Below are 230,686 nucleotides of genomic sequence, written 5' to 3'. Positions count from 1 at the left end.
GGTTCTGGGACTTCAGAGCATAGGCCTCGGATTCAGGTGAATGATCGATCATACGCAGACCGTCACGAAGCCATTGAATGGCACTTCCAGCGATAAAGATAGATCCTTCAAGGGCATAGTAGACCTTACCATTAATCCCATAACCAATCGTCGTCAGCAAGTTATTTTCTGATAACTGCATCTCCTCACCCGTATTCATAATGATGAAGGATCCAGTTCCATAAGTATTCTTGACCATACCAGGTTCAAAGGCTAATTGACCAAAGAGAGCAGCCTGCTGGTCCCCCGCCATTCCTGCAATCGGCACTTGTCCACCGTAGAAATGGAAAGGCGCTGTCTTGCCATAGATTTCAGAGTTTGACCGCACCTCAGGAAGCATGGCTTTAGGAATGTTGAGGATTTCTAAGATTTCATCGTCCCATTTCAGTTCCTTGATATTGTAAAGCATGGTACGGGCTGCATTGGAATAGTCTGTCACGTGGGCAGCTCCATCCGTCAACTTCCAGACTAGCCAAGTATCAATGGTTCCAAAGAGCAATTCTCCTTTTTCAGCTCTTTCTTGCGCCCCATCAACATGGTCCAAGATCCAACGAACTTTAGTCGCTGAAAAGTAGGCATCAATGACTAAACCTGTCTTTTGATGGAAGGTTTCTACATAGCCTTGGTTTTTGAGCTCTTCAGCCAGTGGAGCAGTTTGCCGTGATTGCCAGACAATGGCATTGTAAATAGGAAGCCCCGTGTTCTTATCCCAAACAACTGTCGTTTCCCGTTGATTGGTAATGCCGATCGCCTCTATTTGATTGGGCTTGATGCCACTTTCGATAAAGACCTCAGCGATCACCGACTGAACCGAGTTCCAAATCTCATTGGCATTGTGCTCCACCCAACCAGCCTGTGGAAAAATCTGAGTGAATTCCTTTTGACTAGAGCTAACTTGTTCGCCTTTTTTGTTAAAAATGATAGCCCGTGAACTAGTGGTTCCTTGGTCAATCGCCATGATGTAAGTAGTTTCTTGTGACATAAACTGCCCTCCTGAATTAGGTACTTAAAAATATTGGTCTTACACAAACTAGTATACTCTATTTCATCATGGATTTGTATCCATTTTTTAAAGAAAATCCGGTCTAAAATTTTCTACTGCTTCTAGCTCTATCAGATCAAATGAAAAGAGCCCTGAGGCTCTTCAAACTAGTATTCAAATGCTTATCAAGATCTGCTCTGATCTAACCGATTTAAGAACTCCATGGTCGGACTGTCTTGGTAAAGTTCTTTGAGAGGAATCTTCTGATAGACCGCTATTTCGTCCGCAGTCACACCGTAACGAATTAATAGATCATAAATACGATTTAAATCATGACGCAATTCATCCGTTATGAGGACATTATCGCTTGTTTCTTTTGTTTTCCAATAATAAGATGGCAGAACTTCCTTGGTTTCAATTAAAATAGTTTGCAACAAAGTCCCACCATGGCTGTCTTTCTGAGAAATATCGGCCCCAAGTTCCAACATTTTCTCAAAAACCTTGAAAGACTGGTCAGCCTTTTCCTTAGACGAATACATCTCATATTGACCATTCCAGCGTTTGATCATGCGCCGGCAGTCAAATACAGCTCGTCCACCCGCTGTTTGGAGGACTGGTTGACAAAATGGATTCAGCTCTGTCGGCTCTTCAATAAAGTTAAGATCTGCTCCTCTATCAATAAGTAAGTCTGCAATATCTAAATGTCCCGATTTGATAGCGACTTGTAGGAGCGACTGTCCCTGATCTCTTTTGGGTTTGTCACCCGAAACAGCATTGACTTCTTCAGGCTTTTTATCCAATATCTGACGGACTCCCTCTATATCTCCTCTTCGCAACAACTGAAAGGTTTTTTGCATAGTCTTCCCCCTCTCTCATTATAGATAAGAATGACACTGTGTTGATACTTTGGTCCTATCTCTAGCATCTTCGTTAAACTGATTATACCATTTTATGGACTCTACATTGAAGTCCTAAAGGGTAAAGATGACGGACTCCCACCGAAAGAGGTACAACTCTATTTCTCTGATTTTCGTGCAGCCACCAGCCAAGAGGATACTAGAATTTCGAAACTAACCAGAAGGATAATCTGAGGAAGAGAGCTCTGTACCAGCATGAGGACAGCTAGACTATCGATCAACATATGAGCGAGGATACAAGGAACAGCTCCTTTTGAATACTCCTTGAGCGCTCCAAATAGGAAGGTATTACCTAAAATCATCAGGTAAAAGATGAGATAGTTGGACGAACCTGCAGTAATCCAAGGGAGTTGATAAATAGGAATATGCCAGAGGAACCAGACAATGGAAAGAACCATCATTTTAGGTATAAAGTGCTTACTAAAGGAAAGATGATCTTGTAAAAACCAACGCCAACCGACTTCTTCCAGACCGCCATATAATAAGGTCCATGGGAAATAAAGGAAGAAGGCCAAGAGGGAGTTCCCAGTAAAGCGAACGTTCATAAGCAGGATGGAAATCCCATAATAGATGATGGGGATGAAGAATGCTAGGATCCAGGACAGGGAACTTTCTTTTTGAAGAAAGACCTTTTTGAAAAATTCTCCCAAGGAGTTGATTTCACTCAACACAAGAGAAAAAACAGCAGCCACTATCATGGGAATACAGTTCATTAGAATAAACAATAGCGAGGCACCCATACTAGTCCCATCTGGGAAACACCAAAGGATCACTTGCCCCACTATAAAAGTATCAAGGAGGGCAGTCAGTGCATACCAGATAGCGACTGATTGTTTTGAAATAAATTTGCTCATTTTTCCTCCTTTACAGTTATATACTTCTTTCTTGCAATCATAATTGCTAAACTAATTATAAGAATTTTACTGATGATAGATAGCCATCCATCTTCATTCACTATCATCTGAGACAAGGAATTAATACAGGCATGAGTCATGACACAGATCCATAAATTTTGCGTTTTATGATACAAGGCCGATAATGAATATATTCTTTCCTAGAATTGCTCACCATCGTTTTTAAGGATATAATACTCGTTTTGTTTTCTACATATGTTTGTATTCTATGGCAAATGATCTACCTTAAACCCATACCTACCTGCATTTCGTTTTAGCTTCTCCACCAGCTCTTCATTCCGCTTGCTTTTTCCAAAAAAGAAGGGAATAGTCTTTCCATTTCTAAGCTCGATATAAAAAGCATAGCGAGCCCCGCCACCAGATCGTCCACGAAAAATTGCATAGGTGATTTGCTTGATCTCTTTCAGTGGGATCATTCGCCGACTGAAACACAGAGCGACATGGATATAGAAGATTCCAAGGCTAATATGGAAAGGAGCAAAGAAGGGACCACTACTACGCCTCGCGATTGCCCTTCTTCTCAGGAAAAGGAGAAGACTGAAAACGAGCAAGAAAACTAGCACAAATAGAATCGGAGCATACTCCATTATCTTTCTAAATTCTAACACGCTGTCTTTCATCCTCTACTTCATCTCAACCCATTTTTCATTGTCCATGATAAAGGGCTTAGCCAGACCTTCGCCCGTGTAATCTTGGTACTTGGTCTCCAAGTATTTGTAGACATCTTCCTTGGTCGCAAACTTGATGGCTTGATAGGGCTCTTCAAAGGTCAGCTTTTCGACAAAGAGATAGCCGTCCTTGGCAGGAACCAAGACACCGACGTGCCCGACAAAAAGGCTATTTCCATCTAGGTTATCATGAACGATAACGGAAAGCATGCGCGCATTTTCATTGAACTTGAAATGAGAAAAATACTCTTCCATCTTCTTGGCATGGACTTTGACATCTGTTGTCGCCTCTGTCAAAACCCGTGAATACAGAATGTTAAAGGCTTCCTTGTCTGCCTCATCGAAGATCTTCCCTTTGTCAATGGCATCATTATCCACGAATAAAAGTTCACTATCCGCTTTCATCTTAGGAATCTCTATGCGATTCTTCAGAAGAGTATAGCTATTGATCCGGCAGTTGGTCCCGACGAAATCGCCCTTTTTCTTGGTCCACAAGTCACTGATCTTCTCAACATTGTAGTCTGTTTTCTTGAACTTGCTGAAGTCACCCGTTAAGCCAACAGAGCCGACAATGCTATCGTAGTCCGTTACTAGACCTAGAAATTTATCTACACTGTCCTTATCCAAATAAGCAGACAAAAGAGTCCGGACTTCTTCGACACTTGCCTTGCTGTTGAGGTTGCTGTAGCTTCCCTTGTAGCGCTCCTTATCTGAACTAGATTTCTGCACAGTGGAACTTGCCTGCTTTTCCTTGTATTGCTTTTGGTTGCTACTACAAGCCACTAAAGCAAAGATCGCCAAGGCACAGCTAGTAAGGAGCATGAATTTTTTAGATGGTTTCATAAACTGGTTCCTTCTCTATTGATTAAAATGTTTGTTCTATAAATTTTTCATATCGATAATCCTTTTCCTCTATTATAGTTTAAAACTAGCTTTGCTCCAACTATTTTTTACGAAATGAGAAAAGTTTATAAGTAACAAAAAAGAGCTGGCAGACTGTCCAGCTCTTTAATATGTTACAAAAATCAAAATTAAAATTATCGTTTAATCAGACCAATCTATTTTGGCATGTTCTATTGCGTACTCCGCTTCCTCTTGAGTAAACTTTCTTATTTCAACAAGTTTTTCTAATAATCTTTCTTTCGAATAGTTGCCACCGCTTCCAAAAGATTCCACTGCTTTAACAGCTTCCTCTTTCCAATCAAAATGACCTTGCTCCACAGCATAATCAGCCTCTTCTTGAGTAAATAGATCAAATTTTATAAGTTGATCAACTAACTTTTCTTTTGAATAATGATACATTTGATATGATTTTGCTTTTAAAAGTGCTTGCTCTTTCCAGTCTATATTAAGCTTATCGATAGCATACAGGGAAGCATCTTCTGAATACCTGTCATTCTTAGTAAGATCATTTTTAATTTGCTGCATCGATAAAGGAGATTTCTTTAAAAATTCTTTAGCTGTTGCATATGCACTTGTATATTCTGCATCTAGTAAAGGTAAAGGATAAACTCTTTTCTTAAACATATTCATTAATGATTCTAAATCATCCTTATTTTTTTTGTCACTTGAAGAAGCGTATTCTTGTTTTGATGATTCAAAATCATCCTTATTTCCATCACTTGAAGAAGAGTATTTTTGTTCAGGATTAGTCAACTGTGATCCTGAACGCGAATTTATCCATTTATTATAATTTATTTCATAATCAATTACTATAAGAGCTAGCATTCCTGCAAATAATCCAAAAATTGTAAAAATAAATATCAAAAACTTTTTCATCATGACTACCTTTACTTGTTTTTCTCCAATGAAATTTTCATCCCTCTGGAACTGCTTTCATTAGTATTATATCATGAAATATTGTTCATTTTTATTTACTAGTGTAAAAGTCTCTATGGCTAGTAAATAAAAAAGTGACTGCATTTCAACTGCAATCACTCATTCTATGTGAAATAAAAAATGACAAAGTATTATAAAATCTTATTTAATCTTGTGTTTGTTCATCTTTTCTTCAAAGATAGCTGTCATAATCTTGCGGAGCTCTTCTCCTTCTTTTTCAGGAAGGTCCCCTTGACGTTTCGCCACGGCATAGAGTTCAGGGTATTGTTTGGCTACACGCTCAACTGTCTTAGTCGTCGCATGCCCTCTGACAAAGAAAGGAATGCGTTTAATCCATTCTTGCGGTACAAGAGCAAGCAATTTCTTCGCTGCTTCCTTATCAGAAAGCTCAGCCGTGCTCAATCCTTGCTTGATTTGTTCTTGTTCTTTTTCTGTAAAATCTTTCAATTCCATAGTAAACTCCTCATTTGTTTATCTAAGGACACATTATACACCTATGGAGGGGAATGTACAACTAAAGGATTTCGGAAAATAGCACACAAATGCGTCCATTAGAAATAGTTTTATACGTTTAGCTCTTCTCTATAAATAACAAATCCATTTGGCTGAATGATCAATCGATCATCAGAAATTCTTCCATGGCTGATCAGATCTGCTTGTTCTCTTTCTAGGACAACGTTTTTCTTGGAGTGGTTAAAGTAGGCTTTGAGAATGTGGCCTTCATGCTGCCATTCTACTGACACCACATCCGGCTCTACTTCTTTCAGACCCACTTTACCATGCTGGATCAACTCTGCCACTTCTTTTCGTAGCTGGATCAAATCCTTCATAAAGTTCAGCATATCATTGTCCGCTGACACGCGCTCCCAAGGCATGACACGACGACAATCTGGGTCTGGACCACCAATGAGGGCTAGCTCTGTTCCATAATAGATACAGGGCGTTCCGCGTTGCAGATAGAGGAAGGCGAGGGCAGACTTGACAGACTGGAGATCGCCTTTAGCCGTCGTCAGGATACGCTCTGTATCATGCGAGTCTAAGAGGTTAAACATAACCTCAGAGATCTGCTGCCTGTAGTACATAGACTGGCTATTGATCTCCCAAATGAAGCGTTGGGTCTCCTTATGCCCCCGCAGAAAATAATCCTTGATACTTTCAGAGAGGGGGTAGTTCATCACTGCATGGAACTCATCGCCCTTGAGCCATGGTTGGGACGAATGCCAGATTTCTCCGAGAATATAGAGATCCGGCTTCTTGGCTAAGACCGCCTTACGGAAATCCCGCCAGAATTGATGGTCGATTTCATTAGCCACATCCAGTCGCCAAGCATCAATATCAAACTCTTCAATCCAGTATGTCGCAACCTTCAAAAGATAGGCCTTCACCTCTGGATTAGCCGTATTGAGCTTGGGCATATAGCCTGCAAAGGCAAAAGCATGGTAAGACAAGTCGCGACTATTCCACAGATTTTCTGAGGAGACAGGGAACTCTTTGATATGGAACCAGTCCTTGTAAATCGAATCCTCCCCGTGTTTGACCACATCCTGCCATTGGGGTGAATCATAGCCAATATGGTTGAAGACGGCATCCAGCATGATCTTCATCCCACGCGCGTGAGCCTCTTTCACCAACTGGCGGAAGGTTTCCTTATCACCAAAATGTTGATCGATTTTAAAGTAATCTATGGTGTCGTATTTGTGGTTGCTCTGTGATTCAAAAATCGGGCAAAGGTAGAGACCTGTAATTCCTAACTCCTGCAAGTAGTCCAAGTGATCAATGATCCCCTGCAAATCTCCACCAAAGAAATCCAAGATTTGAGGAGCAATAGAGGCATCCCAAGGACGGACGCCTTCTGGCGAGATGGCTGGATTCCCATTGGCAAAGCGCTCAGGAAAAATCTGATACCAAACCGTCTGAGCCACCCAATCCGGAACAGCACAACCATCAATCTCATGGATAAAAGGAAGCTTAAAACCGTTCATGACGAAGTCCAGGTTCTCCTTGGTGTAGGCTGCCACACCCCGGTCCCCGTACAAGATCTTCTCTCCCGCTCTATCCTCTAATTCAAAGAGGTACTGGATCCGGGCATGGCCAACAGATACCGATACTTGCCAATAATCAAAGAGGTCATCGGTCGTCACCTTGTCCATTTCCTTGGTCGCCTCATATAGATCCTCTATAAAAATAAAAGGATCCCCATAGTGCAAGACAATCCGTTTGATATCCTCTTTCTTGGTCCGGATGCGAATATGGAGCTGGCCATCCTTATAAAGATAGGCATACTCCGATTCAGGCCGGTGGTAAATCGCTGTTAATTCCATCTGTCTCGTCTCCTACTATACTCTCTTTTCATCATTCACTGTTTTATGCAAACGATTACACAAAACTCACTCTAGTATACAACTTTAGAAAAAGGTTTGCAAGATCTTGAAAAAATTTTAGACCTCTAACTTTTTAAGATTGTAATGCTACACAAAAAGCCCAGCGATTGGGCTTAAAGATTTTTGTTGAAGCAATGACTTTACCTTATAAGCATCACTTTATACTGTTTCCTACTAAAATATACTACAGATCTATATTTCTGTTAATAGTTTATTGAACAGTTGTTCGAGCTTACTAGTATCTCCATAAACTGTTCCATCCATATATAAGTGATAGATATCATCATCTAAACCAATTGAAATTTCACATTCATAGCCTTTCATCAAAGCTAAAGAACGGATAACTTCTCGTTGAGTACGACCATTTCCTTCTCGAAATGGGTGAAAATAATTTAGATTATCTAATATCTCAGCTAAACTTTTACAAATCTCAATTTTATTTTTTGCGTTAAGTAAATAGTTTGAAAGCAAGGTATTTAAAAATTTTTCTGCCATATCAAAAGACTGAACTGGCATAAAAGCATTTCCACTTTTAGAGATATTTACTTGACGGTATTGACCTGCCCAAGTATACATTCCTTCAAAAAGAAACTTATGAATCTTTAAAATATCTGAAACAGTATTTACTTCAATTGGATTAATAAACAGTTTTAAACTTTGACTTGCTACTAAACGATATTCTAATTCTCGTGCTTTATTATCATTTTTCTCATTAAATTTATTTATGAGAACAGATGAATGGGGATAGGTGTATAAATTATCAGGGTCTATATAATCATACCCATCATATATTTTTCTGACCATTATCCAACTCCTAATGCAACTGCCTCTTCTCTCAGTCGCTCCACATCTTCTACCGTGGGATGCCATCCTTCAATCATATTGGTGCTCAGAGCAAACCAGACGCTCTTAAAAACCTTTTTGTTGTCAAAAATCACACCCATAATCATCATTTTTTCTTTATCTACATCTAAGGTCATATTCTACCTCCGTCCTATTATTATAGCATATTTCAATCATTTTAGTTCTCCTATTTAGTACTTACCCTACAACAAAAAGCCCAACAATTGGGCTTTCTCATTATCAAAATAACTTATACTCATTCCTTACTTGTATGCCGCTTTCCAAGACTCAGCGCTTGCTCTTCCGACATTTGAACAACCTTAGAAAAATTAGTATTGCGAGGCATATTATCTAGTGAGTACCAATAGACATCCGCACTCCCATTTCTGGCCACATAAACAACTGGAGCTAGTTGAGGAGTTGGTGCTGCAGGCTCTACAGGTTGAACGGGCTGTGCAGGCACTGCTGGCTGACTCGGTTGAGGGGCTTGACTTGGTTGCGTCTCTACAGGCGTACTTGAAGGTTGTGCTTGACTACTTGGCTCTGTCGGCACCAAGGATGGAGTCGCGGTCCCCTTCAGATAGTCAATGGTCGCATTCTTAGAGTAGTTGTCCAAGGTCACGGTGGTGATCCCATAAGCATCTACCGACTCTTTGGGACTACTTAGATGGATAGGTAAAAGGTTGCCATCTCGATCAATTCCTACATATTGCAAGGTCACCTGCCGAGGAATTAATTCATCTCCAGTATAGATCGGAGTCACCTTGTAGTCCAGCCAATAATTGGGGTGGGTAGCAAGCCAGCTATCGAGTCGTTTCTCGTAGTAGAGCATGCCCTCCACATTACTATCCGCTGTTCCTTTATAATTCCCCGTATTGGTCCAGGCAGTTAGAGGAACCAGATTTTTCCCTTCATTGGTCAGACCACTAAACTGATAGCCGATCAAATGCCCTCTATGGAACAACCAGGCCTTCTTTCCCTTGTTTCCATAAGCAATCTTATAATTGTGCCAGCCAACCGGATTATAGCTGAGACGTGGTTCTCTTTTTTTCTTTGGCTCATCCTTGTCCTGCAGCTGAATATGAGCTGAGGTCGCACGACCTAAATGATCAAAATCCCCCAGTACAAGCTGCTTACTGCCATTAAAAGGCAGTAGATGAAGACTCTGGTAATCGAGGCCCGTTTGCTGGGCTTGAACCCCTTGAACAAAAGCCAAGGACATAAAAACCGAGACGATCGCAACAATAACATTTTTCAAAAACCGTTTTGTAACCATGATTGAAACTCCCACATTTCTATCTAGTGATATTATAGCAGAAAAAAGCGGTTACAGACATAGAAGATAGGCAATTTATTCTCCTATTTCAATTAGATTTTATAATGAGTTTATTCTCACTTTAATATTCTTTAGTGTATAAAATACGGACTATTATTTTAATACATAAAATTATCTACACCTTTCCTAAATCAACTTATATTCATACCACTCTTCATCTACTTTCTGAAAACCCAAAGCCAAAAACATTCTTTGACTTTGAGTATTAAAAGGATAAATTTGAGCAGTTACCTTAACCATTTTTTTCTCTTTGGCCAACTGTATCATTTCAGAAATACACCGTCTTCCGATCTGTAAATTCTGATACTCTTTGCTGATCACTATAGAAAGCTCTGAATGATCTTGAAGAGTCACATCTCCAACTAACACTCCCTCATATTGGATATAATAGCAAGAACCATGTGAAGTTAGGTAATCATACATTTTATGAAGTTTTGTTACATCGTAAATCTGATCAGTGTTATCCACTTGTTTGCAAATCTCACTATCTTGATACCAAAGAAGGGAGATGTCATCATTCCTATAATAAGGAATAAGCGTTATCTGATCGTCTACTATTCTATTCATACTTACTCATTTCATATTTCTATTTAGAGGTTTCTTCCGATACTTCAATATTCCCCATCAACCAATTGGACATCTTTTTGCCTTTGTCTTTATAAGGGTTGGGAGGAAACAAGGTAAATGGGGGAATGCTGGCATCTGGGAAGAATAGTTCTACGCTTATCGTTCGCTCGCGATTATGATCGACGTAGGCTGTAAAATAGATATGATAATGTCCGCTCACATCACCACCATTATCATACTCTCCTCTAGCAGTATTTGGTAAGAGCGTCACAGATTTTATGTCTTGCTTTTCCTGAGCTAAGTGTGCGATGATCTCACTCTTAATAGCAGCCTCATGATTTCTGACGAAATTCCCATCATCACTATATCCAGGATGCTCACTAAGAGAATAGAAAATAATAACCATCAGAAAAGGTAGGGAAATTAAAAAAATAATCAGCTTATTTGATTTTAACATGTGGGTCCTCATTCATTTTATCTTTTGACAAACACTTCAGTTTCCCATCGTCTAAGCACATCTTTTAAAGGCTCATCAAGATAGGTATAGGCCTTATCCTTAATCCAGTCAGGGATTCCATAAGCTGCTTCTGCTATACTCCCTGTGATGGCAGCAAGAGTATCACTATCCCCACCAAGAGAGATGGCATTTCGAATCGCATCTTCAAAATCTGTACTTTCAAGAAAAGCAATGATGGCTTGAGGTACCGTATCCTGACAGGTTTCATTGAAACGATAAGTAGGACGAATTTCATCTAGTGTTTGAGAAAGGTTATATCCGTACTCTTGCTCTATGTATTCCTTGATGAGTCTCTTGCACTTTGTAGGGTTATCGTTGATCGGTTTTCCATAGTCACCACTGTAACCTCCAAAGTAATAACGACACAGAAAGATAACATCAGACGTCGCCATAGCTCCCTTGACCCCCTCTGGATGGTTATGAGTCACTTCTGCAGAAAGTCGTGCAAGAGCTCTTCTGGACGGCCAAGCTCCTGTTCTGGCACAGAAACTACAATCCATGACCCAAGCACATGGAGAAACACGCATGGCAGAGCCATTGCCAAAGCTATTATAAGGGGAGCAATCATTGCTTTGAATCCATGTATTAAACCTAGGCCCGTACCCAGCATCGGGATACATTCTGCCATATTTCTTCATGGCATCAATAAAGTCATCCTTCTGACCACCGTTCATGATGGCTTCAGCAACAGCACAGGTCATAACTGTGTCATCTGTGAAAAAACAATCCTCACGAAATAAAGGAAAGTCCTTGGTTTTTATATTGTCCCATTCATAAACAGAACCAACAATATCTCCTACTATTGCTCCTAGCATAAGATTCCTCCTTACAGCATATCAGATTTCCAATGGATCACTCTTTAAAAATGGCTCAACCAAATCAATCCACTCTTGAGGCAGGTAAGCTGATAAATAGCCATGGTTATAGCCCTTTGCTTCATACAGGATCGTGTTGGGATGTAGCTGCTGAAATAATTTTGCCGATGCTTTCACACAGTTCAATTCTTTTTCACCGTAGATATACAGTACCTGGGCCTTACTAGCAGAAATCGTATCCTTCAGCTTGTAACGCCCCATATAAGTTTTGTAAATGGTCACCAATGTTTTGATAGGCGTCCTTGGCAGATCCTCCAAATAATATGTTTTTATCTCCTCTGGATAAGCCAGTTTAGGATAGAGTTTGTCCATCATGCTTAATTGAAGTTTGCAAGAGAATTTACTGAACATCAGTTTACCAAACAAAGCCACTAGAAAGATGCTGATTTTAGCTAACCTTGGTTGTGGAATACAGAGGCTTCCATCTATGATGGCCTTATCAGCTATCTCGCTGTCTAATGACAAAAGCTCCATGGCAATTTGACCTCCGAGCGAAACGCCACCGATCGCAAACAACTTCCCACCACAGTTTGCTTTGATATAGTCTAGGATCTCCAAAGCAGAATCTTCAGTAGAAACATAATCGATGTGATATTCTTCGCCGTGGCCATTCAAAGTGGGTAGAATAACACGGTAGTCTTTTGATAAGATCCGCGCTTGACGAAGATAATTCCACCAAGAACTGCCACCGCCATGTATCAGTAAGATAGGAGGCAAATTCCTATCACCAAATTCATGGAATTTCATATTTAAACTCCTTACAGTACCACTCCAACCTGTAGTGATAAAAATCATTTGTATTAAAAATAGTTAGATGTGTTTGAATTTGAGCAAACAAAAGTGGCATATTGCCCCAAATTGATATTCCAACATTTATATTATTCAGTCTTATTCTTGTTCGAATACCAACTAGGAATGATTTGCTTCATATCATCATACCATTCTAAAATTTCCTTAGCTTGATGTTGCATTACTGATATTTCTTCAACTCCGTATGGTACAGCCCAAGGAAGTGATCCAACTAAGTTATTTAGAATATAGATAGCGAGAAGCTTCCAAAATAAATCCGGAATCTTATGATCAAAATATCCATCTATCATACCAGACGCAAAAGAGGGAGAGACTTGAGCAGACCAAACAATACGATTGAATTCCTCCCAAGGATCTCCAAGATCAAATCGATCAAAGTCAATGACATAAATTTTACGATCTTCACCAATCATGAAATTTCCTATATGATAATCTCCATGTTGGAAAACCTGAGGTCTATCTTTTAACAATTCTCGATTTGCATTTAAAAAATCAATAAAGATCTGACCATTTTCATATTGAACGGGACATTCTTTGTATTTGGAGATTTTATCATCAATTTTTCGATTATAAAAGACCTCCCAATCTTCACGAACTTCTGTAACAGGGAGTGAATGAATTTTTTGAAGGATTCTTCCTGCTTCTACACCGTATGTGTATTGTTGTTCTTTCGAAACAGTTAAAATGGTTTCTCGAGCATCTTTTCCGCCAATCCATTCGTGTAAAGAATGTACTTCGTCATCGCAGAGTTCTATGCTAATCGGTTTACACATCGGAACTCCAAGAGAAGCAACTTTCTCCATCATATCAAATTCAAATTTTTTAGAATCTAACTTCTCCTTATCAGAAACACGCAAGAAATATTTTTGCTGTTTTTGATCTGTCACACAATATTTTTTATCATCTGACCAGCCTTTATTTATAGCTATCTTACTACTATAATCCACCAATAACTCCTCGATTAACTTTACAACATTACTATATTCTTAACTAATGAAAAGTAATTCGTAGTCCGTCCATTCTTTCACACTTTCTAAAGATACATAAAGTTTAAACAAGTTTATTCTCGTTTCGAAATTATAATTTTTTCTTAAAATGAATAATTCTATTTGCCTCCTGAAATCCAATATTGAGATGAAATCTTATAGAATCCGTATTCGTTAAAGTACAGTCACTTGCAAATTCCTTACATCCTTTATTTTTCGCCCATTCCTCACATTTTGCACAGAGATTTTTAGCAATATCCTTTAAACGATATTCCTCGTCGACAATAATTCCTTCTAAGAATCCAACAGGACTATATTTACAACCTTCAACATAATCAAATCTGAGTGAACATAGTGCTAACCCTACAATTGTGTCACCTTCAACTTCAGTAAAGATTGCAGTATTTTTGCCATTCGTATATTTTTTTACTTCATCAATAGCTTCTTTATCTGTCAATTGGGGCCATAATTGTTTCATTAGTTCAGCCGTTTTTATAGAATCTTTTGTTATTCCATCCATATTGATGTTCCTCCGCAAATTACAAGCAAATGTTTCGAATCATGCTGTTACTTTGTTACTCATTGATTGATACCAATACCATACCCTTCTACTTTTCGCTGTCTCAGATCGGAAGAGTAGAGTCACACACTCAGCGGTTCGGACTTACCGTATCATTTCGTCGTAAACTCCTTACTCTACGACAGCTATACTCCAGGGCACCTTCTCGACCTTCGGTCTCACCTTGTCCCATGGGCAGATCATCTACTTCTACTTCGCTACTATCTAGCTCGTACAAGTAGTCATACCGCCTCAACATGGTGCGTTTGCGGGACTCAAAAGGTTCAGTGAACCTTTTGAGGATTAACTGCGTTTCACTAACAAGCTCACACACTCGACATGGTGCGTTTGTGGGACTCAAAAGGTTCACTGAACCTTTTGAGGATTAACTGTGTTTTACCAACAAGCTCACACACTCCACATGATGCGTCTGCGGAAAAAGATCCACCGGCTGTACTTTCTTCAATTCATAGCCCAACTCTTGGTAGAGTTTGATATCACGCGCCATGGTGGCGACGTTACAGGAGATATAGGCGATGCGGTCAGCGCCTGTTTGGGCACTTGCTTTGATGAAGCTTTCGGTCAAGCCCTTGCGTGGTGGGTCGACTAGGATAGCAGTTGGTTGGATGCCTTCCTTGAGCCAATTCTTCATAGCATTTTCAGCTGTGTCACAGACATAGTGGGCATTGGTGATACCGTTTAAGCTAGCATTCTTCTGGCTATTCTCCACTGCTTCTGGGATGACCTCAACTCCATAGACTTCCTTGACATGCTTGGCAACTGATAAGCCTATGGTCCCAATTCCTGAGTAGGCATCAATCACGACATCCTCTGCTCTTAGCTCTGCAAAGTCAATAGCTGTCTGATAGAGCTTCTCTGCCATTTCGGTATTGACCTGGTAAAAGGCTGGTCCAGAGATTTGGAAGCTATTGCCCAACATTTGGTCGGTAATATAGTCTTGACCATAAAGAGTACGCCATTCTTTTCCAAAAATGGCATTTGTATTCTGGTCATTGATATTTTGCATAACAGATTTGATAGCTGGGAATTGCTTGATCAACTGCTCGATCAACTGGTCCACACGGAACACCTTAGGACGAGTGGTCACCAAAATGACCATGATTTCTCCTGAATGATGACCTCGGCGGACCACCAGATTGCGGATCAAGCCAGATCTTTCTTTTTCATCATAAGGCTTAAGGTCAAACCGACGAATCAAATCTCGAAGAGCCAAGACCACTTGGTCAATGACTGGATCTTGGATATAGAAGTCTTCGATCGGCATCAAATCATGAGAGTTCTTCCGAAAGAAGCCTGTCTCTACCTGACCATTGACACGACGGACAGGAACCTGAGCCTTGTTGCGATACTGGACAGGATGGTCCATCCCCAAGGTCAGGGGTACGTCGATATCAGAGATTCCTGCCATCTTGTAGAGGCTATCCTTGACCTGTTTGGCCTTGAATTTCAGCTGCTCCGGATAAGCCAGGTGCCCCAAATCGGCAATGCCGCTTCGCAAGTAAGCTAGGTCTAGCTCTTCATTGCGGTGAGGTGATTTTTCCAAGTACTCCTCTACTTTTCCGTAGCCGATCTTCTTGTTGACCTTGAGCACGCGCATGCGGATGACTTCTCCTGGCAGGGCATTCTCCACAAAAAAGACCAGGCCATCGACCTTAGCCACTCCTGCTCCTTCGTGTGTCAAATCGACAATCTCAACCGTTACAATTTCATTTTTCTTTAACATCGTTTTCTATCTTTCTACAAATTAAAAGGGGTGGAGTCCAAAACTCCCATCCCCTTATTATATCATCTCAGTCCCATTTGGTACAATTTCTTTTTATAAGCGTCAAAATCGACCAGCAGGCCTTGGCCACCGTACATATCGTAGGAATCGACCCAATCCCCATTTTCTGGGATGGTCACTCGTTCAATTCCTTTTCCAGCACTTCCGACTAGTCCAAGTCCATTGGTCAATAGGAAAGAGAAAGGAACATTGGTAGACGTCATAGCAAAGACTTTCCCTAGGGCTTCTGATCCCGTAAAGAGTTTGGTTGGATCCTTGATCTGATGCATGATAGCGGACATGACCTCTTGCTGGCGACGGGTCCGACCAAAGTCTCCTTCATCATCCTTACGGAAACGCGAGTAATTGAGAAGGGTCCGGCCATCCATCCGTTGTTTTCCAACCTTGATGGTTTGCTGCGGAACGACACCGTCTTTCATGTTCAAATCATCTGGTACTTCTACTTCACTGACCTTTTCGCCATCAACCGTTGAAAACTGCGCATTCATCTCGACCCCATTCGGGAAGAGGGTATCGATTGCTGTCGCAAAAGTCTTGAAATCGACCATGGCGTAATATTGGATGTCAATGTCAAAGTTGTCTTTGAGCATCTGACGCACCAATTCAGCCCCTTGGTTGTTATTTTGCTCCCCGATGGTGAAGGCAGTATTGAGCTTCTGGTCGTAGTAGCCATCATATTCAGGAATATTTTGCTGGCTGACACCATCGATATGGACCAGTGTGTCCCGCATGAAGCTGACCATCTTGATCTTGCCTTCTTTGTTATTGACATTGACCACCATGATGGAGTCTGTCCGGGTCTCATCTGACTTCTCACCGATCCGACCATCTGTCCCCAAGATCAGGATATTGACCCCATCTCGCGACTTCTTGCCGTTAAATTTCTCAACGACAGCCGGTTTGGCATCTGGACCTGTCGGCTTACTGTTCAAGCCTTTCACAAACATGAAGACCATGCCACCGATAATGAGCAAGAAAAAGAGAGCAATCCACTTGAGAATCCGCTTGACGCGAATTTTTTTCCGTGGTTTCTTAGGTATATCGCTCGTCGCAGCAACTGCTTTCTTCTTAGACTTTTTGCTACGTGATTGGTAAACAGGGAGATCCCCAATCGGTTCAGCAATCTCTCCTTGCACTTCTTCTGTAGCGTCTACCTCAGGTTGAAGGGCTTCTGCTTCCTCATAAGCTCCTTGGCTCTTCTTGAGCAGGTAATTGTATTCTAGTTGTTCTCGTTCATTTAAATAATGAAAATTTGAGTATAAGTACTCTAATCGCTTTCGCTCGTGGTGAGATAGAAAGTTGGATTCGTTACTCATCTTTTCTCCATTCCGTTATCTTTTAAGGTATAGACCTGATACTGACCCAAGACTTTTGTCTGAATGCCCAAACTGTCTAATTCTTGATAGGCAAATTGCAGAAGATCAGGCGCTTCGTTTAGGAGGTCAATAATGAAAAAGTATTCTCCTAAAGCTGTTTTTAGGGGGCGACTTTCAATCTTGGTTAAATTGATCCCCCGCCAAGCAAAAGTAGACAAGCCCTTATAGAGGGCTCCTGCCAAGTTACTTGGTAAGGTCAAGGCCAAGCTAACTTTTTGAAGGGCTGGACTTAAAGTTTCTGAGATCGCTGGCTCTGTTGCCCCTAAAATCCAAAAGCGTGTATAATTGTCCTCGATTTCTTGGATGTCTTTGGCCTGGACTTCCAAGCCGTACTCACTGGCTGCTGCCAGAGGAGCAATCGCTGCAATTTCCAAGTCTGGATGCTCTGCCACATAGCGAGCCGCATAAGCTGTTGAAGCCGTCATTTCCATGGCCACATCTGGATAATGAGCTCTTAGAAAAGCCTTCCCTTGAGCCAAGGCCTGTGGATGCGAATAGACCGTTCGAATGGGGCGGTCTTTTTTAGCCACCAAGAGCTGTTGCTTGATGGGATAGACCACTTCTGCAACGGCCTGAATGGTCCCTTGATGAAAGAGGTAATCAATGGTCTCATGGACACTGCCTTCAATCGAGTTTTCAACAGGGACAACTGCAAAATCGATCTCTTGATTCTCATAAGCCTTGATGACATCTGTGATCGTCCGATAGGCGATGCGTTCAGAAGTTGGAAAGCTATGAGTGGCCACATCATGGGTAAAAGATCCCTTGGGACCAAGATAGCCTACAAGCATCGAATGATCTCCGCAATTTCTTCAGGTGTTTTGTCCTCAACATCCACAATATGGGTAGCAATATCCTCATACAAAGGCAAACGACCATCAAAAATCTTCTTGAATTCTTCTTTGGTGTGGTTTAAAAAGAGGGGGCGTTGCATGGCTTTATCATTTTGAATGCGGCTGTACAAGGTTTCAAAATCTACCCGCAAATAAATGTTGTGAGGATTTTTTTCCAAGAGGGCACGGTTATGAGCATTGACGACAATCCCGCCTCCAGGGGAGATGATGGCTGCCTCGTTTTCCAACAAACGCTCCAGCATTTCAGCCTCGCGACGACGAAAGGCAGCTTCTCCTTCCACTGCGAAATAGTCATTGATTGACATACCGATCTCTTCAACAATTAATTCATCCATATCATGGAACTTTGGATCAAGAATGCGACCAACGGTCGTTTTACCTGTTCCCATAAAACCAAGTAAAATTTTAGCCATGCAGTAAGATCTCCAAATCTTCAAAAAAACTAGGGTAACTGGTGTTAATGGCCTCTGACCGATCCAGCACCACATTTCCATCTTTCACCAATAAGGCAGCAATGGCAGCCATCATCCCAATCCGGTGATCTCCAAAAGTCTCTAAGTCTGCTCCATGTAGAGGAGTCGGTCCAGTGATGATCATGCCGTCTTCCGTTGGCACGACATTGGCTCCCATAGCATTGAGACTATCTGCTACGACCTGGATGCGGTCCGTTTCTTTCACACGAAGCTCCTCAGCATCCGCAATCACGGTCTGACCATTTGCTTGTGTCGCTAATAAAGCAATAATAGGCAATTCATCAATCAAGCGTGGAATCAACTCCCCATCAATCTGAATCCCTTTTAAGGACGAAGTCTTGACAGTGAGGCTCGCAGAGACCGCTTTTTCATCGCGATCCTCAATGGTGAGATCTCCCCCCATTTCTTGAATCACATCGAGAATCCCTGTCCGCGTTTGGTTGATACCCACATTTTCAATCTTGATCACACTATCTGGAAGAATAAGGCCGGCCACTAACCAAAAGGCTGCACTGGAAATATCTCCAGGAACGATGACTTCTTGACCTTGGAACTCTTGTCCACCTTGGATGCGGATAGTTTTTCCATCCACTTGGATCTCTCCACCAAATTGGCGAATCATATCCTCCGTATGGTCACGCGTCTTTTCCTTCTCGATAATCGTCGATTCACCCTCAGCCTGTAAAGCCGCAAAAATGAGAGCAGACTTGACTTGAGCCGATGCCACTGGCAAACGGTAATGAATGGGTTGAAGCTGATGGGTCCCTTTTTCATGTAAAGGTGGGCAATCGCGCTCTCCCTGACCAGCAATCTCTACCCCCATCTGACGCAGTGGAATCGCGACACGATCCATGGGCCGTTTGGAAAGGCTGTCGTCTCCAACCATGGTCACTGCAAAATCCTGACCTGCTAGTACACCTGAGATCAAACGAATAGACGTTCCTGAATTGCCCATATCAAGGGGAACCGTCGGAGCTTGAAGACCTTGAAAGCCTACTCCTTGAATCCGAATCACATCCCCATCATCTTGGATAGAAACTCCCAAGTCTCGAAACACCTGGATGGTAGAAAGCACATCTTCGCCTCGCAAGATATCATAGACCTTAGTTTCGCCCTTTGCAAGACTTCCAAAAATAATGGATCGGTGACTGATGGATTTGTCACCAGGGACTCGAATGGTTCCCTTTAGACCCTTGCTATTGGTTCTTAATTTCATTGCCATCTCCAGAGTGCTTTTCCACATATTCTATCATAAATAGGACATGAATTCAATTTTTGATCAAAAATTTGGAACAAAAAACGAATGTTTCCAAGCATTTTTTGAGCTTGTTTTCCTCTAGTGGCGAACGAAAATACCAGAGTCGAAATGACAACTCTGGTAGAAATTTCTACTTGTATAAATCTTGAATCGGCTCAAAGATGATCTTTTCAAGATCTGCAAGATAAATAGACAATTGTTGTTGTTTGGTGAAAAATTCATTCACAATCGGACTTGCTTGGATTTTTTCCATATAGTCCTTCATTTCTTGTTGCACAGCTTCTGTTGGAAGTTGACTGGATTGCATCAAGCCTTGCAGTTGATTTTGGAAAGCGACGTATTCGTCAAACAGCGTTTTCGCTTCTGGATTTGCTTCGATCGCTTGCTTGCTTTCTACGACAGCCGTGTATTCAGGAAGGTCTCGCAGGGTCCGAGAGAGTTCGTTTGCTACATCATAAATATTTGCCATTTTCTAGGCTCCTTTACTGATAAGATACTTCTATTATACTGCTTTTCCTTCAATATTCCTAAAATGAAGCAGGCCTTTTGATACAAATCCTTCTGTAGACCTAGCGAGCAAGGACGGTATAAGACGTCGCCTGGCTAATCATTGTTTGGGCCCGCTCTTGATCCTCTAAATTTTTAAAGGTCAGCTGCAAAATTCCGTGGATATCTTCACGATTCTCTTCATTAATATGAATATTGACCAAGGAAATCCCTTGCAGGAGTTGTAAGATTTCGAGGATCACACCTTCCTGATCGGGAACATCGATAAAGAGATCATAAGCACTATCGTGGCCAGCACGCTGATGGATCTGCATTTCTTTTCGGTGCTTGCGCCCTTCTTGGAAAAAGGACCAAATGGCCTCTTCGTTATTTGCTTGAATGGTCTCGGCCACTTGGTCCAAACGTTCTTTGAAATCTGCAATTCGCTCTAATATAGCTTGAGGATTGGACAAGAGAATAGAGGTCCACATGCCTGGCTCACTTTCTGCAATCCGTGTCATATCCCGAAAGCCACCAGCCGCAAAACGTCGGGTCATTTCATGCTCTTCTCCATAAGCTACGGCCTGCTCGACTAAGGTCGATGCTAAAATATGAGGAAAATGACTGATCTGGGAGGTTACCCGATCGTGTTCCTCAGCATCGATTTCAATAAAGCGGGATCCCAATCCACTCAAAAGCTCTTTCAACTCTTCCATGGCACTTCCTGTGGTCAAGCTGGAAGGGGTAAAAATATAATAAGCGTTCTCAAATAAGGTGGCATCCGCTGCTGCTGCACCTGTCTTATGACTCCCAGCCATGGGATGCCCTCCCACAAAGCGCACGGCCTTGTCTTTAAATACCTTTTCGGCTTGTGCGACAATTGCTGCCTTGGTAGAGCCTGCATCTGTCACTAGTACCTGGTCTTTCAAATTCAGACCAGCTAAGGTTTCTAAGTAAGACTTGGTTTGCTTGATGGGAAGGGCCAAAATAATGATATCTGCTAAAGGGGCAAAGGCTACGAAATCATCCGTCACCTGATCCACCATTCCTCTTTCAAGGGCGATGGTTCGAGAGGATTCACTACGATTGTAACCAAGAATGGTCACGTTTGGGTGAGCTCTCTTAATCCCTAGCGCGAGGGAAGCACCAATCAAGCCCAGCCCTGCAATATAGACAACTTTCTTCTCCAAAGGAAAACTCTTTCTCTTAAAAATTCTTCGTAAAATCCCGGTGCTTGGCAACGGCTTCTTTCAATTCTTCCAAGTTATCGGATGAGAATTTTTCAAGCACTTCTGTAGCAAGGACCGTTGCGACCACTGCTTCCATCACGACACCTGCAGCCGGTAGAGCAGTTGGATCGCTACGCTCCACTGTTGCCTTATAAGGCTCATGGGTTTCGATATCCACACTCATCAAGGGTTTGTAAAGCGTTGGAATAGGCTTCATGACGCCACGAACCAGAATCGGCTCTCCGTTAGTCATGCCCCCTTCAAAACCACCAAGATTATTAGTACGACGGGTATAACCGGTGTCCTGAGACCAGATGATTTCATCCATGACTTGACTACCTTTTAGGCGACCTGCGTCAAAACCAAGGCCAAAATCAATTCCCTTAAAGGCATTGATAGAGACCACTCCTTGAGCGATTTTGGCATCCAATTTCTTGTCCCATTGCACGTAGGATCCTAGTCCAACAGGCACACCACCAACCAAGGTTTCCACAATTCCCCCGATGGTATCGCCATCTTTTTTCACTTGGTCAATGTAAGCCTTAACGGCTTCTTCTTGTTCTGGCACAACGATCGAAACTTCCGACTTCGCTGCCTTTTCCTTGATTTCTGAAACGGTTAGATTCCCGGGAATTGCAATCTCGATTCCCCCAAAATTAACAATGTGGCTGGCCACTTCAACGCCGATTTCTTCTAAAATCCGTTTAGCAACTGCACCAACGGCTACACGCATGGTCGTCTCACGGGCAGAAGAACGTTCGAGCGAATTACGAAGATCGTCAAAACGGTATTTCATCCCTCCGACTAGATCGGCATGACCAGGACGTGGCTTGGTGATCTTACGTAGATTTTTCTTTTTCTCTTCGACCGGTGCTACATTCATGATCTCTAGCCATTTTTGATGATCCAGATTGGTCACGTTCAGAGTAATCGGACCTCCCATGGTCAAGCCATGACGGACCCCTGATGTGATCTCGACCCGGTCACTCTCAATTTTCATCCGAGCACCACGACCATAGCCACCTTGTCGACGTTTGAGCTCTTTATTAATATCCTCTTCAGATAAAGGAAGGCCTGCCAGAACCCCCTCGATGATGGCTGTTAGTCGAGGCCCATGGGACTCTCCTGCTGTTAAATATCTCATACGACCTTATACCTTTCTTTCTAAAAAGTCCTTCATTTCTTGAAGAGGGATTTGATGAATCGCTGCTTGCCCCAACTCTGGAACAATGACTAATTTCAAGTTCGTCCCACGAGCTTTTTTGTCATGAGTCAAGGCTTGATAAAGGGCTTCTTTATCCCAGTTCTCATAGGTCACCGGAAGGCCAAATTTCCGGCACATTTCTTCGATTTGTTGGCTGATTCCTTTTGGCATCAAGCCCTTTTCTTCTGCAACTCGGGAGAGCTGCACCATGCCCATACTGACGGCTTCTCCATGCATAACCTGCCCATAACCAGCTGTCGCTTCAATAGCATGTCCAATAGTATGCCCAAAGTTGAGATACAGGCGAATGCCATTGTCCAACTCGTCTGCCACAACATGGTCTCGCTTCACCAAGCAAGAATGAGAAATGATGCTCTCTGCATGCTCTAAAATACTCTGGACAGAACCATCCATGGCTTCCAATTCTTCCCAGAGTTCAGTATCTTGGATGAGACCGTACTTGATGACTTCGCCCATCCCCTCGATCAATTCACGTTGCCCCAACGTGCTCAACACTTCAGGATCAATAAACACACCATCTGGTTGAGCAAAGGTCCCTACCATGTTTTTAGCAAGTGCTGTGTTGACCCCCGTCTTTCCCCCGATAGAAGAATCCACCTGTGCGGTCAAGCTAGTCGGGATCTGAACAAAGGAAATTCCCCGCATATAGGTCGAGGCAGCAAAACCAGCCAAATCACCAACTACGCCACCCCCAAGAACAACGATTCCATCACTGCGCGTCATGCCCTGGGTAGCTAGAAAGTCATAGACTTTTGAAACAGTGGTTAGATTCTTACTGGCTTCCCCTTGAAGAAACTCAAAGCGCACCACTTGAAAACCAGCTTTCTCAAGGCTCTTCTCTACGATAGAGGCATATAGCTTAGCCACGCGGTTATCGGAAATAATGGCGACTTTTTTATCGCCCCAAAGAGTGCGCAACCAGTCTCCAACCTGGTTGAGACCACCTCTTTCAATCACAATATCATAGGAATGTCCTGGAATAGGTACCGATACGTTCATAGGAGTCTCCTTCACGTTTTTCTTTGATTCTATCTTATCATGAAATAAGGCACATGTCTCAATCAAAATGAAAAAGAGACTAGAGCAAGACTGTTTTATTAAAAATCAGGTCTTGTTCTAATCTCATAAAGCTTTTTCAATAGGAAAAGGTAAACCCCTCTCTTAATCACATACAAATTGACGATATTCAGTTGTCAATGCTTCCCATACAGACTCTGTAGGAAATACTTTTCCAGTCATTAATTCAAAGGCTACTTCAGCTTGATAAAAGAGCATTCCCAGCCCATTTTCCCTCTGGTTTCCTTGATTCACTGCCAATTGCAGAAAGGGGGTCACTGCCGGATAGTAAGCCATCTCTACGATTAAGGCCTGTGGGGGAAAGGTCAAGTGACTCGCTATTGGAAGAGACTGACCATCCATTCCAACACCAGTGGCATTTAAGATGAGATCAGCTTGATGAAAAAAGTTTTGAACATCTTCATCTTTCTCAATCGCATACAATTCTATCAAGAAATCAAAGCCTTCTTCAACCAACTGAACTATTGAACGATAATGAACTAATCTCTCCTCTCTCACAAAGACAAGGATACGTTTCACACCTAGATGAATCGCCTGTGCAATAATCGCTAAAGCTGCACCACCTGCACCTAAGAGAACCATTGTTTTTCCCTTAATAGAGAAAGCAGGAGGTAAACTACGAAAGAAACCTATCCCATCTGTATTATAGCCTTTAAGCTTACCATCGCGGTGAACGATAGTATTGACAGAACCGATCTTTCGGGCCATCTCATCCACTTCATCTAAGTAAGGAAAGACCTTCTGCTTGTAGGGCATGGAGATATTGGCCCCAATCATATCCAACTTACGAATTTGGCTGATGGTGCTTTCTAAGTCTTCTTCAGCAATATCCCAAGCTAGATAAGCAGCATTGGTCGCTGTTAATTCATAGGCTAGATTATGGATGAAAGGAGAAATACTATGACGAATGGGATGGGCAATGACCGCTGCCATCCGAGTATATCCGTCAATCTTCATTTAATAACTCCCGAATTCTTCTCATATTTTCAAGAGGAATTTGACCTGGAGCACTTTCATCTCCGACTCTAGCATAAGACCAAGAAGAGCCTGTCAAATCAGCTGTCAAGCGCGAAATCTTCCCGACCTTGCCCATGGAAATCGTTACATATTCTTGCTCAGGGTTCAGTGTCTTGAAACCACGCGTATAATTCATCAAGTCAAGAACATCTTGTTCATTGTGGGCCATGACAGATACTTTGACTAATTTTGGAGAAAAACTGGTCAATTCCGATAAGATCTCCATCATATTTTCCGGAGTTTCTTGGAAGTTATGGTAGCTGAGAACAAGATTTGAAAATTCCAACATCTCTTCAAAGACTTCACGGTGACTATAATACTCGAAATCGATATAATCCGGATGATAGATGGATTGAATATCTTTCAGGATCCCAACATATTCTTCATTAGTCAGCTCCATCCCTCCACCTTCAGCTCGAGTCCGCAAGGTGAATAAAATCTCGCGTCCAGCAAATTTCTCAAAAACTGCAGGAGCGACGGTTAAGATCTCGTTTTTTTCTAAAAAGTCCGCACGCCACTCAATGACATCCGCATCATCGTAACGCGAACCATCTAGTTGTTGCGCCTCTTCTAAGGAGCGAGGCATAATCGACACAACTAACTTCATACATCCACCCTAATCGTAAATACTTTTAAGTAATTACTACTTTCTTCTTTCTTGTTCCATCGAAAATCTCCCGGAAGGCCGTATTCTGCTACATAACGATGTTTACGCCCTTGAAATCCCTTTTCGATTTGTTTTTTAAATTTTTCTTTGGTCACATTTGCCGCATTGGTACTGAGAATCACGGTCCCACCTGGATTTAAAATCTCGAGGGCCTCGCTCACCAACCGATGGTAATCTTTAGCGACTGAAAAGGTCCGTTTTTTATTCCGCGCAAAGCTAGGCGGATCGAGTACGATCACATCATAGCTTAGCTCATGGCGTTTGGCATATTTGTAATAGTCAAAGACATCCATCACGACAAAACGATGAGCATCCAGCGCCAAGCCATTTGCCACAAAATGCGCTTCTGATAATTCTCTACTTCTCTTAGCCAGATCGACCGAAGTCGTCTCTACTGCTCCGCCCATGGCAGCTGCAACAGAAAAAGCAGCTGTATAAGAGAACATATTGAGCAAGGACTTACCAGCAGCGAGCCCCTCAACTAAACTTCCTCGGACTTCATGCTGGTCCAAAAAGATCCCCGTCATCAAGCCATCATTGAGAAAGACTTGGTAAGAGACCCCATTTTCAAGAATCAAAAATTCTTGCGGAGCTTCTTCTCCATAGACATGAGCCGATTCATAGTCCAAACCTTTAAAGCGAATCTTTTCATAGCCGCCTCGGACTTCTGAAAAAGCTTCTTGAAAGGCTGCTAGAATGGTTTCCTTAATCTGAAATACGAAGGGATTGTACCAAGAAAAAACAACAAACTCACCATATAAGTCAACCGTAAAGCCACCAAAACCATCTCCATCTTGGTTAAAGAGACGAAAGGCCGTCGTCGTTTCATCCGCATAATAAGAACGACGGTATTGCTTGGCTTTGATGAAAAGCTTTTTAAAAAAGTCTTGATCAAAAGCGACCAACTCTTGTGAAACAAACCATCCAATCCCTTTATTTTGTTCAGATAAGTATCCGACTCCGAGGTATTGTCCATCTCCTGAAAGCAATTGAACCTCTTGATCCAAAGCAGGAAGTGACTCAAAATCTTGCTTTTCAAGAAGGGATTGTCCTTGTTTGATTTTTGTTGCGACTTGGCGACTAACTGTGAGTTTTTTCATATCCTCTATTATAGCAAAAGTCTGCAGTTTTCACAAAGAGAGGCTTTATTTACTGGAACTTTTTTTACCGTTTTATCCTAGCTTTCATCATTTAGCTTCAAATGATATAAAATGCCGGATCTTTCCTATTTCTTTCCTCTCCTTTACAGTCATTTTTTTCTTTCTCCATAAAATTGTGGTATACTTGTATATGAAAATTTTTAGGAAATAAGACAAGGAAGTAACATTTTGTGAAAAAAATTACGAATTCGATACTCAATTTCATGAGTACCAGACTAGGATTTGTCTTGACCCTTCTGTTGCTCTACTGGTTCAAAACCATGTGGGCCTATTCAGTTGATTTTAATTTAGACATTCAGGGACCGTATCAGATTTTTCTAGCAGTGATCAACCCATTGCCGATTAGTCTGCTCTTCATTGGTCTTGCACTTTATATCAAACGAACCAAGCTCTTTTATAGTTTGGCCTTTGGGATCTACCTTCTCTTATTTATTTGGTTGATTTCCAACTCCATCTATTATCGAGAGTTTACAGACTTCGTAACGGTCAATACCATGTTGGCTTCCAGCAAGGTTTCTGCCGGTCTCGGAGCTGCTGCTTTAGAATTGTTCCGACCTTGGGATGTGATCTACATTCTAGATTTCCCTATTCTAGCTTTCTTCTTCTTTAAGAAATGGATTCGAATGGACAATCGTCCCTTCAATAAACGAGCTAGTTTTGCGGTTACCTCTTTATCGGCTATGCTCTTTTCGGCCAACCTTTTCCTCGCAGAAATTGACCGACCTGAGCTCTTGACTCGTGGGTTCTCAAACTACTATGTCGTTCGTGCCCTAGGCTTACCAGCCTTTCTGGGTTATAGCGCTAATCAGACCTATGCTGCCAACAAAGAACGTTCCAAAGCCTCCGAAGCAGATTTAAAACCGGTGGAAGAATATATCCAACAGCATTATGCCAAGCCTAATCCTGAGTACTTTGGAATGGCCAAAGGCCGTAATGTTATCTACATTCACTTGGAAAGTTTCCAACAATTCTTGATCGATTACAAGTTGAAAGTAGACGATAAAGAATATGAAGTGACACCTTTCTTAAACTCACTTTACCACTCGAAAGAAACCTTTGCCTTTTCAAACGTCTTTAACCAAGTCAAGGCAGGAAAAACGTCTGATGCTGAAACCATGATTGAAACAGGCCTCTTCGGACTCAACCAAGGTTCCTTTATGGTGAACTATGGTGGAACCAATACCCAACAGGCTGCACCATTTATTCTTTCAAAAAATGGTTACAACTCGAGCGCTGTTTTCCACGGGAATGCTGGAAGTTTCTGGAACCGGAATACTGCCTATAAACAATGGGGCTACAATTACTTCTTTGATGCTAGCTACTTCACCAAACAAAACAGCAGCAATTCCTTCCAGTATGGTCTTAATGACAAATACATGCTCAAGGATTCCATTAAATACCTTGAAAGATTGCAACAACCTTTCTATACTAAGTTCATTACGGTTTCCAACCACTATCCTTATACGACCAGTTTGTCAGGAGATGATCTTGGCTTCCCTCTAGCTAAGACACAGGACGAAACCATCAATGGCTATTTTGCGACCGCTAACTACCTAGATTCTTCGATCAAGGCCTTCTTTGATTACCTGAAAGAATCTGGTCTTTACAAAAATTCCATCATCGTTCTCTATGGGGACCACTACGGAATTTCAAACTCCCGCAACCCAGCTCTTGCTCCTCTACTTGGTAAGAACTCTGAGACTTGGTCAAGTTATGACAATGCCATGTTGCAACGCGTTCCTTATATGGTAGTTATTCCAGGTATGGATAAGGGTGGCATCATTGATACCTACGGTGGCGAAATTGATATGCTCCCAACCTTGGAACATTTGCTAGGTATTGAATCCAATAAATTCCTCCAAGTTGGCCAAGATATGCTCTCACCAGAACATGATCAAATCGTCGCCTTCCGCTCTGCTAACTACTTTGTTACTCCAGAGTATACGAGCTATAGTGGCCGGACCTATTACACCAAAACAGGTGAGGAAATCACGAACCCAGACGAAAAAACCAAGGAAGAACTGGACAAGATCAGGGAAGCTGCTAACCTGCAATTGAAGATTAGCGATAGTATCCAGACCGGTGACCTCCTTCGCTTCTTCAAGGGCAATGATCTTGGAAAAGTCAATCCAGATGATTATTCCTACACTAATTCCTTCAAGGCATTGAAGAAGATTGAAAAGGAAAAAGGTGACAAATCAACCAGCCTTTATAACCAACGTGGCAATCAGTCCACCGTTGATCTCTTCAAGGCACCTACTTATAAAGAATTGCACCCAGAAGACGATAGTTCTTCCTCAACAGAGACCAGTAGCAGTTCTTCTAAATAAAAAGAATCCCTGAGTTTTTAAACTCAGGGATTTTGTGATTCCTTTAAAAAGAACTTAGTCTAGGACTTCAAAAACAGAAGCCGTTAAATTCTCCACATAGAATGGCCGTTTATGACGACTATTTCCAACCATCAATTTCAATTTATCTGAATTTTGGAGGTAATATGGAAGTCCGCTGGCGTTGAAGATGACCAAGTACTTCTTGTCTCCTGTTAGTTCAAATATCAGAAGTCCACTACAATCAGTTGCAGATTGGATAAAGACTTGTTGGTAGATTTTATCATAGCTTTCAAGCCCTAAGACAGGAAGACTTGTCTTCAAATTGATCAAGCTTCGGATATAGGCAATTGATTCCTTGTTTTGACTGACCAGATCCCAGTTGACCTGATTCACAAAATCTGGAGCATTGTAGGAATTCATGGCCCGCTCACGATCCAAAGGTGTGATTTCTCCATCAGGACCTGTCGCTACCAATTTAGTCCGCATAAACTCTTGACCCAATTGCATAAAGGTCATACCCTGGAAGAGCAGGTTCATGGCCGTAGCCAACTCTGAGCGCTTGACTAAGCCTGCTACTTCTTCATTTGGATGGAGGGTCTGAAGCAAGTCATAGAGATTATAATTGTCATGAGCCTCCACATAATTCAAAACCTGATTCGGACTTAAATAATGACCCAGCTCTGCACTGCCTAGAACAGCACGCGCAACGATATTCTCTGTTGATTTTCGGCTGACAAAGCCACGTTTGATGGAACCATAAACCTCAGCTCCTTTAATAGCATCGCGCTCCGTGTCGTTAAAGAATCCAATACGTGGCAATTGCACCGCATTGTCTTTCTTAGCCTTATCCTCTGGTGCGAGACCGGTTCCCATATCCCAACCTTCTCCATAAAGGAGAATGCGAGGATCCAGAGCATCCATCGCCTCCCGAATAGCATTCATTGTCGTCACATCGTGAATGCCCATCAAATCAAAGCGGAAACCATCGATCTGGTACTCTTTGACCCAGTGCGTAAGGGAATCAATCATGTACTTGCGGTACATTTCATGCTCACTTGCCGTCTCATTTCCGACACCTGTCCCATTTTGGAAGCGCCCATCTGGCTCCATCCGGTAATAATAATCGGGCACTGTATTTTGGAAAGGACCATGCTCAGTTGAGTAGGTATGATTGTAGACCACATCTATGACTACCGAAATCCCAGCGTCATGATAAGCCCGGATCATAGTTTTAAGCTCTTTCATGGTTTGTTTGGGATTGGATGGATCCGTTGAAAAACTGGTTTCTGGTGCAGAATAATTCTGAACGTCGTAACCCCAATTGTAGGTCACACGACCTTCTTCATCGTACTGTTTATAGCGATCAGATATCGGCTGTAATTGCACAACATTGACCCCTAACTGACGGATATAATCAAAGGCAGTCGCATCGCCATGGCTATTGACAGTTCCTTCTTGGCAAGCCCCCAGATAGGTCCCACGCAAAGACTCGTCTACACCTGATGTCGGTGACTTGGTCAAATCCCGAAGGTGCATCTCATAGATCACTGCTTGACAAGGATTGTCCAGGCGCCAGGGAGTCGCATCGGCGCCTTTTTTAGTGCCCCAATCAAACTGACGATCTGCTCTTGAGAGAATGGCTGAGCGCATTCCATCGGCTGTCGTTGCAATGCTATAAGGATCGCGCGTCACTTGATTCTGGTGTTCAAAATGCACACGATATTGATAAGCCATGCCACTTAAATTTCCTAGAAAATCTAGAATCCAAACACCGTGGGTGTTTTCTGGATGGTAGCTAGACTCTTGTTTGCCTCGCATCATCGGAATAGTCTTCCAAATAGGCGCATCCAAGTCTGTTGATTGATAGAGCAACAATTCAACTTTCTTGGCAGTAGGAGCCCATAGTTTAAAGCAATACTCCCCTTCTTCCTCCCGATGACCAAGCCAGCCTTGATAAGCCCATTTGGTGTCAAATTCCTTGGCATGGGTCGCCATATCGTAGGCATGAGGCTGATGATGACTATAAGCATGACTCGTCAAAGCAGCTTGCAAAGAATAATAGACAGTATCGTCCCCATCGAGAATCCAAACTTCTCGAACATGCCCTTCTGGTAAGAGTTCGATTTCAAAATCACGGGTTTTGGTGAGCCAATCTCCCTCTTTAACCAAGACATGACCCCGGTTCAAGGCATCCTCACTCTCATATACCAGATTTCCCTCTACTCCAAAATAATCTAACTTGGAGAAAGAGACTGATTTTCCTTCTACTTGATCCTGCCATTGCCACATATCATAGGCAAAATAATTTCCTTTTTGCTTATGAAAATGAAGCTTTACATGGTATTGTCGCATAACATTTTCCTATTTCCAATTTGATACCGAAGGAACCATTCGCACGTGAAACACGTACATGGTTCCAACTATTTGTTTTTATTCTTCAGATGTGTGAACCAAAGCATCGTTGTTGATTTCATCAATATTTGCAAAGAATTCCAAGTGATTATGAAAGACTTCCAATTCAACTGGAGTATCTCCCCCATATTCGCCATCTAGATTGATGCGGAATGGTTGAGCATTTTTCCCTAACATTTCGATCGACAACTTCTTGGTCTTAAGATATTCTACATTTTCATCGTGCACATGCTTGCCTCCATTAATAGCCTGAATCATCAAGGACAACATGTTAAAGAGATTGGCAGTCTTGACGATAATCAAGGTAAAATTTCCATCATCGAGCTTAGCATCTGGTGCGACACTTTCAAAACCAGCAATGGAGTTGGTCAAAGCCACAAAAATCATCGAAGCTGGACCTTCAAAAACGCCATTATCGTGTTCGATCCGCACCTTACGAGCCTTGTTTCGCGGCAACATTTTAGCAGCTTCTGCTACATAGGCAAAGTAACCCAAGCGAGATTTAACACTACTTGGAACACTGAAGGTCAATTCTGTCATGGTTCCTGCTGCAGCAATGTTGATGAAATACTTGCTGCCATAGGCACGACCAATGTCCATTTGAATGGTTTGATTCTTTTCGATAATGCGAGCAGCCGCCACAGGATCTCCCATCGGTATCTTCAAGGCACGCGCATAGTCATTGGTGGTACCGGTCGGGATAAAGGCCATCTGCGGACGATTTTCCAGACCTGCGACCCCATTGACCACTTCGTTAATCGTACCATCTCCACCAGCGGCAATGATTAAATCAAAGCCTGCTTTAGCGGCTCTTTCTGCTTCATTTTGGGCAGAAAATGGTTCTGGAGTCGTTTGATAAGCGCTGGTTTCATAGCCCACGTCTTCGAGTACGTCCAAAACTTCCGCAATATTTTTCTTGATAATTTCTTGCCCAGAGGTCGGATTATAAATTAAACGGGCTTTTTTGATTCGTTCTACCATAAAGATCCTCTATAAACTTTCAAGCCAGGCCTCATCTTCTACCTGGATTCCTAATTCTTGTGCTTTGGTTAACTTGCTACCAGCGTCACTACCTGCAACGACCAAATCTGTTTTTTTGGAAACCGATCCAGTCACCTTAGCGCCCAGACTTTCTAATTTTGTCTTGGCTTCTGAACGCGTGAGTCGCTCTAGCTTCCCAGTCAAAACGACTGTCATTCCTGATAGGGCCGCATCAGCAGCGACTTTCTCACCAAGATAGTCCATATTGACGCCAGCTTCTTTAAGCTCTTGCAATAGGCGCTTGGATCCTTCTTGTGCGAAATAACGCTTGAGGCTTTCAGCCACGACCATACCGAGACTGTCAATGCTGGCAATTCGTTCTGGATCAGCTGTAGCCAATTGATCGAGGTCATGGAATTCTTGGAGCAAGATTTGACTAACCTTGCTACCGACATGGCGGATCCCCAAACCAAAGAGTAATTTCTCAGCTGAATTCTCTTTTGAAGCTTGAATGGCTTCATAGAGTTTTTCAGCAGATTTTTCTTTAAAGCCTTCTAAGGTCAATAGATCCTCGACTGTCAGACGATAGATCCCAGCTACATCCTCTACCAACTGAGCGGCGAAGAGTTTCTCTACAACAGCTGGACCCAAGCCTGTGATATTCATAGCATCCCGACTGGCAAAGTGGCTCAATCCTTCCTTAATCTGTGCTGGACAGAGCGGATTGATACAGCGAAGGGCTACCTCATCCTCGAAATGAAGCAACTCACTCTGGCAGCTTGGACAATGAGTTGGAATGGCTAATGCTTGATCAGAGACTCGCTTATCTTTAACAACACGCAAGACCGCAGGAATGATATCACCCGCCTTGTAGACGATGACGGTATCATCCTGATGAATATCTTTTTCAGCAATATAGTCCACATTGTGCAAGGTTGCCCGACTAACAGTGGTTCCTGCTAGCTGGACTGGAGTTAGATTGGCAGTTGGCGTGACAACACCGGTCCGTCCAACCGTCCAATCCACCGATAGAATTTTCGCTTCTTTTTCTTCAGCTGGAAACTTATAGGCGACAGCCCATTTAGGAGCCTTAACGGTAAAGCCTAGTTCTTCTTGAACAGCTAGGTCATTGACCTTGATGACGATCCCATCGATATCGTAGGGAAGATCCTCTCGAAGCTGAGCTACTTTTTGGATAAAGTCCCAAATTTGCTCCATATCCTCAGCCAGCACTCGCTCTTGGTTCACGACAAAGCCTAAGCGGGCTAATTTCTCAAGCACGCCTTCCTGACTGCTTTGATCTGTCGGGCTCACTTCTTGATACAAGAAAGTTGCAAGATTTCGCTTGGCCACGATTTTCGTATCCAATTGGCGAAGCGTTCCTGCAGCAGCATTCCGTGGATTAGCAAACTCCGGCTCGCCGTTTTCTTGACGGATCTGATTGACCCGATCAAAGGAAGCCCGTGGCATATAGCACTCGCCTCGAACTGTAATGTTCACTGGCTCTGGTAACACTAAAGGAATGTCCTTGACCCGCTTGAGGTTCTCTGTAATATCCTCACCGACAGAACCATCCCCACGTGTCGCCCCCGTTACGAGGACTCCATTTTCATAGGTGAGGGAAATGGACAAGCCATCGATTTTCAGCTCACATACATAGCTGATAGAAGGAAATTCCTTACGGACACGCTGATCAAAGGCTTCTAATTCTTCACGCGAAAAAGCATCCTGCAAACTATAAAGGGGATACTGGTGCTGGTATTTGGTAAAGCCTTTTAAAACCACCCCACCTACACGGTGAGTTGGACTCTCTGGTAAGATCTCATCAGGATGAGCGGTTTCTAGTTCCACCAACTCTCGATATAATTGATCATATTCACTATCTGAAACAGATGGAGCGTCTTTTGTGTAATACTCGTAAGCATATCGATTGAGTAATTCCACTAATTCTTTCATTCTGGTTTTCATGTTCTTATTTTATCATAAAATCTTAATTTAGCCTTGAATTTACTGCATTCTTAGCATTAAAAAAAGGAGCCAAAGCTCCCTTTTCTTATTTTGTAAAATCGATCCGTTTAGAAAGTTGATTGATCACAATCGCTCCAAAAATCAAGGATGCGAATTCACCCAATCCCATAGTCAACCAGTTATAGAGGAATGGTTGGCCTTGAAGGTAGTATAGTTCCAAGGCAATCGTAAACATGGAGATGGAAAAGAAAATCGCAAACAAGAAATGGTCCAAGCGAATAAGACCGTCAAACAAGAACTTGTTTTTGAATCGACCAAATAGAATGAGTCCAAGTCCTAAGAAGACAAAGGTTGAACCTCCACCAACAAAGACATCGATCCATCCAAAACTAAATAAGTTAGCAATCATACAACCAAGCGTCACCGCAATCAAGTACTTCTTATTGTAAAAAGCTAAGAAATTCATCATTTCCGAAACACGGAATTGATAGCCATAGTAGGCCATAGCGTTGAGAGGTGGGGTAATGGTCAATACGATATAAATCGCAGCAACAATGGCAATTTGTGCCATATCACGAGCAGTTAACTGTTTCATTTATTCTCCTTTAGCGGTTTTCCCGCGTGTAATATGCTTGGCGAAAGGATCTTAAGCACCAAGGGTTGAAGGTTTGATTTCTTCAACCTTTCAAGTATAGCATATTTTGAGGTTTTATGGTAGACTGAATTTATGAAAACACTAATTAAAAAATTTTTTGATAATGAAATTTTATCCTATCTCTTTTTTGGAGTTGCCACAACCATTGTTTCCGTCGGAACCCGCCTCTTCATCTATCATGTGTCTCGTGATGAACGATTAGCGACCGCGATTGGAAACATTGCCGGGATCCTCTTTGCCTTTGCGACCAACGATACCATTGTCTTTAAACAAGAAAGAAAGGGCTGGTTTCAGCGCTTGATCCGATTTGCGATTGCGCGCTCTGGAACCTTTATACTGGACATGGCCTTGACTGAGATTTTTGTCAAGCAGTTCCCAGGAATTATCGGTCAATTCGTCCACAACAACAAGAGCCAGATCAATCTAATCGAAACCCTCTTTGCACAAGTGGCCATTGTGGTCCTCAATTACGTCTTTAGTAAACTCTTTGTCTTTAAAAACAAAAATAAGGCTTGAAACGATTGTTTCAAGCCTTATTACTTTAAACTTCTATACTTGCATGTTCTGCACTTAATTGATAGATGGTGCCTTCAACCCCAAAATAATCCTTGGCTAGATCTTTCAATTCCTGCATGGCTGTTTGTGCCCGTTTGGCCTGTTCTTCGTTGATGGCCTCAATCACCAAAATAGCGTCCTTGGTATCTTCTGTTAACATGGTTCTTTGAGCCTCACGCCAATTCAAACAACGGCAAACGGCGCCTTCTTGGTCGTAGTAGATGATCTCCCCTTCCAAAGCTGGTGCATCTTCTTCAGCTCCTAATGGAAAGAAAGGTTCGCCTCCTTTCGCTTGTCCTAGAGAAAGTCCACCCACCAATTTATCCATATCTTCTCCCCCACAAGGAAGAGCATAAGCCATCGAAACGCTATTGTAAAGATCCACCAAAGGATTAATCGGATAAAATTCACGACCCTGGTGAACCCGTTTTAAGAGTGCTTCGATTGAAGATCGGGCTCCTTTTTTTGTTTTAAACTTGCTAAAAGCTTGGCGCCACTCTTGAACGAACCCACTCTGGGTATAGTTTTCTTCATCGATAAATTCCCATGCTCTCTTGGCACCCTTGTCCAACAATTCTTTGAAATAAGGATCCTTGGCTTCATCTACTGTATTATCAATGCCATACAAGGACATCACTGTAATTCTAGCTGTCGGGAATAAATCCCAAAATGCTTGATCGACTGTTACTTTCATTGCTTTACCTCACTATAATTTCTTTTTTTACCTTTTTTAACCAGTTCCCAATCCAAGGTGATATTCTCACGAACTCGGATGAGGTACTCTTCTAACTGTGCGACTTCTTTTTTGGAAAATCCTTTTAAAGCAGTTCTCTCAGAGTAAAGATGCTCCCCTAAAATGAAGGGATAAATCTGCTTACCTTTTTCAGTTAACTCCCATTCCTTTGTTTTGAGATTTTCCCCTCTCGGACGTTGCTGAATCAAGCCACGCTCTTCTAGTTTTTTTACGGACCTTGCAACGGTGGATCGATCTACTTTCAAGAGGTCAGAGAGTTCTTCCTGAATCATTCCAGGTTGCTCTGCAATTCGCACCAGGTAGAGATATTGACCACGTGCTAAATCTAAATCTCTAAATTCGATATTTGCAATAGAATCCAGAGCTCGCGCAATGATACCAATCTCACGCAAAATACTCATCTCACTCCTCCTTTCCTATTGACAATAGCATAACACATTTTTATTGCAAATGCAATAAAAATAGATAAGAAAAAAAGAGGCTGGGACAAAAGTCCTAGCCTCTCAATTATTTTTGAATTGTCGAGCAAGACGCAGTGGTTGAGTGGGCTCTACTACGCTGATCCCATCAGCTTTTACAGCCCTACTCAACTGTGCGGAGGTGGGACGACGAAATCGAATTCTAACGAATGACCGATTTCTGTCCCACTCTCCCTTATTCCGTTTTTTCTTTTTTTATCAAGCGTAACCGACGCTTTAATTTTTGTGAAACTTCTTTATGCCGGAAGGCCACTTCTTCTGATTTTAATTTGGAAACAATTTCTCCATTACGCGTTTGGAATTTGGCTTCTCTGGCAAATTGGATGCTGGCGTTTAAAATACAACCAATAATCATGATTTTAGCTACCAAGATAAACCAAAACATAATAACCGCTAGGACGACCGAACCGAAGAAACGAGCATCTAAGAAATGACTCACATAGCGATCTACATATTTCCAAAAGATATTCAAGATTGCATACAGGACAACAACCACAAAAGTCGCCCCTGGAAAAACATATCTAAATTTTGGAATTTTAACATTTGGAAGGGTGTAATAAAGCAAGACTAGACTGACAAAGAGCAAGAGGTAGATGGTTGGCTCTGTCAAATTCAATAAACGTACATAAATTGTCCGATCAAATGAAAAGGTCTGATAGAGATAGCGGACGATCATTTTTCCAAACATGGAAAGGATGAGCGAGAGCCCAAACAAACCCTGCAAGGCAAAACTGATCAGAAAGCTAAAGAGTCGCCCCCAGATAATACCACGCTCCTTTTCCACCCCGTAACTCTTGTTATAGGCTTTTTGGAGGTAGGCAATACTCTGAGAGAAGATCCACAAAGCGGAAACAATCGAAAAACTCAGTAATCCTGTCGAGGGTTTGGTCAACACGCTCGAAATCATCTGTGCCACTATTCGATATAAGGAGGCTGGCAAGACTTTTTGTAAGCTCAAAAGAATCTGGGTAGGACGAATATGAAAGTAAGGCAAGATATTTGCTGCAATCAGCATCAAAGGGAAAATGGAGATCAGCAAATAATAGGCAACTGCAATACTGGTGATATCAGACTCTGCACTCTGATAAAACCGCACGAAGCCCTTTATAAATGGCTGAGCCAGTACTTTTTGTAGGACCTTTTTCATTCCTCACCTCCCCATTTTACTAAAAAAGAGCAAAGAGCGAAACCAGACACGTGCCTTCAGCTCCATTCTTTCCTCTCAATCTTTTAGTAAGTTCCTTCTTCACCTTGACTAGTTAGAATCACTGGACCATCTTTTGTAATCACAAATTGATGCTCGTATTGACAAGAAAGGCCACCGTCGAGGGTCTTATGGGCCCAACCAGTTTCCATATCAGTATCAATCTCCCAAGTACCGGTATTGATCATTGGCTCAATCGTCAAGACCATCCCTTCACGCAAACGAAGACCGCGTCCAGCACGACCGTAATGCGGTACCATTGGTTCTTCATGCATGGTAGGGCCGACACCGTGGCCGACCAAGTCACGCACCACGCCATAGCCTTTGATTTCCGCATACTCTTGAATCGCTGCGCCAATATCTCCCAAGCGATTGCCTACGACTGCTTTCTCAATTCCTTTGTAAAGACATTCTTTAGTCACGTCCATCAAATCTTTGACTTCTTGCGAAACATTTCCAACCGCATAAGCCCAGCAAGAGTCCGCCAAGCCACCAGTATAGGACTCAGTGTATTTCTTCACTTGGGCTACATTATCAAAATCTAATTTTGAAACATCCAGAACAGACTTGTCGAGTGGCTCAGATAAGACCATATCTATCTTGAGGAGATCACCATCTTTCAGGATAACATGACGGGGAAAGGCATGGGCAACCTCATCATTTAAACCGCAACAAGTCGCGTAAGGATAGTCCATGAGACTGCCTTCTACTCCAATTTGAAGTGGTAAGACATTGGCTTCTTTACAGCGACGGCGGACATATTCTTCTACTTCCCAAAGGTCAAGCCCTGGCTTGATCAAGTCACGCAATCCAATATGGATGCTGGCAAGGAAATCTCCTGCACGATCCATGGCTTCAATTTCACGTTGTGATTTTAATGTAATCATTGTCTCCTCATTTCTTTTGTTTAATTAATCTTAATCGTAATGGTTGCTTTCGCGACTAGCTGCAGATCTAAATATAAGCTAAAATCAACCAAAGCCGAACGTCTGGTTCGCCGAACAAGCTGTGGTTCAATGCGGATCACATCATCCACCTGTACAGCCTGTAAAAAATTGATGATTAACTGTTCGACAATTAAGCTACGCCCACTGTGTTGCATCATCTTGCGAATAACCTTCATCAGCACTTCGATCATGACCCCATTGGCCAAAACACCGCTTTTCTCCAGCATACTTGGCTCCACTGTGAATTGGTAATGGTCGTTCTCTGTTTGAATCTTTTGGCCAATCTGCTCACTAAAAGTTGGTAAGCTCGAAAACTGCACCTTGCTAATCCGATCCATGACATCCCGACGCGTAATGACACCCAGCAAGGTCTGGTTAGTACGAACAACAGGAATCATCTCATAATCTTCAGCGATCATCCGTTGGCTAATCGTTGCAATGCTGGTGGACAAATTAGTGGTAAAAATAGTCCGTGACATCACCTTATCCAGGGTCGTCTGAGGCGCCTTATCTCCAGCATCTCGCATGGTCACAACCCCAACCACCATCTGGTGTTGATTGACAACCGGAAAGCGGCTAAAGCGATTTTTCCGGACTAAATCCAAATAATCCCTTACCGTATCGGTTTCAGAAAGATAACCATACTCATGAAAAGGCCGATAGACCTGCTCCACCGTCAAGATATCTGTCTTGATCTGCATGTTAGACAAAGCCTTATTGATCATAGTAGCAACGGTATAGGTATCGTGTGAAGTTCGAATGACTGGGATTTGTACCTGATTGGCCAGATCAATCACATCTTCACTCACCTCAAAGCCACCTGTCACCAAGACTGCATTGTCATGCTTTAATGCCAATCGTTGAATGCTGGTGCGGTCTCCCACGATCAAAAGGCCCCCTTCAGACACATAGTCTAGGACGTGCTTCTCCGTCATGGCACCGATGTAGAATTTATTAAATTCTTTTTCGAGCCCCTCTTCACCAGCTAAAATTTCCGAACCGGTAATTTCCTGGATTTCTCGATATGTCAAATGCTCTAGTACAGCCTTTTTCGATTTAACACGGATGGTCCCACTTCTAGGACGCGTTTCTACAATTCCTTGATTTTCAGCTTCTTTAATGGCACGATAAGCCGTTCCATCACTGACATTCAAAAAATTGGAAATACTCCGAACACTGACTCGTTTTCCAATCGGTAATTTTTCGAGGTAATCTAAAATCTCTTGGTGTTTACTCATAGAAGTCCCCTCTACCTAGGCGGAAATCATAATAATCGCGCATTTTACGCGTATAACGGTCACTCCCTTTAAATTGTCGAAAGAGACGAAAGCCAGTCTTTAAAGCGACCTTTTGACTCCCTGCATTTTCAACATGGGTGACAATCTTAAGCTCCTTCAGTTGAAATTTCTCAAATGAGAGATAAACCAACTCTTTGACCGCTTCAGTCATGAGGCCCTTTCCCCAAAAATCTTTGCGTAAAAAGTAGCCTAACTCAGCCTCACCTTTGATTTCATCCAACTTTTCAAATTTGATGGAGCCGATCATCTGATTGGTTTCCTTATCACAGATGGCCCAAACCCCCAAAGGATTTTTCATGAAATAGTTGGCTAGTACATACTGGGTTTCGGCAAGATCTGCTTGTGCAGGAAAGATAAATTGTAAATTTTCAGGATTAGAAGCAATCTTATAAAAATCTTCCGCATCCTCAAAGAGAAAAGGTCGTAAATACAACCTTTGTGTTTCAATTAGTGAATTGGCAGCTAAGTGCGTCCAAATATTCATCTCAAACTCCATAGTTCGTGTAACCAGCTGCCACTATCAGATCTCTAGCTCTGTCACTATTCCTCCACCAACTGGATATTTGCTCCAAGTTGGGTCAATTTATGAATAATATCTGAATACCCGCGAAGGATGTATTCCACATTTGTAATTTCTGTTGTTCCAGAAGCCATGAGACCTGCGATCACTAAAGCCGCACCAGCTCGAAGATCCGTCGCTTTCACACTGGATCCTGTCAATTGATTTGGCCCTTCATAGATAATGTGGTCGTTCAAGGTCGAGATAGTAGCCCCCATTTTAGCCAATTCTGGCACATGGTTGACCCGTTTTTCATAAATCGTATCAACAATTCGCCCACGTCCTGCTGCTGTTAAGAGCAAAGGTGTGATCGGTTGTTGCAAATCAGTCGCAAAACCAGGATAAGGAGAGGTTTTGATCTGGATGGCCTTCAAGCCTGTTTGTTTTTCTACAAAGATGCTATCTTCAGAAATGGTCATGCGCACACCCATTTCCTCTAACTTGGCAATATAGCTCTCTAAATGCTCGTACAAGACATTATTGATCTGAATACCTTCTCCGATAGCAGCCGCAAGCGCAATATAAGTTCCTGCTTCGATGCGATCAGGAATCACCTGATGTCTCGTTCCATGCAAATGTGAAACACCATCAATGATAATCATATCTGTCCCTGCTCCACGAATATGGGCTCCCATATTGTTAAGCAAGGTCACCACATCAATAATTTCAGGTTCCCGCGCAGCATTTTCGATCACTGTCCGACCTTCAGCCTTGACGGCCGCCAAAATCGTATTGATCGTTGCACCGACACTCACAGTGTCCATATAGATATTCGCACCTTGAAGAGGCTTGCCATCTGTCGCAAGCTTCATACTGGAACCATCCATAGTCATGGCAGCCCCCATCGCTTCAAAGGCCTTCAAATGCAAATCGATCGGACGTGGTCCAAGGTCACACCCACCAGGTAGTCCAACAGTTGCTTGACCATAGCGTCCTAACAAGCTACCATAGAAATAATAGGAAGCTCTTAAACTGTTGATCTTTCCAAATGGCATGGGCATATTCTTCACCCCACGTGGATCAATGATCAAACTGTCTTCTTTGCGCTCGATCGTAGCCCCCATGATAGTCATGATGTCAATCAGACTTGCAACATCTGAGATATCCGGTACCCCATCAAGGGTCACGATGTCATCCGCCAGAATGGTCGCCGGAATCAGGGCTACTACACTATTTTTTGCACCACTAATGGTCACCTCTCCTTTTAAAGGGCGACCACCATTTATTACAATTTTTTTCATCTTAATAATTCATTAGCTCTTTCAAGTCTTTTTCCTTTTACTATCGTTTTTTTCAACGGAAATAAAAGGGACAACGTATTTAAAATACTGCATCTATTATACCACAGATCGACCTATTTTTCCATCTGTAGGAATTTTCAAAACGAAAAAAAGCTAGGATCATCTTGACCCTAACTTTTACATTTCAACGAATTATTTTACAGCTTCTTTCAAGGCTTCTACCCTATCCAAACGTTCCCATGGAAGATCGATATCCGTCCGTCCCATATGGCCATAAGCCGCTGTTTGACGGTAGATTGGACGTTTGAGGTCAAGCATTTGGATGATTCCTGCTGGGCGAAGGTCAAAGATTTGACGCGCTGCTGCTTCTAATTTGCTCTCAGCAACAGTACTTGTACCGAAAGTATCGATACGAACAGAGACAGGTTGAGCAACCCCGATCGCATAAGCCAATTGCACTTCTGCTTTCTTAGCAAGACCAGCTGCCACAATATTTTTAGCAATGTAGCGAGCGGCATAAGAAGCGGAACGGTCCACCTTAGTTGCGTCCTTACCAGAAAAGGCACCACCACCGTGACGTGAATAACCACCATAGGTATCGACGATGATCTTGCGACCTGTCAATCCTGAGTCCCCTTGAGGTCCACCAATAACAAAGCGTCCTGTTGGGTTGATGAAGAATTTAGTCTCATCATCTAAGTAAGAAACTGGAATTACTTCTTTGATGACCTTGTTAATCACATCTTCGTGGATTTGTTCATTGCTGACTTCTGGATCGTGTTGGGTTGAAATAACAACTGTATCCACGCGCACTGGGCGGTCGTTTTCATCGTACTCAACAGTGACCTGCGATTTCGCATCTGGACGAAGATAGCTAATTTCACCAGACTTACGTAGCTCTGCCAAGCGACGAACCAACTTGTGACTGAGTGAAATTGGCAATGGCATGAGTTCTTCTGTTTCATCCACCGCAAAACCAAACATTAGACCTTGGTCACCAGCACCAATCAAATCGAGTGGATCTTGATCTGCATTCCCACGAACTTCCAAGGCTTCATTAACACCTTGGGCAATATCAGGAGACTGCTCTACCAATGATGGATGCACTCCTACAGTTTCAGCAGAGAAACCATACTCTGTATTGGTATAACCAATTTCTGCAATGGTATCACGAACCACACGGTTAATATCGACATAAGCATTTGTTGAAATTTCACCGAAGACATGGACTGAACCTGTATAAACAGCTGTTTCAGCAGCCACGTGTGCTTCTGGGTCTTGCTCTAAAATAGCATCCAAAATAGCATCTGAAATTTGGTCTGCAATCTTATCTGGATGCCCCTCAGATACTGATTCAGACGTGAAAAGTTTACGTTCTGACATAAAAATGTCCCCCCCTTAAAAAATATTGTTATAGAGTTACAAAGTACTGATAGACAGTCTATCACCTTATCGGGACCATATAACACTTCATTATAACATAATTTCCCTGAAAGCTTCTTTGTTTCTAAAAAGAAAAAGATATAGTTTTAAACTATATCTTTTAACTCACTCTTTTTTCTTTACTACCCCGAGAACCAATCCATATGAGGATTACTAACAGAATCGATACAGGCCTACGGGTCCAAAAAAAGGAGAGCCCAAAAAATATTATCGCTGCAGTTAAAAATCCTGTTTTACCACTCTTCATTCCTAACCAAAGTAAAATCGTTGCAATAAGATAAAACCCATGATGAATAAAAGCAAAAACTAGATATAGGCTAGCATAGCTTCCTGAATTAATGAGTTCAGTAAAAAGAAAACTGAGGCTTAACACAGTTATAGCCAAAGATGTCAATAGCCAAGGTGAATTTAGTGAAAGCCCTTTTTGATAGTTGCCAGAATCAGCTTGGCTTTCACTCCCCTCAGGATTTTCATTTATCATTTCATCACTTTTGCCATTCAATTTCAACAGTTCAATTTCAGAAATTTCACTTATTTCCTCCAATCCATTCTCAGGTACCGCTTCTACAGCATATTTATCAAAAACACCATTAACACGACACACTTGATAAATAGATAAAACGAAGTAAAAAATTAGGGAACTATATACCAGTTTACACTAGACACAAGATATAGTATTTTCGAGAATATCAAAAAAGGCGACTTCCAAACGGAAGTCGTCTTTTTTATGCTTATTTCAAAAATTCATACTCAAATAAAAATGGCACAATTTCAGAATTATAATATTCTTTTATCATTGTTTTCAATGTATTCAAGTGTCCGTTTAATTCGGGATAGTTATAGATTGTTTTATCATTTTCATCTTTTTCAGATGTGTTAAGTTCATCAATAATCTGATAAACTGAATACGTCAATTTAGAATTATAATTTTCCGTTTTCTTAGCTTCTGTTAGGACTTTTTCCCATTGTTCAAATAAAGCAGTCTCTTTAGAACCTTGTTTCAATTTTGCTAAGTTGACTGTTGCTAGCGTATCTCCATTAGAGTTATCCAGTGACAACTCATTGCGGTAGAATCGTCCATCAGAACCATATAAACTTCTCATGTGATTTTGCGTTTCAAGTGTTGTGAAGAGCAGAATTTTCAATAAGTCTTGTTCAATCTTGTTACTTGATACAGCTTTATTAAAACGTTCAGCGCCATCAGCAGATTTCATAATATTAGCACGCTGTGTCCAGTGACGATTATAAGTAATGTAGCGACTGGCGGCAAACATTGGGAGCTTTTCGATGAAATTGTCTTTTCTTAATGGGAAATACCCTGCACCATTATATAGACTAGCAACTAGTAGAGAAGAAGCCAAGTCAGGATTGTCAAAATTCACTCCAGAAGCTCGCAAATAGCCAATTAGATTGTTATTTATAATTGTCTGAGAAGTAATTTTATTCGTGCCTACTAATTTTGCTCCATTTAACCCCAATACAAAATCAGATAATTTATCGTCACTAAATTTCCGTTTGTCGTAATACACATTACTATATTTCGTATAAATACGATTGATGGTTAAATCTTCTTCTTGTAAGATTTCGTTATTGGCTATATTGAATGCTTCAAGGGTAATATTATCTAATTTTTCATCTACATTTGACCAAAGAATACAAGAAACTAACGCATCAATTTTAGTGTGAAAATGTCTTCGGTTGAAAGCAAATCCACTTTCAAACTTTTTATCAATGAGATGAATTTCTTTCCAATATTTGATTGGGCTATAAATAATGTAACTATCAGTAGGCTGACGAAGATAATATTTGAAACCACTCCAAATAAAGATATTTCCCATCTCATTTACACCCATTCCCTTGATTTCTTGTTTCATCTGTTTCATTAAATAACTTTGTTTCCATTGAGATGATGATGAAGTCTTTTTTGCTTTTTGATGTTCTATACTGCGTGTATCTGCGTAGGGTGGGTTTTCATACAAAATAATTGTTACTTTTGGGTCGTTGATATAGCGTTGAATAATTTCATTATTGATATATTCCTCGCTAAGAGCATCCGCTCCTCGGACTAGCCCCATATTAAAAGTATCTTCTTTTTCAGTTGGTGGAATGATATGACGGACTTTATCTCCAAGCAATTCCAGCAGAACTTTGTATTCATAATATTCTATAGTTGAAAGAACACAGTGACTTAATTCCTCGTCGCTCATCAATTTCTCAAGGTTTCCAGTTCCGGCACATCTATCCAAAATAATATAATCATTTCCTTCTGGAACACGTTTAATAGCTTGTCGGACTAGCTCCAATGACTTTTGAACATAAGGTTCAGGAGTGTAGAAAGCTCCTAAATTTTTCTTTTGCAAATTATCATTGAGTTTATCCATCAAATATTGAAATTGAACATTAGTTTCACCGATATAAGGATTGATAAACTCTTTTAGTTTCTCAGGTTTCCGAATTTCACCAATAATTTTAACTTTACCAGTATGGTCACCGATAAAATCAGACTTTTTAGCTCCTTTGTTTTCACGATAAAAACGTTCTGCCCAACCAACAATACAGTTTTCGTCGATGTTAATTTTTGTATATTGCTTTGAACGTAGTAAAGTAATAAGACGACTTTCGTCTAGTTGACTTTGACCGTATTCTAAAACTTCAAGAGGAGCATCAGAAGAAAAACCAGAGGTTTTTACACTTGCACCACCAAAATATACTTTTTCGATATGTATTAAATATTCCTGACTATCAAAAACGTAGATTTTTTCATTCGTTAGCGACACAAGCAGAATGTTTTTGGGAATTTCTTTTCCTTTGATTCTCCGAGCGGATAGATATTTGATGGCTTGGAATAGAACAGTGTTAATATCATTGATAACAACTTTAAATTCAATCAGATTTCCATTTAGAATACCATCTGTATAATCCGTTAAAATATCATCTGTTTTCAAAGTTTTATCAACAAGAGGTAGATAATCTTGATAAAACTTGAGTTGTCCGTCAACTTCGTTTGAGAAATGGTTAGGCATATTGTAGCTCCCCATTTCTCTCTAAAAACAACTCAGAAAACTCAACATAAAAAGCCTTCTCACAAAAATGTGAAAAAGCCTGTTTTAATGCTTGACAAAAAACACGCCCGATTACATAATCAGTGTGAGCTGTGAGCTGTGAGCTGTGAGCTGTGAGCTGTGAGCTGTGAGCTGTGAGCTGTGAGCTGTGAGCTGTGATTGCGTTCATAATACTTAATTTCCTTTATTTTTGATACTTCTATTATATCAAAATTTTGGAACCTTGCATAGTAGAAGTTTACATTTTTATTGACAAATATTCTTGTTTTCGATATAATATAATCAAGAAGTAAGGAGTATCAGTTATGAAGTTTGAGTTTAAGTCATTATTTGATTTACAATCTGCTTTTCCAGACGAACAGTCATGTATTGACCATTTAGAAAATATGATTTGGGGCGATGTGATTATCAGCCCTTTTGATGCTACTTCAAAGGTCTACAAATGCAAAGGTAACAAATACCGTTGTAAAAATACTGGAAAATACTTCAATGTCAAGACTGGTACTCTTTTTGACAATACTAAAATTGAACTTCGTAAATGGTTTATGGCAATTTGGCTTGTGACTTCTCACAAAAAAGGAATCTCATCTGTACAATTATCAAAAGATATTGGTGTTACGCAAAAAACAGCTTGGTTCATGCTGGAACGTATCCGTAAGTGTTTTAGTTCTGAAAACAACAATAGTCTTGATGATGTTGTGGAAGTTGATGAAACCTACATAGGTGGTAAAAACAAGAACCGTCATAACTCCAAAAAAGTCAAAAATGCTCAAGGGCGTTCATTGAAAGACAAATCTGCTGTAGTAGGTATGGTACAACGTCAAGGTAAAGTTAATGCTCATCATGTTCCAGATACAAAGACGAAAACATTGACTGAACAGATTGTCAAATACGTAAAGGAAACAGCTCAACTTTACACAGATGAATGGCTGGGTTATAATAAAGTAGCTAAGATGTATAATCATGACTTTGTTAATCATGGAATTAGTGAGTATGTGCAAGGTGATGTTTATACCAACACGATTGAAGGCTTTTGGGCTGGATTGAAACGTGGAGTATTAGGAATTTACCATTCGTGGTCTAAGAAATATCTTCAAGACTATGTAGATGAATTTGTTTTTCGTTATAATACTCGTGACTATTCGGATAGTGAGCGTTTTAATCTCCTAATTTCAAATGCCTGTGTCCGAACTAAATACAGGGAGCTGATTTATGGCTACTAATACATTACATGACCTGCATTTTGAATTGGAAAGGTCTATCGCTCGTAGAGTTGATAGTAAGCTGATTGGTTATCAGGTCAGCCTTTCAGATGGTTTTTACAATAAATACACCAAACTCTGGGATAAGACCTATTCCTTTGATTTTGTTACTGAACATCGCTCTTTTTATACTCAACTGACAAAACGTTGTGTTTATGACGTACTTGGAGATAGTCAAAAGAAAATTGACAGAAAGGCTATTGCCAAACAAATGGCAGAGTTAGAAGCCTTGGTTGATATTGCAGAAAGTAAAGAGGAGTTTCAGAACTTTTTTGAGAAAAAATACAGTCTCAAATTTCCTAATTTGAACGATTGCATTTATCAGAAGAAAAAAGAGTTATCTGATTTTGACAAAAAACTTTGGATAGCAATGCACTATAACCCTAGAAAAGATGAGGGGGAATAATAATGACAACATGGTACGATTACATGGTGAGAGCTAGTGAACATGCTGGAAGTGACGGTGATTTGTGGTTTCGCTATCTTTATAAGGTCATTAAAGATGAGGAGACTAAACTAACTACTGATGATGTAGAGCAATTGTTGAAAAATCCTACCTTAACACCTTTCCAAAAAATAACCCTTCAAGATGCTTTAACAGAAGGCACACACACAAGAGAACACGTTTTGCAGGCGAACCGTAAAAGTCAGCCAAAAGATATTTTGAAACTCTTTAGAGAGGGTAACTATGGATAAGAAAGTTTTATTTGAGGCTCTCAATACAGAATTAGCTAAGGAAAATATTGACCTAGAAATTATCTGTGTTGGTGGCTTTGTCCTCGAATACTACAACCTTCGAGGAACACAAGATGTTGATGCTTTTTATCAAGAAGATGTTAAAATCAGAAGCATTATTGAGAAAGTTGGCGATGATTTTGACGTGAATGAGCCTGATGAGTTATGGCTGAACAACAATGTTGCAAATATGAATAAAATACCGCCACTGTCTATCTGTGAGAAGGCATTTAGCTATTCAAATTTGACTGTTTTTGTACCACCATTATCTTACATTCTCGGAATGAAACTAGACAGCGGACGAGATAGAGATAGGCAGGATGCTGGGGAAATTATTAAACTAGTGAAAATTCGTTCTATAAAAGATATTATCAATAAACTCAAAGAATATGGTTTTCAACCAGACCTTTCATTGATATTGGAAGTATTTGAGATAGCCTATGGTATGGAATGGTTGGCAGAATATATGAGTGAACATTATGAAGAATTTAGACATTATTAAAAGACGGTTTCCGTTTGGAAGTCGCCTTTTTTGATATTCTCGAAAATACTATATCTTGTGTCTAGTGTAAACTGGTATATAGTTCCCAAAAATTAATGTAGCAGGTGAATAATAAGGTTGCCCGAAATAAGCAATTATTTTAACCGAACATAGTAGCAACAAGATAGTCGAATACAATTTTAAGGATTTTAAATCTTCTTTCGTCATTAAGATTAAAAATAGTAAAACGACAGCAGCATTAAAGGCAAACTTAAGAAAAAAATGGATGGTTGCATCAGAAAAAACTGCAAAAAATGGTGAGCTATAATTAGACAGTTCGAAAGTCGCTAATCCTAGGCCAAGAAAACAAGTCCCAGTTTGCCAACTACGTCTACTCTTCCACGAAAGCAAGAGCTGTTTCAGCTCCACATTCATTAGTAGCATAAAAGTAGACAGAGAGCAAATACCAATTATAATTACTAGTATAAATAACTTGTTTAGATGAAAATTAAAAATTAATAGATCAGTAACAAAGTAACTAACTAATAAAATTAAAAGCCCTACCAATCCTTCAACATTTAGTTTTCTCTCCTGAATTTTCCATAAAAACCAGCAGATGAAACCATAGATAGGTAATTCTAATAGACTAGTTAGTGACACTAGAGGATCCGAGCTATTTCCACTGGAAAATTCTAGAGCTCCAGTTATCCAAACAGACGAAATATAAAGAATGGCAACTAAATAAATTAGTCCCTGGTACCATTTTTTTCGAGACATATAACTCCCTCCATAATAAAACTAAAGTATAAATTGATTTATTATCTCTCATTATAACACAGATTGTAACCGCTATCTCTAACTTTACTTACTATATAAAAAAGATAGGATTTATCCTCCCATCTTCTATCCTCACTCTCCATTATTAAACATTACAGTTCCAATAAAAACCAGTGTTGTCATTATAAGGGATGAAAAGAAAAATAACGACCAAGCAGGATCATGCGCCACAATCATCGAAACAAAATAAATACCTGCAGCTATGTAAAGAGTTGTTTTGTTGCCCATCCTTTTCCCGTACCAGAGCAGGATGGTCGCAATAATAAAACAAAGGATATGGCGCCATAGGAAAGCTAGAATCAAAATTCCCCACTCTCCTAACGCAACTCCAGCACATACAAGGAAGCCAAGATAGCCGAGAGCTATGCAAAAAGCTAGAGTTAGAGCCACTGAAGTAGGAACAGATTTTTGTTGATCTTGCTCAACAATTGGTGGCTGAACAGGATTTTCTTGGCCTTGTTCCGCCATTGGTGGCTGAACATATTTTTCTGGCATTCCCTCTTTTTCTTGGTTTGTTTCAGAATGTAGATGTTGATCTGTCATTGTTATCTCCTAACTTTCTTATTAATCCTTTTTAATAATAGCACTTCAAAATAGACAGGAAGACCTGATATAAATATGGTATTCATCGACCCAAATCCTTTATTGACTAGGATTGTTTACACCTACCTCATATTTCAATAGCTTTTCTCTTCTTTAACCAGGAGTGTTCCGATTAAATCCAGAACACCTAAACATAAGGGAGCAATTCGAAATATTTCCCAGTCTGGATCAAAAGCCAAGATGATTGACAGCAGATAGAGTCCAATACTCGCATAAAGAAGGCTTTTATTTCCCTTCTTCATCCCTAGTCGAATTAGAAAGACCCCAATCGCAAGACTTAATAAGTTTGGACCAAGGAAAATCAAAACGACAAATCCCCATCCATAACCCGAAAGTGCAAATAAAGAGACAAACAATACAAGATAGATAATGGATAAGTAAAAGGTCACTGAAAGAAGAATAGAATGTAAGCTATTTTCTTTTGGAGGATTCTGAACAAATACAGAATTGGGATGATCTTCACTGATCTTACTAGGTTCGATATTTTCTTCAAAATGTTTCTCTTGGTCTGTCATCACGGTTTCCTACCTTTCATATAACAACAACCCCAGGTCCCTGGGCGAATAAGAAAATTAGATAGCAAATTTTACGTATCATCACACTCTCCTTCCTCTAGACGAATCAGCCAAGCGTGATCTCAAAAACAAGCTTTCTATTAGATCTATATCAATTTTTAGACAGGATTTTTTTAAATGAAGTCTGCCTCTACAATAGCTTCTTTAACCACTTCCAATGGGAGATGAATCAGTTCTACTTCTTTTTCACGGTAGAGGTATTCGGCATATTCATCGATGCGGTATTGATGGATGTATACCACCCGCTTGCAGCCAACTTGGAGTAACTGTTTAGTACAATTGAGACAAGGAAAATGCGTGACATAAGCTGTGAAGCCTTTGGGAATTCCTCTTTCAGCTCCTTGCAAAATAGCATTAACTTCCGCATGAATCGTCCGAACACAGTGTCCCTCGACCATGAGGCAGCCATCCTCTAAACAATGATCTGTTCCAGAAACAGACCCATTATAGCCAGTTGCAATGACCTTATTATCCTTAACCAGAACAGCCCCTACTTTCGCCCGATTACAGGTCGCCCGATTCGAAATCAGTAAGGCCTGAGCTGCAAAATACTCATCCCATGCTAGTCGATTGTGTGTCACCTTTAGGTCCTCCATCTAATATGATTGCTCCTATAATTGATTTCATTATAGCATGAAATCAGCAAGAAAAAAAGACTGAGAAAATCTTCTCAGCCTCATAAAAATTATTTACCAAGTTTTGCTTTCGCTGCGTCTGCAAGAGCTGTGAAAGCTGCTGCATCGTTAACAGCCAAGTCAGCAAGCATTTTACGGTTTACTTCGATCTCAGCCAATTTCAAACCATGCATCAATTGTGAGTATGAAAGTCCGTTCAAACGAGCTGCCGCATTGATACGTGTGATCCACAATTTACGGAAGTCACGTTTCTTTTGACGACGGTCACGGTATGCATAGTAGTAAGAGTTCATTACTTGTTCTTTTGCAGTACGGAACAAGATATGTTTAGCTCCATAGTAACCTTTAGCTAATTTAAGAATACGTTTACGACGTTTGCGTGATACAACGCCACCTTTAACACGTGCCATTTATATTTCCTCCAATATTTCCTAGAATTCTTTACTTACGAATACGCGATTATTTCAAGCGAGTAAGCATTGCTTTGATACGTTTGAAATCTCCTGAATGCACCATAGATGCTTTACGAAGATGACGACGTTGTTTCTTAGTTTTTCCGTGGAAACGGTGAGAAGTGTAAGCACGGAAACGTTTAAGTCCACCAGAACCTGTACGTTTGAAACGTTTAGCTGATGCGCGGTGTGTTTTTTGTTTTGGCATGATATTTTCTCCTTTTTATAACTTTCTGACAGATTATTTCTTGTCAGTTGCTGGTGCCAACTGCATGAACATTTGACGACCATCCATTTTAGCACGTTGTTCGATGATAGCAATATCTTGAGTTGCTTCAGCGAAATCGGCTAAAACTTTTGCCCCAATCTCTTTATGGGTGATCATCCGACCCTTAAAGCGAATGGAAACCTTCACTTTGTTCCCTTTTTCAAGGAACTTGCGAGCATTGCGAAGTTTTGTATCGAAATCACCCTTGTCAATAACTGGGCTCAAACGAACTTCTTTCACGGTCACAACGCTTTGTTTTTTGCGTTGTTCTTTTTGTTTCTTCTGGTACTCAAATTTGAACTTTCCGTAGTCCATAATTTTTGCAACAGGAGGTTTAGCTTGAGGTTGAATGAGAACCAAGTCAACATTAGCGTCGTCCGCAAGTGCTTGCGCTTCGCTAAGTGGTTTGATACCCAATTGCTCACCTTCAAGACCGATTAAGCGAACTTCACGTACACGAATTTCATCATTGATGAATAAGTCTTGCTTTGCTATGGTTTTCACCTCTTTTTTATTATTCGAGAAAAACAAAGAACGGACCTGCAATACAGGCCCGAACTACATGATGTATTTCATTACTGAAACTTGATCCGTAGGGGCCAGGCAACTTGCGTCACAAGGCGAGAAGTTCTCACTTCTGCTTTTCTCAACTTTTATATGATATCAAGTTTTTTATTCTTTGTCAAGAAGTTTTTTTGCTTTTTCTTCAATAAAATCCACAACGTCTGCAATGCCAACACCCGTTGTGTCAAAATGAATGGCATCTGCTGCAGGTTTCAAAGGAGACACGGCACGGTGGCTGTCCTTATAGTCACGTTCGGCGATTTCTTTTTTTAACAATTCAAGATCTGCTGTAATACCCTTTTCAACATTTTCCTTGTAGCGACGTTCTGCACGTTCTTCCACAGAAGCCACCAGAAAAATCTTCAATTCTGCATTTGGTAAGACAACCGTCCCAATATCACGACCATCCATGACGATCCCACCTTGGGATGCAATCTGTTGTTGCTGAGCTACCAAGCGCTCACGGACAGGAGCCAAGGCAGATACCCAAGAGACATTGTTGGTCACTTCATTGTCACGAATTGGATGAGTCACATCGACATCAGCCACGAAGACTAATTGCTGACCGTCTTCAGAGCGACCAAAACTGACAGGATATTGGTTCAGTAGATCAACCAACTGGTCAACATCTGCTTCAGTCAGTTCATTCTGAAGAGCCAAATAGGTCGCTGCACGATACATAGCACCTGTATCGAGATATGTGTAGCCTAGATCCTTGGCAATGATCTTTGCAACCGTAGATTTTCCACTAGAAGCCGGTCCATCAATGGCAATTTGAATTTGTTTCATGCTGTCCTCAACTCCTACTGAATCTTAACGACATCACCAGGATTGGCATACCAAGATCCTGTAGACATGTGAGATGGATTTAACTGTTCCAATTGGGCAATGGAAATACCTGCACGTGCAGCAATCGCTGCTTCACCTTCACCTGCTTGAACAGTGATCGTGCCTTCTTCAGAGTTCTCATCTTTTGAACTATCTTCAGTAGCCGCTTGGTCCGTCTGTGCTGCAGGGGCTGATGATTTCTGTTCAACCTTAGTCTCTCCATTGTAGAAACCAGACATTTGTTTGGATTTATTGCTGCCACCTGTTGAAAGGAAAATCAACAAGCAGACCATCGCCACTACTACTACAAAGAAAATAATAGCTAAAATCGTCAACAGACGATCTGCCTTTATTCCATTTAACTTGCTCGTTCTTTTCAATGTTTCTTCTCCATCATCGTAAATATCTTCTTCCCATGGTTCTTTTGCCATGACTTCCTCCTTGTTTTTTCTCGTAAAAATCATTACAATAGAAGTATGAAAGTTACGTTAATTCCAGATCGTTGCATCGCTTGCGGTCTCTGTCAGACCTATTCTGAAATATTTGATTACCATGACAATGGCATCGTTAAATTTGCTGCTGAAGACGACGACCTCCTTGAAAAGGAAGTTCCTGTCACAAACGATGTTCTCGAGGCTATTAAAGAATGCCCCACTCATGCTCTCTTAAAAGATTAAGAGGGCTTTTTTATTTATCTGCATAATACATCTCGTAATAATCCACATGGATGAAGTTGTCCGTCAAGACCACTTCACCTTTGAAAGATGAATTTAAGGCAAGTGCATTGATAAAGTATTTTTTCGGCCATTTGCGCATGCAGAAAGTCCGACTACGCGAACCATCATTAAAAATGAGTTTGATCGACTTCTTATTTACTTCTACCTTTTCAATCGAGTCAATCTTCACCCTGATTGGAGTAAAAGGATTAGCTGTAATAATCCGCAAGATCCCATCCTCATAAATCGTGAAGTACCGATGGACCCCAATCGCGAGCAAGACCATAAATAAAAAGAACGAAAACAAAACTAGCGTTGGCACACTAGAGCTCTCATACATCAAGGCCAGTCCAATAAAGACCGGAATCACTGCAATGGACCAATAAGTCACAAGAATGGATAAGTCCGGCTGCCAATGATAATGGACCTTTCCGAATATCTTAATCATGAGCGTACCCCCATCTAATAGTTTAGCATAAAAAACAAAAAAAAGGGAGCCCGACAGCCAAAATCACAAAGATTTTTAACTGCTTGCTCTCCTTTTAATTAGATTTGTTGGTTGGGACTTTAAAGAAGTCTTTAGAAAGGTACCCTTTCCCACTAATCAGGTCGTATTCAACCATTTTCAAATCCTCTGCAATCTCTTGTGCTTCCCCTTCTAAGGCCTTTTTATCGACACTTGCTTTTTTCAATACTTCCGTCAACAAAGCATAGTAAGGTGAAACTTTTGAATTGGTCTGTTCAAAGACCATAGCAGAGAAATCACTTGAATTGACCAAAGGATAGTTCAATTTCGGTGCATCAAAATTACTCCAAATGAAGTAGTCTGTCTGATACTGACTCTCCGGATTATTCTTAAAGGCCGACTCAGGATAGAGACCTGGTAAGTGATCCCCATAGAATACCACTGTAATCTTCTTATCTATTTTAGAAAGACTTTCCAGGAAGGATTGGGTGGCGGTGTCGGTAAAGGTTAAAAGACGTGAATAATTCGTTAGCTTGGTATTTTCATCATCTGAAAAACCTCTGCCTGTTGCTGTTAAGTCTGAAGGTTCTCCTGCTATAAATGGGGAGTGATTTTGAATTGTAATGACAGAAAAGAACTGATTCTTTTTAGCATCCATCTCTTTTAATACTGCCTTATACGTAGATTCATCACTTATATGTACTTCTTGATAACCTAAATCATAATTCTTTTTATCATCAATACTTATAAATTTATTGAATTTCAATCTATTGTAAATTACATTTCTAGAATAATTAATTGGAGATTCGAAATGAATAACTTCTTTATTATTAAATGAATCACTAACTGAAATTAGTCTTCTCATTTTAGGAGCAACCTCTGAGTACAATACAGAAACTGTAGGATTAATATTATAAAAAGGTAACCCCGTCAATGTTTGGAACTCCATATTTGCAGTTCCACCACCATAACCATCCGATTGCATTAATCCACTTGTAACTTTTGTCTTAATTTCTTGAATTTTTGGTATAGGATTTCTAGATAAATTTACCCCTTCAATTCTTGATGGGTCAGCAAAACTCTCACTTAAAACATAAACAATCGTTTGATTATCAATTAACTCATTTCTATTTTTATTAATTTCTAAAGCTACTTGATCATATTTCCTCTCAATTTCTTTGATTTTTTCTTTACTATATCCCTTCGGTTCTATAATTGGATCTGTTGTGATTTGATTTAACCAAACATAGGACAACGATCGATATCTAGCGTTTATGGAATTTCCTAACCATTTTGTATCTTGGAAATTATTTAACAAAGTAATAATCGGAACGTCATCAATAATTTTACCATTATCTTTTCTTTTAAAAATAGAATATACATTAATGGACAATAAGAGCATAAGTCCTAATAAAACAAATCTTAAGATCGTTGCACGAATAATTCTACCTGGATAAATATATCTCCGTCCTATTATATAGATAAACGTAAAAATGACTAAGGAAATACTCACAGTAATTAAAACCGAGGCATCTACAAAACTAAATAAAACAGAAGGTTGAAATACCCAGACCAAATCACTTGGCAAAATTGGTTCCGCACGCATACTAAATTTTATAGCATTAGCAACAATAAACAGAACCCCACCAAATAAAATCAATATTGTCGTAAATAAATATCTATTAAAGATTATATATAGAAAAATAAATAGATAAGCTAAACATAATATCTGAAATATTACACCTCCAGGAAATATTGAGTATCCAACCAAAGGTTCCCCATGGCCTAGTCCCAATTGAATTCCTGTATTAAATAATATTGCAAGACTAATACTTGTAAATATAGCTAGCGAAAAACTAGACCTATTTTTTACTACATCAACTTGTCCTTTTACAAAAAGCAGGCCAACTAAACTCAGGAAAATACTTAAGAGTAGCAAATAAAATTCTAAAATCCAAAATTGACTCAAGGAATACTTTCCTGCTCCTAATTTCTCAAAATTTCCAGATACATACCATGATGTACGATACAAAAAAGAAAGAATTTTAGAATCAGTAAAAATGAACGAACAAACTACGCTAGAATGCAAGACATATTCGAACATTTTCCCAATAGGTTCTAATTTTTTTCTATTCGCTTTATTATCATATGATTTTCTGATCTGACCCAAAACATAAGAAATCACTAACAATGATAAAATAAATACTAGAGAATTAAATTGCCAAAAATTATTTTTTTCAAAATGATCAATCTTATAACTAGGATTATTAATATTAAGCGAAACATCAATCGAGTATGAAAGTATTAAATAGATTACGTATGAAACTAAAATTTTAAAGAAAAAAATCCATTTTAAAGCGTATTGTGAAATTAGTAAAACCAGAATTAGGAAGGCAATTCCAAACCAAATACCAAACTGATTAACTAAGAATAATACAGATCCTGTCGATTTGATCTCTTTAGAAATCAAATTTTGTGTTAAGAAAGTATTGCTTATAAAAAATAAAAGAAAGAGAGCTATACAGTACTTTTGTGTTCTTGTTATTTTATTATAAATTTTAAAAAGAAACTCTCTAAAATCTATTTTCCTCTTTCTTTTCATGTTCTATCCTTCCTAAAAATTTTTTACCCCTGCAATTGAGTGTATATTCCAATACTAATTGTTAAAATATTTAAATACACTAACATGTATTGCAAACTACATTCAAAGTTCGAATCTTCATTCTGAATGGTCATATCCAAAAAGCCGAATAGTTTTCTAAACCATGATCCACAAAAGAGTGGCAAAAACATCAGAATAAAATAATAATAACGACCTTGTACACCACCTACAGTAATATCACCTTTGTGGTATACCCTCGGATCTCCTGATATAGCAATTACTATTAATGATGCAATACCTGCAAGTAAAAGAAGACAGTAATATTTAAAAAATGTTGGCATTTCAATTTTATTTTTTAATGCAATGACAAACATAGCGAAAAAGAAAATAACCATCGAAATTGCAATTAAAAACGGAGACGATTCTGAAACATATTTCAATGGTTCAGAAACAAAATCATGAATAATACCGTATGGCGCTAAAAGTAAAGTTCTAATTAATGGTAATGGATGTGTTACAAAATATAATAGTCCTGGGCCTTTGCCTGACAAAGCATTGTCTGAAGCAAACAATTTAATGATTCCAACATATGTAAAGGAAATGAATAAATTTAAACCAAACAGGATTGAACTGAATTTTCTTACTGATTTATCCTGATAATACTTATTTGGCAATATTGAAAATAGACTTCCAATTAATACAAAAGGAAATTTTGCAAATGAAAATAATAATGTAGAGCATTGAAATACAAAAGCATATTTTCTATCAATTTTACGTTCACCCGATAGAATATTTGTCAATATAGCAAGACTAATTAAAGTTGCTCCAAAATATAAATAATCATAATGATAACCTGCTATGATATACAATACTGCAGGGAATGTAGAAAATAAATATATCGCTTCTCTATAAACTTTGCTGATTTTTAATGCAATAAATACTAGAATGGCATATGCTATTACTTCGAAAATTCTTCCCAAATAATAGGAAACAAACACTTTTTTAGAGATTAATCTACCTATATTCCAGCCAATTGCACTAGGAATGAAGGCTGGATTATCAAATCCAACTCTTACTCCTTTAATTTTACTTTTCTTATGCTCAACATTGAACCAATAATTTTTATCTTTTTTACTAGGATTTCTTAGTGCATCATATTTAAAAACTGAATTATAATCTTCCAATTTCTCATTAGAATATTTAAAAATAGGACTATCAGAAATACTAATGACGTTTGGTAAATGAGACTCTTCATCTAATCCGTATTGAACTGGTTTCACTACTGAAATGACACTACCGAAAATAACTATCAGAAAAAAAGCATTTATTGGCAATTTCTTTTTGTCTTTTGGATCAAAAAGAATAAAATAAATTACAATACTAATAATTAATAGTATAATTTTAAGATTGATAGTAAATTGAAATAAACTAGCCAAAAACACCCTTGAAAATAATACTAAAAATATAGCGATTAAAATATTTCTAATTTTAGTCTTATCAATAACTCCCATATAATTTACTCTACTTTCTTTTTATCATTCTTTTTAGTATATATTTCACAGCTCTTGCAGGACCGATCACGATATACTTCAAGGCTCCTTTAATCCCACCGATTTGATTAAAGTCCACGAAGGTATGTGGTTGGAGATCCTCACGATTGTTCAACTGCTTATTATCGATAAATGGTGTGAGAACGTGTGGATTTTGGGAGATCCTAAAGTCATATTTTTGATCCCAGGCAATGTAGACTAATAAGCGTTCAATCGCATGAAGGATCGAATTTTGAGGAAGAGGTTCAGCTGGAACATCTGCTGCTGTCAAATTTAAATCAAAGAGTGGTTTCAAAGCATCATACTTAAACCAAACAAAGGTCCCATAGCTCATAACAAAAGTATTGAGATTTTTGAAATCAATTGTCTTGGTCGCTCCCATTCGTTGCCAGAGCTTGTTCATCTCTGGTGAAATGAGGGCTTCATTCCAGGCAACCACTATTCGATTGTATCGGAAGAAGGTTGGAATATCTGCGATGGTGATTCCAACTTTTGGATTGGCCTCCATATTGGCAAGGATTTGATCTGCCGGTTTAACCAACATATCAATCAATTCTTTCCGCCAAGATTCACCTGCCCAGAAATCTGCTTCTTTGGATTTCTTGGTATGAAAATGGCCGACATAATCATAGTGAGAGAGTTGCTCTTTTAAGAGGAACATTGGTAACACATCTCGTCCAATGTTTCCAGTCACCACGACTATCGCAATTTGGTCCCGATTAGAAAGAATTTCCTCAATAGCCTGCTTCTTCACTTCTACATCTGTCGTAATCCATAGATCAAAGTCAAAATGAAAAGCTTGGAAAGCATCTAGAAATTCTTCTAAGAGGTCCACATAAAAGACATGGAGATGAACCGCAACTTTTTTATCAAATGTGTCTCCTAAGTCTTGATCCTTCAAATACTTACGGGATAAGAGATAAGGATAGTCCGGACGGTCAATCATAGACATGTGGTTGAGAATCAAATCTAATGGATAGTTCGAGACCCGCTCCAATTCATCAAAAATATAAGGCATGATTCCTTCATTGTTTGCAATGGTTTTGACTTTGATGAAAGGAACCTTATGGTTGAGAATCGCTGTAGGATTGTAGTAAGAAAAGTCTGGATAGAGCATCCCTGTTGTATCTTCATGGATGGTATCAAAGACAGTTTTATAGCGAAAACCAGCATCCAAGAAATTCGTTGTGACCTTGGTCTCGTAGTTATCGATTACATCTTGGACATTAGTAAAGTCTTGAACGCCCTGCCAAAACTCATGAAAGGCGCTCGATGTCAGCACCTGTTTTTTAAAGCTGAGATAATAACTCTGAATATGCTCGTTAAAATCCTTGTCTTTCCGGTAATTGGTCATTCCCCAGAAATCTACTTCCTCATCATGTTCAAACTGCTGATAAATGGATTCTAGATCCCAAAGAGGTCCAAAGCAGGTATCATTCATGAGGGTAACAGAATCAAAGTGAGCCAGTTGATCAAAACCGACTGTCTTCATTCCATCCCGCCAAGCAGCGAAATCAAAGCCACTATTTTGACGCTCTAGAATATCATCTACCAGATGTTGTGCTGCTAAATTAGACTTCACGTCTTCTGGAAGCTGGCTATTAGAGATAAAAACTACCCGTGAATACAAGGGGCGAATTTTTTCTAATTGATAAAGTACATGTCCACTAATAAAGTTAAATTTATTGAAGTGAACGTACAAAAGTAAACGTTGCATATTATTTCCTTATTCTTAAGAATTTCAAGATCTTTGTTGGAATGGTCCAACGGCGAGAATGAATGACTGTATTATATGCTTCTTTCGTAGCTTGTAACTCTGCCTCAAGATTTTTCAATCTACTTTGACAATCTAACATTTCAGCAGTGAAAACTTTTCCAATATAATCCGGTGCAGAGGGATTATCTATAGAAATCATTTTATAGCTCAGTTGATACACACCTTCTTCTTCAACTTCATAGATCAACTGAGGATCCGGTTCACTAAACAAATACAAATGATCAACAACAACGCCGTTACTATAAACAGCTGAGCAAACATTGCCTGATGAATCTTTCAATTCAACATCAGTGTAATAACTAGGATTTTCAGAAAGATCGACTCGGATAACAGTAGTTCCCTTCGGAATTTCGATTGCCAGACTATCTTCTTTTTGAAGAAGTTTGGTCAGGGTACGATCTTCCGAATAGGTATTTTTTTCATCTCCAAAATATATCGTAACAGACTCCATTCCAATGTGTGAAAGAGAATCCATCGGTTTAGAAAGACGAATTTCATACGTATTATTACGATCTAAAAGGATCTTCGCCATCTCTTTAAAATCGGTATTTGGATATTTATCAAGATACTCAAGTTGCGTTTGCAATAACTTATGAAATCGGCGTTCTAGTTTTCTGAAATCACGAGGACGAGAATCAGATCCTTGGTTTATAGTATAAGCGACTGTTGCTTCATTCAGATAGGCCAAAGAAGTCCGTTGAAAGAGCTCCAGTTGTAGATTGAAGGTATCGTCTGAAGTCGTGAGATCTAATTCTTGGTTCACTTCTAACATCAAGTCTCTATCTACTAACCAGGTCGATGCCATCGTAAAGCCTCTTGTTGCCAGCATCTTTTCATAAGTATCTGCTAATGGAATCGTATGATTGGCAAAGCCAGCCTTAGAAACGAGGGTCCCTTGTTCATCATAAATATCAAAATCTGTATTGGACCATTTGCAATCAGGTTTACTTTCTAGTAAGTCAACCTGTTTCTGAAGTTTTAAAGGATCCAACCAAAAATCATCTCCGTCACAGCGAGCAATATACTGTCCACGTGCTTCTTTACAGATAGAGACCCAGGTTTTAGAAATTCCCTGGTTCTCATCCTGATAAAAGGCACGAATCAGATCAGGATAGTTGGCTTGATAATCCTGAATGATAGAACGGGATCCGTCACTTGAAGCATCATCCACTAAGATAATCTCATAAGCAAACTCTGTTTCTTGGGCTAAGAAGCTATCGATCGTCTTCTTTAGCCAGGGCTCTTTATTATAAACCGTACAAATAATCGAAACAAAAGGCGTCGTTTCCATATCTCCCTCAGTCTAGTCAGTCATTGACCATGTTCCATTGCGTTGGATTAAGCCGCTTGCCGCATCCATTGCTGATTTATCATCCAAAGCGATATCATCTCGATTGATAAAGATCAGTGGAGTTTGGGTAGCATCTGAAAAAGCCAACATCTGCCCTTCAGCATCCCTTACTGTCACTTCTAATTTCATTTTCAAGTCATTTACTGTTGGCAGTGAACAAGTATAATGAACCGTTTTATGTCCAGCCCCACTCATCAACTGATTCATAGAATTATCATTGTAGATCCAAATGTTCCGATCAATATCCGTTAAAGACATAGCGATATAGGTCTGGATATCTTCACGAACATCAAAATCAATCTGGAACTGAATAGGATCTTGAGGACGTAATTTGTTTGAGCTTAACAACTGAAGCTGAAAATTTTCAACCAAGACATTTTCTTCCTGGTTGGAATTGCCTGCTCCATTAGCTTCTCCTCCCTGTTGCAAAGGAGCCGTATTATCAAAACTATATTGGTTGGCAACATTCTCAGGACTACCAATGGCCTTCACCAATCCATTTTCAATCAAAACAGCCTTGTTACAATATTTCTTGACGGCTCCCATATCATGGGTAACCAAGATAGTGGTTTTTCCTGATTTCTTCCGTTCTTGGAAGTAATCATTACACTTGCGCTGGAAGGCTTCGTCTCCTACTGCTAGGACCTCGTCCAAAATCAAGATATCGCCTTGGGCCTTGATGGCGACCGAAAAGGCCAGACGAACCTGCATCCCTGAAGAGTAGTTTTTGAGCTTTTGGTTCATGAATTCATGCAACTCGGCAAAATCTACAATATCATCATACATGGCATCAATTTCAGCTGTCGAGAAGCCCAGCATAGCTCCATTCATGTAGACATTTTCACGTCCTGTCAATTCTGGGTTAAAGCCCACTCCAAGCTCAATAAAGGAGACCAGTTTCCCATCGATAGTGACGGTGCCTTTTTCCGGCACATAGATTTCAGAAATGATTTTCAAGAGGGTTGATTTTCCAGAACCATTTCTTCCGAGGATCCCGAAAAAGTCTCCTTTTTCTACTTCAAAAGAAATATCCTTAAGAACGTGCTGTTCTTTGTACCCTTTAATGCCTTTGAAGCGATTAACCATCGCCGTCCGAAGACTGTTGGTTGCCTCTGTTGGCAACTTAAAGTACTTGCTGACATGGTCTACTTTTACTGCAATTTGTTTATCTGTCATTAGAGAATCTCCGCAAATTTCTTAGCATGTTTGTTAAAGTAAGCAAAGCCAGCGATAAAAATAAGAATTGGCAAGACATAAGGAATCAGTACCAAGAACTTATTCTCCACCAAAAGCCAGACTGGGGTGTTGGCCTTATCAATCAAGAAATAACGCATGTCTTGAATCATTTGAGCCAAGGGATTCATCATGACCAACTTAGCAGCCCATGGATTGCGATCTGCGATAAAGGTAATCGGGTAGATAATTGGCGTTGCATACAAACCAGCTTGCAAGAGCACTTCCCAAACTTGACCTAGGTCACGGAAACGGACAAAAAATGTCGCTAAGATCAATGCACATCCTGTCGCCATCAAGAATAACTCAAAGAATAGCGGAATCACCATCAAGGCTGTCCAAGAAAATGTCACCCCATTAAAGAATGAAAAAATCAAGACCACAACCAGGTTAATGACAAAGTTAATCGCTGCTCCTGAAATTGCGGACAAGACAATGATGTGTTTGGAGAAGTTCAACTTCCGTAACAGGTCGCCTCGACTAACGATCGACACCATCCCCATGGAGGTCGCTTCTGAGAAGAACCCCCAGACTACATTGGCCAACAAAAGGGCAACTGGGAAATGGGGCACATCTCCACCCAATCGTAAGAAGCGGATGAAGACAATATACATGATGGTAAAAGTCATCAGGGGCTTTAAAATCGACCAAAGATAACCAATCGCTGATCCTTGGTAGCGTAATTTAAAGTCTGTTTTGATTAATTCTCTTAATAAAATTCGATTTTTCTGACTAAAAACGTCAAACATTATTTTTTACCTCGATATGCAAACTTTGTCAGAATCAAGCTAGTAAACACAAAGGTGTGAAAGGCTCGGTTCTTACGGTAACCATACTGACGAATCCGTCTCAAACGTTCTCTTAGCGATAAGTCCATGATGGTCACAAAGTTCTCAATAATTTCTTTATTTTGGGGACTGACTGGCAGATCCAATAAATTTTTTGCTTGTTCTTGACTGGACTCAATAAGATTCCAATATTTAGCAAATAAAATATGAGGGCGAACCCAGTTTTTAACCCGTTTTCTTAGGGTTCGAGCCCCCAGAACGTTGCTACTGTGCTGACGGTACAACTCTGTCGGTTGATCAATATAGATGAGCTTTCCAAAAGCAGTTGCCAACAATGCTAGGTACCAATCATGCATGAGAAGCGCATGCTTTTCTTGACCTGTCCATAAGTCAGCCAGGGCATGGTTAATCATGGCTACTCCACCAGTTACCGTATTTTCTGTTAATTCTTGAATCAGTTCCGTATTGGCATGATCAGACTGGGTGCGAATCATACTTTCGTGCTGCACATTCAAGTTTTCATCGACCACTTTTAAATCTGTGTAGACCAGCAAAGGCTCCTCTTGCGGATGTTTCTCTGCTTCTTCCACTTGTAGGGCAATCTTTTCAGGAAGCCAGACATCATCTTGGTCACTAAAGCAATAAAGATCAGCCTTTTCATATTTTAAGAGTGTGTGAAAACTCTTGATGACACCCAGATTTTCGATGGCTCCTTGATTGATAAAGTGGATACGCTCATCCTGAGCCACCAGCTCTTGAATGATTTCTACCGTACCATCTGTTGATCCATCATCTCGGATCAAGAGTTGCCAGTCCTGATAAGTCTGGTCTTGGATACTTTTGACCTGCTCTTTTAGATACTGTTCACCATTATAGGTGGACAACAAGATATTTACTTTCATGATAAGAATAATTCCTCGTATTCACCTACAATTTTTTCCCAGGTAAAGTTTTGTTTCATATTGGCCTTGGCACGTTGACCCCATTCAGATACATCTTCCAAAGGATCGAACTGGTCGATCAAATGCGCCAAATTCCCAGTTTCTTTAGTCCAATATTGGGCTGTGTCCTTTGCGACCGTTTGGTTAAAGGAAACACCTAAAACCAAATTGAGATCCGTCTGGGCAAGAGCCTCTAGGAGACCAGGATTGGTTCCACCCACTTCATGACCATGGATATAGGCAAAGGCTTCTTTACGGATATATTTCAAGAGGTCTTGATCATAGACCGTTCCTACAAACTTGACGCGTGGATCCTGATCAAATCCAGTCCTAGTTCGGAGCTCTTCAAAATAAGGATTGCCTTCATGGTTACAAATAATCACCAAATCACGCTTGGTGGAAGAGGACATAAATTCTCGAATGGCAGTCTCATAATTATTTTCTGGGACAAAGCGACCCAAGATCAAGTAATAGTTCTTTTCCTGTGTCTGCCACTTCTGATAGAGTTCTCTGACCTTCCTATCCTGACTGGTCAGACTGGTCGGAGATAAGTCCGTTCCATAGGCAATATAGGTCGTCTTGGACCACGGGTAGACTTCCTTGATATAGGAATCGATACCAGGGTTGTCAGAAATCACCAAATCTGCGTGGCGCGTCATGATCTTTTCAGAATACTTGAGATAGGCTTGGATCGGCTTGGCCCACTTGGCCCGCTTCCACTCCAGTCCATCTGGGTTGATATAGAATCGTCCACCCAATTTATGGATCTTGCGCGCAAAAGGTGCCACAAAGGCTCCAATTGTGTTGCCCAATATATAAAAAATAGGTTTTTTAATTCCTTGTTTCTTAATGACCTTTAAGGCATAGTTGATGGCCATCATATCATAGGCAATGACGCGAGCTGGCCCAAGTTTCGGTGCTTTAATCGTAAAACAATCGACACCCTTGTAGTCAAAATGTTGATAAGCTTGATCATTAGAAAGGCAGGCAACATGGTACTGGATATCTGGAGATACTTGATGCGAGACCAATTGGTCCACAAAAGTTTCAAAACCGCCATATTGAGCCGGAAGTCCACGACTTCCGATAATAAAAACGTGTTGCATAATATTCCCTTTCTAACAATTTACAGTCTATTCAATTATACCATTTTCTAGGCTTTTTGCCTAATCCAAACAGAAAAGCGACCCTAGGGTCGCTTCAATTTTCACTTATTTCACTTCTTGTTTATAGAACTCTTTCAAGGCATCTTGCCAAGTTGGAATGACGAACCCTGTAGCCTTAGCCTTAGCCAAGCTCATCGTTGAGTTCAGTGGACGTTTCGCTTTAGCTGGGAATTGGCTGGAATCCACTGGCTTCACTTCTACATCCGTATCTTTGAGGATTTCAACGGCAAAGTCATACCAAGTTGTATCTTCTTTCGCATCGTTAGACAAGTGGTAATAACCATATTCTTTACGATTTTCAGCCAAATAAGTCATGAACTCAGCAAGAGTACGTGTCCAGGTTGGACGACCATGTTGGTCGTTGACGACTGTAAGTGTTTTGTGAGTCTTGGCAAGGTTTTGCATGGTGAAGACAAAGTTCTTACCGTAGTTCCCGAAGACCCAAGCTGTACGGATGATATAGAAGTTTGACACATGCTTCTCAACCAATTCTTCTCCCATACGTTTTGTACGACCGTACTCTGTTTGAGGATCTGGTTGATCATCTACTTCCCATTCTTGTCCCACTGGTTTTTTTCCATCAAAAACATAGTCGGTTGAGATATAGACTAAGGTTGCACCGTGTTTTTCAGACGCTTTTGCTACATTTTCCGTACCAGTCACGTTGATGGCATAGTCCAATTCTTTTCCTTCATCTTCAGCCGCATCAACAGCTGTATAGGCAGCACAGTGGTAGACTAAGGTTGGTTTCACTTCTGCGAAAACCTCATCTACTTTCTCTGCATTTGTGATGTCCATTTCAGCTACATCGACAGCTACATATTCTTCATTTCGTTCATCTAACAAATGGCGAAGCTCTGTTCCAAGTTGACCATTTGCACCTGTAATTAAAATCATGGTACTTTCCTTTCAAATGCTCTTTCCCTATCATTATAGCAAAAAAAGCAGAAAAATTCTGCTTTTACTTGCTTTTCTCTTTGATGACATAGATTGGACGTTTCTTGGTTTCCATGAATATCTTACCGATATATTTCCCTAAAATCCCGATAGTTAGTAATTGGAACCCTCCTAGGAAAAGAATCACTGTCATGAGGGATGGCCAACCTGAAGTAGGATCCCCAAAGACTAAGGTACGGATCACAATTAGAATCACCATGATAAAGGCAAGAATCCAAGATAACAGTCCACCAATAAAGGCAATGTTTAATGGGGCATCCGAGAAATTGACAATCCCTTCAATCGAGTATTTAAAGAGGGACCAAAAATTCCAAGACGTCTCTCCTGCCACGCGCTCGACATTTTTATATTCGAGGTATTCTGTCTCAAATCCTACCCAAGCAAAAATTCCTTTTGAGAAACGATTGTACTCCGATAACTCCATGATAGCATCGACCATAGGACGGCGCATCAAACGGAAATCCCGCGCCCCGTCAACCATTTCCACCTGGCTAATATGATTGATCAATTTATAAAACATCCGCGCAAAGAAAGAACGAATAGGAGGTTCCCCATCCCTAGTTACCCGACGGGTTCCGACACAGTCTAGATCTGCCTGTTCCTCCAACTTCTGCTTCATTTCAATCAATAATTCCGGAGGATCCTGTAGGTCCACATCCATGACGGTCACGTATTCACCACTAGCACGCTCAAGTCCAGCATACAGTGCTGCCTCTTTTCCGAAATTTCGAGAAAAAGAAAGGTAGTGCACATTTGAATCTGTAACATGTAACTTTCGAAGAACGGATAGCGTACTATCTGAGGAGCCATCATTAATAAAAATATATTCAAATTCTTCTCCCATGGAGGTCCGAACTCGTTCCATTTCTTCATAAAATAATGGAATCGATTCTTCTTCATTAAAACACGGGACTACAACTGATATAACCATTCATTGCTCCTATTAACATTTGCTACTATCTTATCGGTAAACTATAAATTCTCTAACTATCCTTTACAATACAGTTTTGCAAACAGTTTTAATAAACCGACTTTTTCAATCAAGTTCATTGTAAAGATAGCTAATTTAACCATCAATCTCTCATCTCTAATTTCTCGATTAAAAACAGAAAGTGTGGACTTCATTCCATTTTTCCTGATCCAGTCATTAATTTCTTTATATTGACGTAAAAACTCTTCACTTGTGGAATGTCTCCCACCGTCCAATAACCAATAAAGAGTAAATTTTTTTATAAAGAATTTAATTAATTTAGTTTCAGAAAAATCACTTGGAATAATCCATGCTATCTTATCAAGAACATTCTTGATATCTAATTTTGGATTAAACCCCTTATTTAATGTATTAGATGCACTATTCTCATTGTAAAACCAATTATATCCAGAATATGGTATAGTTCTAATATTCTTAGATTTTGTATATACGGTTATACTGAATAACAAATCCTCAGCCAGCGGAATATCTGGAAAAGAAAGTTCGTTATCTACTATAAATTTTTTTCTATAGATGCGAGCACATGGTGAAATTGATCTATATTTCGACCATTTATCTTTACCCAATTGGATAGAAAATAGTTGTTTACCATCTTGGTTTACTCTCTGAAGTCCACCAATAACTGCATCATCCATCCCTCTTGAGATTTCATCGTAAAATACTTGCAAGTAGTCTGGATTTATGTAATCATCACTGTCAATAAACATGATGAATTCACCTTTCGCAAGCTTGATACCTTCATTTCTAGTATAGGCCGCACCTTTATTTTCTCGGCTCAAAGTTCTAATATTTGGAGAAAATTGTTGGTATTCATTCAATATTTTGGACGAACCATCTTTTGAACCATCATCAATTGCAATAATTTCAAATGATTTAAAACTTTGATTCAAAACTGAATCTATACATCTTTTCAGATATAATTCTGCATTATATACTGGAATAATGACACTAATCTTAGGCGCTTCTTTCACAATTTTATCCTTTATATTTATAATTATCACTCATGGTTTTTACAGATAAGCAAGAAAATAGAATTTTTATATTGTTAGCAAACCTCAAACAAGTAATGTTTAACCATTTGTATCCTGACTCTTTTTATAAAAACGATTTAAACATTTCGCTAATCCTTTTGGCCAAAAAAGATTATACATCATGTAATCTTCCTTGGTGCGAGTATTATCACTAATGGTATTACTCGTTTCAGAATCTTCATGAATACGATGGCACATTAATTTTTTTGGAATATATACAAATCTGCCATCATATTTAGCTAAATGGTACCAAGCAAGCCAGTCCAGGCTAACTCTCCATTCCTCATCAAATCTAAAGCCCTTAACCAATTCTAAATTATAAGTTACAGCAGGGCAACAAATCGGATTTCCAAAAGCAAGAATACGATTTCTCCACCACTTAGTTTTAGGGAATAATGATATTGTTTTTAACATTAATGATTTGATTTTTAGATTTGAAGTCGGTTCAATGACCTCTCCATTTTTTTCTTCAAAATAATCAGAATAAAGAATGATAGCATCTTGATGCTTCTTTATCCTCTCTTGAATTTCCATTAAATAGGTTGGCTCATAATAATCATCTTGATGGGCTATTGTAGCATATTGGGTAGTAACAAAAGATAAAGCATTATTCCAATCTTTCCCAATACCACCACCAACACTTGTATTAAATGGAATAGCATGTTTTTGGCAAATACTTTCGATAAATACACTTGGAGTAGAGGTGTACAAAATAATATTACTTTTTACGGTTTGGCTTAATAACGAGTTTATACAATCCTCTAAAAAAGGACTATCCCCATAAGCACAGATTACAAATGTATGATCATTCCACTGATTCATATTTTTGAATCTCCTTCCTTCTCATAATTACAAAGACAATCCAACTCGCAACTGTGTAAAATAACATAACCATAACAAAACTAAGCCCTGCTCCAAATAAGCCAAACTCCCTCATCGCTAGAGGCGTAAGAAGATTTGTTAACAACGCCATTGCGATATACACATAGAGTAGATAGACTTGCTTCCTCAATATAATTAAAAAATCACCTATGACAGAAGCTATAGAATACAAAAAGCCGGAAAGCACTAAAATAGTAAGCAATAAACTATAATTTGATAAATCAATACCACTTATAATATTCAAAATAGGAATCCCTATCAAATAGGCCAGTATTGATACTACCAGTCCCAAAATCATAAGCAATAATAGAATCTTTCGAATCATAGCATTAAACGTATGAAACTTTCTTTCTGACCATTGTTTTGCCAAATCGGTAATTAACGGTCTTAATGCTAATACAAATAAACTCATAAAGAAAACAGGCATGAATAGAATACTGAAATCCCTTTGAGCACCTTCACGTAATACACCCTCGACTAGCAACTTATCAATCACTTGTTTTGGATAATTCAAAACATATACCAATAAAAAGCCGTTGACAAACAAGGGAAGGCAAGTTTTCATGATACTAATTGATCGCTTAAATGTAGCAGATGAAATCTGATTAAAAGGTATCGTTCTAATTTGTTTGGATTGGATGTAATCACCCCGAAAAACAAAAAGAACATTAAAAAAACATAAACAAATTAAAGAAAAAATTAAAGAATTTGAAAGTAACAAACTAATTAGGAGAATGATTGTGCTCGAACCATAACGCAGCACCATTAATTTCCCTGCAATATCTAAACGTTCATGTTGTTGAAATAAACCTTGGAATAAATCAGAAAAAGCATCACACGAACGATAAAGTACCGTTAGGATTATTATTAAAAATAAATCCCCTTTTCCAACATTATTTCCACTAAAAAGTAAATATGGAAATAATGTGACTAACATCAAACAAACTGTTATAACCCTAGTTAGCCAATATTCCAAATACGAGTAAGCTTCTTTCAAATCAGTCGCCTGATAATTTCTTACTTGAAACATACCAATGACAATCCAGAGATTCCCAATTGCATAAGCCAAACTAAAATTATCAGCATCACTTGCGGAAGTATATCGAGAGACAATAATCAAATACAATATAGAAACTGCAGCCGCTGCTATATTCCCAGCAAAATTCCAAAAATAGACACTCCTATTTGTTTTATTGTTCATTTTCATTCTCACTTCTTAATAAGGCGATTGTTTGTGACAATTTCTTAATCTGAACGGATTGCTTTGATACAGTACGAGTTAATGAAAATATTAAAAATATTAATAAAAATGTACTTAATAAAAAAATAAAGTTACTTAGCGTCTGAATACCAAGAAATGAAGATATTGCTCCAATCAAATTGGGAAACCAAATAACTGGCAACGAGAGTAAACAAAGAATAAGCCAGGAAATGACATTTCTCATTTCAACGACTTTCTTTGCAACTAGGCGTAGAATATAAACGATAAAAATAATTACAATAAGGGTTAACCAAATATTTAGCATGTTATTTCTTATATCCTCCACCAATTCTAGCCAATAGCATTGCCATTGTCACTTTGATCATATAGTATACAGACTTACTGAATGTAATCGATGATTCTCCGTGTTCTCGCTCGTTCATTAATACAGGTACTTCTGCTACGGAATAGCCTGAGGTTAAGAGGGACACAATCGTCTCTGGTTCTGGATAATCACTTGGATATTGTTTAGCAAATTCTTCAATCACTTTTCGATCTGCTACCCGCAATCCTGATGTTGGATCTGTTACCTTTTGACCAGTTAAAATCTTAATTAATTTTTCAAAAAATGAAATTCCAATCCGTCGCGCGAAGGAGGATTGGAAACCTTGATTTTCAATGAAACGAGAGCCAATCACCATGTTCACATTTTTCTCTTGAAGGACTTGAAGCATCTTTCTGATAAATTCAGGATTATGCTGACCATCCCCATCCACTTGAACAGCATATTGATAGCCATTTTTAACTGCATATTGATAACCAGTTTGGACAGCACCACCAATTCCTAAATTGATCGGTAAATCGATAACATTAAAGTTATTATTGCGACAAATTTCAAGTGTATGATCTGTAGAACAATCATTGATAATGACATAATCAAATTCGGGCGTATGATCTTCAATCATCTTGATTGTTTTTTCAATATTTCCACTTTCATTATAAGCTGGAATAATGATCAGTAATTCTGAATTTCTCACTCCTATTGTTTTCCCTTCTATGCATATCACTTCATTATACAATAATCAGTGCATATTTTCTACTTTATACTGCCCCCTCCCCCTTTTCATGGTATAATAGAGTGAATCGATTGCGGGAGGACATCTGATGCTAAGACTTGGAATTATTGGAACGAGTTGGATTTCACATGAATTTATAAATGCTGCTCACCAAACGGGTCACTATCACTTGCAGGCTGTGTATTCGAGAAAAATGAAGATGGCTCAAGATTTTTGTGAGCCTTATGGGGTGATCTCTTGCTACACAGACTTGGTCGATTTCTTAGACAGTGAACTGGACGTAGTCTACATTGCCAGCCCTAATTCTCTTCACTTCGCTCAGGCCAAGCTTGCTATTCTAGCCAAGAAGCATGTCATCATTGAAAAACCGGCTGTGACGAGTCCTGTTGAATGGAAGGAACTAGTGAAGCTTGCTAAAGACCACAATGTTTATCTCTTTGAAGCTGCTAGAAATTACCAAGAAGCTGCCTTTCAAGTGGTTAAAGACTTCCTCTCTAATCAGGAAATACTAGGCGCCAACTTTACCTTTGCCAAATATTCTTCCAAGTTGCCTGCTCTTCTAGCAGGTGAGATACCCAATATTTTCTCAGATCTCTATGCAGGTGGCGCTCTAATGGATCTGGGAGTCTACTGCCTCTATCTGGCCATTGGCTTTTTTGGAGCGCCAGACTCTAGTCACTACACCGCTCACCAATTACCTAACTCAGTTGATCTCTATGGGCAAGGGATCTTGATCTATCCTGAGTTTCAGGTTGCCATTCAGGCGGGAAAAAACATTACCAGTCATCTCCCTGCTGAAATCTACACCAAGACTGGAACCCTGACCCTAAATGCTGTAGCTGCAATGGACCAGGCTCAATTCGTCAGCCATTCTGGAGAGGTCATCGACCTTCCTATTGAGTCCTGCAGTCATGTCATGCAAGAAGAGGCCGAGGCTTTTGCTCTTGCCATAGCTGGGCAAAAAGAGACGGCTTACCTCGAGTGGTTAAAAACGGCTGAGCAGGTCCATGAAACCCTCTACCAAATGCGCCAAAGCGCTGGAATACAATTTAAGGATAAAAAAGAATGAAAGAACAATTTCCACAAAGCTGGAAAGATCAGCTAGAAACACTCGGATTTGATACCTTCACTGACATTCAGGAGCAAATCTTCGCCCCTATCTATGAAGGAGGAAATGTCCTCGGGATCAGTCCCACTGGTACGGGAAAGACCCTGGCCTACCTCTTTCCTAGCTTGCTCAAGGTCAAACCGAAGAAGGCCCAACAACTCTTAATTTTGGCTCCTAACACAGAGTTAGCAGGACAAATTTTTGATGTCACCAAACAATGGGCAGAGCCTCTCGGTCTCCAGACACAACTCTTCCTTTCAGGATCTAGTCAAAAACGGCAAATCGAACGCCTCAAAAAAGGACCCGAAATCCTGGTTGGGACGCCTGGTCGGATCTTTGAACTGATCAAGCTGAAAAAGATCAAAATGATGAATGTAGAAACCATCATTTTAGATGAATTCGACCAATTACTGAGCGATTCTCAGTACCACTTCGTCGACAAGATCAGCCACTATGCTCCCCGTGACCACCAATATATCTATATGAGCGCCACAGCCAAGGTCGATCCAGACCAGCTAGAAGAAAATACTCTTCGCATTTCGGTTGATGGAGTTTCTTTGGACAATATCCAACATTTTTATATGCAAGTGGATAAGCGGGACAAGGTCGAATTGCTCCGCAAACTCGCCTACGTCGAAGATTTTCGTGGTCTGGCTTTTTTCAATAGCCTGTCTGATCTGGGTAGTGCTGAAGAAAAACTACAATACCGTGGTGTTGAGGCCGTATCGCTCGCAAGCGATGTCAATGTCAAATACCGCAAGGTCATTCTGGAACGCTTCAAAGACCATCAGCTGACCCTCTTGCTTGCCACCGATTTAGTCGCTCGTGGGATCGACATTGAACATCTTGAGTGTGTGATTAACTACGATATTCCTCGTGATGTGGAGACCTATACCCACCGTGCTGGTCGAACAGGACGAATGGGGCGTGAGGGCTATGTAATCACCTTTATCACCCACCCAGAAGAACTCAAATCCTTAAAAAAATACGCTTCTGTACGTGAACTGGTTTTAAAAAATTCCGAACTCTTTTTAAATGAATAAGAAAATCCTCTGCTAGTGAATGAACTGCAGAGGATTTTTACGTTAATTTCCATTGTAATAAATGCGATGACTTTCAAGTTGATAATCCAACAATTCATCCACCGTTACAAAGGTATAGCCTTGTGATTTGAGGTAGTCAAGGACGGTCGGTAGAGCGTCAATCGTGGTTTGATGGATATCATGCATGAGGATAATCGAACCCGGTTTGACTTCTTTTTTCACTTCATTGAGAATAGCCGTCGTATTATGTGTCTTCCAATCTAGGCTATCCACATCCCACATGATGAAGGATTGATCAACACCGTATTGAATAGCGTTATTGATAGCTCCATACGGAGGACGGGTAATCTTGGTCTGCACACCTGTCGCTTTTTGAATAGCTTCTTGGGTATCCAAGATCTCTTTTTTAGCATTATCCAAGCTCAATTTTGGCAACTGAGGATGATCCCAGGTATGGTTCCCGATTTGATGCCCCTCTTTGCGGACTTGCTTAGCAATATCCGGATTCGCACTGACATTTTTTCCGACCATAAAGAAGGTAGCTTTGGCATTGTATTTCTTTAAGATGGCCAGCGCCTGAGGAGTCGTGGTTGGATCTGGTCCATCATCAAAGGTCAGAGCAATCATCTTACGGTGGCGTTCTTCTATATAGGATTGGTAAGAAGCTAGATCATCAGGAAGCAAGCGCTCTGTATCGATCACATCATAGAATTTAGACAAGGGAACAGTGAAGGTATCGTCTCCCTTAACCTTGGTTGGAAATGGAATGGTGAAATTTCCTTTTTCATATTGGAATTCCCATTGGCTCAAATCCAACTCTGAGAAGTGGGCAACCATTTGATCAATGCTTTCCTCATCCAACTGACGAAAGGCTAGATTCCCTCGTAATTCCTCCAAAAAGATCTGTTTGGCTCCATCTGGATCCGCAAAAACTTGGCTGAGGGTCAAAGGGTTACTGTCATCATCCAAGTAAAAGAGGGGCAACTTCACCGTCTCATCTTTGATGAATTTCCCTTTTTTGTACTGGTACTCCGCCCGTTTGATTTGGATAGGGTGATAACCAACAAAAGGCGCTTCTGCTTCTTCACTATGGTAGAAGGTCAAATGCTTTGGCTCTTTGGTTTTCTCATCGGATCCTAGACGCTGAAGGTCTTCTTGGATCTTCTCTTTCACGATCTCAACAGCTTGTCCATCTTTAGTAGGATAATAAGCCGTCACATAAGAAGTTCCTAAAATCCCTTCCTGAACTTGAACATCTTTCCCTTTTTCAGAGCTTTTCTCGAGTTGGGTGACCTTATCAAACTGATCCTGATAGGCTTTTTGTTCACGAACCCTTTGAATCTTTTGATAGCCGATATACAAAAGACTCAGTAAAAGGAGATTTGTAATGATTAATAAAATAGTTTTCGTGTGTTTGAATCTCATAACTTTATTATAGCAAATTTCTCTCGAAAAAACATTCCTTTTTTGTAAATGGTTTCATAAAAAAGAGGGCGACTGTCGTAGCCGACAGCGGCCCTTATTGTTAATCCCTCTTATTTTTCGCGAATGACTTCTACTTTATACCCATCCGGATCTACAACGAAATAGTAATTCGGTTGCGTCCCTGGAAGACCTTTTGGTTCTGTCACTTCATAGCCTTTAGCCTTGTGTTCCGCATTCAAACCTTCTAGATCAGGAGTACTCAAGGCAACGTGAGCATAGCCATCTCCGATGACATATGGACCATGATCATAATTGTAAGTCAATTCCAGCTCATAGTCATCTCCAGGCAAGGCCAAATAAACAATCGTGAACTTGTAGTCTGGGAAATCTTTCCGACGTTTTTCTTCAAAACCAAAAGCATCTTGGTAAAAAGCGATTGATTTTTCTAAGTTTTCCACACGAAGGCAAGTGTGCAACATTTTTGAACTCATAGGTTTTCCTCTTTTCTATCTTTTAAAGATTATGAACGATTTTTTTTACGACTTTCCGTCTTAATGGATAATTTCACTTCAAAGATAGTCCCTTTTGGTTTATTATCTTTGACTTGAATAGTCCCTTTAAAGGCTTCTACGATCTGCTTAGCGAGGGATAATCCCAAGCCAAATCCACCTTTTTGACGGGTTCTGGCCTTGTCGACCCGGTAAAAACGATCAAAGATCCGTTTCTTATCCTCATCTCGAATCCCTGGACCATTATCCAGCACTCTCAAAAGAAGATTTTTATCCTTCAATTGAACTTCAAACTGGATCTCACCATCTTCATCGGTATATTTCAAGGCATTGTCATAAAGAATGGTCATCAATTGCTTGAGGAGCGTTCTATCAGAACAAATGACTTTGTCCACCTGATTGTCTCCTCGGAAGATTTTGCCATTTTCTTCCGCAATGATCTCAAAATTCGAGAAGGTCTGATCGAAAAAGCTTGGTTCGATGTCTTCCATCTCTGGCTTCAAGCCATCATCTCTTCGGGCGATATTGAGAAGGTTGGTGGTCAAGAGCTTCATATTTCGAACTTCATCTAAGCTAGATGCAATGCTCTCGCTCGATTCCATAATGGTCGCTTCAGGCTTTCTAAAAAGCGTTTCGAGGCGATTTTGCAGGACTGCTAAAGGCGTCCGCAACTCATGGGAAGCATTTTCCACGAAAGCCTTTTGCTTTTGCATACTCTCAAGAAGGGGCTTGACGCTGAGACGTGCTAAGAAGAGACTAGCAAATAACGAGATTCCCCAGAAGCAGATCATGACAAGGGCGATTTGGCTTTCGTGCTCTTCACTGGTCTGCTCTAGCTGACTGATATTGGTCATGACAACCGCATACTTGATATCACTATCACTTTCATCATCAGATAAACTCAACTCTGCCATATAGGCCCTGTAACTTTCTTTTTTCCCATAGCTGTTTGTAATTTGAAGCTGGGAAACCTTGTTGAGGAGCTTTCGACCAAACGTCACTGTTTTGAAGTTTAAAAACCCATTACCGGTTGTCAAGTTTTCATATTTTTTATTGAGCAAAACAACAGTGGTATTGGATGTGACATCCCCTTTAGGTTCTGATTTATCATGATCTGGGATCATCATCTCATGATCATTATCATCTCCTTTGGTATTTGACTGTCGCTGGTCTCGATAAGCAATCGCTACAAGCGAGTAGGGATCCTGACTGAGAGTCTTGAGGTTCTCATCGACCGTTGTATAGAGACTCGAGCGCATGACCTGAATGATAATCAGGGTCATGGCTGAGAATATCAAAGTAAAGAGCCCAAAATATCGGATGAAGTAGGAAAAATCATCTTCCCCGACGGTTTTCTTAATTCTGGTTAGCATCTTTTAAGATATACCCCACACTGCGCAATGTTTGCAAGTTCTCAACGAAATCAGTACCTTTTAATTTCTTACGGATTTTTGAAACATAGACTTCAACCACTGAGATGGTTGTGTCACTATCAAAGCCCCAGAGACGATCGAAGATCTGGGTCTTTGGAAGGATGACATTTTGGTTTTGAAGGAAATAGACCAAAAGATCAAATTCCTTCCCAAGAAGTTCCACTTCTTTCCCATCCACATAAGTCGAATTGGTAGATAAATTGACCTTCAAATTGCCATAATTAAGGGTGTTTTCATTGACCTTTCCTGAGCGCTTCAAGAGAGCTTGAATCCGCATCTTAAGCTCTTCTAGGTAGAAAGGCTTGGTGAGGTAATCGTCTGCCCCTAGCTCAAAGCCGTGCCCTTTGTCATCCAGACTTTCTTTAGCTGTCATGATCAAAACAGGGGTTGTCACGCCTTTTTCACGCAATTCTTTCAAGACATGGAAACCGTCTTTTTCAGGAAGCATCAGGTCCAGCAAAATCAAATCATAGATCCCGCTTTCTGCTTCGTAAAGACCTTCTTCTCCGTCAAAGACCTGCATGACATCCGCAAAATCATCTAAAAAATCAAATACTGAATTTGACAAACCAAGGTCATCTTCGACCAATAGAATTTTAATCATCGTCGTATCCTCTTCTCTTTCGTGAGTGAGTCTTTCTAATCTATTCTTAACCATTATAACACGACTTGCCTTCATTTCCTATAGTTTAGAACCTGGTTTTATGATCAAACTCAGCCTGCCTGAGGAAGGCTAATTCTATGAATTTGTCGTGTTTTCTTTGTTACTTTGACTATCACTCGTCTTATTTTTATTTTTTGAATTCTTCTTATTGGACTTTTTAGAGGAACCCTGGTTCCCTTCTTGTCCGCTAGATTGGTTCATGCCATTATCTGGACCATTCCCTTGTGGGCCACCATTGCCTTCTTGTGGCATCTGACCAGGTCCGCCACCTTGCGGACCACCTTGAGGACCGCCGTCCTGTGGGCCACCATTTTGCTGGTTTCCTTGTGTAGCATGGCCATTTTGACTATTTTGTTGCTGATTGGAACCTTGGTTCTGACCCGTTTGAACCGGTTGAGAAAATTGTTGAGAATTGGAAGATTGTGAGGCGATGACACCGACCCCAAAGCCACTTCCAGCACCGACCAACAAGCCACCAACTGCTGCCATACCGATCCACCACTTAGGACTTCGTTTGAGGACGACCATTTTTTCTTTGGATTCTTGCGTTTCGACTACTTGTTTTGTTTCTTTTTGATTCATCTTTTTACCTTTTATCTTTTTTACAAGTACTTGTCTTTTAAATTTTAAAGGGAGCTCGATCCTTTAAGTAAGGCGATTATACTTTAGAAGTCTTAAACAGGCCTAAATTTTTACTTAAAACAACCTAAAACGACTGGGACTATTGACAGGATGAAACCGATATTGTAGAATAGTTACCATAAAATAAAATAGAGGTTAACTGTTATGAAAAAAATCTTTCCTTTAGTGCTCATCTCCATTGGAGTGGCCATGATCTCCGTCCTATCTCAATTCACCATTCCCTTTGGTCCAATTCCTTTGACCCTGCAGACACTCATGATCGGGATCATCGGGACCATCTATAAACCCAGCCATGCCTTTGTCACAGTCTGTCTCTACCTACTTTTAGGCTTCTTAGGTTTTCCAGTATTTGCCGGCGGTGCTGGTGGCGCTTCGCATTTCCTTGGTCCTACTGCTGGTTTCCTCCTCTTCTTCCCATTCCGAGCATGGATCACGTCTCTGTTCACGAGTGCTAAATCCAGCCTTGTCACTATCTTTTTGGCCAATCTCCTCAGTAGTGCTCTCCTCTTTGTGTCAGGAGCTATCGGCTTTATGCTGGTCACGCATACCGATCTCCAAAAAGCATTTACTTTGGTCGTTGCTCCCTTTATCCTTGCTGACCTCATCAAACTGGTCATCATCACGATCACCAGCAAGGCAATTTTTGCCAGCCTCAAACACCACTGGTATTTCAAATAATACACAAAGGGCTTAGCGGATATATTAAAAAAGAGAGTGGGACAGAAATCGGTAATTCGTTAGAATTCGATTTCGCCGTCCCACCTCCGCACAGTTGAGTAGGGCTGTAAAAGCTGATGAAATCAGCGTAGTAGAGCCCACTCAACCACTGCGTCTTGCTCGACAATCCAAAAACAATTGAGAGGCTAGGACTTTTGTCCCAGCCTCTTTTGTTATAGGCATACATTTGTAAATCTCTTTAATTAAACTACTTTTAAATGGGTTACTGTTTCGAAGAAGAACCTTCTATCTACCCTCCTTCCTTTATTTTTCCTTATAAAGAACTCTCAAGATCAGTAACTGTGTTAGCAAAATCCAGATAATCAGTATAGTGAAGTCAAAAAATGAGACGTGACCATGACTATAGACACAAGCTCGTAGGAGTTTGACAGAAGGGACAAATGGAAGAACATGGTAGAGATGGTTTATCCAATCTGGAAGACGACTTGCAGGGTACATGATTGGTGAAAACATCAAACCAATCATGAGAATTAACTGAGACATCAGCGTGACAATATTGGGAGAAAAAGTATACGCAATGGCAAATCCAAGACTGATCATCGTAAGACAGATCAGAAATAGGATGAAAACAGCCAGAACAGATACATTTAGGCGGACAGAAAAACGAAAATAGCCCAGTATAACAGAAATGAACACTCCAGGTAAAATAGCAATCATCCACATCCAAAGATCTGCTAAGGAAATCAGAATTCGTGGTATTGGAAGGGCTCGTACGTAGTCTACATGTCCTTCTGACTTCGCATTTGCTATAACAGGGGATGAGATCGTACAGCCAATAGAAATAATTCCTATCAGAACTGAACCAGAAGAGAGATAGTAGGCAGCTGTCGTATCAATCTCACCGATCACTAGTGGATAACCAAAAAGAAGTGAAATGGATAACAGAACCTGAGCTAGCGTAAAGAGTAGAAATAGATCTTTTTGACGAAGATAGTTCCAACGAAGTAAGTAAAAAAATTGAGTCATATCAGTTTGTCAACTCCTCTCTATAAAGATCTGAAATGGATACGTTTTTCTGAGCAAGTGACAGATTAAAAATATTCTTTCTATCCAATTCCTGTGTTATTTTTGGTAGCAGTCTTGTTAACTCCTTCTCTTCTACTTCAATCTGGCAAATCGAACCATTGATAATGGTATAATCTTGGAATAGAGCTAAGCTATCTTTATTCCTAAACTCAAAAGATATTTGATACTGTTTTTGATAGGTTATTTGCTGAACTGGGCCTGACTTGATTAACTTCCCATGGTTAAATAAGGCATAGTTGTCTGCATATTTTTCAACTTCCAAAAGATTATGCGTCACGATAATAATGGTATGACCTTTATGCGCCAGCTTCTGTAATAATTGCCATTGTTTTTCACGACGTATTGGATCAACATCATTTGTCGGTTCATCAAGAAGAATGATGGTCGGAGATCCTATTAAAGCCATTGCAAAAGAAGTTAGACGCTTTAATCCTCCTGAGAGATCCTTTCCTTGTTTTGCCCGGTACTCCTTAATTTCTAACTCGGTTAAGAGCTGATCCATTTCTTTTTGTATATCTAAGGTATTTAATCCTCTCATTCTTCCAAGCATTTCTAAGTTTTGTTCTACTGTTAATTTTTCAAGTGGTGCATACTGTTGAGACATATAGCTCATCATTGAGCGAGCTTGTTTACGATTCTGTACAAAAGAAATGTCTCCATAGCTAACGTCTCCTTTATCAGGTTTGGTAAAACCAATCATTTGATTTAAGAGGGTGGACTTACCAGCACCATTGTGTCCTAAAAAAGCTGTAATTTTAGCAGCTTCTATTTCTAATGAAATATGGTTATTAGCAAAATGTTGCTTATCAAATGATTTTGTCAAATCTCTAATAGTCAGTGGTGCAAATGTCTTCATCTCATCACTCAAGACTGAGAAGATTTTCCCAGCTTCCTTCATTTTTGATAAGATTATTGTATAATAAACATATGACTTTCCATGGTTTACGTCATGATTTACCATTTTAGTGTCATAATTAGCCAACTCAATTTGATAAGGGGGACTTATGTTAAACGTCGTTATTTGTGATGACTCAACTAGAGATGCTAGTCAGTTAGAACAGTATTTACTTTCTTACGACAAGGTTCCTGTAGAAACAAAACTATATACAAATCCACAAAAAATGCTAGAACAGTTAACAAGGTATACGCATTGTGTTTTTTTGGATATTGATATGCCACAAATTACTGGAATTGACCTTGCACGTGAAATTCGTCAGTTCAATCCTTTTATCCCCATTATTTTTGTGACCAGCTATCGTTATTACATGGAACAAGTATTTGAAGTACAGACTTTTGATTACTTAGTAAAACCCATTGAACCCCAAAGGTTAAATAAGGTATTAGATAGGATCTTGCGTTATTTAGATTTAGGACAAACCATCTTTAACTTCTCATTTGGAAAACAAAGTTACTCTATTCCTTTAAGTGACATTACCTATTTTGAGAAAGATAAGCGTTCCGTTTTTATTTACACACTAGCAGATACCTATAAGTCCTTACTGAAAACTCAAGAAATTTTAGATAAACTACCTGATTATTTTATTCAAATTCATGCTTCTTATATTGTAAATCCCAAATATATCAAAGATTTTGATGCGAAAACAGTAACTATTTTGCTCAATGGAACCGAGGAGCATTCACTTCCAATTAGTCGTAAGTTCCAGTCTTCTTTTAAAGAAAAATACTATAACTATCTCAGTGAAAGGAATTTCTAATGCTAATAGGATTGCGGATCATTAGTATCTTGTTTGACTTATTTCTAGCAAGTGTTTTATTTTATAGGTCAATATCCAAAAGTAAACATTCAAAAGAGACACTATTAGTCCTTTGTTGTTGCTTTCTTTTTCATGTGGCTCTTGTGTTTCTATTTTTAGAAAGTCGCGTGTTTTTAGTTAGCAATCTCTTCCTGAGTATTGTAGAATCCTCTCTTGTAGGACTCTATTTTGGCTACTCCTTTCGTGATTCTTCCTTTTGGATATTCTTACAAACAAGCCTGACATTATTGGCCGGAGCTGTCCTCAATCAAGCTATCCAACTATTTCTTCCACTGTCAAAAGTATCGAAAAATATAGAACTGATTAGTGGTTACCTTGCCATCAGTTTTCTTTTTTCAACTGTGATCACTCTTGTTCTTCGACAGCTATTTCGAACACATCAAAAGTTAAACATGGCAACATCTAGAAGAAATTGGCTTTATCAATTTATCGTGCCGATTTTATCGATTATTTTTGCATTTACTGTATCTGCTATTCAAGGGCAAGTATTTGGACCAGATTATCTTTCTGTCATTTCACTCTTGTCTCTTATTGTATTGTCGTTTTCCTCGCTTTATTTTACCTTACATCTTTCTCAACAACAGCACGCTTATTATCAAAATAAATTAGATAAAGAACAACTTCAATTCCAATTAAGGGAAACACAGCAGTCTCAAGAAGAATACCAACGATTGCAAAGTCTTCGGCATGACTTAAAAAATAAACATTTAACCCTCTTGGCACTTCTAGAAGAAAATCCTGATGAGGCTAGAGAGTACCTTCAATCGTTAACCGATAGTATTTCAGGAAAACAAACCTTTTACTCCAAAAATCCAACGATTAATTATTTACTGAATCAAAAACTGCACGATGTGGAAGATGAAATTGAATTGGATATTAACTGCTTTATCCCACAAGAACTATCTATTCAGCCAGATGTTCTAGCTGTTATTTTAGGAAATTGTTTGGATAATAGTATTTCAGCCTGTCTTCGATTGACTGATAAATCAGAGAGAACATTGTCTCTGAATATACGTTATTTTCAACAAAATCTATTTATTTCGATCAACAATACCTTTAATGAACAGGAACAAGAGACTCGTAAAACACGTCAAAGAGATGGTTGGGGCTTGCGAAACGTTGATGCCCTAGTACAAGAATACCAAGGAACTATCAAACGATTCAAAGAAAATGGCCATTATCGAACGGAGATCCTCTTACCAAGTCCAGTAAACTAATGATTCTTCTCCTTTGAGGTCTTATTCAGGTCATTTATAAAAAAGAGGCTGGGCAAAATCTGTCCAGCCTTTGAAGTTAGATAGAAATAACAGTTTGACACATTGGTTGATTGCTCATAGCACTGCTTTGAGGTGACGCAAACAGTATTTCCTTTATCTGCAACCTCCAACACTCTTCCAGACTGTTGTATCTATGCGGGGGTGGAAAAATTGAAAAGAGAGGACTTCTTTCCCACTCCATTAGGATGTAGTTAAACTATCATTAACCAACCTAAATGATGCCCCAAAAATTAAAATAATATATTTTTTAAGTCTCAATCAAATATACACTGAAACTTTCCGCCGTGAGAAAAGTGCCTGAAACACAATTGTTTCAGGCACTCGGGAGTTTTGAGACCTTAGGCTCAAAACTAAGTCATGGAACTTCAAAGAAGTTCGCTGACGTCCGTGCTCACCTAAGGAAAGTTTCAAAGATGACGTTGTCTACATTCTAAGATGCTACAGAATGAATTCTGTAGCATCTTTTTTCAATCTATTTTGTCGCAAGGATAGCAGCTTCTACTGCTGCTTTTTCCCGTTGGATTAAATCCACACGAGCAGCAATTTCTTTGATTCCCATCTTGATATTACGACTGATCGCCATATCATCCAATTGAGGTTCAAAGAAGGCCTTGTATTCATTTAACCGTTCACGGGTCTTGAAACAGTTAGCTGGGTAGATGACAAACTTATCAAAGCTCATATCACCACCGAGTGCTTTCTTGATCCAATCCCAGTTTTCACGCGCCCAAGTCCAAGTTCTTCCTTGGGTAAAGTCATCGTGCAAGAAGTTGTAGTACCAGCTCATAGCCAAGTCCTGTGGTTTCACCACATCCTTGTTCTTCCACTCCTTCAATAGAGCTTCCAAAGTTTCCTTATCCTTGGTATAAGAAAGTGCAGCCGCCAACTGACGTTTAAAGTTTCCATCAACTGTCTTTACATAGGTATCTAAGTATTGTTGGCTAAGCGCCTTGGTTTCCTGGTGCTTGATTTGGTTGACCAAGATTTGCAAGCGGATGGCAGCTGGAAGTTTTTCCAAATCATCGGCATGCGCTTCAAAGATAGCGCTCGCTTGAGCTTTTGCAGCTTCATCATTGGCCTTGATCATATTAGCAATCATTAGCTGACGAACTTTTTCGTCTTCTTCTGTTTCACCAGGCTTAGCTTCTAGACCCAAGCGTTCAAAGTTGTAACGGTTCAAACGTTTCAACAACTCATGGAAGGCCACTTCTGTTTCAGTTCCTTCATCCACAAAGAGACTGATTCCAGCTAATACGCTCGAAACAGCTGAAACAACCAAGTAGGAACTTTCTTCTGTTAAGTGTTCAATTACTGGCAAGAGGCTTGCATAAGAAATTTGACCACTTTCCGCTAAGAGACGGCGTTCTTGAACCACTTGCAGTTTAGAAGTGCTATCCAAGTTAGCAAGTTCAGCAAGGATGTCTTCCAACAATTCCCCACGGTAGTCACTGATATAGTGAGCTGTGTTTTCTGTATTGAAGCGAAGAGCACCGCTGTTAGCTGCTTTCAAGGCACTGTAGTTTGGAATCTTTAAGACTTCTGTATCCAAGGTATCTGGAATACCTGTCCAGTTGCTATTCAATGGAACAACCCACTTACGGCCTTTTTCTTCTCTTTCTCCGATGAAGAACTGCTCTTGACGGATGATCAAGGTATCGTTCTCCACAGAAGCTGAGACAACAGGGTATCCTGGTTGCTCCAACCAAGAATCCATAAAGGCTGCGACATCACGACCTGAAGCCTGCCCAAGAGCATCCCAAAGGTCACGACCGATGGTATTGCTGTATTGGTGTTTTTCAAAGTAGATCTTCAAGCCTTTACGGAAGGCGTCATCGCCTAACCAACGGCGAAGCATGTGCATGAGACGGCTACCCTTGGCGTAAACGATGGCTGGGTCAAAGAGGGTGTTGATCTCATCAGGGTGTTTGACTTCCACATGGACGGATTGAACGCCATCTGTAGCATCGCGTTTCAAGGCAGCAGGCACACCGGTTGTTTGGAAGTCTTCGAAGATATTCCAGCTTGGTTCGATAGCATCCAAGCTGACATATTCCATCATATTGGCAAAACTTTCATTCAACCAGAGGTCATCCCACCATTTCATGGTCACGAGGTTTCCGAACCATTGGTGAGCCAATTCGTGAGCCACCACCAAGGCTACTGTTTGACGGCTTTGGGCAGTCGAGTTTTCATCTACAAGGAGATAAACTTCACGGTAGGTTACCAAGCCCCAGTTTTCCATCGCTCCTGAAGAGAAGTCTGGAAGAGCGATATGAAGGGATTGAGGGATTGGATACTTAACGCCATAGTAGTCTTCGTAGAATTCAATAGCACGAACGGCAATATCTAATGAGAAGTCCAAATTTTCTAATGGGTGAGCTTTTGTTGAGTAGACTCCGACAAGGGTTCCATTCTTAGTCTTAGCTGTCACTCCTTGGAGGTCTCCAGCCGCAAAGGCCAAGAGGTAAGAAGACATGCGAGGAGTTGTGTCAAACTTCCAAATACCTGTTTCTTTGCGGTTTTCCACATCAATTTCAGGCATGTTTGAAAGGGCAATTTCACCTTCTTCTTGGTCAAATTTCAAAGAAAGATCAAATGTTGCTTTAGCTTCTGGCTCATCCACACTTGGGAAGGCTTCACGCGCAAAATGGCTCTCAAACTGAGTAGAGAGGACTTCCTTCTTCACACCATCAATACTGTAGTAAGATGGGTAAATCCCAGTCATATTGTCTGTGATCTTACCAGAATAGGTCAGGGTAACTGTCACTTGACCTGTGCCTTCCAATTCAACATAAACTGCTTCATTGGCATCATCAATCGTAAATGGACGGGCTTGACCGGCTACTTCTACTGTTTCGATGGTCAAATCCTTTTGGTGAAGCGAGATCTTGTCCGCCTTGGCTTGACCTGTGATCACCACACGACCGCTAAAGGTCTTGGTTTTACGACTTAAATCCAAAAACACTTCGTAATGTTCTGGAACGAATGTTTCTACAAAATGTGCAACTGCTTGCATAATTTCCTCCTTTAAATGTTTCATGCTTTCCCAATCAAAAGCCCTAATAAAACTATTTTATCACAAAGTTAAGATAAAAGAAAAGACAAGCATTAGAATGCCCGTCTGATATCGAAAAGACTCCATGATCTTACATTTCGATAATTTTACCTGTTTCGAAGTAAACCACCCATTCACAGATGTTTTTTGCATAATCTCCGATGCGTTCCAAGAAGTTGATCACTTGGAAATAATCCCGTCCGGTCACGATGGACTCTGGATTTTTCCGAATTTCTTCTGTTGCTAATTCTTGGATGCTATCGAAGTAATGGTTGATGACTTCGTCTCGTGAAGCAACTTCATAGGCCAAATCCACATCGCCTTTGAGGTAAACATCTAGTGTCGCTTCGACAAAATCTTTGACTTCACGGCCCATCTTGCTGATCTCTTCCTCAACAGATTGAATACGGACTTCCCCTTTCATGCGAATGGTTGCCTTGGCAATTGATACTGCGTGGTCACCCATCCGCTCTAAGTCAGAGACCGCTTTTAAGACAGTCATCACGACACGAAGGTCTTGTGAAACGGGCTGTTGAAGGGCAATAATCTCAAAGGATTTACGCTCTAATTTCACTTCGTAGTCGTTGATCTCCGCATCATCTTCGATGACCTGGCGGGCCAATTCACGGTCATGGGTCACGAAAGCACGGACCGTACGGTTGATCTGACTCAACACTTCATTTCCCATTGCATAAAACTGGTTATGCAACTTCTCTAAATCTTCTTCAAATTGAACTCGTAACATTTTATTTTCTTCCTATCCAAATTTACCAGAGACATAGTCTTCTGTTTCTTTCTTAGCTGGGTTCAAGAACATTTCATTGGTGTCATTGTACTCAATCAAATCCCCATCCAAGAAAAAGGCTGTTTTATCGGAAATCCGACTTGCTTGTTGCATGGAACGTGTCACCAAGAGCATGGTGTAGCGGTCTTTTAGTCCATACAAGGTTTCTTCAATCTTGCCAGCTGAAATTGGATCCAGCGCTGAAGTTGGCTCATCCAAAAGAATAATCTTTGGACTGGTCGCAAGGACCCGCGCCACACAGACCCGCTGTTGCTGACCACCAGAAAGTCCGATAGCTGAATCATGCAAGCGATCCTTGACTTCATCCCAGATGGATGCGCGTTTCAAAGAGGTTTCAACTGCTTCGTCCAAGACAGCCTTGTCCTTGACACCATTAATCATCAAGCCATAGGTCACATTATCATAAATGGACATTGGGAAAGGATTGGGCTGTTGGAAGACCATTCCGATTTCCTTACGCAATTCGACCGTATCGGTCCGTGGTCCGTAGATATTATGTCCATTGTAGAGGATGGTTCCTGTAGTGGTGACCTCATGGTTGAGGTCGCCCATGCGGTTAATGGCTTTTAAAAGGGTAGATTTCCCTGATCCTGAAGGACCAATCAAGGCTGTGATCTCCTTTGGAGCAAAGTCCAAGGAGACGCTATTTAGCGCCTTCTTTTTATTGTAATAAACCGACAAGTCCTTGACTTGCAAAATTGGTTCTGTCATTCTATTTTCCTTTTTGTTGTCATTTTACTTTATCCAAAGTGACCCGATACATAATCGTTGGTCGATTGCAATTTCGCATTTTGGAAAATATTCGAAGTCTTATCGTACTCGATGAGGTTTCCTAGGTAGAAGAAACCGGTATAATCGCTAGCACGGGCTGCTTGTTGCATGCTGTGGGTCACGATGACAATGGTATAATTCTTCTTCAACTCAAGCATGGTTTCTTCTAATTGCGCTGTTGCGATCGGATCAAGCGCTGAAGCTGGCTCATCCATGAGTAAGATATCTGGCTTCACAGAGATGGCCCGCGCGATACAGAGCCGTTGCTGTTGGCCACCTGAAAGTGTCAAGGCTGATTTATGAAGATCATCCTTGACCTGATCCCATAGAGCTGCCTGTTTCAAAGAAGTTTCGACCAATTCGTCCAAGATCTTCTTGTCTTTCACCCCAGCGCGTTCATGCGGGAAGGTGATGTTTTTATAAATCGATTTGGCAAAAGGATTGGGCCGTTGGAAAACCATCCCAATGTGCTTGCGCATTTCATAAACATTGATATCTGGACGATTAACATCGATTCCTTCATACCAAATTTCACCCGTTACACGCGCAATATCGATGGTATCATTCATCCGGTTCAAACTACGGAGGTAGGTTGATTTCCCAGATCCTGAAGGACCGATCAAGGCTGTAATCTTATTCTTTTCAAACTGCATGTCGACGCCTTTAATGGACTCGTTCGTTCCATAATAGACATGCAAATCTTTGGTCGATAGAACCACCTTTTCTTCAGGAAAAGTAATGATGTGTCTCTCATCCCAATTGTATTTTGACATTTCTTCTCCTTTAAGCAGATGTTAGTTTTTTATGGAGGTAACTTCCGAGTTTGCGAGCTCCAAAGTTAAAGATCAAGATAAAGATCAAAAGAACTGCGGCAGAACCAGCTGAGACTTCGATCGAGTCTGGAATAGTCCCTTCACTGTTGACCTTCCAGATATGGACAGCCAAGGTTTCAGCCTGACGGAAGATCGAAATCGGGCTGGTCACACTAAAGATATTCCAGTTTGACCAATCAAGGGCTGGAGCCGATTGACCTGCAGTATAGATCAAGGCAGCAGCTTCCCCAAAGATCCGTCCAGAGGCCAAGACGACCCCGGTGATAATACTTGGAAGAGCTTCTGGTACCACAACATGAATCACAGTTTCCCAGCGAGACAAGCCCAGTGCTAGACCTGCTTCGCGCTGCGTATGGTGAACGTGCTGCAAGCTATCTTCGATATTGCGGGTCATCTGTGGCAGGTTAAAGACGGTCAAGGCCAAGGCCCCTGAAATGATCGAAAATCCGTATTTGAACTGGACAACGAAGACCAGGTAACCAAAGAGACCTACAACGACAGATGGCAAAGAAGACAAGATCTCAATACAGGTACGAACCAAATTGGTCAAGCGACCTTTTTTAGCGTACTCAGAGAGGTAAATCCCAGCTCCAAGAGAAAGTGGGAAGGAAATCACCAAGGTAATGACCAAGAGGAAGAAGGAATTATACAATTGAATTCCGATCCCTCCTCCTGCTTGGTAAGAAGAAGATTTCCCAGTCAAGAAGTGCCAAGATACATGGGGCAAGCCACGGACCAAGATATAAAGGATCAATGAGGCAAGAATCGCAACGATGATCCCGGAAATAGCATACAGCACTCCTGTCGCAATTTTATCCATTCGTTTAGCGTGCATAGTTCTTCTTACCTCTTTCTTTCGTAATCAGTTTAATCACACTGTTAAAGGCAAGACTCATGAGGAGCAATACCAAGGCGAGTGACCAAAGAACATTGTTATTGACCGTACCCATGACGGTATTTCCGATTCCCATGGTCAAAATAGAGGTGAGGGTGGAAGCTGGTGTAGTGAGCGAGGTTGGTACCACTGCCGAGTTTCCGACCACCATCTGGATAGCCAAGGCTTCCCCGAAGGCACGCGCCATACCAAAGACAACCGCTGTAAAGATTCCTGAGCGGGCTGCCTTGAGCGTGACATGCCAAATGGTTTGCCAGCGTGTCGCACCCATAGCCATACTAGCTTCCCGGTAATGACGGGGCACAGCTCGGAGGCTATCGGTCGTCATAAAGGTAACAGTTGGCAGGATCATAACAAAGAGGACAAAGACCCCTGAGAGGATCCCAAAACCAGTCCCTCCAAAGAGACTACGCGTAAATGGGACGACCACTTGAAGGCCAATGAATCCGTAAACAACTGAAGGAATCCCCACTAAGAGCTCAATGGCTGGTTGCAAGAAACGAGCTCCTTTGGGGGAGACTTCTGTCATGAAAACTGCTGCACCAATGGCAAACGGCGTTGCCAAGAGGGCAGAAAGCAAGGTTACAATAAAGGAACCTAGAATCATTGGTAGGGCTCCGAATTCCTTTGCAGCAGGATTCCAAGTACTCCCAAATAGAAAACTAAAGATATTGACTTTATTGACAAAGAAAGTCGATAAACCTTTTTGGGCCACGAAAATCAAAATCATGGCAACGACGACAACAATCAAACTCATACATAAAAAAGTAATGGTTTTCCCAAATTTTTCTAGGCGGGAGTTTTTTGATTTCGTCAGCATTTTTTTTGCTACTTCGTTCATTTTTTACCTAATTCTTTTATTTTTTTGACACATTCCCTTTTAAATCACGGGTGACTTTCATGTCATTGATCGGGATATAACCCATCTTACCAACAACCTTTTGCTGAACCTCATCGGTCATCATGTAGTCAATGAATTTTTTAGACAACTCATTGGGTTTTCCTTTGGTATACATGTGTTCGTAGGACCAGATTGGCCAGTTATTGTTGACAACATTGGCTTTGGTTGGTTGATAGCCATTAAGCTTCATGGTTTTGACACTGCTATCCAAATAGGTAAAGGCTAGATAAGAGATGGCTCCTGGCGTTTGAGAAACGATGTTTTTCACCATTCCATTAGAGTCTTGCTCTTGAGCCTGCTTGAGTTGTTTGCCATCCATGATAATGGCATCAAAGACAGCTCGGCTACCAGAACCAACCGCCCGGTTCACAATCGTGATTTCAAGATCTGGACCTCCCAATTGCTTCCAGTTGGTATATTCACCCGTAAAGATCTTTCGCAATTGCTCCGTTGTCAAATTGTCGATTGAGATATTTTTATTGGCAATGATGGCTGTTCCTGCTACGGCTACCTGATGGTCGACCAGACTAGAGGCATCGATCCCAGATTTTTCCTCTGCAAAGAGGTCACTATTTCCGATGTCCACAGCGCCTGATTGAACTTGTGAAAGTCCTGTACCAGAACCTCCTCCTTGTACATTTACAATCTTACCAGGATGTTCTTCAATGTAGCGATCTACTACTCCTTCAACCAAGGGTTGTAAGGCAGTCGATCCGACAGCAGTGATGGATTCTCCGCGATTGATCCAAGAAGCACAAGCAGATAAACTTCCTGCTAATGCGATCGTCGCTAGTCCTAGGATCAGCTTTTTAGACTTTTTCAAATCATGTCTCCTTGATATTTCACTATTTCACTTATGATTTTGACAAGTTTTTTCAAAAAAACCTGTACTCCCACTATATCATAGAACGAGTTCTTTGCCCAGCATTTTACCTAAAACGAAGGCCCTTTGGATAGAAATTTTTCAGGGTCTGTCCGGTCACTTTGGCAAAGCCCAAACCATTGCCTTCAACCAGGACCTGGTACCATCCATTTGGATGCGTTTCCTTCAATTGAACCGTCTCTCCCGCAACATAATGAACAAAGTCTTCAGACGTGATCGAAACGGTCTCTTTGACTTCACTCGGTCTCAATGCTAGACCAAGGGCAAAACTAGGTTCAAATCGATTTTTCTTGAAGGTCCCTAGGTGCAAGCCATTTCGGGCAATTTTTACTTTACGCAAATCTGGTAAACCAAGTGGAACCAAGTAGAGTTCGTCCCCAAAGGTTTCGAGGACACCTTCTAGAGTGATCTTCAAGTGTTTCTTAGCAAACTCCTGCCACCATTTCTTTTGCTCCGCAGATAATTGGTCCTTTTTGGAAGGGATTTTAGCAGGACGATTCTCTCCTAGATAACGGAACTTAGCAACAAATTGTCCCTCCCCTTTAAAGAGATGAGGATACATGCGCGCCGTTTCTGGATGGTCAATGCCTTCTGCCATACCATTGATCTTCTCGATCGTTTCCAATTCTAGATCAAAATTATCTAAGAGCCAGGATACGATCTCTTCATTTTCCTCAGGAGCCCAGGTACAGGTTGAATAAACCAAGGAACCACCTGGAACCAACATCTTGAGAGCATCCTCTAGAATTTCTCTTTGAAGAAGACTACACTCTCGAGGGTAATCGACAGACCAATAGTCCATGGCATCGGGTTGCTTACGAAACATCCCCTCACCTGAACAAGGGGCGTCTAGTACAATCAGATCAAAAAAGCCTGAGAAAACTTTGGCCAGACGATCGGCAGACTCATTGGTTACTAGCACATTTCGGGCACCAAAGCGTTCGACATTCTCTACAAGAATTTTCGAGCGGCCCTTGTGGATTTCATTGGAGACCAAGAGTCCCTGATTGTCCAAATAAGACAAGAGTTGGGTGGTCTTACCACCAGGAGCTGCGGCCAAGTCTAAGACCTTCATCCCTGGCTTCGGCTGAGCGACTTGGGCCACTATCTGAGCTGCTGGCTCTTGCGAATAGACCAAGCCCGTTGCGTGCTCAATGGATTTTCCTGAGACCTTTCCATAATGGCCCCAAGGGGTATTGGGAATCGGATCATCAAATGCTTTTTGCGCTTCTTTCAAAGGATTAGTCCGAAAGGCCGATACTGCTTCTTGCTCAAAGGTCGCAAAAAAAGCAGCAGCATCCTCACCTAGAAGATGCTGGTATTTTTCTTTAAAACCATTGGGAAAATTCATTTAACTTCTCCCTTTCTTAAGATAGGTTTGAATTTCTGTTAACTTCACTTTTGGAACCATCATAATGGGTTCCACTGACTGGTAATTAGGTTTATCTCCATTTAGATTTAAAACGGTATAGCCCAACTGTTCCCCCATGATCGCAGCTGCGGCATAATCCCAAGGCCAGATATAGCTAAAATAAGCTAGAATCCCACCTGAGAGAATTTTTGAAAAACTAATACCGGCACTTCCGTAGACCCGAATGCCAAGAGAGTCCATACCAAGATCGGCCATGCCCCAGTCATTTTTCTCAAGCATGCCGACATTTGAAGCAATCAAAAGGTTTTCCAGAGGTTGGTCCACAAAGGGCGTCAGTTCAACCTCATTGCGATAAACAGGGAATTCTCCACCCCCGTAAAAAAGGTGATCCCGCATCACATCGTAGATCAGGCCAAACTGACCAATTCCGTCTTCAAAATAGGCCACCATCACCGCAAAATCTTCCTTTTGGGTCACAAAATTATTGGTCCCATCAATAGGATCAATCACCCAAACGGATCCTTCTGAAATTGGGGAACGAAGGCCATTTTCCTCCGCAAAAATCCGATCTTCTGGGTAGCGATGTGTGATTTTTTCAACCAAATCCTTTTGAACCTGTTGGTCCATCTGGGTGACTAAATCTGTCGGCCCAGTCTTTTTTGAGATCATCAAGTCATCATGGAGATGAAGACGCAAGTAGTCTCCAGCCTCTAAAACGATTTGTTTGGCAAACTCTAATTTATTCTTCAAGAGAAAACCATCCTTCCTCTTTTTGCTTTGCAGTCTGGGTCGCACGATAGAGAGAATAACCGCTCACTTCTTCGAACTCCCGTCCAAGACGCTTTTCTTCTCCGATACTAGGTACGACCTTCTTAAAAGCGCGGTAGGCTTCCATGTATTCTTTGGCCTCTACCTTACTTTCATAAGCTTCTTCAACTTTATTGAAAAAAGAAAGCACTGAAGCAAGCTCTTCAGTGCTCCACGATAAGTCCAGTGGGTAACTATAATTTTTTTGCATTCGACATACTTCTTAGTTTATTTCTGCTCTTAGAGTGGCAGAGCGTAACTCTTGTTTGCGATAACTCCGTGGCAAGAAGGCCCGAATTTCATCTTCGTTAAAGCCAATCTGCATACGTTTGTTATCTAAAATAATCGGTCTCCGCAAGAGACTAGGATTTTCCTCAATCAGATGGATCAAGGCTGAGATGGATAAATCTTCAACATCAACATCCAATTTTTGAAAAATTTTTGAACGAGTTGAAATAATGTCGTCTGTTCCGTTTTCGGTCAAGGCCAATATACTTGTCAACTCCTGTTTGCTCAAAGGACTTGTCATAATATTGTGTTCTTTAAATGGAACATCGTGCTTTTTTAACCAAGCCCGAGCTTTTCGACATGATGTACAACTCGGTGATAAAAATAATGTAATCATGTGTTTCACTTCTTTTTTATATATAACTATCTGACTCTATTATACAAAAAAAATAGGTGCTTGAAAAGCGCTTTTTTGATTTCTCGACGATTTTTCTGAATTTCAGTGGAAAAAAGAAATCCCTTTCATTTTCCCCAAGAAGAAGCCCGAAAAAAGAGAGTGGGACAGAAATCGGTAATTCGTTAGAATTCGATTTCGTCGTCCCACCTCCGCACAGTTGAGTAGGGCTGTAAAAGCTGATGAAATCAGCGTAGTAGAGCACACTCAACCACTGCGTCTTGCTCGACAATCCAAAAACAATTGAGAGGCTAGGACTTCTGTCCCACTCTCTTGGTCCAGTTTCGTGAAACTGCTTCATCTTCTTTCAATTGAGCCACTAGTTGATCGATCCCATCGAATTTGACCATTTCCCGTATCTTATCCAACCAATGAATGGTCAAAGTATGGCCATAAATATCTCCAGAAAAATCAAAGAGATTGACTTCGAAACGAAGCTCTTTTCCATCAAAGGTGACATTTTTGCCAACAGAAGCCATGCCTCGATAGATCTGCCCTTTAAAATCGACATCAACTACATAAACCCCATCTGATGGTAAATAGGTCCGGTCAATCGGTGCTAAATTGGCAGTAGGATAGCCAATGGTGCGGCCACGCGCATCCCCATGCACGACGATGCCCCGACTGGATAAAGGGTGACCAAGTAGACGGGCAGCTTCTTGGACGCGTCCTTCTAGGACAGCTTGACGAATTCGGGTCGAACTAACCTTTTCCCCCTGATCCAATACAGGAGAAATGACTTCCACTTGACCATCAAAATAAGCAGATAAGTCAGAGGCCGTTTTCTTATCAGAGCCAAAACTATAATCAAATCCAGCAATTAAAACTCGGGCCCTCAATGCTTTGACAAATTGATCAACAAATTCTTTCGCAGTTTTAGAAGCAAAATCGGTCGTAAAATCAATGAGGAAGAGCTCATCCACTCCTAGTTCGTTTAATTTTTGGAACCGATCCTCAGGACTCTGCAAATGAAGTAGTAATTCTGGTTGGTAGCGAACAAAGGCTAACTTAGGAGATTCAGGGAAGGTTAACAAAGCGACCTTCAAGCCTTTTTCATCCGCTATCTGACGCGCCTTTTTAAAGAGTTCTTGATGCCCCAGATGCAGGCCATCAAAGTAGCCCAGAACCAAAACTGTCTCATTCTCCAAATGGATCTGGTTAGCAGTAGTTATCGTACGAATATTCATGAATTTATTGTAACACATTTTCTGTCAGAAAAACCTTGCGAGGTTTGTAAAGTTCTTCCCTTTTTTCCATAATGGCTACCAATTTCCCTTGGTAAAACGCAGCTAACTCTCTGGCTTCGCTCTCAACTGGAATAAAGCGTCCCACTTGGACTTCGCCAACCTCTTCTACTGTCAGCTCTACTTTTTCCAGATCCCCGGTGCCAATTTCAAGTGGGTGAAGGAAGCTCAAATCTCCTTGCCCTACTTTTTCAGCCACCTCTTCTAAGGTCAGGGCATCTTCCAGTGACAAACCGGCAGCACTGGTCCGTGTCAGATGAGACATATGGGCTGCGTAGCCCAGTTTTTGACCCAAATCCACCGACAAGGTCCGGATATAGGTGCCCTTACTGCATTTAACCCGGAAACGAAAACGGGCTAGACTTTCTTCATAGCTAATCTCACTGGTGCGTGTGAATTCATAAATGGTTACCTGTCGGACAGGGCGTTCCACTTCTTCTCCTGCCCGCGCATATTCATAGAGCTTACGTCCATTGACCTTGACCGCTGAATACATAGGCGGTACCTGCTCCATTTCTCCCACCATTTGAGCAATCATGCGGTCCACCTCTTCTGCATCTAAAGATGCTTCCACTGGGGTCCGCTCTACGACTTCCCCGCTGGCATCCTCCGTCGTGGTAGAAAAGCCCAAAGTGATTTCTCCCTCATAGACCTTGCCTTCATCTTGCATGAATTCGACCATCCGGGTCGCCTTTCCAACTGCAATCGGAAGCACTCCCACCACATCTGGATCCAGCGTTCCCCCATGGCCGATCTTCTTAGTTCCTAAGATTTTTCGCAGTTTAAAGACCACATCATGTGAGGTCATGCCTGCTTCTTTTTTTACATTGATAATTCCGTCCATCTGATTTGCTCTTTCTAACTCTTGTGTGACCATCCGGGCCACCGACCCTTTATTATACCATGAAACAAGACTTCTTGTCCCTCTTTCCCCCTTCTCATGAGCTCCTAAAAAATCCCGTAGCAGATTTCAGACTTTTTAAAATGGATTTGATACAATAGAAAGCGAAAGAAGGTGTAACATATGTTAATGTATGATGTTATTGTGATTGGATTTGGTAAAGCTGGTAAAACACTCGCAGCGAAATTATCAAGCCAAGGAAAAAAAGTCGCTCTGATTGAAAAGAGCAAATCTATGTACGGTGGTACTTGTATCAATATCGCTTGTATTCCCACCAAGACCTTGATTGTTGCAGCAGAAAAAGGCTTGGATTTTGAGCAAGCCATGAATGAGAAAAATGCAGTCACTACTCGTCTCAATGGTAAGAACTACGCAACGATTGCTGGAACTGGTGTAGACATTATCGATGCGACGGCTCGTTTCGTTTCTAACAAGGTCATCGAAATTCAAGCTGGTGAGGAAAAGGAAGAATTGACAGCTGAAACCATTATTATTAATACTGGTGCTGTGCCAAATGTCCTTCCGATCCCAGGATTAGCTGAAAGTAAATTTGCCGTGGATTCAACCGGTATTCAACGTTTGGAAAACCTACCTAAACGCCTCGGTGTCCTTGGTGGTGGACCAATCGGATTGGAATTTGCCCACCTTTACAATACCTTGGGCAGCCAAGTAACGGTACTAGACGCTTCTGAAGCATTCTTGCCACGGATCGAGCCAAGCATTGCAGCTCTTGCAAAAGGCTACCTTGAAGAAGATGGCATTCAATTCTTGCAAGGCGTTCATACCCAAGAAATCAAAGATGGCCAAAACAGCTTAACGGTTGTCACAGATAAGGGAGACTTCGAGTTTGATATCCTTCTCTACGCAACAGGTCGTAAGCCAAACACAGCTGGACTTGGTCTTGAAAACACAGATATTCAAGTCACTGATCGTGGAGCGATTCAAGTCAACCGTCATTTAGAAACCAGCGTCCCTGGTGTCTTTGCAGTTGGCGATGTCAATGGTGGTCCTCAATTCACCTACATGTCACTCGATGACTTCCGCATTGTCTTCAACTACCTTACAGGCGATGGTAGCTACAATCTTGAAACTCGTAGAAATTATGCGACAACACTCTTTATTGCTCCTCCACTTGCCCAAGTCGGCTTGACCGAGCAAGAAGCACGTGACAAAGGACTTCCAGTTGCTGTTAAAGAATTGCCAGTTGCTGCCATGCCACGCGGACATGTCAATGCAGACCTCCGAGGGGCCTTCAAAGCCGTGGTCAACCCAGAAACCAAAGAAATTCATGGAGCGACGCTCTTTGGAGAAGCTGCAGGCGAACTTATCAACCTGATCACCATGGCGATGGACAACAAGATCCCTTATACTTACATCGCAAAACAAATCTTTACCCACCCAACCATGGCAGAAAACCTAAACGATCTCTTTGCGATTTAAATAGCATAAAAAAAGCTGGAATTTTCCAGCTTTTTTTAGTTTAAGAATTTACAGACAGCCTCTTGAAATACTTTATTTTCTTCATAAAGAGCATGCCCAGAATGCTTAAGAATGAGGAGTTGACAATCCGAAATCGCTTTTGCTAGTTCCTTAGATCCGTCCACACCAATCACATCATCTTCAAGGGCACCAAGGATCAGGGTCGGACAATGAATTTCCTTTAAGACCTCAAGGCTATCGTGAGTAAGACAAGACTGAGACTGAATGGCTATTCTATTTTCATCTTTGATTCGCCCCAAGCGACCCATGATATTATAAAGCAACCGCCACTTTTGATAGCTCATTTGCGTATAGGAGTGCTTTGCAATATCCAGCATGAGATGCTTAAAAGTTCCAGATTGACTAAGCTTTTGCCAATGCTCAATTCGCTCTCTAGCAAGTTGACTAGGTTTTGCAGTAGTCACGGCTAAGATGAGCTTTTGAACCTTTTCAGGGAAATCCACTACCAACCATTGGGCAATCATTCCACCTTGCGAAATCCCCATAACATAAGATGTATCTAAGTTCAGCGCCTCCATTGCTTCTGCTACATCTGCTGCCATATCCCGCGTTGTATAGCCCTGTCTCAGCTCATTGATTCGAGAAAAAACATAGATTTTGTAACGTTTGGCAAGTATACGGTATGTGATTGAAAAAGGCATAGCCATACCTTTAACCGTCTGCAATCCATCCCCCAATCCTGGTATGATCACTAATGGCTGTTTACCTTTTCCAAATGTTACATAGTCCATGCTCTTTTCGTTAAAATATAAGGTTTTCCCTTTTGTCGAAGACATTACTTCGTTTTCTCTCCTATTTTATCATGTTTATTCATGTTGAGTTTTTAAATGCAGAGCAAAGCCGGCAGTCACTTTTTCAAATCCAACTGCCTGATAAAACTGATGTGCAGCATTTCGTTCAGCGGTTAATCCACTATTTAGAGCCAGTGCCTTTACTCCTTCTTTTACCGCTTGTTTTTTCAATTCATCGATTAGCCTACTAGCAATTCCTTGTCGTCTTGTTTCTTTTGCAACTGACAAAGCCAAAATACGATAGTAAGACCCATCTGCTTCAAAAAAGAAGAGTTTTGCATAACCTAAGAAACCTAAAATTTCTCCGTTTCTTTCAGCTAAAAGACAGCCATAATGTGGTTGAGAAAGAATCATTTCTAAGCGTCGAGACAGCTTAGAAGCGGTCGTTGGATAGCCCAAGTCTTCGTATAAAGACAGTAAGACTTCCGCATCTTTCATGGTTGCTTTTCGTATCTGCATAGAAGCCTCCTAGTCTTCCTTCAAGGCATCAAACTTCGCTTTCATAGTTGGATTTTTCCGAGTCAATTTTTTAACGGAAACATCATCCAACTTGTTGTTAGCGAGGCGAAGTTGGTTTTCTGATGTGGTGAGGAATTTCTTGACTTCTTCCATCCGCTTGATGGCTTTGTCGATTTCATCGATAGCCTTGCCAAAGTTGACAGAAGCCGAATTGTAGTTCTTAGCAAAGGCTACTTTAAAGGCATCTAGGTCCTCTTCAAAGTGGGTAATATCAATATTTTGTTCACGGACAAGCGCCAATTCCTGCTTGTATTTAAGGGAATTAAGGGCCGCATTACGCAGGAGCCCAATGATCTGGATAAAGAACTGAGGACGGACGACATACATCTTCTCATACTCGTGGCTGACATCGACAATCCCTGTGTTAAAGTAGTCGTTATCTGCTTCAAGCATGGTCACTAAAACCGCATACTCACAGTTCTTTTCTCGACGGTCCTTGTCCAATTCCTTGTAGAAATCCGCATTCTTATGCTTCTTCTCTGTCCCGTCAGCTTCATTCTTCATCTCGAACATAATGGAGATAATCTCCACCCCATTTTCATCGCACTCGCGGAAAATAAAGTCGCCTTTAGACCCACGTGCAGAGACCTTGTTGTCCTTTTCAAAATAGGCATTTGGAAAGGCAAAACTGCGAACCTTGTTGAATTCACTTTCCGCATACTGTTCCAGACTTTCCCCGATGGCCTTGGTCGACTGTTGGGCCTTAAAATTCTTGTAGAACTCGACCTGTTCATTGGCTGCCTTAAGCTGGGCTTCGTAGTTTTGCTTGACAGAAGCTAGGGACAGTTCATTTTCCTTCTCTTGAAGGAGTAATTGGTTTTGTACCTGATCACGCTCCTTCTCCAAATTAGAAAGCGTCTTTTGCAACTGGTTCTCATGCTCCAAGCGCAAGGTGGCCAATTGATTCTCCAGTGCTTGCACTTCTTTTTCTTTCTCTAGCAAGCTTTGGCTAGCTGTTTGCTCCACCTCTTTTTTAGCCAATTCTTTTTCAGTATCAAACTGTTGAATCTGGTTTTGTAACTGAGCAATTTCTTGATCCTTCTTTGCTAACTTCTCTTGCTGCTCATTAAGGGCCTTTTGCTCTGCTAAAGCCAACTCTTGCCGAATTCGCTCATGAATTTCCTTGTCAAACTCTGCTGTCCGTACCTGTGACAAGAGTTCGCTGTATTGACTTTCATTGACTGTAAAGACTTCCCCACAGTTGGGACACTTGATTTCGTTCATAGTATGCCTCTTTCTCTATTCTTAGTATATTATATCATGCCACCAGTAAAATCAAAACCAACAAACGAAGCTTGCTGGTTTTAAGTAAATATTCATTCTTTTATAGAGACTTTCCTTAGGTGAGGACGGACGGTAGCGACTCCCTTTGGGATTCCATACCTTAGATTTGAGCCTTTCGTCTCAAATCTACCGAGCACCAGAAACTAATGCGTTTCTGATGCTTTCCTCACGGCGAAAAGTCTCAATCTATTTTGCACTAGTTCCAAAATATTTTTTTCAATAGTCTCATTCAGTAATAACTTTAGATTTCTGAAAAGATGTTGCTTATTTATAATCTGAAACAGTGGACTTAGCTTACTGGCTTTAGTTTATTTCTTCTCAATCGGCGCGACACTGGCCAAGAGTTTCTTGAGACCCACTTCTGGGAAGTTGATCTTGAGCTCTTGGGTGTTGCCACTACCAGATACTTCAAGCACAGTTCCTTCTCCCCACTTCTTGTGAATGGCAATATCACCAATGGACCAAGCGACGCTTTCTTTAGCAGCAGCTCGGTTACTATTACCAAAAGGTAGGCTTGATGACGTGAGAGCACTTGGGGATGCTTGTCTCTTGCGCTCTTGAAGGGCTTGAGACAGGCTCATGCCTTTTCCAAATGTCGTTCCGCTTCCATTGCTATAAGAAGCCTTAAAGCTGGTATTAACTGGACGGGCTAATCCTTGGTAGGTCAATAAATCCGAGCTAATTTCATTGATGAAACGCGTCGGACGGTTGTAGCTGGTCCGTCCAAAGAGCAAACGAGAGTTGGCATTGGTCAAGAAGAGAACCTTCTCTGCCCGCGTGATCCCCACATAAGCCAAGCGACGTTCTTCCTCCAATTCATCTGGATCCTCTGCTGCACGACTAAGAGGAAAGACATTTTCTTCCATTCCAATCAAGAAGACGACCGGGAACTCCAATCCCTTGGCTGCATGAAGAGTCATCAAGGTGACTTCTGAAGTTTCTTGGGCCCCATCGTCTGTATCGGCAATCAAGGCCAAATCGTTCAAGAAACGACTCAAGGTTTCCACACCTGATTCGTCTTCGACGGTCTCTCCATTTTCATCAAAATTCTTGGTAACAGATAGGAACTCTTGGATATTCTCGATGCGGGCCTGACTTTCCAAATTTCCCTGATTGGTTAGGGCTGTCATATAACCTGTCTTGTCAAGGACTTCTTCGACCAACTCTGTAATGGTGAGCTGGTCCAATCTTTCTCTCAAATCAAGAATGAGATTGGCAAAGTCCCAGATGGCTTGAGCGGCCTTTCCTTTGATGCCTGAGAGCATGATATTGGCTGAAGCATCCAGGAGTGAAGACTCTTGCATTTGGGCAAAGTCACGAATCTTATCCACTGTACCTGGCCCGATTCCCCGCTTGGGTTCATTGATAATGCGCTCAAAACTGATATTGTCACTGAGGTTGGCAATCAAGTTCAGATAAGCAATGACATCCCGAATTTCCTTCCGGCTGTAGAACTTGGTGCCTCCCACCATGGTGTAGGGAATGTTGGACTTGAGCAGCGCTTCTTCAATGGTCCGTGACTGGGCATTGGTTCGGTAGAGAACAGCAAAATCACGGTGCTTGTAGCCAGCTTCGCGACTGAGCTCTTCAATGGTTTTAGCAACAAAGACTGCTTCATCCTGCTCGTCATTAGCCCGATAATAAACAATATCTTCCCCGTCTTCATTTTGTGTCCAGAGATTCTTCGGACGGCGGTGGCGATTGTTTTTGATGACATCATTGGCTGCTTGCAGGATAGTTTTAGTGGAACGATAATTTTCCTCCAACAAAACGACCTTAGCTTCCTTATAATCCTTCTCAAAGTCCAGGATATTCTGCATATCTGCTCCCCGCCAGCCATAAATAGACTGGTCCGCATCCCCAACGACACAGATATTTTTAAAGCGTGAAGCCAAGAGTTTGACCAACTGGTATTGGGCATGGTTGGTATCTTGATACTCGTCTACGTGGATGTATTGGAACTTCTGCTGGTAATAGGTCAGCACATCTGGATGCTGATCAAAAAGACGCAAGGTCAGCATGATCAAATCATCAAAGTCCACTGCTTCTGACTGACGGAGTTCCTTTTGGTAAGCCTCATAGCACTTGGCGACGATCTGGGTGTACATATCGCCAGCCTGGGCGGCGTAGGCCACTTCATCGATCAGGTCATTTTTGGCATTGGAAATAGTCCCCAAGATTGTCCGTTCATTCCATTTTTTAGGATCCAAGTTCAAGGACTTCAAGATCCGCTTCATCAAGGTCCGTTGTTCTCCTGGATCGACAATGGTAAAATTGCGATTGTAGCCAATATGATCCGCATCTCGGCGAAGGATGCGCACACACATGGAGTGGAAGGTCGCAATCAAGCAATCTTGGGTGGCTGGATTCAATTGATAAGCCCGCTCCTTCATCTCCCGAGCGGCTTTATTGGTAAAGGTAATGGCCAAAATATTCCAAGGATTGACCATTTTTTCATCGATCAAGTAAGCGATGCGGTGGGTCAAGACACGTGTCTTACCAGAACCAGCCCCCGCCATGATCAAGAGGGGACCTTCTGTCGTTTGGACCGCCTCTGCTTGGCGATCATTCATACCATTCAATAAAGGATTCATCTCATACTCCTCATTCATTCAATCGTTCTATTATACCACATTTTCGCCCTTTCTCCTTTTGGAAACAGTTGGCATCATTTGAATTTTGCACTCAAAAAGGCTATAATAAAGGCTTAAGAAGAACTAATATTTCCTCATTAACAACGATCCAAGTTTTTCGCTTAGGAGGAAATCTACAGAAGCCTGGAGGAGTTATCAGTGAATCAATCACAAAGTAATTTAAAACTAGCCGAACGTGGAGCCCTGATCAGTATTGTCGCCTACCTGATTCTTTCCGCAGCTAAATTAGCAACAGGACATCTCCTTCACTCCTCCAGTTTGGTCGCGGATGGTTTTAATAACTTATCCGATATTATCAGTAACGTCGCCCTTCTCATCGGCATTCGCATGGCCCGCCAGCCAGCTGACCGCGACCACCGATTTGGTCATTGGAAGATTGAAGATCTAGCTAGCCTGGTAACTTCCATCATCATGTTTTATGTGGGCTTCGATGTCCTACGAGATACCGTTCAGAAAATCCTCAGTAGGGAAACCACTGTCATTGATCCTTTAGGGGCCATTGTCGGAGTTGGATCAGCCCTTGTCATGTTTGCGGTCTATCTTTATAACCGGACTTTAGCTAAGAAAGCTCAATCCAAGGCCCTCAAGGCAGCTGCCAAAGACAACCTGTCTGACGTGGTCACTTCTTTAGGAACCTCTGTTGCGATTGGAGCTAGTGCTCTTAACTATCCGATTATGGACCAATTAGTGGCCATCGTTATTACCTTCTTTATCCTAAAAACTGCCTACGACATTTTCATTGAATCCTCCTTCAGCCTCTCCGATGGTTTTGATGAAAGTCTCCTGGATAAATACAAGGCGGCTATTCTGGAATTGCCAAAGGTCAGCCGGGTCAAATCCCAACGGGGACGGACTTACGGAAGCAACATTTACCTAGATGTCGTCATCGAAATGAATCCAGACCTCTCTGTTTATGAGAGCCATGCTATTACCGAAGAGGTCGAGCGCCTTCTCAAGGAACAGTTTGGCGTCTTTGATATCGATGTCCATGTGGAGCCAAGTTCTATCCCTGAAGATGAGATTCTGGACAATGTCCTTCTCAAATTAAAGACCTATGAGGAACGCTTGCAGGCTCAGCAGGAATACCAAACCCTCCTAGCAGACAACTTCACCCTCATCAATGAGTATGGCCAAGAAAGCCACAAAGAGGACCTGGTCCGTTTGCAGGAAGAACATCAAATTCCCTTTAAGAATTTCGAAATTGAATCTATCAGTCAAAAGACCAAATTGATTCGCTATGAGTTAAATGACCAGATCCATACCAGTCTCTGGCGGCGTCATGAACACTGGCAAAAGGTCTTTCACCAAATTACCAGTAAACAGAAAAAATAGAACCCTCTACCTCAATCTAACCAGAATAAAAAGCTACTGCAATTCTTTTTTGCAGTAGTTTTTTTGTAAGAAAAAATAGCCTTTCGGCTATTCTTCTACTTTTATAAATCCAAATTTATTGAGAGGATAGAGACGCAGATTCACGACTCCTTCGATCTGATTTTTATGGATATAACCAAACTCACGGCTATCTTCTGTATCCCCACGGTTATCATTTAAGACTAGATAAGTATCCGATGGTACACGACCAGCCTTGGTCCCTTTTAACTCTGATAAAAAGAAATCATCCGTATAATACCCATTACTCGTTGGAGCAGCTAGGTGTTTATTCAGCATTTTATTCAGGTAAGGTTCTGGTGTTGCCTGTCCATTCAAATAGAGGACGTCATCTACGTAGCTGACTTCGTCGTTTTCTTTGGCAATGACACGTCCAAGGTATTCTTTTCCACCGACCTTATATAAGACCAAATCACTGCGATCTACCTGAGCGTTTCTAGTCGCTACCACAAGATCTCCAGTTTTCACAGAAGCATTGGCCATTTTATCATTGATACTAAATGGATGAAATACAAAGATTCGAAGCAAAATCAGTGCCAAAACCAGTACACCGACAATGATGACATTTCTAATTAAATCTCTCCTTGGCATGTATGTCTCCCTTCCTTTTTATTTATTATACCATGTTTTTGATCTTTAAAAAAGAGAAAGTAAGCATTAGTGAGAATTCTTATCAACACACACCAGAAGAAAAAGAAAAACCTCGCGGTCGATCCTTTCGGACCAACCAGCAAGGCTTTTAGATATAATTTTCTATTAACGTACTGTACGGATACGCATTGTGTTTGTACGAACAGCTTCTCCAACTGGTACACCAGCAACGATAACGATATCATCACCAGATTTAACAAGACCAGCTTCAACTGCTTTACGTTCAGCAATTTCGAACATATCGTCAGTTGATGAAGGAGCATCTGTCAACATTGGGATAACACCCCAGTTCAACATCAATCCACGTTCAGTCAATTCGTCAAATGTCAATGCCAAGATATCAGCATCTGGACGGTATTTAGAGATTAAACGTGCAGTGTGACCTGTCTTAGTCAATGTTACAACCAATTTGATATCCATTGAGTTTGTAGCATCTTTAACAGCTGAAGCCATAACTTCTGTCTTAGAGTTACGTTCAAATGAATCTGAGTTCAAACGTCCGTATTCTTTAAGAAGAGTTTGAGCGTTCATGTCGATTTTCGCCATTGTAGCTACAGATTCAAGTGGGTATTTACCGTTTGCAGATTCACCTGAAAGCATTGTAGCATCAGTACCATCGATAACAGCGTTGAAGACGTCAGATACTTCTGAACGAGTTGCACGTGGTTTTTCAGTCATTGTTTCAAGCATGTTTGTTGCAGTGATAACAACTTTACCAGCAGCATTTACTTTAGAAGTAATCATTTTTTGGTAAACTGGAACCATTTCGAATGGTACTTCGATACCCATGTCACCACGAGCGATCATGATACCATCAGTAACTTCGATGATTTCATCCAAGTTTTCGATACCTTGTTGGTTTTCGATTTTCGCAAACAATTGAACGTGGCTGTTACCAGTTTCTTCACAGATAGCACGAACTTCTTGAACGTCTTTTGCAGTACGTACGAATGAGATCGCGATGAAGTTGATACCTTGTTCCAAACCGAAGCGGATATCGTCGTTATCGCGTTCAGCAAGTGCTGGGAAAGGAATCTTAGTGTTAGGGATGTTTACACCTTTTTGTTTAGCGATGATACCATCGTTTTCAACTTCAACAACAAATTCACGTTTTGCAGCGTCTTTTTCTACAACGCGAAGACCCAATTTACCATCATCAACCAATACTTGGTGTCCAACTTCAACGTCATCAAAGATGTCAAGCGCACCAGCAACGTTCAAAGCAATCACTTCACGAGTTGATTTAATACCTTGTTTTGTAGCAACGCGGATACGTTCACCAGTCTTGTATGAATATTCTTTAGCTTCGCCTTCGAACAATTCAGTACGGATTTCAGGACCTTTTGTATCAAGAAGGTAACCAACTTTTTTACCAGCGATTTCTTCTGCACGTTTAACAGTCGCCATACGTTCACCTTGTTCTTGGTGGTCACCGTGTGAGAAGTTGAAACGGAAAGTGTTAGCACCAGCTTCGATCAATTTAGCAATGTTTTGTGCTGAAGCTTCAACGTCAAGTTTTTCAGCCCAGTATCCATCTTCACCGAATTTTTTACCACCACGGATTTCTACCGCAGGACCTAAAGTTGCAACGATTTTTACACGTTTGTTCATGATATATATGACTCCTTTTTAAATATATCTGTCTTTTTAAGACAAGGTTAACGAATTTATGAAATAAAATTAGATTGAAGACAAGCTACGGTTCAACTCGGCAAGACCAAGATCAGCTTTATGTGGATTGTTTACCACAATCTTACCATCTTCTGTCAAGCTAAAGAGGGCTCCTTCTTCTGCTTTACCAAGGATTGGGTTTTCAACCATTTTTTCATTACGGATACCAACGGCTACACCACCGATTCCTTGTTTCAACAATTTAACAGCGTGTGCTCCCATACGTGAAGCAAGAACACGGTCACGCGCAGTAGGTGAACCACCACGTTGGATGTGGCCAAGCTCAGTCACACGAAGGTCACTTTCATCACCAGCTTCTTTCAACGCTTTACCAAATTCATCTGCAGACATCACACCTTCAGCCAAGATGATGATGTTGTGGGTACGACCTTTTGCGTAACCTTCTTTGATGCTCTCAACAACATCTTCGATCTTGAATCCTTCTTCAGGGATGATGATTTCATCTGCACCAGATGCAATCCCTGCCCAAAGAGCGATATCTCCAGCGTTACGTCCCATCACTTCGATAACGAAAGTACGGTGGTGACTAGATGAAGTATCACGGATCTTATCGATCGCGTCCATTGCAGTTGTGACTGCCGTATCAAAACCAATTGTAAAGTCAGTTCCTACGATATCGTTATCGATCGTACCAGGAAGACCCACAGCTGGGAATCCAAGCTCAGTCAAGCGCATCGCACCATGGTAAGAACCATCTCCACCAATAACGACAACACCTTCGATCCCGTGTTTCTTCAATTGCTCGATCCCTTTTAATTGACCTTCGCGTTGTGCGAATTCAGGGTAACGAGCTGAATGAAGGAAGGTACCACCACGGGAAATAATATCTCCAACAGATGAGGCGTCAAGGGGCTGAATTTTACCAGCAACCATTCCCGCATATCCATCATAGATACCGAAAACTTCCATTCCTTCTGAAATTGCTTGACGAACAACTGCACGGATGGCAGCATTCATACCAGGGGCATCTCCACCACTAGTTAAAACAGCAATACGTTTCATTTCGTTGTTTGCTCCTTTTTTTCTTTTACATTCTACGTAATTATAACACAAAGAAGACTAAAATTCTCGTATTTTTCGCAGTTTTTACCGATAAATCGTTTTCATAACGAGATTCTTTAATTCATCTTCCAATTCTTTGTTTTTCTGGACGGTATAGCCCTTCAATTGAAGAGTTTTTTTCTCGTCTTCATAGCGTAATATCACAGGATATGGGCCCGGATATTTTTTCAAGATAGAAAGAATCGTTTTATCCTGACGATGATCGAGCAACTGGATCCAGAACTTTTCATTGGTTGCCAGTTGCGCCTCTGCTAGAATCATCTGCAAGCGCCCATCACGCTCTTGTATCTTCCCTGTCAAGTAATAAAAGCCACCTTCTTTTATCAAGGAGGAAAATCGATTGTAGGTTTCAGGGAAAAGGGTCACATCCAATTTTTTCTTGGTATCACTGACTTGTAAGAAAGCCATGAGATCACCTGACTTGGTTCGAATGGTTCGAATGCTTTGTACCTCAATGAGAATGCGTGCCTGCTCTCCTTGTATGAGTTGAGAAATTGGTTGGATCTCATAGGGACTCGTTTGCCCAATCGCAACCAATGGGTGGGTACTGAGACCGACGCCAATAATGGCCTCTTCCTTATCATATTTTTCAGCCTGGCTAAAGTCCTCTGCTTCTGTCCAGGAATAGTTAGAATCTGCAAATAAACTACCTAGCTCATCAGCAAATACAAACAAATTCGGCAAATTGTGAAGCACCTTGCGCCTATTTTTTTCAAAAATATCAAACAATCCAAGCTCCACTAAAGGTGTTAACAGAGGTAATTTATGATACTGATTGGGTAGGCGTAAAATAAAATCTTCGACACTTTCAAAGGGACGATTATCAATGATCCAATACGCTAAATCTCTTGGGAGTCCCTTGATATTTTTCATGCCCAAGTAGATTTTCCGATCCTGGAACTTATCCCTGTAAGGGATGGTATTGATGGATAATGGCGCGACTTTAAAATCAAACTGGAGAGCATCTGCTAGATAATCGCTGCTCGAATAATTGAGCATGACATCAAAGAAAACATCTGGATAATGGACCTTGAAATAGGCCATCTGAAAGGCCAAGGCAGAATAGGCATAGGCATGGGAACGGTTAAACCCATAACCTGCGAATTTTTCCATGATCGCAAAGACCTCTTTGGCTTTTTCTTCCGTATGCCCAAGTTTAAGAGCACCTGAGACAAAATCGTCTTCCATCTGATGCATTTCAGCTGCATTTTTTTTGCCCATAGCCCGACGTAAAATATCGGCTTTCCCTAGACTAAAGCCTGCAAAACGCTGGGCAACCTGCATCACCTGCTCTTGGTAGAGCATGATCCCATAAGTGGGCCTTAAGATTTCTTCAATAGCTGGATCTAAAATCTCAACTTTTTCTTGACCGTGCTTTCTTTTGACGAAATTATCAATGTAATCACTAGCTCCTGGACGATTGAGAGAGGTGGTCGCTACCACTTCTTCGAAATGATTGGGTCTCACTCGTCTCAAGAGGCGAATGGCTCCAGCCTGTTCAAATTGGAAAATCCCCTTAGTATCCCCAGCAGCAAACAAGGCCAAGGTTTCTGGATCTTCTAAATCAATGGCTTCAATCACGATCTTTTCTTGGTACTTTTCATAGACGGTTTCCTTCATTTTCTGAACAAAGGTTAAATTTCGCAGACCCAAAAAGTCCATCTTTAACAGACCATTGGCTTCAACCGCATGGGCATCATACTGGGTGACAAACATGTCTTCCCCATACTTGAGAGGAATGTGATCTGTCAAATCCTGGTCACTCATCACAACCCCAGCCGCGTGGATCGATGTCTGTCTTGGTTGGCCTTCAATTCTTTTGGCAATTTCAAAGCCACGCTCAAATTCTGCTCGGCTATGAATCACTTGTCGAAAAGCTAGATTCTGTTCATAAGCTGTCGTCAGTGTATCCCTAAAGCCAATCCGCTTGGTAATGGAGGTCAATTCGTACTCTGGTACCCCAAAACGTTTAAAGACATCTCGAATGGCTTGTTTGGCCCCAAAGGTTGAAAAGGTCACGATCTGAGCTGCATGGTAACTCCCGTAACGGTCTCGCACATAGCGGATAAATTCTGGACGATAGATATCAGGAATATCAATATCAATATCCGGCATGGTGTAGCGCTCCACATTTAAAAAGCGCTCAAAGAGGAGGTTCTTCTCCACAGGATCAATCCCTGTAATCCCTAGGGAATAGGCTACCAGTGAGCCGACAGCAGACCCACGTCCCATTCCCATATAATAGCCTTGACTCCGTCCGAAACGAAGAAGGTCCCAGACAATCAAGAAATAATCATCAAAGCCCATCTGGTGAATAATGTCTAATTCATGCTCCAGACGTTCTTGATAGACCGGACTGGTCAAGTACTTTCGAAGAAGACCCGCTTGGGCTAATTCTCTCAGTTCCTCAACAGCTGGTTTTTGAGGATTGAAGCGAGGCAATTTCAACTGGGTGTCAATATCATATTGAATCCCTTGGACTAGTTTTTCCAGATTTGTGATGGCTTGAGGAAATCGCTCTGCAAAATCATTCTTTAAATCCTGAGGAGTTTTTAGGACTGTTGTCGGATCAATTGGTCCTGTTTCCGTCAAGCTTTGATTGTCCTTGATGGCTGCCAGCATCTGCATGGCTTCCACATCCCCAGCCTCAAAAAATCGAACGGTATGAAGAGGGAGCACAGGGTGGCTAAACTCTTGGACCGGCGTATCCGCAAAAACTCCGATGAAGTAATCTAGACCAAGTGGCAAGTCTCCACTAGCAAAAGGCGCTGGGACAATGACTGCTACTCCTTCTGTAAGGTGCTTCACATCCTCCCAATTGCTCCTCCCCATCATTTTGACGGTCGACATCTTCATCAGATTCTGGTAGCCCTTCGTTGACAAGGCGATCATCCGAAACGGAATTGTTTCATTGTCTACCTCTAGTCCAATTTCTAAACCGACCAAGGGGCTGAGCTTGTGGGCCTGACAGGCTTCGATAAATTCATAGGCACCATACAAATTATCTACATCCATGATTCCCAATGCGTCATAGCCCATACTTTTAGCCACTTGGACATAGTCTTTTATGGTCACAAGGCTTTCCATAAAAGTATAGACTGATTTGGTATCTAGCTGTGCAATCACTTTTTCTCCTCCCTCACTTGTCTATTTTTGGGACTCTTTTTTGTACAAAAAAACACCACTGCTACACAATGATGTCTCAACAACGGAAGACATGGGATTCGAACCCACGCACGCTATTACACGCCTACCGCGTTTCCAACACGGCCTCTTAAGCCTCTTGAGTAATCTTCCAAAACTATATATGGAGCCGGTGGGAGTCGAACCCACGTCCAAACACCTGCCAGCATATTTGTCTACAACCATAGGTTATGTCTTAGTTTAACAGCTACACGACACATAACTCAAGCCCTGTACCTGCGAGTCTATCAATCTCTTATCTAACTTCTAGACAAAGTTAGATCGTATCTCGCTAAAATAAAGACCTGTCATCAAACACGAGCGATTCGAATCGGGTCACGCCTGCTGGTGTTTAGGCAGCTAAAGCGTAAGAATTATTATTTTTTGCAGTTATATTTAACTGGCGTTTTACATCCGCTAGATGAGTTGCAAAATATACCTCATAATGCCTGTCGAATCCGTAACGACCCCAAAACGAATACATTTAGTATATCAAAATGTAGCTAAAAATGCAAAAGAAAAAAATTGAACAAGAAGGCTTCCACCGGGAAGCTCCTTGCTCAATTTACTGTACTTATTGAAGATTCAACTTGTACTTGCTGATATAGTGAATGGTGAAATACATAGAAACAATCTTGATGACTTCATAGATAAGACCTGGAATGAAGTTAGGTCCAAATTCATCAATATTTCCATAAACCAATGCAGACCCAACAGCATATGAATCTTTTAATGGATTGACTGCTGTACCGATGATACTTAAAACAATGCACAAGAGAAAGAAAAACAGAATAGCCTTAAATCCACGACGATTTTGGAAGAGTTGGCCAAGTGCGATCGATACATAAAATAGGAAGATCCCTGAAGCTGTGGTAAAAATCCACCAAACGATAATCCAATAAGCAATAGAATGACTAAAAGCCTCAGCGATAATACTAAATACAGGAGAGAGGTCTTGTCCAATGACAGCACCCATCACAATAATTGTGATAAAACCACTAAAAAATAGAAGGAATAGGCAGTAAAGACTCGCTACTAAAGCTCCCACAAATTTAGACAAAATGATCGCATGAGGGTTAGCTGGAAGGGTCCAAGTCAAGTAACCTTCACGTCCGTACAAGTTGGAATAGAAACGACGGATAATAATATAGTAGTTACTAAGATAAAGACCAATGACTCCTCCAAAAATGAGAATCCCAAGAGTCCCCGTTATAATTTGCATACTATTGGTTTCCATATCCACAAAACCATTTGTAGCACTTCCACCAATAACACCTGTAATCACTGACAAACCTAGTGCGATCAGGGTGATCAATAAATACCACTTAGCTGTCGATTTAAATTCATATTTTAATAATTTACCAAACATGGGTTCCTCCTAATAAACACGGAATTGATCACGGAAGATCTCATCTATTGATTTTCCGTGTTGATTGCGCATAACAGTCGTATTTTCATGCAAGAGGATTCTTCCTTGGTTGATGAAAATGGCCTCATCCAAAACTTGCTCAATATCCGCAATCAAGTGAGTAGAAATCAAGACAGAAGAGTTTGGACGTCTGTTTTGAATAATGGTCCGCAAAATATAATCACGCGCCGCTGGGTCAACCCCACCGATTGGTTCATCAAGAACATACAAGTCAGCTTCACGACTCATCACCAAAATCAATTGCACTTTTTCCTTGTTTCCTTTTGAAAGGCTGTTCAATTTTTGATTTGGATGCAAATGCAAATCGTTGAGCAATTGGTAAGCTCGTTGGACATTAAAATCTGCATAAAAATCTTGGAAATAGCGAATAGCATCGACAATTTTCATATTTTCATTCAGATAAGTCGTATCTGGCAAATAGGAAACCACTTTTTTAGAAGCTGGGGATGGTAATTGCCCATGAATATAGATATTTCCAAGGCTTGGTTGCAACAAACCATTGATCAATTTAATGATGGTTGTTTTCCCACTACCATTGGGCCCCAAAAGGCCAATAATACGGCCAGGCTGGATGTTCAAACTAACATCCATGAGAGCAACTTCATGCCCATAATTCTTTGTCACATGGTCCAAGTAGACCAAAGGATACTGATTCATGTAAATCTCCTTTATTTTCTATTTATGCTATTATACCCTGTCCCCTTGATGATTGCAACTTTATCTGAAAATTTGCTAAGAATTTGTAAATGCTTGTTCAAAAAAATAGGGATAAATAAATCAGAGGTTAGGGAAACCCCAACCTCTGATTTATTTTGATGCATAGGATGTTTAACTAATTCCAAGTGCTATCCGCGCATAGCGGCTCATCTTTTCAACCGTCCAAGCTGGATACCAGACCAACTTCACATCCACAGATGTCACTTCTTCTACTTCTGCTAAAACATCATGAATCTGATCTGTCAGAAGGTCCGCTAATGGACACCCCATGGTCGTTAAGGTCATATCAATGATGGTTGCTCCAGTTTCACCGTCAAAATGGATCTCGTAGACAAGACCTAAATTGACAATGTCAATCCCAAGCTCAGGATCGATTACCTCTTCCAAAGCATTTAAGATTTTATTTTTAATTTCTTCAATTTGCTCAGTTGTATATGCCATATGACTTCCTTTTTCTGCTATTTACTCTCGATAGAATTTCTTGGCTCGGGTTAAAAAGGTCCACTGGACCTTCCTCGCTTCCGAATTTTTCGGCTCGGGTTAAAAAGATCCGCAGGATCTGGGTCGCTTCTTCATTTCTAGGCGACCGTTAAAAAGATCCGCAGGATCTTTTTAATCCTCTATAAAGTCACGCAATGGTTTGCTTCTGCTTGGGTGGCGGAGTTTGCGGAGGGCTTTGGCTTCGATCTGACGGATCCGTTCACGGGTCACGTTGAAGACTTTCCCCACATCTTCCAAGGTCCGCATTTTTCCATCATCGAGACCAAAACGAAGACGCAAAACATTTTCTTCCCGGTCTGTCAGGGTATCGAGGACTTCATCCAATTGTTCGCGTAGAACCACACGAGTGGTGTAGTCTACTGGATTTTCAATCACTTCGTCTTCGATAAAATCGCCCAAATGGCTATCATCTTCTTCCCCGATTGGAGTTTCAAGAGAAACAGGCTCTTGAGCAATCTTCAAGATTTCACGCACCTTATCAGGTGTCATATCCATGCGCTCAGCGATTTGTTCAGGTGTTGGATCTTGTCCCAATTCTTGCAAGAGATTACGTTGTTCACGAACCAACTTGTTAATGGTTTCCACCATGTGAACAGGGATCCGAATGGTACGCGCTTGGTCTGCAATGGCACGAGTGATGGCCTGACGGATCCACCAAGTAGCATAAGTAGAGAACTTGAACCCTTTGGTATAGTCAAACTTATCAACCGCCTTCATCAAGCCCATGTTTCCTTCTTGGATCAAATCCAAAAATTGCATCCCACGACCAACGTAACGTTTCGCAATGGATACAACCAAACGAAGGTTGGCTTCTGCTAGACGTTGCTTAGCTTCCAAGTCACCTTGTTCCACCAAGATAGCCAATTCTTGTTCTTCTTCATTGGTCAAAAGAGGAACAACCCCAATTTCTTTCAAGTACATCCGTACCGGGTCATTGACCTTAGCAGAGTTGCTTCCAAGCAATTCCTCATCTGACAACTCTGGCTCTTCCTCATTGTTCAACACACGCGCACTTGGGTTGCCGTCTTTATCAGTGATCGAAATCCCTGCATCTTGAATGCGTTGCAAAAGATCTTCAATCCCATCTGCATCTAGCGTGAATGGAATAACCAATTGGTCATTAATTTCATCATCTGTTGCAGTTCCGCTTTTCTTGTGGCTGCGAATAAATTCTGCAATTTGAACGTCCAATGTTGTAATATCTTTTTGTTCTTTAGCCATTCCTACTCCATTCTTCTTTTTTGAGCGATTAAACGCTCGAGTTCCAATAAAGCTTTTTCCGCATCCCCTATTGAGGAAGCTTCCTTCACTTTATTTCCAATTTGTTGACTTTCTTTACGAAGAAGCTCACGATTCCGTGTCGCTTCTACTTCTTCTAACTCACCATCTGCTATCTCATCTGGTAAATCTTCTTCTAACATGCAGTACCAGGCGTGCTGGACCCCTTCAGGCTGCTCGGATAGATCCTGAGAGGTGACTTCTCCATTTTGACAGAGCAATTGATACAAGATCTGTAACTCCGGCGTGTCAAAGGCAAAATCAGGTCGCAACCGGTAATCATTAAGCACCATTGGAAAATCCTTCATCCTACTTAATAAATGATTTTCTGCCTTGATCAAGCGCGTCATCCCACGATTCGGCAAGAGCTCCACTGAAAAATGCGATGTTTTAGATCGTCCACCACTTTGAGCCTCCTGCCGTTGTTGCAAACGACTATTATTGACAATCTGCTCAATCTGCAAGTAATCAAAGTCCGGCAATAAATCGGCCAACTTATAAATATAGGTGTTTTGCGCTGTAATAGAACGCGTCTGGGCGATCATCGGTGCCAACTTTTCGACAAACTCAATTTGCGCCTGCAAGTTCTCAATATACTGGGGTTTCCAGTAGTGCATCAAGAATTCAACCTTACTGATCCGAGAATTCTTCAAGAGGGTAGCTAGATCTTCTGGGGACGTCTTTTTAAGGTACTCATCAGGGTCCATCTGATCTGGGATACGGACGATCTCCAACTCCAGATCCTGCAAGACACCCAAGGCCTTAGCTGTTGCTTCAAGACCTGCCTTATCTCCATCATAGGTCAAGATGACCTTTTTAGTAAAATGAGACAGGTGCTGGACATGCTCTGGTGTCAAAGCTGTCCCCATAGAGGCGACCGCATTTTCAATCCCAGCTCGATAAGCTGCAATGACATCCATAAAGCCTTCCATGATATACATTTCATGTTTCTTTTTGGCGCTCGTCTTGGCTTGATCCAAATGATAGAGTTCATAACTTTTATTAAATAGACGGGTACTACGACTATTCTTGTACTTGGCTTGATGACTGCCATCCTCCGTCATTTTCCACAACCTACCAGAAAAGGCAATGACACGTCCACTATCATCCGTCAAGGGAAACATGATCCGATCCTGAAAGGCATCAAAAACCGTGCCAGCATCTGAGATTGTAAACAAACCCGAATCGGTAATCACTTTCTCCGAGAATTTCTCAGAGAGATTGCGATAGAGATAATTTCCTTCTGCAGGTGCTAAGCCCAATTGAAAATGTCGGATCACCTCATCCGTCAGACCACGTTCATACAGATAGTGTCGCGCTTCTTCCCCCATCTTAGTCGTCATCAAAATCGCCTGATAAAACTTACTAGCTTCCTGATGAATCTCATAAAGTTCTTGGTTTGGATTGACAGACGCTGATTGGGCAGGTCTTGCCTGGTACTGAAGCGCAATGCCAGCCTTTTCCGCTACGATCTGGACCGCATCCATAAAGGCGACTCCACGGTAGTCCTCAATAAACTTAAAGACATCTCCAGAGCGACCACATCCGAAACAATGGTAAAACTGCTTGTCTTCAACGACATTAAAGGAAGGAGTCTTTTCCCCATGAAAAGGACAGAGGCCCAAAAAGTTACGGCCAGCCTTGGTCAAAGAAACAACTTCTCCAATGACTTCAACAATGTTTACACTGTTTTTAATTTCTGCAATCAGCTCTTTATCAACCATAAACAGTGCCTCCATTTTACCATAGATTATCGCTTTATATTTTATACTAAAAGTTAGTAAAAGTAAATTTTTTCCTACCGATTTCACACAGAAAAGAAAAGATTTTCAACCTTTATCACTAATTTTAAAAAAAATTGGGCATATTTCTTGTCAGTCGCATATTTTTCCGTTATACTATCATAGTAAAAAATTATTATGAAAGGACATATATAGGATGTTAAAAGAATTGAAAGCTTTCCTCCTTCGTGGAAACGTTGTTGACCTTGCTGTTGCAGTGATTATCGGGGCTGCATTTGGTGCCATCGTGACATCACTTGTTAACGATATCATCACACCACTTATTTTGAACCCAGCTTTGAAAGCTGCTGGTGTTGATAAAATCGCTGAATTGTCATGGAACGGTGTTGCTTACGGTAGCTTCTTGAGCGCAGTAATCAACTTCATCGTCATTGGAACTGTTCTCTTCTTTATCGTTAAAGCTGCTGAAAAAGCACAAAACCTTGGTAAAAAAGAAGAAGCTGTTGAAGAAGAAGCTGCTGCTCCTACTCAAGAAGAGTTGCTTACTGAAATCCGCGACTTGCTTGCAAACAAATAATCAGATAAAAAGATCCGATCTTCTAGTTAGAAGGTCGGCTTTTTTTCTTCAATTTTTCTAGAGAAACAAAAAACAGACCGAAGTCTGTTCTTGTATTCAATTAGAATTTTTTACGTTTACGAGCTGCTTCTGATTTACGTTTACGTTTTACAGAAGGTTTTTCATAGAATTCACGTTTGCGTGTTTCTTGAAGAGTACCAGCTTTAGTAACCGCACGTTTGAAACGACGAAGAGCATCGTCAAGAGATTCATTCTTACGTACTACTGTTTTTGACATATTTTTCACTCCCTTCAAGCCTAAAATCTTAATCATTTTATCACACTTTAAGGATGCTGTCAAGATCTTTTGAAACTTTTCTAGCCTTCCTAGCCTTCATGCCGTTTCTTTTTTCAGACTTTTTCATTCTTCCTATTTTATGATACAATGGAAACATAGAAAACCCTGAAGGAGATACCATGTCAGAAATTTATGATATTACGATTGTTGGGGGCGGACCAGTTGGTCTGTTTGCTGCTTTTTATGGCAATATGCGCCAAGTTAAAGTCAAACTGATTGATTCCTTGCCTCAACTTGGAGGGCAACCAGCCATTCTCTATCCAGAAAAAAATATCCTCGATGTACCCGGATTTACCAATTTAACAGGTGAAGAATTAAGCGACCGCTTGATCGAGCAAGTCAAACGATTCGATACACCGATCTTCCTCAATGAAACTGTAGAGGATATTCAAAAAGAGGGTAACCTCTTCACTATCACTACTTCTCGCCAAGTGCATCAGTCTAAAGCCGTCATCATTGCCATGGGTGGCGGTGCCTTTAAACCACGTGCTCTTGATATCGAGGGGGCTGAAGACTTCGATAATGTCCACTACCATGTTTCAAATATCCAGCAATATGAAGGACAGCAAGTGACCGTCCTTGGTGGTGGGGACTCTGCTGTGGACTGGGCTCTTGCTTTTGACAAGATTGCTCCAACTACAATCGTTCACCGTCGGGACAACTTCCGTGCCTTGGAACATAGCGTAGAAGAACTCAAACAATCTTCTGTCAGCATCAAAACACCATTTGTTCCTAGCCACTTGATTGGAGAAAATGGTCATGCCACACACCTTGAAATCACAAAAGTCAAATCCGATGAAACCGAACTTATCCCGATTGATCACTTATTTGTCAACTATGGCTTTAAATCTTCAATCGGAAACTTGAAAGAATGGGGTGTAGAATTGCAACGCCATAAAATCAAGGTGAACCAAAAACAAGAAACCAGCCTTCCTGGAATTTATGCCTGTGGAGACTGCTGCTTCTACGAAGGAAAGATTGATCTCATCGCTACAGGTCTAGGGGAAGCTCCAACAGCTGTAAACAATGCCATCAACTACATCTATCCAGATAAGAAAGTCCAACCGACGCACTCAACCAGTTTATAATAAAAAAGGCCTTTGGCCTTTTTAAATTGAAGTTAAACTATTTTAAGTTAATCGATTCTGCAAAGAAGTAAAAATGAGCTCCTATTTTTAGTATAAATCAAGAAAAAACAAAAACTTTCCGCTGTGAGAAAAGTGCCTGAAACAATACGTTTCAGGCACTCGGGAGTTTTGAGAGTAAAACAGTTTGGGAAACTGTTTTAGCCTGAGCCCAGAAAATAAAGAGCGAAGGAGCTCAATACGAATTGAACACGGGCTGCGGCTTGTGTCAAAAAGATAAGTTTTCCTAGAACCTAAGGTTTCTGCGTCAAACTTCCTATTTTGACTTGATCCGCAGACGCCCTTAGTATCTTGATTTAGTCATGGAACTTCTATGAAGTTCGCTGACGTCCGTACTCACCTAAGGAAAGTTTTTAAAAAGACTTTATCCTCATTATGAAAGGCCCTTGGCCTTTTTTATTTGTCTAAATCGTCTGCGATCTTATTGATCTTACGCAAGCGGTGATTGACACCGCTTTTTGAAATAGGTTGTTGCAAGCTATCAGCGATCTGCTGGATGGAATAATCTGGATGGCTCATCCGGATATAGGCAACTTCTTGCAGGTCACTTGGTAAACTCCCTAGGCCGATCGTATCCACAATTTTACTAATATTATTAATGGTTTTCATACTGGCTGTGACTGTGCGCTGGATATTGGCCATTTCGGCATTATTGGCCCGATTGAGGTCATTGCGCGTCTCTCTCATGACCTTGATGGACTCAAATTCCTGCATGGCTTGCATGGCCTCTACCACAATTAGAAAATCAATAATATCTTCCGCTCGTTGCAGATAGGTTACCACTCCTTTTTTCCGCTCGATGGTTTTCGCATCTAGTAAAAATCCTTGCATGAGAAGGGCAATTCCTTCCGCGTGGTCTGTATAAACAGAATGAATTTCCAACTGGTACTTCCCTTTTTCAGGATCCTTGATGGAACCACTCGACAGAAAAGCCCCCCGAAGATAAGCACGACTGGCTACTTCATCTTCTAAAACACTGGCATCAATGCCTGTCTCAATCCCAAAAAAGGCATCTGCCAAATGCAAGTCAGCAAGAATCTCTTCCACCTTTTCATCCAAGAATACTGTGTAAACACGATTTTTTTTCAAATTGGTTTTTTGGTGGTGGCGAATATCCGATTTGGCCTCATAAAAATGATGCAACAATTCATAGATATGGCGAGCGATCTTGGCATTTTCTGTCGTCACCGAGAGCGTCAAGCCCCCCATTGAAATCCCAAGACTTCCAGACATCTTGATAATGGCAGCCAATTCACTCTTTTCAAATCGCTTGAGAGACAATAATTCTTCTTTTACACGAACCGTAAAACTCATTTTCTCACCTGCACGATCTGCATCAACTCTTCGACTACTTTTTCGCCATCATGAAAGGCTCCTCCATTGACCAGCTTTAAGAAATCGGAAGAAATCACTTGGGGAACTTGCGAGTGCAGCCCCTTGAAATCGTGCTCTACCTGCACCAAGTATTCATCAAATTTGTTACTGTTCATGTAAGCTGCGGGAACCTGATTGATATTGACAAGGACGGTATCGATGAACTTCTCTCCCAAATGTTTATGTAGAACGGCAACGTGGTCACTGTCTGTGAAATGCTCGGTTTCTCCTCTTTGGGTCATGATGTTACAAACATAGGCTACCTGAGCCTTGGTTTCAAGGATGGCTTTCCCAATCTCATCGATCATCAAATTAGGAAGGATCGAGGTAAAGAGCGAACCAGGACCTAAGACGACCATATCACTTTCAAGAATAGCTTCCACTACTTTTTTACTAGCTTTTGGACGCTCTTGATCAAAGGTATTGGTCACATAGACATGATCAATCATGCCGGTGTAGTTAGCAATATGGCTTTCTCCTACCACTTCTTTTCCATCTTGAAAAACGGCATGAAGGGTCAAGGGACTGTCACTGGAAGGATAGATCTTGCCGGTCGTATGAAAGAATTTGGTTAACAACTGCATGGCATTATAGGTCGAGCCTTGCATCTCTGAAATCCCTGCAATGATCAAGTTTCCCAAAGGGTGGCCAGCCAAAGGGCCATCATCGTCAGCAAAGCGGTATTGAAAGACCTTCTCATAAAAACGAGGCATATCTGACATGGCAACCAGCACATTTCGAAGATCCCCAGGTGGTGTCAATTTTTGGATGTTCTTCCGCAATTCACCTGAACTCCCACCATCATCTGCAACGGTTACAATGGCAGTGATATCGACCGGTTTCTTTCTCAGACTATCGAGAATAACAGAAATCCCTGTTCCTCCTCCAATAACGGTTACTTTAGGTTTTCTCATGAGCGATTCACCGTTTCTTTCCGTCTGTCCTTGTCTCTATGACTGCAATTGACCTGCCAATTTTTTTCTAAATCATGCGCTAAGCGCTCTGCAAAGGCTACTGAACGGTGTTGCCCACCGGTACATCCCATAGCGATGGTGAGAACGGATTTACCTTCTCGTTTATAAGACGGTAAAATAGGAACGATCAAGTCATGGAGGTGACGATAAAAGTCCTCTGATTCAGGATGATCCATGACGTAATCATAGACAGCTGGATCTTGACCGGTTAAATTCCGAAGTTCCAATTTGTAGTAGGGATTTGGAAGAAAACGAACGTCAAACACAAGGTCAGCATCGATCGGAAGGCCATATTTAAACCCAAATGACATGACCTCAACCCGAAAATCTGGCTGATTATCTTGACTGGCAAATTGTTCTGCGATCGTTTTTCTCAGGTTACGAGGCGTCAACTCAGTCGTATCCACCACATTTTGACTGATATTTTTTAATGGTGACAAGAGTTCGCGCTCTAGGGTAATCCCATCCAAGACACGGCCATCTGCCGCTAGTGGGTGACTACGACGGGTTTCCTTGTATCGTGCTACCAACTCACTGTCAGTGGCATCCAAGAACAAGACCTTGAAATCGAGGTCTTCTTGGTTGTCCAATTCATCCAAAATGGTGCGAATTTCATTGAAAAAAGAACGGCTCCGCATGTCCACAACAACGGCTAATTTATTGTTATCCGGGCTATGACGCATGAGCTCAATAAATTTCAGCAAAAGCGCTGGTGGCATATTGTCGATGGTAAAGTAACCCAAATCCTCAAAAGATTGGATAGCGACGGTCTTACCAGCACCGCTCATCCCCGTTACCATAACCAGTTGAATCTTACTTTTTGTCATTTTTTCCTCCCAAAATAAAACAGAGTGGCCTACAGTTTCCTGCTCTCCACTCTGTTTTTTTGTCTTTGAATGGTTATTAGGCCTTGATTTCCGCAATAACTTCAATTTCAACCTTCACATCACGTGGCAGGCGTGCTACTTCAACAGCAGATCGAGCTGGAAACTCTGTAGTAAAGACTGTTTTATAGACCTCATTAAAAGGTACAAAGTCATTCATATCACTTAAGAAACAAGTGGTTTTCACCACATGGTCGAAGTCTGTCCCAGCCTCTTCCAAAATAGCCCCAATGTTCTTTAAGACTTGTTCTGTTTGTTCTTGGATGGTTTCGCCAATGATTTCGCCAGTTTCAGGTGACAAGGGAACTTGTCCACTTGCAAAGAGAAGATTGCCTACGATTTTCCCTTGAACATAAGGTCCAATTGCTGCGGGTGCTTTATCTGTATGAATTGTTTTTGCCATAGTATTCTCCAAGTCTATTTACTTCTGCTGGTTTTCTTTTGCTAATTTTTCCCTTTGTAAGCGCAATTTGCGCTTAGGATTTAGCGTATTAAAGAGTTCTTCTAGTTTTTCAGCATTCCAAACATCAGCTGCTGAAACAAAATTTCCATTTTCATCTCGAAAAGATATTGGTTTATCTCCCACTGAAAAAGCCTCACTTCTTATTTGGAATCCTTGATCCTCTGGGATCTATCTTAATCTACAAACTCAAATTCAAATTTACCGATCCGGACAATATCACCATCTTTTGCCCCACGCGCACGGAGAGCTTCATCCACACCCATGCCACGCAATTGACGAGCAAATTTCATGACTGCTTCATCACGATCGAAATTCGTCATATTAAAGAGTTTTTCAAGTTTTTCACCAGATAAGACCCAAGCGGCATCGTCATCACGACTGATGTCAAAGGCTGGCTGGTCTTCATCAAAGCCATAGTAGACTTCTTCTTGGGCCATTTCGTCTTCTGAATACAAGAGGAATTCTGGTGTTTTGTCTAACAATTCTGCCGTTGCTTCTAACAAGTTGTCCAAACCTTGATGCGCCAAACTAGAGATCGGAAAGATCTGTGGCATTTCATCAAACTCATCATAATTGGCCGCCAATTTCTTCTTGAATTCTTTCAAGTTTTCTTGGCTCTCTGGCATATCCATCTTATTTGCCACGATAATCTGAGGACGTTCCATCAAACGAAGATTATAGGTTTCAAGCTCTTTATTGATTTGAACATAATCTTCGTAAGGGTCGCGTCCTTCACTCGCTGACATATCAATAACATGCAAGATAACCCGGGTGCGCTCGATGTGACGAAGGAACTGGGTTCCGAGTCCGACACCTTGGCTAGCCCCTTCGATCAATCCAGGAAGGTCTGCGACTGCAAAGGATTCACCTGACGGTGTCCGAACCATGCCCAAATTTGGGACGATGGTTGTAAAATGATAGGCACCAATTTTTGGTTTGGCTGAAGTGATGACACTAAGAAGGGTTGATTTCCCAACAGAAGGGAAGCCAACCAAACCAACGTCTGCCAAGACCTTGAGTTCTAATTCGAGTTCGCGTTCCTGACCAGGCTCCCCATTCTCAGAAATCTCTGGGGCTGGATTTTTAGGAGTGGCAAAACGAATGTTTCCACGTCCGCCACGGCCACCGTGGGCGACAATGTACTCTTGTCCATTCTCGACTAGGTCCGTAATGACCTTGCCAGTCTCAGCATCTCGGACTGTCGTTCCTTGCGGTACTCGCACATAGAGATCTTCTGCTCCCCGTCCGTGCATCCCTTTGGTCATTCCTTTTTCCCCATTTTGGGCTTTGAAATGCCGGTTATAACGGAAGTCCATCAAGGTACGCAAGCCTTCGTCTACAACGAAGATGACATTGCCACCACGACCTCCATCACCACCCCAAGGTCCGCCATTAGGGACATATTTTTCACGGCGAAAGGCCACCATGCCATCGCCGCCATTTCCAGCCTTGACCTTAATCTTGGCTGTATCTAAAAACATACTCATAAATAGATGATTTCCTTTATTTCTGCGTGCGTCTTAGTAAGAAAGAGCACCAATTGCGGTTGCAAAGATTGCACCAACCGTTACAATCAACATAATCACAATGACCACCATCGTGATCATTTCAAATGGTGTTTTTTTACGTTTTCCGTTATCTCCAAAAGCCACTTCTAATACCTCGATTACTATAAATTCATTAGCCCTATTTTACCACGAAATAGGGGATTTTTCAAATCAAGCCTACACAAAAAGACCAGACAGAAGTCTGATCTCTTTTTATCTTTAGGTGTGTTTTTCCATGAACAAACCGTTTAAAAGCTCATAGGCAGGATTAATAGGAATGGCTACGTCTATGAGTACCGACTTTATGAACACACAAAGCTCACACCTAGACTTTATAGTCCAATTTCTGCTTGGACAACTGTAGCAATGGTATCCACATAGTAGTCCACTTCTTCATGGGTTGGTGCTTCTGCCATCACACGAAGGAGGGGTTCCGTTCCACTTGGACGCACAAGGATGCGACCATTTCCTGCCATTTCCGCCTCCATTTTTTCAATGATTTCACGAATGGCAGGCACTTCCATCGCCTTGTCTTTCATGCTATTTTCAACCCGGATATTGACCAGTTTTTGTGGATAAATGGTCACTTCAGCAGCCAATTCAGATAATTTCTTGCCAGTTTCTTGCATGATTTTAGTCAATTGAACTCCTGTTAATTGACCATCACCAGTTGTGTTGTAATCCATGATGACTACGTGACCAGATTGTTCACCACCCAGATTGTAACCAGACTTGCGCATTTCTTCGACCACATAACGGTCTCCGACAGCTGTGATTTCTTTTTGAATTCCCTTCGCATCTAATGCCTTGTGGAAGCCGAGATTGGACATGACGGTTGTGACGATCGTATTTTTTTCGAGCAAGCCCTTGCTTGAAAGATAAGAACCGATGATGTACATGATCTTATCTCCATCTACGATCTCTCCATTTTCATCAACAGCAATCAAGCGATCGCTGTCTCCGTCAAAGGCAAGACCAATCGCTGCACCTACTTCTTTCACTTTCTCCTGCAAATGCTCTGGGTGAGTAGAACCAACCCCATCATTGATGTTCAAACCATCTGGGTTTTCACCGATGACGGTCAATTGAGCTCCCAAATCTGCAAAGATTTGACGGGCACTAGTAGAGGCTGCACCATTTGCTGTATCTAAGACTACGTGCATGCCCTCGAGTTGGACACCTGTCGATACAAGGAATTCTTGATACTTACGCAAGCCTTCTGGATATTCCATGACCGTTCCTAAACCTTGGGCACTTGGACGTGGAAGGGTATCTTCAGCAGCATCAAGCAAGGCTTCAATTTCAAGTTCGCGATCATCATCCAATTTGAAGCCATCACCACCAAAGAATTTGATGCCATTGTCCAAGGCTGGATTGTGGCTAGCAGAAATCATAACCCCGGCGCTGGCTTTTTCCGTACGAACTAGATAAGCAACACCTGGTGTTGCAATCACACCCAACTTGTAGACGCGAATCCCAACAGATAAGAGACCAGCAATTAAGGCATGCTCCAGCATTTCACCAGAAATACGCGTATCACGTCCAACAAATACCAAGGGTGTTTCTTCTTCATGTTGGCTCAACACATAGCCACCGAAACGACCTAGTTTAAAAGCCAATTCTGGCGTTAATTCTACATTTGCTTCTCCACGGACACCGTCCGTTCCAAAATATTTACCCATTCTTTATTACCTTTTTTACTTTCTAATTACTTGAACTGGAGGAAGTCGACGACGAACTGCTTGAGCTTGACGTAGACGAGCTACTCTTTGTGGTCACTTGAATCCGTGTTTCACTCGGATTGACCAGACCTGGTAGAACATTTCCTTGAGCATCTACTGCATTTAAGGAAATAGTTCCGCTATAATTTCCACTAATGATCTCACTGGATGGGAAGACCGCTTGGACATGATCAATGCGACTCAAGGTTTCTTGATCGCTGGTCACTTCTACCTTGGTGGTTTCAAGAGTAATATCCGATACCGTTATTCCATCCACAATTTGATTGTCCGGGATCGTGGCCCTGACCGCAAACGATTTTTTCGCTTTCTTCCCGATTTTTACAGAAACTTTTTGAGGCTCTACGGTTGCGGTCAAACCAGCCGGAAGATCTTCCACAATCAACGGCACTTCAACGGTACCTTCCTTGGCCTTACGAAGATCCGCTACCACGCGAAATTTTCGCGTTCCCGGCTGCATTTCGCTTGCTAGAGCGACCCGGTTTGAACCCTTTAGAAAGACTGTTACTTCCGATGTTAACCCACTGACAAAGTATGTCTTGTCATTGTACTTGGCATCAATCGGAATATTGGTCAAGGTATTGGTGTAGGTCTCTGAACTCACTTGTCTAGCGCTGCTATTATTTTGAAAATTAAAGGAAGATGCATTGATAAACAAGATAAAGGACAATAAGACGGAAGAGAAAACATAAAGAAATTCTTTTTTCGATCTCATTTTGTTACCCTCCCAAATAGACGCTCTTTCCAACTAATCGTTTTATTCTCTTCAGGAACCAAGAAGGATCTCAATTCTGCCTCAAACTCTTCTAAAGTTAAATCGTGTCGGAAGGTTCCATTGTATGTCACAGAGATCCCGCCCGTTTCTTCTGATACCACGAAGGTAAAGGCATCCGAAACTTCAGATAAACCAATGGCTGCGCGGTGACGCGTTCCAAACTCTTTTGAAATTCCGGTGTTTTCCGTCAAGGGCAGGTAGGCACAAGAAACGGCGATTTTATCATTGCGGACAATGACCGCTCCATCGTGCAGAGGAGTATTAGGAATGAAGATATTAATCAGCAATTCTCCTGAAATCTCTGCATCTAGAGGAATCCCTGTGGAAATATATTCCTGAAGGGTTCTGGCTCCTTGAATAGCTACCAAGGCACCAATCTTACGTGGGCTCATATAAGCTACTGCCTTGACATAGGCCTGTACCATCTTCTCTTCCTGACTGACTTCACTCGTCGTAAAGAATTCTGTCGCCCGACCCAGACGCTCTAAACCAATCCGAATCTCAGGGGAGAAAATCACAACCAGGGCGATAACCCCATAGGTAATCACTTGATTGATCAGCCATGAAATAGTCGTGAGACCTAAGAAATTGGCTAAAAACTGCATCAAGAAAAAGATAATAACTCCACGAACCAAAATCATGATCTTGGTCCCAACGATGGCCTTGATCAAAAAATACAACAACCAAGCCACCAGGGCAATATCGATGATATTGATAATAATACTCCACCAATTCGGGAACAAACTGGTCCAAAATTGTGGATTTGTAAACTGTTGAATATTCATATTCTCATACCTATCACTTCTCTAAAAGACATCATCCTATTATAACACGTTTCAACAGATTTTTCTGTAACCTTCTGACGCTTTTTATGATAAAATATGATTTATGAAGATAAATACAACCTTGGGCCTTCTGGCAGGAAAGCTTTCCGGCTCTATTCTAGAAAAAATGGGGCGGGGATCAACCCTACCAGGTAAAGTAGCCCTCAAATTTGATAAAGATATTCTCAGTCAACTGGCAAAAAACTATGAGATTGTTGTGATTACAGGGACAAATGGGAAAACCCTGACCACTGCGCTGACCGTAGGTATTCTCCAAGAAGCTTTCGGACCGATTTTAACCAATCCAAGCGGGGCCAATATGATCTCTGGGATTACAACGACCTTCTTACGGGCTAAGCGTTCGAAATCAAATCGACCGATCGCGGTACTTGAAATTGACGAGGCCAGCCTCTCTCGGATTTGTGATTATATTAAGCCCAGCCTTTTTGTGGTCACCAATATTTTCCGGGATCAGATGGACCGCTACGGTGAGATCTATACGACCTACCAAATGATTTTGGATGCCATTCACAAGGTCCCAACTGCGACGGTTCTGTTAAACGGAGATAGTCCGCTCTTTAATAGTCAGACCTTGTCCAATCCAATCCAATATTACGGATTTGATACAGAAAAAGCAGAGCCACAACTAGCCCATTACAATACCGAAGGAATCCTCTGTCCGCATTGCCACAACATCCTCAAGTACAAGCTCAATACCTATGCTAACTTGGGAGATTATATCTGTGAGCACTGTGGTTTCCACCGGCCACCACTGACCTATGCCGTATCGGATCTCCTCTCTTTAACCCATCGATCTTCCAACTTCCGGATTCAAGGCCAAGACTACCACATCAATATCGGTGGTCTTTACAACATCTACAATGCCTTAGCAGCTGTCTCTGTTGCTGGATTCTTTGGAGTGCAACCTGAAGTGATCAAACAAGGATTTGATCGCAGTCGCGCTGTCTTTGGTCGCCAGGAAACCTTTAAGATTGGGGATAAGGAATGTACCTTGGTCCTGATTAAAAATCCGGTTGGTGCGACCCAAGCCATTGAAATGATCAAACTAGCCCCTTATCCCTTTAGCTTATCGGTTCTCCTCAACGCCAACTATGCAGACGGAATCGATACGAGCTGGATTTGGGATGCCGACTTTGAGCAAATCACCCAGATGGACATTCCAGAAATCAATGCTGGCGGGGTGCGCCACTCTGAGATTGCTCGGCGACTTCGGGTCACTGGCTATCCTGCTGAACAGATCACAGAAATGGCTGATTTAAAAGAGGTCTTCCAACGCATCCAGCAACAGGAAACCCCTCACGCTTATATTTTAGCCACCTATACGGCCATGTTAGAGTTCCGTGAACTCTTGGCCCAAGAACACCTGATTGAAAAGGAGATGCACTAATGACTTATACTTCCCTAGAATCTTCTGATCAGGCACAGTATCCCTACAGCCTGCGCATTGCCCATCTCTATGGCAACTTAATGAATACCTATGGGGACAATGGGAACATCCTCATGCTCAAGTACGTTGCGGAGAAGCTTGGAGCCCATGTCACTGTTGATATCGTCTCTCTCAAAGACCGGTTCGACCCTGATGCCTACGATATCGCCTTTTTCGGCGGCGGGCAAGACTACGAGCAGACCATTGTATCTGAGGACCTACCAGATAAAAAAGAAGACCTCGAACGCTTCATTCATGACGATGGCGTGGTCCTGGCTATCTGTGGTGGCTTTCAGCTTCTAGGCCAATACTACATTGAAGCTTCTGGCAAACGCATTGAAGGGCTCGGTATTATGGGCCACTATACGCTCAACCAAGTCAACAACCGCTATATCGGTGATATCAAGATCCATAACGAAGAATTTAACGAAACCTATTATGGTTTTGAAAACCACCAAGGTCGGACCTTCTTGGCTGAGGATGAAAAACCACTGGGCAAGGTCGTCTACGGAAATGGGAACAATAAAGAAGATGGTTGCGAAGGGGTACATTACAAAAACGTCTTTGGCAGCTACTTCCACGGTCCTATCTTGTCCCGAAATGCCAATTTGGCCTATCGCCTAGTGAGCACTGCCTTAAAAAATAAATATGGCAAGGACCTTTCCCTACCGGCTTATGAGGAGATTCTAAGCCTAGAGCAGCCGGAAGAATACGCTGATGTGAAAAGCAAGGCACCGACTGAACAATAAGGAGATAATGATGAACAAAAATAATCTACACTACATTGCTTTATTACTTTTAATTTTATTGATTGCTGGTATTTCCCTTGCAAACATGCAATCAGTCACTGTGAATTTCCTCTTGGTCCAATTTAAATTGCCCTTGATCATTCTGATCTTGCTCTGTGTCCTCTTGGGTGCATTTGTCATGACCTTGGTTAATTTTTCAAAGGGCTTCTCCCTAAAAAAAGAACTCAAGAGCACTCAAAAGCAACTAGAGGAAGAAAAGAAAGAAGTTAAAATAGAAGAAAAAAATAACAACTAAAAAAGCACCGATCGGTGCTTTTTTTATGCTGATGTACCTTCTTTTGCTTGTAATTTCTTGGCGACTACTTGTGCTAAGAGTGAAAAGAGGATGACGCCAGCTCCTATCAAGAGAAAAGATTCTACACGGACACTTGGCAACCAGGTCATCAAGCCTTTAGCCACAGGCATAAAGAGAATGGCCAAGGTAAAAATGGTGCTTAAGACCCGGCCCAGATAGTCTCCTTCTACCTTAGTTTGAACCTGGGTAAAAAAGTGGATGTTAAAAATTGTCATAAAGAGCTCACAGACTAGATTTCCAGAAAAGGAAAGAAGAGGCGGAAGGGGCAAGCCCATCATGAAGACTCCTACTCCTGTTAAAATCAATAAGAAAAGTAGCATTTCCATGCTTGATTTAAATTTATTAGCAATCAAGGCTCCGATGATAGAGCCAATAGCGCCCAAGGTTAAGATGGTCGCATATGCTCCTTTGACCCCGTAAAGGCGATTCGAAAAAGGAATCAAAAACTCAAAAGCTGCAAAAAAGAAATTGACGCTGGAAGCCACCAACAAGAGAAAGAAAATCTCTTTCTGATGCCAGATATAGTGCAATCCATCCTTCATATCCGAAAAAATATCTTTTCCCGTAAGCCGTTTCTTTTCCTGAACCTTGGCTTCTTCTTTCGGAAGGAAAGCGACCAGAACAAAGGCGATGAAAAAAGTTAGCGCATCTAGTAAGAGAGTCGCATGGAGACTGGCAAATTGTAAAACAAGGAAAGAGAACACAGGAGAACTAACACCGACCACTTGTAAGGTCAACTCCAAGCGGGCATTATAGGTCACAATCTCATCCTTTTCTACAACTTCTGTGATAATGGCTTTATTAGCCGTACGAGAGAAAGCAAAAGCAATGGCCTGGACAATATTGGCAACAATCAGGCCTGCAATCATCAAGCTATCATTTGTGATAAAAGAAATTCCCAAACAAAGGAGACCACAAACCAAGTCGGTCGTCATCAAAATCTTGCGACGGGAAAAACGGTCTGAGATCACGCCTCCAAATGGATTGACTAGAATGGAGGTGACGAGTTCAGAAATCTGATAAATCCCCAACACTGTCTTTCCTACCGTCCCCATCGAAGCCAGCCAAACACTGTTCCCATAGTCATAGAGCATATTTCCCATTCTATTGATCGCCCCACGAGCAATCAACTGGATAGCATGTCGATTCATAAAAAACCTCCTTCATTTTCTGAAACTATTGTATCAGTTCATGAAAGAGGTTTTCATTTTGTCCCCTATTTGGGAAAATTAATGCTTTACAAATTTATCAAAGGATCCCTACTGTTCTTTTGATTGAAGTTGCTTAGCTACTAGCTGAGCCAAGAGTGAAAAGAGAATAACCCCAGCTCCAATCAAGAGAAATGATTTCATACGGACGCTTGGCAACCAAGTCATCAACCCTTTGGCGATGGGCATAAAGAGAACAGCCAAGGTATAAATTGTGCTCAATACTCTACCTAGATAATCATCTTCCACCTTGGTTTGTACTTGAGTAAAAACGTGGATGTCGAAAATGGTCACAAAAAATTCACAGACCAAATTTCCTGAAAAGGAAAGATAAGGCGGAAGGGGCAAGCCCATTATGAACACTCCTATCCCTGCCATGATCAGTAAAAACAGGAGAATTTTCATACTTGATTTCATTTTATTGGCAACAAGTGCTCCTAGAATAGATCCAATAGCTCCCAGCGTTAAAATGGTCGCATAAGCTCCTTTAACCCCGTATAGACGATTCGAGAAGGGAAGTAAAAACTCAAAAGCTGCAAAAAAGAAATTGACGCTAGAAGCCACCAATAATAGAAAGAAAATCTCTTTCTGATGCCAGATATAGTCTAACCCATCCTTGATATCAGAAAAAATATCTTTCCCGGTAAACTGTCTCCTTTCTTGCACCTTAGCTTCTTCTTTCGGAAGGAAAGCCACTAGGACAAAGGCAATGAAAAAGGTCAGCGCATCTAATAAGAGGGTCATATGAAGACTGGCAAATTGTAGAACTAGGAAAGAAAAAACAGGTGAACAGACACTAACAACCTGTAAGACTAATTCCAAGTGAGCGTTATAGGTCACAATCTCTTCTTTCTCTACTACCTCGGTAATAATGGCTTTATTGGCAGGTCGAGAAAAACCAAAGGCAATGGCCTGAACAATATTGGCAAAAATAAGAGCCGCAATCATCAAGCTATCATTTGTGATAAAAGAAATCGCCAAACAAAGGAGCCCACAAACCAAGTCGGTCGTCATCAAAATCTTGCGACGAGAAAAACGGTCTGAAATCACTCCTCCAAAAGGATTCACGAGAATCCCTGTCACTAACTCAGAAATCTGATAGATCCCTAATACCGTCTTTCCTATAGTACCCATCGAGGCCAGCCAGACACTATTCCCATAATCATAGAGCATATTTCCAATTTTGTTAATCGCTCCACGACTAATTAATTGGACCGCATGTCGGTTCATAAAATCTCCTTTATCACTGTCCTATTTAGAACATTCATTTTTTACAAATTTATCAAAGTGTTCTTGATAATAGGCCACCTGCTCTGGCAGTCCCAGCACGTCAAAAATATGCATGGCTTCCTGCATTTGCTGCCGCCCTTCTTCTGTTTGCCCCTTTTGATAGAGTTCAAATCCCTTGAGATAATGAAAGACATTGCGTTCGTAGAGCTTGATGCTCTTGCCGATAATCTTTTCTACATAGGCTTCAAAATAGCTGGCATTTTCAAAAGAACAGTGTTCTAAACAATGCTGGTAACAATTCAGAGCCAGAATCAAGACCAGTTTTCGATGGCGACCAATTTCTTTGTAGAAATCTTCACGCTCCATCACTTCTCTCCCAAGCCGTGTGACATAGTCCACCTCATAAAAGCTGTAGAGATTGCCAAAGAGGATCAACTCATACATGGTCCACTCTTCCGTTTGAAAGAGGTAATCTGCCACCTTATCCAGATCACGCTGCTTCATCGTGTAGCTGGCATCTCTCTGGCAAATCAGGCCTTGTAGCAGGATCCAGTTCAGCTCAAAATAGAGGGGATTGGTGGAATGTTTGGCTTTTTCAAGTTGTTCTCTTTGAAGCTTTTGAAAACCTGCAATATCATTTGAATAGTAAAGTGGAATAATCTGAGCCATTAAGGCGACATGCTCATGGTGTTGAAAATTTCTGGCCTTATCCATAAAATTCTCAATTGTCACATGGATATTGTCCAAAATGTCAAAGAAGCGCGAAGCAGCCAGATCCGACTCCCCCAATTCAAAACGGGATAACTGGGAGGTCGAGCAAGCCTCTCCTGCAGCTTCTTTCAACGAATAATTCTTACTGATTCGAAATTCACGAAAAACTTTGCCTAAATCTTCCATTTGATTACCACTTAAATTCCTTTAAGTGCCTTTCTAACTCTTGCAAGTACCCTTCGTAGAATCCTAGATCTTCTTTCACGGAAACATCTAATTGTCTTAAGTAGGAAATCAGCCAATCAACCAATAGATCATACTGATGAAGAGGTAGGCGTTTCATCTGCTCTTCAACAAAAGAAATGGCCTCTGCAAAGCGCTGCTCTTCTAGAACTTGCTGAAGATAGTGAGCCCCGTTGATGAGTCTTCCTTCCTCATCTTCATACTGCCCCAAATCTAAATTTTGAATCTGTAGGCGCAAAGTTGTACCAATCATGTCGGCTACACCTTTAACCTGCTTCATAAACCAATCATTTTCAGTCGCCATAATGTTCTCCTTATACAAATTAGAAAACTATACTTACTGCGCTAGTTCTTCCCATTCTAGCTCGGCTTCTTCTTGGGCGGCGCTCAGCTGGTCGATTTGCTACTGGCTCTCCATGAGTTCGCAAACGTCAGTGGCCCGCAACTTCTTTCAACGTGTAATTCTTATTAATTCGAAATTCACGAAAACTTTGCCCAAATCTTCCATTTATTCCACCTGCTCTGACAGTTCTGCCCACTCTTCCATGACCGCTTCCTGCTGGACAGTCAGTTGATCCAGCTCGCTTTGGAGTTGAACCAAGTCGGCTGCGTCGTTGGTGCTATGCATAGTTTCGCTGATTTCTTGGATTTTTTGATCCAGCTCTTCCATCTCCGCTTCCAATTGCTCAATGCGACGAGTGATTTTCCGGAGTTCCTTCTGGTTTTGCTTCTGCAAGTGATAATCATTGCTGGTGCCTTCTTCGGTCGAAGAAACAGGCACAGCTTCTGCTTGTGCTGCAGCAAGGGCCTCTAACTCTGCTTTCTTCTCCAGATAATAATCGTAGTCTCCTAGGTAAAGAGTTGAGCCCTCTTCTGAGAGTTCCAAGACTTGTGTAGCCACCCGATTGATAAAGTAACGGTCGTGGCTGACAAAGAGCAGGGTCCCGTCAAAGTCAATCAAGGCATTTTCTAGCACTTCCTTGCTATCGATATCCAAATGGTTGGTCGGCTCGTCGAGAATCAAAAAATTGTTATTTTCCATGGACAGCTTGGCTAGAAGCAAGCGGGCCCGCTCTCCACCCGACAGCATGCCGACGGTTTTCTTGACATCATCCCCAGAGAAAAGAAAGGCTCCCAGTCGATTGCGAATTTCTACTTCTGGCGTCAGTTTAAAGTCATTCCAGAGCTCATCCAAGACACTGTTGTGAGGCGTTAGTTTACTTTGGGTCTGGTCATAGTAACCCACCTCGACATTGGCCCCAAAACGAGCTTCACCCTTGATAAAAGGAATCTGCCCGACGATGGACTTGATAAGAGTAGATTTCCCGATCCCATTTGGTCCCACAATAGCGACCGCATTCATCTTGCGGATATCCAGATTGATGGGCTCTGACAGGATTTGATCGTCATAGCCGACGGCTGCCTCTTCTACTGTCAGGACGACATTTCCCGAGGTCTTATCAGAATGGAAGGTCATATGGGCAGACTTACTTCCAGCTTCCGGCTTGTCTAGACGCTCCATTTTTTCCAACTGCTTGCGCCGAGACTGGGCTCGCTTGGTAGTCGAAGCCCGCACCAAATTACGATTAACAAAGTCTTCCAGAGCTGCAATTTCTTTTTGTTGCTTCTCGTAGTTCTTGGCTTCGGTCAACAGTTTTTGCTCTTTTTGCTCCACAAAACTGGAGTAATTACCGACATAGCGATCTAAAGAATGCTTGGTCAAGTCCAGTGTAATAGTTGCGACCTTATCTAGGAAATACCTGTCGTGGCTGACAATGAGAAGGGCACCACTATAATTGACCAGATAGTTTTCCAACCAGGCGATCGTCTCAATATCCAAGTGGTTGGTCGGCTCATCCAGTACCAGGAGATTTGGTTTTTCCAAGAGCATCTTGGCCAGAGCGAGACGGGTATTTTGCCCACCAGACAGCTCCTCAATCTTCATCTGCCACATGGACTCATCAAACTTAAATCCGTTGAGAATGGCGCGAATATCAGCTTCATAGGTGAAGCCACCTGCCTGACGGAATTCTTCCGAGAGACGGTCATAGTCCTGCATGAGTTTTTCTAGGTCAGCTCCAGTTTTTTCCCCCATCTCAAGCTCCATCTGCCGCAAGGTTTTCTCGGTCTTTCTGAGGTCGTCAAAGACATGGAGCATCTCATCGTAGATAGTATTGGACGACTCAAAGCGGCTATCCTGGGCTAAATAAGAGAGAGAAAGATCCCGCTTTTTATTGATTTCTCCTGAAGTTGGTTCTTCCTCTCCCACCAAGATTTTTAAGAGCGTAGACTTGCCGGCTCCGTTCTTTCCGACCAGGGCAATCCGGTCCCGTTCATCCACCTGCAGGCTGATATTATCAAAAAGAACCTCCCCTGCAAAAGAGCGTTCAATTTTGTTGGCTTGTAAAATAATCATGTCCTTATTTTACTATCTTTTTTCAGATTAAACAAGGAAAGACGAGCCATCAAAAAAATCCTGAGCCCCTTGAGGCTCAGAACTTTTAGAAAGTATTTTAAAACTTATTCTTCCTTGTATAATTGTCGGACTGCTTCCACATCTGTATCCTGAATACTGTAGAAGGAGCCAGCTGGTTGCATGACCGATTCTCCATCAGTGTGGTCCAGCCCAATGGCATGGCCTAGCTCATGCTCAGCTGTATTGACAATCCGATCATAACTGTAGTTATAGACATAATTTAAAAGATAATGGCGATTGAGACGCACTGTGATGTGGGTGAAGCGGTTGGTTAAGAGGTTGGTCTGAGAGGCAGTCTCTCCTGCAGCAGAAACGGATGCGTTATCCATTTCTGTCAAAACCACATTAGCCTCTTTTTCATTTGTAACCAACTTGAAGGTAAAGGCGCCTGTTTGGTTCCAAGCCTCAATAGCATCCCGATAAGCTTTTACAAAAGTTTGACTGATATTGGGATCCAAATAGACCGTAGCCTCCGCTTTTTCCCAGCGAGCGCCACTATGCTCATGATTGTCCGTCTGCGTGGTCTGTGAGCTAGGCGCCATCCCAAAGCGCGATGCAAAGCCCTGATCACCAAATAAATTGCCGACTTGATAGACAACCTTTTGGGCAGCTCGTCCAAACCCATCCATACCAGAACTAGGAGAATCTGTGAAATAGATGATCCCCACTAGAACGAGAAAACTGATGGCAATGGTCCAGAAAAATCCCCAAAAAAGACTCCAAGCCATGCGAAGGATTCCTCTGAAAAATCGAAAAATGGTTCTCATACATTCTCCTTTCTCTTAAAGAAGGTATGCAATTGTAACACCCCATTCTTAAAAATAACTTAAATAGCCATGCTTTCTGGCTTATTGATGAACGGTTACTTTTCCTGTCTGGTAATCCAGGCTAATACCACTTTGAACATTGGGAACAAAGACATTGAACTCAAGGGTCCCGTCACTCGATTTGGCTTCGATCTGTGATCCTAATGGAATCAGATCTTCTGGATGGTTGTAGATCAAGGTCACCCGATAGCGGATCCGCTTGTTCTTATCCAGTGCTTTTCGGACCAGGGTCTCATAGTAGTTTTGACCGGTGGAATGAGGATCATTGGCTTGATTGGACCAAGCCGTTTGCACAGCGATATTTTTGGGATTGCTAGTCGAAGCATCGAAACCTTTGAGATTACCGATCAAGGCATAGCCCAATAGGTGGCCCCGATCCACAGCATGGTCATACTCGCCTGACAGATGATGGACCTGATGCCAACCTGCTGGTTTCCAATCGGTTAGGCCACTACCTGTTGCATCTCGATCTCTGTACTGGCGAGTCGCCTTAGTCATAATAGCGTTCGCAACCGTCGGCACGGTCTTTCCATTCACTTCTTTTGTCTTGTTATCCGCATAGGGTTGACTAGCCACACTGGCATCCAGATCTGTCCGATTCCCCTTAACTACAAAGGCTCCTGCGCCGTTCCATTCCAAGTCATTCCCTAATTGTGAACGGGCAGATTTCGTTAATACAGAGCTAGCTAACTCTTTACTAGGTGTTTCTTGTTGGCTACTAGTCACCACCGAAACAACCTGATCCGTCGCTTCTTTTACCGTCGGTTGATTAAAATAATAGCCCCCGATAGCTAGGGCCGTTGCCACCACAAAACCTGCGAGGGTTTGTTTGGTTCGTTTTGTGAATACTTGTTTTGTCATACCTCTCTCCAAAAAAGAGCAGCGCTAGATGGGTCATTGACTCGATTCGCTGCTCTCCTTTTTACTCAATTTTAGTTAAAAGCTTATTTGCCTGTTAGCTTTCCAATGATCTCTGACCAAGTGTCCGGAGAGAGAATGGACCATGGATTTTTTCCATCTCCAATCACTCCATAACCAATGACCAAACCAACTGCAAAAATGATGATTCCAATCACAGCCAACAGGAGGACAATCCCTAGCTGTTTTCCAACATAGCGAAGATTAGTTTTCATCGTCTTCTTCCTCTACACGTTTCACGTCTGCACCTAGCGCCACCAATTTCTCATGGAATTGATAATAACCACGATCTAAGTGACTTAATTTGCTGACTTTCGTCTCTCCTTCTGCTACCAAGCCCATCAAGACCAAGGTTGCACTTGCTCGTAAATCGGTCGACATAACCTCTGCACCTTGGAAGCTTTCCCCTCCAACGATACGAGCTGTATCCCGCATAATATCCGAGTGAACGCCCATCCGACGCATTTCTTCCAAATGCTGGAAGCGATTCTCAAAGACCGTTTCAATCATGGTAGACTCACCTTTAGCCATGGCCATCAAGGCTGTGAATTGAGCCTGCATATCGGTTGGGAATCCTGGGTAGGGAAGAGTTTTAACGGTCACTGGACGGAGCTTACTGATATCCGACTGAATTCGAATTCCATTTTCTTCTTCGGTTACCGTAACACCCATCTCCTGCATCTTAGATAGAAGCGGACGGTTGTGTTCCCAAATGGCATCTTCGATCAAGACATCTCCACCAGTCATGGCTGCCCCAATCATAAAGGTTCCGGCCTCGATGCGGTCTTGCACAACATTGTGGTTTGCCCCGTGCAAGCTCTCCACACCAACAATAGTCAAAGTCTCAGTTCCTGCCCCCTTAACATTAGCCCCCATTTTATTGAGCAAGAGAGCTAGGTCAACAATTTCAGGTTCTCGAGCTGCATTTTCAATCACAGTGACTCCATCAGCCAAGGTTGCCGCCATCATAATATTTTGTGTCGCCCCTACTGATGGGAAGTCCATATAGATGTGTGCTCCCTTGAGACGATCTGCTTTTGCTTCAATATAGCCGGCTGTTTGGGTAATTTCAGCGCCCATAGCTTCCAGACCTTTCAAGTGGAGGTCAATCGGACGACTACCGATCGTACAGCCACCAGGCATGGAAACTTTGGCATGGCCATTGCGTGCCAAGACAGGACCCAAGACAACGATAGAAGCCCGCATCTTGCTCACATATTTATAAGGCGCTTCCTCAGACAATTTCTCTCGCGCATCTACGACAACCGTATTATCTTCTTCATTGAAGGTTACTTGTGCATTCAACCCACGAACAACATTGTTCATTGTAAAGACATCTGATAAAACAGGTACATTTTTCAAGGTTGTCACGCCCTCGCTTGCTAGAACTGTTGCAGCAAGAAGAGGAAGGACAGCATTTTTGGCTCCTTCGATTTTGACGGTTCCAACCAGTCGATTATGACCACCATTAACGATTATTTTTTCCATACGGGATTGTTCTCCAATTTCTTAAAGTCACGCTTTCTATCATACCATATTTTTTATAAAATGTGGTTAGAATTGGCCAATAAAAATCTGCCGACTCATCTCATACACGCTGATAAAAAATGAGCTGGCTAGATAGCCGATTCCAATGCTGAGCATCAAGATCAAAAAACGGATTTTAACAGCATTTTCAGTACTTACTTTTAAAAACTTTTCCCATTGAACCAGGTTCAACAATAGGTAATAGGCAAAAAAGATAAACAATAAATGGCTTGAAAAGTTAAAAATCATTTGGATCATACAGCTATTATACCATATTTGATTCTCACTTTCTTCTTTTGATTCTCACTCAACAAAAATAAGGCGAGGACAAGACCTCTACCTTATTTTGAATATCTTATAAACGATTTCCGACATTAATCCGGTTAATGGCGCGTTGAAGAGCAATTTTAGCACGACGTTCCATATCAACCGAATGCTGATCTTTGGCTTCTTCAATCGCTTTTTCAGCTCGCAGTTTGGCACGTTCTGCACGACTAATGTCGATATCTCGAGCACGTTCGGCAGAATCGGCAACAATGGTAATGACATTATCTACTACTTCGATAATCCCACCATTCACGGCGATCCAATTAATATGTTTGTCATCGTCGACACGACGAACCTTTACTTGGTCTACAGCCAAAACCGCAATGGTATTGATATGATGAGGTAAAATCCCTAATTCACCATCAATTGTCTTGACAGATACAAATGCGGCATGATGATCATAAACCAGTCCATCCGGTGTAACGATTTGGACGTTCATTTGACTCATCTTTCACCTCTTCTTAGAATCCCATTTTTTCAGCTTTGGCAATCACATCTTCGATCGATCCAACACCACGGAAGGCATCTTCAGGAAGATGGTCATATTTTCCGTCCAAGATTTCTTTAAAACCACGAACAGTTTCTGCAACAGGTACGTATGAACCAGGTTGACCGGTAAATTGTTCCGCAACGTTGAAGTTTTGTGACAAGAAGAATTGGATCCGGCGAGCACGAGCAACCAAGGTCTTTTCTTCGTCAGACAATTCATCCATCCCCAAGATCGCAATGATATCTTGCAATTCATGGTAACGTTGAAGGACGCGTTTGACCTCAGAAGCTACTGCATAGTGTTCTTCTCCTACGATTTCTGGAGAAAGGGCACGTGAGCTTGATGCCAATGGGTCCACCGCAGGGTAGATCCCCAATTGTACCAATTTACGTTCCAAGTTGGTTGTTGAATCCAAGTGGGCAAAGGCGGTTGCTGGCGCTGGGTCTGTATAGTCATCGGCTGGCACATAGATGGCTTGGATGGAAGTAACAGAACCTTTCTTGGTTGACGTAATCCGTTCTTGCAATTGCCCCATTTCAGTTGCCAAAGTAGGTTGGTAACCAACGGCTGAAGGCATCCGTCCCAAAAGGGCTGATACTTCAGATCCGGCTTGGGTGAAACGGAAGATATTGTCGATAAACAAGAGAACGTCCTGACCTTCGACATCACGGAAGTATTCCGCAATGGTCAAACCAGTCAAAGCAACACGCATCCGTGCTCCAGGTGGCTCATTCATTTGTCCAAAGACCATGGCTGTTTTTTCAATAACGCCAGATTCTTTCATTTCCCAGTAAAGGTCATTCCCTTCACGTGTTCGTTCCCCAACACCGGTAAATACAGAAATACCACCGTGTTCTTGGGCAATATTATGGATTAATTCTTGAATCAAGACAGTCTTCCCAACTCCGGCACCACCGAAGAGTCCGACCTTCCCACCTTTCAAATAAGGGGCTAAGAGGTCAATGACCTTGATCCCTGTTTCAAGAATCTCTTCTGAAGTAGAGAGCTCGTCAAAGGATGGAGCTTTTTTGTGGATGGAGTCACGAGGAGCATCCTCAGCAAAAGGTTGATCCAAGTCAATGGTATCTCCAAGAACATTGAAGACACGTCCCAAGGTTTCTTTTCCGACTGGAACAGAGATTGGACGACCTGTGTCCAAGACTTCCATTCCACGTGTTAAACCATCGGTTGATTCCATGGCGATGGTCCGTACGACCCCATCACCAAGTTCCAAAGCTACTTCAAGAACGACTTTTGATTTTTGTTGGTCATTTTTATAGACTACAAGCGCATTATTGATCTCAGGAAGTTTATCTCCAACGGAAAAGGCAACGTCTACGACGGGACCTACGACCTGAGAAATTTTGCCTAAACTCATGTCATTCTCCTATTCTAAGTAATTTCTACTGCTCAAAAGTTCTTTTTCGAGCATCTGTTTTTGTATATAAAATTGTATCCGACAACTATTCAAGGGCGCTAGCACCAGCAACGATTTCAGTAATTTCTTGTGTAATCGCTGCTTGACGAGCACGGTTGTATTGAATCGTTAATTCATCAATGACTTTCTTGGCATTGTCTGTTGCAGTTTGCATGGCCATCATCCCCGCAGCATTTTCAGCTGTTTTAGCATCAATAATGGCACCATAGATCATGCTTTCAGCAAATTGAGGGAGCAATTGATCCAAAATGGCATCTCGACTAGATTCCAATTCTAGATTCAATACATAATCCTCATCTGCTTCATTGGGGTCCAAATCAATAATCGGAAGCATCTGTTCTACCCGCATTTGGCTAGTTAAACTGTTAACGTGATGGTTGTAACAGACATACAACTCATCAAACAAGCCTTCCTGATACATTTGGACTGTTTTTGAAATGATCTTACGAACTTCCTTAAAGCTAGGCTGATCAGGCAAACCACGCAATTCATAAACCGGCTGAATCCCACGGGCACGGAAGAAATCCGCACCGACACTTCCAATACAGATCACTTCAAAGTCATCTCCAGTTGGATGGTATTCTGCCTTCATTTCCATCATGGTTTTAAGGATGGAGGCATTGTAGCCTCCGACCAAACCACGATCGGATGTAATCACGATATAAGCTGTCTTTTTTACCGGCCGACTCACCAACATGGGATGGGACTTAGCATTTTCTGTTTCATGTCCATGGAGCAAGTCTGTTAATAACTTACGTACCTTAGCGGCATAAACCTGAAAATCCTTGGCCGCTTGCTCCGATTTCCCGAGTTTAGCAGCAGACACCATCTGCATGGCATTGGTAATTTGACTGGTATTTTTAGTGGATGCAATTTTATTTTTTATATCATTTAATGAAACTGCCATCTTCCACTCCTATTTCTATTTGAAATTTGACTGGTTGACAAATTCTGTAAGGGCTGCATCCAGTTCTTCTTCTGCTGGAAGATCATGTGTCGAACGAATCGTCTCAAAGATTTGGTTATAATGTGCTTCAAAGTAATCAAACAACTCTTCTTGGAAACGAAGAATATCGTCTACTGGAACACTATCTAAGAAACCATGAGTCAAGGCATACAAGATCACGACTTGTTTTTCAACTGTCAATGGTTCATGAACAGGTTGTTTCAAGACTTCAACTGTTCGGCGACCACGGTTCAATTTCGCTTGAGTCGCAGCATCCAAGTCACTACCAAATTTCGTGAAGGCTTCCAATTCACGGTATGAAGCAAGGTCGATACGAAGGGTACCCGCAACTTTCTTCATAGCCTTGATTTGGGCAGCTCCCCCTACACGGGATACAGAAGAACCTGCATCAATGGCCGGACGAATACCAGCATTGAACAAACTATCTTGCAAGAAGATTTGTCCATCTGTGATCGAAATCACGTTGGTTGCGATATAAGCAGAAATATCTCCTGCTTGGGTTTCAATGATTGGAAGAGCTGTAATAGAGCCACCACCCAATTCATCTGAAACTTTAGCTGAACGTTCCAACAAACGGCTGTGGAGATAGAAGACATCCCCTGGGAAGGCTTCACGTCCTGGTGGACGACGAAGAAGAAGGGACAATTCACGGTAGGCTACGGCTTGTTTTGACAAATCATCATAGACGATCAAAACGTGTTTACCGTTATACATGAACTCTTCTGCCATGGCAACCCCGGCATAAGGTGCCAAGTAGAGCAATGGAGACGGTTGGGAAGCCGAAGCGGTTACCACAATCGTATAATCCATGGCTCCGTATTTACGAAGAGTTTCTACTTGCGTACGAACTGTTGATTCTTTTTGACCAATCGCCACATAGATACAGATCATGTCTTGACCCTTTTGGTTCAAGATGGTATCGATGGCAATCGAAGTTTTCCCTGTTTGACGGTCCCCGATAATCAATTCCCGTTGACCACGTCCGATTGGAACAAGGGCATCAATGGCTTTCAAACCAGTTTGTAGGGGTTCTGAGACAGATTTCCGTTGCATAACGCCAGGAGCTGGTGTTTCAACTGGACGGAATTTATCTGTCACAATCTCACCCAAACCATCTACTGGTTGGCCCAGTGGGTTGACAACCCGACCAATCAAGGCATCCCCTGCAGGGACTTCCATGATTTTACCTGTACGACGGACAGAGTCTCCTTCACGAATATCCGTGAAATCACCCAAGATGATGATCCCAACATCCGTTGTTTCTAAGTTTTGGGCCATCCCGTATGAGCCATTTTCAAAGATCAACAACTCACCACTCATGGCATTTTCAAGACCATGAGCACGGGCAATCCCGTCACCAATGTAGGTTACAACACCTGTCTCAGTGACGTCAAAGTTTGGCTTGAAATTTTCAATTTGTTGCTTAATTAAAGCGCTGATTTCTTGTGCGTTAATCGCCAAAATTCACACCACTTTCTATTTCAATTTAGATTTTATAACTTGCAATTGGTGTTTGAGACTGGTATCCAACGTTTTATGATTGGCTGTCACGACAAAGCCACCAATTAAATCTGGATCGATCTTTTGTTGGATCGAGCGAACTTGAATCCCAAATTTTCTTTCGATAATGGGGATTAGCTTTTGCTCTTGAACAGGATCCAAACCAGCAACCGTCGTAACAGTGACGACAAAAGCGTTACTCAACAGTTGAATCTGATCCAAACAAATCGTTACAATGTCATAAAATAAGGCTTCACGATGATTGAGAATAACCACTTCAATCAAATGGTCGAGTAATTGTGAATCAGAGGGTTGAAAAAGTCTTAGACTTTTTGCTTTCTCTTCATCCTCTACACCGATATGAGCTAAGAAGTTAGCAAGTCCAGTCTCTTCAAAAATCCCCTTGATTTGGGTCAATTTTTCAAAGACTAGGTCTTGTTCTCCTTTTTCAAAGACCAATTGAACAAAAGGCTGGGTATATTTCTCAATCACCATCAGTTGCTTTTTGTCCATTAGGCTTCTCCTAATTCATCAAGATAGCGATCGATCAGTTGGCGTTGACCTTCAGCATCCAGCTGTTGACTCAACAATTTGCTGGCAAGATTGACAGTGAGATCTGCCACATCGCCTTTGATACTGTTCAATGCTTCTTCTTTGTTATGCGCAATTTCTTGTTGCGCTTTTTCTTTCAAACGTACTGCTTCTTGAGTGGCTTCTGAAAGGATCTGAGATTTGTTCTTTTCTGCAGTTTCCTTTGCATTTTCGACAATAGACGCAGCTTCTTTGCGGCTACCTGCCAACTCTTCTTCACGTTTACTTGCTAGTTCCTCAGCTTTTTGACGAGCTGATTCTGCTCCATCAATATCATCTGTAATCTTTTTGGCACGCGCTTCTAAAATTCCATTGATATTGTTCCATGCAAATTTCTTTATTAAAAAGATTAATAATAGGAAGGAACCAGCAATGAGAATAAAGTTACCAATAATTTCACTCATTGATACATGCATTCTTCTACTCCTCCTCTACTTACTCTTCACCATTAATTTTCTTACCAATATAGATTGATGACAACATGGTAAACACATAGGCTTGGATACATGAAATAAAAATTGAAAATGCAGTCCATGCCATGCTACCAATAAAGGCAAATGGATACCAATAGAAAGCTTGGTGTGATAAGTTCACGAGCAAGCTTGCTAATACCTCACCCGCAAAGATATTTCCGAAGATCCGAAGTGCCAAGGAGGCAAAGTTCGTTAATTCTTCCAAAATATTCATGGGGGTCATAAATCCAGGTGTCACAAAAGCCTTTAAATATTCCTTCACACCACGTCGGCGAATTCCTTCTACATGGGCGATTAAGGTGATCAAAAATGAAAAGGCAAAGTCATAACCCAGGTTAGCGGTTGGTGATGTCCACAAATTGTAACCATTGGTCGTTTCGATTTTAGCCATCAATCCAATGTTATTGGCCACTAAAAGAAATAGGAAAAGAACAAACAAGAACAAGGAATAGTCCTTTATATAATGTTCCCCAATATTTCCTTTGGTGAAGCCTACGACAAAGTCATATGCGTATTCCAGCACATTTTGTTTGCCCTTTGGTCGGATCGTCATTTTACGGCTGGCCCAATAAATAAAGCCAAAAACCACCAAAACAGCAATCAAGGTCATAGCAAGTAGGGTCAAATTAAAAGTTACAGGTCCAAGAGTTATCGTTGGAGTGATACTTTCTTCCAAGTTTTGACACCTCCTTTTCTAAAATAGAAGTGCTTATTTGATAATGAAGGCCATAACCAAGGTTACGAAGAAAGTACCTTCGACAAAGGCAACACCAAGAATCAAGAGGCTACGCAATTGACCAATAATTTCTGGTTGACGAGACGCAGATTTCAATAGGCTGCTCATCATCAAACCTTCTGCCAGTGATACACCAAAGCAGGCTAAACAAAGACCTAAAAATGTTAAATTCATGATGAATTCTCCTTTTATAAATTTTACCTCCTTAGTTTACTCCTAAAAGATATAATAGTCAAATATTTCCTAGCAAAGTAAGCGTTTTAGTGAAATTACGTTATTTTTTTAATATGATAAACTTTCCTATCTACGATTGATTTCTTTTAATTTTTAGACGCTTTGTCCACCTCTATTCATTTTTTCTTCTAAAAAACTCTCACCTGCTCAGCAGATGAGAGAATTCGATTATTTAAAGATAGACGTTTTGAAACTGTCTGTTTGTTGCAGTAATTTCTTAAAAATTTTTTCTTTCAAGGCAAGGGTATTGTCAAATTTGACAGCACCATTCTTCAAGCTGGCCTGATCTTTTTCAACTGCAGTAGCGAAAGCTTGTTTCAAGTCATCATAAGTGCTGTAAGTAGTGCCATCAATTTCAATAGATTGAATTCCATTTTTGGCACTTGTCACAACTTCTTTGAAATAAGCTTTCTTCCAGTCTTCAAGGGTACTGAATGTTCCATCAGAAATCTTTTGAATGATGTAATCATCTCCTAGAGTCGCATGACCTGCTTGTTTGGATTCTTGTTTATACTTGTTTGAAGCATAACCTAAGAAGCCTTTTTCGTAGCCATAGTATCCCCAGAGTCTGAAGGTATTGTGTTTGAAGGACATGGCTCCAGGAGCCCCTTCACTGGTGTTCCCACCATAGATCCCTGTCATCATAGGTACAGTCACATAGGCTGAGCCAAAGTCAGATGGATTATAGACCCCATTTCCAGGACCACGATTAGTCATGAAGTTGTTGGTGATGAGGTCATCGACTGTATGTAAAGCAATTGCTTTTTCCTCATCACTCAAAGGACGCACCTTATCAAATTGATTCTTGGTGTTAGCCCCTCGGTATTGCTTGTCAACCTTCTTGAACCAAGCATTGTTTAATGCTTGACTGCCTTTATTAAGGACAGCATCTCCTTCTAGGTAATCCAGAAGCATGAGGGTGTCGTTATAGCCTTTCATATACCGATCAATTTCATCACGTGACTTCAAATCATTTGGATTGGTATTGTACCATTGGTTTCCATCATTAGGACGTTCATAGGCCATATTGAGACCTAAAGCCTTGTATTCCCCATTTGGATTGGATACGGATGGTGTTTGGAGCATGCCTTGGGCAAAGGCTTCGATATCGGTTCCTTCGCGGTGTCTCCAACCACCTAAGTAAACCATGCGGTCATTGACGTGCGTTGTTTCGTGCGTGAAGGCAGAGACCCCAAAGTCACTGATCATATCCGTCACCATGAAGAAGACAGAATCATCTTTATATGGATTTCCGTAAATTCGCGCCACTGCTCCCATCCGCCAATCTGTCGCATGGTAACGATCGGTTGGACCATACAATTCACGGATTGGAGCGACATCTTTGCCATTGTTGGTATGGCCATAGCGGTCTGTACTAATGCCCTTGTAGTTTTGGTTATCAAGGACAGGGGTCGGCACCATATTGTTGCTCTTCAAGAGTTGATTGCGAACCTTATCCGTTGCTAGACGTGACCAGAAATCTAGGTAATTCTGTTGTCCTTTCGCCACCTTATCAATTTCAGCTTTGAAGGCATTCCGCTCTGCTTCCGTATTCTTACCATATTTCTCAAAGGAACTATAGGCCATGGTATTGTAAGTTGAAATCAAGAACATATGAGCATCTTTTAAGTTCAAGAGTGGCAAGATCATTTTACCGTGAACATCATTGTTTAAGCCCTCATAGGCTCTATGCTTAGCAGATGCGAACGCTGGATTGGTCGTCTCAGGCTCCACAATATAGACATTGTCTTTAGTTGCTTTGATGAACCAATCATTCAAGTCTGTCTCTTTTGTGAAGAGCTCCATATTGTACTTCAGGAAGTCATTTAGGTTCCCAGAAAGAGTCGATTTAGCAACGACTTCCCGGAAAGCATCGTGGGTACGAGTCCCTTTGATGTAGTCTTCTTTTGAGCCAATTTCAATCAAGCGGTCTAAAACATCGACATTCTTCCCATAGAAGTCTGGCTTGAACAACATGAGCTGCTTAAGATTGACATCATCGAACTTCACTCCGTAATAGCGATTGAGGTAAGAAAGCCCCAAAAGAACAGCAGCCTTGTTGTCATCAATTTTCTTAATGAGCGCTCGTTTGGCAGCCTCATCTGTATTTAATTGATGATCTTGGTTTTCAACCAGTTGTTTTACAAAGTGAGTCAGATTGTCCTTGACTTCTTGGAAGCTCTCCTCGAGGTAAAGGTTCTTAATGGCATTGACTTTGTTAGGACCTGTTCGACCTAAGTGTGTGTAGATAGGATCTGATTGTAATTCTACAGAGCTTAATTTTTCAACGATCGCATGAATGAGATCGCTCCGGTCCTTATCCACCATATTCGGCGTATAGACCACTTCACCGAGCTCCGCTACACTGTACTCTTTGACTTGTTTGACCTTAGAGTCTTTCGGCGTCATGCTAAAAATATCTTTTGTCTTATCGGCATAATGGATCAGAATGTGATCAGCATTAGCTAGTTCGGTGACAAAATCATTGCCCCTCATAGCGGTCACAGACAAGACTTCCTTGGTCAAGAGAGGACTCGTTGCAGCCAATTTATTCCCTTGGTCGACAATCCATTCTTTGTTATAGAATGGTTGCAATTTAGCAATATTGCGGTAAGCTAGCTCACGAGTCGCATCGTAACCAGTGATGGCCTTGTATTGATCGTCCTTGCTAACAAGGTGATTAAGCGTATCTTCAATCGGCTTACTGATGGTATATTTATCAGCCGTAATTCCCATTGCTTCGATTTTCTGCTCAGCTTCTGCCAGCGAGATGCTTGGGATTTTACGGGAATTGTTAAAGGATTTCTTCCCTTCACTCACGCTGTCCACACTATAATTGCGCTTGGTTCTTGAATAGGTGAAGTAATCATCTGCGTCAATATCTGAGTGTCCGAAGACCATCTCACCTGTTTTGACTTTCATCATGGTGATATTGTCTTCAATAGTCCCCAAGGCCCAGTTGGTCCCTAGTAATCCACCAGATTGCACCGCTTCTTTGAGTTCAATCGAGCCTTTAGCAACTGAATTTCTAAGGACTCCTTCTTTACCTACTGTATGGTTATTTGCTCCATTTTGAGAGGAATAGACTAAACCTGCAGCTTTGGCTTTGTTCCCAGTGATTTCAGCATCAACGTAAGCTTTTTCAACAACACCTTTCCAGTTCTCGCCAACAACACCCGCTAGATAACCACCTTTGTTACCAGCAGCGTGCAATTTACCGATAAAGGCAACATTGCTGACCTTCCCACTGCCATCAATTTTATTGATGATCCCTGCTACGTCATTGTTCCCGACAACACTTCCTGTTACTTTAACATTCTCGACAGTTGCATTGTTTTTAATAACATTGGCAATTGGAGCCACTCGATCAACTCCAGGTAAGTCAATCGCAACATTTTCAAGCAAGAGATTCTTAACCGAACCACCTTCGATGTTTCCAAACAATGGTCTGGTAATATTATGAATGGCAAATTTATTTCCATCCGTACTTTCCAAAATTCCCTTGAAGGCATTGGTTACATAGGATTTTCCTGCTGGCTGGACATTGGCCGCATTCATATTGCTACCCAGTTTAAAGGTACCAGTCGGATTGGCTTGCATGGCTTTTATAAGTTCGTTGAAATTGTAGTAGACATCACCTTCATGTGCTTTGGGTTTTGCAATATAGTGGATATAGTCCTCACTAAACTGGCTGTCCGCAGTCCGTTGGATAAGATCAGGAGCTTTGGCTGTTACTTTGTAGAGGGTCGTGCCATCTACCGTCACTTCTTCTATTTTATCAACGGCCAGTTTTGTGACCTTATTATCATGGGTGGTGACCTTTAAGTAGTAAGGCTTCACATCTAATGGTGTTTCAGACAAGAGGCTGCTATCTGTTTCAAGACCTTGGTCATCCACGCTAATCAGACTGGTTTCCTTGATGTTTTTGATTTCAACTTTTTTAAGATCAATTCTCAGAGGTTCTTCCTTGAGAACTTCTTCTTCATCCCCATTTCCACGGTCATAGACCATAGTCGTTGCGAGCGTATAATCCTTGTAGTAGTCTAAGTCCGCTAGGGCAGCTGCTAAGTCCGTCTCTGAAAGGGCGAAAGTTTTCACAACTTGATCACCCTTCTTCAATACAGCCTGGATGGACTTGATGGTCACACCATCTGGTTTGTCCAAACGATAAGTAGCTTTAGCACTGCGCTTCAATTCTTCCTTATCGACCTGGGTCAAAGTCAAGGTTGGCTTGTCAAGTTCTTTGGTCCCTTTTTGAATGATCCGATCTTGAGCTTGTTCAACTACTTCCTCCGTAACCGTTGGGGCATCCGCCGATTTAACTCCCTTGATGGTCTTGTAGACCTTGGTGATTTTCTTCTTCCCATTCTTACCGGCTTGAGAAACCCTTTCAGTTCCTTTTAGCAAGGTGGCATCTTGTTCGGTTACCGTCTTAAATGGAATTTCTTCAAAAGCAACTTCCTCTTTTTGGCCTTCAATAGCCTTGGTCCCACGACTAATTTTTTCTGTCACAGGAGCTTTGACCGTTTCAGTGGTCGTACTGAGAGGCTCTCCAATCTTCTCACCATTAACCGTCTTATAAACACGACGAATCTCCTGGCTACCAGTCTCTCCTTTTTGAAGGAGGCTTTCTTCATCGGTGTAACGATTGGCGTCCGTTGCATACTCTGTTTCATATGGAAGGATTACCGTTTCTGTCTCTGTTACAGTCCCTTCCGTTACTTGATAGGTTGGGTTCTCCGGTTGAATAGGAGCTTCGCCGACATGGCCTTCTTCCTGTGTTCCCTTGGCTTCCACCACACCTGTATAGGCTGGATTCTCCGGTTGAACAGGAGCTTCACCAACATGGCCTTCTTCCTGTGTCCCCTTGGCTTCTACCACACCTGTATAGACTGGATTCTCCGGTTGAACAGGAGCTTCGCCGACATGGCCTTCTTCTTGTGTTCCCTTAGCTTCCACTACGCCTGTATAGACCGGATTCTCTGGTTGAACAGGAGCTTCGCCGACATGGCCTTCTTCTTGTTTCCCTTTGGCCGTTACAACTGGAGAAGGGCTGGGTTGAGGGGTTGGTTGGGCATCTTCTTTTGTCCCGACAGCAAGAATTTGTGAAACTGGTTCTTTCGTGACCTTGCTTTCAACTACTCTGCGAACTTCTTGTCCATCTACCACACTCACTTCTGTCAATAGGGTCCGCTCCCCATTTTGGCCAGCAGTCAGCACCTTGGTTTGCCCTTTGGCTAATGTAGAATCAGCTTGGTGGACAGTTTCAAAAGGCACAGGCTCAGTAGAGACTTCCAGGCTTGGTTTTTCAACTTGAGGAAAGGCTGGAGCGACTTCTGGGGTCACACGCGCTTGTGGTTCCATTTGTGCAATCCCTGCACTTGTTTTGATCGAACTCTCTACAGATGGTTGGATTCTCTGAATAGCTTTTGGTTCTTGTGAGTTCGTCTTTTGGACAGACGGGTAGCGCAGATAGCCAACATAGTCATAGCCATCAATATGAATCACGCCATTTGCCAGATCTTTGCTCGATGCAATCGCAAGATCCTGATTATAGGCGCGCAAAACTTGATTTTGTAGCGCTGCGACTTCAACTGGAAGTAGAAGACTTTGTCCCATGACTCCAATCAAAAGGACGCCCATGACCTTCTTCCGGTGCTTTTTAGAGAGCAAGAGGACCGCAAAGGAAGCAGTGACTAGACTTAGGCCAAATAGGGCGACTTCCTGACTTCCTGTTTGAGGAAGAACCGACTGAATTGCTTCCTTCTTCTTATAGACGAGATAGAAAGTATCTTCATTTTGATACTCTTCAGGGATTGCATGAATCACCTGTTCTTTTTCTTCAGCAGTTAGCTCTTCTTCTGTCACATATCCTAAGTGCACATGAGCAGGTAGAGTCACCTGATCTGCTTTGACAGGACGAGCTCCTAACAAGCTTCCTCCTAATAAAAAGGCTCCAATGGCTACCGGACCAACACCGACAGATAATTTTCGAATCGAATATTTGGTCATTTTTTCAAACGTTTGTTTCGCTTTTTTCATCCTAAAATTCCTATATAGTAATATTTAACCCTCGATCAGGGACCTGATTATTTTTAGAGAGGCTGGGATCCTTTCCAGAAATAAGAACCTTCCCGGGATTTTTTACCTTTACCTATCTTATCTTTTTTCTTCTATTTTAGCAAGCTCTAAAACTCAAAAATATAAACCGTTTTCTTTATAGGAAGAAAGCAACACAAAAAACGCCTCGAAAGGCGTTTGTATCATAGATCTATTTATAAGGATTGGTACAAATCATTGTATCGTTGACTAGCCGTATCCCATGAGAAGTCACGCGTCATAGCTTGCTCTTGGAGACCATACCAAGCCTGTTTGTCATTGTAGTAGACAGCCAAGGCTTCATCAACTGCCCAGTTAAACCAATAGCCAGATAAATTATTGAAGCTAAAGCCTGTTCCACTTCCATCAACAGCATTATACGGTTGGACCGTATCTCGAAGTCCGCCGACTTCATGCACCAGAGGAAGGGTTCCATAACGCATGGCCATCATTTGAGAAAGGCCACATGGTTCAAAGCGGCTTGGCATCAAGAAGACATCCGACGCTGCATAGATTTCTTGGGCCAATTGGACATCAAATGTGATATTCGCTGAAAGTTTATCTGGGTAGGCTTGACCAAACCAAGCAAAGGCATTTTCAAATCCAGGATCTCCTGTACCGAGCAAGACAATCTGAATATCCTTTTGCAAAAGTTGATGCAACTCTTCTACCACCACATCAAAACCTTTTTGACGTGTCAAACGAGAGACGATCCCAAACAAAGGAACATCATCGCGAACAGGTAGACCAACACGTTCTTGAAGAGCTCGTTTACTAGCTGCTTTACCTGAAAGATCTGAGAGACTGAAGTGATACGTTAAGAGCGGATCCGTTTCAGGATTATACAGATCTGCATCAATCCCGTTAACAATTCCGGTCACCTTGCCAGACTCCATTCGAAGGATCTGATCCAAGCCACAACCATATTCAGCAGTCATAATCTCATGCGCATAGCTAGGAGAAACAGTTGTCACACGGTCAGCATATAGAATGCCGGCTTTCATCCAGTTCAGGCAATCATTCCACCGAAGAGTTCCATCTGCATAGCGTTCAAATCCAACTCCGAATAGGTCCCACAACATTCCTGGGTCGAACTGACCTTGGAATTCCAAATTATGGATAGTCAATACTGTTTTAATTCCATGATAAGCTTGAATCCAACGGTATTTTTCCTTCAGCAAGAAAGGAATCATCGCTGTATGGTAATCATGGGCATGAAGAACATCTGGAATGAAGTCAACCCGTTCCATCGTTTCTAAGGCTGCGAGCTGGAAGAAGGCAAAGCGTTCGCCATCATCGAAGTCACCATACACATGACCTCTAAAGAAATAATGTTGGTTATCAATAAAGTAAAAGGTGACTCCATCGCGCACAATGCGTTTCACACCCACATATTGACTTCTCCAGCCAACCTTGGTCTCAAAATGCAAGACATCTTCGATTTGATCTCCAAACTTGGCCTCTACCATATCATAGTAAGGGAGGATCACGCGCACATCATGACCACTTTTCGCTAAGGATTTAGGAAGAGCGCCAATAACGTCTCCCAAACCACCTGTTTTAGAAAACGGTGCTCCTTCAGCTGCAACAAATAATAGTTTCATTAGACAATATCCTCTGTAACAATCGTTCCTTTTTTAACCACGACAGGTGCTTCTTCTGTCCCACGAATCGTCACACCAGCAGCCACTTCGACACCCTTATCCAGGATGGCATATTCGACGATTGCATTTTCATGAATCACAACACCAGGGAAGAGAAGACTACTGCGGACTTCTGAACCTTCATGAAGGTGTACCCGCCGTGAAACAACGGAGCGTTCAACGGTTCCTTCTACAATACTACCCGAAGCAAATTGAGACGTTTTAATATGTGAAGTCTTGGAATAATACGTTGGTTCTTCATTCTTCACTTTCGTATACACCTTTTGGTTTGGTGAAAAGAGCTTCATGAATTTTTGGTTTTCCAACATATCCAAGTTTGCATGGTAGTAGGATTCAACTGAATGAATATTGGCTAGGTAACCTGTATATTCAAAAGCAAAAGCATTGTATTCCACCGCCAAATCACGCAAGATATAGCGCAATTTTTGTGGGTATTTTTTCTTGGCTTCTTCTTCAATTTTTTCAATCAACCAAGGAGTATCCACAATAAAGACATCTGTCGACATGTTGTAGACTTCGTCAGGATCCTTGCCATCGAAAAGTCTTTGCTCTGTAACATGGTCTGTTTCATCAATTTCCAAGATAGCATTGACTTCAGAGATATTTTGAAGATGCAACTTCTTATAAACCACTGTAATCGGACGGTCAACGCTATTATGCAAGTGGAAAACTTGATTGAGGTCAATATTCATCAAGACATCACAGTTCAAAGCAACTGTTTGGTTGGAACCAGACCGTTTCAAATAGGTCAATAATTGTTGGTAGTATTCTGGCCCTACATTTGTATTTTCAACAGGAGTGTTATAGATTCCGAGGTAATAGTGGCTCAATAAAGTAGACAAGCCCCACTCACGACCTGAACGAATATGGTCAAAGACCGAACTAATATTTTCTTGTTGGAAAATCCCAAAAACACTACGAATACCAGCATTCGCAAGACTAGACAACGGGAAGTCAATCAAGCGGTATTTCCCATCAAATGGTAGAGATGCTACCGGACGATGGCTGGTCAAAGTGGACATATCATGATACCCAACTGTATTTCCTAAAATGGCTGAATATTTATCAATCTTCATCTGTTGCTACCCCCACTTTTTCATTGTAACCGACAACTTGTACTTCCTCTGTTCCATCAATCACGACACCTTCTGCAATGACTGCACCTTCCCCGATAATCGCGCGTTTCACGACAGCTCCTTTACCGATAATGGCATTGCTCATCACGACAGCATCTTCGACAACTGCTCCTTCACGAACTTGAGCTTCTGTTGATAAGATGGAGTGTTTGACTGTACCGTCTACCGAACAACCGTCGACGACAAGAGAATCTTCGACGTGGCCATGTTCCCCAAAGAAGTTCGGTGGAGAAATGAGGTTGCGTGAATAGATTTTCCAGTGACGATCGCGACTATCCAAGGCATTATTTGGATCGATATATTCCATATTGGCTTCCCAAAGAGACTCAATCGTACCAACGTCTTTCCAATAACCATTGAATTCATAAGCATAAACACTTTCGCCTGATTCTAGATACGTTGGAATGACATTTTTACCGAAGTCTGACATATCGATATCACTCTTTTCAGCAGCAACCAACATATTGCGCAGACGAGCCCAGTCAAAGATGTAAATCCCCATGGAAGCCTTGGTAGATTTTGGTTCAGCTGGTTTTTCTTCAAATTCGACAATCCGATTATTGGCATCTGTATTCATGATTCCAAAACGGCTTGCTTCCTTCAAAGGTACATCTAGGACGGCAACAGTTAAGCTTGCATTATTATCCTTGTGCGCTTGAAGCATATCATCGTAATCCATCTTATAGATGTGGTCCCCAGATAGAATCAAGACATATTCCGGATTGATGCTATCGATATAGTCGATGTTTTGAAGAATAGCATGGCTAGTTCCTTCAAACCAACGATTTCCTTCACTAGCTGAATAAGGTTGGAGAATAGACACACCCGTATTGATTCCATCTAAACCCCAGCTGGAACCATTCCCAATATGGCTGTTAAGGGCAAGTGGTTGATACTGTGTAATCACACCAACATTGTGAATTCCTGAGTTGGCACAGTTTGAGAGAGCAAAATCGATAATCCGATAGCGCCCACCAAATTGAACCGCAGGTTTCGCGATGTTTTTGGTTAATTTTCCAAGACGTGTTCCTTGCCCTCCGGCAAGAATTAAAGCGAGCATTTCATTCTTCATTGACTACTTCCTCTTTTTAAAGCTTGGACTCCCTTAGAGTCAACCGATCATCATTTTTTATCTGATGTTTTAGATTTCGTTTTGCGAACCTTCCGTTTCACCTTCCAAATGCTAGCCCCTAAAGCCGGCAAAGTAAAGGTCAAAGTTTGTTCATAATCCTTCCACAGTCCATCTTGAGACTGAACTGTCGGATTGTGCTCTTTCCAGACACCTCCCCATTCTTCTAATTCTGTATTCCAAATTTCTTCATAGACCGCTGATACAGGCACACCAATCGTAAAGTCCTTGCGTTCCACTGGTGCCATATTGAAAACACACACCAGAAGATCGCCCTTACGATTTTTCCGAACCATTGACAAGACGCTCTGATCCCGGTTATCTGCATCTATAATCTCTAAGCCATCAAAGCTATCATCAATCTCCCACAATTCCTTGTGTTCTTTGTAGAAATGATTGAGCTGAGAAGTAAAACGACGCATCTTAGCATTCATTTCATCCTCTAGATTGCCCCATTCCAATTGCTCTTCTGACTTCCATTCCAAAAATTGACCAAATTCTGAACCCATAAAGAGTAATTTCTTACCTGGATGGCAAATCTGATAGGTCAAGAGGTTACGAAGTCCAGCAAATTGATTGTAACGATCTCCCCACATCTTATGCATCAAACTCTTCTTACCATGCACCACTTCATCATGTGAAAATGGTAGTAAGAAGTTTTCAGAAAATGCATACATGAAACTAAAGGTTACCAGGTTAAAGTCAAATTTCCGGTAGATGGGATCTTCTTCGTAGAATCGAAGGATATCATTCATCCACCCCATATTCCATTTATAGTCAAAGCCAAGTCCACCTTCTTCTTCAGGACCCGTGATCTTTTGACCAGCAGAACTTTCTTCTGCAATCATCATGACATCTGGGTGTTCGTTCTTGATAATCGCATTCAAACGTCTAAGGAAATGAACGCCTTCGTAGTTGAGGTTTCCCCCATCAATATTTGGTGTCCATGGACCACTATCGTAGTCAAGATAGAGCATATTGCTCACAGCATCGACCCGAATCCCATCTAAATGATAGGTATCAATCCAAAACTTCAAACTAGAAATCAAGAATGACTGGACTTGATTCTTCCCTAAATCGAAGTTCAAGGCTCCCCATCCGTAATTATGGGCACGATGTTCATCCTGGTATTCAAAGGTTGGTGTTCCATCATAATAAGCCAAGGCATCATCATTGATAATGAAATGTCCTGGTACCCAATCCACGATCACTCCGATATTGTTGAGGTGGCATTCTTCCACGAAGTCTTGAAACTCTTCTGGGCTACCATAAGTCTGTTCAAGTGCAAAATAGCCCATAAGCTGATAGCCCCAACTCAAGCCCAATGGATGGGCCATCACTGGCATAAATTCCACGTGGGTATAGTTCATTTCTACCAGATACGGAATGAGTTCATCTTTTAGTTGTTTGAAGGTGTAGGAACTGTGATCCTCATTACGTTTCCACGATCCTGCGTGAACCTCATAAATATTAACAGGTCGTTCCTTAAAACCAAGTTTTTTGCGGCGTGCTCTCCAGAGACCATCTTTCCAGTTTTTCTCTGGAATGGTCTTAATAATAGATCCTGTATTGGGTCTCTTTTCCATCCATAACGCTAGAGGATCGATTTTTTGCACCTGATGACCATTTTGTCGAGTCACCAAATACTTGTATATATCTCCCTCTTTTGCATCGGAACAGAAGACTTCCCAGACGCCTCCTTCATTACGAACCATTGGAATTTTACGAGCTTCCCAATCAGTGAAATCACCAATCAGATCCACCGCCTGAGCATTGGGAGCCCAAACACGGAAGGTAAAGCCTTCTTGTTCTCCCCTTGTTTCCTTGTGAGCTCCTAAGTACTCTTGAAGATGGAAATTATCCCCTCTTCCAAATGTCCATAAGTCTGTGCTTCTATCCATATACTCACCTCTTTATTTTTTTGAAAGCGTTTTCTAGTTGTTTTTATTTTACTATAAAATCACTTAATTTTCAAGTTGATTCCAGGAAAATCATGTAAATTTATCAGGAAAAATTCTTTCATTTTCTCTTCCGAACCTTTTCGATCCTTCCTTGGTCATCCTCCTTATCTTACTTACGATTATACTATATATACGAGGAAAATCAAACAAAAACCGAACATTTAAATCACTATTTTTATTACTAACTAGTTTATTACGAATAAAATGAACATTTTTATGAACAATGTAAAAAAAGACTAAGACAGATTTGTCTTAGTCTTGTTGAATTCTTAGTCTACGTTCACGTATTCTTTTGAAAGTTCAAGAACTTCTTCCATTGTTGAACATTCAGTAAGAGCACGGTTAGCGTATTCTTGCATTTTAGCTGTGTCGAGTTTCTTCATCAAGCTACGTGTACGAAGGACAGATGTCGCTGACATAGAGAACTCATCCAAGCCCATTCCGACAAGAAGTGGAACGGCAGTTTGGTCACCGGCCATTTCACCACACATACCAGCCCATTTGCCTTCAGCGTGAGCCGCTTTGATCACGTTGTTGATCAAACGAAGGATAGATGGGTTATATGGCTGGTAAAGGTATGAAACTTGTTCGTTCATACGGTCAGCAGCCATTGTGTATTGGATCAAGTCGTTTGTACCAATTGAGAAGAAATCAACTTCTTTAGCAAATTGATCCGCAAGCATTGCTGCAGCTGGGATTTCAATCATGATCCCTACTTGGATATCGTCTGCAACAGCAACACCTTCCGCAAGTAATTTAGCCTTTTCTTCTTCAAGAATACCCTTAGCTGTACGGAACTCAGTCAACAAAGCAACCATTGGGAACATGATCCGCAATTTACCGTGAACAGATGCACGAAGCAAGGCACGCAATTGTGTACGGAACATTTGGTTACCAGTTTCAGAGATAGAAATACGCAAAGCACGGAAACCTAAGAATGGGTTCATTTCTTTAGGAAGGTCGAAGTAAGGAAGTTCTTTATCCCCACCGATATCCATTGTACGAACAACCACAGGTTTACCATTCATACCTTCAAGAACTGCTTTGTAGGCTTCGTATTGGTCATCTTCTGTTGGGAAGTCTTGAGAATCCATGTACAAGAATTCTGTACGATAGAGACCAACAGCTTCTGCACCATTATCGTTTACACCTTCAACGTCTTTAGGTGTACCGATGTTGGCAGCCAACTCGAAGTGTTTTCCATCAGCAGTCACTGTTTTCGCATCTTTAAGGAGAGCCCATTCAGCTTTTTGTTTTGCATAAGCTTCACCAGCTGCTTTGAACTCTGCAATTTGTTCTTCAGTAGGGTTGATCACTACTTCACCAGTGATCCCTGAAACAGCCAAAACATCGCCATCTTTGACAAGCTCTGTGATGTTATTTGTACCAAGAACAGCTGCGATTTCAAGTGTACGAGCCATGATAGCTGAGTGACTTGTACGTCCACCGATATTCGTAACAAAAGCTTTTACATACTTTTTGTTCAACTGTGCTGTATCAGATGGAGTCAAGTCATGCGCAACCACAATTGCTTCTTCATTGATAGAAGCAGGGTTTGGCAATTTTTTACCAAGCAAGTTGGCAAGGACACGTTTGGTAACGTCACGAATATCTGCTGCACGTTCTTGCATGTAAGGATTGTCTTCCATTCCTTCAAAGATCGCAATGAACATGTCAGTGACTTCTTTCAAGCCAGCTTCTGCATTGATTTTTTTCGTACGAATTGTTTCTTTGATCTGACCAATCATTTCAGGGTCAGCAAGAACCATCATATGCGCATCAAAAACTTGCGCTGCTTCTTCACCAAGGCTTGCTACTGCATTCTCCCGAATAAGAGAAAGCTCGTTTTGTGAAGCTTCAAGAGCTGCATCCAAACGAGCTTCTTCTGCACTTGTATCTTCGACTGAAACAGTCTCAAATGATAAGTCTGGTTGAATGAGCAAATATGCCTTAGCAACGGCAACACCGTCAGATGCTGCAATTCCTTTTAGCATTTTTGTCATATTTTTAAGCCAATCCTTCTTTAGTCATTGTTTCTGAAATAGCTGCGATAGCATCATCAGCGTCAGCACCTTCTGCAGAGATTACAACGTCTGCTCCTTGACCAACACCAAGGCTCATAACACCCATGATTGATTTCAAGTTAACTGATTTACCTTTGTATTCAAGAGTAATATCTGAAGCAAATTTGCTAGCAGTTTGAACCAACAAAGTTGCTGGACGTGCGTGGATACCTGTTTCTGCCACGATGTGGAAATCTTTAGAAGCCATAGTTTGACTCTCCTTTTTAAAAATAGTTTTTGAGTTACCTTTTGATAACCCTTACAATTTGGTATTATATCATCTTTTGAAATTTTTTTCAAGATTTTTATCACTGACTTACAGAAAAAGACTGCGAAAAATCCCAATTTAGATACATTTTAAGAAGCACCTGAAGAACAGAGAAAATATCTTTTCAATTTTCTACTATATTATAAGTAACATTTTCCTCCGCTTTCAATGAAAAGAAGCTCTTGAACCACAGGATATTGATTCACCAAAAAATTATAACTAATTAAAGATGCTTTAAAGCCTATTCCTATCCCATTTCTTTGATTTTCACATTTTTCACCCACCACAATATATTGTGCTTTGAAAACTCCATTTCATCTCTTTGCACAATATTTAGTTTTATTTTGTTGACAAGTTGCTGGATTTTGTTTATACTGTTTACAGATTTATATTTCGATAGGAGGACGGAAAATAAATGGTAACCATTTATTCAAAAAATAATTGTGTTCAATGCAAAATGACCAAGCGATTCCTCGATAGCAATCATGTGGAATACCGCGAAATTAACTTAGATGAACAGCCAGAATTTGTAGAGCATGTTAAGAACCTTGGTTTCAATGCTGCTCCAGTTATTCAAACACCGGATGAAGTATTTTCTGGTTTTCAACCAGCTAAGTTGAAGAAACTTTCTTAATTAACACAGTATTTTGCTTAAATAGGGTCTAGCGTTAGCAACCTAACACTAGACTTTTTACTTGGAAAGAGAGGACTTCTCCTCTTCATTTTTTTGAACTAGAAAAGGATTATTATGGGATTAAAATCTCTTGAAGATGTGACGTATTTTCGTCTTAACAATGAAATCAACCGTCCAGTAAACGGCCAAATCATGCTTCATAAGGATAAAGAAGCTTTGGATGCGTTCTTTAAAGAAAATGTTGTACCAAATACTAAAGCCTTTGACTCGATTACAGACAAGATTCAGTACCTTCTCGAGCACAATTACATTGAGAGAGCTTTTATCGAGAAATACCGTCCTGAATTTTTAGAGAAATTGGCCCAATTTATCAAAGATCAAAACTTCCAATTCAAGTCATTCATGGCAGCATACAAGTTTTACAATCAATATGCCTTGAAAACTAATGATGGGGAATACTATCTTGAGAGCATGGAAGATCGTGTCTTCTTTAACGCTCTTTACTTTGCTGATGGCAATGAAGCTATTGCAACTGATATCGCAAATGAAATCATCCACCAACGCTACCAACCTGCTACACCATCTTTCTTAAATGCAGGTCGTGCACGTCGTGGTGAATTGGTATCATGTTTCTTGATTCAGGTAACAGATGATATGAACTCTATCGGACGTTCTATCAATTCAGCTCTTCAACTTTCACGTATTGGTGGTGGTGTGGGAATTTCCCTCAGCAACCTTCGTGAAGCTGGAGCACCTATCAAAGGGTATGAAGGTGCTGCTTCTGGTGTCGTACCAGTTATGAAGCTTTTCGAAGATAGCTTCTCTTACTCTAACCAACTTGGTCAACGTCAAGGTGCTGGGGCTGTATACCTTAACGTCTTCCACCCAGACATCATCGCCTTCCTTTCTACTAAGAAAGAAAACGCCGATGAAAAAGTTCGGGTTAAGACCCTTTCACTTGGTGTCGTCGTGCCAGACAAGTTCTACGAGTTGGCCCGTAAGAATGAAGAAATGTACCTCTTCAGCCCTTACTCTGTAGAGCGTGAATACGGAGTGCCATTCAACTACATCGACATCACTGAAAAATACGATGAGTTGGTTGCTAATCCAAACATTCGTAAGACAAAAATCAAGGCGCGTGATTTGGAAACTGAAATTTCTAAATTGCAACAAGAATCTGGCTATCCTTATGTAGTCAACATTGATACAGCTAACCGCGCAAATCCTGTCGATGGTAAGATTATCATGAGTAACTTGTGTTCAGAAATTCTTCAAGTCCAAGAACCAAGTTTGATCAACGATGCGCAAGAATTCCTTCAAATGGGTACTGACGTTTCATGTAACCTTGGTTCAACAAACGTTGTCAACATGATGACTTCACCTGACTTTGGTCGTTCTATCCGAGCTATGGTACGTGCTTTGACTTTCGTTACAGATAGTTCTCACATCGTCGCTGTTCCTACAATCGACCACGGAAACAGCCAAGCTCATACATTTGGTCTTGGTGCTATGGGACTTCACAGCTATCTTGCCCAACAATTGATCGAATATGGATCTCCTGAGTCTATTGAGTTCACCAGCATTTACTTCATGCTCATGAACTACTGGACTCTCGTAGAATCAAACAACATCGCGCGTGAACGTGGTGTTACCTTCCACAACTTTGAAAAATCAGACTATGCCAACGGTACTTACTTTGATAAGTACACGACTGGAGAATTTGTACCAAAATCTGATCGCGTCAAAGAACTCTTTAAAGATATTTTTATCCCAAGTGCAGAGGATTGGGCAGAACTGCGTGCTAAAGTTCAAGCAGATGGTCTTTACCACCAAAACCGCTTGGCTGTCGCACCAAATGGATCTATCAGTTACATCAATGACGTATCTGCTTCTATCCACCCAATTACACAACGGATTGAAGAACGCCAAGAGAAAAAAATCGGTAAGATCTACTACCCTGCAGCAGGATTGTCAACAGAAACGATTCCTTACTACACTTCTGCCTACGACATGGATATGCGAAAAGTCATCGATGTCTATGCTGCGGCTACTGAGCATGTAGACCAAGGTCTTTCACTGACTCTCTTTATGCGCAGCGATATTCCAAAGGGTCTTTACGAATGGAAAACTGAAAACAAACAAACCACTCGTGACTTGTCTATCCTTCGGAACTACGCCTTTAACAAGGGTATCAAGTCTATCTACTACGTCCGTACCTTTACAGATGATGGTGGAGAAGTTGGCGCCAACCAATGTGAAAGCTGTGTCATCTAATCCGCTATCCTAGATAGCTATCAAAAGTCGGTTCGCCGACTTTTTGTGCGGTATTCTATCAATTTATGGTAGAATAGTAACGATTGAATGAATTGAAAAAGAAAGTGATGCAAATGGAAACATACTACAAAGCCATTAACTGGAATGCGATCGAAGATGTCATCGATAAATCGACCTGGGAAAAACTGACAGAGCAATTCTGGTTGGATACACGTATCCCTTTGTCAAACGACTTGGATGACTGGAGAAAGTTGTCGAATAAAGAAAAAGACCTAGTTGGTAAAGTCTTTGGGGGATTGACCCTTCTAGATACCATGCAATCTGAAACAGGTGTTCAAGCTCTTCGTGCGGATATTCGTACTCCCCATGAAGAAGCTGTCTTTAACAACATCCAATTTATGGAATCAGTCCATGCTAAGTCATACTCTTCTATCTTTTCTACTTTGAATACCAAGTCAGAAATCGAAGAGATTTTCGAATGGACCAACACCAATCCTTTCCTTCAAAGGAAGGCAGAAATCATCAACGAAATCTACCTCAATGGGACTCCTCTTGAAAAGAAAGTAGCCAGCGTTTTCCTTGAAACCTTCCTCTTCTACTCTGGTTTCTTCACACCTCTCTACTATCTTGGAAACAACAAATTGGCCAACGTAGCTGAAATCATCAAGTTGATCATTCGGGACGAATCAGTTCACGGAACCTATATCGGCTACAAGTTCCAACTTGGATTTAACGAATTACCAGAAGAAGAACAAGAAAAACTCAAAGAGTGGATGTATGATCTTCTCTACACCCTCTATGAAAACGAAGAAGGCTACACAGAGAGCCTCTATGATGGTGTGGGCTGGACTGAGGAAGTCAAGACCTTCCTTCGCTACAATGCCAATAAAGCCCTCATGAACTTGGGACAAGATCCGCTTTTCCCAGACTCAGCAGATGACGTTAACCCAATCGTCATGAACGGAATCTCAACCGGTACCTCTAACCACGACTTCTTCTCTCAAGTCGGAAATGGTTACCTTCTCGGTGAAGTAGAAGCCATGCAGGATGACGATTATAATTACGGACTATAAGACAAAAACCTTTCCAGATGGAAAGGTTTTTAAATATAGACAACCTATTGTTTTACATAAAACAGATAGATGATTTTCAAAAAGTGACTTTTATTTTTTGAAGATTAAAAACTTTCCACCGTGAGAAAAGTGCTAGAAACAATCATGTTTCTAGCACTCGGGAGTTTTGGAACCTTAGGTCCAAAACTAAGTCATGGAACTTCTTTGAAGTTCGCTGACGTCCGTACTCACCTAAGGAAAGTTTTTTAGAAGACTTTATCTTCAATCTGAAACCTTTCCAGACGGAAAGGTTTTTTTGTTGCAATCTTTTTCTAATTGGATCTGCTCCTTTTTTGAAAAAAGAGGTTGGACAAACATCCAACCTCTCCGATTATTACAACTTACCTGCTACGGCATCCAACAATTCTTGGATCTTCGCTTGGTTGCTTCCTCCTGCCATGGCCATGTCTGGTTTACCACCACCACGTCCATCGACGATTGGAGCTAATTCTTTGATCACATTACCTGCATGCACATCTTTTGTCTTGCTGGCTACAAGGACGTTTACCTTGTCACCAATGGCTGCGACAAGAACAAGCACATCAGAGTAGTCTTTTTGTTTCCAGTTATCCGCAAAGGTACGAAGGGCACCTGCATCTGATACAGAAACTTGGCTGGCAATGTAACGGTGTCCGTTTGCTTCTTGAACATGTTTAAAGACATCGCCTGCTGCCGCTGCTGCCGCTTTTTCCTTCAATTCTGCATTTTCTTTTTGCAATTGACGGAGTTGCTCTTGAAGTCCTTCCACCTTGTGAGGAACTTCTTTGAGTTGAGGTGCTTTCAAGGTTGCTGCGACTGCTTTCAGAGCATCTTCTTGTTCACGATAAGCTTCGAAGGCTTCCTTACCAGTCACTGCCAAGATACGACGAGTTCCTGATCCGATCCCTTCTTCTTTGACAATCTTGAAGAGTCCAATTTCAGAAGTATTGCCTACGTGGGTACCACCACAGAGCTCTACTGAGTAATCACCGATAGTGACAACACGGACTTCTTTACCGTATTTTTCACCAAAGAGGGCCATGGCTCCCATTTCTTTAGCAGTATCGATATCTGTTTCAATCGTTTCGACTGCGATGGCTTCCCAAATCTTTTCATTGACTTGTTGTTCAATAGCGCGCAATTCTTCAGGAGTTACGGCTTGGAAGTGAGTAAAGTCAAAGCGAAGGAATTCTACTTCGTTAAGAGATCCTGCTTGGGTTGCATGGTTACCAAGGATATTGTGAAGAGCCGCATGGAGCAAGTGAGTTGCAGTATGGTTCTTCATAACACGATGACGACGATTGGTATCGATCGCCAAGGTGTATTCTTGGTTCAAGGCAAGAGGAGCAAGAACTTCAACGGTATGGAGTGGCTGTCCGTTTGGTGCTTTTTGAACATCTGTTACTGTAGCAACGACGTTTCCTTCAGCATCCAAAATTTGACCATGGTCCGCAACTTGTCCACCCATTTCAGCGTAGAATGGAGTTTCTGCAAAGATCAGTGATGCAGTTTCTTCTGAAACAGCCTCTACTTCAGCATTATCTGCTACGATAGCCACCAACTTAGAAGGCAATTGGCTAGCATTGTAGTTGAAGACACTTTCCACAGTGATGTTTTGAAGGGTTTCATTTTGCATACCCATTGATCCGCCTTTGACAGCAGATGCACGCGCACGTTCTTGTTGTTCCTTCATAGCTGCTTCAAAACCTTCACGATCGACTGTCATTCCAGCTTCTTCAGCGATTTCTTCTGTCAATTCTACTGGGAATCCGTATGTATCATAAAGTTTGAAGACATCTTGACCAGCAATCACTGTTTGACCTTTAGCTTTCAAGTCTTCAACGATAGTTTGGGCAAAGTGTTGACCAGAATTCAAAGTACGAGCAAATGACTCTTCTTCACTCTTGATAATTTTTTCGATAAAGTCTTGTTTTTCAAGTACTTCTGGGTAGTAGCTTTCCATGATCTTCCCAACAGTTGGAACCAATTTATACAAGAAGGTTCCTTCGATCCCCAATTTTTGACCATGCATGGAAGCACGACGGAGGAGACGACGAAGAACGTAACCGCGTCCTTCATTACCAGGAAGAGCTCCATCTCCGATCGCAAATGAAAGCGAACGGATGTGGTCAGCAATCACCTTGAAGCTCATGTTATCGCCATCTGGATCATAGGTTTTACCAGACATCTTTTCCACTTCACGGATGATTGGCATGAAGAGGTCAGTTTCAAAGTTGGTCTTGGCCCCTTGGATAACGGCTACCAAACGTTCCAAACCAGCACCCGTATCAATGTTCTTGTGTGGCAATTCCTTGTATTCGCTACGAGGAACAGCAGGGTCAGCGTTAAATTGTGACAAGACAATGTTCCAAATTTCGATGTAACGGTCGTTTTCGATATCTTCTGCAAGCAGACGAAGACCGATATTTTCAGGGTCAAAGGCTTCTCCACGGTCAAAGAAGATTTCTGTATCTGGTCCAGAAGGTCCCGCACCGATTTCCCAGAAGTTGTCTTCGATTGGAATCAAGTGACTTGGATCCACACCAACAGCAATCCAACAGTTGTATGAATCCTTGTCGTCAGGATAATAGGTCATGTAAAGTTTGTCTTTAGGGAAATCAAACCATTCAGGGCTTGTCAAAAGCTCATAAGCCCACGTAATGGCTTCATCACGGAAGTAATCTCCGATAGAGAAGTTCCCCAACATTTCAAACATGGTATGGTGACGGGCAGTTTTCCCTACGTTTTCGATATCGTTGGTACGGATGGCTTTTTGAGCATTGGTAATCCGTGGATTTTCAGGTTTGATAGTTCCATCGAAGTATTTTTTAAGAGTGGCAACCCCTGAGTTGATCCACAAAAGGGTTGGATCGTTTACTGGAACCAAGCTAACAGATGGTTCTACAGAGTGGCCTTTGCTTGCCCAGAAATCAAGCCACATTTGGCGGACTTGTGCACTAGATAATTGTTTCATATTTGTCTCCTAATTTCTTTAAGATTAATTTGCGCTAGCTTCTAACATTTCGACATAATCGATGGCGACACAAAGTGAGATGACTAAATCAGCGTATTCATCCTCATACACCGATACTTGGTAGGTAGAGGTTAGATGAAAGAGTTCCTTGCTAATCTCAGCGACGATTTGATCCCGATCATCAAACAATTTGAATTCTAGGTCCCAGATATTTCCTTGTACCCTCAGTCCCAAATCTTCGATATCGTATTTGTCTCTAAAGAGCGTCAGTTTTTTATGGATAAAAAAGCGATCCCCATCCTTCAACTCAACCACAAACTTGGGAAGAAAGCTGATTGTTTTTTTGGTGATATGGCTCACTTCTTGTCCATTCTTATCGTAGATGGTAAAAGTCTTGGGAATCTTAAGAAAAGATCCCTCAACCTGGTACTCAACATTTCCCAACTCATCTTTGATATCGAACCGCTCGCCACCCAATCGAAATTTTTGTTTCACTTGATAGGTTCGCATCTTTTGATCTCCTTTAAAAAGCTCCAGACAACTGCCCATAAACAAAAGACAAGCCACTAAACGAAGGGCGAAAAACCGCGGTACCACCTTCATTCAATGAACTTGTCATTCTTCATTTTATATGCAATTGTCTCAGCCGAGTAGCAAAATCATTTCTCTTCCATGGCTCACACCCCCGCCACTTCTCTGATTCCGAGTAACAATGATTTATTCTCAACTATTTCATTATACAAGTTCCAAAAGGAACCGTCAACTATTTTTTAGATGATGAGCTGCTACCGCTTGTTTCAACACCAATATTTTGCAAATATTGGTTGAATGTTGATTTGAAGGCATCATCCTTGACCTTGATATTGGCATTGGTCATCGCTTTTGCAATAATGCTACGGATGTAGTTGGTATCTTGCTTACGACCATCAACAATGATCTCTTTCAAACGTTTTTCGTATTTCTTCCAGTCAGAGCCTTTTTCTGTCTTCTTATTCAATTTGACAATATAGTAGCTAGCAGAATAGTTTTGACCTGCTGAAACTGTGATCACATCTGAAATGCCGTTTTCATCCAATTTAAAGGCAGCTTCTTTGACTTGAGATGGGATACCTGCTGTTCCTGAATCGAACTTAACTTCGCCACCTTTATCTTTTGTAGCAGTATCTGTTGAATTATCTTTGGCGATTTGGGCAAAGTCTGCACCTTCCGCTTTAGCAGCTTCCAACACTTCTTTTGCTTTATCTTCTGAATCTAACTTGATAATTTGTGCTGTTACTTCTGGTGTGTAAGATTCAAAAGCTGCCTTGTAGTCAGACTCTTTGATATCTTTCTTAGCCGCTTGGTTGACTGCATACTCCAACAACATATTGCTACGGATTTGTTTCTTCGCTGTTTCTTCCGTCAAGCCTTGTTGCGCCAAGTAAGCATCGAATTGGTTGCCTAATTGTTTCTTTTGTTTAGCCAATTCTTTATCGACTTCTTTATCAGAAACTTTTGATCCATATTCTTTTTCAAAGACTTTATTGATGGTCATTTGGAAAAGAACTTGTTGAGCACCTTGGTTGGTTTTGATTTCATTATAGAAATCAGAAACTGTGATCGTGTCCCCTTTCATGGTCACGATATCTTTGTTTGTGCCATTGGCACACGCTGCTAGTGTTACGACTGATAGCAAGGTCACAGCACCTGCTACAAGTTTTTTCTTCATGAAAATTATTCTCCGTTCCTTTTTAAACTTCTTCTATTTTACCACAAATTAGAGAGAATACCTTAAATTTACCTAAAAAGAGCTAGGATCTGGCAAGGTTACCGTCTCTGCATTTTTCCGAATCATCAAAATACCATCTCCAAGTGGCACCAAACTAGCGGTCAAATCTGGATGATTGAGAGTCGCATGAAAGAGGTTCTGAAGCCCCCGGTAAATGGTTCGTTGCCCACGACGCACTTCCATGATGTCCTTGGCAACATCTCCTCCTTGGAAAATATCATCCAGTACCACAATTCCCCCAACCTCTAAGAGTTCGAGAATCCGTGGTAAAAAGACGATGTACTTAGACTTAGCAGAGTCCATAAAGACAAAGTCATAGGTCTCTGTTAAATCCTGCAATACATCTACTGCATCTCCTTCAAGCAAGGTGATTTGCTTTCTCTGATCGTATTTAGCCAGATTTTCCTTGGCAAAGCCAATCATCTCTTCATTCCGATCAATAGTGGTAATTTGTGCATCGGGAGCATTTTCAGCCATTAAGAGCGCTGAAAACCCAATTGCCGTCCCAATTTCAAGGATTTTCTTTGGTTGTAGGGCTTGCAGGAGTAGTCTAAAGTAAGCTACCGTTTCATGCGGAATAATCGGAATATTTTCCTTGCGGGCGAATGCTTCTAACTCCTTCAAGGCACCTGCTACCGGTTTTTGACGCGTTCGCATAAAGTCAACGATCTCGTCTTTAACCACTGGCCGGCGCATATTGTGGTTGGCATTTTTACTATAAGACTCTACCATCTTATGCGAGTCCTAATTTTTCTACTAGGGCTTCAAATTCATTCAACCGACGTTCAAAGACCGCAAAGGCTGCGTCCAAGTAGTCTTCTTTTTCCATATCCACACCTGCTTTACGGATGACGTTGAGTGGATAGTCAGAATTTCCAGCCTTCAAATAGTCGATATATTTATCACGATCTTCTTGTGTTCCATGAACAATTTTTTCAGCTAAGGCTGAAGCTGCTGCAAAACCTGTTGAATATTGGAAGACGTAGTAGTTATAGTAGAAGTGAGGAATCCGAGCCCATTCATATTGGATCTCAGGGTTGTCTTCTTTTGAAAGACCATAGTATTTTTCATTGAGCTCTGCATAGAGGTTGTTCAAGAACTCACTAGTCAATACCGTACCTTCTTGGTCAGCTTTATGGATGGCATGCTCAAATTCAGCAAACTGCGTTTGACGGAAGACGGTTCCACGGAAGCCATCCAAGAAGTGATTCAAAATCGCAAAGCGAGTTGCATCGTCTTCTACTTCTTCTAACAGACGTTCGGTCAGGATATTTTCATTGGTTGTAGAGGCGATTTCAGCAAGGAAGATGGAATAGTCTCCATAGACATAAGGCTGGGTTTCACGGGTATAGCTAGAATGCATACTGTGACCAGTTTCATGCACCAAGGTGAAGAGATTATCCAATGTATCTTGCCAGTTCAACAACATGAAGGCATTGGTATCATAAGAACCACCTGAATAAGCACCTGAGCGTTTCCCTTGGTTAACATGCACATCAATCCACCGTTCGCTGAAGGCACGTTTTACACGAGAAAGGTAGTCCTCACCCAAAACAGCCAAGACTTCTTCTGCTTTGGCCAATGATTCTTCATAAGTAAACTTGTAGTCTGTATCAGATAATGGGGTATACATATCGTACATCTTCAAGTCTGAGATTCCAAGAATTTTTGAGCGCAATTGCACATAACGTTGCAAGAGTGGCAAATGTTTGTTCACCGCTGCTACCAAGCTATCATAAACACTTTCTGGTACAAAGTTTTCAGAAAGGGCCGCTTCACGAGCAGATGAGAATTTGCGAACTTTGGCATTAAAGTTATGAACTTTCACATTGGTTTGCAAGGTTTTAGCATAGGTATGTTGGTACTGTTCATAGACCTTGTAGAGACCTTCGTAAGCTTCTTTACGAACGGCACGATCTTTAGATTCTACCAAAGAAATATAGTTCCCATGGGTTAATTGAACTTCTTCGCCCTTGTCATCATGTACAGTTGGGAAAACAATATCTGCATTGTCCAAGATTTCAAAAGTTTCTCCACCAGCCGCAAAGATCTCACCAGCTCCTGCAAGTAATTCCTCTTCTTTTTGAGACAAGACATGTTCTTTTTTCTCAAGCAAACGATCAAAATAATGACCATATTGCTCCAAGTCTGGAACCTCACTCACAAAGGCTTTGTACTGCTCATCCGTAATGGCCATGAATTCAGGCTCATAGAAGGCAAAGGTTTCGCCTAACAAGCTATAAAGAGACATCCCTTTTGATTGGTACTCTTGGTATTTAGCCACTCGTGTATCTTGGTCATTTTTCATATGGGCATAGACGTAGACCTTTTCTAAGCGACGGCTCAATTCCAAATATGCATTGGTTGTATCCAAAAGTGTTTGCGCTGAATCCAACAAATGACCAGCATAGTGGCTTGCTGCTTTAATATCTGCAGCTAAGCTTGCTGCTTCTTCTTCCCAAGCTTGATCTGTCGCAAAAATTGTCGACAAATCCCATTGGTATTTTTCATCAATTTCATTACGTTGTTTTACCATTTCGATTAATCCTCCAATGGTACTATTTTAGCATAAAAATGAACATTTCGGGAGGATTTCTATCTTAGAAAGTTAGCTTTTCTGTTGAGCATAAAAACGTGGAGGATAAAGGATCTGAACGGGTTGGATCCCTTGCGACTGATAATAGGTCATAAATTGCTGGTAGTAACCTTCTACATCCTCTTTAATTTGGAGCAAGTTCTGTGAAAGGATCGGACGACAAAGAGGATAAAAGAAATCTAGCCCCAGTTCCATCAGATGGTGTCCCTGCATATAGAGTTCTTCCTGAAGCTTCAGCCACTTTGGGTGACGATAAAAGAGCTGCTGCTGTATATACGTTAAAAATGTACGATCGAGCTCGACTGCCATATGCTGCATGGGCTGCGAAAGGTAAGGGGTCCGTAAGACTTCCAGTAAGGACCTTTGACCAAAAGGGAAAACTTCTGTTTGATAATGCAATCGCCCTCGTAAATCCTCATGAATGAGGTATTGCAGACGTAGCTCTTTCTTTGTCAAATCCAATTCCCAAAGATGGAACCCGCGATTCTGACTAAAATAAAGAAAGCCAGCCTGTAGCTTTGTTAGTCTTTCCTTGAGCCACAACTTTTTACCAAGTAACCAATAGACCTGGTAACCGTGGGATCGATACGCATCGCTTCTCTCCTTCAAGCGTTCTAAAGATAGGGGGCTGCACTGCACTTCCAAAGCTAAATTCTTGTCTACTACCAAAAGATCGGCAATTTGTTGAAAATCTGCTAAATAACTTTCTACTTCTGTATGAGACTCCTTAGAGGCCCAGTTATAAAGACTGGCTTTCAATTCCAGATGTTCAAAACTCTCAGCTTCGTGATGGTAGGGACAATGCTGTAATTTTACATGAGCAAAATGAGCCCGTAGAACCGAGCCATTTTTTAGACGCACTGGACTATGACAAGCCAAGCAATAAAAAGGTCCTGCTGTCACAGGCGGAATCTCCTCCATACAATTCCAGCGCTCTTTATTTTTATCCATGGCAATAAACATAGCCCCACCTCCTCATCTATATCATTCGAAAAAAATAAGAAAAAGGCTGGAAATTTCCAACCTTTTTTTGCTATTATTCGTCAGAATCTGAGTCTGAATCGTCACTAGAATCATCAGCAACAGGAGATTTACTCAATTCTTTCTGCATATCTTTCATTTCTTTACGAGTACTTTCCAACTCTTCACGAGCATCTTTCAAGATTTCGATCAAAGCTTCACGGTCTTCTTTAGGAACGACAGTGCTATCTGAACCGATGCTTTCCAAGCCTTCATTAAAGATATCTTTTTGGTTTTCTAATCCTTGCTTTAAGGTACTAATCATTGCATCGTATTGTTCTTTTGCAGAACCTGTCACAGAAGTACCTGCTTCTTCAGTAATAGAAACAGATTGATCCATTAATTTTGCAAACAACTTTTTGAAGTCTCCAACTGTTTTAGCTTTGCTGATTTCAGCATCTGTTAAGAGGCTAGAAGATGACGTATCTTCTGAATCTGTTGAAGTATCCTTACTTTTTGAAGTGTTGGCAGATTTGCTCGTTACTTTAGTCGTTGATTGACTATTTGAAGTTTCCTTCTTTGTGTCTTGTTTGTTTGAACAAGCAGCAAGGGAAACAATCGTCAAAAGAGCAGCTGTCGATAAGATCATTTTTTACATAAAATGGTCTCCTTTATATTTATTTTACCTCATTCTACCATCGAATACTTTGATTGTTAAATTAATCACTAGTTCTTAATAATAGCAAAAAAGTTGGACAGAAACACTGTAAAATCAGTGTTTCTGTCCAACTCTTCGATGATTAGTCATACAATAGTAACAATTTCATTAGTCTACTTTGCCACCAAAAAGGCCGTGAGCCTTCCCTTGGGGCATTTTTAAGGCAAAGCTCAGCAAAAAGACGATCCCTACAACCCCTGCTAAAAAGAAACTCATGACTTGGTAACCGCCTCTTTCAATACAGAGGGCTGCGAGGGGTTGTAAAAGAATGGTTCCTAAATAACGAGCTCCTTGGACAATGGCCATGGCAAGAACCAAGTCTTTGCCATTCACCTGTTGGGCAATAAACCGTAAGGAGACCATAATCAACACCATCCCTGTTGTATGCTTGGCTATAAGAGTCAAAAGCACTTTTAAGAAGACAGGACTTGGAAGAGCGTAGACGGCATATTGAGCGAAAATAATTCCGATTGGAAGAGCAATCAAAACCCGTAAAGGCCAGTGGTCCATGAATCGATCAGAGAAAAAGATCAAGGGAGCTTCCACTACGACGGAGACAGCTACAACCGTAGAGGCAATATGGACTGGTAGACCACTATCCATGAGCAACTCAGGAATATAGGTATGACCAATATTTCCAACCCCTGAAGCCAAGCCAATCAACACAATAAAGAAGAGGTAAGGGCCGTTGTGAAGAAGAGGACGAATAGAGACCGGGTCTTTAACCTTTTCTTCTTTTTTCTCTCTTGTCTTCATCCGAACGGCACTTAGACAGAAAATGCTGAGTACAATGGTGATCAAAACCGTATAATAGACTGCTTGGGGACTAAACTGATGATAGACCCAGCCAGCTATTTGGACACCGACCGAGTAGCCAATGGTTCCCCAAACGCGAATCTTCCCAAAAGCGTATGGACTTTGTGTTGCAAAAACTTCCATCATGGGAGCTGTCCCATTCAAACAGACTAGAACAATCCCATAAAAAACAGTCAGCCAAAAGAGATTGGGGGCCCAAAGAAAACCGAAGACACCACCAATGATCACACTCAGACTGAGGGTCGTCATTTTTACGATTCCAAATCGCTCATTGATATACCCAAAGAAGGGTTGGGCTACCATGGATAAGAAAAAGGCAACCGATACCAAAGTCGACACTTGAGTTGCACTATAGTGCTTTCCCATCAAATAGACGGAAATGAGGGTCGTAAAGAGAGATGTGGACATAAAATAAAAACTATAGAGCAGCATATAAGCCGCATAAGAATTTCGGAATTTTTTCATTTAAATCCTTTCTAAAAATATCGGAATGGGACAACGACAAAACCCAACTGACAATCAGTTAGGTTTTATTTTATTCTTTATTATAGCGTTTTTGAGCATCTTTTTTGCGTCTCTCACGACTTTGTTTTTCAATCGAGAGAATGATGATAAGAATGAGAATCGGAATCAAGATCAGGAAGTGATCTAGCGAAAGCCATTTACTGTGCTTAGCCGTTGTCTTTTTCCCACTTGCTGTTTCTTTGACAAGCTCTGGCTTGGCTCCTTCTTCCACCTTCATATCATCTCGGATACCTTCAGACAAGGTGTAGAGATCATTATCTACTGTCAGATAGCCATCTTTTACCGCAAGGGTCGGTTCTTTAGCACCTTTTTTGACCGTTGCATAGAAGGGTTTTTCAAGTGTATAGGTCTTTCCGTCAATCTTCTGGACACCTGCATCTAGCAATTTTTTATATCCAAAATCTTTATAGGCTTTTTCGATCAAGGCATTGCCAAACGGGTGACGGTAATATTCCCCATCTTGGTCTGCCCAATCTCCTACGCCCATAATGACAGCAATTAAGCGCTGATTGCCCCGTTTGATGGTCGCGATATAGTTGAAAGCTCCACGAGGGCTTGAACCAGTTTTTAAACCATCCACACCTTTCAAGGCATACTTGGCTCCTGGCAATGAATAATTGTAGGTATCAAAGGTTTCCTCATATGGAGTCCCTTTTTTGACCGTGACTTGTGCTTGATTGGTATAGTTTAAAATATCTGGGTATTGATTAATAAAATGATAGACCAAAATCCCTAAATCACGCGCAGTTGTCTGGTTGGCCGCATCATTTGGATAATTGTTTACCTGATAGTAGCCTTGCAAAGTGGAGATGGCCGCCCCACTCGGGTTATTCCAGACCGTGTTGGTCATCCCTAATTCCTTAGCCTTGGCATTCATGCGCTCGATAAAGGCATCTGGATCATTGTTGGATATAAGATTGGCCAACATGAGGGTCGATACATTTGAGGATGGAACCACTGTCATGGTAATCAACTCAGGAATGGTGTAGTCTACCCCAGCAACAATATTATTGTTGGAGATCTCATAGATCTTTCCGATCGCTTGGTCTGAAGCGGTCGCCTTGATCACTGTATCCTTACTGATCTTGCCATTTGCCATATCTTCAAACAAGAGATAGAGCGTCATGAGCTTACTCATGCTGGCCGGATCCCTGACTTCATCGATATTGTCTTTCCAAAGAACATTGCCCGTATTTCCGTCAATAATAAGCGAAGAATGTGGACGGTTAATGGCTTGGACATTGTCATTTGGATACATCTTTTGCGCCATATCCACCAATTCATCCGCACTCGCTAGAATTGGCTGGCATAAGAGACTCAGAAGGAGGCAAATATGGATCAAATATTTTTTTATCATAGACTTTTCCTTTATAACAGACTAATCAGCTGGAGGCTAAAATAAGCTTCTAGCCCTCATGCCCTTTCCTCTTGTCTCCCAGTAGATGAAAAGAGCTAATCACAGCAGATAATTACTTGTATTGTACCATATTTTGAAGCAGAAAAAAACCTATCTGGCCCGAATAAATCGGCGATAGGTCCTGTTTTTTATCGACTTAACAAGCTCAAGGCTTCCTTATCCGCAATAATGGTCACATTTGGATGTCCTTGAAGGGCACTAGCTGGCACTTTTTCTGTCCTTTCACCCTCTACTGTACCTTTGATTGCTTGGGCTTTTGATTCCCCATAAGCAAACAAGACAATTGATTTCGCAGCTAAGATATTGGCAATCCCCATCGAAATGGCTTGGGTTGGTACATCTTCGATCTTATCAAAGAAACGAGAATTGGCCTCAATGGTAGAGTCATCCAACTGAACTAAGTGGGTCTGACTATTAAAGGATGTCCCTGGCTCATTAAAACCGATATGCCCATTGCGTCCGATTCCCAAGATTTGAAGGTCCACTGGATGGTCTTCGAGTATTTTGTTATAACGGATCACTTCTTGATCGGCAGATTCTTCAACACCGGATGGGAGATAGCTTTCTTTGAACGGTTTGGCATCAAAGAGATTTTTCTCCATGAAGTACCGATAAGATTGAGGATCATCTCCCGTCAATCCTACGTATTCATCTAAGTTCACACTGATTAGATTAGACAGATCCAGATCACTTTCACGAATTTGTTTATAAAACTCAAGGGGACTGCTTCCAGTCGCAAGACCTAAGGTTTGAGCACCTTCCTTTAAAGTTTCTTTCAATATATCAAAGGCAACTTTTCCACCCTCAATTTGGTCCTTTACTTCAATAATTTTCATTGGATAGACCTCCTATTTCTCTATGCTTTTATTATATGGTATAGACCAATTTTTGTCAAGTGAAACCGCTATCTTTTTCTGGCATTTTTTTCATTTTCAAGTCGATTCATGATATAATGAAAGGTATGATTGTATCACTATTATTCATCATTTTTTTGATCGGACTCCTTGTCTTTCTCTTATCTTTCTTGATTCATCAAAGAAAGATTCTCAAGGTCCTGATCTTTTTGATGGGAATCTGCCTGATGCTCTTAGCTGTCGGGACTACCATCTATCTACTCACAAATTTATTATAAAAGGAGCGCTAATGAATACCAACGACTTTGACTTTGATTTGCCTGAAGAACTGATTGCTCAAACCCCTCTTGAAAAACGAGATGCCTCTAAACTCTTGATCCTCGATCGAAAAACAGGGCAATTCCAAGACCGTCATTTTGATGCCATTTTGGATGAATTGGAGCCAGGAGATGCTCTTGTCATGAACAATACGCGCGTTCTACCAGCCCGCCTTCATGGAGTCAAACCAGAAACAGGTGGTCACGTCGAATTCCTTCTCCTTAAAAATACGCAAGATGACTGTTGGGAAGTCTTGGCAAAACCTGCAAAACGCTTAAAGGTAGGGGCCACAGTCAGCTTCGGAGATGGTCGGTTGACCGCAACCGTTGAGGAAGAATTAGAGCACGGAGGCCGCATCGTTCGCTTCCACTACCAAGGGATCTTTTTAGAAGTTTTGGAAAGCCTTGGTGAAATGCCACTTCCTCCCTATATCCATGAAAAACTGGCTGACCGCGAGCGCTACCAAACCGTTTACGCCAAAGAAAATGGTTCTGCTGCAGCTCCAACGGCAGGTCTTCATTTCACCCAAGAATTGCTCCAAAAGATTGAAGCAAAAGGGGTTCACCTGGTCTATTTGACCCTTCATGTGGGCCTGGGAACCTTCCGTCCAGTATCCGTGGACAATCTTGAAGACCATGAGATGCACTCTGAATTTTACCAACTTTCTGAAGAGGCTGCTGCTACCCTTCGTCAGGTAAAAGCTGCAGGAAAACGCATCGTAGCTGTTGGAACGACTTCTATTCGAACCCTTGAAACGATTGGAAACAAATTTGATGGTGATATCCAAGCCGATTCAGGCTGGACCAATATTTTTATCAAGCCTGGTTATGAATGGAAAGTCGTCGATGCCTTTTCAACCAACTTCCACCTTCCAAAATCAACTCTGGTCATGTTGGTTTCTGCCTTTGCTGGCCGTGAATTAACCCTAGAAGCATACCACCATGCGATTCAAGAACGCTACCGGTTCTTCAGTTTCGGGGATGCTATGTTCATCAAGTAAAGGAGTCTCTCATGAATAAAATTGAAAGCCGCCATCGCTTGATCCGCTCGATCATTTCTGAGCGTAGGATTCATACCCAACAAGAACTCCAGGAAGCCTTAGAAGCCAATGGTGTTCTCGTTACCCAGTCCACCCTTTCACGGGATGTCAAATCCTTGAATCTGGTGAAAATTAACGAGGGGGATAGTTCCTACTATGCCATGAACACCATCGCTCCTTCCCGTTGGGAAAAGCGCCTGCGGATGTATATGGAAGATGCCTTAGTCATGTTGCGACCGGTTCAAAACCAGGTCGTTGTAAAAACTCTTCCAGGTCTGGCCCAATCCTTTGGAGCGATCCTAGACGCATTGGAACTCCAAGAAATTGTAGCCACCATCTGTGGAGACGATGTCTGTTTGGTCATCTGCGAAGACAACCAAGGAGCTTTGGATTGTTTTGAAAAATTAAAAGAATTCACCCCACCCTTCTTCTTTAGTAAATAAAAAGTTTGGAAACCAAGTTTCCAAACTTTTTAAAATGTAGACAAACTATCTTAAAATAAGGTGAGCGATTCTGCAAAAAAATTAAAATGTGTTCTAATTTTTTGAATGAATGAAGAAAACACTGAAACTTTCCGCCGTGAGAAAAGTGCCTGAAACAATTTTGTTTCAGGCACTCGGAATTATTGAGAGTAAAACAGTTTGGGAAACTGTTTTAGCCTGAGCCCAGAAATTAAAGAGCGAGGGGGCTCAATACAAATTGAACACGGGCTGCGGATTGTGTCAAAAAGATAAGTTCTCCTAAAATCGAAAGATTCCGCGTCAAACTTCCTATTTTGACTTTATCCGCAGACGCCCTTAGTATCTTGATTTAGTCTTGGAACTTCGTAGAAGTTCGCTGACGTCCGTACTCACCTAAGGAAAGTTTTTAGTATAACTTTGTCTTAGTTATGAAAGTTTGGAAACCAAGTTTCCAAACTTTTTTATATGGTGGCTAAGCGTTGAATGGCTTCTCGATAGATTTCCATCGCAGCATAGAGATCGTTAATTTTTGCTCGTTCATTTGCTTGATGCTCAGTCTGTTCTGCACCTGGGAAAAGAGCCCCAAAAGCGACACAATTTTCCATGGTCCGCGCAAATGTCGCACCACCAGAAGACATAGCGGGCGTCCTATCACCAGTTTCTTCCTGATAAACTGCCATCAAAGAGCTGACTAAAGGACTATCCAAAGGAACATATAAAGGAGCCAAATAATCAAACTCTTCATATTCCAACTGATAGCTGGCTGCAATTTCTTGCAAACGAGCTACCAAGGCATCCTTGTCTGCTAAGACCGGGATCCGAATATCAATTCCGATTTCCGATTGTTCTTGATCGATCACAAGGGTCGCAAGATTGAAGGAAAGATCCCCACTTGGTTCATCTGAAATAGGGCCAAATAGCGCTTCTCCCGTTGCATCCTCACCAACTGCATCTGCGATAAAGAGCAAAGCTGGATGGGGTTGGATGAGGGATAAACTTTCCGCTAAACCGACAATGGCATTCACTCCTTCAGCTGCATCTTTAGAGTGCTTGGAAACACCCAAGACCGTTACAGAATCTTCTGTTTGGCTATACCGAACCCCACTTTGATCCAAAACAGGAAGCAACTCTTCCAAACGATGACCAGCATAGGTCGCCTTGTCTGGAACAACATTGAGGGCCTGACCAGCCTGTAAGGGAAGATCGTCCCAACCTGGACCATGCAATTTCACTTGTAATAAGCCTTTTTCAGCATAGGTTAATGGGAAAGAGGAATCCGGTGCAAATCCAAGATCTGCTTGTTCCTCGATTTGGTTGTAGCGGTTCATACAGCGCCACAAGGTTTCTTCATCCGTCCCAAAGATAAAGCGGATTCGTTTGGTAAACTGGAGGCCATCATCCAGCAAACTCTTGACTGCATAGAGGGCAGCAAGAGACGGTCCCTTATCATCCTGCACACCACGACCTACTAGATAATCACCGACAATAGTCGCTTCAAAAGGTGGCGTTTGCCAATCTTGTAAATCACCGGCTGGAACAACATCCAAGTGACAAAGAACGGCCAGGAGTTCTTCCCCCTGACCGATCTCTGCATATCCATAGTATCCTTCAGGATCTATATATGTTTGAAAACCTAATTCTCGAGCAAGCTCTAAGGTTTTTTCTAGGACATCTTGGATAGCTTGTCCAAACGGTGTTCCATTTTCCCCTTCATTTAATACAGAAGGGTAAGAAATGATGGTTTGAAGCGAGTTTAAAAACTGCTCTTTTACATCGTTCTTTATTCTATTTTTCATGAAACACCTACTTTATTCTATTGCAAGAATGGAACCACAGTTCCTAGTAGAAGAAGGGCAATGGTGATCACAACAATAGCTATGACCAATTTACCCATGAATTTCCACCATGCACTCAAGTCAACACGTCCAAGAGCAAGAGCTCCCATTACGATACCTGAAGTTGGTGCGATCAAGTTCAAGACACCAGATGCAGATTGATAAGCTGTGACAATCAAGCTACCTGGTACATTGACGAATTTACCAAGAGGTGCCATGATACCCATTGTTGCGCTGGCAAGACCAGATGATGATGGGATCAAGAATGACATTGGCAAGTAGAAAATGTAAGTCAAGACAATGAACAATTGAGATGAAAGACCTTTAAGTCCTTCTTCACCCCAGTGAAGAATTGTCGCAGTGATCATACCGTCGTTCATGATGACTTGGATACCACGTGCTACCGCTACGATAAGAGCAACACTCAAGAGGTCAGCTGCACCATTCATGAAAGATGAAATAATTTTATCTTCTTTCAAGCCATAAATGATACCAACGAGGATTCCCATGAAGGCAAAGAGCATAGCTGTTTGAGGGAAGTACCATGTACCAAGAGCATCTGTGTTACCGATCAATTGACCAAGTACTGGAATTTTATGGAGAGATTCGTTAAAGCTGTTAAAGAATGTAATACCCAAATCTTTGAATGGGATAAATCCAGCAACCATGATAACGAATGTTGAGATGAAGACGACCAAGACACGTTTTTGTTTCTTGTTCATTTGTGAAGGAATTTCTTCGCCACTATCAACATTGAAGTGTTTCAAATCTTCTTCACGAGTTGCATAGGTGAGAGATTTGGTTGGGTCTTTTTGAACCTTATCTGCATAACGGTATACATAGTATGTGCTAAGTCCTGTCAATACGATCCAGAAGATCACACGAAGTAAGAGACCTGAAGCACTTGAGATACCTGCAGTATCAGATGCGATAACTGTCGCAAATGGGTTCAATGTTGACGCCAAACATCCGATTTGGGATCCTAAAAGGATAATGGCTACCCCTGTCAAGCTGTCAAAACCAACGGACATCATAACAGGTACAAGAAGTGGATAGAAGGCCATGGTTTCTTCACCCATACCATAAGTTGTACCACCAAGGGCAAACAATGGCATCAAGATCAAAATCAACATTTTTTCGCGGCCTTTGTATTTACGAACGATAGAAGCAATCCCTACATCAAGGGTACCTGTTTCGTTCACAACTCCAAGGAAACCACCGACCATCAAGATGAAGAAGGCTACATCAATCGCTGCACTGGTTGGTGCTTTACCAAGCATGGCATTGATTGGGGCCATCAAGACATCCCAAATCCCTTGAGGATGTGCTTTTACAGATTCATAACTACCTGCAATGATAGCACCTGCATCGTCAACCTTGTATTGACCAGCTGGAATAATCCAAGTTAACACTGCCATAATAGCAATGATAATCAACAATACGGAAAAAGATGAAGGCATCTTAAATCCTTTTTTCGTTTTTTCACTCATTTGTCTTCCTCCTAACGCAACAAAGTGTGAGTGATGTTTTACAAGAGTCTCTTGTAAAACGCTTACCTATAGATTTATTCTATCACAATAAGCTTTAAAATACTAGTTTTTTCCTAATTTTTCATTAGTCTTTTTGGATGATTGTCCCACTTTCAGACTCAATTAAAGCGCCAAGGTTTTCAAGTGATGTAATAACTGCTTTTCCTTCTGGGCGACCATTGACGAAGGCAATCGCAGCTTCCACTTTAGGAAGCATGCTTCCTGGTGCAAATTGGTCTTGTTTGATGTATTCTTCCAATTGAGCCACATTCACATGTTCCAATTTTGCTTGGTCTGGTTTGTTGTAGTTCACAAAGACATAATCGACACCAGTCAAGACGATGAAGAGGTCTGCTTCTACTAATTCAGCCAAACGTTGAGATGCAAAGTCTTTATCGATAACAGCTTCAACACCAGATAGGCTACCATCTGCTTCTTTCACAACTGGGATACCGCCACCACCGGCAGCTACTACGACTTGACCGTCGTTCAACAAAGTACGGATGGTATTGATTTCTTTAATATCCACTGGTTTTGGTGAAGCAACGACTTTACGCCAGCCACGACCAGCATCTTCTTTGAAAGTTGCTCCTGTTTTTTCAGCTTCTGCTTTTGCTTCTTCTTCTGAGTAGAATGGACCGATTGGTTTGCTGAGGTTGACAAAAGCTGGGTCGTTCTTATCAACAATGACTTGTGTCACAACAGAAGCTACATCTTTTTCGATTCCTTCTTCATGAAGAGCATTTTGAAGAGCATTTTGAAGCCAGTAGCCAATGCTTCCTTCGGTCATAGCAACTAATGAATCAAGTGGGAAAGCAGGGTTCTTTTCAGAGTTTGCTGCCAAGTGTTGGAGCAAGAGGTTCCCTACTTGAGGACCATTTCCGTGAGTGATGATCAAGTCATCCCCGTTTTTGATTAATTTGACTAAGTGTTTTGCTGTTTCTACAAGTGCTTCTTGTTGAGCTTGAGCAGAAGGATCAGATGAGAGGATGGCGTTCCCTCCCAAAGCAACGACGATTTTTCTTGACATAGGTTTTCCCTTTCTATAAAAAATAGGGGCAGGACTAAAGCTAGCAGTCCAGCCCCTATAGCTGTTGGTATACGGTTATAAAGTCTTAAACTTTTGGAATGTACAAGTTACCAAGAGTAGCTGCCATCACCGCTTTGATTGTGTGCATACGGTTTTCAGCTTGGTCAAAGTGACGAGCATATTTGCTGCGGAACACTTCGTCAGTAACTTCCATTTCTTCTACGCCGAATTTTTCAGCAACATCTTTACCATAAACAGTGTTTGTGTCGTGGAAAGCTGGCAAGCAGTGCAAGAAGATCAAGTCTTCGTTATCAGCTTTCTTAACCAATTCCATGTTTACTTGGTAAGGTTTCAAAAGGGCAACGCGTTCTGCAAATTTGTCTTCTTCACCCATAGATACCCAAACGTCAGTGTAAAGTACATCAGCACCTTTCACAGCTTCGTCAGCATCTTCAGTGATCAAGATATGAGCGCCACTTTCTTTTGCGAATCCTTCTGCCAATTCAACAATTTCTTGTTCTGGGAAGAGTTCTTTTGGTGAGAAGATGTGTACGTTCACACCAAGGATAGCACCTGTTACAAGAAGGCTGTTTGCAACGTTGTTACGTCCGTCACCACAGTACACAAGTGTCAAACCTTCAAGGCGTCCAAAGTTTTCTTGAACAGTCAAGTAGTCTGCAAGCATTTGAGTTGGGTGCCATTCGTCAGTCAAACCATTCCATACTGGAACACCTGAGAATTCAGCCAATTCTTCAACCATACGTTGGCTGAAACCACGGAATTCAATACCGTCAAACATACGTCCAAGAACTTTAGCAGTATCTTCTGTAGATTCTTTTTTACCAAGTTGGATGTCGTTTGCACCAAGGTATTCTGGGTGAGCACCAAGGTCGATGGCTGCAGTAGTGAAGGCAGCACGAGTACGAGTTGAAGTTTTTTCAAACAAAAGCGCAATGTTTTTACCAGCTAGGTAGTGGTGTTGGATGTTGCGTTTTTTAAGATCTTTCAAGTGAGCTGAAAGTCCGATAAGGTATTCTAACTCTGCACGTGTAAAGTCTTTTTCTGCTAAAAAGCTACGTCCTTGGAATACTGAAGTTGTCATTAATTATCTCCTTTTATTATGCATGATCGGATCCTGTCATTCAGTTTAGAGGGCTCAGTTTAGACACTGAGCCCGTCTAACCTATAGAAGGATGATTAGATTTCTTCACGTTCGAATGGCATTGACATACAACGAGGTCCACCACGACCGCGAACCAATTCACTTCCGCGGATCTTAATCAAACGAAGTCCGTATTCTTCTAATTTCTTGTTGGTAACAGTGTTACGGTCGTATACTACTACCACACCTGGTGCGATTGTAAGAGTATTTGATCCGTCGTTCCATTGTTCACGTGCAGCAGCAACGACGTTGCCACCTCCACATGGAATCAATGTAACTTTTTCAACACCAAGGTTTTCAGCAAGCAATTCAGCCAAATCACCTTTTTCTTCAACGATCTTCAATTGTTCGTTTTCATAAGTTACAGAGAAGACGCGAAGGTTGCCTTGGATTTCTGGGTGGATTGTGAATTTATCGTAGTCCACCATTGTGAATACTGTATCCAAGTGCATGAATTTACGGTTGTTCGCAAATTCGAAGGCCAATACTTTCTTGAAGCCAACGTTCTTCTTGAAGATGTTTACCAACAATTTTTCGATTGATGCAGCATCAGTACGTTGTGAGATACCAACTGCCAATACATCTTTAGAAAGTACCAACTCATCTCCACCTTCGATACGAGTATCTTCTTCACGGTTATAGACAAGTTCAACTTTTCCACCGTAAACTGGGTGGTATTTGAAGATGTATTTACCATACAAAGTTTCACGGTTACGTGTATCTGCGTACATGTGGTTCAATGATACTGCATTACCAATTGTTGCAAATGGGTCACGTGTGAAGTACAAGTTTGTCATTGGGTCGATAGCAAATGGATAGTCAGATTCAACAAGGTCTGTCAATCCTTTTGCTTCTTCAGGAATTTCTGGAAGTTCAGCTTTTTGAACCCCTTCCATTGTTTTTTCAACCAATTCTTGGTTGTCTTCAATGCTGTGAAGCAATTCACGGATCGCAATTTTTGTTTGGCGTCCACGAATGTTCGCTTCTTCAAGGTATTCTTCGATGAACTGATCGCGAATTTCTGGAGAAGTCAATGACTCAGCAGCCAACTGTTCAAGATAAAGTACTTCGATTCCTTCGTTACGAAGTGCTTCAGCAAATGCGTCGTGTTCTTTTTGAGCATCTTCCAAGAATGGAATATCATCAAAAAGAAGACGTTCAAGATAGTCAGGCATCAAGTTTTCCAACTCTTTACCTGGACGGTGCAAACAAACTTTTTTCAGTTTTCCAATTTCTGAGAAAACATGAATTGGGTGTGTAGACATCTATAGTCCTCCTTTTTTCTTGCGGTTTAGCTTAGCTAATCCTGTTTACAGGTTTTATTTTATCACCAATTGGTACCGCTTTCACAAAGAATTCTACTTTTTGAATGCAAAGAATTTGGCGTTTTTTTGAATCCTTCCTATTTTTTAGTTAATATGAAGCGTTTTCTTTGCATATTTTGCCTTTTATATTATTTTTATGAATATATATTTTTTTGTAAAAAATAAAAAAAGATCAACGAATTAGTTGATCTCTTCAAAACTTTTTAAAAAGTAGGCTGTATCTAGAAAAGTTAGTTGTTTTCTCTCATACTGGATCTTATGAGAATCGATGAGTTTCTTTAAAACTTGATTGACGGTTTCTCTAGTTGTGGCTGCTAATTTGGCCATTTCCTTCATACTAATTGGAAATGGAAGCTGATTTCCTAGACCTTCATAGTCCTTGCACAGAATGGCTAAGGATTGAATCACGCGCTCACTGGCACTAGCTGTCACGACATTGCGCAAGCGCAACTCTTGAAATTCTAGGATGGAGGAGAGCTTTCTCATAATAAAGAGCAACTGCTCCTTACTCTCTTGGGCATATAATTCATAGAGGTTGACGGGAATCACGAAACAACGCAAATCCGTCACCGCACTAGCTGTATAGTGGTAACGCTCATCCTGGAACATCCCACCATAAGGGAACAGAGCCCCCTTCTTAATATAATCCATATAGGAGAATTGGTCAGACGAATCAAATTGCTCAATACGAGCAAAGCCTTTTGTCAGAAGAAAAATGCGCTCCCGCCTATCTCCTGCATAAAATAAAATTTGTCCTTTAGGGATATCCCTGGCATGAATTTCAACAGCTAATTTATCAAATAGCTCCACTGGTAGCGCAGAAAAGGCTGGATGCGAGCGGAGCAACTGGTAATCTTCCTTTGTAATCATGTCTATACTTCCTCTTATTACTATTAGTAGTATAACATACTTTTTATAGAAAAGGGAAAGAAGTCTCTTTAGAACAGAAAAGTAATTCGAAACACCAAGTGAATTTCATCCTACTTTGATAGAATAAAAGGCCTGAGCAACCCTCAGACCTTTTGTCGATTATTCATTCATATTGACACGATGCCATTCATTGATAACATAAGCCAGTTGCCCTAATTGATAAAGACCAACGCCACTGATTTCAGAACTTTCTGGAGTCGTACCTCCAAGTCCTGCAGTGTAGATGGCAACCAAATAAGGAGTCGATTCATGGACAATCGCATCCACATTAAGTGCTTCAGCAACATACCCTGGTTTTTGTTGAATCACCAAATCTGGCAAGAATTTTTTATAGTACTCACCTGGGAAAGACTCCCCGATCAGTTCTAGTAAATCTGCATATTTTTCTTGATGATTCCAAAGATATTCCAAGACATGGATGTAATAATCCGTTGTCGTTTTATTATCTTCGCTAAAGGTTTTAACCTCTGGTGAACGAGATTGACCATAGCGACTGAACAACTTACGCGCTTGCTCCATCCCCCCTAAACGATCTGCCAAAGCATAGGCTGGGGTGTTTTCAGAGTAAACCAATGAATAGCGCTGCATATCAGGAATAGACATGGCTCCATCAAAGGCAGCAACATAATTGTCATGCTCTCCTACATATTCATAGTAGGTATTGGTAATGTCAAACCGGTCTGTTAAATTGAGTTTGCCCTTTGCGACTTCATCCACCACCAACATGTTCAAGGGTAGCTTATAGGTACTACCTGCCGTCATTGGTTGAAGATCATTCATGGCAAATTGCTCTCCAGTAATGGCATTGCGATACGTGAAAGCAACTTGTGACGGATCAATTCCACTTTCCGCTAGGAAATCCTGAACAACCTCTACCAAGCCTTTATTAGCATAATCATAGACAAGGCCATAAGCACTCATCGTTTCCATGTCTGCATCTACTACTGCTTGCTTAGCTTCAGGAGATTTGACACGCGGTTTTTTCGTCTCAGGGGTAGACTTTTCGATATCTTGTTCTTTTGTTTCTTTTGTTTTCTTTGCTTTTTTTTCAATTGCTGATGCTGTTGGTTGCGTAACATGCAAGTAGCCCAGTGCGCTTGTTCCCACTAAGCACAATAAAATACTGACCGCAATCATGATCGAGCGTAGATTAAAATATTTTTTCATACGAGATTAATTATAAAAGATTCTACTGAAAATAACAAGAATTATCAGAAAGAGAAAACGGTTTCTTTTTAAAAAGTTTTTTTCTTTTCATAAAAGGCTTATTTCCGTTTAAAGGAGCCCATAATTAGCTTAGCGATCTCACGCGCAATCGTCCGGAATAAGGAACTTAAGAAGGAATCTTTCGCCTTTTCAAGACTGGATTTTCTTGGACGACCCGGACTACGTTTTTGAGCCGCCTTATCTGCTGCAGCCTCTTCCTTTTCTGCTTCTTTTTGCTCTTTTTCTTTTGCTTCCTTGCTTGCTTTAGCTGCTAATTTTTCATAGGCAGATTCTCGATCAATCGTCGTCGCATACTTTTGATGGAAAGGCGATGTCGTGATCAAGGCCAATTGTTCACTCTCATTTAAGAGGTCAAAACTCGATTGAGGAGAGAGAATATAAGCACGCTCAACCACACTAGGCTGCCCCTTTTCATTCAGGAAAGAAACCAAGGCTTCCCCTGTCCCTAATTCTGTGATCACTGTTTCTGTATCAAAATCTGGATTCGGACGAAAACTTTGGGCAGCAACCTTAATTGCCTTCATTTCTTTGGGTGTATAAGCTCGAAGCGCATGCTGAACACGATTTCCAAGCTGTGCCAAAACAGATTCTGGAAGGTCTTGAGGATTTTGGGTAATAAAGTAAATCCCTACACCCTTCGAACGAATTAGGCGTACCACTTGCTCAACCTTCTCAAGAAAGAGCTTGCTTGCATCCTTAAAGAGGAGATGCGCTTCATCAAAGAAGAAGACCAATTTTGGCTTTTCAGGATCCCCAACCTCTGGAAGTGTTTCAAAAAGACGAGACAGCATCCAAATCAAAAAGGTTGAGTACAATTTTGGTGAATGAAAGAGCTTTGTAGCCGAAAGAATATTGATATATCCACGACCAGATGCATCGAGTTGCATGAAATCATTTAAATCAAGTGCTGGCTCTCCGAAAAACTGATCTGCTCCTTCTTCTTCAAGAACCAAGAGACTTCTTTGGATGGCTCCGACAGATTGTTTGGTGATATTGCCATATTGGGCTGAATAGTCTGAACTGTGCTCATAGACTTCCTTTAAAAGGCTTTGTAGGTCCTTCAAATCAATCAAGGGCCAATCTTTCTCTTGGGCCACTTTAAAGACAATTGCGAGAATTCCTGATTGGGTTTCATTCAAATCAAGCAGACGAGAAAGAAGCAATGACCCCATCCCTTCGACAGTCGCCCGAACAGGATGACCAGCTTGGCCAAAGACGTCCCACAATCGAACAGGGAAAGCTTGTGGCTCAAACGGATCTGTGATTCCAAGAAGCTTGTAGCGTTCTTCCAGTTTTGGCGTCCATTGCCCGGCTTTGGCTAAGCCAGATAAATCTCCCTTGATATCGGCTAGAAAGACCGGAATACCTTCTTTGCTTAATTTTTCTGTTAGGACCTTGAGAGTAACCGTTTTTCCTGTTCCTGTTGCACCTGCAATCAAACCATGACGATTCAACATCCGCAAATAGATAGGCGTCTCAACGGCTCCTTTAGTAATGGTAATACTAGTCATTTCATTTCTCCCTGAATGTTTCAGTTTTCATTTTAAGGTTTATCTTTTCCTTGCCTAGGCCCTTCAAACCAGGCTTCAGACAAGTAAGACACACTCCTACTAGTGTATCATTTTCCTGACCAAACGCAAGAAATTATACTCCGATTTTTCGGATGCAAATAAAAAAATCTATAAGAGCCAATACTTACTCTTATAGATTCCTTCATTTTATTATTTTGCTGCTGCAAACAATTCATTCACTTTATTCCAGTTAATCACTGAGAAGAAAGCTTTGATATAGTCAGGACGTACGTTACGGTATTTTACATAGTAGGCATGTTCCCAAACATCCAAACCAAGGATTGGTGTTTTACCTTCAGAGATTGGTGTATCTTGGTTTGCTGTTGAAGTTACTTCGAGTTTGCCTTCTTTGTTAACAACCAACCATGCCCAGCCAGAACCAAAACGTGTCGTTGCTGCTGCTGTGAAGGCTGCTTTGAAGTCTTCAAATGAACCAAATGTAGCATCAATCGCTGCAGCAAGTTCTGCTGAAGGAGCTGTTTGTTCTGGAGTCATCAATTCCCAGAAAAGAGCGTGGTTCAAATGACCACCACCATTGTTGATCACAGCTTGGCGAATATCAGCTGGAATGGATTCAACATCAGCTAACAAGCTTTCAAGGTCTTCTCCAATTTCAGGATGTTTTTCAAGAGCTGCATTCACATTGTTTACATATGTTTGATGGTGTTTATCATGGTGCAAATGCATGGTTTCTTCATCGATATAAGGTTCCAATGCATCATAAGCATATGGTAATTCTGGTAAAATGATAGCCATTTTATGGTCCTCTTTTCTTTATTACTGACTTGATGATAACGTAAACAGCTAAATTATTCAACTAATCTGCTTGCGATTTCATTCATCGTTAGACGCTATTCGCTACTTTCAACAGGGCCAAATCAAATAAGTAGTCTTTTTCATATGTTCCACTTTTAATTGCATAATCCGTCTCGATGAAGGTCATCATAGCCTGCTTCAAAAAGGACAGGGAAAGCCTGCGGCTATCCCGTAAGGCAAACTTCACCTGGTAAGGATTGACCTTGCGTCCTGACAACTCCGACAAGCTCGCTACAATTTGGCTTTCGGATTGGCCTTCTTCTGAGAAAATTTTAACTTGAGAAAACATTCGGAATTGACCCAACAAAATAGCGATTAATTTTATTTCATCTTCTCCTTGTAAGCGGAGATCCTTAACCAAATTCCGGGCTTGATCGATTTGGCGTTTGAGAATCATCTGTGTCAGATCAAAAATATTATCTTGCAAGGACTTTGGAACAACCTCCTCGATATCTTGGAGGGTAATCTGACCATCTTCTTTATAAGCCTGCAACAGAGCGAGATTCTTCTGTAACTCTCCAAAATCATAGCCAGATTTTAAGAGTAGCTGGTCCAAGGAATCGCCCACAAAGTGTAAGCCCAATTCTTGGGCCTGACTAGAAAAATAACGCTTTAAATCTTGCTCTTTAGGTGTTGTTGCTTCAACGATCTGGGCATCCCGTTTTAGGAGTTTGACCAAGCGACGCTTACTATCTAATTTTCCTTCAGCAAATATCACCAAACGGGTTGATTCAGAAGGATTTTCCAGATAATTTTCAAATTGCTTCAGATCTTCATCGGTTAAATTGCGTTTCTTGGCAGTGGTCAGATCCAATAAGTGATCCAAAATCACGATTTTTTCATCTGCAAAAAAGGGAAGACTGACCAAATCCAGTTCGACCTCAGCATAGGAGGCTTCCTTCATATCAAAATAAGAATAATTCAAATCTGAGGGATCATAGCCTATTTTTTTTAAAATGTCTTTTTTTAACCATTCAAATTGACCTACATCCTCACCCGTCAAGACAAGAATAGGAGGCAGAGTTTGAACCGTCAGATGTTTAGTGTCGGTAATTGCTTGCATGAAACTCTCTTATCTTTTATCAGTTTAGTGGATTTCGTGTTCAGCAGCCATCTTTTGTTCCAATGGTGGTTTTTCATCAGACAAATCAGGTGCTGCTACAAAATTTGGAATTTGCTCAAAGGAGTTGCCTCCAAAGCTCCCCCCTGTCGCTGTGACCTGTGGTTCAGAAGCCACTCCCATAGGAGTTTCTACTGGTTGTGGGAAGGTGTTTTTCCCTGGAAGCATCATGAGAATCAAGAGAGAAATAACTGTAATCCCCCAAAGAAATAGGAAAATATCTAGCCCCGTCAACAAATAGAGCAGAACCGGACCAAGATTCAAAAAGATCCAAGACCAATGGATTCCCGCATCCCGCAAGCGACGTACACAAATGGCTTGACTGGGTACTAAAATGAGGAAGTAAAAGAATGCTAAGAAAGCGAGCGCCCATAAACCTGTCTTAGAATGAACAGTTGAAAAATTGAGCGTTTCTTTAGCATTTTGATGGGATAAAGAGGTCACGATGTAAAAAACCCAAAGAGGCAACGAAATCAGGGAATTCCAGAAAAAAGCTAGCCAAAAATGGGCCCGACTGGTCTTACTTGAAAAATCTGCATACTGTATCCAAAATTGCTTAAATGCGTTCATACAATTCTACCTTTACATTGATTTCACTTTCTATAATAGCAATTTTCAGCATAGAAAGCAAACCTCTCCTCGTCTCTATCGGACTGTTTCTACCCTCCAATGGTTCCATCCAATCAAGCGAATCGCTCCCCTTTCATCGGTACGAAGATAAGAAATAGAGCGTTCCTCTAGACGATCGAGCAATTCTTTGTGAGGATGCTGGTAGCGATTTTTCTTTCCAACAGAGATCAAGGCCAACTGAGGATGTAACTGATCTAAAAACACATCACTAGAGGAACCTTTAGAACCGTGGTGGCCTACTTTCAAGACATCTACTTGTAATTGTGGATCGTTTTTCAATAGTTTTTTCTCTCCAGCTTCTTCCAAATCACCCGTGAACAAAAATCGTTTCTGATAGAACTGCCCATAGAGGACAATCGAATCATCATTTTTACCATCCCCCACTTCATCAGGGGATAAGACTTCTAGATGATGATCAAAAATAGGAAGTTGATCCCCTCTCTGGACTACTTTAATCGGACTATGAAGCTGTTTCAATTTCTCTCGAAATTGAGAATTGGTGAGACTGCCTGGACTGACATACACTTTTTTAACCGGGATTTGTTTGGCAACCTCCACCATATCGCCCATATGGTCCTGGTCTGTATGAGTCAAGACCAAAGCATCGAGTTTTCCAACACCTCGACTCTTGAGATAGGGAATCAAGGTTTGATCCGCATTGGCAGATTGACTGCGCTCTTGCCACTTTTCTCCACTTTTAAAAGTGACACGTCCTCCGACATCAATCAATATGGTTCTTCCTTTCCAATCGCGTAAAAAGATACTGTCTCCTTGACCGATATCCACCATGGTAATCTCATTTTCTAAAGGATGCTTGGTCCAACAAAAGATGAGTAGAATCATGCCTATTAACAGGAAACGAAGTTTTTTTTGCTTTCGAAGATCATACAAGATCCCTAAAAGAAGGAAGAGAGCGATCAGAGCTGGTCCCGTCGGCTGACCAAATACCAAAGGTAGCGACGTGAGCTTTGAAATCCAACGAATACACTCCTCTATGAGAAGAAAGAAACTGTTAAAAATTGTAAGGGGCTTTAGAATCGATAAGATAAATAGCACCGTTAAACCTGGAAGAAGGACAAGGTCAAATAAGAAAGAAAAGAGGAAGGTTAAAGGGAATGACCAGGGTTGAAAGACACTAAAGTAATAGGTCAAAAGGGGCAAAATCCCCAGGCTAATCCAGAAACTTTCCACTAGTAGCTTTTTAAGTCCGGAATAAGAACTGGTATCTACCAAGGTCAAAATAAAGGCGTAGGCACAACTCAAGACCCCTCCAGCTGTCAGGAGAAACTTGGGCACAAGCAACATTAAGATCATCAAGGTCATCGCCATATTCTCCATCCCTCGGACCCCCTTTTGAGAGAGGATCTTCTGCAAGAGGCTACGAACCACTGAAACAGAAAAACCTGTCAAGCCAGCATAGACCAAAGAAATTGGAAGCATCCAGATATCGACTGTCTCTTGCAAGATTCCTAGACGTAAGAGAGCTTTCCGGATCCCATTGATGAAAAAGCCAACCTGCATCCCAGATAAGGCGAACAAATGGATGATTCCTAAACTCGTGTAAAGCTGGTCCATCTCTTCAAAATCCGTATCTAAATAGCCAAAAAGAAGGCCGGTCATATACTGGTTCATCGGTTGCGGAAAGTGCTCCTTGCTCCAAACAATGGCTTGGCGCCTCCATTGAGATAGGCAATCGAAAACATTCCAAGTCTGTATAGGAAGTGCGGATTGGATCGCTTCAATTTTTATTTGATAGTGAATCCCCTGTGTTTCCAAATAAGACCGATAGTCAAATCCTCTAAAATTTCGCTGCCCTTCTGGCTCTTCTATAGCACCTTTATATGTCAACTCCAGCAAGTGGGTTTGACTTTGCCACTGCTGTTTTTCTTTTTCTGATTTTAAAGTGTAGAAGACTTGGTAGGTCCTTCCCTGATTTTTAGCACGAAAAGACAGGGCGTCCCCATTGATCTTGATGCTATCTGGAATCAGACGTAAGTGGGATGGGGGCTGACTTTCTGCTTGTACTGGATGATCCTGTAGTCGCTGAAAGACAAAGAAGACCGCAAAACAAAGTGTTGCTAAACCAAGACATAGCAAACTTGAGCGCTCCCCTTTATAGTGATGAACCGCTAAAACTCCCACTACTACTAGACCGCTGATCGAAAGCCAAGATGGTTGATAGATACTAAAATACAGCCATAGAAGCAAAAAGGCGAGATGGACAAGCGAAAAAGGAAGGTTTTTAATCCACCGTGAAAGCATCTCTTAGTTTCTCCAGTGTTTTCTCTCCGATTCCTGAAACATTTTTTAGATCATCCACTGATCGAAAAGGACCATTTGCTTCGCGATAGGCGATAATGTCCTGGGCACGTTTCTGTCCAATGCCCGATACTGTCTGGAGCTCTGATTCGGTTGCTCGATTTAAATGGACCTTGCCTGTTTTTTCTGCTGGTGCTGACGCAGTTACAGAACTTTCTGAACTTCCAAGTGCTGGAACATCCTCCCCTTCTTTAGCAACATAGATCACTGCTTCATCGGAGAGTTTTTGCGCCAAGTTGACCGATTGGCTATTGGCATCTGCTGTCATCCCGCCTGCCTTATAAATAGCATCGTGGACTCTGCTATTGGAGCGCAACTCATAGACACCTGGTTGTTTGACAGCTCCTTTGACATCGACCGTAATGATCTCGGGTGCATCAGACACAGAAGTCGCCGTCTTTTCTTCTTTAGAACTATTAGTCTGCACCTTTTCTTTGCTCGAAGTTGAACTAGAAGCCTGATAAAGATCCGGTATGGTGGATGCACTTGACTGAGGTCGATGAAAAAGAAAATACCCTCCAAGTAAGAGTCCGATAGCTGTAAGAGCCAAAAAGAGCTTATATTCTTTGATTTTTTCAATGATATCCTCCATAAGAAACCTCCTCTCACTTTTATTATTCGTAAAAATAAAAAAAACTGAGAGAAACTCTCAGTTTTTTTACTTGTTTTTCCGATGTTTGTCTGGATCCCATACAAAGCTTGCCAGGTAACTAAAGAGCAAGGTTAAGATGCCCACGACTAAGACAAGGGGAATCAAAAGGATTTTTAACAAGCGAATCAAGATAAAAGGTTTTGTTGGGGTGTTGATCGCTTGTGCTTCCGCATCCAAGCGATCAAACTCCTCTTGGATACGGCGAGCAACCTCTGCCACTCCTTCGTCATTCATCTTTTTAATATCCGAAATATCAATGGGATGTCCAAAGTTCATATCAATGCGTTCACCTGTTGCCAACCCTTTCAAGTCTCTTGGACCAGTATAAGTCACTGGCATGATACGGACCTTCGCCATTTTGGCAATGATGGCAACACCGCCTTTGACGTCTTGAGAATGACGACTTCCACTTGGGAACATAATCAAAGAACGGTTGCTCTTTTTCAGCATATTGACAGGATACTTAATGGCTTCTGCTCCTGGATTTTCACGGTCGATCGGAAAAGCCCCACACATGCGAATCCACCAGCCAAAAATACGATTGGTGAAGAGCTCTTTTTTCGCCATAAAGATAAACTGCTTTGGCTTGGTCGCAAAGGCCATATAGACCGGATCCCACCAAGTCCGGTGAGGCGATACCAAGATGTAGTTCTCTTCCCGATCTGGAATATTGTCCTTATGATGGTAATGGGCATTCCCATTTAAAACCCAAAGAATAAAGGCAACAAGGCCACGTAAATAGGTATAAAACATAGTTGTTCCTCAAATCCATTTCATTCGTCTCTCTACAAGATATTCCATCCTGTAAAAGGTTCTTTCTTATTATACCGTATCCTGATTTTGACCGCAAACCTTTTTTAGATAAAAAATGTCTCAGCGGACCGATTCTAGATAGTCTTTTTCTCAAAAAAATGATATCATATTGTCTATGGAAACTATTGATTTAAAGGGCTTGTCCCTCAGTGAAGTCCGCAAGAAAATGGATCGCGGACAAACCAATGATTTTACAACGAATACAAGTACCAGCACCTGGCAAATTATCAAGCGCAACGTCTTCACCTTGTTTAATACCTTAAACTTTGTGATTGCTGTGGCCTTGGCTGCTGTACAGGCCTGGAGCAATATGATCTTTTTCGCAGTCATTTGCTTCAATGCCATTACAGGGATCATGACCGAGATGCGCGCCAAGCGGATGATTGATAAACTCAATCTCATGAGTCGTGAGCTAGTGACTGTCATTCGAGACGGGGAAAAAGATGCGATTCCACCAGAAAAGCTTGTTCTGGGTGATTTAATGCTCTTATCTTCAGGTGAGCAGATCCCTAGTGATGCCGAAGTCATGTCTGGTATTGCAGAAGCCAATGAGGCTATGCTGACTGGTGAGAGTGATCTGGTCTTAAAAGAAGTTGGCGATGAACTGCTTTCTGGTAGTTATATTGCCAGTGGTCAAGTCTATGCCCGTGTCAAGCGGGTTGGAGCAAACAACTATGCCAACAAACTGATGATGGAAGCTAAAACCCTGAAGCCTATCAATTCGCGTATTCTTTATAACTTAGCGAAAATTTCTAGCTTCACTGGTAAAATTATCATCCCATTTGGCCTTGCCCTCTTCTTTGAAGCACTGTTGATCAAGATGCTGCCAATCAAAGATTCTGTCGTGAATTCTTCCACAGCTCTCTTGGGAATGTTGCCAAAGGGGATCGCTTTACTGACAGTTACGTCTCTTTTGACAGCGGTTATTAAGCTCGGTATGCGCAAGGTTCTTGTCCAAGAAATGTACTCAGTAGAAACCTTGGCGCGTGTGGATACCTTGTGTCTTGATAAGACCGGTACCATCACTCAAGGGAAGATGACAGTCGAATCTCTCCATAGTTTATCTGATCATTTTTCGGAACAGACGATCCAGGTCATCCTCTCTGCCTACATGCAATATAGCGAGGACACCAATCCTACTGCTCAAGCTATTCGCAAGGCTTATGGGGAGTTGGAGCATGCTTATACTGCGGAAAACATTATTCCTTTCTCAAGTGATCGGAAATGGGGAGCCATGCACCTATCCAACCTTGGAACCGTCTTTCTCGGTGCTCCTGAAATGCTCCTTAAAGAAAATCCGGCTGCTGTCGTCGAAGCACAAGCCCGTGGATCGCGGGTGCTCGTCTTGGCTCACAGTTCAGAACTGATCAGCATGCAGGAATTGAAACTGCCTGAAAATCTTGAAGGGATTGCCGTTATTGAGATTACAGACCCCATTCGTGAAGGGGCTTCAGATACTCTTGAGTATTTGCGCTCTCAAGGAGTGGATCTCAAAATCATCTCCGGTGATAACCCTGTGACGGTCTCTTATATCGCTCAACAAGCTGGCTTCAAAAATTATGAGAACTACATCGATTGTTCAAAAATTTCTGATGATCAATTAGTGGATCAAGCAGAAGAAACAGCTATCTTTGGGCGCGTGTCTCCTCACCAGAAAAAACTGCTTATCCAAACCTTGAAAGCAGCTGGTCGGACGACTGCTATGACAGGAGATGGGGTCAATGATATCCTTGCTCTTCGTGAAGCAGACTGCTCCATCGTGATGGCAGAGGGAGATCCAGCAACTCGTCAAATTGCCAATATTGTTCTTTTAAACTCTGACTTTAATGACGTTCCAGAAATTCTTTTTGAAGGCCGTCGTGTGGTGAATAACATTGGACGAATCGCTCCAATCTTCTTTATCAAAACGATCTATTCCTTCCTCTTGGCTATCATCTGTATTGCCAGTGCTCTCTTCTTTAACGTCAACTATTTGCTGATTTTCCCTTTCATTCCTATTCAAATCACCCTGATCGACCAATTCGTCGAAGGATTCCCACCATTTGTGTTGACCTTTGAACGCAATATCAAACCGGTTGAAAAACACTTCTTGAGACGTTCCCTTCTGTTAGCCTTACCAAGCGCCTTGATGGTCGTCTTTAGTGTCTTGTTCATTCGCCTTTGGGGAGCAAGCCATGGTTGGTCTGCAGCCGATATGTCTACTGTATCCTACTACTTACTTGGATCCATCGGTTTCCTATCCGTTATCCGTGCTTGCCTGCCACTAAATATCTGGCGGGCCCTCCTCATCATCTTCTCTGTAGTAGGATTCTACGCATCTGCGGTCGTGTTGAAAAACTTGATCGAGATTTCCCTCCTTACAACCACTACTTTCCCAGTTTATCTGGCATTGATGGCTATCTTTACAGGAGTCTTTATCCTCACTACGATTCTCCAAAAATATGAATTTGATTAAAAAAAGAGGCTGGAACAAAAGTCCTAGCCTCTCAATTATTTTTGGATTGTCGATCAAGACGCAGTGGTTGAGTGGGCTCTACTACGCTGATTTCATCAGCTTTAACAGCCCTACTCAACTGTGCGGAGGTGGGACGACGAAATCGAATTCTTACGAATTACCGATTTCTGTCTCACTCTCTTTTTATGTTTTATCGATCTTTCCCCAAGCTTCTTTTCATGCTATAATAGAGCCATGACAGATATCGAATTAAAAGACGGCGAGCGCGTCAATCAACTCTTTTCAAGTGATGTGAAAATCATACAAAATCGGGAAGTCTTTAGTTACTCCGTGGATAGCGTCCTGCTCTCGCGCTTTCCAAAATTGCCCAAGCGGGGCTTGATCGTAGATCTCTGCGCTGGAAATGGGGCCGTGGGACTTTTTGCGAGTACTCGTACAGAGTCCCAGATCATTGGTGTCGAAATACAGGAACGTCTAGCGGATATGGCAACCCGCTCCATTGATCTCAATGGCTTGAACCAGCAAATGTCCATGATCACCGATGACCTCAAGCATTTGCCTCAACATATCGGGGGGAGTAAGGTGGATATTATCCTCTGCAATCCTCCTTATTTCAAGGTAGATGAGCATTCCAATCTCAATGAGAGTGAACACTACCTCTTAGCTCGGCATGAAATTACCACCAATTTAGATGAGATTTGCCATGTGGCCCAGCGAGTTCTCAAATCAAATGGTCGCTTAGCGATGGTCCATCGTCCAGATCGCTTTTTAGATATCATCGAAACCATGAAGCGTTACAATCTTGCACCTAAGCGGATCCAGTTTGTCTATCCCAAAGTGACCAAAGAGGCGAATATGTTATTGATTGAGGCGATCAAAGATGGCTCACTGGATGGTTTAAAAATTCTGCCTCCCCTCTTTATTCACAATGAAGACGGCAGCTATACAGACGAGATTCATGAGATCTACTATGGAAACTAAGGCTTACATGTATGTCCTAGAGTGTGCGGATGGCTCCCTCTACACTGGCTACACCACAGATGTCGAAAAACGCCTAAAGACTCACAATGCTGGAAAAGGCGCCAAATACACACGGGCTCGCCTCCCCGTTAAACTTCTTTACCAAGAATCCTATCCAGATAAACCCTCTGCTATGTCTGCCGAGTCTCTCTTTAAAAAGAAATCGCGCCAAGCAAAGCTAAACTATATCAAAAAGAACCGTCGGACTCCATAGTCCAACGGTTTTTCATTTACAAAATGGTGATACGGTACTGGTGACTCCGTGTTTCTTGAGGAGCCAACTGGATCACACCTTTTTTATCTTCGAAGAAATCGCCCTCTTCTGCAGATGTGGAAATACCCGTCCAAGGCTCCAAGGCAATGAAAGGCCCCTTGTTATTGGTAGACCAAAGGACGAGATTCTCAAAATCTGCAAAGGCAAATTCCAAACCTTTACCAGATTTTTTCGAGAGGAGCTGCACAGATTTAGAGGCTAACTGATCTAAAATAATGGCGTCTTTTTCAAACAGTTCATGGCGCAAAGGTAGGCTACGGCTATGGTCTAAAAATGGCGTCCGCTGCAGGCGATCAACCAAACCGGTTTCTGTGAACAAGAGAGGAACGCTACAGCTTTCTTCTTTTTCAAAAATCAACTCGTAGTCTTCATAGTCTTCATCTGCTAAAAGGGGACAACGAAAGGCTGGATGCCCTCCAATGAAATAAGGCATGACTTGATCTGACTCTAAATTTTGCACGCGATACGTGATGGTGATCTCTTTCCCTTTCAATTCATAATCGATTTCCACTCGAAAATGGTAGGGATAATTTTGTAAGCTCTCGTCGTTTGAGGTGATTTCAAAGACAAGACGATGGTCTGTTTGTTCTTTGAGTTCAAACTCTCTCTTGCGAATGAGGCCGTGTCTTGGAAGCTGGCCTGTCTTCACTCCATCTTTTAGATGATACTGTACTTGGCCATTACGAACACTCCCGCAAATCGGAAACAGAACCGGCGCTTGTCCTGACCAATACTCTGGATCCCCCTGCCAGAGATATTCTATGCCTTCTTTATTACGAATGGAGCTCAATTCCCCTCCAAATGTCTTACATTGTACTTCTAGATCATCGTTTTTTAATGCAATCACCATGGACGCCACCTCTTTATGATTAATATAGTTATTATATTCATTATAACCTTTTAGCTAAGATTGTCAATTTTTATCTTTTTCGTTAAAAATTTTTAAAAATATAAGAAAAAAACCTTGACAAAGCTTAGAAATAATTGTAAACTTAATATGTTAACAGAAACATTCCGTTTTAGGAATCCGTTCTTTCTGTTTTCTGACTTTTTTAGGATGCTCCTTATCATGATACATTTTTCTAAAAGAGTCAGTTATCATTTAGGTCTCCTTATAAATATACAAGGGTTAACAGCTAGTTAACCCTTGTATTTTTGATTTTCATTAAAAAGACGGCCTATTGCTAGACCGTCTTTAGGACTTATTTATCCCCTTTGTTGCGGATGACAAATCCATTTTTCTTTTCATTAGAAGTACGATGAGGACGTTTGTTGCCTTTACCTTCAAAGTCTCGGCTATTTTTATTGGACTTGCGTTTGAAATCACGGCGTCCACCTTCACGGTCATCTCTGCGATTTCGGTCACGGCGTTGGTCTCCACGACGGCCATTCCCACGGCCACCTTTTCCTTTTCCACCAAAGCCACCACCGGATGGTTTAAATGGCAATGGTTTTTCACGCGCAATTTCAACTTCTGGAAGACTATCTGGATCTTGAACGGTCAAGCTCAAAATATACATAGCCAATTCTTCAGGAGTGAATTCTGCAGCCAATTTGCGAGCATCCTTGCCAAACTTCTCAAAGTTGGTCCGGATTTTTTCATCTTCAAAGTCTCGCTCAATTTTCTTCAGCGCTACTTGTTTTTTCGCTTGGAAGGCTTCTTCTGCTGTTGCAGGTTTCATTCCCTTCATCCGCTTTTTGGTCAAGTTCTCAATGATTTGCAAATAGCCCATTTCATTTGGCGATACAAAGGTAATGGATTGCCCTGTTTTCCCAGCACGACCTGTCCGTCCGATCCGGTGAACATAGCTTTCTGGATCTTGTGGAATATCGTAGTTGTAGACATGGGTAACACCTGAAATATCCAAGCCACGTGCCGCAACGTCTGTTGCTACCAAGACGTCCAAGTTCCCATTTTTAAAGTCACGTAGGACTCGGAGGCGTTTGTTTTGATCCAAATCTCCGTGAATTCCTTCTGCCCGGAAACCACGAATCTTCAAGCCACGAGTCAATTCATCGACCCGGCGTTTGGTCCGACCAAAGACGATGGCAAGTTCAGGCTGCTCGACATCCATCAATCGAGTCATGGTATCGAATTTTTCGCCTTCTTTGACACGAATATAGTATTGATCAACCAAATCGGTTGTCAATTCTTTGGCCGCAATCTTAACGTGTTCTGGCTCTTTCATAAACTGAACACCGATGCGTTTGATGGCTTCTGGCATCGTTGCTGAAAAGAGCAATGTTTGGCGTGTTTCTGGGACACGGCTAATGATGGCTTCGATATCTTCTAAGAAGCCCATGTTGAGCATTTCATCTGCTTCATCCAGGATCAAGGTTTCAATATGATCGAGCTTCAAGGCCTTGCGCTTGATCAAATCTAGCAAGCGTCCAGGTGTTCCCACAACGATGTGAGCACCTGACTTCAAAGCTTTAATTTGCTTTTCAATGCTTGATCCACCATAGACAGAGCGAACTTTAACACCCTTACTGCGTCCAAAGCGGAACAATTCTTCCTGACTTTGAACGGCCAATTCACGCGTTGGGGCAATAACAAGGGCTTGAATCACTGTGTTATTTACATCAATCTTCTCCAACGTTGGAAGACCGAAAGCAGCCGTTTTACCGGTCCCTGTTTGCGCTTGACCAATGACATCTTTTCCTTCAAGGGCCAAAGGAATGGTTTGTTCTTGGATGGGGCTCGCTTCTACAAAGCCAGCTTTTTCAATTTCTGCTAATAATTCAGCAGATAAGTTAAATTCATTGAATTTCAATTCTTTCTTCTTTCTAAAAAGTGGTGCGAAGCCACTTTATCACACTTCTTTTCAATGCGAAAACGCACTGATTGCATAGGAAGTCTCCTTCCCGGTTACCTGTCGCAAGACTCATCTAAAGGAAAACCCAATCGTTTTTTTATGGAATTCCCTTCTGCGAAAAATGTTTTCGCACTAGCGGATTTGGTTGATTAAAGTCGTTTTCCAAACGAAAAGACACCAAGATCCTCCTTGTGGGAGATTGACCAACATTCCTTTTCTAATTGTTCCATCTCACCAGCATTTCTCTCATACAAGTTTGCAACTTATCTAGTATAACACAATGGACGACCAAATGATAGTCAAAGGAGAATAATTTTATTTTTTAGGAAAAATTTTTAAAAACTTGAAAATAGTCAAGAGGGCAGTTTCCCCTAGATTTAGCTGACTTTCTTCTGACACCGTTCAAGAATCCCTTTAAATAGGAGTATAAAAACTTCGGAAAAACTTTTTTTGGTAGTTCTTGCGTTTTTACAAATAAATATGTATAATACAGTTAGTATCTAAAATATTTCTGTATAAAGAAATAGGATCATTTTATCTGATTCAACGATTTATTCTAAGTTCTGATTTATTTAGAACCACTCAGTACTATTAAATCTACTCCTACTATTTCCAAGAAGATTTTGTACAGTCAATGAACTATTCACACTGCCCCTTCTTTGGAGAGGAGGGCAGGTGTCTAGATGGTTCCTATTTCTCAGATTATTCTAGATACGAAGAGGCTCGGATTTCTCCAAGCCTCTTTTTTATCTTTGTTTCACAATCCACCGCATAACCTTTCCCAAAATGAGCCATAATATAAAGCTACATACGGATACATAAATCCAAGCATTGGGATCCTTTGTCATCGGAAGAGGGATATTCATTCCAAAGAAACCGGTGATAACGGCTAAAACCGCCAACAAGGCTTCAAAGATGGTTAGGGTTGTCAAATTGTCATTCAAGTTGTTGTTTAGGATATTGTTGTAAGATCCTGACAACTGTTGCAAGACATTGGAAATCAACTCAGTCATCGAAGCCAACTGACGCGCTTCGATCATGGCATCATCAAACTGCTCTTTTTCAACATCATTCATCCTGCGATAAATGGCATGCGCTTTAATATGTTCTAGCAACATCCGATTTTGCTTGGCTGCTGCGACCAGATACACCATACCGGTCTCAAGGTCAGACAGGGCATAAAGATTCTTGGTCGTCGTTGTCTTTCGAAGCAAACGATTGAGTTCATCCTTGTGCTTATCTAAGCGATCAATAATCGGATAATAAGCATTACTGATCATTTCAAGACCTGCAAAAAGCAACTTATAGATCGACAACTCCCCATGGCTTTCCAAATAGCGAACCATTTGTTCAATGATATAGGCATTGTCCTGGTTACTGATGGTCACGAGTCGCGTATCTTGAACGATAAAGGTCATAGGGATGGTTTCGTAGTATTCCTTGTCCTTTTCTAAATCCAATACATTGTAGATAAATGTGATCGTACCGTTTTCTCGATTATAATCCATATGGGCACGTTCGTTCTTATCCATCGCGTACTCAATGGTTTCTTTGTCAATCTCGTATTTTTTATAAAGATATGAGTTTTCAGCAATCATATCCGAGTCGATATTGATCCATTTCCGATCTTGACCCAATTGTTTTTCGATAAACATTCCGTCTCCTTTCTCAACTGTTCTCTATCAAAATGATATTTTTATTTAAAAACTGCACTGGCTAATGCTTGCTGGATTTCAATGACGCTGCTGTCACTCTTGAATTGTAAAACTTCTGAAGGCTCGACTGCAGAAGAGACCCAGATTTTTAATTCGGCATCCAAATCAAAATGACCGGAAGTTTCGACTGAAAATCGAGAGATCGAGCGATAAGGAAGGGATTTGTAGGACGTTTTCTTTCCTGTTACTCCTTGCTTATCCACCAAGATCAAACGAAACTCTGTAAAGACGATTAAATCACGAATCAAGCTAAAAGCAAGTGTGACTTGCTCTCCCGGCACCAAGATATCTTCCAGATCTCTTTCTACTTTATCAACATTCTTTTGAGAGGCATTGCCCATCAAACCACTTAATAATCCCATCATTTCTCCTTTATAAGCGAAAACGGATAGATTTTCGTTTTCTTATTCTATTGTTATGGATCGATTTTGAATCGTTCCTTACCCCATCTTTTCTTCCAGCTCAACATCTGGATACTTATCCGCAAACCAGCGGAGGGCAAAGTCGTTTTCAAAGAGGAAGACAGGTTGGTCAAAGCGGTCCTTCGCCAAGATATTCCGGCTTGAAGACATGCGCTCATCTAAGTCTTCTGGTTTGATCCAGCGAACGGTCTTTTTACCCATTGGGCTCATGACCACTTCGGCATTGTATTCATTTTCCATCCGGTGCTTAAAGACTTCAAACTGAAGTTGACCAACGGCACCTAACATGTATTCACCTGTTTGGTAGTTGGTATAGAGCTGAATAGCTCCTTCTTGCACCAATTGCTCAATCCCTTTGTGGAAGGATTTTTGCTTCATGACGTTCTTAGCTGACACTTTCATGAAGATTTCAGGCGTAAAGGTTGGCAGTGGTTCAAATTCAAACTTGTTTCTGCCCACTGTCAAAGTATCTCCAACCTGATAAGTACCGGTATCGTAAACCCCGATGATGTCTCCTGCTACAGCATTGCTGACATTTTCACGGCTTTCGGCCATAAATTGAGTCACGTTAGATAACTTAGCGCCCTTACCAGTACGAGGCAGGTTGACGCTCATCCCACGCTCAAATTCGCCAGATACGATCCGCACAAAGGCGATCCGGTCGCGGTGACGAGGGTCCATATTGGCTTGGATTTTAAAGACAAAGCCTGAGAAATCCTTGTCATAAGGATCGACAAGTTCGCCATCTGTCTTCTTGTGGCCGTGTGGCTCCGGAGCAAACTTGAGGAAGGTTTCCAAGAAAGTCTGTACTCCAAAATTGGTTAAGGCTGAGCCGAAGAAGACGGGAGTCAATTCACCCGCAAGGATGGCTTCTTTTGAAAAGTCATTTCCTGCTTCTTGCAAGAGTTCGATATCGTCTTTTACTTGCTCGTAGAAAGGGTTGTTGGCAAAAAGCTTGTCTCCGTCTTCTAGACTAGCAAAACGCTCGTCTCCTTTATAGAGTTCCAAACGTTGGTTATAAAGGTCATAGAGTCCCTCAAAGGCTTTCCCCATCCCAATCGGCCAGTTCATTGGGTAACTGGCGATTCCCAAGACTTCTTCTAATTCTTGTAAGAGGTCCAGTGGCTCACGACCGTCACGGTCCAGCTTATTCATAAAGGTAAAGACGGGAATGCCACGGTGTTTCACAACCTCAAACAATTTCTTGGTTTGAGCTTCAATCCCTTTGGCAGAGTCTACCACCATGACGGCAGCGTCCACCGCCATCAAGGTCCGATAAGTATCTTCTGAGAAGTCCTCGTGCCCTGGCGTATCAAGGATATTGACCCGTTTGCCATCATAGTCGAACTGCATAACAGATGAGGTTACCGAAATCCCACGTTGCTTCTCGATATCCATCCAGTCAGATTTAGCAAAGTTTCCTGTTTTCTTCCCTTTGACAGTACCGGCTTCCCGAATCTCTCCCCCAAAGTAGAGCAACTGCTCTGTAATCGTCGTTTTACCAGCATCCGGGTGGGAGATAATGGCAAAGGTACGGCGTTTTTTAATTTCTTCTTGTACGTTCATATTCCTAATTCTTTCTCTTTTTATTTTTCTGATAAATTTACAAATTCATCTCTACATCGGATTTCTCCTCAATTTCTCTATCTGTCCTATTATAGCGAAAATAGGCACTTTTTTCAACGATGATTCTTCTTTGAAAGCAAAAAGAAAGACCAAAATCCGTAGATTCTAGTCTTCTTTTCACGGCTATCAAAAGGCACCAAATCCTCCGCCACCGCCACCATCAGAGAAGCCACCGCCGTCAAAGCCGCCACTGCCATCTGAAGAGTTAATAGAGAAGCTTGAAACACTATAGGAATCATCTGCATAGTTCATCAAGGTAGAGCCGTCTAGGAAGGTATTTGGGGAGGTTGTTAGCCAAAGAACGGTGTCCCAGTCTTCATATGGTAAGGGAATCTGATGATTTTGGAGTACCTGGCTCACTTTTTTTGCTTGGCCATACATGGTTGCATAGACTAAGATGCGATTCCATAGGATGACACTCTCAAGTTCTGCTTGGTTGAAATTTGGAATACTTTCGATCATATTTCGAAAGGCCATCCATTGGAATTGTGAATCCAAGTTCTCTAAGGATTGTAGATGATCTTCACGGATTTTCACAACAATATAAAATGGAATGAATAACAAAACCAAAAGTAAAATAATCCAAAAATAGAATGAAGATAGGTGTGATCCAAATCCAAGAGATAAGAAACACATGCTCACAAATAAGATAAGTAAGAGCCAAAAGTGTAGGGCACAGCCTGTTTTAGAAAAAGCTTCTTCTTTTTCAGATAAGTCTCTAAAATAAGAAGGCAATCCTAATTTTGCAATTTCCTTTTCTACCCCTTTTGACAATTGCTGGGCATCCTTTTTTAAAAGCGATTGAACGGCACTTCCGACTTTTCGAATACGGTCTCGTTGTGTGTCTGATTTAGCAGCTCGAAAATCTTTTTTTAAGGCTGCTTTGTCGATTTTATACCTTGAAAATACTTCACTGATATTGATTTCAGATTCTTGATCAAAGATCATTTCAATAAACTTCAATTCAAAATCAGCCAAGCCTTCATAATGGAGACAGGTCAAGGTTTCCCCATTTTCATTCCTAGTCAAACGAAGATTTCCTCGATCAATGAGATCCAATATAGTTGCTTGGATGAGATGATTGAATTTTAATGGTCCTTTCTCTCTAGATATCACCATCCGTTCAAAATCAAGTTGATACAGTGCCTTAGCTAGGACAAGAGGAGGTAAATTCTGTGGTGGTTCGTATAATCGTACTCCTTTTGCAATCCGACGAGTTCTGGTACTGATAAAATACCGGATCCATGGAATGAAAGCGAGGATAAATAAAAGAATCGATACAATTGGTACAACCTTAAGTAGTAGTGTCCGATAGAGGAACGTTTTTTGTTCAATGGATTTCTCTTTTTTGAGAAATTTCTCTTTTCCATTTCCCTTGTTAATCTCATTTGCTTGGTCTCGACGCAGGGCTTCTGTCATTGGCCAATAGGCATGCAGTTCGAGCTTTCCATTTTTTGGAAAATCCTTTGTCCAAATATGATAACCAGTTTCAGTCCGTTCGACTTGGGCTGGTGGATTAAAGTAACCAGTATGGGCATACAGTTTTCCCTGCTTAGCATCCAAGCCATCCACATAAAAATCTAATTTCGCGACTTTCTCATCTCCATCTGAAATAGGAAACCAATTCAGTTCTGCAATATCCTTGTAGAAAGTCAAGAGATGATCAATCTTCCATTTCACTTTGATCTTGACCGTGCCACCGACGATACGGGCATTGTATATTTTTAATTGACGGCCATCTTCCAGGTCTGTTTCCTCTACACGAATCTCTCGTTTTTCCCCATCCACATAGGCTTCCACCTCAGGATTACGATGAATCTTAAACCCTTTTGGAAGAGGATCAGCGCTTCCTAAGGTCACATATTGACCATGATAGCCTGTCTGAAACTGATAGGTGATCTCTTGTGTAAATGTTGCCTGGCTATCTTCCCGCAATTGGAGGTGTCCTACATAGGATTCAATCGAATAGCGAACTTCTTCATCCGCATATGCTGTCGTTATTGTACAAAACAAACTCCAAACGAGGGAGATCATTAGCAAGAAACGCTTCATATATTCTCCTTTGATATAAAACAGGGTTGAGACAGAGATGCCCCAACCTTTATACTGGTTATTTTCTCACTTTTACCCGCTCACTTCTACGATTGAAGATCTGATTAAAGAGTAATAAAGCAAGGGCTAAAATACTAGATACAACCAGGTAGTTGAGCCACACCTTATCCCCTCTCATAATCGGAGGGCGGGCCATCAAACCATAATTACCTCCCGTCAATTGATTGACTCCAACCAGGAATAAATCTAAAACAAAGGTATAGAGAACAATCTGACTATTTTTTAAGAGGTTTCGATCATACCATCTCAGGAGATAAATCAAGGAATTGATCAGGAGACAGTAATGTCCGAGGAGGAAAGAAAAGCTCGTAATATGAGGGAAAATGTAGGGATCAAAGACTGGATAGCCCAAAGCAAAGATGGCTCCACTCACTCCCATCAAGGCAAAGAACTGTTTGCTTTTCCATCTGTCTGGTAAAAACAAGACCGCAAACATGGCCAAGCGGCAATGATAAAATGGTAAACTGTTGGACCAAGGAATGTGGTAGGCAAAATACCAAAGATACAAGCAAATTAACTGGAAGCCTTGTAAGTATTGAAAGCATTTGCGAAATTGCTCATTCTGATAATAGCGAAGTGACATCATGATCGCTGTCACAATTAACAAGACCATCACACTATACCAAAGTGCTGAGATTGCTGGTGGTTCTGTTGATTCTGTAGTGAAAAATTGATGCATAAAACCCTCCTTATTTAAACAGATTCAGGTATTCTTCTTTTCTTACTGTACTGAACGATAGTATTGATGAGGATCAGTGTCCCCGTCATTAGGACTGTCACGATGAAATAGTTGAGAACAAGGCCATGGTCTCCTAGCACAGGTGGTCGACGCAGAAAGCCATAGTTTCCGCCCGTTACAAGGTTGGCTAGAACAATAATGGCATTGACCCCAAACGTCATCTGACAGATCTTCCAAACGGCCCCTTCTTCCACCTGGTAGGATTGAACCAGATAGATTAGGCAGTTGGCCAAGAGGGCCCAGTGACCAAAGACATTGTTGATCGAGGAAACGTGAGGAAAAGGGTAGGGATAAAAAACAGGATGAACCAAGGCCATAATGGAGCCAAAGACTCCCACGAGGGCAAAATATTGCTTGAAGCTTCCCTTGGGGGCCAAAAGAATAATCCACATGGCCATCCGGCTATGATAGAAGGGAAGACTCTCTGAAAAAGGCAAGCGAGCTGCTAAATACCAAGAGTTGATGATGAGCAACTGGATCAACTGTCCCCAATACCAAAAGGTTTGGTAGCTTTTGGAGTGAGCAAATCGAACGGACAGAACTCCCACCACTACCAAAGAAGTCGGCAATAAGAAATACCAGACCCCCAATCGAGGAGGGGATGTTGGTTGACTGGTAAAAAATAAGTCCCAAAGTGCCATGATTTCTTTCCCTCATCTACTCTTTTTTCTATTCCGAACGCGAAACAATACTCTCTTCAACCATCTTGTATTTGTAGCGCTGGTTGACCAAGCAAATACCAGCCACCATCACGATGCTGACCAAGAGGTAGTTCAAAAGAGCACCGTGGTCTCCAATGATTGGTGGACGTCGTAAGAAGCCGTAATCTCCTCTGGTCAAAAGATTGACCAAAAAGATGACTGCATTCATACCAAAGGTGATCTTAACAATCCGTAAGTTGTCCTGTTTTTCCGACTGATAAAAATCCTGTAGGTAAATCAAACTATTGGCAAACAAGGCCCAGTGACTAAAAATCAGATTGAGTACAGTAATATGAGGGAATGGGAAGGGATCAAAGGCCGGATAAACCAAAGCCGCAATGGATCCTAGAACTCCCAACAAGGCAAAGTATTGCTTGATATAGGTCCCTCTAGGTGCAAAGAGGATCGCAAGCATAGCCAAGCGACAATGATAAAAGGGCAAATTGTCTGTCAAAGGCATGTGGGCGAGAATATACCAAGCATTGATGGTCAAAACTTGAATCAATTGTGCCCAATACCAAAAGCGTTGGTAGCTTTTAGACTGTGCATATTTGATAGAAAAGTAGCCAACCACCAACAAGGAAGCTGGTAGGAAAACATACCAGAGCCCAAACTCAGGCGGGGCTGATTTTTGGTTCGTAATCAATAAATCCCAAAATGTCATTTTTTTATTCCTTTAGTTTATAGTAGCCTATTTTTGTATAACTTCCTTCACATTTGCTAGGCTTTTTCCAATTCCTCTACCAATTTGGCTAAATGCATGGAATTGCTTCCCTTGATGAGGATTTGGTCCTGCTCTTTTAAGCTTTCCTTGACTTGTTTGACCATGTCCTCAAACTGGTCTTCCTCAGCTGTTTTTTTGAAATAATAGACATGTCCAAGTGGGAACATCTGACTCGCTAATTGAGCCAAGCCCGCAATGTCTTGCCCATAGAAAATAACGGTATCCAAGACATCCGGTGAGAGGCTGAGGATCATTTGGTTGTGCAGATCTACCGATTGCTCCCCTAGTTCTTTCATATCTGCAAGGACGGCTAATTTTCGGCCATTTGGATTGGCAGGAATAGTCGAGAAGGTTTCTAAAATCAAGCGCATAGCCGTCGGATTAGCATTGTAGACATCGGATAAAATATCTGCTCCGTTACTGGCCTTTTTCCATTCCGTGCGGTTACGCGTCAATTGCAAGGTAGCAAAACTATCACGAATCGCCGCTTCGCTCACTCCTTCTTGCAGGGCAACATAAGCTGCAATCATGGCATTGGTCGCATTGTATTTGCCTGTTACTGGCAGGTCAATCGCTTCTTCTAAGAAATTAGCACGGAAAGTTAAGCTATCCTTTCGCTCTACCAACTCGGTAATAAAAATCTCCTCGTCTGGACCAAAGCGGACCACTTTTTGTTTTTCAGGGAGGTAGGCATTCACGATCGGATCAGCTGGAACCACCAGAAGGCCACCTTCTGGCATGCCATCCGCAATTTGGAGTTTTCCTTTTGCGATCTCGCTTCGATCTTTGAAAAATTCCAAATGGGCTTCCCCAATTAAGGTAACAATAGCAACCTTGGGATGCGCCAGTTCTGACAAGAGATGGATATCTCCTAGATGGTCTTGCCCCATTTCAAGGACGAGTTTGTCTGTCCCTTCTGGCATATGGAGAACCGTATAAGGAAGACCAATTTCATTATTATAGTTTCCCTGTGTTTTATAGGTCAGGTAGGTAGTGGACAAAAGCTGTGCCAACATATCTTTTGTGGTTGTTTTACCATTTGACCCTGTCACAGCCAAAACATCCACTTTTGTCTTTTGAAGATAGGCTGCAGCCAATGTTTGAAAAGCACTCAAAACATCTTCCACCAAAATATAAGGGTGGCCTTCAATCACTTTCTCTGAAAAAGTGGCTACGGCTCCATTTTCAAAAGCGGTCTCGATGAAATCATGACCATCACGCGCTCCCTTTAACGGAACAAAAAGGTCTCCCGGCCCAATCAAACGGCTGTCAAATTCAGGCTTGACGAGGGCCACATCTTCAAATTGGCTGATATCATTTTTTGCATGTACTAGATGAGCAACTTCATGTAATGTGAGATTCATATCCGACTCCTCAGTTCTCCGTAGCGTCTTCAAAAATTTGGACGCTCGTTTCAAATTCTTCTCATTATACCATATTCTAGACCACAAAAAAAGTGGCTGGGACAGAAGTCCTAGCCTCTTGATTGTTTTTGGATTGTCGAGCAAGACGCAGTAGTTGAGTGGGCTCTACTACGCTGATTTCATCAGCTTTTACAGCCCTACTCAACTGTGCGGAGGTGGGACGACGAAATCGAATTCTAACGAATTACCGATTTCTGTCCCACTCTCTCTTTTCTTACAACAAATGCGCTTCGTGTTTTTGGAAGACTTCTTTTCCAAGCTCTACTAACTTGGTGATCAAATCTGTATAGTTGAGTCCCATATTGTCCCAAAGCAAAGGATACATAGACCATTGGGTAAATCCAGGCATGGTATTGAGTTCGTTTAAGAAGATCTCTCCTTTATCAGTATAGAAGAAATCACAACGCGCCAAGCCCAGACCGCCGACCGCACGAAAGGCTTTTTCTGCGTTGGTCCGCATGGTTTTCACAACCTCAGGGTCCAATTGAGCTGGAATCGCCATGGTAATTTTGTTGTCGATGTATTTGGCATCATAATCATAGAAGGCCACATCTTTCACAACTTCACCTGGCAAGGTGCTCTTCACATCATAGTTTCCAAGTAGTCCAACTTCGATCTCACGCGCATTGACTCCTTGTTCTACCAAGACACGGCTATCGTATTTGAAGGCCAATTCGAGAGCAGCCCGAAGCTCTGTTTGGTTTTCAGATTTTGAAATCCCTACGCTTGAACCCATATTGGATGGTTTGGTAAAGACAGGATAAGAGAGAGTCGCTTCAATTGCAGCAATTTTCTCATCCACGTCATCGCCTTCCACTACAGCTACATAAGGAACTTGCGGAATTCCTGCAGACTCTAAGACCCGTTTGGTCGTGATCTTGTCCATCGCCACACTGGAAGCTAGGATACCACAGCCAACATAAGGCATCTTCAAGACTTCTAAGAAGCCTTGAATGGAACCATCTTCTCCCATCGGTCCATGAAGAACTGGAAAGACCACTGCTCCTTCCTTGTAAATCGCAGATGGAGCCACTTTTTTAGACCAGTCCACTGTCTCATTGGTCATCAATTTCTCATCATCCGCTGGTTTCTCTTCAAAAGCTTGCGTCTGGATGAAGTCTCCTGACTGCGTAATAAAGTAGGTTTGAACCGAAAATGCTTGGTAATCAATCGCGCGCATCACGCTTTCTGCTGAAAGAACAGATACTTCACGCTCTGCACTACGTCCACCATACAACAGGATTAAGTCTTGTTTACTCATAGTTTCTCCCTAATTGTTCCCTTGATTTCTTACTTGATAGTATACCACAATGATAGCCCTTTCGAAAGAACTTCTCTTATAATTCTGTCCGATTTTCAATCGCGCGAAGCAAGGTCACTTCGTCCGCATACTCGATATCGGCTCCAACTGCTAGCCCCCGTGCCAAACGGGTCACTTTGATCCCTGCTGGCTTGAGCACGCGCGAGATATACATAGATGTCGCTTCCCCATCTGCCGTCGCATTGGTCGCAACAATGACCTCTGTGACTGTTCCATCCATCAAGCGACTAATCAAACTCTTGAGATTGATGTCATCGGGTCCCACGCCATTCATGGGCGAGATCAAGCCATGCAAGACATGGTAGCGACCGTGGTACTCCTGGATATTTTCCATAGCAGATACATCCCTGCTATCTTCTACAACAAGAATGAGGGATGGATCCCGCGTTTCATCTCGACAAATCTCACAGGTTTCTTCATCGGTTAAATTGCCACAAATACTGCAATACCCTAGCTCACGCTTGGCATTCAGTAAGTTTTTGGCAAATTCATTGACATCATCATCTGACATACCAATGGTGTAAAAAGCCAGACGAGTCGCTGTTTTGATCCCAATTCCTGGCAACTTCGAATAGCTGTCAATTAATTTTGCAATAGGTGCTGGATAAAGCATAGTTTCCTTTCTAATTCATGGGGTGTTTCTGATTGTATAAGTTAATAATGTCACGCGTAATGGAATGACTGACCGTCGCTTGTAGATTGGTATTATGTGGAAAAACCACTGCTACCGCAATCTTTGGATTGTTTGACGGTGCATAAGCCACCACATTGGTATTAATGGCTTGTTTGCCTCCATCGACTGTGGTTTCAGCTGTACCGGTCTTTGCACTAATGGGCACACTAGCACCTCGACCCACAGTCTTTCCTGTCGTTAACCCACTCGTACCATTTGCAACTTGGTAGAACCCTTGCTTGATCAAAGCCATGTCCTCCGCTGAGATATGGACCTGATTGAGCTCCTTGGTTTCGATCGCTTTTTTCAACTGACCAAGCCCCCCTTGATCATTATTGTCATAGATGCCTTCGACGACATGAGGACTCACCCTCTTCCCATCATTTGCAACGGTTGCCGCATACTGGGCCAATTGCATCGGTGTATAGTTGTCAAACTGGCCAAAGGCATTGGTCAAATAATTGCCGACTGTGTAGTCTTTTGGAATAAAACCAGTCGATTCATTGGGAAGGTCAATCCCCGTTGATGTTCCAAGACCATACTCTGCAAAAGTAGAACGCAATTTTTTCATAGCAGGGTCCACCTGATCCACTTGTAAGGTCATATTGGGAGTGTAGGGTTGCCCCATCATCTTAAGAGCAATCTGGACCATGTAGGTATTAGAAGAATATTCCAAAGCTTCTACTGCATTGATGGAGCGACTGCCGTATTGGGTAAACCAAGAATTGATAGGAGCTGATCCTGCAAAAACAATGGGCTGATCGGTCAGTACCTGATTGCCGGAAATGGCACCATTTTCCCATCCTGAAGTCAAGGTTGCTCCTTTAACGACCGATCCTGGGACGAAAACATTGGTGACTGTTCCCAAAGCATCGGTTGATAAATCTTGACTACCAGCCTGGTGTTTGATCCCTGCCATGGCAAGGACTTTCCCTGTATCAGGCTCAAGGGCTACAGCATAGACACCTTCGGAGTAGGTCGCATTTCCAGCTTGCAACTCTGCGCTAAAGGCAGAGCGGAGAATATCTTCCACCCCTTTTTGGAAATCCAAGTCAATCGAGAGCTTGAGGTTTTCTCCCTTAGCTCCTTTTGAAATGTCTACCACTTTATCCATGTTGCCATTTTTATCCAGGAGAATTTCTTTTTCACTGCGTTTTCCTTGAAGGACGTTTTCGTATTCCTTTTCGAGATAAGATGTTCCAACCCGGTCATTGAGGGCATAACCTTTTTTGACATATTCCTCGACTTCTTCTGCTGGAAGTCCTGCCTGCTCAGTCGAAACCGTTCCGATGATAGAAGCTAAAGGAGTATCCAAAACCTTGCGGTCCCAGCTGGTCGTGATCGCAATTCCAGGAAGGTCCTGACTGTCAGCCGCGATGGTCGCAATCTGCTCAGCTCCTAGTGCTTGCGTCGAAATAATCCCCGTCGCAAAATTCTCCACAGCATTCATTTGGCTATAAAGATAGATAATCTTTTTCTCATCATCTGTGTAACCGAGTTTTGAAGGGTCAATGCTGTCCACTGCCGCTTGATAGATTTTAGCTTCTGGTAGACGATTGCCATCGGTATCAAATTTCTTTTTCTCAGGCAGGTGTTCCACGACCTCTTGGTAGACCTTGGTATTGGCTAGATAGTAATCCACTTCTTGCCGTTCGGTTACTTGAGGATTTTCTACGTCGACATACTGCAGGAGTTTCCCAGCTGTCTCTCGCATTTCTTGGGCCGTCATTTTACGATCGCGCGTAAAAGTCAGGACTTGTTTTCCCACATTTTCCACCAAGGGCTTACCAGAAGCATCATAGATTTGCCCTCGCACACTCCCTTGTTTGACCGTCTTTTTGGTAGCTTTTGCCAATTTATCCGTATAGTAGGCTTGGTGAGAGATCTGCATATAGCCAAGTCGGGCAATCAGAACCAAAAAAAGAAGGCAAATCAAACTAAACAGCAGATAGAGTCTGCGTGTTATCGAATGATTCTCAAACTTCCGTATTTTCTTCTTCATGAAATGTTCTATCCTTCTTTTCTAATCAACACTTACCTTCCATTTTACTATTTTTCCAAGAGTATCTCAAGAAAAGGAAGGGACCTTTCCTGGAATTTTATGAAGAAAAAAGATTGGACCTGCTCGCCCAATCTTGAAATTAACACAAACTTTTTTACATGTACAACCTTATGTGAGGTGGTTGAAAAAATATTGATTTTTAATTTTTAAGCTTATTCAAGCATATGTCGAAACTTTCCGCCGTGAGAAAAGTTCCTGAAACACAATTGTTTCAGGAACTCGGGAGTTTTGAAACTTTAGGTTCAAAACTAAGTCATGGAACTTCGTAGAAGTTCGCTGACGTCCGTACTCACCTAAGGAAAGTTTTTAAGACTATTTTGTCTTCAATTTGAGATTGGACATGCTCGCCCAATCTTTTTTTCTAATAAGTCACAACATTGATTTTTCCTTTGTCATACTCAGCAATGAAAATATCCAAAACGTTGTCATAGCCTTCTTTTTCCAATTCAGCTAGCAACCACTCTTCACTTTTCCCAATTGTTTCCAAAATTTCAAGCTGAACCACACCATCCATAATGATTGGGTATTTAGGATTCTCATCCCCCGCACGGACAACGATCAATTGACCATTTTGTTCAATAACAGCGCGCTTCACATCTTTTAATTGAAAAATCCCTTGTCCACGTAGTTTCAAAGCAACATCTGAAGCAGAAAGTCCTTTGGAACGACACGCTTCCGGATCCAGTTTCCCATTTTTAATGATGACAGTTGGTTTTCCATCAATCAAGTGCTTCATAAAACGAACATTGGTATTGAGCCATTTTAAGAGCAAGATCAAAATAGTCCACATTAAGAGAATCACAATGTATTGAAGAATGGTAATGGAGCTATTGTAGATGACCCCACCAATAATGCCCCCAAGAACAAAGTTCTGTATCTGGTCTACTGCAGAATTTGGTGCTAAGTTTCCTTTCCCGGTCACATTGATGACAAATACCAAGGAAATCAAGCCCAAAGCTAATTTAATCAAGATGTTTAAAAAATTTACTATCATTTGTTCACCTCCACAAGTTCCACGTCTGTTTTATACAGATCCATCTTTTCTAATAGGTAGCTATCTGGGTCAGATCCTGCGATAGCTCGGTAATAAACCTCTCCAACCTTCAGGATCGCCCCATCTGTGGCTGCTGAAGTATTGACATAGACGTCTTCTTTTTTGACATCCAACTCCTTTGAGATGACCTCAATAAAATGCAGAGAACGTTGAAATTGGTCATTATTACTTTGGCTATTTTGGAAACTGCTGATGCCGATCAAGACCACTGCAACCAGAGTCAAAATCGAGATAATGGATAATTCACGGAATTTGCTATCGTGCTTATCCCGATAGGCTTTCACCGCAAAAAAACCAGTCAGTAGAATGAGCAAACCAGAGATCCCAATGGTCACCCAATTTTGCTGACTGATCTGACCCAACACATAGTTATAAGAGTAAAATTTCATAAAGAACTCCCTTTCTCCAAATGAATTCAATCTATTATAATAGATTTCACAAGAGCTTTCAAGGCATTGTGATCAGAAAATTATTAAAATTTTGTTATAATAAAACTATCAATTATGTCAAGAAAAGGAAACACAATGAAACTCATTTCATGGAATATCGACTCGCTTAATGCTGCATTGACCAGCGATTCAGCACGTGCTAAACTCTCTCAAGAAGTCCTTCAAACCTTGGTCGCTGAGGATGCAGATATCATTGCCATTCAAGAAACCAAGTTATCCGCCAAAGGACCTACTAAAAAACACCTCGAAATTCTTGAGGAACTCTTTCCGCAATATGAAAACACCTGGCGTTCTTCTCAAGAGCCGGCTCGTAAAGGCTACGCTGGGACTATGTTCCTCTACAAAAAAGAGCTCTCCCCTATTGTGACTTTCCCAGAGATCGGTGCTCCTTCGACCATGGACTTGGAAGGCCGGATCATTACTCTGGAATTTGATGGCTTCTTTGTAACACAAGTCTATACTCCTAATGCCGGTGATGGCCTCAAACGCCTAGCAGAACGCCAAGTATGGGATGTCAAATATGCTGAATATTTGGCTGACTTAGACAAAGAAAAACCTGTCCTTGCTACTGGAGACTACAACGTGGCCCACAAGGAAATCGACCTTGCCAACCCTGCCAGCAACCGTCGTTCACCAGGTTTCACAGACGAAGAACGTGCAGGCTTTACCAACCTTTTAGCAGCAGGCTTTACAGATACCTTCCGCCACCTCCACGGAGATGTACCGGAGCGTTACACTTGGTGGGCACAACGCAGCAAGACTTCAAAAATCAACAATACAGGCTGGAGAATCGACTATTGGTTAACCTCAAACCGCATTGCAGATAAGGTTACTAAATCAGACATGATTGACTCAGGCGCACGCCAAGACCACACACCGATTGTCTTGGAAATTGAATTATAAGGATTTTCTTTATGAACTACAATGCAGTAATTCCCGAGTTTATGGTTTCGAATATAGAACAGTCCCGTTCCTTCTACTGTGATTTGCTCGGTTTCACCATCGAATACGAGCGCCCAGAAGAAAAATTTCTCTTCCTGTCTCTTGAAGATTGCCAGCTCATGCTAGAGGAGGGGACAGTTGAAGAATTAGCTGAACTAACCTACCCATTTGGCCAAGGAATTAACATCTCCTTTGGTATAGAGGATGTCCCTAGGCTCTATCAGAAATTGTTAGAAGCCAACTATCCTATTCATCGCCCATTAATTAAAAGAAAATTTCGTGTTGGTGAACAATATATCTATCCCCATGAATTTGCAGTTCTAGATCCAGATGGCTATTTTTTAAGATTTAGTGAATAAGAAAATAGATCACTAGAGTAGAAAAAGAAACAAAAAAAGAAAGAGGCTGGGACAAAAGTCCTAGCCTCTCAATTATTTTTGGATTGTCGAGCAAGACGCAGTGGTTGAGTGGGCTCTACTACGCTGATTTCATCAGCTTTTACAGCCCTACTCAACTGTGCGGAGGTGGGACAACGAAATCGAATTCTAACGAATTACCAATTTCTGTCCCACTCTCTTTTAGTCTTTTGGGGATTATTTCCCAGGAATATTTGGATCTAAGCCCCAAGATTGCTCGAGAACAGGTCTTAAGGCTTTAATCATATCTTCTGAACCTACGATTGTGATATTGTATACTTTATCGCCTTTTTGGAATACCCATTCGTACAAAATGTTCCCATTTTTAAATGTTACTTTTATTAAGAAAGCGTCCTCACTGGCAAAAATAGCTTTTACACCTTCTAAACTAGTTTGATTTTTGGCTTTTCCCCAGAAGCTATATAAACGGTCCGCAAGTAACTGTGCGTCAAAGGTTTCGTTGGGGCCAAGTTCAACAGTATCTTTAGTGTTTGATTCCATTAACAACATATTGTGTTTGTCTGGTGATGAATATTTGAGCGTTTTGCTACTTTGAGTTTTGCTACTTTGAGCTTTGAAATTATATACGACCCAATCTTTAGGGATATTGATATAACCAAAATTTTCATTTCCGATACGTTGAGTATCTGCAAGGGATATTTCTTTTGCCCTAGAAGAAGACCCAGGAGTTGTTGTTTGAGCTTTTGTCGTTGATGCAGCCGTAGTTTCTGTTGCTTTCTTCTCTCCGTTTCCGCATGCTGCTAGTATAAATGCAGATAGAAGCGTTACAGAGCTTAATATTATTTTGTTTTTCATCAGGATTGTTCTCCTTAAAGTGGTTGACTCACATGTATTATATCATTTTTTATAGTTTATTTAAATTAAAACAGGAAACGCTTTCACTAAAAAGCATAGGGTATAACAAAAGAAAATTTCGTGTTGGTGACCATTATATCTATCCTCATGAATTTGCAGTTTTAGACCCTGATGGCTATTTTTTAAGATTTAGTGAATAGAATGATCATCACCCGTCTATGGACCATACCCAAAAATCTATTTTTGTGAGTACAGTTCAATAGCGGGTGATTTATTTATCTTTCATCTTAAAAAATGAGACAGACTGACTTTCGAGACATAAAAAAAACGGAGCCTTCACATGACGGCTCCGACTTTTTTATCTTCATTGATAGACCAATGATTGATTTTTTTATTTTTTCTTCTCAATGTGATCTTTGAGATCTTCTTGAGCTTTTTTATTGGATTCTGCTTTTTTCTTCAACCATTCTTCTTTGGCCTTGTTAAAGTCTTTTGTGGTGACAACATCTTTCGACATTTCAAGGTATTTGTAGAATGTTCCTGTTCCTTTAGTACCTACCCATGAAGCAGCACGGCTGTATGGCACGGTCCGTTGAAGCATTGGAGCACCACCATTTGAGACAGTTGGAAGCGTAATCGAGCTATCTGTCAACCAAGCTTGCGCTGCTGCATATTTTTCATAGCGTTTTCCTTGATCCAACAATTCAGCATCGGCGTCTTTCAACATGTTAGCGTATTGATCCAAACCAACTGTTGCAATGGCTGGATTGTTTGAACCTGCATCAATACCAAGATAGTAGAAGACAGAACCATTTACTGGGCTGATACTTTCGAGGTAAGTCGATGGGTCTTGGTAGTCAGGAGCCCAACCACCGCCTGAGATATCGTAATCTCTCGCAGCCGCTGTATCGCTGAAGTAGGTGATATTTTGGAAATCATCATCCGATACCTTTTGAAGGTCCACAACGACATTGTCTGCACCAAGCGCTGACTCTACAGATTGTTTGAAGGAGCTAGCTTGTTGGACCATGCTGTTGTCCACTTGGCTGACAATGTAGTCCAAATGAATTGGGAATTGAACGCCTTGTTTTTGCAATTCAGCTTTGGCTTTCGCAAATGAAGCCTTGGCTTTTTCTGGGTTGTAAAGGCTAGTTTGACCATCGTCCAGGCTCACACCCTTCCATTGATCCCCATAGGTAACCAATTGTTTTTCAACGACCTTACCAAAATCTTCTCCATTGACTTGGACATAAGTTGGTGGCACCAAGGTACTACGAAGGGTATTTTCAGCCGCATCAGATCCAGATACTTGTGCCGCATATGATTTGCGGTCAAAACCAAAGTTCACCGCTTGACGGAAGTCCTTGTTCAGGATTGCTTTCTTGGTAGAAGCTTTTTGTTCATCCGTAGTTTTGGCAGTGTGGTCATACTTTTGACGGTCCAAGTTGAATCCAAGATAGTAGGATGTTCCCAATTGCAAACCGTAGACAATGTTGTCACCAAAGTTTTTCTTGACACTCTTGTACGTCGAGCTGTTTGGCATAACAGATGCAAAGGAATATTGACCTTTTTCAAAGTTCTTAATGATAGAATCTGGGTTTGATCCATCGTTAAAGGTCAATTTGACATTGTCGATATGAACATTTTTCGCATCGTAATAGTCTTTGTTCTTGACCAATTCAATCTCAGATTTTGAAGTCAATGATTTCAAGTAGAATGGACCATTGTATAAGATGCTGCTAGGTTTCAAAGAACCAAAATCTTTTCCTTGAGATTTCAAGAAATCCGCATTGACTGGGAAAAGAACACCTGAGGTTGTTTTTGAGTTCCAGAAGCTTTCTGGACGAACCAAAGTATATTGGATGGTGTGGTCATCTAAGGCTTTGACACCAACTGTGTTAAAGTCTTTGGTTTCCCCTTTTACGTAGGCATCCAAACCTTTGATCGAATTTTGAATCAAGAAGAGACCTTCTGATTTAGACTCAACTGCGTGTTTGATCCCTGTAACAAAGTCTTGAGCCGTTACAGCACCATATTCTTCTCCTTCACTCGTATACCATTTGGCATCCTTACGAAGTTTGTAAGTATAGGTCAATCCATCTTCAGAGACAGTCCAATCTTCTGCTAGACTTGGCACAAAGTTTCCGTATCGGTCGTTTTCAAGAAGACCATCTACAAGGTTACTTGTGACATCTGAAGTAGTCGTACGAGTTGCAGCAATATAGTCCAAGGTATTTGGATCTGCTGAATAGACAAATGAGTAGGTTGCTTGATTGCTGCTGCTACCACCACATGCTGTTAAGAGAAAGGCACCTGCAACAGAAACTCCTGCAAGAGCTAACAGTTTTTTTGCTTTCATCACTATCTCCTTATGTTAGATTTTCTACCATTATACACTATTTCTTAAAAAAAACCAAATTTATTTTAAAAAAGTTCGTTTTTTCTGAATGAATATAATAAGATATAAAGAAAAAGCATCTTGAAATCGATCTCAAAGAAGCCGGATAGGGGAGTCTAGGCACCTACCACCAGATCCAACAAAGATATCACCTTTCAATCATTTTAATAAATATACGTTTCATCACAAAAAAGAACCTCTGCACTTTCGAGCAGAGGAACTGATTCCTAATCAAAATGATAGAGTTGAGGATACTGGTCACATTCAGGATTTTTAGGATGGCAGATGGCCCGTCCAAAGTAAATCATGGCTTGGTGAGCCGCCAGCCATTCGCTCTTTGGCAGAACATCCATGACCCGCTTTTCAACTTCCAATGGCGTCGCTGATTTCTTGACAATATCATGGTGCTTGCAGATCCGCTCCACATGGGTATCGACAGCAAAGGCTGGAATCCCAAAACCTACACTCATGACCACATTGGCTGTCTTGCGTCCTACTCCTGCTAAACTCTCTAACTCTTCGCGAGTCTGAGGTACTTGCCCATCAAAGTTATCCAGCAATTGTTGGGCACATTTTTTGAGAAATTTGGCCTTATTTCGATAGAGGCCTAATTTAGAAATATGCTTGGCGATATCGGCCTCACTGGCTGCTGCCATGGCTTGCGGGGTTGGAAAAGCCGCAAACAAACCTGGTGTCGCTTTGTTAACAGCCGCGTCTGTCGTCTGAGCTGAGAGCATAACTGCCACTAGTAATTCAAAATGATTACGAAAATCCAGACTTGGCTTGGCATCTGGAAAAAGGGCGATAATTTCTTCGATCACATGACGTGCCCGTTTCTTTGATAAAACCATCATTTCTCCTTTACATTACTAGTCTTTATTATAGCATGAAAGCACCCTATTTCTAAAAGAATCGGCTTCAGAAAAAAGGAGTGGAACAGAATGAATTCTAAAAATCCATCCCATCCCACTTCTATCTCTATTAGATCTTCCTTGACTCGATTGTTTGTTTTACACCAATCTCTTTAAGAAGGTTATCAGGGTTTGAGCAGAGCGTTCGCCAGCCTCTACGATAAATTCATCAAAAGAGATATTGGCTGCGTGATCTGCTGTATCACTCATGGCGCGAATGACCATGAAAGGACGTCCAACTGCGTGAGCGGCTTGGGCAATGGCTGCCCCTTCCATCTCAACTGCCAATACTTCTGGGAAATGCTCCCGAATTGCTGCGACTTTTTCTTCACTCGCGATAAAGCTATCTCCTGTTGTAATCAAGCCCACATGTGTGGTTGCAGCTTCTTCTTCCAGAACTTTTTTCATTTCTGATACAAAATAGCGACTGGATTCAAAGTAAAGCGGTTGACCTGCCATTTGACCATACTTATAGCCAAAGGCTGTCACATCCACATCATGATAGGCCAATTTGTCCGCAAGGACGATATCCCCAACAGCCATCCCTGGGGCAACGGCACCTGCAGAACCCGTATTGATAATGGCTTCCACTTTAAAATCATTGGCCAAGACTGCTACACTCATAGCAGACATGACTTTTCCAATACCACTTTCCACCAAAACGACCTCATGGCGACCAATCGATCCTGTATAGTAGACTTTTCCAAGACGCAGATGCTTTTCCCCATTTTCAAGGGCTTCAACCAGGATCTTCAACTCCTGGGGCATGGCTGCGATAATTCCAATTTTCATGTCGTTTTTCTCCTTGTGACGACCTTATAGACGCCAAATAGCAATGATCAAGGCAATGAGGAGCACAATGATCCAGAACAAAATCTTATTGAGTTTGGATTGGACCACACTTTGCTTGCGTTCTTCAATGCGACGACTCTTGGTCACAGTAGGCTCCACTTGGATCTGCACAGTATCCTGAGAATAACGCTCTTGTGGACGCTCCATACGACTTTCTCTCATAGGACGTTCATAGCCAAATCCCCTGTGGTCTGTCCGAATAATTTTCGTCTCTTCAGCATCGACCATATTAGGACCGGTGATGTCCTCACCTCGCCTTGCTCGTTCAATCATTTCATCGGTTAATAAAGGTTTTCCCATCGGATCCTCCTCTATTTATTGATTAAGTCCCAATATTGGATAGCCATGATGGTCTTGGCATCACAGATTTCGCCAGTTTGGATTAAATCTTTCGCTTCCTGCAAGGTCACTTCTAATAACTCTAAGGTCTCATCCGCATCTTGTGGACGTGGATTTTCCACCTTTTTCAAGTTGGTCGCACCATAAAGTTTGATCCGCTCATTACAAAATCCAATGGCTGAATAAAAATCATACAACAACTCTAGATCCGCTGTGTAACCAATTTCTTCTTCCAATTCACGCAGAGCAGCTGCTTTAGGATCTGCATTTTCTCCCTTTTCTAACTTCCCTGCTGGAATCTCCACTGAAGTCCTTTCAATCGCCTTGCGGTACTGCTTGACCAAGATCGTTTTCCCATCTTCTGTGATCGGCAAAACCGCTACTGCTCCATTATGGAAGATTAAATCACGCTGCGCTTGGCCTTTTCCAGCGGGTAGTTCTACTTGATCAGTGACCACTTGGAAAATAGGTCCCTGATAAATCTCCTTGCGCTCAATGGTTTTTTCTTCAAATTGCATGAGAATCTCCTATTTATTTTTAGGATGGTGTGGCAAGCGAAGGGCATACTCTTCTTTATTCACTTGACGGCCACGACCAATCGCAATCGCATCAGCTGGTACATCCTTGGTAATGGTTGATCCAGCACCGACTAAGGAATTGTCGCCTAATTCAACTGGTGCAATAATCGTCGAATTGGATCCGACAAAGACATTGTTTCCAATCGTCGTTTTAAACTTGTGTTGGCCATCATAATTCACTGTGATGGTTCCTGCACCAAAATTAACGTTGCTGCCGACTTCACAGTTACCAATGTAAGTCAAATGACCAGCTTTGGTATTTTCGCCAATAGACGAACCTTTGACTTCGACAAAGTTTCCAATATGGACATCTTTGGCGAGGCTAGAACCTGGGCGAATATGAGCATATGGTCCTACCGTTACACCATCGGCTACCGTGCTCTCTTCAATCATAGAGTTGGTAATAACGGCACCTGCCCCAATTTCACTATCCACAATATAGGTTCCATTAGTTAAAACTGTCTCAGCCCCAATTTTTGTGTGGCCTTTTAGGGTAACATTGGCTTCGATTTGCACTTCTGGTGCGATCTCAACATCGACATCGATATAGGCCGCATCTGGATCGACAAAGCTCACCCCATTGACCATGTGGGCTTGGTTAATGCGACGACGCATGATGCCTTCTGCTGTCGCAAGGGCCACGCGGTCGTTAACCCCGAGACTTTCATCAAAGTCTTTGAGCGTATAGGCTCCAACTTTCTCTCCTGCTTCTCGGAAAATCCCAATCACATCTGTGATGTAGTATTCACCTTGGGCATTGTTGGTATTGATATTCTTCAAAGCTTCAAAGAGGCGCGCATTGTCAAAGACATAAGTCCCTGTATTGATTTCTTTGATTTGTTTTTCAAAATCTGTCGCATCTTTTTGCTCGACAATTCGAAGCACTTCCGCATTGTCATTACGAACAATCCGGCCATAGCCAAATGGATTGGCTGCTTCGGCTGTCAAAATCGTTGCCACATTCTTGTGGTTGATATGGAAGTCAATCAAGTGTTTGAGACTGTCACCTGTAATCAAAGGAGTGTCTCCTGCAATGACGAGGGTATGCCCTTCAAGACCTTTCAAGACTGGCTCTGCCATCATGACCGCATGACCAGTTCCCAATTGTTCGGTTTGTTTGACAAACTCTGTTTGTCCAGCTAATACTTGCTCCACCAATTCCGCCTTGTGGCCCACAACCGTTACCGTCTTCTCAGGTGAGATAGCTCCAACACTACGGAAGACATGCTCCAACATAGAGATCCCTGCAACCTTGTGAAGAACCTTGGGCAGATCTGATTTCATACGGGTACCTTTCCCCGCTGCTAAAATAATGGCATAATTTGGCATAACATTTCTCTTTTCTGTACAATATCGCTTACATTATACCATTTTTTAGCCCTTTTGGAAAATAAGACCAAAACCAAAAAACTCTCCTATAAGGGAAGCTCGAATGTAGACAAACTATTTTTTAGTAAGATAAGTAACGTTACTCAACAAATAAGTAATAATAGTTTTAATTTTAAAAATTAATCAAAAATATACTAAAACTTTCCGCTGTGAGAAAAGTGCTTGAAATACGATCATTTCAAGCACTCGGGAGTTTTGAGACCTTAGGCTCAAAACTAAGTCATGGAACTTCGAGGAAGTTCGCTGACGTCCGTACTCACCTAAGGAAAGTTTTCAAATTAATTTTGTCTTCAATGTGACTCTCCTATATGGAGAGCGTATCTATAATGGGTAAACCTTGCGAAATTCTTCTAAAACCACCTTGCTATCAGGTGTAAACGTCAGACCTGCTTCCTCCAGCCACTCCGTGAAAAACTCCTCATGAACCTGACGCTAATAAGCTAAGGATTTGTCTCCTTCGCCTTCCTTGTAGGCATGGTCGGCTGACACCTGATGGAAAGGCCGAACAGAAACTTTTGTAACTTCGATGATGCAGACAGCTTGATCTTGGCTATCTAAAATGATATCAAAGGTTCCTTCTTGGGGAAGGGGTTCGTCCTCTACTGCGTAAAGATCGTAAGCTGAGGCAGTTGCAGTCTTTTCGCCTTTAAATACCAGTTCCGCTAAAAGGTCTGGGTCCACTCCAAAGGCCCAGGCGTCTATGCCATCTCCAATCGAGGGGTTAATTTGCTTGTAGACATTCCACATTTCTTGAGGTGTCATAGCTTGCTCCTTTGTATTTTTTTACTTTCTTCTTTTACACGTTTGAGATGATCTGGATGGTCAATCTCTAAATTAAAAATCTCCGGAATAGAACTGTAGTGGATAACGCACTCAATCCCCATCTGATTCATTTTTTGTATGAAAGAAGTATTCAGATAGCCTGCTACAGCAAAATCAATCTTGTTCTTCCTTGCTTTATCCTGCATCTGTCTCAACATATCTAACATAATTGGACTTTCCATATCATGCCATTGACTATTTCTCACAGTCGCAAAAACAAAAGAAGTTAAATCATTCATTCCAACTACAATCTTTGAAATGCCCGTTTCCAGTATCCTGTCCAAGTCGAAATAAGCTGATGGTAATTCAATCATAGTGCCGACTTTCCCGGTAAAACCATACTGACGCAATACTGTAATAGCTTGTTTTAATTGTTCGGCATCATTGACAAAAGGAAAAATAACAGACAGATTGGGATTGGTTTGAAAAACTTCTGTAACAACATTTGTCTCAGCCTGAAATTCATCTGGACACGCCAACAAACGCCTGATACCTCTGTATCCAAATAAGGGGTGGCGTTCGTCAAAATACTCTTTAGTTCCGTCTAGACTATTTGCTTCTGCATTTGTTAACTCTGAAAAGCGATACCAAACTTCTTCATCTGAGTATAAACGGCAAATAGTGTCTAGATAATCTTTTACAAATTGCTGACAACTTTTTAGCAGTATATTTTGACTGATCTCCCTTACCAAATATTCGCCACGAATCATACCAACATGATGAAATAGTTGTGGGTAAACTTTTTCATCAATTCTTTCGCCACTAAGAGCCAGTTGATTTTGCATGTTTTACCTTCCAATTCATGTAAGAGGTCTTGTCCAATTCTGGAAATCCTCGTAACTCTGCCTTGGCCTTCAATACTAAGGGTGAGGCATTTTCTTGGGTAATTTCTTCCCAATTCAACCAAATGGCATTTGCTGAATCATTACTTCCATCAAGAACCTCATGAGGAAGGGATTGTTGAGAGCGCTCGAAATCGAGTACGATATCATAAAAGGCCATAATATGGTGTACTGCGAAGTCTTTCCCTTCTTCTTGAACCAGCACGTCATAAATCCTAGGATTTGAGTAACTGTTAATTGTATATCCTGTCTCCTCCAGAACTTCTCTCTTGAGGGTTTCTGTCAACCCCTCACCGAGTTCCTGACTACCACCCGGTAGATCAAAACGATGTTGATAGGGGCCTCTTGTTTTTTCAATACAGAGCAGTTTCCCCTCTTGAAGACAGACTCCGTATACCCCAAAGTGATGTTTGATTTTCATTTTCTGCTCTTTCTTAAACTCCAAGATTGCTAGCTCACCTTATCCCTTAAAAGGAAAGAGGCTAAAGATTTCATGCTCCTTGATATACTTCTTTAGTATCTCTATATTCTCTTCGATTTTTGCTTGGATATCTGTCTCTTCACAAGTTGACTCAGTAATAAAGAGGTGAATCTTCAATAAATCTGTCAAGTATAGCAAACGGCGTTCCATTTCTGATTCAGGGCTTGGAGCCTGCTCGATTTTTGCAAGCTTTTGCTCCAAGCTATCACCATTCAAAAATCTCTGATGAACTCTCCTTCTCATTTTTTGAGTAGATTCCTCCCCTTGTTCTAATGGTGATAAAAGGAGTTTTTTATAGACGAGTACCTGATTTTCTGCCTTTCTTTCAAGATAAGCCAATAAAACTAGAGAGCTATCAACAAAGGTCCAAGTGTTATAATTTCCTTCAAATGGAACTTGTATGATACGATCTAATAATTCCTTAGCCATTTCCTCTTGACCATCCAGATAAAGTAAATAGGCCAGATGATTCAGTGATTCGAGATAACTAACTTGGGTCTTCTTATTCTTTTTTAAAATTTTATCTAAATAGAGATGTAGGTCTGGATGATTTTCCACTAGCTCAACTACTTCTGGTAACTTCATCTGAAATCCTTTCTATTATCTTACCAATAATTTAAAACAATTTTAGTCAATTAATCCAACTCTGCTCGACTAAACAAGTCTTTCATGGCTTCGATATCATCACAAACTCTTTCAATCTAAGTGCAAATCTAGCTAAGGCGTCTACCTTGGAAGAATAAGCACAAAACATACCTCCTTCTGGATCAAAGTCGATAGCTTTACTTAATTCAAGCATTTTTCCTCCAAATCCATAGATGCCAAATCGTAGCTATTTCCTTCAAATTCCTCCTCTTCTCGAGGATCAAACACTTCCTGTCTGTATTCTCCACCAGGGTAATAAATAAGCGACCCTCGAACATTTTGAGGATTCTCATCATAAACATGCAAGTTAAAAGGGGCAATTATTTCATTTATGTTTTCGTAATCCATCTCCTTTTTCGTCTCACTCTTCAACAAAAGAGTTCAAAAATTTCTCAAAAGAAGCCCATTGACCGTATATCTCGGCTTTTTCTTCCAGAACATAGAAGTAAACCATACCATAATCTTCTTCCCTTAGAGAAAGAGCGTAATTGCCAGAACCAGGATCATAGGCGAAATGAAGAAGGTCTGTTGCCTTAAATCCCGCAGGTACCTCCTCATCGTCAAACCATGTAAGAGACTTGCTCATTTCCTCAAGTGAATTAAAGGAATTGAAAGGAAAGAGGTGATGTTCATCGTGGACACCCATTACTTGGGGCTGGCCACCGTTGTGCTTGAGATAAAAGTCCAACATAGTTTTTGGTAATTTCTTTCCAAGAATCTCCTCAAATTGTAAAAGGTCTTCTTTTGAAATCGGTGAATCTTCATCAAGCATCCTAAACATGATTACTCCCTTCAGTTTTCTACAATTCTTCTTCCAATACCTTATCAATAAAGTCATTGACGTTTTTAGCAACTTTTTGCATTTCTAAGGAACCTAAAGCTCCTAAGTCATTTTCATAAATGAAATCATCAGAATTTTTCTTAATAAAGTAAGCCAAATCTCCCTCCTGTCCAATCATAAA

At 41.5% G+C, this 230,686-nt stretch carries 221 protein-coding genes, 1 tRNA gene, 1 other RNA gene, 2 pseudogenes, 1 riboswitch and 1 other annotated feature (2 of these 227 cut by a window edge); of the genes and pseudogenes, 31 read left to right on the top strand and 194 right to left on the bottom strand.

Going from position 1 to position 230,686, the window contains the following annotated elements; translation table 11 throughout:
* The 29 genes from glpK to TZ97_RS03030 all read right to left on the bottom strand — a co-directional run.
* Positions 1-1,021 carry the 5' portion of a glycerol kinase GlpK gene (gene glpK / locus TZ97_RS03165; RefSeq protein WP_045759355.1) on the bottom strand. 491 nt of this gene lie to the left of the window's left edge, so the window shows 1,021 of its 1,512 coding nt (coding positions 1-1,021); it begins with the start codon at positions 1,019-1,021; its stop codon lies beyond the left edge, outside the window.
* Between the two features lie 185 nt (positions 1,022-1,206).
* Positions 1,207-1,878, bottom strand: coding sequence for an ankyrin repeat domain-containing protein (locus TZ97_RS03160; RefSeq protein ID WP_045759354.1), 672 nt, complete (start codon positions 1,876-1,878; stop codon positions 1,207-1,209).
* Positions 1,879-2,036: 158 nt separating this feature from the next.
* Positions 2,037-2,792: a CPBP family intramembrane glutamic endopeptidase gene (locus TZ97_RS03155; protein ID WP_045759353.1), complete on the bottom strand. Its 756-nt coding sequence runs from the start codon at positions 2,790-2,792 to the stop codon at positions 2,037-2,039.
* A gap of 266 nt (positions 2,793-3,058) precedes the next feature.
* Entirely contained in the window at positions 3,059-3,472 is a 414-nt protein-coding gene (locus TZ97_RS03150) for a hypothetical protein (RefSeq protein ID WP_045759352.1), read from the bottom strand.
* Between the two features lie 3 nt (positions 3,473-3,475).
* The gene (locus TZ97_RS03145; protein WP_045759351.1) at positions 3,476-4,363 is read right to left on the bottom strand and encodes a DUF4300 family protein; all 888 of its coding nucleotides are present in this window, start codon (positions 4,361-4,363) and stop codon (positions 3,476-3,478) included.
* Between the two features lie 201 nt (positions 4,364-4,564).
* The gene (locus TZ97_RS03140; protein WP_045759350.1) at positions 4,565-5,299 is read right to left on the bottom strand and encodes an Ltp family lipoprotein; all 735 of its coding nucleotides are present in this window, start codon (positions 5,297-5,299) and stop codon (positions 4,565-4,567) included.
* A 201-nt stretch (positions 5,300-5,500) separates the two neighbouring features.
* Positions 5,501-5,812, bottom strand: coding sequence for a hypothetical protein (locus TZ97_RS03135; RefSeq protein WP_003003574.1), 312 nt, complete (start codon positions 5,810-5,812; stop codon positions 5,501-5,503).
* A gap of 110 nt (positions 5,813-5,922) precedes the next feature.
* On the bottom strand, positions 5,923-7,680 hold the full coding sequence (locus tag TZ97_RS03130; RefSeq protein ID WP_045759349.1) for a glycoside hydrolase family 13 protein: 1,758 nt from the start codon (positions 7,678-7,680) through the stop codon (positions 5,923-5,925).
* A gap of 252 nt (positions 7,681-7,932) precedes the next feature.
* On the bottom strand, positions 7,933-8,544 hold the full coding sequence (locus TZ97_RS03125) for a Fic/DOC family protein (protein WP_045759348.1): 612 nt from the start codon (positions 8,542-8,544) through the stop codon (positions 7,933-7,935).
* A complete protein-coding gene (locus TZ97_RS10810) occupies positions 8,544-8,720 on the bottom strand; it encodes a hypothetical protein (RefSeq protein ID WP_003017298.1) in 177 nt (58 codons plus the stop codon). The genes TZ97_RS03125 and TZ97_RS10810 overlap by 1 nt, the downstream gene beginning before the upstream one ends.
* A 119-nt stretch (positions 8,721-8,839) precedes the next feature.
* Positions 8,840-9,859, bottom strand: a complete 1,020-nt coding sequence (locus TZ97_RS03120) for a DNA/RNA non-specific endonuclease (RefSeq protein ID WP_045759347.1) — start codon at positions 9,857-9,859, stop codon at positions 8,840-8,842.
* A 186-nt stretch (positions 9,860-10,045) separates the two neighbouring features.
* Positions 10,046-10,486, bottom strand: a complete 441-nt coding sequence (locus tag TZ97_RS03115) for a GNAT family N-acetyltransferase (protein WP_045759346.1) — start codon at positions 10,484-10,486, stop codon at positions 10,046-10,048.
* A gap of 19 nt (positions 10,487-10,505) precedes the next feature.
* Entirely contained in the window at positions 10,506-10,943 is a 438-nt protein-coding gene (locus TZ97_RS03110) for a hypothetical protein (RefSeq protein ID WP_045759345.1), read from the bottom strand.
* Positions 10,944-10,960: 17 nt separating this feature from the next.
* Positions 10,961-11,818, bottom strand: coding sequence for an ADP-ribosylglycohydrolase family protein (locus TZ97_RS03105; protein ID WP_045759344.1), 858 nt, complete (start codon positions 11,816-11,818; stop codon positions 10,961-10,963).
* A 21-nt stretch (positions 11,819-11,839) separates the two neighbouring features.
* Positions 11,840-12,625 (bottom strand): alpha/beta fold hydrolase, encoded by a 786-nt coding sequence (locus TZ97_RS03100; protein WP_045759343.1) that lies wholly within the window; start codon positions 12,623-12,625, stop codon positions 11,840-11,842.
* A 131-nt stretch (positions 12,626-12,756) separates the two neighbouring features.
* Positions 12,757-13,635 (bottom strand): aminoglycoside phosphotransferase family protein, encoded by an 879-nt coding sequence (locus tag TZ97_RS03095; RefSeq protein WP_045759342.1) that lies wholly within the window; start codon positions 13,633-13,635, stop codon positions 12,757-12,759.
* Positions 13,636-13,765: 130 nt separating this feature from the next.
* Entirely contained in the window at positions 13,766-14,194 is a 429-nt protein-coding gene (aac(6'), locus tag TZ97_RS03090) for an aminoglycoside 6'-N-acetyltransferase (protein WP_045759341.1), read from the bottom strand.
* A 424-nt stretch (positions 14,195-14,618) separates the two neighbouring features.
* Positions 14,619-15,977, bottom strand: a complete 1,359-nt coding sequence (gene rlmD / locus TZ97_RS03085) for a 23S rRNA (uracil(1939)-C(5))-methyltransferase RlmD (RefSeq protein ID WP_045759340.1) — start codon at positions 15,975-15,977, stop codon at positions 14,619-14,621.
* A gap of 62 nt (positions 15,978-16,039) precedes the next feature.
* Positions 16,040-17,353, bottom strand: coding sequence for an LCP family protein (locus TZ97_RS03080; protein ID WP_045759339.1), 1,314 nt, complete (start codon positions 17,351-17,353; stop codon positions 16,040-16,042).
* On the bottom strand, positions 17,350-18,204 hold the full coding sequence (pheA, locus tag TZ97_RS03075) for a prephenate dehydratase (protein ID WP_045759338.1): 855 nt from the start codon (positions 18,202-18,204) through the stop codon (positions 17,350-17,352). Before pheA ends, TZ97_RS03080 begins: the two co-directional genes overlap by 4 nt.
* A complete protein-coding gene (locus TZ97_RS03070; protein ID WP_045759337.1) occupies positions 18,195-18,680 on the bottom strand; it encodes a shikimate kinase in 486 nt (161 codons plus the stop codon). Before TZ97_RS03070 ends, pheA begins: the two co-directional genes overlap by 10 nt.
* A complete protein-coding gene (gene aroA / locus TZ97_RS03065; protein ID WP_045759336.1) occupies positions 18,673-19,956 on the bottom strand; it encodes a 3-phosphoshikimate 1-carboxyvinyltransferase in 1,284 nt (427 codons plus the stop codon). The genes TZ97_RS03070 and aroA overlap by 8 nt, the downstream gene beginning before the upstream one ends.
* Before the next feature lie 172 nt (positions 19,957-20,128).
* Complete coding sequence (locus TZ97_RS03060) at positions 20,129-20,467, bottom strand: YlbF/YmcA family competence regulator (protein WP_045759335.1); 339 nt, start codon at positions 20,465-20,467, stop codon at positions 20,129-20,131.
* A gap of 100 nt (positions 20,468-20,567) precedes the next feature.
* On the bottom strand, positions 20,568-21,674 hold the full coding sequence (locus TZ97_RS03055) for a prephenate dehydrogenase (protein ID WP_045759334.1): 1,107 nt from the start codon (positions 21,672-21,674) through the stop codon (positions 20,568-20,570).
* A gap of 16 nt (positions 21,675-21,690) precedes the next feature.
* A complete protein-coding gene (aroC, locus tag TZ97_RS03050) occupies positions 21,691-22,857 on the bottom strand; it encodes a chorismate synthase (protein ID WP_045759333.1) in 1,167 nt (388 codons plus the stop codon).
* 6 nt (positions 22,858-22,863) lie between these two features.
* Positions 22,864-23,937, bottom strand: coding sequence for a 3-dehydroquinate synthase (gene aroB / locus TZ97_RS03045; protein WP_045759332.1), 1,074 nt, complete (start codon positions 23,935-23,937; stop codon positions 22,864-22,866).
* 162 nt (positions 23,938-24,099) lie between these two features.
* Positions 24,100-24,972: a shikimate dehydrogenase gene (gene aroE / locus TZ97_RS03040; RefSeq protein WP_045759331.1), complete on the bottom strand. Its 873-nt coding sequence runs from the start codon at positions 24,970-24,972 to the stop codon at positions 24,100-24,102.
* On the bottom strand, positions 24,962-25,639 hold the full coding sequence (gene aroD / locus TZ97_RS03035) for a type I 3-dehydroquinate dehydratase (protein WP_045759330.1): 678 nt from the start codon (positions 25,637-25,639) through the stop codon (positions 24,962-24,964). The genes aroE and aroD overlap by 11 nt, the downstream gene beginning before the upstream one ends.
* Complete coding sequence (locus TZ97_RS03030) at positions 25,636-26,799, bottom strand: class I SAM-dependent rRNA methyltransferase (RefSeq protein ID WP_045759329.1); 1,164 nt, start codon at positions 26,797-26,799, stop codon at positions 25,636-25,638. Before TZ97_RS03030 ends, aroD begins: the two co-directional genes overlap by 4 nt.
* Positions 26,800-27,029: 230 nt before the next feature.
* On the opposite strand from TZ97_RS03030, the gene TZ97_RS03025 reads away from it, so the two are divergent.
* On the top strand, positions 27,030-29,189 hold the full coding sequence (locus TZ97_RS03025; protein WP_045759328.1) for an LTA synthase family protein: 2,160 nt from the start codon (positions 27,030-27,032) through the stop codon (positions 29,187-29,189).
* Positions 29,190-29,243: 54 nt separating this feature from the next.
* Here TZ97_RS03025 and pulA read toward each other — a convergent pair whose 3' ends face one another.
* The 4 genes from pulA to TZ97_RS03005 form a co-directional block, all read right to left on the bottom strand.
* Positions 29,244-31,541, bottom strand: a complete 2,298-nt coding sequence (gene pulA, locus TZ97_RS03020) for a type I pullulanase (protein WP_045759327.1) — start codon at positions 31,539-31,541, stop codon at positions 29,244-29,246.
* Positions 31,542-31,619: 78 nt separating this feature from the next.
* Positions 31,620-32,582, bottom strand: coding sequence for a diacylglycerol kinase family lipid kinase (locus TZ97_RS03015; RefSeq protein ID WP_045759326.1), 963 nt, complete (start codon positions 32,580-32,582; stop codon positions 31,620-31,622).
* A gap of 9 nt (positions 32,583-32,591) precedes the next feature.
* Positions 32,592-34,550 (bottom strand): NAD-dependent DNA ligase LigA, encoded by a 1,959-nt coding sequence (gene ligA, locus TZ97_RS03010; RefSeq protein WP_045759325.1) that lies wholly within the window; start codon positions 34,548-34,550, stop codon positions 32,592-32,594.
* A gap of 85 nt (positions 34,551-34,635) precedes the next feature.
* Entirely contained in the window at positions 34,636-35,145 is a 510-nt protein-coding gene (locus tag TZ97_RS03005; protein WP_045759324.1) for a QueT transporter family protein, read from the bottom strand.
* A riboswitch (PreQ1 riboswitch) is annotated at positions 35,143-35,249 on the bottom strand. It overlaps the preceding gene by 3 nt.
* A 28-nt stretch (positions 35,250-35,277) precedes the next feature.
* Between TZ97_RS03005 and TZ97_RS03000 the strand changes: the two genes are divergently transcribed.
* Entirely contained in the window at positions 35,278-35,721 is a 444-nt protein-coding gene (locus TZ97_RS03000) for a GtrA family protein (protein WP_021153029.1), read from the top strand.
* Positions 35,722-35,746: 25 nt separating this feature from the next.
* Here the strand turns inward: TZ97_RS03000 and TZ97_RS02995 are convergent, their stop codons facing one another.
* The 11 genes from TZ97_RS02995 to TZ97_RS02945 form a co-directional block, all read right to left on the bottom strand.
* Complete coding sequence (locus TZ97_RS02995; protein ID WP_045759323.1) at positions 35,747-36,454, bottom strand: B3/B4 domain-containing protein; 708 nt, start codon at positions 36,452-36,454, stop codon at positions 35,747-35,749.
* Positions 36,451-36,915, bottom strand: coding sequence for a MarR family winged helix-turn-helix transcriptional regulator (locus tag TZ97_RS02990; RefSeq protein WP_045759322.1), 465 nt, complete (start codon positions 36,913-36,915; stop codon positions 36,451-36,453). The genes TZ97_RS02995 and TZ97_RS02990 overlap by 4 nt, the downstream gene beginning before the upstream one ends.
* A 253-nt stretch (positions 36,916-37,168) precedes the next feature.
* Positions 37,169-38,140: a YihY/virulence factor BrkB family protein gene (locus tag TZ97_RS02985; protein WP_045759321.1), complete on the bottom strand. Its 972-nt coding sequence runs from the start codon at positions 38,138-38,140 to the stop codon at positions 37,169-37,171.
* An 83-nt stretch (positions 38,141-38,223) separates the two neighbouring features.
* Positions 38,224-39,084 (bottom strand): methionyl aminopeptidase, encoded by an 861-nt coding sequence (locus TZ97_RS02980; RefSeq protein ID WP_045759320.1) that lies wholly within the window; start codon positions 39,082-39,084, stop codon positions 38,224-38,226.
* 20 nt (positions 39,085-39,104) lie between these two features.
* On the bottom strand, positions 39,105-40,382 hold the full coding sequence (gene spxR / locus TZ97_RS02975; RefSeq protein ID WP_045759319.1) for a CBS-HotDog domain-containing transcription factor SpxR: 1,278 nt from the start codon (positions 40,380-40,382) through the stop codon (positions 39,105-39,107).
* The gene (locus TZ97_RS02970; protein WP_045759318.1) at positions 40,375-40,926 is read right to left on the bottom strand and encodes a GNAT family N-acetyltransferase; all 552 of its coding nucleotides are present in this window, start codon (positions 40,924-40,926) and stop codon (positions 40,375-40,377) included. Before TZ97_RS02970 ends, spxR begins: the two co-directional genes overlap by 8 nt.
* A gap of 56 nt (positions 40,927-40,982) precedes the next feature.
* Entirely contained in the window at positions 40,983-42,242 is a 1,260-nt protein-coding gene (locus tag TZ97_RS02965) for a UDP-N-acetylglucosamine 1-carboxyvinyltransferase (RefSeq protein ID WP_045759317.1), read from the bottom strand.
* A 192-nt stretch (positions 42,243-42,434) separates the two neighbouring features.
* Positions 42,435-43,625, bottom strand: a complete 1,191-nt coding sequence (gene metK, locus TZ97_RS02960) for a methionine adenosyltransferase (protein ID WP_045759316.1) — start codon at positions 43,623-43,625, stop codon at positions 42,435-42,437.
* 160 nt (positions 43,626-43,785) lie between these two features.
* Positions 43,786-44,289 carry a hypothetical protein gene (locus TZ97_RS02955; RefSeq protein WP_152620210.1) on the bottom strand — a complete coding sequence of 168 codons (504 nt, stop codon included), beginning with the start codon at positions 44,287-44,289 and terminating at the stop codon, positions 43,786-43,788.
* A 127-nt stretch (positions 44,290-44,416) separates the two neighbouring features.
* Positions 44,417-46,708, bottom strand: coding sequence for a hypothetical protein (locus TZ97_RS02950; RefSeq protein ID WP_045759314.1), 2,292 nt, complete (start codon positions 46,706-46,708; stop codon positions 44,417-44,419).
* The gene (locus TZ97_RS02945; protein WP_045759313.1) at positions 46,701-46,916 is read right to left on the bottom strand and encodes a hypothetical protein; all 216 of its coding nucleotides are present in this window, start codon (positions 46,914-46,916) and stop codon (positions 46,701-46,703) included. The genes TZ97_RS02950 and TZ97_RS02945 overlap by 8 nt, the downstream gene beginning before the upstream one ends.
* A gap of 136 nt (positions 46,917-47,052) precedes the next feature.
* On the opposite strand from TZ97_RS02945, the gene TZ97_RS02940 reads away from it, so the two are divergent.
* Genes TZ97_RS02940 through TZ97_RS02925 form a run of 4 tightly spaced genes read left to right on the top strand, consistent with a single transcriptional unit; the run spans position 47,053 to position 49,246 of the window.
* Positions 47,053-47,970 carry an IS1595 family transposase gene (locus tag TZ97_RS02940; protein WP_045759312.1) on the top strand — a complete coding sequence of 306 codons (918 nt, stop codon included), beginning with the start codon at positions 47,053-47,055 and terminating at the stop codon, positions 47,968-47,970.
* Positions 47,960-48,415 (top strand): hypothetical protein, encoded by a 456-nt coding sequence (locus TZ97_RS02935; RefSeq protein WP_045759311.1) that lies wholly within the window; start codon positions 47,960-47,962, stop codon positions 48,413-48,415. Before TZ97_RS02940 ends, TZ97_RS02935 begins: the two co-directional genes overlap by 11 nt.
* 2 nt (positions 48,416-48,417) lie before the next feature.
* Complete coding sequence (locus tag TZ97_RS02930) at positions 48,418-48,705, top strand: hypothetical protein (RefSeq protein ID WP_020902550.1); 288 nt, start codon at positions 48,418-48,420, stop codon at positions 48,703-48,705.
* Positions 48,698-49,246 carry a DUF6036 family nucleotidyltransferase gene (locus TZ97_RS02925; protein WP_045759310.1) on the top strand — a complete coding sequence of 183 codons (549 nt, stop codon included), beginning with the start codon at positions 48,698-48,700 and terminating at the stop codon, positions 49,244-49,246. The genes TZ97_RS02930 and TZ97_RS02925 overlap by 8 nt, the downstream gene beginning before the upstream one ends.
* Positions 49,247-49,294: 48 nt before the next feature.
* On the opposite strand, the gene TZ97_RS02920 is transcribed toward TZ97_RS02925, so the two are convergent.
* The 9 genes from TZ97_RS02920 to TZ97_RS02880 all read right to left on the bottom strand — a co-directional run bounded on the left by TZ97_RS02920 (position 49,295) and on the right by TZ97_RS02880 (position 54,418).
* Entirely contained in the window at positions 49,295-50,002 is a 708-nt protein-coding gene (locus TZ97_RS02920) for a hypothetical protein (protein WP_045759309.1), read from the bottom strand.
* A gap of 132 nt (positions 50,003-50,134) precedes the next feature.
* Positions 50,135-50,605, bottom strand: a complete 471-nt coding sequence (locus tag TZ97_RS02915; protein ID WP_045759308.1) for a hypothetical protein — start codon at positions 50,603-50,605, stop codon at positions 50,135-50,137.
* Between the two features lie 134 nt (positions 50,606-50,739).
* The gene (locus TZ97_RS02910) at positions 50,740-51,180 is read right to left on the bottom strand and encodes a hypothetical protein (RefSeq protein ID WP_045759307.1); all 441 of its coding nucleotides are present in this window, start codon (positions 51,178-51,180) and stop codon (positions 50,740-50,742) included.
* Positions 51,181-51,353: 173 nt separating this feature from the next.
* Positions 51,354-51,821 (bottom strand): deoxycytidylate deaminase, encoded by a 468-nt coding sequence (locus TZ97_RS02905; protein ID WP_200893070.1) that lies wholly within the window; start codon positions 51,819-51,821, stop codon positions 51,354-51,356.
* 104 nt (positions 51,822-51,925) lie between these two features.
* Positions 51,926-52,285, bottom strand: a complete 360-nt coding sequence (gene rplT, locus TZ97_RS02900; protein ID WP_000124830.1) for a 50S ribosomal protein L20 — start codon at positions 52,283-52,285, stop codon at positions 51,926-51,928.
* A 49-nt stretch (positions 52,286-52,334) separates the two neighbouring features.
* Entirely contained in the window at positions 52,335-52,535 is a 201-nt protein-coding gene (gene rpmI, locus TZ97_RS02895; RefSeq protein ID WP_001125942.1) for a 50S ribosomal protein L35, read from the bottom strand.
* Positions 52,536-52,568: 33 nt separating this feature from the next.
* Positions 52,569-53,099 (bottom strand): translation initiation factor IF-3, encoded by a 531-nt coding sequence (gene infC, locus TZ97_RS02890; protein WP_031574167.1) that lies wholly within the window; start codon positions 53,097-53,099, stop codon positions 52,569-52,571.
* A gap of 16 nt (positions 53,100-53,115) precedes the next feature.
* Positions 53,116-53,244, bottom strand: a sequence feature (ribosomal protein L20 leader region).
* Positions 53,245-53,267: 23 nt separating this feature from the next.
* Positions 53,268-53,948 carry a (d)CMP kinase gene (gene cmk / locus TZ97_RS02885; protein ID WP_045759305.1) on the bottom strand — a complete coding sequence of 227 codons (681 nt, stop codon included), beginning with the start codon at positions 53,946-53,948 and terminating at the stop codon, positions 53,268-53,270.
* A 14-nt stretch (positions 53,949-53,962) separates the two neighbouring features.
* Positions 53,963-54,418 (bottom strand): SAG1386/EF1546 family surface-associated protein, encoded by a 456-nt coding sequence (locus tag TZ97_RS02880; protein ID WP_045759304.1) that lies wholly within the window; start codon positions 54,416-54,418, stop codon positions 53,963-53,965.
* 45 nt (positions 54,419-54,463) lie between these two features.
* On the opposite strand from TZ97_RS02880, the gene TZ97_RS02875 reads away from it, so the two are divergent.
* The gene (locus tag TZ97_RS02875; protein WP_045759303.1) at positions 54,464-54,664 is read left to right on the top strand and encodes a ferredoxin; all 201 of its coding nucleotides are present in this window, start codon (positions 54,464-54,466) and stop codon (positions 54,662-54,664) included.
* Between the two features lie 10 nt (positions 54,665-54,674).
* Here the strand turns inward: TZ97_RS02875 and TZ97_RS02870 are convergent, their stop codons facing one another.
* The 16 genes from TZ97_RS02870 to TZ97_RS02795 all read right to left on the bottom strand — a co-directional run bounded on the left by TZ97_RS02870 (position 54,675) and on the right by TZ97_RS02795 (position 72,676).
* Complete coding sequence (locus TZ97_RS02870) at positions 54,675-55,151, bottom strand: EbsA family protein (RefSeq protein WP_045759302.1); 477 nt, start codon at positions 55,149-55,151, stop codon at positions 54,675-54,677.
* Between the two features lie 94 nt (positions 55,152-55,245).
* On the bottom strand, positions 55,246-57,771 hold the full coding sequence (locus TZ97_RS02865) for an LTA synthase family protein (RefSeq protein ID WP_045759301.1): 2,526 nt from the start codon (positions 57,769-57,771) through the stop codon (positions 55,246-55,248).
* A 23-nt stretch (positions 57,772-57,794) separates the two neighbouring features.
* A complete protein-coding gene (locus tag TZ97_RS02860) occupies positions 57,795-59,282 on the bottom strand; it encodes a DUF2142 domain-containing protein (protein ID WP_045759300.1) in 1,488 nt (495 codons plus the stop codon).
* 10 nt (positions 59,283-59,292) lie between these two features.
* The gene (locus TZ97_RS02855) at positions 59,293-61,038 is read right to left on the bottom strand and encodes a rhamnan synthesis F family protein (RefSeq protein WP_045759299.1); all 1,746 of its coding nucleotides are present in this window, start codon (positions 61,036-61,038) and stop codon (positions 59,293-59,295) included.
* A gap of 1 nt (position 61,039) precedes the next feature.
* Positions 61,040-62,389, bottom strand: coding sequence for a glycosyltransferase (locus tag TZ97_RS02850; RefSeq protein ID WP_045759298.1), 1,350 nt, complete (start codon positions 62,387-62,389; stop codon positions 61,040-61,042).
* 12 nt (positions 62,390-62,401) lie between these two features.
* Positions 62,402-63,625: an ABC transporter ATP-binding protein gene (locus TZ97_RS02845; RefSeq protein WP_045759297.1), complete on the bottom strand. Its 1,224-nt coding sequence runs from the start codon at positions 63,623-63,625 to the stop codon at positions 62,402-62,404.
* On the bottom strand, positions 63,625-64,431 hold the full coding sequence (locus TZ97_RS02840) for an ABC transporter permease (RefSeq protein ID WP_045759296.1): 807 nt from the start codon (positions 64,429-64,431) through the stop codon (positions 63,625-63,627). Before TZ97_RS02840 ends, TZ97_RS02845 begins: the two co-directional genes overlap by 1 nt.
* The gene (locus TZ97_RS02835) at positions 64,431-65,372 is read right to left on the bottom strand and encodes a glycosyltransferase family 2 protein (protein WP_045759295.1); all 942 of its coding nucleotides are present in this window, start codon (positions 65,370-65,372) and stop codon (positions 64,431-64,433) included. Before TZ97_RS02835 ends, TZ97_RS02840 begins: the two co-directional genes overlap by 1 nt.
* Positions 65,369-66,517 (bottom strand): beta 1-4 rhamnosyltransferase Cps2T, encoded by a 1,149-nt coding sequence (gene cps2T / locus TZ97_RS02830; RefSeq protein WP_045759294.1) that lies wholly within the window; start codon positions 66,515-66,517, stop codon positions 65,369-65,371. Before cps2T ends, TZ97_RS02835 begins: the two co-directional genes overlap by 4 nt.
* A 105-nt stretch (positions 66,518-66,622) precedes the next feature.
* Positions 66,623-67,474 (bottom strand): dTDP-4-dehydrorhamnose reductase, encoded by an 852-nt coding sequence (gene rfbD / locus TZ97_RS02825; protein WP_023026990.1) that lies wholly within the window; start codon positions 67,472-67,474, stop codon positions 66,623-66,625.
* 64 nt (positions 67,475-67,538) lie between these two features.
* Positions 67,539-68,465 carry a glycosyltransferase family 2 protein gene (locus TZ97_RS02820; RefSeq protein ID WP_045759293.1) on the bottom strand — a complete coding sequence of 309 codons (927 nt, stop codon included), beginning with the start codon at positions 68,463-68,465 and terminating at the stop codon, positions 67,539-67,541.
* Positions 68,466-68,521: 56 nt separating this feature from the next.
* Entirely contained in the window at positions 68,522-69,496 is a 975-nt protein-coding gene (locus tag TZ97_RS02815) for a glycosyltransferase family 2 protein (protein WP_235287879.1), read from the bottom strand.
* 99 nt (positions 69,497-69,595) lie between these two features.
* Positions 69,596-70,378: a glycosyltransferase family 2 protein gene (locus tag TZ97_RS02810; RefSeq protein WP_045759292.1), complete on the bottom strand. Its 783-nt coding sequence runs from the start codon at positions 70,376-70,378 to the stop codon at positions 69,596-69,598.
* Positions 70,362-71,639: a lipopolysaccharide biosynthesis protein gene (locus tag TZ97_RS02805; protein WP_045760177.1), complete on the bottom strand. Its 1,278-nt coding sequence runs from the start codon at positions 71,637-71,639 to the stop codon at positions 70,362-70,364. The genes TZ97_RS02810 and TZ97_RS02805 overlap by 17 nt, the downstream gene beginning before the upstream one ends.
* Entirely contained in the window at positions 71,629-71,964 is a 336-nt protein-coding gene (locus TZ97_RS02800; RefSeq protein ID WP_045759291.1) for a DUF2304 domain-containing protein, read from the bottom strand. The genes TZ97_RS02805 and TZ97_RS02800 overlap by 11 nt, the downstream gene beginning before the upstream one ends.
* 1 nt (position 71,965) lies before the next feature.
* On the bottom strand, positions 71,966-72,676 hold the full coding sequence (locus TZ97_RS02795) for a glycosyltransferase family 2 protein (RefSeq protein WP_045759290.1): 711 nt from the start codon (positions 72,674-72,676) through the stop codon (positions 71,966-71,968).
* Between the two features lie 127 nt (positions 72,677-72,803).
* Between TZ97_RS02795 and TZ97_RS02790 the strand changes: the two genes are divergently transcribed.
* Complete coding sequence (locus tag TZ97_RS02790; RefSeq protein WP_045759289.1) at positions 72,804-73,784, top strand: Gfo/Idh/MocA family protein; 981 nt, start codon at positions 72,804-72,806, stop codon at positions 73,782-73,784.
* Entirely contained in the window at positions 73,781-74,866 is a 1,086-nt protein-coding gene (locus TZ97_RS02785) for a DEAD/DEAH box helicase (RefSeq protein WP_045759288.1), read from the top strand. The genes TZ97_RS02790 and TZ97_RS02785 overlap by 4 nt, the downstream gene beginning before the upstream one ends.
* A gap of 42 nt (positions 74,867-74,908) precedes the next feature.
* On the opposite strand, the gene TZ97_RS02780 is transcribed toward TZ97_RS02785, so the two are convergent.
* The 5 genes from TZ97_RS02780 to TZ97_RS02760 form a co-directional block, all read right to left on the bottom strand.
* Positions 74,909-76,291, bottom strand: coding sequence for a polysaccharide deacetylase family protein (locus tag TZ97_RS02780; RefSeq protein ID WP_031574217.1), 1,383 nt, complete (start codon positions 76,289-76,291; stop codon positions 74,909-74,911).
* A 110-nt stretch (positions 76,292-76,401) separates the two neighbouring features.
* Positions 76,402-76,782, bottom strand: coding sequence for a lactoylglutathione lyase (gene gloA / locus TZ97_RS02775; RefSeq protein WP_003006623.1), 381 nt, complete (start codon positions 76,780-76,782; stop codon positions 76,402-76,404).
* A 29-nt stretch (positions 76,783-76,811) separates the two neighbouring features.
* On the bottom strand, positions 76,812-78,173 hold the full coding sequence (locus TZ97_RS02770; RefSeq protein ID WP_024055735.1) for a sensor histidine kinase: 1,362 nt from the start codon (positions 78,171-78,173) through the stop codon (positions 76,812-76,814).
* The gene (locus tag TZ97_RS02765; RefSeq protein WP_021152983.1) at positions 78,157-78,837 is read right to left on the bottom strand and encodes a response regulator transcription factor; all 681 of its coding nucleotides are present in this window, start codon (positions 78,835-78,837) and stop codon (positions 78,157-78,159) included. The genes TZ97_RS02770 and TZ97_RS02765 overlap by 17 nt, the downstream gene beginning before the upstream one ends.
* A gap of 135 nt (positions 78,838-78,972) precedes the next feature.
* Positions 78,973-79,479, bottom strand: coding sequence for a hypothetical protein (locus TZ97_RS02760; protein ID WP_045759287.1), 507 nt, complete (start codon positions 79,477-79,479; stop codon positions 78,973-78,975).
* 204 nt (positions 79,480-79,683) lie between these two features.
* On the opposite strand from TZ97_RS02760, the gene TZ97_RS02755 reads away from it, so the two are divergent.
* Positions 79,684-80,217: a biotin transporter BioY gene (locus TZ97_RS02755; protein ID WP_003006609.1), complete on the top strand. Its 534-nt coding sequence runs from the start codon at positions 79,684-79,686 to the stop codon at positions 80,215-80,217.
* A gap of 303 nt (positions 80,218-80,520) precedes the next feature.
* Here TZ97_RS02755 and TZ97_RS02745 read toward each other — a convergent pair whose 3' ends face one another.
* Together TZ97_RS02745 and TZ97_RS02740 are read right to left on the bottom strand one after the other, a co-directional pair.
* On the bottom strand, positions 80,521-81,243 hold the full coding sequence (locus tag TZ97_RS02745; RefSeq protein ID WP_023917775.1) for an ABC transporter permease: 723 nt from the start codon (positions 81,241-81,243) through the stop codon (positions 80,521-80,523).
* 1 nt (position 81,244) lies between these two features.
* Positions 81,245-82,201 (bottom strand): ABC transporter ATP-binding protein, encoded by a 957-nt coding sequence (locus tag TZ97_RS02740; protein ID WP_045760176.1) that lies wholly within the window; start codon positions 82,199-82,201, stop codon positions 81,245-81,247.
* A gap of 106 nt (positions 82,202-82,307) precedes the next feature.
* Between TZ97_RS02740 and TZ97_RS02735 the strand changes: the two genes are divergently transcribed.
* Together TZ97_RS02735 and TZ97_RS02730 are read left to right on the top strand one after the other, a co-directional pair.
* On the top strand, positions 82,308-83,018 hold the full coding sequence (locus TZ97_RS02735) for a LytR/AlgR family response regulator transcription factor (protein WP_045759286.1): 711 nt from the start codon (positions 82,308-82,310) through the stop codon (positions 83,016-83,018).
* Positions 83,018-84,295 carry a sensor histidine kinase gene (locus tag TZ97_RS02730; RefSeq protein WP_045759285.1) on the top strand — a complete coding sequence of 426 codons (1,278 nt, stop codon included), beginning with the start codon at positions 83,018-83,020 and terminating at the stop codon, positions 84,293-84,295. The genes TZ97_RS02735 and TZ97_RS02730 overlap by 1 nt, the downstream gene beginning before the upstream one ends.
* A gap of 532 nt (positions 84,296-84,827) precedes the next feature.
* Here TZ97_RS02730 and TZ97_RS02725 read toward each other — a convergent pair.
* The 13 genes from TZ97_RS02725 to truB all read right to left on the bottom strand — a co-directional run bounded on the left by TZ97_RS02725 (position 84,828) and on the right by truB (position 97,447).
* The gene (locus TZ97_RS02725; protein WP_045759284.1) at positions 84,828-87,371 is read right to left on the bottom strand and encodes a M1 family metallopeptidase; all 2,544 of its coding nucleotides are present in this window, start codon (positions 87,369-87,371) and stop codon (positions 84,828-84,830) included.
* A 130-nt stretch (positions 87,372-87,501) separates the two neighbouring features.
* On the bottom strand, positions 87,502-88,155 hold the full coding sequence (phoU, locus tag TZ97_RS02720; RefSeq protein ID WP_031577047.1) for a phosphate signaling complex protein PhoU: 654 nt from the start codon (positions 88,153-88,155) through the stop codon (positions 87,502-87,504).
* A 12-nt stretch (positions 88,156-88,167) separates the two neighbouring features.
* Entirely contained in the window at positions 88,168-88,926 is a 759-nt protein-coding gene (gene pstB, locus TZ97_RS02715) for a phosphate ABC transporter ATP-binding protein PstB (protein WP_003003393.1), read from the bottom strand.
* Between the two features lie 29 nt (positions 88,927-88,955).
* Positions 88,956-89,759, bottom strand: a complete 804-nt coding sequence (gene pstB / locus TZ97_RS02710; RefSeq protein WP_003011874.1) for a phosphate ABC transporter ATP-binding protein PstB — start codon at positions 89,757-89,759, stop codon at positions 88,956-88,958.
* 10 nt (positions 89,760-89,769) lie between these two features.
* Entirely contained in the window at positions 89,770-90,654 is an 885-nt protein-coding gene (pstA, locus tag TZ97_RS02705; RefSeq protein WP_003006597.1) for a phosphate ABC transporter permease PstA, read from the bottom strand.
* Positions 90,644-91,555 carry a phosphate ABC transporter permease subunit PstC gene (gene pstC, locus TZ97_RS02700; RefSeq protein WP_003003307.1) on the bottom strand — a complete coding sequence of 304 codons (912 nt, stop codon included), beginning with the start codon at positions 91,553-91,555 and terminating at the stop codon, positions 90,644-90,646. The genes pstA and pstC overlap by 11 nt, the downstream gene beginning before the upstream one ends.
* A gap of 16 nt (positions 91,556-91,571) precedes the next feature.
* Positions 91,572-92,438, bottom strand: a complete 867-nt coding sequence (locus TZ97_RS02695; RefSeq protein ID WP_045759283.1) for a phosphate ABC transporter substrate-binding protein PstS family protein — start codon at positions 92,436-92,438, stop codon at positions 91,572-91,574.
* 106 nt (positions 92,439-92,544) lie between these two features.
* The gene (locus TZ97_RS02690) at positions 92,545-93,849 is read right to left on the bottom strand and encodes an RsmF rRNA methyltransferase first C-terminal domain-containing protein (protein ID WP_045759282.1); all 1,305 of its coding nucleotides are present in this window, start codon (positions 93,847-93,849) and stop codon (positions 92,545-92,547) included.
* Positions 93,850-94,620, bottom strand: coding sequence for an inositol monophosphatase family protein (locus tag TZ97_RS02685; protein WP_031577054.1), 771 nt, complete (start codon positions 94,618-94,620; stop codon positions 93,850-93,852).
* Positions 94,610-94,888 carry a UPF0223 family protein gene (locus tag TZ97_RS02680; protein WP_031577056.1) on the bottom strand — a complete coding sequence of 93 codons (279 nt, stop codon included), beginning with the start codon at positions 94,886-94,888 and terminating at the stop codon, positions 94,610-94,612. The genes TZ97_RS02685 and TZ97_RS02680 overlap by 11 nt, the downstream gene beginning before the upstream one ends.
* A 12-nt stretch (positions 94,889-94,900) precedes the next feature.
* On the bottom strand, positions 94,901-95,302 hold the full coding sequence (locus TZ97_RS02675; RefSeq protein WP_009732658.1) for a Spx/MgsR family RNA polymerase-binding regulatory protein: 402 nt from the start codon (positions 95,300-95,302) through the stop codon (positions 94,901-94,903).
* A gap of 308 nt (positions 95,303-95,610) precedes the next feature.
* Positions 95,611-96,546 (bottom strand): bifunctional riboflavin kinase/FAD synthetase, encoded by a 936-nt coding sequence (locus TZ97_RS02670; RefSeq protein ID WP_045760175.1) that lies wholly within the window; start codon positions 96,544-96,546, stop codon positions 95,611-95,613.
* Positions 96,547-96,550: 4 nt separating this feature from the next.
* On the bottom strand, positions 96,551-97,447 hold the full coding sequence (gene truB / locus TZ97_RS02665; protein ID WP_045759281.1) for a tRNA pseudouridine(55) synthase TruB: 897 nt from the start codon (positions 97,445-97,447) through the stop codon (positions 96,551-96,553).
* 180 nt (positions 97,448-97,627) lie between these two features.
* Between truB and TZ97_RS02660 the strand changes: the two genes are divergently transcribed.
* On the top strand, positions 97,628-98,944 hold the full coding sequence (locus tag TZ97_RS02660) for an FAD-containing oxidoreductase (RefSeq protein WP_045759280.1): 1,317 nt from the start codon (positions 97,628-97,630) through the stop codon (positions 98,942-98,944).
* Positions 98,945-98,979: 35 nt separating this feature from the next.
* Here the strand turns inward: TZ97_RS02660 and TZ97_RS02655 are convergent, their stop codons facing one another.
* From TZ97_RS02655 to pcrA, 4 genes are all read right to left on the bottom strand, one after another.
* Positions 98,980-99,780, bottom strand: coding sequence for an alpha/beta fold hydrolase (locus TZ97_RS02655; protein ID WP_045759279.1), 801 nt, complete (start codon positions 99,778-99,780; stop codon positions 98,980-98,982).
* 30 nt (positions 99,781-99,810) lie between these two features.
* On the bottom strand, positions 99,811-100,254 hold the full coding sequence (locus TZ97_RS02650) for a GNAT family N-acetyltransferase (protein ID WP_024054685.1): 444 nt from the start codon (positions 100,252-100,254) through the stop codon (positions 99,811-99,813).
* Positions 100,255-100,263: 9 nt separating this feature from the next.
* Positions 100,264-101,538, bottom strand: a complete 1,275-nt coding sequence (locus tag TZ97_RS02645) for a DUF2130 domain-containing protein (protein WP_045759278.1) — start codon at positions 101,536-101,538, stop codon at positions 100,264-100,266.
* Positions 101,539-101,906: 368 nt separating this feature from the next.
* The gene (gene pcrA / locus TZ97_RS02640; protein WP_045760174.1) at positions 101,907-104,192 is read right to left on the bottom strand and encodes a DNA helicase PcrA; all 2,286 of its coding nucleotides are present in this window, start codon (positions 104,190-104,192) and stop codon (positions 101,907-101,909) included.
* A gap of 198 nt (positions 104,193-104,390) precedes the next feature.
* Here pcrA and TZ97_RS02635 point away from each other — a divergent pair, with 198 nt between their 5' ends.
* On the top strand, positions 104,391-105,584 hold the full coding sequence (locus TZ97_RS02635) for a cation diffusion facilitator family transporter (protein WP_045759277.1): 1,194 nt from the start codon (positions 104,391-104,393) through the stop codon (positions 105,582-105,584).
* Between the two features lie 87 nt (positions 105,585-105,671).
* On the opposite strand, the gene lepB is transcribed toward TZ97_RS02635, so the two are convergent.
* From lepB to dnaG, 11 genes are all read right to left on the bottom strand, one after another.
* Positions 105,672-106,232 carry a signal peptidase I gene (lepB, locus tag TZ97_RS02630; RefSeq protein WP_003006560.1) on the bottom strand — a complete coding sequence of 187 codons (561 nt, stop codon included), beginning with the start codon at positions 106,230-106,232 and terminating at the stop codon, positions 105,672-105,674.
* A 165-nt stretch (positions 106,233-106,397) separates the two neighbouring features.
* Entirely contained in the window at positions 106,398-107,903 is a 1,506-nt protein-coding gene (gene pyk / locus TZ97_RS02625; RefSeq protein ID WP_045759276.1) for a pyruvate kinase, read from the bottom strand.
* A 69-nt stretch (positions 107,904-107,972) separates the two neighbouring features.
* Positions 107,973-108,986, bottom strand: coding sequence for a 6-phosphofructokinase (pfkA, locus tag TZ97_RS02620; protein ID WP_021152956.1), 1,014 nt, complete (start codon positions 108,984-108,986; stop codon positions 107,973-107,975).
* An 84-nt stretch (positions 108,987-109,070) separates the two neighbouring features.
* Positions 109,071-112,172: a DNA polymerase III subunit alpha gene (locus tag TZ97_RS02615; RefSeq protein WP_045759275.1), complete on the bottom strand. Its 3,102-nt coding sequence runs from the start codon at positions 112,170-112,172 to the stop codon at positions 109,071-109,073.
* Between the two features lie 83 nt (positions 112,173-112,255).
* Positions 112,256-112,343 (bottom strand) — tRNA-Ser (locus tag TZ97_RS02610).
* An 8-nt stretch (positions 112,344-112,351) separates the two neighbouring features.
* Positions 112,352-112,700, bottom strand: a transfer-messenger RNA (tmRNA) gene (ssrA, locus tag TZ97_RS10150).
* Positions 112,701-112,803: 103 nt separating this feature from the next.
* Complete coding sequence (locus TZ97_RS02605) at positions 112,804-113,598, bottom strand: hypothetical protein (protein ID WP_045759274.1); 795 nt, start codon at positions 113,596-113,598, stop codon at positions 112,804-112,806.
* Positions 113,599-113,607: 9 nt separating this feature from the next.
* The gene (locus tag TZ97_RS02600) at positions 113,608-114,315 is read right to left on the bottom strand and encodes an ABC transporter ATP-binding protein (RefSeq protein WP_045759273.1); all 708 of its coding nucleotides are present in this window, start codon (positions 114,313-114,315) and stop codon (positions 113,608-113,610) included.
* Between the two features lie 171 nt (positions 114,316-114,486).
* Complete coding sequence (locus TZ97_RS02595) at positions 114,487-114,816, bottom strand: metal-sulfur cluster assembly factor (RefSeq protein WP_004220168.1); 330 nt, start codon at positions 114,814-114,816, stop codon at positions 114,487-114,489.
* Between the two features lie 171 nt (positions 114,817-114,987).
* Positions 114,988-116,097 carry an RNA polymerase sigma factor RpoD gene (rpoD, locus tag TZ97_RS02590; protein ID WP_003003251.1) on the bottom strand — a complete coding sequence of 370 codons (1,110 nt, stop codon included), beginning with the start codon at positions 116,095-116,097 and terminating at the stop codon, positions 114,988-114,990.
* A gap of 2 nt (positions 116,098-116,099) precedes the next feature.
* Positions 116,100-117,878 carry a DNA primase gene (gene dnaG, locus TZ97_RS02585; RefSeq protein ID WP_045759272.1) on the bottom strand — a complete coding sequence of 593 codons (1,779 nt, stop codon included), beginning with the start codon at positions 117,876-117,878 and terminating at the stop codon, positions 116,100-116,102.
* Positions 117,879-118,092: 214 nt separating this feature from the next.
* On the opposite strand from dnaG, the gene mscL reads away from it, so the two are divergent.
* Complete coding sequence (gene mscL, locus TZ97_RS02580; RefSeq protein WP_045759271.1) at positions 118,093-118,473, top strand: large conductance mechanosensitive channel protein MscL; 381 nt, start codon at positions 118,093-118,095, stop codon at positions 118,471-118,473.
* A 100-nt stretch (positions 118,474-118,573) separates the two neighbouring features.
* On the opposite strand, the gene rpsU is transcribed toward mscL, so the two are convergent.
* Entirely contained in the window at positions 118,574-118,750 is a 177-nt protein-coding gene (gene rpsU / locus TZ97_RS02575) for a 30S ribosomal protein S21 (protein WP_000048054.1), read from the bottom strand.
* 179 nt (positions 118,751-118,929) lie between these two features.
* Here rpsU and TZ97_RS02570 point away from each other — a divergent pair, with 179 nt between their 5' ends.
* On the top strand, positions 118,930-119,898 hold the full coding sequence (locus tag TZ97_RS02570) for an NAD(P)/FAD-dependent oxidoreductase (RefSeq protein ID WP_045759270.1): 969 nt from the start codon (positions 118,930-118,932) through the stop codon (positions 119,896-119,898).
* Positions 119,899-120,351: 453 nt separating this feature from the next.
* Here TZ97_RS02570 and whiA read toward each other — a convergent pair whose 3' ends face one another.
* The 10 genes from whiA to cdaA all read right to left on the bottom strand — a co-directional run bounded on the left by whiA (position 120,352) and on the right by cdaA (position 128,496).
* Entirely contained in the window at positions 120,352-121,269 is a 918-nt protein-coding gene (gene whiA, locus TZ97_RS02565; protein WP_045759269.1) for a DNA-binding protein WhiA, read from the bottom strand.
* Positions 121,266-122,243 (bottom strand): YvcK family protein, encoded by a 978-nt coding sequence (locus TZ97_RS02560; RefSeq protein WP_003017791.1) that lies wholly within the window; start codon positions 122,241-122,243, stop codon positions 121,266-121,268. Before TZ97_RS02560 ends, whiA begins: the two co-directional genes overlap by 4 nt.
* Positions 122,240-123,130, bottom strand: a complete 891-nt coding sequence (gene rapZ, locus TZ97_RS02555) for an RNase adapter RapZ (RefSeq protein ID WP_045759268.1) — start codon at positions 123,128-123,130, stop codon at positions 122,240-122,242. The genes TZ97_RS02560 and rapZ overlap by 4 nt, the downstream gene beginning before the upstream one ends.
* A gap of 76 nt (positions 123,131-123,206) precedes the next feature.
* Positions 123,207-123,590: a RidA family protein gene (locus tag TZ97_RS02550; RefSeq protein ID WP_003006514.1), complete on the bottom strand. Its 384-nt coding sequence runs from the start codon at positions 123,588-123,590 to the stop codon at positions 123,207-123,209.
* 18 nt (positions 123,591-123,608) lie between these two features.
* Complete coding sequence (locus TZ97_RS10805) at positions 123,609-123,773, bottom strand: hypothetical protein (protein WP_003006512.1); 165 nt, start codon at positions 123,771-123,773, stop codon at positions 123,609-123,611.
* Between the two features lie 50 nt (positions 123,774-123,823).
* Positions 123,824-125,137, bottom strand: coding sequence for a GTPase ObgE (gene obgE / locus TZ97_RS02540; RefSeq protein WP_141751191.1), 1,314 nt, complete (start codon positions 125,135-125,137; stop codon positions 123,824-123,826).
* A 33-nt stretch (positions 125,138-125,170) separates the two neighbouring features.
* Complete coding sequence (locus TZ97_RS10145; protein ID WP_003011566.1) at positions 125,171-125,302, bottom strand: DUF4044 domain-containing protein; 132 nt, start codon at positions 125,300-125,302, stop codon at positions 125,171-125,173.
* 227 nt (positions 125,303-125,529) lie between these two features.
* Positions 125,530-126,879, bottom strand: coding sequence for a phosphoglucosamine mutase (gene glmM / locus TZ97_RS02535; RefSeq protein WP_045759267.1), 1,350 nt, complete (start codon positions 126,877-126,879; stop codon positions 125,530-125,532).
* 22 nt (positions 126,880-126,901) lie between these two features.
* Positions 126,902-127,651, bottom strand: coding sequence for a CdaR family protein (locus tag TZ97_RS02530; RefSeq protein ID WP_045759266.1), 750 nt, complete (start codon positions 127,649-127,651; stop codon positions 126,902-126,904).
* Positions 127,648-128,496: a diadenylate cyclase CdaA gene (cdaA, locus tag TZ97_RS02525; RefSeq protein ID WP_045759265.1), complete on the bottom strand. Its 849-nt coding sequence runs from the start codon at positions 128,494-128,496 to the stop codon at positions 127,648-127,650. Before cdaA ends, TZ97_RS02530 begins: the two co-directional genes overlap by 4 nt.
* A 103-nt stretch (positions 128,497-128,599) precedes the next feature.
* On the opposite strand from cdaA, the gene murT reads away from it, so the two are divergent.
* Genes murT through TZ97_RS02510 form a run of 3 tightly spaced genes read left to right on the top strand, consistent with a single transcriptional unit; the run spans position 128,600 to position 131,026 of the window.
* Positions 128,600-129,943, top strand: coding sequence for a lipid II isoglutaminyl synthase subunit MurT (gene murT, locus TZ97_RS02520; protein WP_045759264.1), 1,344 nt, complete (start codon positions 128,600-128,602; stop codon positions 129,941-129,943).
* A complete protein-coding gene (gene gatD / locus TZ97_RS02515) occupies positions 129,943-130,731 on the top strand; it encodes a lipid II isoglutaminyl synthase subunit GatD (protein ID WP_045759263.1) in 789 nt (262 codons plus the stop codon). The genes murT and gatD overlap by 1 nt, the downstream gene beginning before the upstream one ends.
* Positions 130,732-130,741: 10 nt before the next feature.
* Positions 130,742-131,026 (top strand): lipopolysaccharide assembly protein LapA domain-containing protein, encoded by a 285-nt coding sequence (locus tag TZ97_RS02510; protein ID WP_024056107.1) that lies wholly within the window; start codon positions 130,742-130,744, stop codon positions 131,024-131,026.
* 23 nt (positions 131,027-131,049) lie between these two features.
* Here TZ97_RS02510 and TZ97_RS02505 read toward each other — a convergent pair whose 3' ends face one another.
* The 25 genes from TZ97_RS02505 to TZ97_RS02385 form a co-directional block, all read right to left on the bottom strand.
* The gene (locus TZ97_RS02505) at positions 131,050-132,237 is read right to left on the bottom strand and encodes an MFS transporter (protein WP_045759262.1); all 1,188 of its coding nucleotides are present in this window, start codon (positions 132,235-132,237) and stop codon (positions 131,050-131,052) included.
* Positions 132,238-132,345: 108 nt separating this feature from the next.
* Positions 132,346-133,524, bottom strand: a complete 1,179-nt coding sequence (locus TZ97_RS02500) for an MFS transporter (RefSeq protein WP_045759261.1) — start codon at positions 133,522-133,524, stop codon at positions 132,346-132,348.
* 21 nt (positions 133,525-133,545) lie between these two features.
* Positions 133,546-134,421 (bottom strand): XRE/MutR family transcriptional regulator, encoded by an 876-nt coding sequence (locus tag TZ97_RS02495; RefSeq protein ID WP_045759260.1) that lies wholly within the window; start codon positions 134,419-134,421, stop codon positions 133,546-133,548.
* Positions 134,422-134,425: 4 nt separating this feature from the next.
* Positions 134,426-134,782, bottom strand: a complete 357-nt coding sequence (locus tag TZ97_RS02490; RefSeq protein ID WP_045759259.1) for a hypothetical protein — start codon at positions 134,780-134,782, stop codon at positions 134,426-134,428.
* A 204-nt stretch (positions 134,783-134,986) separates the two neighbouring features.
* Complete coding sequence (locus tag TZ97_RS02485; RefSeq protein ID WP_045759258.1) at positions 134,987-136,894, bottom strand: ABC-F family ATP-binding cassette domain-containing protein; 1,908 nt, start codon at positions 136,892-136,894, stop codon at positions 134,987-134,989.
* 104 nt (positions 136,895-136,998) lie between these two features.
* Positions 136,999-137,721: a M57 family metalloprotease gene (locus TZ97_RS02480; protein WP_021152905.1), complete on the bottom strand. Its 723-nt coding sequence runs from the start codon at positions 137,719-137,721 to the stop codon at positions 136,999-137,001.
* Between the two features lie 81 nt (positions 137,722-137,802).
* Positions 137,803-138,642, bottom strand: a complete 840-nt coding sequence (locus TZ97_RS02475) for a DNA/RNA non-specific endonuclease (RefSeq protein ID WP_045759257.1) — start codon at positions 138,640-138,642, stop codon at positions 137,803-137,805.
* A gap of 83 nt (positions 138,643-138,725) precedes the next feature.
* A complete protein-coding gene (locus tag TZ97_RS02470) occupies positions 138,726-138,914 on the bottom strand; it encodes a DNA-directed RNA polymerase subunit beta (RefSeq protein ID WP_003006464.1) in 189 nt (62 codons plus the stop codon).
* A complete protein-coding gene (murA, locus tag TZ97_RS02465) occupies positions 138,904-140,187 on the bottom strand; it encodes a UDP-N-acetylglucosamine 1-carboxyvinyltransferase (protein ID WP_045759256.1) in 1,284 nt (427 codons plus the stop codon). Before murA ends, TZ97_RS02470 begins: the two co-directional genes overlap by 11 nt.
* Positions 140,188-140,253: 66 nt before the next feature.
* A complete protein-coding gene (locus TZ97_RS02460; RefSeq protein WP_013903322.1) occupies positions 140,254-140,484 on the bottom strand; it encodes a DUF1146 family protein in 231 nt (76 codons plus the stop codon).
* A gap of 97 nt (positions 140,485-140,581) precedes the next feature.
* Positions 140,582-141,001: a F0F1 ATP synthase subunit epsilon gene (locus TZ97_RS02455; protein WP_045759255.1), complete on the bottom strand. Its 420-nt coding sequence runs from the start codon at positions 140,999-141,001 to the stop codon at positions 140,582-140,584.
* Positions 141,002-141,014: 13 nt separating this feature from the next.
* Positions 141,015-142,421, bottom strand: a complete 1,407-nt coding sequence (gene atpD, locus TZ97_RS02450) for a F0F1 ATP synthase subunit beta (RefSeq protein ID WP_013903321.1) — start codon at positions 142,419-142,421, stop codon at positions 141,015-141,017.
* 85 nt (positions 142,422-142,506) lie between these two features.
* Positions 142,507-143,388 carry a F0F1 ATP synthase subunit gamma gene (locus TZ97_RS02445; protein WP_003011829.1) on the bottom strand — a complete coding sequence of 294 codons (882 nt, stop codon included), beginning with the start codon at positions 143,386-143,388 and terminating at the stop codon, positions 142,507-142,509.
* Positions 143,389-143,403: 15 nt separating this feature from the next.
* Positions 143,404-144,909, bottom strand: coding sequence for a F0F1 ATP synthase subunit alpha (atpA, locus tag TZ97_RS02440; RefSeq protein WP_003006447.1), 1,506 nt, complete (start codon positions 144,907-144,909; stop codon positions 143,404-143,406).
* 15 nt (positions 144,910-144,924) lie between these two features.
* Positions 144,925-145,461: a F0F1 ATP synthase subunit delta gene (locus tag TZ97_RS02435; RefSeq protein WP_024055549.1), complete on the bottom strand. Its 537-nt coding sequence runs from the start codon at positions 145,459-145,461 to the stop codon at positions 144,925-144,927.
* Positions 145,461-145,955, bottom strand: coding sequence for a F0F1 ATP synthase subunit B (atpF, locus tag TZ97_RS02430; RefSeq protein WP_004219970.1), 495 nt, complete (start codon positions 145,953-145,955; stop codon positions 145,461-145,463). The genes TZ97_RS02435 and atpF overlap by 1 nt, the downstream gene beginning before the upstream one ends.
* Positions 145,956-145,974: 19 nt before the next feature.
* The gene (gene atpB, locus TZ97_RS02425) at positions 145,975-146,688 is read right to left on the bottom strand and encodes a F0F1 ATP synthase subunit A (RefSeq protein WP_004219958.1); all 714 of its coding nucleotides are present in this window, start codon (positions 146,686-146,688) and stop codon (positions 145,975-145,977) included.
* A 33-nt stretch (positions 146,689-146,721) separates the two neighbouring features.
* The gene (locus TZ97_RS02420; protein WP_003006433.1) at positions 146,722-146,922 is read right to left on the bottom strand and encodes a F0F1 ATP synthase subunit C; all 201 of its coding nucleotides are present in this window, start codon (positions 146,920-146,922) and stop codon (positions 146,722-146,724) included.
* 228 nt (positions 146,923-147,150) lie between these two features.
* On the bottom strand, positions 147,151-153,024 hold the full coding sequence (locus tag TZ97_RS02415; protein ID WP_045759254.1) for a ZmpA/ZmpB/ZmpC family metallo-endopeptidase: 5,874 nt from the start codon (positions 153,022-153,024) through the stop codon (positions 147,151-147,153).
* A gap of 233 nt (positions 153,025-153,257) precedes the next feature.
* Positions 153,258-154,685, bottom strand: coding sequence for a glycogen synthase GlgA (gene glgA, locus TZ97_RS02410; protein WP_003006424.1), 1,428 nt, complete (start codon positions 154,683-154,685; stop codon positions 153,258-153,260).
* Positions 154,685-155,821: a glucose-1-phosphate adenylyltransferase subunit GlgD gene (gene glgD / locus TZ97_RS02405; RefSeq protein ID WP_045759253.1), complete on the bottom strand. Its 1,137-nt coding sequence runs from the start codon at positions 155,819-155,821 to the stop codon at positions 154,685-154,687. Before glgD ends, glgA begins: the two co-directional genes overlap by 1 nt.
* Positions 155,811-156,953 carry a glucose-1-phosphate adenylyltransferase gene (locus TZ97_RS02400; RefSeq protein WP_014713084.1) on the bottom strand — a complete coding sequence of 381 codons (1,143 nt, stop codon included), beginning with the start codon at positions 156,951-156,953 and terminating at the stop codon, positions 155,811-155,813. Before TZ97_RS02400 ends, glgD begins: the two co-directional genes overlap by 11 nt.
* 50 nt (positions 156,954-157,003) lie before the next feature.
* Positions 157,004-158,911 carry a 1,4-alpha-glucan branching protein GlgB gene (glgB, locus tag TZ97_RS02395; protein ID WP_045759252.1) on the bottom strand — a complete coding sequence of 636 codons (1,908 nt, stop codon included), beginning with the start codon at positions 158,909-158,911 and terminating at the stop codon, positions 157,004-157,006.
* 329 nt (positions 158,912-159,240) lie between these two features.
* Complete coding sequence (ptsP, locus tag TZ97_RS02390) at positions 159,241-160,974, bottom strand: phosphoenolpyruvate--protein phosphotransferase (RefSeq protein ID WP_003006414.1); 1,734 nt, start codon at positions 160,972-160,974, stop codon at positions 159,241-159,243.
* 4 nt (positions 160,975-160,978) lie between these two features.
* Positions 160,979-161,242: a phosphocarrier protein HPr gene (locus tag TZ97_RS02385; RefSeq protein ID WP_003006411.1), complete on the bottom strand. Its 264-nt coding sequence runs from the start codon at positions 161,240-161,242 to the stop codon at positions 160,979-160,981.
* A 475-nt stretch (positions 161,243-161,717) separates the two neighbouring features.
* On the opposite strand from TZ97_RS02385, the gene nrdH reads away from it, so the two are divergent.
* The 3 genes from nrdH (at position 161,718) to nrdF (ending at position 165,283) form a co-directional block, all read left to right on the top strand.
* Positions 161,718-161,936, top strand: a complete 219-nt coding sequence (gene nrdH, locus TZ97_RS02380) for a glutaredoxin-like protein NrdH (protein ID WP_003006408.1) — start codon at positions 161,718-161,720, stop codon at positions 161,934-161,936.
* Between the two features lie 114 nt (positions 161,937-162,050).
* A complete protein-coding gene (gene nrdE, locus TZ97_RS02375) occupies positions 162,051-164,210 on the top strand; it encodes a class 1b ribonucleoside-diphosphate reductase subunit alpha (protein WP_045759251.1) in 2,160 nt (719 codons plus the stop codon).
* Positions 164,211-164,323: 113 nt separating this feature from the next.
* Positions 164,324-165,283 carry a class 1b ribonucleoside-diphosphate reductase subunit beta gene (gene nrdF / locus TZ97_RS02370; RefSeq protein ID WP_031573445.1) on the top strand — a complete coding sequence of 320 codons (960 nt, stop codon included), beginning with the start codon at positions 164,324-164,326 and terminating at the stop codon, positions 165,281-165,283.
* A 373-nt stretch (positions 165,284-165,656) separates the two neighbouring features.
* Here the strand turns inward: nrdF and alaS are convergent, their stop codons facing one another.
* The 10 genes from alaS to TZ97_RS02320 form a co-directional block, all read right to left on the bottom strand.
* Entirely contained in the window at positions 165,657-168,275 is a 2,619-nt protein-coding gene (alaS, locus tag TZ97_RS02365; protein ID WP_045759250.1) for an alanine--tRNA ligase, read from the bottom strand.
* A 24-nt stretch (positions 168,276-168,299) separates the two neighbouring features.
* On the bottom strand, positions 168,300-168,785 hold the full coding sequence (locus tag TZ97_RS02360) for an LURP-one-related/scramblase family protein (RefSeq protein ID WP_023917679.1): 486 nt from the start codon (positions 168,783-168,785) through the stop codon (positions 168,300-168,302).
* Between the two features lie 253 nt (positions 168,786-169,038).
* Positions 169,039-169,983, bottom strand: coding sequence for a peptidylprolyl isomerase PrsA (gene prsA, locus TZ97_RS02355; protein ID WP_045759249.1), 945 nt, complete (start codon positions 169,981-169,983; stop codon positions 169,039-169,041).
* Positions 169,984-170,055: 72 nt separating this feature from the next.
* The gene (locus TZ97_RS02350) at positions 170,056-170,775 is read right to left on the bottom strand and encodes an O-methyltransferase (protein WP_045759248.1); all 720 of its coding nucleotides are present in this window, start codon (positions 170,773-170,775) and stop codon (positions 170,056-170,058) included.
* Position 170,776: 1 nt separating this feature from the next.
* Positions 170,777-172,579 carry an oligoendopeptidase F gene (gene pepF / locus TZ97_RS02345; RefSeq protein WP_045759247.1) on the bottom strand — a complete coding sequence of 601 codons (1,803 nt, stop codon included), beginning with the start codon at positions 172,577-172,579 and terminating at the stop codon, positions 170,777-170,779.
* 72 nt (positions 172,580-172,651) lie between these two features.
* Positions 172,652-173,602: a competence protein CoiA family protein gene (locus TZ97_RS02340; protein ID WP_045759246.1), complete on the bottom strand. Its 951-nt coding sequence runs from the start codon at positions 173,600-173,602 to the stop codon at positions 172,652-172,654.
* Between the two features lie 73 nt (positions 173,603-173,675).
* Positions 173,676-174,248, bottom strand: coding sequence for a hypothetical protein (locus TZ97_RS02335; RefSeq protein ID WP_024055318.1), 573 nt, complete (start codon positions 174,246-174,248; stop codon positions 173,676-173,678).
* Positions 174,249-174,425: 177 nt separating this feature from the next.
* On the bottom strand, positions 174,426-175,598 hold the full coding sequence (locus tag TZ97_RS02330; RefSeq protein ID WP_045759245.1) for an MFS transporter: 1,173 nt from the start codon (positions 175,596-175,598) through the stop codon (positions 174,426-174,428).
* Positions 175,599-175,668: 70 nt separating this feature from the next.
* Entirely contained in the window at positions 175,669-177,015 is a 1,347-nt protein-coding gene (locus TZ97_RS02325) for a DUF1958 domain-containing protein (protein ID WP_045759244.1), read from the bottom strand.
* A 188-nt stretch (positions 177,016-177,203) separates the two neighbouring features.
* The gene (locus tag TZ97_RS02320) at positions 177,204-177,911 is read right to left on the bottom strand and encodes a glucosamine-6-phosphate deaminase (RefSeq protein WP_045759243.1); all 708 of its coding nucleotides are present in this window, start codon (positions 177,909-177,911) and stop codon (positions 177,204-177,206) included.
* A 125-nt stretch (positions 177,912-178,036) separates the two neighbouring features.
* Here TZ97_RS02320 and TZ97_RS02315 point away from each other — a divergent pair, with 125 nt between their 5' ends.
* From TZ97_RS02315 to TZ97_RS02305, 3 genes are read left to right on the top strand one after another with little or no spacing between them, the layout of a single operon-like run.
* Entirely contained in the window at positions 178,037-178,207 is a 171-nt protein-coding gene (locus TZ97_RS02315) for a hypothetical protein (protein WP_003012095.1), read from the top strand.
* Positions 178,208-178,218: 11 nt separating this feature from the next.
* The gene (gene queA / locus TZ97_RS02310) at positions 178,219-179,247 is read left to right on the top strand and encodes a tRNA preQ1(34) S-adenosylmethionine ribosyltransferase-isomerase QueA (protein ID WP_003006367.1); all 1,029 of its coding nucleotides are present in this window, start codon (positions 178,219-178,221) and stop codon (positions 179,245-179,247) included.
* A gap of 11 nt (positions 179,248-179,258) precedes the next feature.
* Positions 179,259-179,729: an arginine repressor gene (locus tag TZ97_RS02305; protein ID WP_003006364.1), complete on the top strand. Its 471-nt coding sequence runs from the start codon at positions 179,259-179,261 to the stop codon at positions 179,727-179,729.
* A 479-nt stretch (positions 179,730-180,208) separates the two neighbouring features.
* On the opposite strand, the gene TZ97_RS02300 is transcribed toward TZ97_RS02305, so the two are convergent.
* From TZ97_RS02300 to TZ97_RS02235, 14 genes are all read right to left on the bottom strand, one after another.
* Positions 180,209-181,543 (bottom strand): dipeptidase, encoded by a 1,335-nt coding sequence (locus TZ97_RS02300; protein WP_045759242.1) that lies wholly within the window; start codon positions 181,541-181,543, stop codon positions 180,209-180,211.
* A 17-nt stretch (positions 181,544-181,560) separates the two neighbouring features.
* Entirely contained in the window at positions 181,561-183,072 is a 1,512-nt protein-coding gene (locus TZ97_RS02295; RefSeq protein WP_045759241.1) for a YfcC family protein, read from the bottom strand.
* 124 nt (positions 183,073-183,196) lie between these two features.
* Positions 183,197-184,141: a carbamate kinase gene (gene arcC, locus TZ97_RS02290; protein ID WP_045759240.1), complete on the bottom strand. Its 945-nt coding sequence runs from the start codon at positions 184,139-184,141 to the stop codon at positions 183,197-183,199.
* Positions 184,142-184,226: 85 nt separating this feature from the next.
* Positions 184,227-185,243, bottom strand: a complete 1,017-nt coding sequence (argF, locus tag TZ97_RS02285; protein WP_023022690.1) for an ornithine carbamoyltransferase — start codon at positions 185,241-185,243, stop codon at positions 184,227-184,229.
* A gap of 95 nt (positions 185,244-185,338) precedes the next feature.
* The gene (gene arcA, locus TZ97_RS02280; protein ID WP_003006347.1) at positions 185,339-186,568 is read right to left on the bottom strand and encodes an arginine deiminase; all 1,230 of its coding nucleotides are present in this window, start codon (positions 186,566-186,568) and stop codon (positions 185,339-185,341) included.
* A gap of 240 nt (positions 186,569-186,808) precedes the next feature.
* Positions 186,809-187,498, bottom strand: coding sequence for a Crp/Fnr family transcriptional regulator (locus TZ97_RS02275; RefSeq protein WP_024056304.1), 690 nt, complete (start codon positions 187,496-187,498; stop codon positions 186,809-186,811).
* A 159-nt stretch (positions 187,499-187,657) separates the two neighbouring features.
* The gene (locus TZ97_RS02270; RefSeq protein ID WP_045759239.1) at positions 187,658-188,725 is read right to left on the bottom strand and encodes a serine hydrolase; all 1,068 of its coding nucleotides are present in this window, start codon (positions 188,723-188,725) and stop codon (positions 187,658-187,660) included.
* 98 nt (positions 188,726-188,823) lie between these two features.
* Positions 188,824-190,296 (bottom strand): helicase HerA-like domain-containing protein, encoded by a 1,473-nt coding sequence (locus tag TZ97_RS02265; protein WP_045759238.1) that lies wholly within the window; start codon positions 190,294-190,296, stop codon positions 188,824-188,826.
* Between the two features lie 210 nt (positions 190,297-190,506).
* Positions 190,507-191,112 (bottom strand): superoxide dismutase SodA, encoded by a 606-nt coding sequence (gene sodA / locus TZ97_RS02260; protein ID WP_003006336.1) that lies wholly within the window; start codon positions 191,110-191,112, stop codon positions 190,507-190,509.
* Between the two features lie 88 nt (positions 191,113-191,200).
* A complete protein-coding gene (gene holA / locus TZ97_RS02255) occupies positions 191,201-192,235 on the bottom strand; it encodes a DNA polymerase III subunit delta (RefSeq protein WP_045759237.1) in 1,035 nt (344 codons plus the stop codon).
* 24 nt (positions 192,236-192,259) lie between these two features.
* Positions 192,260-192,862 (bottom strand): DUF805 domain-containing protein, encoded by a 603-nt coding sequence (locus TZ97_RS02250; RefSeq protein WP_045759236.1) that lies wholly within the window; start codon positions 192,860-192,862, stop codon positions 192,260-192,262.
* A gap of 75 nt (positions 192,863-192,937) precedes the next feature.
* Complete coding sequence (locus tag TZ97_RS02245) at positions 192,938-195,184, bottom strand: DNA internalization-related competence protein ComEC/Rec2 (RefSeq protein ID WP_045759235.1); 2,247 nt, start codon at positions 195,182-195,184, stop codon at positions 192,938-192,940.
* Positions 195,165-195,833 carry a helix-hairpin-helix domain-containing protein gene (locus TZ97_RS02240; RefSeq protein WP_045759234.1) on the bottom strand — a complete coding sequence of 223 codons (669 nt, stop codon included), beginning with the start codon at positions 195,831-195,833 and terminating at the stop codon, positions 195,165-195,167. The genes TZ97_RS02245 and TZ97_RS02240 overlap by 20 nt, the downstream gene beginning before the upstream one ends.
* A gap of 66 nt (positions 195,834-195,899) precedes the next feature.
* Positions 195,900-196,646: a lysophospholipid acyltransferase family protein gene (locus TZ97_RS02235; protein WP_003006324.1), complete on the bottom strand. Its 747-nt coding sequence runs from the start codon at positions 196,644-196,646 to the stop codon at positions 195,900-195,902.
* 175 nt (positions 196,647-196,821) lie between these two features.
* On the opposite strand from TZ97_RS02235, the gene TZ97_RS02230 reads away from it, so the two are divergent.
* From TZ97_RS02230 to TZ97_RS02215, 3 genes are all read left to right on the top strand, one after another.
* Positions 196,822-199,161 (top strand): cation-translocating P-type ATPase, encoded by a 2,340-nt coding sequence (locus tag TZ97_RS02230; protein ID WP_045759233.1) that lies wholly within the window; start codon positions 196,822-196,824, stop codon positions 199,159-199,161.
* A gap of 234 nt (positions 199,162-199,395) precedes the next feature.
* Positions 199,396-200,142: a tRNA1(Val) (adenine(37)-N6)-methyltransferase gene (locus TZ97_RS02220; RefSeq protein ID WP_045759231.1), complete on the top strand. Its 747-nt coding sequence runs from the start codon at positions 199,396-199,398 to the stop codon at positions 200,140-200,142.
* Positions 200,132-200,395, top strand: coding sequence for a GIY-YIG nuclease family protein (locus TZ97_RS02215; protein ID WP_045759230.1), 264 nt, complete (start codon positions 200,132-200,134; stop codon positions 200,393-200,395). Before TZ97_RS02220 ends, TZ97_RS02215 begins: the two co-directional genes overlap by 11 nt.
* A 16-nt stretch (positions 200,396-200,411) precedes the next feature.
* Here TZ97_RS02215 and TZ97_RS02210 read toward each other — a convergent pair whose 3' ends face one another.
* The 15 genes from TZ97_RS02210 to TZ97_RS02140 form a co-directional block, all read right to left on the bottom strand.
* A complete protein-coding gene (locus TZ97_RS02210) occupies positions 200,412-201,305 on the bottom strand; it encodes an aldose 1-epimerase family protein (RefSeq protein WP_045759229.1) in 894 nt (297 codons plus the stop codon).
* 352 nt (positions 201,306-201,657) lie between these two features.
* Positions 201,658-203,229, bottom strand: coding sequence for a DEAD/DEAH box helicase (locus TZ97_RS02205; protein ID WP_045759228.1), 1,572 nt, complete (start codon positions 203,227-203,229; stop codon positions 201,658-201,660).
* Positions 203,230-204,017: 788 nt separating this feature from the next.
* Positions 204,018-204,926, bottom strand: a complete 909-nt coding sequence (locus tag TZ97_RS02200) for a magnesium transporter CorA family protein (RefSeq protein ID WP_003006305.1) — start codon at positions 204,924-204,926, stop codon at positions 204,018-204,020.
* Between the two features lie 41 nt (positions 204,927-204,967).
* Entirely contained in the window at positions 204,968-205,348 is a 381-nt protein-coding gene (locus TZ97_RS02195; protein WP_004219989.1) for a PH domain-containing protein, read from the bottom strand.
* 78 nt (positions 205,349-205,426) lie between these two features.
* On the bottom strand, positions 205,427-206,974 hold the full coding sequence (locus TZ97_RS02190) for a peptide chain release factor 3 (RefSeq protein ID WP_045759227.1): 1,548 nt from the start codon (positions 206,972-206,974) through the stop codon (positions 205,427-205,429).
* Between the two features lie 186 nt (positions 206,975-207,160).
* Positions 207,161-209,086: a DUF2207 domain-containing protein gene (locus tag TZ97_RS02185; RefSeq protein ID WP_045759226.1), complete on the bottom strand. Its 1,926-nt coding sequence runs from the start codon at positions 209,084-209,086 to the stop codon at positions 207,161-207,163.
* A gap of 58 nt (positions 209,087-209,144) precedes the next feature.
* Positions 209,145-209,825: a YwaF family protein gene (locus TZ97_RS02180; RefSeq protein ID WP_045759225.1), complete on the bottom strand. Its 681-nt coding sequence runs from the start codon at positions 209,823-209,825 to the stop codon at positions 209,145-209,147.
* 14 nt (positions 209,826-209,839) lie between these two features.
* Positions 209,840-210,526 carry a YwaF family protein gene (locus tag TZ97_RS02175; RefSeq protein WP_045759224.1) on the bottom strand — a complete coding sequence of 229 codons (687 nt, stop codon included), beginning with the start codon at positions 210,524-210,526 and terminating at the stop codon, positions 209,840-209,842.
* Positions 210,527-210,554: 28 nt separating this feature from the next.
* The gene (locus tag TZ97_RS02170; RefSeq protein ID WP_045759223.1) at positions 210,555-211,250 is read right to left on the bottom strand and encodes a YwaF family protein; all 696 of its coding nucleotides are present in this window, start codon (positions 211,248-211,250) and stop codon (positions 210,555-210,557) included.
* 56 nt (positions 211,251-211,306) lie between these two features.
* On the bottom strand, positions 211,307-212,674 hold the full coding sequence (locus TZ97_RS02165; RefSeq protein WP_045759222.1) for a UDP-N-acetylmuramoyl-tripeptide--D-alanyl-D-alanine ligase: 1,368 nt from the start codon (positions 212,672-212,674) through the stop codon (positions 211,307-211,309).
* 274 nt (positions 212,675-212,948) lie between these two features.
* Positions 212,949-213,995: a D-alanine--D-alanine ligase gene (locus TZ97_RS02160; protein WP_045759221.1), complete on the bottom strand. Its 1,047-nt coding sequence runs from the start codon at positions 213,993-213,995 to the stop codon at positions 212,949-212,951.
* 76 nt (positions 213,996-214,071) lie between these two features.
* A complete protein-coding gene (gene recR, locus TZ97_RS02155; protein WP_003002450.1) occupies positions 214,072-214,668 on the bottom strand; it encodes a recombination mediator RecR in 597 nt (198 codons plus the stop codon).
* A 10-nt stretch (positions 214,669-214,678) separates the two neighbouring features.
* Positions 214,679-216,730 carry a penicillin-binding protein PBP2B gene (gene pbp2b / locus TZ97_RS02150; protein ID WP_045759220.1) on the bottom strand — a complete coding sequence of 684 codons (2,052 nt, stop codon included), beginning with the start codon at positions 216,728-216,730 and terminating at the stop codon, positions 214,679-214,681.
* Between the two features lie 421 nt (positions 216,731-217,151).
* On the bottom strand, positions 217,152-217,784 hold the full coding sequence (locus TZ97_RS02145) for a DUF421 domain-containing protein (protein WP_003006271.1): 633 nt from the start codon (positions 217,782-217,784) through the stop codon (positions 217,152-217,154).
* Positions 217,781-218,233, bottom strand: coding sequence for a DUF3290 family protein (locus tag TZ97_RS02140; RefSeq protein WP_003006267.1), 453 nt, complete (start codon positions 218,231-218,233; stop codon positions 217,781-217,783). Before TZ97_RS02140 ends, TZ97_RS02145 begins: the two co-directional genes overlap by 4 nt.
* A 135-nt stretch (positions 218,234-218,368) precedes the next feature.
* Here TZ97_RS02140 and TZ97_RS02135 point away from each other — a divergent pair, with 135 nt between their 5' ends.
* On the top strand, positions 218,369-219,196 hold the full coding sequence (locus TZ97_RS02135) for an exodeoxyribonuclease III (protein ID WP_045759219.1): 828 nt from the start codon (positions 218,369-218,371) through the stop codon (positions 219,194-219,196).
* Between the two features lie 11 nt (positions 219,197-219,207).
* The gene (locus TZ97_RS02130) at positions 219,208-219,594 is read left to right on the top strand and encodes a bleomycin resistance protein (protein WP_045759218.1); all 387 of its coding nucleotides are present in this window, start codon (positions 219,208-219,210) and stop codon (positions 219,592-219,594) included.
* Between the two features lie 234 nt (positions 219,595-219,828).
* On the opposite strand, the gene TZ97_RS02125 is transcribed toward TZ97_RS02130, so the two are convergent.
* A complete protein-coding gene (locus TZ97_RS02125; RefSeq protein WP_023917595.1) occupies positions 219,829-220,467 on the bottom strand; it encodes a hypothetical protein in 639 nt (212 codons plus the stop codon).
* Positions 220,468-220,574: 107 nt separating this feature from the next.
* On the opposite strand from TZ97_RS02125, the pseudogene TZ97_RS10135 reads away from it, so the two are divergent.
* Positions 220,575-220,667, top strand: a pseudogene (locus TZ97_RS10135) (bleomycin resistance protein); the annotation flags it as partial.
* Between the two features lie 191 nt (positions 220,668-220,858).
* Here the strand turns inward: TZ97_RS10135 and TZ97_RS02120 are convergent.
* From TZ97_RS02120 to TZ97_RS02060, 14 genes and pseudogenes are all read right to left on the bottom strand, one after another.
* Entirely contained in the window at positions 220,859-222,826 is a 1,968-nt protein-coding gene (locus TZ97_RS02120; protein ID WP_045759217.1) for a peptide ABC transporter substrate-binding protein, read from the bottom strand.
* Between the two features lie 266 nt (positions 222,827-223,092).
* Positions 223,093-223,716 (bottom strand): endonuclease III, encoded by a 624-nt coding sequence (gene nth, locus TZ97_RS02115; RefSeq protein ID WP_003006251.1) that lies wholly within the window; start codon positions 223,714-223,716, stop codon positions 223,093-223,095.
* Between the two features lie 159 nt (positions 223,717-223,875).
* On the bottom strand, positions 223,876-224,568 hold the full coding sequence (locus TZ97_RS02110) for a 5'-methylthioadenosine/adenosylhomocysteine nucleosidase (protein ID WP_045759216.1): 693 nt from the start codon (positions 224,566-224,568) through the stop codon (positions 223,876-223,878).
* 24 nt (positions 224,569-224,592) lie between these two features.
* Positions 224,593-224,928 (bottom strand): cell wall synthase accessory phosphoprotein MacP, encoded by a 336-nt coding sequence (gene macP, locus TZ97_RS02105; protein ID WP_024055894.1) that lies wholly within the window; start codon positions 224,926-224,928, stop codon positions 224,593-224,595.
* Between the two features lie 11 nt (positions 224,929-224,939).
* Positions 224,940-225,485, bottom strand: a complete 546-nt coding sequence (locus TZ97_RS02100; protein ID WP_031574455.1) for an NUDIX hydrolase — start codon at positions 225,483-225,485, stop codon at positions 224,940-224,942.
* A gap of 9 nt (positions 225,486-225,494) precedes the next feature.
* Entirely contained in the window at positions 225,495-226,874 is a 1,380-nt protein-coding gene (glmU, locus tag TZ97_RS02095; protein ID WP_045759215.1) for a bifunctional UDP-N-acetylglucosamine diphosphorylase/glucosamine-1-phosphate N-acetyltransferase GlmU, read from the bottom strand.
* Between the two features lie 381 nt (positions 226,875-227,255).
* A pseudogene (locus tag TZ97_RS02090) lies at positions 227,256-227,696 on the bottom strand (ASCH domain-containing protein).
* Positions 227,693-228,541, bottom strand: a complete 849-nt coding sequence (locus TZ97_RS02085) for a putative PEP-binding protein (protein ID WP_045759214.1) — start codon at positions 228,539-228,541, stop codon at positions 227,693-227,695. The pseudogene TZ97_RS02090 and the gene TZ97_RS02085 overlap by 4 nt, the downstream one beginning before the upstream one ends.
* On the bottom strand, positions 228,519-229,019 hold the full coding sequence (locus TZ97_RS02080) for an NUDIX hydrolase (RefSeq protein ID WP_045759213.1): 501 nt from the start codon (positions 229,017-229,019) through the stop codon (positions 228,519-228,521). The genes TZ97_RS02085 and TZ97_RS02080 overlap by 23 nt, the downstream gene beginning before the upstream one ends.
* A 39-nt stretch (positions 229,020-229,058) precedes the next feature.
* Positions 229,059-229,664, bottom strand: coding sequence for a DUF6707 family protein (locus TZ97_RS02075; protein ID WP_045759212.1), 606 nt, complete (start codon positions 229,662-229,664; stop codon positions 229,059-229,061).
* An 82-nt stretch (positions 229,665-229,746) separates the two neighbouring features.
* Positions 229,747-229,833 carry an immunity 51 family protein gene (locus tag TZ97_RS10885; RefSeq protein ID WP_235287938.1) on the bottom strand — a complete coding sequence of 29 codons (87 nt, stop codon included), beginning with the start codon at positions 229,831-229,833 and terminating at the stop codon, positions 229,747-229,749.
* Between the two features lie 32 nt (positions 229,834-229,865).
* Complete coding sequence (locus TZ97_RS10880; protein ID WP_235287876.1) at positions 229,866-230,072, bottom strand: hypothetical protein; 207 nt, start codon at positions 230,070-230,072, stop codon at positions 229,866-229,868.
* Positions 230,073-230,085: 13 nt separating this feature from the next.
* Entirely contained in the window at positions 230,086-230,505 is a 420-nt protein-coding gene (locus TZ97_RS02065; protein ID WP_045759211.1) for an SMI1/KNR4 family protein, read from the bottom strand.
* A gap of 19 nt (positions 230,506-230,524) precedes the next feature.
* Positions 230,525-230,686 carry the 3' portion of a hypothetical protein gene (locus TZ97_RS02060; RefSeq protein ID WP_045759210.1) on the bottom strand. 174 nt of this gene lie beyond the right edge of the window, so the window shows 162 of its 336 coding nt (coding positions 175-336); the start codon falls outside the window, past its right edge; the stop codon is at positions 230,525-230,527.

It is taken from the genome of Streptococcus parasanguinis, assembly GCF_000963275.1.
Taxonomy (GTDB): Bacteria; Bacillota; Bacilli; order Lactobacillales; family Streptococcaceae; genus Streptococcus; species Streptococcus parasanguinis_B.
The sequence above is the reverse complement of the archived record's forward strand: the minus strand, read 5'-3'. Positions and strand labels throughout refer to the sequence as shown.

Coding starts and splice junctions, on each gene's coding strand:
- TZ97_RS03160 (WP_045759354.1), bottom strand. CDS start 1,878: ATGCAAAAAACCTTTCAGTTGTTGCGAAGAGGAGATATAGAGGGAGTC.
- TZ97_RS03155 (WP_045759353.1), bottom strand. CDS start 2,792: ATGAGCAAATTTATTTCAAAACAATCAGTCGCTATCTGGTATGCACTG.
- TZ97_RS03150 (WP_045759352.1), bottom strand. CDS start 3,472: ATGAAAGACAGCGTGTTAGAATTTAGAAAGATAATGGAGTATGCTCCG.
- TZ97_RS03145 (WP_045759351.1), bottom strand. CDS start 4,363: ATGAAACCATCTAAAAAATTCATGCTCCTTACTAGCTGTGCCTTGGCG.
- TZ97_RS03140 (WP_045759350.1), bottom strand. CDS start 5,299: ATGAAAAAGTTTTTGATATTTATTTTTACAATTTTTGGATTATTTGCA.
- TZ97_RS03135 (WP_003003574.1), bottom strand. CDS start 5,812: ATGGAATTGAAAGATTTTACAGAAAAAGAACAAGAACAAATCAAGCAA.
- TZ97_RS03130 (WP_045759349.1), bottom strand. CDS start 7,680: ATGGAATTAACAGCGATTTACCACCGGCCTGAATCGGAGTATGCCTAT.
- TZ97_RS03125 (WP_045759348.1), bottom strand. CDS start 8,544: ATGGTCAGAAAAATATATGATGGGTATGATTATATAGACCCTGATAAT.
- TZ97_RS10810 (WP_003017298.1), bottom strand. CDS start 8,720: ATGACCTTAGATGTAGATAAAGAAAAAATGATGATTATGGGTGTGATT.
- TZ97_RS03120 (WP_045759347.1), bottom strand. CDS start 9,859: ATGGTTACAAAACGGTTTTTGAAAAATGTTATTGTTGCGATCGTCTCG.
- TZ97_RS03115 (WP_045759346.1), bottom strand. CDS start 10,486: ATGAATAGAATAGTAGACGATCAGATAACGCTTATTCCTTATTATAGG.
- TZ97_RS03110 (WP_045759345.1), bottom strand. CDS start 10,943: ATGTTAAAATCAAATAAGCTGATTATTTTTTTAATTTCCCTACCTTTT.
- TZ97_RS03105 (WP_045759344.1), bottom strand. CDS start 11,818: ATGCTAGGAGCAATAGTAGGAGATATTGTTGGTTCTGTTTATGAATGG.
- TZ97_RS03100 (WP_045759343.1), bottom strand. CDS start 12,625: ATGAAATTCCATGAATTTGGTGATAGGAATTTGCCTCCTATCTTACTG.
- rlmD (WP_045759340.1), bottom strand. CDS start 15,977: ATGTTAAAGAAAAATGAAATTGTAACGGTTGAGATTGTCGATTTGACA.
- TZ97_RS03080 (WP_045759339.1), bottom strand. CDS start 17,353: ATGAGTAACGAATCCAACTTTCTATCTCACCACGAGCGAAAGCGATTA.
- pheA (WP_045759338.1), bottom strand. CDS start 18,204: ATGCTTGTAGGCTATCTTGGTCCCAAGGGATCTTTTACCCATGATGTG.
- TZ97_RS03070 (WP_045759337.1), bottom strand. CDS start 18,680: ATGGCTAAAATTTTACTTGGTTTTATGGGAACAGGTAAAACGACCGTT.
- aroA (WP_045759336.1), bottom strand. CDS start 19,956: ATGAAATTAAGAACCAATAGCAAGGGTCTAAAGGGAACCATTCGAGTC.
- TZ97_RS03060 (WP_045759335.1), bottom strand. CDS start 20,467: ATGGCAAATATTTATGATGTAGCAAACGAACTCTCTCGGACCCTGCGA.
- aroC (WP_045759333.1), bottom strand. CDS start 22,857: ATGAGATATTTAACAGCAGGAGAGTCCCATGGGCCTCGACTAACAGCC.
- aroB (WP_045759332.1), bottom strand. CDS start 23,937: ATGAACGTATCGGTACCTATTCCAGGACATTCCTATGATATTGTGATT.
- aroE (WP_045759331.1), bottom strand. CDS start 24,972: ATGAAGATTGACGGATATACTCGGATGGCAGCGGTCATTGCCCATCCC.
- aroD (WP_045759330.1), bottom strand. CDS start 25,639: ATGAAGTTAGTTGTGTCGATTATGCCTCGCTCCTTAGAAGAGGCGCAA.
- TZ97_RS03030 (WP_045759329.1), bottom strand. CDS start 26,799: ATGAAAAAACTCACAGTTAGTCGCCAAGTCGCAACAAAAATCAAACAA.
- pulA (WP_045759327.1), bottom strand. CDS start 31,541: ATGCGACAATACCATGTAAAGCTTCATTTTCATAAGCAAAAAGGAAAT.
- TZ97_RS03015 (WP_045759326.1), bottom strand. CDS start 32,582: ATGGTAGAACGAATCAAAAAAGCCCGTTTAATTTATAATCCGACCTCT.
- ligA (WP_045759325.1), bottom strand. CDS start 34,550: ATGAAAACCAGAATGAAAGAATTAGTGGAATTACTCAATCGATATGCT.
- TZ97_RS03005 (WP_045759324.1), bottom strand. CDS start 35,145: ATGAAACAGTTAACTGCTCGTGATATGGCACAAATTGCCATTGTTGCT.
- TZ97_RS03000 (WP_021153029.1), top strand. CDS start 35,278: ATGAAAACACTAATTAAAAAATTTTTTGATAATGAAATTTTATCCTAT.
- TZ97_RS02995 (WP_045759323.1), bottom strand. CDS start 36,454: ATGAAAGTAACAGTCGATCAAGCATTTTGGGATTTATTCCCGACAGCT.
- TZ97_RS02990 (WP_045759322.1), bottom strand. CDS start 36,915: ATGAGTATTTTGCGTGAGATTGGTATCATTGCGCGAGCTCTGGATTCT.
- TZ97_RS02985 (WP_045759321.1), bottom strand. CDS start 38,140: ATGAAAAAGGTCCTACAAAAAGTACTGGCTCAGCCATTTATAAAGGGC.
- TZ97_RS02980 (WP_045759320.1), bottom strand. CDS start 39,084: ATGATTACATTAAAATCACAACGTGAAATTGAAGCCATGGATCGTGCA.
- spxR (WP_045759319.1), bottom strand. CDS start 40,382: ATGAGTAAACACCAAGAGATTTTAGATTACCTCGAAAAATTACCGATT.
- TZ97_RS02970 (WP_045759318.1), bottom strand. CDS start 40,926: ATGAATATTTGGACGCACTTAGCTGCCAATTCACTAATTGAAACACAA.
- TZ97_RS02965 (WP_045759317.1), bottom strand. CDS start 42,242: ATGAAAAAAATTGTAATAAATGGTGGTCGCCCTTTAAAAGGAGAGGTG.
- metK (WP_045759316.1), bottom strand. CDS start 43,625: ATGTCAGAACGTAAACTTTTCACGTCTGAATCAGTATCTGAGGGGCAT.
- TZ97_RS02950 (WP_045759314.1), bottom strand. CDS start 46,708: ATGCCTAACCATTTCTCAAACGAAGTTGACGGACAACTCAAGTTTTAT.
- TZ97_RS02945 (WP_045759313.1), bottom strand. CDS start 46,916: ATGAACGCAATCACAGCTCACAGCTCACAGCTCACAGCTCACAGCTCA.
- TZ97_RS02940 (WP_045759312.1), top strand. CDS start 47,053: ATGAAGTTTGAGTTTAAGTCATTATTTGATTTACAATCTGCTTTTCCA.
- TZ97_RS02935 (WP_045759311.1), top strand. CDS start 47,960: ATGGCTACTAATACATTACATGACCTGCATTTTGAATTGGAAAGGTCT.
- TZ97_RS02930 (WP_020902550.1), top strand. CDS start 48,418: ATGACAACATGGTACGATTACATGGTGAGAGCTAGTGAACATGCTGGA.
- TZ97_RS02925 (WP_045759310.1), top strand. CDS start 48,698: ATGGATAAGAAAGTTTTATTTGAGGCTCTCAATACAGAATTAGCTAAG.
- TZ97_RS02920 (WP_045759309.1), bottom strand. CDS start 50,002: ATGTCTCGAAAAAAATGGTACCAGGGACTAATTTATTTAGTTGCCATT.
- TZ97_RS02915 (WP_045759308.1), bottom strand. CDS start 50,605: ATGACAGATCAACATCTACATTCTGAAACAAACCAAGAAAAAGAGGGA.
- TZ97_RS02910 (WP_045759307.1), bottom strand. CDS start 51,180: ATGACAGACCAAGAGAAACATTTTGAAGAAAATATCGAACCTAGTAAG.
- rplT (WP_000124830.1), bottom strand. CDS start 52,285: ATGGCACGTGTTAAAGGTGGCGTTGTATCACGCAAACGTCGTAAACGT.
- rpmI (WP_001125942.1), bottom strand. CDS start 52,535: ATGCCAAAACAAAAAACACACCGCGCATCAGCTAAACGTTTCAAACGT.
- cmk (WP_045759305.1), bottom strand. CDS start 53,948: ATGAAACAAATTCAAATTGCCATTGATGGACCGGCTTCTAGTGGAAAA.
- TZ97_RS02880 (WP_045759304.1), bottom strand. CDS start 54,418: ATGGCAAAAGAACCATGGGAAGAAGATATTTACGATGATGGAGAAGAA.
- TZ97_RS02875 (WP_045759303.1), top strand. CDS start 54,464: ATGAAAGTTACGTTAATTCCAGATCGTTGCATCGCTTGCGGTCTCTGT.
- TZ97_RS02870 (WP_045759302.1), bottom strand. CDS start 55,151: ATGATTAAGATATTCGGAAAGGTCCATTATCATTGGCAGCCGGACTTA.
- TZ97_RS02865 (WP_045759301.1), bottom strand. CDS start 57,771: ATGAAAAGAAAGAGGAAAATAGATTTTAGAGAGTTTCTTTTTAAAATT.
- TZ97_RS02860 (WP_045759300.1), bottom strand. CDS start 59,282: ATGGGAGTTATTGATAAGACTAAAATTAGAAATATTTTAATCGCTATA.
- TZ97_RS02855 (WP_045759299.1), bottom strand. CDS start 61,038: ATGCAACGTTTACTTTTGTACGTTCACTTCAATAAATTTAACTTTATT.
- TZ97_RS02850 (WP_045759298.1), bottom strand. CDS start 62,389: ATGGAAACGACGCCTTTTGTTTCGATTATTTGTACGGTTTATAATAAA.
- TZ97_RS02845 (WP_045759297.1), bottom strand. CDS start 63,625: ATGACAGATAAACAAATTGCAGTAAAAGTAGACCATGTCAGCAAGTAC.
- TZ97_RS02840 (WP_045759296.1), bottom strand. CDS start 64,431: ATGTTTGACGTTTTTAGTCAGAAAAATCGAATTTTATTAAGAGAATTA.
- TZ97_RS02835 (WP_045759295.1), bottom strand. CDS start 65,372: ATGAAAGTAAATATCTTGTTGTCCACCTATAATGGTGAACAGTATCTA.
- cps2T (WP_045759294.1), bottom strand. CDS start 66,517: ATGCAACACGTTTTTATTATCGGAAGTCGTGGACTTCCGGCTCAATAT.
- rfbD (WP_023026990.1), bottom strand. CDS start 67,474: ATGATTTTAATTACAGGTGCAAATGGTCAACTTGGAACAGAGCTTCGC.
- TZ97_RS02820 (WP_045759293.1), bottom strand. CDS start 68,465: ATGGTTATATCAGTTGTAGTCCCGTGTTTTAATGAAGAAGAATCGATT.
- TZ97_RS02810 (WP_045759292.1), bottom strand. CDS start 70,378: ATGAATCAGTGGAATGATCATACATTTGTAATCTGTGCTTATGGGGAT.
- TZ97_RS02805 (WP_045760177.1), bottom strand. CDS start 71,639: ATGAACAATAAAACAAATAGGAGTGTCTATTTTTGGAATTTTGCTGGG.
- TZ97_RS02800 (WP_045759291.1), bottom strand. CDS start 71,964: ATGCTAAATATTTGGTTAACCCTTATTGTAATTATTTTTATCGTTTAT.
- TZ97_RS02790 (WP_045759289.1), top strand. CDS start 72,804: ATGCTAAGACTTGGAATTATTGGAACGAGTTGGATTTCACATGAATTT.
- TZ97_RS02785 (WP_045759288.1), top strand. CDS start 73,781: ATGAAAGAACAATTTCCACAAAGCTGGAAAGATCAGCTAGAAACACTC.
- TZ97_RS02780 (WP_031574217.1), bottom strand. CDS start 76,291: ATGAGATTCAAACACACGAAAACTATTTTATTAATCATTACAAATCTC.
- gloA (WP_003006623.1), bottom strand. CDS start 76,782: ATGAGTTCAAAAATGTTGCACACTTGCCTTCGTGTGGAAAACTTAGAA.
- TZ97_RS02770 (WP_024055735.1), bottom strand. CDS start 78,173: ATGCTAACCAGAATTAAGAAAACCGTCGGGGAAGATGATTTTTCCTAC.
- TZ97_RS02765 (WP_021152983.1), bottom strand. CDS start 78,837: ATGATTAAAATTCTATTGGTCGAAGATGACCTTGGTTTGTCAAATTCA.
- TZ97_RS02760 (WP_045759287.1), bottom strand. CDS start 79,479: ATGAATCAAAAAGAAACAAAACAAGTAGTCGAAACGCAAGAATCCAAA.
- TZ97_RS02755 (WP_003006609.1), top strand. CDS start 79,684: ATGAAAAAAATCTTTCCTTTAGTGCTCATCTCCATTGGAGTGGCCATG.
- TZ97_RS02745 (WP_023917775.1), bottom strand. CDS start 81,243: ATGACTCAATTTTTTTACTTACTTCGTTGGAACTATCTTCGTCAAAAA.
- TZ97_RS02740 (WP_045760176.1), bottom strand. CDS start 82,201: ATGAAGGAAGCTGGGAAAATCTTCTCAGTCTTGAGTGATGAGATGAAG.
- TZ97_RS02735 (WP_045759286.1), top strand. CDS start 82,308: ATGTTAAACGTCGTTATTTGTGATGACTCAACTAGAGATGCTAGTCAG.
- TZ97_RS02730 (WP_045759285.1), top strand. CDS start 83,018: ATGCTAATAGGATTGCGGATCATTAGTATCTTGTTTGACTTATTTCTA.
- TZ97_RS02725 (WP_045759284.1), bottom strand. CDS start 87,371: ATGCAAGCAGTTGCACATTTTGTAGAAACATTCGTTCCAGAACATTAC.
- phoU (WP_031577047.1), bottom strand. CDS start 88,155: ATGTTACGAGTTCAATTTGAAGAAGATTTAGAGAAGTTGCATAACCAG.
- pstB (WP_003003393.1), bottom strand. CDS start 88,926: ATGACAGAACCAATTTTGCAAGTCAAGGACTTGTCGGTTTATTACAAT.
- pstB (WP_003011874.1), bottom strand. CDS start 89,759: ATGTCAAAATACAATTGGGATGAGAGACACATCATTACTTTTCCTGAA.
- pstA (WP_003006597.1), bottom strand. CDS start 90,654: ATGCACGCTAAACGAATGGATAAAATTGCGACAGGAGTGCTGTATGCT.
- pstC (WP_003003307.1), bottom strand. CDS start 91,555: ATGAACGAAGTAGCAAAAAAAATGCTGACGAAATCAAAAAACTCCCGC.
- TZ97_RS02690 (WP_045759282.1), bottom strand. CDS start 93,849: ATGAATTTTCCCAATGGTTTTAAAGAAAAATACCAGCATCTTCTAGGT.
- TZ97_RS02680 (WP_031577056.1), bottom strand. CDS start 94,888: ATGCAAAAAAATTATAGTTACCCACTGGACTTATCGTGGAGCACTGAA.
- TZ97_RS02675 (WP_009732658.1), bottom strand. CDS start 95,302: ATGATTACATTATTTTTATCACCGAGTTGTACATCATGTCGAAAAGCT.
- TZ97_RS02670 (WP_045760175.1), bottom strand. CDS start 96,546: ATGAATATTCGTACGATAACTACTGCTAACCAGATCCATTTGGAGAAT.
- truB (WP_045759281.1), bottom strand. CDS start 97,447: ATGGACGGAATTATCAATGTAAAAAAAGAAGCAGGCATGACCTCACAT.
- TZ97_RS02660 (WP_045759280.1), top strand. CDS start 97,628: ATGTTAATGTATGATGTTATTGTGATTGGATTTGGTAAAGCTGGTAAA.
- TZ97_RS02655 (WP_045759279.1), bottom strand. CDS start 99,780: ATGTCTTCGACAAAAGGGAAAACCTTATATTTTAACGAAAAGAGCATG.
- TZ97_RS02650 (WP_024054685.1), bottom strand. CDS start 100,254: ATGCAGATACGAAAAGCAACCATGAAAGATGCGGAAGTCTTACTGTCT.
- TZ97_RS02645 (WP_045759278.1), bottom strand. CDS start 101,538: ATGAACGAAATCAAGTGTCCCAACTGTGGGGAAGTCTTTACAGTCAAT.
- pcrA (WP_045760174.1), bottom strand. CDS start 104,192: ATGAATCCTTTATTGAATGGTATGAATGATCGCCAAGCAGAGGCGGTC.
- lepB (WP_003006560.1), bottom strand. CDS start 106,232: ATGCCAAGGAGAGATTTAATTAGAAATGTCATCATTGTCGGTGTACTG.
- pyk (WP_045759276.1), bottom strand. CDS start 107,903: ATGAACAAACGTGTAAAAATCGTTGCAACTTTAGGTCCTGCGGTAGAA.
- pfkA (WP_021152956.1), bottom strand. CDS start 108,986: ATGAAACGTATTGCTGTTTTAACTAGTGGTGGAGATGCCCCTGGTATG.
- TZ97_RS02605 (WP_045759274.1), bottom strand. CDS start 113,598: ATGTTTGGTAAATTATTAAAATATGAATTTAAATCGACAGCTAAGTGG.
- TZ97_RS02600 (WP_045759273.1), bottom strand. CDS start 114,315: ATGAATCAGTATCCTTTGGTCTACTTGGACCATGTGACAAAGAATTAT.
- TZ97_RS02595 (WP_004220168.1), bottom strand. CDS start 114,816: ATGGCATATACAACTGAGCAAATTGAAGAAATTAAAAATAAAATCTTA.
- rpoD (WP_003003251.1), bottom strand. CDS start 116,097: ATGGCTAAAGAACAAAAAGATATTACAACATTGGACGTTCAAATTGCA.
- dnaG (WP_045759272.1), bottom strand. CDS start 117,878: ATGGTTGATAAAGAGCTGATTGCAGAAATTAAAAACAGTGTAAACATT.
- mscL (WP_045759271.1), top strand. CDS start 118,093: ATGTTAAAAGAATTGAAAGCTTTCCTCCTTCGTGGAAACGTTGTTGAC.
- rpsU (WP_000048054.1), bottom strand. CDS start 118,750: ATGTCAAAAACAGTAGTACGTAAGAATGAATCTCTTGACGATGCTCTT.
- TZ97_RS02570 (WP_045759270.1), top strand. CDS start 118,930: ATGTCAGAAATTTATGATATTACGATTGTTGGGGGCGGACCAGTTGGT.
- whiA (WP_045759269.1), bottom strand. CDS start 121,269: ATGAGTTTTACGGTTCGTGTAAAAGAAGAATTATTGTCTCTCAAGCGA.
- TZ97_RS02560 (WP_003017791.1), bottom strand. CDS start 122,243: ATGAGAAAACCTAAAGTAACCGTTATTGGAGGAGGAACAGGGATTTCT.
- rapZ (WP_045759268.1), bottom strand. CDS start 123,130: ATGACAAAAAGTAAGATTCAACTGGTTATGGTAACGGGGATGAGCGGT.
- TZ97_RS02550 (WP_003006514.1), bottom strand. CDS start 123,590: ATGGCAAAAACAATTCATACAGATAAAGCACCCGCAGCAATTGGACCT.
- obgE (WP_141751191.1), bottom strand. CDS start 125,137: ATGAGTATGTTTTTAGATACAGCCAAGATTAAGGTCAAGGCTGGAAAT.
- glmM (WP_045759267.1), bottom strand. CDS start 126,879: ATGGGTAAATATTTTGGAACGGACGGTGTCCGTGGAGAAGCAAATGTA.
- TZ97_RS02530 (WP_045759266.1), bottom strand. CDS start 127,651: ATGAGATCGAAAAAAGAATTTCTTTATGTTTTCTCTTCCGTCTTATTG.
- cdaA (WP_045759265.1), bottom strand. CDS start 128,496: ATGAATATTCAACAGTTTACAAATCCACAATTTTGGACCAGTTTGTTC.
- murT (WP_045759264.1), top strand. CDS start 128,600: ATGAAGATAAATACAACCTTGGGCCTTCTGGCAGGAAAGCTTTCCGGC.
- gatD (WP_045759263.1), top strand. CDS start 129,943: ATGACTTATACTTCCCTAGAATCTTCTGATCAGGCACAGTATCCCTAC.
- TZ97_RS02510 (WP_024056107.1), top strand. CDS start 130,742: ATGAACAAAAATAATCTACACTACATTGCTTTATTACTTTTAATTTTA.
- TZ97_RS02505 (WP_045759262.1), bottom strand. CDS start 132,237: ATGAATCGACATGCTATCCAGTTGATTGCTCGTGGGGCGATCAATAGA.
- TZ97_RS02500 (WP_045759261.1), bottom strand. CDS start 133,524: ATGAACCGACATGCGGTCCAATTAATTAGTCGTGGAGCGATTAACAAA.
- TZ97_RS02495 (WP_045759260.1), bottom strand. CDS start 134,421: ATGGAAGATTTAGGCAAAGTTTTTCGTGAATTTCGAATCAGTAAGAAT.
- TZ97_RS02490 (WP_045759259.1), bottom strand. CDS start 134,782: ATGGCGACTGAAAATGATTGGTTTATGAAGCAGGTTAAAGGTGTAGCC.
- TZ97_RS02485 (WP_045759258.1), bottom strand. CDS start 136,894: ATGATTATTTTACAAGCCAACAAAATTGAACGCTCTTTTGCAGGGGAG.
- TZ97_RS02480 (WP_021152905.1), bottom strand. CDS start 137,721: ATGAGAACCATTTTTCGATTTTTCAGAGGAATCCTTCGCATGGCTTGG.
- TZ97_RS02475 (WP_045759257.1), bottom strand. CDS start 138,642: ATGACAAAACAAGTATTCACAAAACGAACCAAACAAACCCTCGCAGGT.
- TZ97_RS02470 (WP_003006464.1), bottom strand. CDS start 138,914: ATGAAAACTAATCTTCGCTATGTTGGAAAACAGCTAGGGATTGTCCTC.
- murA (WP_045759256.1), bottom strand. CDS start 140,187: ATGGAAAAAATAATCGTTAATGGTGGTCATAATCGACTGGTTGGAACC.
- TZ97_RS02460 (WP_013903322.1), bottom strand. CDS start 140,484: ATGATCCAAATGATTTTTAACTTTTCAAGCCATTTATTGTTTATCTTT.
- TZ97_RS02455 (WP_045759255.1), bottom strand. CDS start 141,001: ATGAGTCAAATGAACGTCCAAATCGTTACACCGGATGGACTGGTTTAT.
- atpD (WP_013903321.1), bottom strand. CDS start 142,421: ATGAGTTTAGGCAAAATTTCTCAGGTCGTAGGTCCCGTCGTAGACGTT.
- TZ97_RS02445 (WP_003011829.1), bottom strand. CDS start 143,388: ATGGCAGTTTCATTAAATGATATAAAAAATAAAATTGCATCCACTAAA.
- TZ97_RS02435 (WP_024055549.1), bottom strand. CDS start 145,461: ATGGACAAAAAGCAACTGATGGTGATTGAGAAATATACCCAGCCTTTT.
- atpF (WP_004219970.1), bottom strand. CDS start 145,955: ATGCATGTATCAATGAGTGAAATTATTGGTAACTTTATTCTCATTGCT.
- TZ97_RS02420 (WP_003006433.1), bottom strand. CDS start 146,922: ATGAATTTAACATTTTTAGGTCTTTGTTTAGCCTGCTTTGGTGTATCA.
- TZ97_RS02415 (WP_045759254.1), bottom strand. CDS start 153,024: ATGAAAAAAGCGAAACAAACGTTTGAAAAAATGACCAAATATTCGATT.
- glgA (WP_003006424.1), bottom strand. CDS start 154,685: ATGAAACTATTATTTGTTGCAGCTGAAGGAGCACCGTTTTCTAAAACA.
- glgD (WP_045759253.1), bottom strand. CDS start 155,821: ATGAAGATTGATAAATATTCAGCCATTTTAGGAAATACAGTTGGGTAT.
- TZ97_RS02400 (WP_014713084.1), bottom strand. CDS start 156,953: ATGAAGAATGAAATGCTCGCTTTAATTCTTGCCGGAGGGCAAGGAACA.
- glgB (WP_045759252.1), bottom strand. CDS start 158,911: ATGGATAGAAGCACAGACTTATGGACATTTGGAAGAGGGGATAATTTC.
- ptsP (WP_003006414.1), bottom strand. CDS start 160,974: ATGACAAAAATGCTAAAAGGAATTGCAGCATCTGACGGTGTTGCCGTT.
- TZ97_RS02385 (WP_003006411.1), bottom strand. CDS start 161,242: ATGGCTTCTAAAGATTTCCACATCGTGGCAGAAACAGGTATCCACGCA.
- nrdH (WP_003006408.1), top strand. CDS start 161,718: ATGGTAACCATTTATTCAAAAAATAATTGTGTTCAATGCAAAATGACC.
- nrdE (WP_045759251.1), top strand. CDS start 162,051: ATGGGATTAAAATCTCTTGAAGATGTGACGTATTTTCGTCTTAACAAT.
- nrdF (WP_031573445.1), top strand. CDS start 164,324: ATGGAAACATACTACAAAGCCATTAACTGGAATGCGATCGAAGATGTC.
- alaS (WP_045759250.1), bottom strand. CDS start 168,275: ATGAAACAATTATCTAGTGCACAAGTCCGCCAAATGTGGCTTGATTTC.
- TZ97_RS02360 (WP_023917679.1), bottom strand. CDS start 168,785: ATGCGAACCTATCAAGTGAAACAAAAATTTCGATTGGGTGGCGAGCGG.
- prsA (WP_045759249.1), bottom strand. CDS start 169,983: ATGAAGAAAAAACTTGTAGCAGGTGCTGTGACCTTGCTATCAGTCGTA.
- TZ97_RS02350 (WP_045759248.1), bottom strand. CDS start 170,775: ATGGTAGAGTCTTATAGTAAAAATGCCAACCACAATATGCGCCGGCCA.
- pepF (WP_045759247.1), bottom strand. CDS start 172,579: ATGGTAAAACAACGTAATGAAATTGATGAAAAATACCAATGGGATTTG.
- TZ97_RS02340 (WP_045759246.1), bottom strand. CDS start 173,602: ATGTTTATTGCCATGGATAAAAATAAAGAGCGCTGGAATTGTATGGAG.
- TZ97_RS02335 (WP_024055318.1), bottom strand. CDS start 174,248: ATGATCTTATCGACAGCTGCTCTTTTGACGATTGTTTCCCTTGCTGCT.
- TZ97_RS02330 (WP_045759245.1), bottom strand. CDS start 175,598: ATGAAAAAATTCCGAAATTCTTATGCGGCTTATATGCTGCTCTATAGT.
- TZ97_RS02325 (WP_045759244.1), bottom strand. CDS start 177,015: ATGATAAAAAAATATTTGATCCATATTTGCCTCCTTCTGAGTCTCTTA.
- TZ97_RS02320 (WP_045759243.1), bottom strand. CDS start 177,911: ATGAAAATTATTGAAGTAAAGGACCAAATTGAGGGTGGAAAAGTTGCC.
- TZ97_RS02315 (WP_003012095.1), top strand. CDS start 178,037: ATGATTGTATCACTATTATTCATCATTTTTTTGATCGGACTCCTTGTC.
- queA (WP_003006367.1), top strand. CDS start 178,219: ATGAATACCAACGACTTTGACTTTGATTTGCCTGAAGAACTGATTGCT.
- TZ97_RS02305 (WP_003006364.1), top strand. CDS start 179,259: ATGAATAAAATTGAAAGCCGCCATCGCTTGATCCGCTCGATCATTTCT.
- TZ97_RS02300 (WP_045759242.1), bottom strand. CDS start 181,543: ATGAAAAATAGAATAAAGAACGATGTAAAAGAGCAGTTTTTAAACTCG.
- TZ97_RS02295 (WP_045759241.1), bottom strand. CDS start 183,072: ATGAGTGAAAAAACGAAAAAAGGATTTAAGATGCCTTCATCTTTTTCC.
- arcC (WP_045759240.1), bottom strand. CDS start 184,141: ATGTCAAGAAAAATCGTCGTTGCTTTGGGAGGGAACGCCATCCTCTCA.
- argF (WP_023022690.1), bottom strand. CDS start 185,243: ATGACAACTTCAGTATTCCAAGGACGTAGCTTTTTAGCAGAAAAAGAC.
- arcA (WP_003006347.1), bottom strand. CDS start 186,568: ATGTCTACACACCCAATTCATGTTTTCTCAGAAATTGGAAAACTGAAA.
- TZ97_RS02275 (WP_024056304.1), bottom strand. CDS start 187,498: ATGATTACAAAGGAAGATTACCAGTTGCTCCGCTCGCATCCAGCCTTT.
- TZ97_RS02270 (WP_045759239.1), bottom strand. CDS start 188,725: ATGAAAAAATATTTTAATCTACGCTCGATCATGATTGCGGTCAGTATT.
- TZ97_RS02265 (WP_045759238.1), bottom strand. CDS start 190,296: ATGACTAGTATTACCATTACTAAAGGAGCCGTTGAGACGCCTATCTAT.
- sodA (WP_003006336.1), bottom strand. CDS start 191,112: ATGGCTATCATTTTACCAGAATTACCATATGCTTATGATGCATTGGAA.
- holA (WP_045759237.1), bottom strand. CDS start 192,235: ATGCAAGCAATTACCGACACTAAACATCTGACGGTTCAAACTCTGCCT.
- TZ97_RS02250 (WP_045759236.1), bottom strand. CDS start 192,862: ATGAACGCATTTAAGCAATTTTGGATACAGTATGCAGATTTTTCAAGT.
- TZ97_RS02245 (WP_045759235.1), bottom strand. CDS start 195,184: ATGCTTTCACGGTGGATTAAAAACCTTCCTTTTTCGCTTGTCCATCTC.
- TZ97_RS02240 (WP_045759234.1), bottom strand. CDS start 195,833: ATGGAGGATATCATTGAAAAAATCAAAGAATATAAGCTCTTTTTGGCT.
- TZ97_RS02235 (WP_003006324.1), bottom strand. CDS start 196,646: ATGTTTTATACCTATTTACGTGGCCTTGTTGCCTTTATTCTTTGGGTT.
- TZ97_RS02230 (WP_045759233.1), top strand. CDS start 196,822: ATGGAAACTATTGATTTAAAGGGCTTGTCCCTCAGTGAAGTCCGCAAG.
- TZ97_RS02220 (WP_045759231.1), top strand. CDS start 199,396: ATGACAGATATCGAATTAAAAGACGGCGAGCGCGTCAATCAACTCTTT.
- TZ97_RS02215 (WP_045759230.1), top strand. CDS start 200,132: ATGGAAACTAAGGCTTACATGTATGTCCTAGAGTGTGCGGATGGCTCC.
- TZ97_RS02210 (WP_045759229.1), bottom strand. CDS start 201,305: ATGGTGATTGCATTAAAAAACGATGATCTAGAAGTACAATGTAAGACA.
- TZ97_RS02200 (WP_003006305.1), bottom strand. CDS start 204,926: ATGTTTATCGAAAAACAATTGGGTCAAGATCGGAAATGGATCAATATC.
- TZ97_RS02195 (WP_004219989.1), bottom strand. CDS start 205,348: ATGGGATTATTAAGTGGTTTGATGGGCAATGCCTCTCAAAAGAATGTT.
- TZ97_RS02190 (WP_045759227.1), bottom strand. CDS start 206,974: ATGAACGTACAAGAAGAAATTAAAAAACGCCGTACCTTTGCCATTATC.
- TZ97_RS02185 (WP_045759226.1), bottom strand. CDS start 209,086: ATGAAGCGTTTCTTGCTAATGATCTCCCTCGTTTGGAGTTTGTTTTGT.
- TZ97_RS02180 (WP_045759225.1), bottom strand. CDS start 209,825: ATGCATCAATTTTTCACTACAGAATCAACAGAACCACCAGCAATCTCA.
- TZ97_RS02175 (WP_045759224.1), bottom strand. CDS start 210,526: ATGGCACTTTGGGACTTATTTTTTACCAGTCAACCAACATCCCCTCCT.
- TZ97_RS02170 (WP_045759223.1), bottom strand. CDS start 211,250: ATGACATTTTGGGATTTATTGATTACGAACCAAAAATCAGCCCCGCCT.
- TZ97_RS02165 (WP_045759222.1), bottom strand. CDS start 212,674: ATGAATCTCACATTACATGAAGTTGCTCATCTAGTACATGCAAAAAAT.
- TZ97_RS02160 (WP_045759221.1), bottom strand. CDS start 213,995: ATGAGTAAACAAGACTTAATCCTGTTGTATGGTGGACGTAGTGCAGAG.
- recR (WP_003002450.1), bottom strand. CDS start 214,668: ATGCTTTATCCAGCACCTATTGCAAAATTAATTGACAGCTATTCGAAG.
- pbp2b (WP_045759220.1), bottom strand. CDS start 216,730: ATGAAGAAGAAAATACGGAAGTTTGAGAATCATTCGATAACACGCAGA.
- TZ97_RS02145 (WP_003006271.1), bottom strand. CDS start 217,784: ATGATAGTAAATTTTTTAAACATCTTGATTAAATTAGCTTTGGGCTTG.
- TZ97_RS02140 (WP_003006267.1), bottom strand. CDS start 218,233: ATGAAATTTTACTCTTATAACTATGTGTTGGGTCAGATCAGTCAGCAA.
- TZ97_RS02135 (WP_045759219.1), top strand. CDS start 218,369: ATGAAACTCATTTCATGGAATATCGACTCGCTTAATGCTGCATTGACC.
- TZ97_RS02130 (WP_045759218.1), top strand. CDS start 219,208: ATGAACTACAATGCAGTAATTCCCGAGTTTATGGTTTCGAATATAGAA.
- TZ97_RS02125 (WP_023917595.1), bottom strand. CDS start 220,467: ATGAAAAACAAAATAATATTAAGCTCTGTAACGCTTCTATCTGCATTT.
- TZ97_RS02120 (WP_045759217.1), bottom strand. CDS start 222,826: ATGAAAGCAAAAAAACTGTTAGCTCTTGCAGGAGTTTCTGTTGCAGGT.
- nth (WP_003006251.1), bottom strand. CDS start 223,716: ATGGTTTTATCAAAGAAACGGGCACGTCATGTGATCGAAGAAATTATC.
- TZ97_RS02110 (WP_045759216.1), bottom strand. CDS start 224,568: ATGAAAATTGGAATTATCGCAGCCATGCCCCAGGAGTTGAAGATCCTG.
- macP (WP_024055894.1), bottom strand. CDS start 224,928: ATGGGAAAACCTTTATTAACCGATGAAATGATTGAACGAGCAAGGCGA.
- TZ97_RS02100 (WP_031574455.1), bottom strand. CDS start 225,485: ATGCAATTTGAAGAAAAAACCATTGAGCGCAAGGAGATTTATCAGGGA.
- glmU (WP_045759215.1), bottom strand. CDS start 226,874: ATGCCAAATTATGCCATTATTTTAGCAGCGGGGAAAGGTACCCGTATG.
- TZ97_RS02085 (WP_045759214.1), bottom strand. CDS start 228,541: ATGCAAAATCAACTGGCTCTTAGTGGCGAAAGAATTGATGAAAAAGTT.
- TZ97_RS02080 (WP_045759213.1), bottom strand. CDS start 229,019: ATGAAAATCAAACATCACTTTGGGGTATACGGAGTCTGTCTTCAAGAG.
- TZ97_RS02075 (WP_045759212.1), bottom strand. CDS start 229,664: ATGAAGTTACCAGAAGTAGTTGAGCTAGTGGAAAATCATCCAGACCTA.
- TZ97_RS10885 (WP_235287938.1), bottom strand. CDS start 229,833: ATGTTTTGTGCTTATTCTTCCAAGGTAGACGCCTTAGCTAGATTTGCA.
- TZ97_RS10880 (WP_235287876.1), bottom strand. CDS start 230,072: ATGGATTACGAAAACATAAATGAAATAATTGCCCCTTTTAACTTGCAT.
- TZ97_RS02065 (WP_045759211.1), bottom strand. CDS start 230,505: ATGTTTAGGATGCTTGATGAAGATTCACCGATTTCAAAAGAAGACCTT.